Here is a 224,296-nt window from a genome sequence, read left to right on the forward strand (position 1 = left end):
CCCTTGGACATCCGTACATGTACGTTTGTACATTTCAGGATTGTGAAGATGCTGGGAACGGACCTCGCCCTCGCTCCGCACGGAGTCGTGGACCTCCAAGGTGTCGGCGGCGAACGCAGGGCCGGCGGTCAGGATGATGCGGTGCTGCACCAGGGAGGCGGGCACGTATATCCCCAACCCCAGCACCGCGAGGGCGGCGGTGCACTCATACCAGTGCGGCCTCGACCTGCCCGCGCTCGAAGTAGGCGACGAGCTCGGAATCCAGCGGGGGGATCTCGATCGCGGAGCCGTCACCCCGCAGCGACGCGGTGGCGAGGATGCCGGCGGCGACGGCCTCGCGGGCCGCGACGGGCGACGTCTCGGTGAGTCCGCCGTGGCGCACAAAACGCAGGAACTCCGCGACGAGCAGGGCGTCCGCACCGTCGTGACCCGCGTCGGGCACCTCCGGGACGATGAAGGTCTCGTCGGCCGCCGCCGCTCCGGCATGACGCCGGTTCCACAGCTTGACCTCACTGCCGGCCACGTCGCCGAAGTTCTCGATGCGGCCCTCGGTGCCGATCACGGTGTAGTTGCGCCAGTAGTCGGGCGTGAAATGGCACTGCTGGTACGACGCGAAGATGCCGCCCTCCAGCTGCATGTTCACCATCGAGATGTCCTCGACGTCCACCACCGGGTGCAGGCCGGTCAGCGCCGTCGGCGGCCAGTTGTCCATGCTGAACCAGTCGGGCATCCGCTCCCCCGCCCTGTCACGACGGTCGGTGATGTCGCCGTACACGCTCAGCGCCCCCATCGCGGAGACGCGCTCGCTGTAGGCGCCGGCGAGCCAGTGGATGATGTCGATGTCGTGAGCGCCCTTCTGCAGCAGCAGTCCGGTGGTGCGGCGACGGTCGGCGTGCCAGTCCTTGAAGTAGAAGTCGCCGCCGTGACCGACGAAGTGCCGCACCCAGACGGCCTTGACCTGACCGATGCGTCCGCTCTGGATCAGACCGCGCATCAGCGTGATCACGGGCATGTGCCGCATGTTGTGGCCGATGTAGAGCCCGGTGCCGGTGCGGCGTGCGGTCTCGAGCATCGCGTCGGCGTCGGCGAGGTCGATCGCCAGGGGCTTCTCGCAGAACACCGGAACTCCGGCTTCGAGGGCACGGATGCTGAGGGCTGCGTGCGTGTCGTCGGGGGTGAGCACCATGACGGCGTCGACGCCGGAGGCCAGCAGCTCGTCGAGAGAGTCGGTGACGAGCGCATCCGGCACGAGAGCGCGGGCGTCGTCGCGAGCGCGCGGTGCGAGATCGCACACGGCGCTGATGCGCGAGCCGTGTCCCGGGCGATGCACCTCTTCCTGGAGGGTCGAGCGCGCGCCGAAGCCGATGATGCCGATCTGGAGATCCACGATGGTCCTTCTGTGTGATGGGTCTGTGCAGGATGCCGAGGTCAACGGGCCCGCGGTGCGGGGGCGTCGAGGTCGGTCGATCCGCCGGGGAAGAGCGTCCACGCGAAGTCGTGCAGGCGCCCGGGTGTGGGGTCGGTCTCGAGGGCGCGGTCGACGATGATGCGCGCCTGCCGCTCGTAGAAGTCGGTGGGACCGACGGTCGTGAGCGTGGGCGCGATCAGGCGGGCGTCCGGGGTGTTGCCCACGCCCACCACCGCGACGTCGTGCGGCACCCGGAGGCCGAGCATGTGCGCGGCGTTGATCGCGGCGATCGCGGCGAAGTCGGTGGTGGCGTACACCGCTCGCGGTCGGTTCTCCCCCGACAGCAGCTCCACCGCGGCGGTGAAGGCGCTCGCCTGGGTGTCGGCATACGTCACCGTCCAGCTCGGGTCCGGTTCGATGCCGGCGGCCGCCATCTTCTCGACATAGGGCGTGTAGCGCGTGATCTGCGTGCCGGCGAGGCGCACGGCGCCCTCCGCGGCGATGCATCCGATCCTGGTGTGCCGCTCCAGCAGATGGTCCATCGCGATCTCGCAGCCGGGGATCGCATCCGAGCGGATCACGTCGAAGCCCTCGGGTTCGAGATGTTCGGAGAACACCACGAGACGCTGACCGCGACGCACGAGGTCGTCGAGGTTCTGCCGCGCCTCGTCGTCGAGGCCGACGCCGTCGAGGTACGCCACGTCGCTCTCGACCCGGTCGAGGGCCGCGTGCCAATCGCCGTCGGCGAGGATCAGCGTGGTGAGCCCGTGCTTGTTCGCCTCGGCGTTCACCGCGTCGGCGACCGCCAACGACCACGGGTCGCTCAGCATGTGCAGCGACAGCTGCACCATGCCGCTGCGTCCGGTGCGGATCGCCCGCGCTGCACTGTTCGGGCGGTAGTTCAGCTCATCGGCTGCGGCCAGCACGCGTGCGGCCGTGGCTTCGGCGACGCCGGCGCCCGACGCCGCCCCTGCGCGTCCGGAGAACACATACGATACGGTCGCCGTCGACACACCGGCCCGTTCGGCCACCATGCGCAGTGTCGGGCGCCGGGGCGCCTGGTGCTCACTCTTCGCCATGTCTCAGCCCTTCGATCCGCTGAACGCGATGCCCTGGATGAACTGCCGCTGCAGGATCATGAAGGTCACCAGCATCGGCAGCGTCGCCAGCAGCGCGCCGGCCATCAGCACCGGGTAGTCGGTGCCGTGGATGCCGACCAGCTGCGAGAGCCCGACCGACAGCGGCATCTTCGCGGGGTCGGTCGTCACGATCAACGGCCAGAGCAGATCGTTCCAGGACCACAGCACGGTGAACACCACAAGTGCGATGATGCCAGGCTTCGCGAGCGGAACCATGATCCGCCAGAAGGTCTGCCACGGATTCGCTCCGTCGATGCGGGCGGCCTCTTCCAGCTCGGCGGGCATGGACATGAAGAACTGCCGCATCAGGAAGGTGCCGAAGGCGCTGAAGATGCCCGGCACGATGAGCGCCTGCAGCGTGTTGAGCCAGCCCAGCGACTGGATGATCTCGTACTGCGGCAGCAGGTACAGCTGCGACGGCACCATGAGCACCGAGAGGAACACGACGAACAGGGCGTTGCGGCCGGGGAACGGGATGCGTGCGAACGCGTAGCCCGCCATGGTGCACAGCACCACCTGGCCGACCGTGCGCCCGACCGTGAGCCACACGGAGTTCAGGAACATCTGTCCGAACGGCATCGAGTCGAACACCTCGGCGAAGTTCGTGAACACCCATTCCCGCGGCAGGAACGACGGCGGCACCTGCACCGAGTCGGACAGCGTCTTGAACGAGGTCAGCAGCTGCCAGACGAACGGGAAGACCATCAGCACCGCGCCGAGGATCAGCACGAGATGCACGATCCAGAGGCCGCGGTTCCTCGGCTTCCCCGCCCGGGTTCCGGAGCGGCCCACGGGGGCGCCGACCACGGCGCGTGTGTCGAGCGAGACGTCACTCATAGTGCACCCACTTCTTCTGCAGACGGAACTGCACGATCGTGAGGATCAGGATGATCACGAGCAGGAGGAAGGCGATGGCGGCCGCATAGCCGCGGTCGTTGTCGAGGAAGCCCGCCTCGTAGAAGAGATAGACGACGGTGCGGGTGTTCGGCATCGCGGGGTTGCTGCGGCCGAGCATCATGTAGATGAGGTCGAACACCTGCAGCGCTCCGATCACGCTGATCACGCTGACGAAGAAGATCGACGGCGACAGCAGCGGGATCGTGATCGAGAAGAACTTGCGCACCGGGCCCGCGCCGTCGAGGTCGGCCGCCTCCATGATCGTGTCGGGGATGCCCTGGAGTCCGGCGAGGAAGATGACGATGTTGGTGCCGAGCCCCGCCCAGATGCCCACGACGGCGATCGCGACCAGCGCGGTGTTCGGGTCGGTGAGCCAGCTGCGGCCCTCGATCCCGACGGCACCGAGGGCCGCATTGAGCACTCCGTAGTCGCCGTTGTAGATCATGCGCCACACCAGCGCGATGGCTGCCGGCATGGTGACGACGGGGATGAAGTACAGCGTGCGGTAGGCGCTGCGCCCCTTGAGGCCGGCGGTGTTCAGCAGCGCGGCGATGCCGACCGCGAGGGGAATGCCGATGAGGGCGATGATCGTGTAGATCGCGGTGTTGCGGAGGGCTCCGATCAGCTCGGGGTCCTGGAACAGGCGCGTGTAGTTCTCGATTCCCACCCACTCGGCCCCGCCGAACGGGCCTGACTTGGTGAACGAGATGATGAGGGTGCGGACGGTCGGCCAGAGATAGAACGCGGCGATCCCGAGGGCGGTCGGGCCGAGGAAGACCAGCGCCCACCAGGGGGACGCTCCCGGACTCCGTCGGCGGCGGGTGCCGGGGCTCTGCGGCTCCGGCACCCGCTCCGCCGTCTCGACCGCGCGCGGCGCGATGACGGTCATGCGGTCACTCCTGCTCGGCGTCCAGTGCCGCCTGCATCTGGTCGGCGAGATCCTGGAGGCCGTCCTTCGGGGACACCGCGCCCGACCACACCTGCGAGAGCACCTCGCTCTCGATGCTCGTCCAGGCGGAGGTGTTCTTCGAGGCCGGGTACGGCACGGCGTTCTCGAGCGCGTCGATGTAGACCTGAAGGTCGTACTGGGGCAGAGCGTCGACCCACGCCTGCTGCGTGCCCTCGAACGCGGGGATCACGGTGCCGGTCTCGGCCTGGATCTTCGCCGCCTGCTCTCCGGAGGCGAACTCGGCGAACGCCTTGGCCTCGGCGAGGTGTGCGCTCTTCGCGTTGGCGACGTTGCCGACACCGTGGATCACGCTCTGGTTGCCCTCTGCTCCGGCGGGGAGCGGGGCCACATCGACGCTGCCGCCGATGTCGGCGTTGTCCGCGTAGGCGATGGCCGCCCAGGATCCGTTCTGGAACATGGCGACCTTGCCGGAGAGGAAGAAGTCCTCGGGGTTGGTGTCGGTCATCTGCTGCGCCGTGGGCGAGGAGCCCGCCGCGATCAGGTCGGTCCACAGCTCGATGCCGGCGAGCGCTTCGGGCGAGCCGTATCCGCTCTTCGTCCCGTCGGCGGAGATCACCTCACCACCGGCCTGGGCGATCGAGTTGTAGAAGTTCTCCTGGCCGTACTGGCTGGCGGCGACCCCGAACTGGCCCTTCGCGGGATCGGTGAGCTTCGCGGCGGCCGCGGTGAAGTCGTCCCAGGTCCAGTCCGCGGAGGGGTACTCCACACCCGCCGCGTCGAAGAGCGCCTTGTTGTACCAGAGGGCGACGGTGTCGAAGTCCTTCGGGGCGCCGTAGAGCTTGCCGTCGTAGGTGTAGAGGTCGATGAGGCCCTGCGGATAGTCCGCGGCGTCGATGCCACCGTCATCGAGAGGAGCGAGCTGCCCGTTCGACGCGTAGAGCTGGAAGTTCGGGCCGTTCATCCAGAAGACGTCGGCCGCCGAACCGCCGGATGCCGCCGTCTGCAGCTTCGTGAAGTACTCCTTGTACGGCGTGACCTGGATGTCGATCGTGACGTTCGGGTTCTCCTTCGTGAAGGCAGCGGCGATGTCTTCCATCGCCGGTTTCTGGTTCTCGTCCCAGATGGCATAGCTGAGGGTGACCTCGCCGTCGGCGCTGCCGCCGCCCGTCGAGGAGGAGGAGCAGGCGCTGAGGGCGAGGACAGCGACCGCTGACGCGGCGAGGGCGCCGAGAGCGCGGCGGGTCGTACGGGGCATCGGTGTCTCCTTCGACAGGTGCACGAGTGCAGAAACGGATGTTAATCGTTTAGCGTTAATCGATTAGCAAGGAGAGTAGCCCGAGGGGGCCGCACCCCGCAACCCTCGATTACAGGGCTGAACCGAGGGCGAGACCGAGGCCCGCGGCGAGCAGACCGAGCAGCAGCATCCCGATCGCATTGAACGTCGACGCGGGGCGCTCGCCGTCGCGCCACAGGGCCACCGTGTCGAGCATCGCCGTGCTGAAGGTCGTGTAGCCGCCCAACAACCCGGCGCCGAGAAGGAAGGCGGCATCCGGCAGGGCGGTGGTGACCAGTCCGAGCGCGAACGAGCCCGTGAGGTTCACCAGCAGGATGCCCCAGGGGAACCGACGACCCGCGAGACGGGCGACGCCGAGATCGGCGAGGTAGCGCAGCACCGCGCCGACCCCTCCGGCGAGCGCGGCACCGAGGAACAGCAGCGGGCTCATGATGCCCGTCCCGTCCGGGGCCGGCCGAGACGCAGCCCGAGAGCTGCCGCACCGAGCCCGAGAACGAGGCTGCCCACCGCGTAGGCGGCGGCGAGAGCAGGCACGTCAGCCCACAGGGCGACAGTGCCGGTCATGAACGCGCTGTAGGTCGTGAATCCGCCGAGCACTCCGGTGCCGAGCATCAGCCGCAGGTCGGCCGATGCGGGCAGGCGGGCCGCCAGCACGCCGATCAGCAGGGCCCCGACGACGTTGGCGATGAGCACCGCGACGGGAATACCGCCCCCATCCGGGAGCGCGAGGGCGAGGCCGAGCCGTGCGGCCGTCCCCACCGTGCCGCCGGCGGCGACGAGCAGGATGCGGCGGAGGTTCACCTCCGCCACTGTAGTCGCCGAGCAGCGCGGCGTTCGCCGGATGGCAGCGGCCCCTGCGGATGTCAAGGCGGTGGATACCGGGACGCGAAGGGCGTTGACTGACGACATGAATCCCCTGTGGAAGCTCGACCGCACCCTGCCCGTCGGATCCCCCTTCGAACCCGGCGCGCACCACGACGTCGTCATCGTCGGCGCCGGGATCACCGGTCTCTCCACGGCGGTGATGCTCACCAGAGCCGGGCTCGACGTGGCCGTGATCGAGGCGGGCGAGGTCGCCGAGCTCGCGACGGGGGCCAACACGGGCAAGCTCTCCCTGCTGCAGGGTGGCCAGCTCGCGACGATCCGGCGCCATCATCCGGCTGCGCTCGTGCGCGCCTACGTCGACGCCAACCGCTCGGGCATGGAATGGCTGCTCGCATTCGCCGAGCTCGCAGGAGTCCCCTTCACACGACACACCGACCACTCGTACGCGCAGGGCCCTTCCGGCATCGACACGGTCGACGAGCAGCACTCCGCGGCTCGGGAAGCCGGATTGCCGACGCGATTGGCGTCGCCCACCTCACTCCCCGCGACCCCGTTCCCGGTGGCCGCCGCCGTGGCGCTCGACGAGCAGGTCGCGATCGACCCCGTGGCCGTTTCCCTCGCCCTCACCGAGGAGCTTCTCACCGGCGGCGGCACGCTCCACACCGGCGTTCGCGCGACGGGAACCCACGCGTTGGCCGGTCGCGTCGACACCGCGCACGGGCCGCTCTTCGCCGACCACATCGTGCTCGCGACGGGCACCCCGATCACCGACCGAGGTCTGTACTTCGCCAAGACGCGGGGGCTCCGGTCGTACTGCGTGTCCTTCCGCGTGCCGGACGGCGTTCCGGAGGGGACGTTCCTCTCGGTCGACGGACCGACGCGCTCCATCCGCCCGGTGACCGTCGCGGACGGCCCCGGTGGCGGCGCCCGACTGATCGTGGGCGGCAACGGGCACCCGGTCGGCCGATCCGGCGGCGAGAGAGCCGCGGTGGAGGACCTCGTCGCCTGGACGCAGCTGCACTTCCCCGGCGCGGAGGAGACGCACCGCTGGTCGGCGCAGGACTACGAGTCGCACGACCTGATCCCGTTCGTGGGGGCGATGCCGCGCGGCCTCGGCCGCATCCGCTTCGCGACGGGCTACGGGAAGTGGGGCTTGTCGAACGCCCCCGCCGCCGCGCAGCGCCTCACCTCCGAGATCCTGGGCACGCCCCGACGCGACCGCCCGACCTGGATCACCACGATCGGCACGCGTCTGACCGTGCCCGCCGACCTCGCTCGCGGTGCGGTCGAGGGCGGCAAGGTCGCGACGGCGCTCGCCTCCGGCTGGGTGGAGGCGGAGACCCGCCGCACGCCGGTTCCGCAACCGGCCGAGGGCCAGGGCGCGGTGGCGAATCGCGCAGGGCGCCCGGTCGCGGTCTCCACCGTCGACGGTGTGACGCGCGCCGTGAGCGCGGTGTGCACGCACCTGGGCGGCGTGCTCGCCTGGAACGACGCCGAGTGTTCGTGGGACTGCCCGCTGCACGCCTCGCGCTTCGCGCCGGACGGCACCCGCCTCGAGGGTCCGGCGCTGCGAGACCTCACTCCCCTGACGCCGGCGGACCCGGAGTGATGTCGCCGGCGGGAGGCGCGCCGTCCCACCCCTGCTGCGGCGTCTCCCCGTTCTCGCGGAACGCGTACTGCGACACGAGCTTGCGCTGGCTGCTCGACCAGTCGATCGCGGGGCGACGCTGTTCCGGCGGCAGGTAGCCCAGCCGGTAGACGGCCATGAGTTCGAGATCGTCCGGCACCCGCAACAGCTGCACGATCTCGTCCCAGCGGCCCGGCACCTCCATCGGGAACGAGATGAACTGGATGCCCATGCCGAGTTCGACCGTGGTGAGCCAGACGTTCTCCATCGCCGCCCCCATGCTGAACACCGAATAGAACGACGAGAGCTGCCCCGGCCGGTACTCGCTGCGGTCGAGCATCACGCCCAGCAGCAGCGGCGACCCCGCCACGAGCTTCCGGTTCTCGGCACCGAGGGTCTTCGGCACTCCGAAGGTGTTCATGAGCGTCTGCCCGCGCTTGGTGAACACCTGGCTCGTGAACGGGCGGAGCGCGGCGGGCAGCTTGTCGAACAGCATCCCGCTGCGCTTCTCCTCCATCTCGGCCTGACTGAAGCGGAAGTACGGTTTGTACCGCTCGAAGAACGTGCCGTTCGACATCGCCTCGGTCATGCTCTCGCCCGAGATGCGGGCGATCTGCTCGATCGTTTCGCGGCTCTCGATCACCACGAATCGCCAGGGCTGGCTGTTCAGCTGCGACGGAGCGCGGCCCGCGGCTTCGAGGAGGATGCGCTGATGGTCCTCGGAGACAGGGTCGGGCAGGAATGCGCCGTTGGTGGTCTTGCGGCGGCGGATGGCATCGAGCAGTTCCATGCGTTTCACTTCCGGTCGGCGGCGGATCGCGAGAGCATCAGCCCTGCGACGATGAAGGGGGCGGCGGCGAGCGCGACCAGCGGATGCCGCCGGCTGTGCGTGCCGAGGTACGGGATGGCCGCGAGCGGCACGGCGGCGGGGAGCAGCCCGACCGCAGCGCGACGGCCACCCGTGCGCGGCCCCCGCGACCAGCCCGCCACGACGGCGACAGCCGAGGTCGCACATGTCGCGATGTAGAGCGCGTGGTGCAGCCAGCGGAAGCGGCTGGTGTCGACCAGGCGCGCGGCGACGGATGCGCCGAGTGCGCAGTTCACGGCGTAGGCCGTGGCCGCAGCGGCGAACAGCGGCGCGTTGTTCGCGCGCTCACGGCGGTGGACCATGGCATGACCCTACGCCCGCGCCTGGGCCTCAGGCTCCCCCTTGCACGCGAGTGCGCCGGTCGGCTAGGCCGTGTGCCGGACGCGAACGACCCCCTCCTGCGCGGACATCGCTCAGGAGGGGGTCGGCTCGGTACGTGGCCTAGAGGTTGCCCTCCGCGTAGACGCGGAGCGCGTCGCGGACGAACTCCGCACCGTGCGTGCCGCCGGACGATGTCGCGTAGTTCGCGCCGAAGCGCGGATCCGCGACGTACATCTCGCCGAGCCCGATCACGTATGCCTTGACGTCTCCGCCGGGGACGGCGGCGGGTGTGCCCGGGATGCCCGTGAGCCACTCGACGTGGCGACGCGCGACCTCCTGGGCCGCGGGTGAAGCCGGATCGATGCCGCTCTCCGCGGCGGCGATCCAGTCGCGCCCGAGGTCGGACACGCGCTGCTGCCAGTCGGCGCGCGCGGCGTCCGTCATCCCGCGCCACCAGCTGTCGCTGTCGGCGTAGGCCTTCTTCCCCCAGCGTTCCTCGACTTCCTCCTTGTGCTGCGTGTGCTCGAAGCCGTCGAACATGTTCTCTGCCATGAGGTTCTCACCTCCTCTCAATGCCGTGATGGTGGATTCGACCGACGCGATCTGACGCGCCAGCCGGGTCTGCTCGTCGCGCAGCAGCGCGAGATGGGTTTCCAGGGCCGATGCCTCGCTCGCTGCGGCATCGCTGTCCGATGCGGATCCCAGCACGTCCGCGATCTGCGGGAGACCGAGCCCCAATTCCCGCAGCAGCAGGATGCGCTGCAGACGCACCAGCGCCGGGCCGTCGTAGTGCCGGTAGCCGTTGTGCGCGACGCGCGAGGGCGGCAGCAGGCCGATGTCGTCGTAGTGCCGCAGTGTGCGGCTCGTGGTTCCGGCGAGGCGGGCGATCTCCTGGATCGACCAGTCATTCGTCTCCATACCGCCTCCTCTCGTTCGTGGTCGTGCGGCGATGTCTTGAACTCTAGAAGTTGACGTTGCGTCAAGGTCAACATCTTTCAGCGAATATTCGCGCTCCCTTCTTGACAGGATCGAGATATATCGTGTTATCGTGGCAACACACGATATATCGTGACCCTCAACCCAGGAGAAGCAGACATGACCGAGAAGTGGCTCATCGCCCCCGGCGAGGAACGCGTCATCGACATCGAATCCGTCACCCGCCTCAAGGTGGGCCTCGTCGGTGGACAGGTCGACATCATCGCCCATGACGAACCGGGCATCCGCATCGAGGTGCACGGTGTCACCACCAAGGACCTGCGCATCGAATCCCACGACGGCGAGGTCGAGATCGACCACCCGCAGTTGGGCTGGGACAACTTCCTCGAGGTGTTCCGCAACTTCGGCTCCGGCGGCCCCCGCGCCGAGGTGAGCGTCGCGGTCCCCCGCGCGATCGCCCTGAACCTCGGTGTCGTCAGCGCCGGGGCTCTGGTCTCCGGACTCCGCAACGACGCCCGCCTCAACACCGTGTCAGGCGACATCATCGTCGACACCCTGATCGGCGACCTCACGGTCAACTCCGTGTCGGGCGACGTGCAGGTGCGCGGCCTCACCGGCTCGATCAGCGCGAACAGCGTCTCGGGCGATGTGGCCGTCACCGGTGCCGTGCGCCGGGCGACCGTCGACATCGTCTCCGGCTCCACGCTGGTCGACGCCGCGGGCGACGTGAACACCATCAACGTCAACTCGGTCTCTGGCAGCACCACCGTGCGCCTCGACGAGTCGCTCGCCGCGAACTACGTCATCCGGTCACTGAGCGGACGCCTGCTGATCGACGGGGTCGAGCGCAGCACCTCGGGCCCCAGCAACTACACGGGCACGACCGGGGAGCTCGCCGGACGCTTCGTCGACCTGCGCGCGAACTCCGTCTCGGGGGGCGTGACGGTCCTCCGCCGCACCCCGGCATCGATCGCCGACGACCCGGAGTGGGAAGCATGAGCCCCGCGGTCTTCTCCCACGGCGACCTGCGCCTGTACCTGCTGTCGCTGCTCGCCGAGGCGCCGCAGCACGGCTACGGCATCATCCAGTCGCTCACCGATCGCACCGGCGGCACCTACACGCCGAGCGCCGGGACCATCTATCCCCGGCTCGCGAAGCTCGAGGAAGAGGGGCTGGTCACCAAGACCGTCGACGGCCGCACCACCATCTACTCCATCACCGAGGCTGGGCGGGCGGAGCTCGCGTCGCGCGAGGGCGACCTCGCCGGCATCGAAGCCGGCCTCACCGACTCGGTGCGGCTGATCGCGAGCGAGGTGCGGCAGAGCGTCCAGGACGCGATGAAGAGCCTTCGCGCCGATCTGGCAGCGGCCGAGAAGGGCGAGCGCACGGCGGCGAAGAACCGTCCCCGCACGGCGACCGACGACTCCCGGCTCGTCAGCCGCGAGGAGATGCACCGCGCCGATGCCGTGATCAACGCCTTCCGCGCACGGGTGCGCACCGATCTGCGCACCCACATCGCGAAGGGCGGCACCCTCTCCCCCTCGGTCGTCACCGAGCTCGAAGCGGCGCTCGACACCGCCGCACGCGGTGTCACGGTCGCCCTGAGCACGCCGCGCCCGTGATCGGTTCGGAGCCGGGTGCGGCACGTCCGCGGCAGGACGACGCCCGCGCGCGGGTGGAACCTCGTCTGCCGGGGCACGCGCGACAACCGCAGCTCCCCACCCCACCCGTGCAGACGTCACCCTCCGCGCGACGTCACGGCATCGTCATCCACATGGGGTGACGCCGTACGAGAAGAGGCCCCACCGGCAATCGCCGACGGGGCCTCTTCTGCGTCCGGGGAACGGCCGCTACTTCTCGGGCCAGATCTCCTTCTGCTCGTCCGGCACCGACTCTCCGAGCGGCACGACCAGGATCGAACGATGCTGCCGGTGCGCGAGGCGCGCGGCCACCGATCCGGTGAAGAACTCCCTGATCGACTCGCCGATGCCACGCTTGCGTGTACCGACGACGATCAGCTGCGCGTCGAGCTTGTTGGCGAGCTGCTTGATCGCCAGAGCCGGATCGCCGACCAGCTGCCGCGCCGTCCAGGTGACGTCGGTGCCCGCGAGCAGCGTGGCCGCAGCGGCCTCGACCGCCTCGAACTCCGCGGCTCCGGCGTCGAAGTTGATGTCGATCGGAGCCGAGTGGACGTAGCCGTCCGGGTCCTCGTACGTCACGAAGCGCGTGACGTCGACGTGCGCGACCACGAGCGGTGCGCTCAGCAGTCGCGCGTAGCGGACGGCCTCATCGATCACGTGTCGGTCCTGGTCCAGCTGCATGCCGACGATGACGGCTTTCTGCAGTGCCGCATTCTGTGCGGCCTCGTCGGACGGAGTGGAGGTGTTGTCGGTCATGATGATCGTTCCCTTCACCGGCCTGGCATCAGCCAGAGGGTCGTACCCGCGTGCTATTCTGAATGCTACTCTTACCGGCGTTCAGCCGGTGTCGTGAAATGCATCGGGCCTGAACAGCCCGCAGCTTAACTCGTGAGGGGGTCTCGCGCATGGGCCGTGGCCGTCAGAAGGCGAAACACACCAAGATCGCCCGCGAACTCAAGGCGTACAGTCCGTCGGTGAACTACTCCGCTCTCGAGCGCGAGTTGGGTCATCCGACCGACGAAGACGCGTATGTCGACAAGTGGGCCGATGACTATGCCGACGAAGACGAGGACGAACTAGAGAAGGCCTGACCGCCCCTCTGTTCGTCGCACCCGCACCACGTGCGGGTGTTTCGTCGTGCTCTGGCGCTGAGCTGATGTGCTCAGCGACAGAGCACCGTCTGTCATGCCCCGACGTCGCCAGCTGAGAGGATCTCCTCATGGCACACGTCGTCGCCCTCTACCGTCACCCGATCAAGGGACTCACCCCCGAGCGTCGGGACTCCCTGACCGTGCAGCCCGACGGCCGGATCACCGGCGATCGCGTGCTCGCCTTCCGGTTCGCGGATGCCGCCGAGCCGGAGGACCGCGACGGCTTCGACTACTGGCCCAAGGCCAAGGGGCTCGCCCTCCAGGACTTTCCCGCGCTCGCCGCCCTGCGCACGAGCTATGACGACGAGACCCGACGCATCCGCATCGAACACGCCGGCTCGGTGCTCGTCGAGGCGACCCTCGACGACGGCGGACGGCGCGAGCTGACCGATGCCGTCACCGACTTCGTCCTCGCGACCCCCGAGGGCCGTCGGCTGCGACGCCCCGGCCGACTCCCGCTCGCGCTCGTCGGTGACGGGGAGACGTCGCGCTTCCAGGACCGCCCGCGGGGCTACGTCTCGATTCACGGCCGAGCCAGCGTTCGCGCATTGGGGGAAGCCCTCGGGACGAACGTCGACGACCGACGCTTCCGCTCCAACGTGGTGATCGACGACGCCTCTCCCTGGAGCGAGCTCGAGTGGACCGGCCAGGTGCGCGTCGGCGACGTCGCCTTCCAGGCCGCCGGCCCCATCGTGCGCTGCCTCGCGACCCACGCGAACCCGGACACGGGCGTGCGGGATGCCAAGGTGCTCACCACCCTCACGAGCGCCTTCGCCCAGCAGGAGCCGACCCTCGGACGCCTGCTCCTGCCCGGCTGGGCGCCGTTGGACGACGGCCGACCCCAGAGTGGTGGCATGATCCGCGTCGGTGACGAGATCCACGCCCACCGTGCATGATCGTCTCCCCGCGCGCACCGGATCGCCCGTGGATGTCCTCACATGGGGCTTGTGAGCGCAAACATGCGTCGCTTCAGAGACTGGTCCAGACGGGCCCAGGGTTCGCGATCACTCGCCGGAGGCGTAGCGGGCACGAATCTGCCCGGTGATCCAGCGATTGAGTGCGGCGGGATCACCGAGCGGCAGACCCGTCCGCGGGTCCGGCGTCGCGTAGTCCGACGGTCCGAATTCCGCCAGGAAAGTCGGGCGACGGCCCTCGGAGCGCAGACGGTCGACGACGAGGTCCCACCATCGCCACTGCGCCTCGACAGCGGACGCCCATCGCGGAGATCGCGGGTCATCGATCTGGGGGGATTGCGCGTGCCCGAATCGCGCGTGGATATGGTCGGCGCGGTCGACAGCCAGCGCCATGGCCTCGGGCTGATCCTGCAACAGCGACTCGGCGGAGACCATCCAGTGGGAGACGTCGAGCGTCAGCCGAAGGCCCGGATGCCTCTCGAGCAATCGCGCCGAGGAGTGCGCGGAGGGGAGCATCCGCGCACGATGCGTCTCGACCAGGATGTCCATGCCGGTCCGCTCGCGCTCGGCGACGATCCAGCCGGCGAGCGCGTCCAGGTCCCGCTCCCTCCAGTGGTCCCGGCCGGCGTGCAGGGTGATGTGCAGCGGGGCGATGCCCTCGGCACCGATGGCATCCAGTTGGAGCGCGAGCGCGCGGCGGTGCGCCTCAGGATCGGACTCGACGCTTCCGACGAGCAACGAGACCGGCGCACCGGTCTCGTCTATCGCCGCGACGAGCTCGCGCCGGGCGCTCGACTCCGAGGGAAGCCAGAGCTCCACCCCGTCGTAGCCTTCGCGGAGCGCGGTCTCGACCAACGCTCGCGGAGGCATCGCGGAGACCCAATCGTTCATCAGGACGAGCGGGCTTCGTGTCATCGGCAGATGTCCTCTCCGGTGGATCGGGGCATCGCCGCGAAACCGACGGTCGGCGTGTGCGTGTCAGAGCATGTCAGCGCTCCCTCGATGAGGCCGAGTATAAGCGTCACCGACTTCGTTTGTCGGTTGTGAGCGCAAACATTCTGTGGTTGGATGTGCTTGTGATCGACGGCGCCTCGGCGTCACCCCCGCCCAGGGCGATCCGCAGGAACATGACCTCAAAGAGGAGAACAGCATGGCAATCACCCCTCGCTTCACCCGCACCGCCGCGATCGTCGCGGTCGGCGCGGTGTCGGCCTTCGGCCTCGCAGCCTGCTCATCCGGCGACTCCGGTGACAGTGGCGCCAGCGGCGAGCCCATCACGATCGAGTACCTGCACCGCCTGCCTGACGGCGAGGGCATGACCCCCGCCTCCGAGATCGTCGACCGCTGGAACGCCGAACACCCCGACATCCAGGTGAAGGCGACGAAGTTCGACGGCAAGTCGAGCGACATGATCCTCAAGCTCGAGACCGACGTGAAGGCCGGCAACGGACCCTGCCTCGCGCAGACGGGCTACTCGGAGGTCCCTCAGCTGTTCGTCAAGGGACTGCTGCAGGACGTCGCGGACGAGGCGAAGAAGTACGAGGACGACTTCTCGGCCGGTGCGTTCAGCGGCATGAAGGTCGGCGACGCCATCGTGGGCCTCCCGCAGGACACCGGCCCCCTCGTCTACTTCTACAACGAGGCCGAGTTCACGGCGCTGGGCCTCGACGCCCCGAAGACGCTCGACGACCTCACGGCCGACTCCGCCGCAGCGGCCGCCGCCGGCAAGTACGTCACCGCGTTCACACCGGATGAGGCTCAGAACTGGCTCTCCGCCCAGTCGGCCGCGGCCGGCGACACCTGGTTCAGCACCGCCGGCGACGAGTGGAAGGTCGACGCCGAGGGCGCCGGCTCCGAGCGCGTCGCCGCGTTCTGGCAGGGCCTGCTCGACGGCAAGCAGACGTTGGCGACCGAGCGCTGGGGTGAGGGCTTCACCGCCGCGCTCAACGACGGCAGCCTCATCGGCCACGTCGGAGCCGCGTGGGAGGCCGGGTTCCTCCTCGATTCGCTCGACGGCACACCGGCCGAGGGGCAGTGGCGTGTCGCCCAGCTTCCCGACTTCGGCGCGGGTGCCATGAGCGGCCCCGACGGCGGTTCCGGCGTCTCGGTGATGAAGGGCTGCGAGTACCCCGCCGAAGCGATGGAGTTCAACGACTGGTTCAACACGCAGGTCGACGACCTCGCATCGCAGGGCCTCGTCGTCGCCGCCAAGGGCGACGTGGAGACCCCCGAGAAGATGCTCCGCCAGTTCGGCGGTCAGGATGTGCTCGCCGAATTGAGCACGGCCACCGAGAATCTGAACCCCGACTTCCCCTACGCACCGGGCTTCTCGACGCTGTCGAAGATGAACGAGACCGCCGCTGCGGCCGTCGCCGGCACGGCATCGGTGGCCGACATCTTCACCACCGCGCAGGACACCGCCGTCTCCTCCCTGAAGGACCTCGGCCTCCCGGTCGCAGAGTGAGTCGACGAGAAGGCATCATCGGATGATCGACGGCGGAGTGCACGCGCAATCGTGCACTCCGCCGTCGTCTTGACCTCGAGAGGCGACACCATGGTCACAGTGACCGAAACGCGAGGTGCGGCACCGGCGCCGACATCGCGCATCCCCGCGGATCCCACCCGCCGGCGCCGGTTCGGGACCCGACGCGAAGGTCTCACCGGATGGCTGTTCATGGCACCGTTCGCGGTGCTGTTCGTGCTGGTCTTCCTGGTGCCGATCATCGTGTCGATCCGCTCGTCGTTCTTCGCGCAGGTGCCGTCAGGAGACGGACTCTACGGCGGCGGCGAACTCGTCGACACGTTCGTCGGTCTCGAGAACTTCGTCACCGCCGCGACCAACGGCGCGTTCTGGACGGGCATGGGTCGCGTCGTCCTCTATGCCGCACTGCAGATCCCCGTGATGATCTTCGTCGCGCTCGGCCTCGCCCTGCTGCTGGACTCGTTCATCGTGCGCCGTCCCACGCTCTTCCGGCTCTCGTTCTTCCTCCCGTACGCGGTTCCCGGCATCATCGCGGCGATGATGTGGCTCTACCTCTACACGCCCGAGGTGTCGCCCTTCCTGCCCTTCCTCCCCGAAGGCACCGACTTCATGGCACCGGGCACGATCCTGTTCTCGATGGCGAACATGACGACGTGGACCTACACGGGCTACAACATGCTGATCTTCCTGTCGGCGCTGCAGGCTGTTCCGCGCGACCTCTATGAGGCGGCTCGCCTCGACGGCGCATCCGGATTCCAGATCTCGATGCGCATCAAGGTACCGCTGGTGCGCGGGGCCGCATTGCTCGCCGTGCTCCTGTCGATCATCGGCACCATCCAACTGTTCAACGAGCCGGTAGTGCTGCAGGCCGCGAACTCGTGGATGGGCAAGGACTTCACCCCGATGATGCTCACCTACAACACGATGATGGGCGAGATCTCACCGTCCGGCAGCGGCCCGGCATCCGCATACTCCCTGCTCATGGCTCTGATCGCGGGCGTGCTCGCGATCGTGTACGCGCTGCTGCAGCGCCGGAAGGGCGACGCATGACCACCACGCGCCTCATCACCACTGAGCCATCCACGCGCCGACGCCCCCGTCGCCCGCGCGACGTGGATGCTCCGCCGCCCTCGATCGCCCCGACCCCGGTCGCGCGCGCGTTCGGCATCATCGCGCTCGTGATCGCGACGCTGTACTTCCTGGTGCCGGTGTACTGGCTCATCGTCGCCTCCACGAAGAACAACACCGACCTCACCTCGACCTTCGGCTTCTGGTTCGCCGACTGGAACCTCGGCACCAACTACGACAGCCTGATGAACTGGACCCAGGGTCTGTTCTGGCGCTGGGTCGGCAACTCGATGCTCTACTCGGTGAGTGCGGGCGTCATCGGCACCCTGTTCGCCGTGATGGCCGGTTACGCGATCGCGAAGTTCGCGTTCCCCGGCAAGCGCATCGCCGTGGGCGTGATCATGGCCGGGCTCCTGCTCCCGGTGGCGCTGCTGACGGTGCCGCTGTACATCGAGTTCCAGGCGCTCGGACTGACCAACACCGTCTGGGCGATCATCATCCCCTCGGCGGTGTCTCCGTTCGGTGTCTTCCTCGGCATGGTCTACGCCCAGTCGTCGGTGCCGACCGAACTGCTCGAAGCGGCTCGCATCGACGGCGCCGGCGAGGCCCGCATCTTCTTCACGATCGTGATGCGTTTGCTGGGTCCGGCGATGGTGACGATCTTCCTGTTCATCTTCGTCGCGACGTGGAACAACTTCCTGCTTCCCCTCATGATGATCTCGAGTCAGGATCTGAAGCCCGTGACCCTCGGTCTCTACGGCATGGTGAGCTACTTCGCCCCGGACAAGGGTGCGGTCATGCTCGGCGCCCTGCTCGGCGTCATCCCGCTCGTGCTGCTGTTCTTCGCCCTGCAGAAGTACTGGCGTTCCGGTCTCGCCGCCGGCGCGGTCAAGGGCTGATCCCCCGTCTCATCCCTCACGTCCGCCCTCGGCCCATCGGCCGAGGGCGGACGTCTGCGCGCGGTGGATGTGCGGTGCTGCGTGGCTGCGGGGTGTGCGGGGGTTGCGCGGTGTGCGGGGGCTGCGGGGTGTGCGGCGTCGGAGGGCAAGCCGGGTCGGAGGCTCAGCGAGCGCACGGGAAGCTGGCGAGCGCACGGAATCTCCACGCGTACAAGTCGTGCACTCGACAACGAGCCGTGCACTCGGCGGGGCGAGGGCGGGTGGGCGCGGGGCGGGCGGACGCGGGGCGGGCGGACGCGGGGCGGGGCGCGGGGCGGGCGGACGCGGGGTGGGGCGCGGTAGAGACGGCGAACGGCCCGGAGGAGCACTCCGGGCCGTTCGGGCGGTGCGTCAGCTCAGTCGGCGTCTCCGCAGCCAGAGGACGAGGCCGAGCGTGATCGCGGCCAGACCGGCGACCGCCGCCCCTGCCCAGATGGCTCCGTCTGCACCGGTCGTCGCGAGGCCACCGGCGCTAGCGGCAGCACCGGCCGTGACCGTGAGGTCCCCGCGCGCCAGCTCCACGCCCTGGGCGTCGGTCGCGACGAGAGCGTGGGCTCCAGCCGGCGTCGCTGCGGGAATCGAGACCGTGGCCACGGCGTCGCCGTCGGCGGACACCGTCACCTCGCCGATCCGCACCGGCTCGGAATGCAGCCACAGCTGCACCACCGCGTCCGGCTCGAACCCGCTCAGCTGCACGGTCAGACTCCCTCCCGCCACCACCGAGCCGATGGAGGCCGTGACGGTCGCCTTCTTCCCCGGCTTCGCCTTCTTGACCTTCAACGGAGCGCTGGCGAGTTCCGCACCGGACGCGTCCTGGACGATCACCCGGTGCTTCCCGAGCGAGGCGTCGGTGGGGATCAGCAGTCTCGTCGACAGCGCGCCCTTCTCATCGACCGTCGCATCCGTCAGCTTCGCGCCGTCGAGCCACACCGACACCGTCGAGCGCGGACCGAAGCCCGTGAGCGCGATACCCACCGTCTCCCCGGCGCGCACCGAGTCGGTGTCGAGACCGATCTTCGGATCGATAGCCGGGTTGCACGCGCTCAGGTCGTCGGCCGGACGCGTCGCGGGCGCATGGCCCGCCTGCGGAGCCGAGGAGCCGTAGACGGCCATCTCGGCCACCGAGGCGAACTGCGTCCCCGAGATCGATGAGGTCGCGGTGACCCGGATGTAGCGGGCTGTGGTCTCGGCGAAGTCCACGTCCTGCCAGTCGGCGAGGTTCTGCCACTCCCCCGACGTGACCGGCGTGTACGCCTGCCCGTCCGCGGAGACCGCGACCTCATAGCCCTTGATCGGCCCGTTCTGGTTCGCGTTGCGACGCAGGTACGAGATGCCGTCGATCTTCTCGGCGGCACCGAGATCGAAGGTCATCACGTGCGGATACGAGGTCGCGTCGACGCTCCACCGGCTGTGCCAGAAGGTGCCGGCGTTGCCGTCGATCATGTTGGCGGCGGCGCCGTCTTCACCGGCTGTCTCCTCGGAGCTCGCCGACACCGTGATCTGCGAGTTGGGGATGCGTGCCCGCGAGGACACCGACACCTCCTGCGTCGTGCGGACGGTGCGCACGTCGCAATCCGCGAGGTACGTCGCAGCGATCCCGATTCCGATGCCCGTACCGGCTGCGGCTGCCGGCGCGGTGATCAGCCACGTGGTGTCCACACTGTCCCCGGGAGCGACCGTCTCGAACAGGTTCGATGAGCCGTCGGCGACCTCAACCGCGTACCCCTCCGGCAGCTCGAGCTGCACGCCGATGTTCTCGACGGCGATGGACTCGCTGTTCGTGAAGGTGGTCGTGAACGCGGTCTGCGCACCGGGGCTCAGGACGCCCGCTTCGCCGGACACGGTCGCGCACGGGGTGCCGCCGGTGGTGGGACCGAGGTCGGTGACGGTGAAGTCGTCGAGCACGAAGTCCACTTCCGGCCCTCCCACCCGCTCGAGTCCCACCCAGGTGTAGTCGCCGCATCCGACGACGACGTCCTGCGAGAACTGTGCCGTCTCCAGCGCCTGGGTGATCCCCGTGCGGCTGAGCGTGGTCGACGTGACCTTGCCACCCGCCACGGAATCCGTCCCGGTGAGCCAGCGGTATGCTCCGCTCGCCCCGGCCTGGTAGTCGAAGCCGATCCGGTAGGAGTGCCCTGCCTGCAACGGCACGAGCGTCGGGTCGGTGCGATATATCAGACCGCTGTACTCCGAGTGCGACATCAGCGAGTGATCCCCCGACAGGGTGGAGTCGACCGCGAGCCCGGCCAGTGCCCCCGAGTCGAACGGGATGGCGGTGTTCCGCCATTCGCTCGTCGTGTAGGGCTCGTTGCGGCGCGAGATGCTCGTGCGGATGCCGCCGGGGTCGCCTGCGAAGACGAACGGCCCCCAGCCGGCCTGGTTGCCCTCGAAGTCGTTCGAGTAGACGGTGCCCTCGGAACGAGGCGAAGTCGTATCGCGCATGATGCGCGCGTTGTCGACCCGCACCTTCGGCTCACCCGCCACGGCGGACACGGAGACATCCACCTGACCGGACGCCGGTGCCAGGAAGGAGACCGATCCTCGCTGGTACCCCAGCCCGGCCTTCGAGTCCGACACCATGCGGTTCTCCGTCGGGGAGAGGTTCCAGGTGGCCGGAACGACCCCGTTCCCCGTGTCGACCGCCACCGTGACGTCTCTCGTCGCCGTCGGCTCGATCTGCACCTGGGCCGAGAACGAGTACCGCTCTCCCGGCTTCAGGCCGGTGACGGTCTGGGTGATGGACGATGCGGCAGCGCCGAGCACAGCGATGTTGTCGCCGCGGGACTCGGTCTTCGCCGTTCCCTGATCTGTGCGCTCGATCGTCACCTCGCCTCGCGGGTTCCAGACGTCGAGCGAACCGGAGTTGAAACCCGGGTCGTCGAGACCGGCGTCGTGGTAGTCGACGGCTGCGCGCTGCGCCCCGCCCTGCGGCACCACGACATAGGCCGTGCCCTTGTCTCCCGTGAGCGTGAGCTCACCGCCCGTCGCGTTGACCGTGCCGACCTTGACGCGTCCCTGGTCGCCGAGCTCGAAGACGTCGAAGGCCGTGTTGCCGCGGAAAGCGTCGGTGAGACCGAACGTCTTCTCGCCGCCGGATGCGGAGTAGAAGTACATCTTGTCGGCGTCGACGGGCGACCCGGCCTCCTCGTTCGACTCCAGCGACTGCCACGGCAGCAGGTACGAGTCGCCTCGCAGCACCGTCGCCCCGTCCATCGTGACGACCCTGGTGCTTCCGTCCATGCGCACGGCGACGTCATCCGTCAGCGTCGCCTCCGCACCCGCCTCGTACGTGAGCAGATCGAAGTGCTGCAGGAACTTCGTCGGCAGGCTCTGCGTCCAGATGTTGCCCATGAAGCCGTCCCAGTTGCGGTTGCCCTGCCATCCCTCGGCGTCGATCAGCCGCTGCTGGCCCAACAGGGCGTCGTCGTTCCAGATGTCGGCCTGTCCGTTCTGGATGAAGCGCACCATGGTGGAGTTGATGCCCTTGTTGTCCTTGCCGCCGTAGGCGAGGTCGTTCGGCCAGTGCGACCAGACCGTGTTGTCGACGAACTTGTCGCCCCATTCGGTCGCGACTTCGAGGTCCATGCCGTTCAGCTCGTCCGCGAGCTCTTCGGCGACCCGGCCGTTGGAGTAGTAGACGTCGATGTAGACACCGCTGAGCCCCGGTACCTCGTCACGCAGCTGCTGGAAACGATCGAGCACACGACCCGTGCCGAGGTCTGCCTGCTGATTGATGTAGTACGACTGGTCGAGCCATGCCCACCCCTTCTTGTACGGGGCGTCGCCGTCGAGGATCGCCGGGTCGAAGGCGTTGGCCTGGGGGTAGATCTCCGTGGCGTTGACGTGCACGCTCATGTCGGCGTTGAGCTTCGCGCCCTCGTCGACGAGGGTGTTCAGGTCGTCGAGACCACCGGCACGCTCATTGTAGTTTCCGCCGTAGTCGGTGTTCGCCGAGTCGTGGCCCTCGCTGCCATAGCCCTTGTTGAGCACCCACTGGCCGAGGCCGTCGGTCTGGTTCGCGATGCGCTTGGTGTTGTCGAGCACGAGGTCGAAGTAGTTCGTCGCACTGGACGCGAAATTGAAGGGGATGCGGCTGACGACACGCTCCGCGACCCGGTCGGCACCGAGACGCGGGGTGTCGACCTCGCGATAGCGGATCGCCGCGTCCTGCCAGTCGACGGTCGCGTCGCCGTTGCGGTCGGCGGCGAGGAGGACGGTGACCTGGGGCAGGGCGTAGGTGGTGACGCGGCTGTCGACGGCGGTGGTGGGGTGAACCAGCCAGGCGCTGGATCCGATCTCGGCCGTGCGCCCCGATGCCTCGGTCACGCGCGTGGTCAGGCGGGTGTTCCAGGAGGCGGTCCCCCCGGAGGCCTGGGTCGTCGCATTGGTGATCACGCTGCCGACCAGCGCTCCGTTGCCGAGGAACGCGAATGCCGCCCCTTTCTGGCCGGTCGCCGTGGATGCGTTCACCGCGATGTGCTCGTCGGCGTTCTTGGTGCTGTCAGGACTGATGACGGTGCGATCCAGCGTCGCCCCGCCGTCCGCAGCGCTCGCGGAGAGGAACGCGTTGTCCGGGAGCCCGAGCGTGGTCACGGTCGCCGAGCCTTCGACGGCGGTGACCTCGAACCCGACGGTGCCGTTCTTCGCGACGCGGATGCTGCTGCGCACCGTGACGTCGATGCCGGTGAGCTTCGACACGTAGTCGACTCCGGTCGCGGAGGAGGTCGAGGTGGTCTCCGACGGGTAGCTCGTCCCGTTCACGGACCAGGTCTTCGCGGAGGTGCGCTGCCCGGTGATGCTGTCGTCCCCCACCCGGTACTCGGCGATGCGGGGGAACTCGGTCGAGACGACCGCAGTCGTGCCGCCGTCGGCGATCTCGACCTTCTCGTCGGTGTCGGGGCCCTCCGGCTCGGTGACGATGGGAGGCAGCTCCTGGTCCGACAGGATCTCGATCTCACCCCCACCGGCACCATTGCCGGTCATGTCCTGCGCATCGATGATCAGCAGCGCGACGTACCGACCCTCGACCGCGGTGTCGAGCGAGATGCGCTGCTTCTCACTGTTCGACGTCGGCGCGTGCAGGGTCGCCGTCGCGACCGCGGCACCCCACCCGCCGTCCGCCGGCGAGAGGGTGGCAGCCTGGGCGTCGTCGGTCACGTAGACCTCGACATTCTTCGCGTCGATCCGCTGTCCGAGCTTGCCCGAGTAGTCGAGCGCCTTGACGGAGACGGAGCGCTGGAGGTCGATGGACAGCCAGTGCGGGAACGGCGCCTTCTCCGTGTAGCGCGAGACCCACTGCGTACCGAAATCACCATCGAAGGCGGCGAGCGCCGTGCCGTCGACCGATGGCGGAGCCGGGTAGGGGTCCGATTCGCTCGACACCCCGTGCAGGCGGTAGTCGGTCTTGGGGACGGGGATCAGATCGGCAGCCTGCGCAGCCGGCGCCTGGATGAGCACGCCGCCGAACGCGAGCGCCGTCGCCAGCAGGGAGCTGAGGGCGACGGCCGCGCGGGGCGGTCGGGAAGGTTTCGACACGTCTTGCCTCTCGGTCGGAGCGACGTCCGGGAGCACAGACGCCCCGATGCGTCGCAGATGATCATCGATGACACACCTCGATGTTTGCGCTATCACAATATGCAGACGGAGTCTGGTATATCAAGGCTCCGTTATAAGCGAGCGCAAACATTGGCCAAAAGTCATCCGCCACAGACGAGAAGAGCCGCCCCGCGCACACGGTGCGAGGCGGCTCTTCTGACGTTCCGGCTCAGGAGCCGATGAACTCCTCGGTCTCTCCGAAGGAGGGCTCCTCACGGATCTCGACCTTCGATCCAAGGCCATCGGTATCGAGCACCACGATCTCGTTGCGGCCGACCTTCCAGAGCGGTGCCGGCGCGTAGAGCGTCTCCTGCGGTCCGACTTTCCAGTACCGCCCCAGGAGGAACCCGTTCAGCCAGACCATCCCCTTCGATCCCGCGGGGAACGCCAGCCAGGCATCGAGCGGCTCGGCGACGTCGAACGAGGCGACGGCGAGGCCGTCGGAGGCGTCCGCCGGCAAGCCGGAAGCCGCCGAGCGGGGAGTCGCCAAGTGGGTAGTCGCCGAATGCGCGGTCACGGCAGGAGCATCCTGCGGGATGAGGCGATGCGTCCACCCGTTGACGAGCCGGCGGCCGATCATCACGCCGCGCATGATGCCCTTGCCCTCACCCGTGTACGGACCGTAATTGATGCGCCCGAGACTCTCGACCACGATCGTGAGCCGCCCGGCGCCGCCGCCTACGGGCAGGGAGAGCGAGGTATCGCCATCGCGCTCGAGCACGCCGAGCCGCAGCCCGTCGAGGGACACCACGGCACGGTCATGCAGTCCGTCGATCGTGAGCACGGCCTCGGCGGGAAAAGACACGTCCGCCTGATACGCGACCAGACCGTCTTCAGCACCGAGCTCTTCGAACGTGCGCGGTCGCGGCGAGACGTCGCCGGTCACGGGGAGAGTCGCGATCAGCTCCCCCAGCGAAACCCGTGGTTCGAGCGGTGCGGTCGCGGCGCTCTGCCGCTGCGGATCGGCGGGGATCGGAGGGAGCTCACCCGCATGGAACGGCGCGAACATCGACCGCAGCGCATGGAACTTCTCGTTCAGCGTGCCGTCTTCGCCGATCGGTGCATCCGAGTCGTAACTGGTGACCGTCGGCTGCAGCACCTGGTCATGGTTCGCCCCGTTCCAGAGGCCGAAGTTCGTGCCGCCGTGCGCCATGTAGAGGCTCACGGATCCGCCCGCAGCCAACAACTCCGCGATCGTGCCGCCGGTGCTCGCGGCGGAGCGCACGTGGTGCCGTTCGCCCCAGTGGTCGAACCAGCCGCCCCACAGCTCGCTGCACATGAGCGCATCGCCCTCGCGACGCAGCTCGACCGCCCGCGCGACGCCGGTACCGAAGGTGAAGGTCGCCATCGCACCCGGCACACTGCCGTGCTCGATCATGTCGCCGGTGATGCCGTCGGCGGTCGTGAGCATCTCGACCATCCCGCGGCGACGGAGCCCATCGCGCAGGTGTGCGAGGTAGGCGGAATCGCTGCCGAACGAGCCGTACTCGTTCTCGATCTGGATCGCGACGATCGGTCCGCCGTGCGCCGCCTGCAGAGGGGCGAGGCGGGGGATCAGCGCGTCGTACCACGCGTCGACCGCCGCGAGGAAGTCGGCGTCGCTGGTGCGCAGTGCCGTGACCCGCCCCGACAGCCAGAACGGGATGCCGCCGTTGGACCACTCGGCGCAGATGTAGGGACTGGGCCGGAGGAAGACATCGAGTCCGACGTCTCCGGCGAGGCGGATGAAGCGCTCGATGTCGCGCCAGCCGTCGAAGCGCGCATCCCCCTCGACGCGCTCATGGAAGTTCCAGGCGACATACGTGTCGACCGTGTTCGCGCCCATCGCGGCGAGCCGACGGAGGCGGTCCTCCCACTGGTCGGGATGGACGCGGAAGTAGTGGATCGAGCCCGCCAGGATGCGGTGGGCGACGCCGTCGCGGAGAATCTCCCCGTCACGCCAGGTCAAGGTGGGCGCGCCGATCGGCGACGCGGCGGCCGGGGCGTCGACGGCGACGGAAGAGTCGTCGAGAGCCGAGGCGAGAAGGTCAGGCATAGCGCTCCAAGCACGAGTGTTTGCGTTCACATTATCGCATCACACGACTCGCCGCCTCCTGGATTCACGCCGATTGATCGCTACCATTGAGCACATGTCACCTCGTCGCCCGAGAGACGACCGCGCCCCCAGCCAGGTCGATGTCGCCCAGCTCGCCGGAGTCTCCACGCAGACCGTGTCGCGCGTCATGTCCGGGCAGGACAACGTGCGCCCCGACACCGCCAGGCGCGTGCTCGCAGCGGTCGAAGAGCTCGGCTATCGCGTGCACGCCGCCGCCGCATCCCTCGCCTCCGGCCGCACCCGTGTGCTCGGTGTGATCGTCGTCTCGACCGACCGATACTCGTCAGCGGCCCTCGGTGTCGGCATCCAGCAGGCGGCTGCGGCGAACGGATACACCGTCTCGACGGCGGCCGTCGCCGACCATGCGTCGGCCGAGGCGTTCCTGGAGGCCTTCGACCGGCTGGAGCGTCAGGGCGCGGAAGGCATCATCCTCGGGGTGCCGGTCGAGCTCGAGAGTCCGGCCATGCGGGCGCGCACCGAACGCACCCCCGCAACCCGCAGCGAGCGCACCTCTCTCGACGAAGACGCCCCGCTCGCCGTCGACCAGCGCGCGATCGCGCGTCTCGCCGTCGAGCACCTGCTCGATCTCGGGCACAAGACCGTCTGGCACGTCTCCGGTGACGACTACTGGACCGAGACGCAGCAGCGCAGCGAGGCGTGGGAACAGACGCTCCGCGACCGCGGAATCGTTCCCCCGCCGCTGATCCCCGCCGACTGGACGCCCGAGTCGGGCTACCGCGCCGGTCGCACGATCGCGGCCATCCCCGAGGCCACGGCCGTGTTCGTCAGCAGCGACGAGATGGCGTTCGGACTGATCCGCGCGCTGCACGAGGCCGGTCGCAGCGTTCCCGACGACGTCTCGGTGGTGAGCGTCGACGACATCGCCCTCGCCGCCTACGCCTCCCCCGCGCTCACCACGGTCCGCCAACCCTTCGAGGCGATGGGCCGCGCGGCCGCGCTCCGGGTGATCGCTCAGATCGAGGGACACGATGCGGTCGGCGAGATGCCCTCCACCGACCCTCAGCTCATCGTGCGCTCGTCCACCGCACCGCCGCGCTCCGCGTAGCGCCAGGCGCATCCTCGACCTCCTCCCACCCGCCTCATCGCGAGACAGAACTCATCGCGAGACCGAAAGCGAATTGATGCAACTGGCACCGAAGGCCGTGGTCGTCGCCGTTCTGCGGAGCGCAATACTCTGGGCGATACTCCTCATCGCTGCAGTCGGGCTCGTGCTCGGCATCCCTGCGATGCGGATCCCCATCGTCTTCGCGGTCCTCGGACTCGCCGTAGTCGTCGCGCTCATCGAGCTCACCTGGCTGACGCCGGCTGCTGTGCGGAGCTTTCGATACTCCGTCTCCTCTGACGGGATCCATACCTCGGAGGGCGTCGTCTTCCAGCGAGAGAACTTCTTGCCGATGCAGCAGATCCTGATCGTCGAGCGGCGCCAGGGACCGATCATGCGGTCCGTCGGGCTCGTGAAGGTCCGATTGCGGGTTCCTGGATCGTACGTCGACATCGACGGTGTCACCGACGACGCCTTCATCGATCTGCAACGCGAAGTCCGATCGGCCCATGCTCCCGATGCTCATGGTTAGAAGGAACAGCCGCGTCATGATCGCGATCGTCGGTGTTCGCGCCCTCCTCGGCGGCATCGTCGGCACCGCAGTCTCCCTTCTCATCAGCGCACTGGTCGGCAAGCCCGTGCCACTCGTGGTGTATCTGATCCTGCTCGTCGGGTTCGTCGTGCGACTCGTCTTCGCGGTTGCCGAGTGGCGGAGCACGACGTATCAGCCCCTCGAATCCGAGCTCACGTACCGGTCAGGTTATGTCAGCTCGAGTTCGATGCAGGTGCCCTGGTCGAGTGTGCGGGGCGTCTATGTCGAAACCCCCTGGCTTCTGCGCCTGTTCGGGCGATCCGAACTCCGAGTCGCCCACGGTACGGGGCAGGCGAACGACATCCATTTCAGAGCACTCACCCCTGCGGCGATCGCAGAACTCCGCACCCATATCGAAAGCTCCCGCGAGGCGGGCGCCCGCGATGTCGACTTCTTCGACGACACGGAGGAGTTCACGGGCGCCGAGATCTGGCTGTACGCCTTCACGCATTCGCGGTGGTACGTCATCTTCCCCCTCGCCATCGCCGCGATCGGATTGCTCTCGCAGTTCCTGGAACGCGACATCATTCAGACTTCCCTCTTTCTCTGGGAACGACTGATCCGGTTGCCGGTCGCGATGATGGTGGTCGCCCTGGCAGGCACGTGTGCGCTGGCGATCGCGACAGGGGTCATCTCCAGGATGGCGGAGATGTCGAACTTCCGGATCCGGCGGACGGCGGAACTGATCGAGACCCGACAGGGACTGCTGTCGACCAGGACGCGCACGATCGATTGCGCTGACATCACCCTGCTCGATCTGCAGCAGCCCGTTCTGTTTCGTCTGGCTCATCGCAGCATCGTGCGCGTGTCGGGCGGATCGGGTGAGGGAGACCCACAGAACTTCTTGTCTCCTCATGCCACGGCCCAAGAAGCGACTTCAGCGATTCAGAGTGTCTTCCCGAATCATCGGCAGGGCACACTCATCGCGCGGTCGAGGCTCTTCGGCGTGATCGCCATCGGTGCGATCTGGATCGGGGCGATCATCATCGTCCAGTCGTTGATCGGAGCGGCGTGGTCGGTGGTAGCAGGCACAGCTCTGATCATCGTCATCGCGTTGTGGAGCGTGCGCGCACCGTCCCGGTTCTTCCTCTCACCCGACGGGGTCGTGGAGATCCATCGAGGAATCCTGTTCCGTAGGCGGCTTCTCTTCCGAGCTTCTTCGATCCTTCACTACGAATCCGTCGTCAGCCCCGTGGGCCGATGGCTCCCTGCGAACAAGATGAAGGTCACCGTTGCCGACAGAGGCACACGAGAGATCTCGATGAGGGCTGTCCCACTGAGAGAGCTACGCGCGTTGGTCCAGGCGCTGACCCAGCTGAAGAGCGTGGGGACATATCGATACAGCCGGATTCCCGACGTGACCGAAGACACGACAGACGACGTCACCGCCGCCCCTCCGACGTCGACAGAAGCTGTTCTCACCCGCCCCACACCGCCCGGGCGCCGGCCTCGCCGATGAGCACGACCATGACCGTGCTCCCTGCGCCGCTCACCACGGCCAATGCGGCCAGAATCATGCGCGCTGTCCTGCGAGGCCCCTCGGTGAAGCGGTACCAGCACCACTGCACCGCGGCGACGACGAACATCGCCAGCGCCCATGGCCACAGGAGCCCGCCGAGAGCCGCATGATGGACGACGGCCGGCACCGGTCCCACCTGCTGCGCCAACGCCTCACCCGCGAGCATCGTGATGGGCACGAGCACCAGCACGGCCAGCGCGGCGATCGGTGTGACGACGCCGAGCCTCTTGCGCGCGGCGGGCAGGAAGGCGCCGAGGATCAGTGCCAGCGCCGTGAGCGGCACGAGGATGACCACCGCGTGGACGATGAGCGGATGCAGCGGGAGGCCGTCGATCTCGAAGAGGTCCATACTCAGGACACGGGATGACATCGCGCGAGGTTCAGATGAACTTCTCGCCCGGCTGTCTCGTGTCTTCGGAGAGGACCGAAGGAGGTGGCGGATGCCGAAGGATGATGCGGCGCGTCTCGGCGCGCTCTACGACGCGCATGCGGCACCGATCTGGCGCTATGTCGTGCACCTCACCGGGGATCGAGCGGGTGCCGACGACGTGGTCCAGGAGACGCTGCTGCGCGCCTGGCGCACTCCGCGGATCCTCGCCGACGATCCGGAATCGACACGATCCTGGATGTACACGGTCGCCCGACACCTGGTCGTGGACGAGGTGCGCAGCGCCCACCACCGCCGGGAGATCACGACGGATGAACCCCCAGACTCCGCCATGCGAGACGCGACAGACGCCATCTTCGATGCGATCCTCATCGAAGAGGCGCTCTCGGCCCTCTCCGAGGCGCATCGCGAGGTCGTGATCCGCGCGTACTACCGAGGGCTCACCGTGTCGGAGATCTCCGACGAGCTGACGATCCCGGAGGGAACCGTGAAGTCGAGGCTGCACTACGGCCTGCGCGCGCTGCGTCTCGGGCTGCAGGAGAAGGGAGTGACGCGATGAACGCCGACCACGGGCGCTATGCCGACGGGGATGCCGCCTACGTACTCGGGGCTCTCAGCGCCGCCGATCGCGCCGAATACGAGGCGCACCTCTCGCAGTGCGCCGAGTGCCGCGCGGCCATCGCCGAGATCACGCCGATCCCCGGCCTGCTCTCCCGGGTACCCCCCGAGCGGGCGGAATCGCTGCTGCAGGCAGCGGGTGTCGAGACTCCGGCCCCGGAGCACCGCGCGCGCGTGCTGTCCCTGGCCACCGAGCGCGCCCGACGCCGTCGCCGTGCGCGGATCGTCGGCATCGCCGCAGCCGCCGCGATCGTGGTGGCCACCGTGGCGGTGCCCGTGATCTCTACTCTGCGTCCACCGTCGACGACGATCGCGCTCGAGCAGCTTCGAGACGCGCCGCTGACCGCATCCGTCAGCCTCACCGATGTCGCCTGGGGAACCCGACTCGACATGATCTGCGACTATGGCAGCGAAGGCGACGCGCCCGCGGATGGATGGGCCTACGCGCTGGTGGTGGTGAGCGACGACGGCACCGAGAGCGTGCTGTCGACCTGGCGCGCGCACCCCGGAACCACGGCGCGCCTGAGCGCCGGCACCGAACTCCCGGCGTCCGACATCGCCGCCGTCGAGATCCGTGCCGTCGACTCCGGAACCGTGCTGATGCGATCGGCGCTCGACGGACCCTGAACCTTTCCCCGTCGCCTCTCGTGTACCCCATGACCGCACCCGCGGTCCTGCACAGGAGGTTCACCATGCTCTCGAGAGTCTCGAAGACCGCGGCCGTCGCCGCGCTGCTCATGACGTTCGTCGTCGCCGGCTGCACGTCGACCGGCGGAAGCTCCGGCGGTGGGGCGCAGGACACGGGCGGCGCCTACGGCCAGTCCTCCGGATCGAGCGCCCCCACCTCGGGATCGTCGTCCGGCTCAGGCACTCTGATGACCGCGGACTCGGATCTCGGCGAGATCGTCGTCGACGCCGACGGGAAGACGCTCTACATGTTCGACAACGACACGCAGGGCTCGGGGAAGAGCTCGTGCACCGGCGAGTGCCTGACGAACTGGCCGCCGCTGACCGTCGAGAGCGACGCGCCGGCCGTCGAAGGCGTGACCGGCGAAGTCGGCACCATCACCACGGCCGACGGCTCCACTCAGGTGACCCTCAACGGCTGGCCGCTTTACTACTTCGCCGGTGATGCCGCCGCAGGAGACGTCAACGGTCAGGGCGTCGGCGGCATCTGGTGGGTGCTCTCCCCCGCCGGGGAACGCATGGCCGAGTGACGTCGCGCAGGCGCCGGCCCGCAGACTCACCAGCGACCGTGCCGGTGCTCCCACTCGTCCTCGACCGTGCGGCGCCGCCCCGCGACGATGCCGGCGGGGATCGCGACGATCAGCACACCCGCGATGACGAGCAGCGGAATCCGCCAGCCCGCGGTCGTCTCGTGCAGCAGTCCGACCAGCAGGGGGAAAGTCGCCGCGATGGCGTAGCCGATGCTCTGCACGAAGCCGCTCAGCGCCACTGCGCTCTCCGGAGTGCGGGCGCGGATGCTGAGCAGCACCAGACTCAGAGGGAACATGATGGCTGTGAGGCCGAAGATGCTCACCCACAGCGGCAGGGCCACGGTCGGCGCGAACAGGAAGCCGGCGAGCCCCACCAGCCCTCCGCCGACCGCGACGAAGAAGAGCGGGCGCGTCGCCTGGAAGCGCACGACGAGGATCGGCACGAGCAGCGAGCACGGGAGACCGATCAGCGCGAAGAGGGAGAGCAGGAAGCCCGCGGTCGCCGGAGTGACGTCACCGATGTCCACGAGCATGGTCGGCATCCATGCGAACGAGACATACGCCATGGTCGACGACGCCCCGAAGACGATCGCGAGCGCCCAGGCGAGCGGAAGCCGCCACAGCCGGGCGAAGTACCGGCGGTTCGCCGGGGTGGTCGAGATCGGACCGGTCGCGACGGCCACCGCATCCTGCACGTCGTCGACGCCGTCGGTCGGGTCGGGGGCCAGGAGCTCGTTCTTCACCGGATCGCGATTCACCGGCTCGACCGCCCGCGAGCCGTTCTTCAGCAGCAGCGCCACCCACGGGACCAGTGCGATACCCGCGACGATGCCCCACATCCCCAGCGACACCCGCCAGCCGAGAGAGTCGGCCACCGGCACGGCGACCAGCGGAGGCAGGAACGTCGACACCGCCATCGTGGTCGAGTAGATGGTCATCATCACCCCGAGCCGATCCGGGAAGTACTTCTTCACCAGCGGCGGGAGGAGCACGTTGCCCGAGCCGACGCCCGCGAACACGACCGCGGTGGCCGCGAGCAGAGTCGTCGAATCGAACGCGAGGCCGCGCAGCAGCAGGCCCAGAGCCATGAGCGTGATCGCGGCGACCGCCATCCGCTCCAGGCCGAATCGACGCTCGAACAGCGGCGTGAGCAGACCGAAGATCGCGAAGCAGACCGGCGGTGCGGCACCGATGAGGCCGACGACGACCGGCGAGACCGGGAAGTCCTCGGCGACGTGGTCGATGACCGGAGACAGGGAGGCGACCGCCGAGCGCAGCGAGAACGCCACCAGGACGATCCCCACGAGTGCGAGAGCCCGACCCTGCCAGAGCGGTCGCGCACTCGGCATCGTCATGAGGTCTGTGACCCCTCCACCCAGGCCAGGTATTCATCCGAGACGGTGCCGGTCACGTACCGGCCGTCGAAGCAGCTCATGTCGAGATCGGTGAGCGCCGAGCCCTCGATGATCGCGGCCTTGAGGTCTTCGACCTCCTGGTAGACCAGGTGATCGCACCCGAGCTCCTCGGCGATCTCGGGGATCGTGCGCCCGTGCGCGATGAGCTCGTGGCGCGACGGCATGTTGATGCCGTACACGTGCGGGTGCCGCACGGGAGGCGCAGCAGAAGCGAAGGTCACCGAGGCGGCGCCGGCATCGCGCGCCATCTGGATGATCTCCTTGGAGGTGGTGCCCCGCACGATCGAGTCGTCGATCAGGAGCACGTTCTTGCCCTGGAACTCGGTCGACATGGCGTTGAGCTTCTGGCGCACGCTCTTCTTGCGCACCGCCTGTCCCGGCATGATGAAGGTGCGGCCGACGTAGCGGTTCTTGTAGAAGCCCTCGCGGTACTCGATGCCGAGCTTGCGGGCGACCTCCATCGCCGCAGGGCGCGACGAGTCGGGGATCGGCATGACCACGTCGATCTTGTCCATCGGCACGTGCTTGGCGATCGTGTCGGCGAGCCGGTCGCCCATGCGCAGACGCGACTCGTACACCGAGATGCCGTTCATGACGGAGTCGGGACGGGCGAGGTAGACGTACTCGAAGGCGCACGGTGCGAGAGTGGCGGCCGTGGCGCACTGCTTCGAGAACAGCTCTCCGTCGTTGGTGATGAAGATCGCCTCGCCCGGCTCGACCTCGCGCACGACGTCGTAGTCGCCGTTCTCGAGCACGAGCGACTCGCTCGCGACGACCCACTCGTCCTTGCCCTCGGCGCCGGGGACCGTCGAGGGACGACGGCCCAGGATCAGCGGACGGATGCCGAACGGGTCACGGAAGGCGAGCAGACCGTAGCCGGCGATGACGGCGATCACGGCGTAGGCGCCTTCGATGCGCTCGTGCGTGCGCGCCACGGCCTCGAACACCCGCTCGGGGTCGAGGTCGACGGTCGAGGTCGTGTTCTGCAGCTCGCCGGCGAGCACGTTGAGCAGCAGCTCGGTGTCGCTGGAGGAGTTGAGGTGGCGGCGATCGCGCTTGGCCATGTCGGCCGTGAGCTCACGCGTGTTGGTGAGGTTCCCGTTGTGGATGAGGATGATGCCGTATGGCGCGTTCACGTAGAACGGCTGCATCTCCTCTTCGTTCGAGGCCGTGCCCTTGGTGGCGTAGCGCACGTGGCCGAGACCCACGTTGCCGAGCAGGGCTCGCATGTCGCGGGTGCGGAACGCCTCGCGGACCATTCCCTGCGCCTTGGCGTTGTGCATCACGCCGTTCGCCTCGGCGGTGGCGATTCCCGTCGCATCCTGGCCGCGGTGCTGCAGCAGCAGGAGTGCGTCGTAGATGTCCTGATTGACCGGGGCAGAGCCCACCATTCCGACGATGCCGCACATGGGCTCTTACTTCGCTCCGTCCGCGTAGGCGCCGACCAGGCGCACTGCTCCACCGTCGACGCCCTTGGCGCCCTGTTCGAACTCGCCGGCCGGACGCGGCCCGAAGCCGACGGTCCCGACCTGCCACGAGGGCATGCCCTCGGCGTTCAGCGCCGCGATCGCGGCATCCTTCTTCTCCGCGGCGACCACGGCGAGGAAGCCGATGCCGAGGTTCCAGGTGCCCTCCGCCGACTCCAGCGTGGACCCGGCGATATCGCTGAGCACGCGGAAGACCGGGCTCGGCGACCAGCTGCTGCGGTCGACCTCGACCCAACTGCCCTGCGGGAGCACGCGCGCGAGGTTCGCCGCGATGCCTCCGCCGGTGACGTGGCTGAGGGCGTGCACGCCGCCGGTTCCCGTGGAGCCGCCGAGCTGCTCGATCAGACGAAGCAGCGGCAGCGTGTAGAGGCGGGTCGGCTCGAGGAGCGCTTCACCCCAGGTCGTGCCGAAGTCGGCGGCGTTGTCGCCGTAGCCGATGCCCGCGCGGGTCACGATGTGACGAACCAGGGAGTAGCCGTTGGAGTGCAGTCCGCTGGAGGCGACCGCGATCACCGCGTCGCCGTCCTGCACGAGTTCCGCGCCGAGGATCGCATCGGCCTCGACCACTCCGGTCGCCGCTCCCGCCACGTCGTAGTCGCGGGGGCCGAGCAGGCCCGGGTGCTCCGCGGTCTCTCCGCCGACCAGCGCGGTGCCGGTGGCCGAGCATGCCTGGGCGATGCCGCGGACGATGTCGGCGATCCGCTCCGGGACGACCTTGCCGCACGCGATGTAGTCGGTCATGAAGAGCGGCTTGGCGCCCACCACGACGATGTCGTCGACGACCATGCCGACCAGGTCCTGCCCGATCGTGTCGTGCTTGTCGATCGCCTGCGCGATCGCGACCTTCGTGCCGACGCCGTCGGTGCTGGTCGCGAGCAGCGGGCGACGGAAGTCGCGCAGCGCGCTGGCATCGAACAGGCCGGCGAAACCGCCGACACCGCCGAGCACTTCGGGACCGTGCGTCGCGCGCACGGAAGACTTCATCAGCTCGACGGCGAGATCACCTGCAGCGGTGTCGACGCCGGCTTCGGAATAGGGATTGGTGGGGGAGGCAGCCACGTCTCCAGCCTACCGCCCGCGGCCGGTCCGACTCTCCGCGAAGTCGGACCTCGGATCCGGAGCCCCGAGCCGCCTACGATGGGGCCATGGCCGACAAGCCGCAGTGGCTCATCCGCGAAGACGCGAGCGTACCCGTGCTCGTCGCGCTCGCGCTGCGGCAGCGCCTCGGCATCCGGGTTCCGGAAGACCTGCCGAGCCTCCGCGAACTCGCCGTCCGCGCGCCGGATGCCGTCGACGCCTCCCCCACGATCGAGGCCCAGTGGCGCGACTACTGGGACATGACGGTCGAGCCGCGCGCGCATCCTTCCGACGTGCCACTCGAGCTCATCGACGGGTTCGACACCCTGGTCGCCCTGCCCGCCCACGGTGCGGAGGAGCTCACAGCGGCCATCGCCCCGCAGGCGACGTCGGCTCTGCTCTACGCGCGCGCCGCGCACGACCGCTACGTGAGTTCGATGAAGAGCCACACCGGAGGCGACGCATACCGCGCCTATGCGAGTGCGATCGCGGAGTTCGAGCGCGAAGTCGGCCGACGCGCGCACTCGTTCGAGCTCAACGTGCAGGTGCTGCCGTTCTCGCAGCGCGGCATCTGGTGGATCGGAGCGCTCACGGTGGCGGTGACCGACGGTCTGCGCCGCGACGTCGTGGCGTTCGACGCCGCGATCCGTCCGGTGATCGCCGAGCTGGCCTAGCCCCCGCAGCTTCCGGGATCCACCGTCCCCGCGAGTGCACGGATTGCTTGCGAGTGCACGGGATAGCTGCGCGAAGAAGCCGTGCACTCGGCGGTACGCCGTGCACTCGGCGATACGCCGTGCACTCGGCGGTACGCCGTGCACTCGGCGGTAGGTGAAGGGGTCAGTCCTCGTCGACGACGGTTTCGCGGTCGACCCGGACGACGCGGTCGTGACGGCGGGCGATGCGCTCCAGGATCAGACCGGTGACGCCGCCGAGCGCGATGCCGATCGGCACCGTCCACAGCAGCAGGAAGCCGAACACCTGACCGGGCGGGTAGACGACGTCGAGGGCCTGCGACTCGTCGAAGCTGCCGGTCCAGGTGAGGATGCCGGCGGCGATCACGCCGACCACGACGCCGATGCCCATGAGCACGCCGTACCGCGGCACACGGCGCACGGTCGCTTCGACGGTCTGGTGGGAATCGGTGGGGGCCATGCATCCATTGTCCCACCGCCGACGCGTGTCGCGTACCCGGGGCGTCGCGGAAGGACGGCCCTCCCCGCGTCCGCTGCGGGGAGGGCCGTCCGTATCGCGTCTCGACTAGACCTCGGTCGTCGTCTGCGCGGTCTCTTCCGTGCGGTTGCGGCGGGCGATGAGCACACCACCGGTCGCCGCGAGGGCGACGACGATCAGGCCGCCCACGATCCACGGCCACACGGGGGCGCCGTCTGATGCCGCGGGCTCGGTCGCGGTGGTCACCGCGGCGGTGGCCTCGGAGTCGGAGGCGGGCTTCTCCTCCGCGACGCCGCAGGCCGCGCCCACCGGGATCACGGCGGTGACCGGGTCGAGCTGCTCGCCTGCGGCGTAGGTGCCGAATGCGGATGCTCCGGCCTCGGTCAGCGTGGTCGGGACTGCGTCGAGCGTCAGCACGCCGTCGACGACCGCCGCGTCGCCGAGCGCGAACTCCGCGAGGCGAACGCCCTTCTGGTCGATGCTCTCGCCGCCCTGCGTCGTACCGGTCACGTCGAAGACCAGGTAGCCCTTGTCCCCAGCGAGCTCGACGGCCGCATTCCCGAGCGTCGTGTTGAGCGCACCGTCGTGACCCGTGAAGGTGATGCTGCCGCCGTAGGTCACGAGGCCCGCGAGGGTCTTGTCGTCGAACGATCCGGTGCCGTTCTCCCACACGTAGTCGGGGTACTGGTAGGCCACGTCGGTCAGCGTCCACCCGCCCTTCGCGATGCCCTCGATGTAGGTGCGGAACGACTCCTTGTATCCCCACTTGAGAGTTGCGCCCTCGACCGTGCACACACCGATCGTGGTGTTCGCCCTGTTCAGGGTGAACACGAGACCGCGGTTCACCGAGCCCTGGAACGTGAGGGTGTGCTCGCCGTCCTCGAGGCTTGCCGGCAGCGAACCCGACCAGGTCGCGACGCCGTTCGCGTCGGCCGTCACCGTCTCGAGCAGCACGGGCGTCGAGTACACGACGACCTTGATGCCCTGCTCGTTCGCGCGGAACCCGGATGCCGACACCGTGGCCGGCTGGCCCGCTCCGAGGGCTGCGAGGTTCTCGTCGTCTGCCTGGATGCCCTCGGTCGCCGGCGGGGCAGCAGGGAGGGTGGTCTTCGGCTTCACGACAGCGGCAGCAACCGTTCCGCTCGAACCGGCCGGCGCCGCCGCGACGGAGCCGATCGTGAATGTCACCGGGTTCAGCGCGGTGCCGTAGCCGGCGAGCACGCGGTCTCGACCGGCATCCGTCAGCGCCGCGGGCGCCGCCGTGTAGGTCACGGCACCGTTGGCCGCGATGCGCGCCGCGTTGGAGAGATCGAGCGTCGCGAACGGCACCTGTGCGCCGCCGCTCGTGACGTACAGCGTCGCCGCCGATGCCGAGGTGATGCGGATCTGCGGGTTCGACACGGTCACATCGAGCACGCCCTGGTGACCGGTGAAGCGCACCGAGCCGCGATAGACGACGCTGCCGAGGCCGGTGTTCACGTCGAAGTCGCCGCCGACGGTCTGACCGAACTGGAACTGCCCGCCCGAACGGGTCGCGCCGTCGGAGACCGCGATGGAGCCCTTCGCGATGTCACCCGTGATGTAGTTCGTGAACGACGACGAGATCGCCCAGCGGAGTGATCCGCCAGGGACGTTCGTGGGCGGAGTCGTCGGGGTGACGGGCTTCTCCGGCACCGTCACACCGAACAGGTCGTCCCACTGCTGCGGGGTGATCGTCACGGTCGAGCGGGCGTAGATCGTGCTCGCGTCGGGCATCGAATGCTGCTTCCACACGATGACCTCATACGACTTCGTGCGGTCGAGGTTCTTCGCCGCGGTCGTGAGATCGACCGCGAAGGCACCGAACGTGACCTTCTGCACGTACTGCATCGCGAGGAACCCACCATCGGCACTCACGTTGCCCTCGGTGCCGGCTTCGATCAGGGCGACATAGGCTCCAGGGATCTCGCCGAGATTGGTGGCCGCTGCTGCGACGGTCAGGCCGTCCTTCGCGGTCGCAACCTTGACCGTCGTGCCCACAGTCGGCCCCGCCGGGAAGAGCGCGTCCCACTGCTCGTCACTGACTGTGATGGCGCCGCGAGCGTAGATCGTGTTCGCATCGGGCATCGAGTGCTGCTTCCAGACGATCACCTCATACGCCTTCGTGCGGTCGAGCTTGTCGGCCGCGGCCGTCAGGTCCACCGTGAACGCGCCGCCCGTGACCTTCTGCACGTACTGCATCGCGACGAACCCGCCGCCTGCGGTGACGCTCCCTTCGGCGCCCTTCTCGATCACAGCGACGTAGGCACCGGTGATCGCACCGAGCTTCGAAGCCGCAGCGGTGATGGTCAGGCCGTCCTTCATGCTCGCCGACTTCACCGTGGAGGTGATGACCGAGGTGTCGCCGTAGTTCAGGGCGACGCTGCGCTCCTGGTCGGCGTTGACCACGCCACCGGCGGCATACGTGTAGATCCCATAGGAACCGGGGGCCGCCGCGGCGTCCTTCAGCGTCAGCGTCGCCTGGAACGTGCCGTCGGCGGCGATGTCGACCCACTGCGCACGGATCGCGCTCTGGTACTGCTCGGGAACCTGGTTCAGCACCCCCTCGGCCAGAGCCCAGGCCTGCGCGCCCACCGATCGGGTCGACGATGCCGCACCCGTCGAAGGCTGCCATGTCGAGCCGAAGTTGCCGAAGACCACGTAGGTGCCCTGCGGAAGGTGCTGGGGGATCGGCATCCCGCGTCCACCGACATTCGCGGTCGGGTCATAGCCCGAGCCCTTCACGACGACCTTGTCACCGGCTTTGAGAGCCACACCTGCGGCCGGAGTCGTGCCGTCGGCGAGGAACACCTCGATCGCCGCCGAGACCGGAGCCGGCTGCAGGCTCTCCCACTGTGCGTCGGTGACGGCGATGGTCGAGCGTGCATAGATCGTGCTCGCATCGGGGTTCGAGTGCTGCTTCCACGCGATGACCTCGTAGGACTTCGTGCGGTCGAGCTTGTCGGCGGCGGCGGTCAGGTCCACCGTGAAGGCGCCGCCGGAGATCGGGCGCACGTACTGCATCGCCAGGAACCCGCCGCTGCCGGTGACGTTCGCCTCGGTGCCCTTCTCGATCAACGCGACGTACGCACCCGGGATCGCTCCGAGCTTGGTCCCGGAGGCCGTGACGGTCAGACCGTTCGTCGCCGTCGCCGTCTTCACGGCTGTGGAGACCGTCGGAGTCTCGGTGTAGTTCAGGGCGACACTGCGCTCCTGGTCGGCGTTGATCACGCCACCGGCCGCATACGTGTAGATCCCGTAAGACCCCGGCGTCGCCGCGGCATCCTTCAGGGTCACGGTCGCCTGGAACGTGCCGTCGGCCGCGATGTCGACCCACTGCGCGCGGATCGCGCTCTGGTACTGCGCGGGAACCTGGTTCAGCACGCCCTCGGCCAGAGCCCACGTCTGCGCACCGACGGAACGGCTCGAAGATACCGCACCCGTCGAGGGCTGCCATGCCGAAGCGAAGTTGCCGAACACCACGTAGGTGCCCTGCGGCAGGTGCTTCGGGATCGGCACACCACGGCCCTCGGTCCCGAGGTTCGCCGCCGGGTCGTAACCCGAGCCCTTCACGACGACCTTGTCGCCGGCTTTGAGCGCCACACCGGCGGCCGGAGTCGTGCCGTCGGCGAGGAACACCTCGATCGTCGCCGACTTCGGGGTCTCGCCCGGGTCCGTACCAGGATCGGTCCCCGGATCCGTACCGGGATCGGTCCCCGGATCCGTGCCAGGATCGGTCCCCGGATCGGTTCCGGGGTCGGTTCCCGGATCGGTGGGGGCGGCACCGAACACCGCGTCCCACTGCCCGGCCGAGATGCCGACGTCGCCGCGGCCGTAAATCGTGGTCTCGTTCGGGTTCGAGTGCTTCTGCCAGACGAGAACCTCATAGGTCTTCGTGCGGTCCAGCGAGCCGGCCGGTGCGTCGAGCGTGAACGTGCTCGCCCCTCCGGCGACGGTCGGCATCACGAAGACGGCGTACCCGCCACCACCGGAGAGGCCCGCCTCCGTCCCCTTCACGATGAGCGCCGCGTATGCGCCCTCGACTTCGGGGAGACCGCTCGCCTGCACCTGCACACTCACTCCGGAGGCGCCTGCGGAGGCGACCGTGGCAGTGACCATCGCACCGGCGGCGTGCGCGGGTGGCACGATCACGGCGCCGGCGGCGATGAGGAGGAAGGAGACGAAAGCGGCGAGCAGCACGCGTATGCGTGCGCTCCCGGGGGATGCTGTGGCTGTGGCGTTCACGGTTCTCCATGGCTCCGGGCGCGCAGAAGCACACGCGCGCCGGCGGTGCCGCAATGCAGTCGGGCGAGGGTTAAATTTTGGTTAGGCTCAGCTAAGTAAGCCGCCGACCCTGAGCGTAGAGGGGGGAATCAGCGCGCGTCAAGTTTTAGGATAGCCTTGCCTAATGCGTCGCGCTTCCGCCCTTCTCCTCGTCGCCGCGTTGGCCGTCGGGCTCACGGCCTGCACCGAGCCGGGAGGCACGGCCGCACCGGCCGCCGTCGCCGACGACGACTGCCCCCAGGCATCCCTCCCGCTCGCCGCACTCGATCTGATCGACGACGTCCGCGCGCACACCGGCCCATCCACCGCCTGCCTCTCGACCCACGCGATCGCGCCCGTCGACGACGACAGCGCTCCGACGCTGCCTGTGACGGTGACCGACAGCGAAGGCCACGAGATCGAGATCACCGATATCGACCGGATCCTCCCGATCGACATCTCGGGCACGATCGCGTCGACCGTGTTCGCACTCGGGCTCGGCGATCAGGTCGTCGGTCGCGACGTCTCCACCGTCTTCGCCGGCACCGAAGACCTTCCCGTCGTGACCAAGACCGGCCACACGCTCAACGCCGAGGCGATCCTCGAGCTGGCCCCGACCGTCGTCCTCACCGACACCACGATCGGCCCGAAGGAGGTGCGTCAGCAGTTGCGCGACGCGGGCATCGCCGTCGTCGTGATCTCCAGCGACCGTCGGCTCGACACCACCGACGCACTCGTGACCGAGATCGCCACCGCGCTCGGCGTGCCTCGCCGCGGGGAAGCGCTCATCGATCGACTGGACGCCTCGGTCGACGAGACGCTCGCGGAGATCGCCGATATCGTTCCCGCCGACGAAGCCGATCGCGCCCGGATGCTGTTCCTCTACGTCCGCGGCAGCGCGAACGTCTACTACATCTTCGGAGAGGACTCCGGAGCCGACTCGCTGATCGACGCGGTGGGCGGGGTCGATGTGGCGGCCGAGATCGGGTGGGAGGGCATGAAGCCGATGACCGCCGAGGCCCTCGTCGCCGCGCAGCCCGACGTGCTGGTGATGATGACCGACGGGCTCGAATCCGTGGGCGGCATCGACGGGCTGATCGAGCGGATCCCCGCCGTGGCGCAGACCCCCGCCGGTGCGAACCGTCGCGTGATCGACATGGCCGACAGCGAGATCCTGAGCTTCGGTCCGCGCACCGCCGACGTGATCGGCGCTCTGGCCCGCGCCCTGTACGCCCCCGAGCCCGCGAAGTGACCGGGGAGGTCGTCACCCCGACTCCGACGAGGCACCGGGGCCTGCGCTTCACCCTGGTGACGGTGGGCCTGGTGATCGCGCTCGCGATCACGTGCATCGTGTCGATCACGAGCGGGCAGTACGACCTCTCCCCCGCCTCCCTCATCGGCGTGCTCCTGCGCGGCGTCGGGGTCGACACCGCGTGGGCTCCGTCGGCTTCCACCGACTACGGCGTGATCTTCACCCTGCGCATGCCCCGCATCGTGCTCGGCCTCCTCGTCGGCGCCGCCCTCGCGGTCTCGGGTGTGCTCATGCAGGCGATCTTCGGCAACCCGCTCGCGGACGCGGGCGTGGTCGGCGTCTCCTCGGGCGCGGCGCTCGGCGCAGCGGCGAGCATCACGTTCGGACTCGCGACCTTCGGCATGTGGACCACGCCCGCGTTCGCATTCCTCGGGGGCCTGGTCGCGGTGTTCTCGGTGTACTTCATCAGTCGCTCCGGAGGTCGCACCGAGGTCGTGACCCTCCTGCTCACCGGTATCGCCATCAATGCGATCGCCGGTGCCGGCATGGCCTTCTTCACTTTCCTCGGCACCACATCCACCCGCGAGCAGATCGTGTTCTGGCAGCTCGGGTCGCTGAACGGCGCGCTGTGGTCGAACATCCAGCTCGTCGCACCGCTCGTGCTGATCGGTGCGGCGGTCGCGCTGATCGTCGCACCGAGCCTGGATCTCTTCGCGCTCGGCGAGCGCACCGCGCGACACCTCGGCGTCAATGTCGAGCTGCTGCGGATCGTGGTGATCGTAACGGTCGCGCTGCTGGTGTGCGCGGCGGTCGCCTTCGCCGGGATCATCGGATTCGCCGGTCTCGTCGTGCCACACCTGATGCGGATGATGATCGGCCCCGCCCACGTGCCGCTCGTGATCGCCTCGGCGCTCGGCGGCGCACTGCTCATCGCGGTCGCCGACCTCGTGGCCCGCACGGCCGTGCCGCTCGCCGATCTGCCCATCGGCATGATCACCTCGCTCGTGGGCGGCCCGTTCTTCCTATGGCTTCTCGTGCGCACCCGTCGTCGCTCGGGAGGGTGGGCATGACCGTCAGGCTCCGCGGGTCGGGACTCACCGTGCGCGTCGGCGAAGGGCGGACGATCCTCGACGACGCGTCCATCGCGATCCGCTCCGGAGAGGTCCACGCTCTCGTCGGGCCGAACGGGGCGGGCAAATCCACCCTGTTCGGAGTGCTATCCGGCGACGTCGCCGCACAGGCGGGAAAGGTCGAGCTCGACGGCCGGCCGATTGACCGAGTGAAGCCGCGCGTGCTCGCCCAGCAGCGGGCCGTGCTGCTGCAGGAGAACACCGTCACGTTCCCGTTCAGCACTGAGCAGGTCGTGCGCATGGGGCGGACGCCCTGGGCACGCACCCCGGCGGCCGAGGACGACGACGAGCTGGTGTCCGCAGCGATGGCGCAGACCGAGGTCACGGCACTCCGGGCCCGCGCGGTGCCGTCGCTGTCCGGCGGCGAGCGCGCCAGGGTCGCCCTCGCCCGCGTGCTCGCCCAGAGCACCGGCCTCCTGCTGCTCGACGAACCGACCGCGGCTCTCGACCTGAAGCACCACGAAGACGTCATGCGGCTGATCCGCGGACGCGCGGATGCCGGGATCGCGGTCGCCATCGTGCTGCACGACCTCAATGCCGCCCTCGCGCATGCCGACCGCGTCACGCTGCTCGCCGAGGGCAGGGTCGCGGCGACGGGCACTCCGGCCGAGGTGCTGACCGCCGAGCGGATCGAGCAGGTCTACGGCCAGGCGGTCGACGTGTTCCCGCACCCCGTGACCGGGGTTCCATTGGTGGTGGCGCGACGCTGATCCGCCCGGGGCTAGGACTCCTCCCGCAGCGAGCGGATCATGCTCCGGAGGATCTTCAGCGCTCCCGCCTGCTCGTCCTCGGTCATCCCGGACAGCATCCGGACCTCCACCGAGCGGACGGCGGCAGTCGCCTTCGCGAGACTCTCACGACCGCGGTCGGTGAGGCGGGCGGGGAGAGCCTTGCCGACCGGGGCCTCCGCCGGCCTGGTCACGAACCCGTCCCGCTCCAGCGCCTGCAGCAGCACGTTCATCGACTGTCGCGTGACGAATGCACCTCGTGCGAGCTCGGAGTTCGACAAGCCGGGTCGCTGAGAGAGCAGTTCGAGGCAGGAGTAGTGGGTGATGGTCATCCCGAGCGGGCGCAGCACCTCTTCCATCGCGGCACGCAGGGCGCTGGACGCTTCTTTCAGCAGGTAGCCCAGTGAGGTGTCGAGGTCGATCCCATCGCGGTCTTGACTCATGTCAGTATTCTGACATACGCTGATCTGTGTCAGAAAACTGACACAACACGAAGGATATTGCCCATGCCTGTCACCGGCCCCGACTTCATCTCCCTGCAAGCACGCGATCTCGCCGCCTCGCGGGCGTTCTACGAGCACTACCTCGGCCTCGTCCGCTCCCCGGCAGGACCGCCTCACGCCGTCGTCTTCGAGACGACCCCCATCGCGTTCGCCCTCCGCGACGTCGCACCGGGCACCGACCTGACCGACATCGACCAGCCCGGCATCGGCACCGCGATCTGGCTCCACGCCACCGACGTCCAGGCCATCCACGATGCACTCCTCGCCGATGGCCACACGATCGTCGCGGACCCGATCGATGGACCTTTCGGGCGCACCTTCACCTTCGCCGACCCGGACGGATACCGGATCACCCTCCACGACCGCGCCTGACCCCCTCCGCGTGAGCCGGCCGGCGCTATGCTGGAGGGTCGCCCACCGGAGGACCGATATCGCCATGCCGTCTGCATCCGACCTGCTCGACATCGCCCTCTCCGCGGCCTCAGCCGGAGCCGCCGTGCTCGCCGAGGCGGCGAGGGATCGCGACGCCTCCTCCGATGGACTGGGACTCCGCACCAAGGGCGCATCCGGCGACGTGGTCACCGAGATCGATCTGCGGGCCGAACGTGCCATCCGCGCCGTCATCGCCGAGCATCGCCCCGACGACGAGGTGTCGGGCGAGGAGTACGCGACCACCGGCTCCGGCTCCGCGCTCCGCTGGTCGATCGACCCGCTCGACGGCACCTCGAACTTCGTCCGAGGACTCCCGCACTACGGGTCGTCCGTCGCTGTGCAGGACGTGGACTCCGGTGCCTGGCTCGCCGGCGTCGTGCATGCGCCCGAGCTCGATCACGTCTACTCCGCGGGGTCAGGACTCGGCGCGTACCGCGAGTCTGGCGGCATCCGGAGACGGCTGCGCGGACCGGCGACCGACGCCACTCCCGTGCTGCTCGCCGTCGGGTTCTCCTACGACCCCGAGCAGCGGGCGCGGCAGCTCGCGGAGCTCCCGACGCGCATGTCGGCGTTCACGGATCTGCGCAGCATCGGGTCTGCCGCGCTCGGACTGTGCCTGGTCGCAGAGGGCAGCGTCGACGCCTTCATCGAAACCGACCTGTACGAGTTCGACTGGGCAGCGGGCGCGCTCATCGCCGAAGAGGCAGGGCTCATCGTGAAGCGTCCGGCGACGATGCGGGGCGGCATCGTCGCCCATCCACCGCACCTGCCGGTCGCGTAGACCGATCCGAAAGCCCGCGATCTCTCACCCGAACGGGGCTGGACGGGGACCCGCGCCCCTACAATCGCGGTGAGGCGAAGCGCCAGGCCGAGATCCGGGCACCGGCGCGAGGGAGGGCTCTGGTGTTCGGTTCGAAGAAGAGGAAGCAGAAGCTCGACGACCTGATGGAGCAGCTCCGTCCCGACCTGAGTCGGAAATCGCTCGGCGTCGGACCCGACTTCCCCGGCGTCGCCCCGAACCCGCTCCTGAGCGGTGAGGCACGCAGGCGCAATGCGGAACTGCGCACAGGCACGCTCGCGCTCGGCGTTCTCGTCGACTGGCGGGAGGTCAGCAGCGACGGCAGTCCCCGCGTGGTCCTGATGCTCGATGTGGAGACCGCCGACGGCATCTCGTTCCGCGGCATCGCGGACGAAGACCTCACGATCACCGCGCTCACCCGACTCGCCGCCGGGCAGACGATGCCGGTGCGCTACCGTCCGGCGGTCATGGACCACTACGTCGCCCTCGCCGAAGACGCCGACCCCGTCCGTGTTCAGGAGCTCGCCGACGAGATCGCGAGTCGCCGGCGGGGCTGACCCGCACCGCGCCCTAGACGCCGGTCTGACCTGTGCCCTGCTGCTCTCTCACGACCTCCTCGAGGAACCGTGCCACGGCGACCGAGCCGGGATCCGCGTGACCGACCGAGCGCTCCTGCTGCCAGCCCGCGCGACCACGCCGAGACTGCCATCCGCTGCTCTCGGTGACCGCGGCGAGCGCCGCCTCCGATGCTCCGGCCGCATCCGCTCCGGCCTCCAGCGCTTCCGCGACGGGGAGCAGCACGTCGATGACGGTCTTGTCGCCGCGCACGGCCCCGCCCTGCGCGCCGATCGTCGCCGCCACCGTCTGCACGATGTCGACGAGGCCAGCGCGATCGAGGTGGATCCCCTGCGGCACCTGCTCCGCAGCGGCGAGCAGGCCGCTTCCGAGCAGCGCCGCGAAGGTCGAGGGGTTCGCTGCGGCGAACGCATCACCCGCCGCGCGCAGGATGCTGCGGGCGTCGAGGTCATCCGGAAGTTGTCGCAGTGCATCGGCGACCGCCGCGCTGCCGACCGCGACCGTGACACCGAGGTCGCCGTCGCCGAGCGCGGCATCCAGGGTGCGGAGCTCTTCGCGGTGCCGCTCCATCTGCGGCAGCACGGTCAGGAGCAGGTCGCGCAGGTCGCTGCGGGATCCGGCCAGGGTCACCTCGACCGTGGCCGCGTCTTCGTCAACGGCGGTCTCGGCCATGAGCACGCGCCCCACCGGAGCCGCCCCCTGACGGAAGAACGGTGATCCCGCCGGGTCGTGCAGCAGCTCCTCCAACTCGTCGTCGAGCTGCATGATCGACAGCGAGGCTCCGGCCATCTCCAGGCTTGTTACGTACTCCCCGATGAGCCGGTAGCCGATGGTCACCCCGGCGTCCGCGAGCGTGTGATGCACCCGCCGATACATCACGTAGAGCTCTTCGAGCGGCGTCGAGCCCAACCCGTTCACGAGCACGGCCACTCGGCGCCCCTCGGTCAGGTCGAGCTCCGTCCCGATCTCAGCCAGGAACCGGTCGGTGATCGCATCTGCCGTCTCCAACGGGCCGCGGTGGGTGCCGCGCTCTCCGTGGATGCCGACACCGATCTCCATCTCGCCCTCATCGAGCGTGAAGGTCTCCTCCCCCGCTGACGGGAGCACGGTCGGCGACAGGCCGACACCCATGGTGCGGGTCGACTCCGACGCCTTGCGGGTCACCCGCTCGACCTCGTCGAGGGAGGCCCCGCGGTCGGCCATCGCCCCCGCGACCTTGTAGACGAGCACGAGCCCTGCCACACCACGGCGGGAGTCCGCGCGATCGGTCGGCGCGGACTGGATGTCGTCGGCACCGAGCACCGTGCGCACCTCGATGCCCTCGGCACGGCAGCGCTCGGCGGCGATGTCGAAGTTCAGCACGTCGCCGCCGTAGTTTCCGTAGAGGTAGAGGAGTCCGGCGTCGGAGTGCACGGCGACGGACGCGGCATGGATCTGGGCGGAGCTCGGCGAGGAGAAGACGTTCCCCACGGCGACCGCCGAGCACAGGCCGCGACCGACGTAGCCGAGGAAGAACGGCAGGTGCCCCGAACCGCCACCCGTGACGATGCCGACGCGCCCCGGTGCCGGAGCATCCGTCCGCGCCAGCGCACGTCGGTCCGCCGTGACCGCCCGCAGCTCGTCGGGGTGCGCGAGGAGGATGCCTTCGAGCGTCTCGTCTACGAACGTCTGAGGGTCGTTGATGATCTTGCGCATGTCAGTGCTCCTGCCCGGAGAGGATCGGATCGTAGGTCGTGCGGTCGATGAGCACCCGCCCGTCGGCCTCGAGCCTGCCAGAGGACCGCAGGTCCTTCACGATGTCCCAGTGGATGGCCGACTCGTTCTTGCCCCCGCACTGCGGGTAGGAGCGGCCGAGCGCGATGTGCACCGTGCCGAGGATCTTCTCGTCGATCAGCAGGTCGCCGGTCATCGTCTGCACATGCGGGTTGGTGCCGATGCCGAGCTCGCCCACGCGGCGGGCGCCGTCGGCCTCGAGGATGCGCTCCACGAGGGCGAGGCCGCGGGTGGCCGACACCTTCTCCACCCGCCCTGCCACGAATTCGAGCCGGAGGTCGGAGATGGTCGCCCCGCCGAACCAGAACGAACCGGGGAACGTGATGTGCCCGTCGACGCCGTCTTCCACCGGAGCGGTGGCGACCTCGCCGTCGGGCAGATTCGCCTCCCCCGCGAACGGCACCCAGGTGCGGCCGGCGCAGTTCAGGCGCAGATCGGTGTCGTCGTCGAGGATGCGGACCATCGAGGTGCGGTTCAGCTCGGAGCAGAGCTGTTCGAGGTGCGCGCGGTGCGCTGTCCAATCGGCGAGCGTGCCGGCGAAGAACTCCTGCTCCAACTGCTCTCGGGACACACCGATGAGTGCCGCCCACTCGGGGGTGGGAATACGCACGAGAGTCCACCTGGTGCCCTGCCAGCGTGCGGTCGACACGAGGCCCTTGCCCTCGCGCTGCAGGCTGAGCCTGGCGCCGTCGATCTCCTCCGCCGGCGGTTCCATACCTCGGAACGAGACGTGCACATCGGCCCACTCCATCGAAGCCAGCTCGAGCGGTGCGGCCTCACGCAGCAGCGACTCGCTCGCGTGTTCGAGCGCGAACCGGTCGTACTTCTCCTCGACGAGCAGCACCTGGGGCATCCCGCCCCGGCGATACACCTCCTCCACGAAGGCGTCCACGGCATCGAGCACCGAGGAGGTCGTCGCGAACACCGAGACCTTCGTGCCCTCGCCGACCTCGTTCACCTCGGCGAGATGCTCCGCCAGTTCCTGCCACCTGCTCATCAGTCCACCTCTCTCAGCGCGCGCAGGGCGCGGTACGTCTTCGGGAAACTCTCGTAGGCGGCCTGCAACTGCGGGGCGGGATTCTCCTGGGGTACGACCTCGCCCGAGAAGGCGACCCAGCTTGCGGCCTGCTTCTCCGTCACGGCACCCAGGCCGATCGCCGCGAGCATCGCATCCCCGTAGGCCGCCCCGAGCGTCGCGGCGGTCTGCTGACGAAGACCCGTCAGGTCACTGACCGTCTGCACCATCACCTCGTTGTGCGTTCCGCCGCCGATCGCGACCACGCGCGGCTCGGCAGCACCGGCATCGAGCAATGCGGAGACCGCGAGCGCGATCGACTCCCCGACCCCTTCGACCACCGCACGGGCGAGATCGGCACGACCGGTCGCGAGCGTGAGACCGCTGAACAAGGCCCTGGCATCGGGGTCGTGCAGGGGTGTGCGCTCCCCGCTGAAATGCGGCAGGTGCAGCACGCCGTTCGCGCCCGGCGGCGCTGAGCGCACGAGTTCCATCAGGCGCCCGAACATCGCCGTGTCGCCGTCGCCGTCGTCGAGTCCGAGCATGTCGGCGATCCATCGCGTCGCCGTGCCCGCCGTCGAGGTTCCGGCAGCGAGGACATAACGCCCGGGCAAAGCGAACGGCGCCGCCCACAGCCGCGGATCCGCATGCGGCTCGTCGGTCACGCGGATGAAGTACCCGCTCGATCCGTACATGAGCATCAGGTCGTCGGTGGCCACGACCGATGCGCCGACCGCCTCGGCGACGGCATCCGTCGTGCCCACCAGCACCGGAGTGCCCTCGGGGATGCCGGTCGCCATGGCCGCCGCGGCTGTGACCGTGCCCGCGACATCCGTCGACCACCCGAGCCGGGGCAGAGTCTCCGGGCGGATCAGGTCGTCGATCCCATCGAGGCCCCAGTCGAGCCGAGCGAGGTCATAGCCAGGGTGGAAGTACCCCGCCGTCGCGTGGTCGATCACGACTTCGCCGGTAAGGCGCGCGACCAGATAGCTCTGACTGGTGAGATACCACCGGGTGCGTGCGGCGACTGCTGGTTCGTTGCGCTCGATCCACAGGATCTTCGGGCCCGCGGACTGACTCGTCAGCGCATTGCCCGCCCGCCGGAAGATCTCCTCGCGCCCGAGGCGCGTCTCGAGGATGTCGATCTCCGCAGTGGCCCTGGTGTCGACCCCATAGAGGATGGCCGGGCGCAGCGGACGCAGCTCGGCATCGACCGGCAGCACGCACGGACCGATCGCGCTGCAGGCGACCGCGGCGATCACGGCATCCGGCATCGCCTTCCGTAGCGTCGAGGCGACCTCGACGACATCGTGCCACCACACTGCATCGGCATCCTGTTCGACCATGCCAGGCGCGGGAGTGCTGATCCCGTGCCGGACGCGCGCCTCGGCGTGCACGTGACCTGTGGCATCGATCAGCACGCCCTTGGTCTCATAGGTTCCGACATCGATGCCGAGGAACAGTTCCATCAGGATGCCTTTCGGATGCGCGGGTCAGGCCCGGGGGATCTCTGCGAGCGCGATCGTCTCGGTCTGACTGCTGGGTGCCCGGCGCGGCCTTCGTTTGACCCTCACCTGATCGAACACCATCACCGCGATCAGGATCACCCCCTGCGCGATCGCGTACTCGTAGGCCGAGAGCCGGATCGCCGTGAAGCCGGACTGCACGACCTGCAGCACGAGCGTCGCGAGGACCACTCCGGTGATGGTCGCGAACCCGCCGGTGGGGTTCGTGCCGCCGAGCACCGCGATCACGATCACGAGCAGCACGTACGACGTGCCGTAGTCGGCGCTCGCCGTCGGGTTGCGGGAGAGGAACACCAGACCCGCGATGCCACCGAGCACACCCGTCGTCACGTACGTGCCGTAGAGCACGCTCGTGCTGCGGATGCCGGAGTACATCGCGGCCGTCGAGTTCGCCCCCTGCAGCTGTGTGCGTCGTCCGAACGGCGTACGCGTGATCAGCACCCCGATCAGAACAGCGACCACGAGGAATTCGAGGAACAGAAGAGGGATGCCGCCGACCGTCGCCTGCCCGACCGTGGAGAGCACCGCCGGGGTGCCGTAGAGCGTGGTGCCCCCGGTCCAGACGATCGCGATGCCGTTGAAGATCTGCATCGTGGCCAGCGTCGCGAGGATAGGCGTGATGCCTACCGTCGCGATCAGGAAGCCGTTGACGGCTCCCGCGAGCGCGCCGACCAGGACGCCGACCAGGGCGATGAGGCCGCCCATCGACTCGGCGGTCGCCGGATCGCTGCTGGCGATCGCCGTGAACATCGTGCTGACGGTGATCGCCGAGAGGTTCGCGATCGCCACCAGTGACAGATCGATCCCTCCGGTGAGCATGGCGAGCGCCATGGCGATGGCGAGGATGCCGACCTCGGGCGAGGCGACCATCATGTTCTGCAGGTTGATCGGATTGAGGAAGACCCTCGGGTTCAGGATCGCGAACAGTCCGAACGCGAGTGCGAACAGCACCAGCATCCGGCCGACGCCACGATTCACGTGGATACGGCCGAGCAATGACCGCACCGACCGATCGACCTGGTCGTTCATCCGGGCGAACTGCCCGGGAGGGGTCGTCTGAGGCATGGTCACTCCTTCACCGTGTCGAGGACGAACGTCCGACGAGAGGCGCGGCGGGCCATGACGGCCTGGATCCCCACGCCGATCACCAGCAGGAACCCGACGGCGGCACGCTGCCAGGCCGTGGGCACGCCCATCAGGATGAGACTGTTGTTGATGATCTGCACCAGCAGCACGCCGAGCACGGTGCCGGTGACGGTGCCGCGTCCGCCGAAGATCGAGGCCCCGCCGAGCACGACCGCGGCGATCACGTCGAGCTCGGTGCCGACCAGGTCTTGCGGGTTGGCGCTGCGCCCGAGCACGACGTGGATGAGTCCGCCGATCGCAGCGACCGCCCCGACGAGCACGTAGAGCATGATCTGCAGGCGCACGACCGGGAAGCCGGCCCGTCGCGCCCCCTCCAGGTCGCCGCCCATGGCGTAGATGCCGCGGCCGAACATCGTACGGCGCAGAACGAACGCGGCACCGATCACGAGCAGCACGACCGGCACGATCAGCATCGGCAGATAGGCGCGGGTCGACTCGATCGAGATGAGGTTCGCCGTCGACAGCCAGGAGATGCCATCCGGCAGCTCGGCGATGTACTTGGAGCCGATGTAGGCGAGCAGCACGCCCTTGAAGATGCCCTGCGTCGCGAGAGTCACGATCAGGGTGGGGAGCCGGAACCGGGCGATCACGATGCCGTTGACGAACCCGAGGGCGCCACCGATCACGATCGCGAACGAGAGGATGCCGATCAGTCCGAAGTCGAGGGTTCCGCCCTGGGCGAGTGACACGGTCGTGTAGGCGGCGAAGATGCCGATGGCAGCGAACGACACATCGATGCCGCCGGAGATGATCACGAAGAGCACCGCGAGCGCGAAGACCATCGGCACCAGAGTGGAGCGCAGGATGGAGAACAGCGTGTGCACGCTGAAGAAGGCGGGGTTCACGGCGCACATCACGATCACCAGGACGAGGATGATGCTCGCGAGCACGAGCTCGTTCGACATGCGTCCGATGCGGGGAAGGCGGATGCGGGCGTCGGTGGCGCTCACGCGGCCATCACCTCCTGGATTCGAGGCGCGGCGATCTCGTCGCCGGCCAGTCGTGAGACGATCTCGCCGCGGCGCACCACGAGCACGCGGTTGCAGAGCGAGACGAGTTCGGGCACGTCGTCGGAGATCATGATCACGCCCATCCCGTCGTTCGCTGCCTCGCGGAGGATCTGCAGGATCTCTTCCTTCGACCCCACGTCGACACCGACCGTCGGTCCGTTCAGGATCAGCACCCGCGGCTTGGTCGCGAGCCACTTGGCCAGTACGACGCGCTGCGCATTGCCGCCGGACAGCGATCGCACGGGCGCCTCGACGCTCGGCGCCTTGATGCGCAGGCGCGAGAACAGTCGGGAGATGGTCTCGGCGGTGCGCTTTCGACTCAGCAGCACCTTGCCGACCGCGTGCTCGCTCAGGGAGCCCGCGATGATGTTGTCGGAGATCGACTTGTCGAGGAACAGGCCCTGGGTGAGCCGGTCCTCCGGCACGTATCCGATGCCCGCGTCGACGGATGCCCGGATGCTGCCTGGTCGCACGGCGCGGCCGCCGACGGTGACGGTTCCGGACTGTGGAGTGAGCAGGCCGAACAGCGCATCGGCGATCTCACCACGGCCCGAGCCGAGCAATCCGGTGAGGCCGAGGATCTCGCCCGGCTGCAGGTCGAAGGAGACATCCGTGAAGGCGCCAGGCAGATCGAGGTGCTCCACACGCAGCAGCGGCTCAGCCTCCTCGTCGACCTCGACGACGACGCGCGAGTCATCCACCGCACGGCCGGTCATGGCATGGGTGAGGGAGGCCACGTCGAACTCGTCGGCCGGACCGTTCGCGACCAGGCGCCCTGAACGCAGCACCGTGATGTCCTGCGACACCTGCAATACCTCGTCGAGCTTGTGGCTGACGAACACCAGGGCGACGCCGCGTTGCTGCAGTCGGCGCACGAGAGTGAAGAGCCGCTCGACCTCGGAGTGGGTGAGAGCCGTGGTCGGCTCATCCATGAAAATGACCCTGGCATCCTGCACGAGCGCCCGGCAGATCGCGGTGAGCTGCCGGTCGGCGACCGAGAGCCGTTCGACATCGGTGTCGAGGTCGAGGGTGAGCCCCAGCTCCTCGACGATGCGCTGCGCCTCGGGACGCCGCTTCTTCGAGCTGTAGAGCTTGCGCCGCGCGGCGATCGCGGCCGGGAGCACGATGTTCTCGGCCACGGTCAGGTTGGGGAAGAGCGAGAAGTCTTGGTAGATGACCTGGATGCCGGCGCGCAGGGCCTGCGTCGGCGAGAGATGGGTGAGCGGTTCGCCATCGAGCAGGATCTCCCCCGCCTCCGGCTTCTCGACCCCGCTGATGATCTTGATGAGCGTGGATTTGCCGCATCCGTTCTCGCCGGCCAGGCAGTGCACCCGCCCGGGGTAGAGGGTGATCGCGACGTCGTCGAGTGCGACGACCCCACCGAACACCTTCCGCACCCCTGTGACCTCGAGAACGGGCCTGGGCTCGGGTGCGTGCCCCGCCTCGGGCGCCGGCTGCGCCTGTTCTGCGTTCATGTTCTTCCTCCGGGGCGGGGCCGCACGCTGGCGACCCCGCCCTGAGTCGTGGTGGACGTCGGGTCAGAAGTCGTAGTCGTCGACGTTGTCCTTGTCGACGATGACGGCGGCGTCACCCACGTAGACGTTGTCGAAGCCGTCGAGCTTCTTCAGCGAGTTGTAGCCTTCGATGCCGAGGTCGGTGCCGTCGGTGATCTTCTCGCCGTCGACGAGCAGCTGCGCGATCTTGAGCTGCGCCTTGCCGGCCATCGCCGGGTCCCAGAAGAAGATCTTGTCGATCGAGCCGTCGACGATGTACTTCTTCGCCACGGACGGGATGCTGGTGCCCATCACGCAGACCTGATCCTCCAGACCGGCCTCCTGCACGGCGCGGGCGATACCGGCGACGTCGGTGCCGGCCGACCCCTGGAAGCCCTTGATGTCGGGGTACTTCGCGAGCAGCTCCTTCGCCCGCTGGTAGGCGACGTTCTCGTCTTCCTTGCTCTCGACCGGCTCCTCGACACGTGTCAGGTCGGGGTACTCCGCCTGCTGCTGGTCGTAGGCGCCGCCCACCCAGTCCATGTGGGTCTTGGCCGTGAGGCCTCCGACGAAGGAGACGTACTGTCCCGAGTCGCCCATGCACTCGGCGAGGTTGTCCATGATCTTCGCGCCATAGGCCCGGTTGTCGAACGCCTCGATGTCGATGTCGGCGTTCTTGATGCCTGCAGCCTCGTGGGCGACGACGATGATCCCCTGGTCCCTGGCCTGCTTGAGCACGGACTCCAGCGCCTCTGGCGAGTTGGGGACGACCGTGATCGCGGCGGGCGACTGGGCGATCAGGTCCTGGATGATCTGGATCTGCTTCTCGGGGCTGGCGTCGTCCGCACCCTCCTGGCGGGCGTCGATCCCGGTTTCCTCGGCGAACTCCTTGACGCCGACCTCCATACGGTCGAACCAGCCGACACCCGAGATCTTGACTACGGTGACCATCGCGCCGTCTTCCGCGCTTCCGCCGGTATCGCCACCACCGGTGCTGCCGCCGACCTGACCGCAGCCGGCGAGGGCGAGCATCGCCACGGCACCGAATCCGACACCTGCAAGCAACTTCGTCTTACGCATGTTCCACTCCTTCGTGTGTGAACCAGTGTTAGTTTCCACCACCCCCACGGAGGAATGGGAAGAAATCTCATCGCTGTGGAACAGTAAAACGTGATCCCGCCGGTTGTCAATGCGAAATCTCACACCCGTTGCGCAACCGTTGCGCAACGGCGAGACCGAAGGAACGACGCAGCTAGAGCGCGGGAACGGCTTCGATCTGCACACCGGCCGCACGCAGGCCGACGAGCGCGGGATGGTCCACCGCTCCGTCGGTGACCAGCAGGTCGACCTCGCCGGGACCCGCGACATTCGTCAGGTGCACCCGGCCGAGCTTCGACGCGTCGGCGACGACGATGACGCGGTCACAGGCTTCGATCGCCGCGCGCTTCACCGCTCCCTCCTCGTTGCTGTAGTCGGAGAGACCGCGCTTGCCATCGACGCCGGAGACGCCCATGACGTAGACGTCGCAGTTGTAGCGCTTGAAGGCCTCGATCGACTCGGCTCCGACCAGGCTGAGTTCGCCGGGACGCACCCTCCCGCCGGTGACGAGGATCGTGGTGTTCGGCTCGTCATGGAGCTCGAGCGCGACGAGGATGCTCGGCGTGACGACCGTGAGTCCGAGGCCTTTGCCGACGATGGCCCTGGCCACCGCGAGGGCGGTGCTGCCACTGTCGAGGACGACGGTCTCGCCGTGATTGAGATGGGCGACGGCCGCTGCCGCGATATTGATCTTCTCGCGTGCGCCCATCAACGCCCGAGAGTTGAATCCGGGCTCCACCGCCGTCCCGTGGGCGGCGATCACACCACCGGTAACCCGGCGCACGCTGCCGCGCTCCTCGAGGAGTTCCAGGTCGCGCCGAATGGTCATCTCGGAGACGTCGAACTCCAGCGCGAGGGCCTTGAACTCGGCCTCCCCATCAGAGAGGACCCGCTGTTCGATCAGCGCGCGGCGCTCATGGGCTTCCATCCCGACCTCCTCGTGTGGCAGATCCCACCTTAGGCGACACGCTTGTGTGAATGAGTAACTTGTGCTTTGCTCATCGTGAATCTTTCACAGAGTTTGTGATCCATTCCGAAGAAACGAGGAAAGACATGCCCAACTGGCTCCCCGAGGTGTTCGGCACGCAGAAGCCGATCGTGGCGATGCTGCATCTGGCCCCGCTCCCCGGCGACCCCGGCTACGACACCGCGGCCGGAATGGCCGCGATCGTGAATCGCGCCAAGGGCGAGCTCGACGCGCTGCAGAGCGGCGGCGTCGATGCCGTGCTCATCTCCAACGAATTCAGCCTCCCGTACCTCACGAAGACCGAGCCGATCACCGCGATCAGCATGGCTCGCATCATCGGCGCGCTGCAGGGCGACCTCGCCGTGCCTTTCGGCGTGAACGTGCTCTGGGACGGCCGCGCCTCCATCGATCTCGCCACCGCCACCGATGCGGCGTTCGTTCGTGAGATCTTCACCGGCGTCTACGCCAGCGACTTCGGCCTCTGGAACACGAACGTCGGTGAGGTCGCGCGCCACCGACACCGCATCGGCGCATCGAACGTGAAGCTGCTGTTCAACATCGTGCCGGAGTCGGCCGCCTACCTCGCCGAGCGCGACCTCGGGTCCATCGCCCGCTCCACGGTGTTCGCGACCAACCCCGATGCCCTCTGCGTCTCCGGGCTCACCGCCGGCGCCCCCACTGACACGCAGTCGCTGGCCATCGTGAAGGAGAACGCCGGAGACGTGCCGGTATTCGTCAACACCGGAGTGCGCGCCTCCAACGTCGCCGACCAGCTGGCAGTGGCCGACGGGGCCGTCGTGGGCACCTATTTCAAGCACGACGGCAGGTTCGAGAACCGCGCCGACCGCGCACGGGTGGAAGAGCTCATGGGTGCTGCGAAGGCGTTCCGGTCGCAGCTGGCCTGACACGCGACCGCCGGCCACACGGAGCCGCCCGCGATCCCGGTGACCGCGGGGCGGCTCCGTGTGCCTCAGGCGCGTCCCGTGGGGCTGCGCTAGGGACGCACCGGCAGCACGTCGCTCAAGTCGGCGCGCGTGCCCGAAGCGTGGATGCGTCCGCCGTCTGCGGCATCCGCCCATCGCTCCGTGCCGGTGGACACGGCGATCCAGGTCGCCGCATCCATCTCCACCACGTTCGGCGGCGTGCCACGGGTGTGTCGAGGCCCCTGGATGACCTGCACCGCACCGAAGGGAGGCACTCGCACCTCCACGCTGTTGCCCGGCGCCTTCTCGTCGAGCAGCTGCAGCAGATAGCGCACGGCGGTGGCGAGATCGGTGCGCTGCGGCTTCACGCCCGAGGCATCCGCGGAGCGGACGGCATCGAGAGCCGCGCGTCCGTCGACGATGTCGATCTTCCTGGCCATCTCTCCAGACTACGACCGACCGCGCGCGACGAGTCCTATGCTCGGACGCATGAGCATGCATCCCCAGGGCGCCCGCGCCGAGCTGCTCGCGGCAGTCGCCGACCATTCGTGGGGCGTGCGGATCCCGCCACTCGCCGACCCGCAGAGCGCGCACGATGCGGCTGTGCTCATCCTGTTCGGCGTACTCGATCGCATCCCCGCCCCCACGACCGACGCGGCCGTCGCCCGTGACCTCGACGTGCTGCTGCAGCGACGCGCGCCCACCCTCTCGTCCCACCCCGGTCAGGTCTCATTCCCCGGTGGACGCGTGGAGCCGGACGATGCCGACGTCGTCGCCACGGCGCTGCGCGAAGCCGAGGAGGAGACCGGGCTCGATCCGGCGGGAGTCGAGATCCTGGCCACGCTGCCGGAGATCCCGCTCGCCGCGAGCAACCATCTCGTCACGCCCGTCCTGGCATGGTGGCAGTCGCCGTCGCGGGTCGTGGCGGTCGATCACGCCGAGACGGTCGAGGTGTTCCGGGTTCCCGTCGCGCAGTTGCTCGCCCCCGAGACCCGGTTCACCTCGACGATCACCCGCATGGGGCACACGTTCCGGGGCCCGGCGTTCGACGTCGACGGCACGATCGTCTGGGGCTTCACCGCGATGGTGCTCGATGCGCTCTTCGACGCGGCCGGCTGGACCGTGACCTGGGATGCTGCCGTCGAACGGACCGTCGACCTCTGAGCCCCACCGAAACCCGGAGCGCGACCCTCGGTAGTCTGGACGGGTGAAGATTCTCGTCCTCGGTTCCGGTGCCCGTGAGCACGCGATCATCCTCGCCCTGCGGGCCGAGCAGACGGAGCACGAGATCTTCGTGGCTCCCGGCAACGCCGGCATGGCACAGGATGCGAGCCCCGTCTCGGTCGATCCGCTGGACGGCGGCGCAGTCACCGCGTTCGCGCACGAGCACGCGATCGACCTCGTCGTGGTGGGCCCCGAAGCTCCGCTCGTCGCCGGAGTCGCGGATGCCCTGCGCGTCCGCGGCATCCCGGTGTTCGGACCGGGCAAGGCCGCAGCGCAGCTGGAGGGCTCGAAGTCGTTCGCGAAGCGGGTCATGGATGCCGCCGGCGTGCCCACCGGCCGTGCCGTGCGCGCCGCCACCACGGCAGAGGTCGAGAACGCGTTCGACGATCTCGGCGCTCCCTACGTCGTGAAGGCCGACGGTCTGGCTGCGGGCAAGGGCGTCATCGTCACGTCCGACCGCGCCGAGGCGCTCGCGCACGCCGAGCAGTATCTTCCCGCCGGCCCGGTGCTGATCGAGGAGTTCCTGTCCGGCCCCGAGGTCTCCCTGTTCTTCCTGAGCGACGGCGACACCGTGCGCGCGCTCAGCCCCGCCCAAGACTTCAAGCGCGCACTCGACGGCGACGCCGGCCCCAACACCGGTGGCATGGGCGCCTACTCGCCGCTGCCCTGGCTCACCGAGCAGTTCGGCAGCGAGCAGGCTTTCGTCGACGAGGTCACGCGCGACGTGGCACTTCCCGTGGTGCGCCAGCTCGACGCAGAGGGCACGCCGTTCATCGGACTCCTCTACGCGGGCCTGATCCTCACTCCCGCCGGCGTGCGCGTGATCGAGTTCAACGCGCGCTTCGGAGATCCGGAGACGCAGATCGTGCTGCCGCGACTGGTCACCCCACTGTCGGACCTGCTGTTCGCCGCGGCCTCGGGAACCCTCGAGGACCAGCCGGATCCCGTGTTCAGCGACGATGTCGCCATCACGGTCGTGCTGGCCAGCGAGGGATACCCCGAGGCACCGCAGACCGGCCGCCCGATCGAGGGCCTCGCGGAAGCCGCGGCCGTCGAGGGCGTCCGCATCGTGCACGCCGCGACCGCGAGCCCGGATGCTCCCGGCGGATCGCTCATCGCGACGGGAGGCCGTGTACTGAACGTGGTGGCGGTGGCTTCCGACTTCCGCACCGCGCGCGACCGCGCGTACGAGGCGATCGCCCGCATTCATCTCGACGGCTCCCACTACCGCACCGACATCGCCGCTCGCGTCGCCGAGTAGCCCTCCGCGCCCCGCCCCTGCCCCGCCGGCCCGTCCCGCCCCCTCTGTGTGCCCGCTCCGCCGAGCGCACGGGGTCTCGACGAGTGCACGGCTTCCCGACGCGGATACCCCGTTCGCTCGGCGAGTTCCCGTGCACTCGGGAGCACCACGAGCGGGGTACGTGAGGTGCGGTCGCGCGAATTCGGGCGAATGCGGGCAGGAATCCTGCCAACGTGCGGATCCGCGATTGACACGGGGGACTTTCTTCAAGAAAGTTAGCGGATGCCGCTCCGCTCCGACTGGTCCTCTGCGACCTGCCCCATCGCCCGCACCGCCGACGTGCTCGCCGACCCCTGGGTGCTGCTCATCCTGCGCGAGCTCTTCTCCGGTCGCACGCGTTTCGATCAGCTTCGTGACGCCACCGGCGCCGCCGACTCGGTGCTCTCCCGTCGCCTGACCGCGATGGGCGAGGCCGACCTCATCGCCCGCGAAGACCCCGACGATGCGCGCAGCGGCTATCGACTCACGACCGCCGGACGCGAGACGCTTCCGATCCTGCACGCCTACGCGCGGTTCGCTCGCATCACCGACCCCGACGGGCCGTGGGGACTGACCGTGAGCTGCGGCCGCTGCGGCGATGTCTCGGACTCCGTCGACTGGTGCGCGACCTGCGCGGCACCGCTCGACGCCGGCAGCACCCGGTGGGCACGGCGCAGCATGGGCGGGGAGCCCTTCGCCCTTCTCGCCGGAGACGCGGCATGACCGCCGAATCGCTCGACGGTCCGATCGAAGAGCCCCTGACCGGACGGCAGCGCCGCTTCCACCCTGCCTGGACCGTGGCCCTGGTGGCCCTCATCGCGCTCATCGGCGCCGCCGGGTTCCGCGCCGCGCCCGGTGTGCTCATGGTGCCGCTCGAGGAGGAGTTCGGATGGAGCACGGCGGAGCTCTCGCTCGCGGTCTCGATCAACCTGCTGCTGTACGGCCTCATCGCCCCGTTCGCGGCCGCCCTCATGCAGCGCTTCGGCATCCGCGCGGTCACGGTGGTCGCACTCTTCGTCATCGGAGCGGGCGCGGCGCTGAGCGTCTTCGTGGCGACTCCCGGCCAGCTCATCCTGACCTGGGGTGTGCTGATCGGGCTCGGCACCGGATCGATGGCCGTGGTGTTCGCCGCGACCATCACCGACACCTGGTTCGCGACCCGGCGCGGGCTCGTCTCCGGCGTGCTCACCGCCGGCAGTGCGACCGGGCAGCTGATCTTCCTCCCCGTGATCGCGGCTACCGCGGAAGACGTCGGATGGCGCGGGGCGTCGCTCATCATCGCAGGCGGCGCCCTCGCCGTCGCGCCCCTCGTCTGGATCTTCCTGCGCAACAGACCGAGCGACCTCGGGGTCGCCCGGTACGGCGAGACCACGCCCGTCATGGCGGCGGATCCCGTTCCTCGGGGCACGGCGGCTCCTCGGGGCACGGCGGCTCCTCGGGGCACGGCGGCTCCTCGGGGCACGGCGTGGGGTGCGGCGAAACTCGCGATCTCCACCCTGAGGGAGGCCGCTCGCACCAAGACCTTCTGGGCACTGGCGATCGGCTTCGCGATCTGCGGAGCGACGACCAACGGACTGATCGGCACACACTTCATCCCGAGCGCGCACGACCATGGGATGGCGACGACGACCGCGGCCGGGCTACTGGCCGTGGTGGGCGTCTTCGACATCGTCGGCACCGTGTTCTCCGGCTGGCTCACCGACCGGGTGAACCCGCGCATCCTGCTCGCCGCCTACTACGCGCTGCGCGGAGTGAGCCTGCTGTTCCTGCCGAGCCTGCTCTCGGCCGAGGTGCAACCCAGCATCATCGTGTTCATCGTGATCTACGGGCTCGACTGGGTCGCGACCGTGCCACCGACGATCGCGCTCTGCCGTGAGGTCTTCGGAGACAAGGGCCCGCTCGTGTTCGGCTGGGTGTTCGCGGCCCACCAGATCGGCGCCGGCATCGCCTCGGTCCTCGCCGGGATCGTGCGCGACCACACCGGCCAGTACACGTTCGCCTGGTTCGCCGCCGCCGGACTGTGCGCGGTCGCCGCCCTCGTCAGCGCGACCATCCGCCGCCACCCCGTATCCGTTCGCGAGTAGCTCACCCCATCCCGCACCGCACCGCACCGCACCCGAGTGCACGGGAAGCTGCCGAATGCACGGCTTCTGAACGCAAACTTCCCGTGCACTCGGCGAGTACACGGGAAGTCGACGCGGATGTCCGCGACGCGGATGTGCGCCAGGCTCAGAGCACCTTGGAGAGGAAGTCCTTCAGGCGTTCGTTCTTGGGCGAGCCGAAGAGCTCGGCGGGCGGGGCCTCCTCGACCACGACACCGCCGTCCATGAAGACCGTGCGGCCGGAGACCTCGCGCGCGAAGCCCATCTCGTGCGTCACCAGCACCATGGTCATGCCGCCGGACGCCAGGTCGCGGATGACCTGCAGCACCTCACCGACCATCTCGGGATCGAGCGCGCTCGTGGCCTCATCGAACAGCATGATCTCGGGGTCCATCGCGAGCGCACGCGCGATCGCGACGCGCTGCTTCTGACCACCGGACAGGGATGCGGGCTTCGCATCGGCCTTCTCCGAGAGACCGACCCGCTCCAGGAGCGACAGCGCCCGCTCACGGGCCTCGGCCTTCGTCATCTTCCCGCACTCCACCGGCGCGAGGGTGATGTTCTCGAGCACCGTCATGTGCGGGAACAGGTTGAAGTGCTGGAACACCATGCCGATGCGCTGGCGCACCTCGTCGAGCTTCACGCTCTTGTCGGTCAGGTCGACGCCGTCGATGATGACGTGTCCCGACGTGGGCTCCTCGAGCTTGTTGAGGCAGCGCAGCAGCGTGGACTTGCCCGACCCCGACGGACCGATGACCGCGACGACCTCGCCGTCTTCCACCGAGAGGTTGATGCCCTTGAGCACCTCGTTGTCTCCGAACGACTTGTGCAGGTCCTGCACCACGATCTTGCTCATGCGTTGAACGTCCTCTCCAGGCGGTTCGCGAGCAGCGTCAGCAGCGTGATCACGACGAAGTAGATGATGGCAACGATCGTCAGCACCTGTGCCGACAGGTACGTCGAGGCGATGATCTGGCGAGAGACGAACGTCAGTTCCGCCAGGCCGATCACACTGATCAGCGAGGTGTCCTTCAGCGTGATGATGCCCTGGTTGACGAACGACGGGATCATGATGCGGAACGCCTGCGGGAGCACGACCTTCTGCATGGTCTTCCAGTGGCCGAGACCCAGCGAGCGCGAGGCCTCGTTCTGTCCGGGATCGACCGCCTGGATGCCTCCGCGGATGATCTCGGTCATGTACGCGCCCGTGTTGAGCGAGAGCGTGATCGCTCCGGCGACGAACGGGTTGAACGTGAGGCCAGGGAACAGCTGCGGGATCGCGAAGAACACGAAGAACGCCTGGATGAGGATCGGCGTCCCGCGGAACACATAGACGTAGGCCGTCGCGATCCAGCGGAACGGTGCGAACTTCGAGACCCGGCCGAAGCCGAAGATGAGCCCGAGGATGAAGGCGGCCACGATGGCGACGATCGTCGCGAGGATCGTCAGCCACAGGCCTTCCATGAGCGCGGGCCAGTACTGCACCGCGACCGAGATGATGTCGGTCGGCTGCGACGATTCCTCGCCGCCCGCCAGGTACGTGTCGACGATCTTGTCGTACTCGCCCGAAGACTTGAGGTTCGCGAGTCCGGCGTTGAACATCTCGATCAGTTCGGGGTTCTGCCCCTTGTTCACCGCGAAGCCGTACTCGCCGCCGAGCTCGGGCTCACCGATCAGGCGGAAGCCGGAACCCTGCTGGATGCCGTAGGCCAGCACCGGGAAGTCCTCGAAGTAGCCGACCGCCTGGCCGGCCTTCACAGCGTCGACCATGTCGGTCGTGTCCTGGTACGGGGTGACCTTGAAGCCGTACTCGTCCTTGTTCTCGTCGGCGAAGGTCTGCCCCTGCGTGCCGGTCTTCACGGCCACGGCCTTGCCGTCGAGGTCGTCGAGCGACTGGATGTCGCTCGACTCGAGAACGCCCAGCTGGATGCCGCTGGTGAAGTAGGGCTCACTGAAGTCGAAGGTCTTCTGTCGCTCCTCGGTGATCGACATGCCGGCCATGACCGCATCGACCTGGTTCGACTGCAGCGCCTGCACCGCGGCGTCGAATCCGAGCTGGCGGATCTCGACCTCGAAGCCCTGATCCTTCGCGATCGCGCGGAGCAGGTCCATGTCGATGCCGACGAGGTTGCCGTCCTTGTCGGTGAACTCGAACGGCGCGAAGGTCGTGTCGGTGCCGATGACGTACTTGTCGCCGTCGCTCGCGGCGGTGGCGGGGGCGGCTCCGGCGAGGAGCGCTCCGACGGCGACGAAGGCGACGAGCGCGGCCGCACCGGCGGTGCGCATCGATCGGCGCAGGCGGCCCGCCGCGGCGGATGGATTTCGGATCACGACGTGTGCTCCTCGGGTCGACAGCAGCGACCGGACGACCGCCGAGGATCTACCCTAGCTCGCGGCGAGTCGGGTCCCCGAAATATCGATCCAGTACCGCCGCACGCGGGGCCGCCCGGCCTCCGGCGCATCGATCACGTCTTCGAGCTCGCCACCGGCGCCCTCGATGGTGCGGATGGACCCGATGTTGTCGTCATCGCAGGTGAGCATCACGCGTTCGTACCCCTCCACCTTCGCCTGGCGGAGAATCTGCCGCATCGCCTCGCGCACGATCCCTTCGCGGCGACGGGAAGGGATCACCGAATAGCCGATGTGGCCACCGAAGCGACGCAGGTAGTCGTTGAGCTCGCGGCGGAAGGAGAGGAAGCCGACCACCTGGTCCCCCTCGGTGATCCAGTAGTAATCGCAGGGCACGTGGCCCTCCGGGAGAACCGCACCGGGTGTGGCGTACAGCTCTGCGCGCTCGACGAACTCCTCGAAAGCGGCCCGGTCGGGCACGAAACCCTTCTCGAGACCGCCCCCGTCGACGTGTCCGCCCTCGAACTCGCCCACTGCGGCGGCCCAGGATTCGAAGAGGTCGGTGGTCGGTCGAGAGAGTGCGATCGTCATCGCCCGATGACACCAGAAAGGGGCCGTGTCCGCAAACCGACGGACACGACCCCTTCCCGGGTTCGACTACTCGGCCCGCACGGCCGCGGGTGCCGCCGCCTCCGTTTTGTCGTAACGACCGAGGAACAGCGAGGCGATCAGGGCGACCGCCATGACGCACGCCGGCAGCAGGATCGACTGCGACATCCCCGCCGCAAACCCTTCGGCCACCTGGGGCGGCAGCGATCCGCCGGTCGAGATGCCCGCCGGGGCGTCGGCGAGGCCCGGGAGGTTCGCCTCGAGACGCGACTGCATGAACGCGGCGATGGATGCCGAGCCGATCACCGACCCGATGGTCCTGGTCGTGTTGTAGATGCCGGCGCCCGCCCCCGCCTGACGCGGCGGCAGCTTGCGCGTCGCCGTGGTGGCGAGCGGACCCCACATGCCGGCGTTGCCGATGCCCATCAGCGCAGAGGGAAGCAGGAACATCCAGATCGGGGTGTCCATGTTGATCAGTGCCGAGTACCAGACCAGCGCTCCGGCGACGCAGAGCAGGCCGGGGATGAGGATGATGCGCGGATCGACCCGGTCGAGGAGCTTCCCCGCGGCCGGGGCGAGCACCCCCGAGAGCACCGCCATCGGGATCAGGAGCAGTGCCGCTTCGGTGGGCGTGAGTCCGCGTGCGGTCTGCAGGAAGAACATCATCGGCAGCGACATGCTCGTCACCGTGAAGCCGACGGCGGCGATCGCCACGTTCGCGCCCGAGAAGTTGCGGTCGCGGAACAGGTCGAGCGGCACCAGCGGCTCGCTGCGGGTCTTGGCCTGCTGGAAGATGAACAGCCCGAGCACCACGAGGCCGACGATGATCAGGCTCCATACCGAGATCGGCCCCCAGATCACACCCCAGTCGTACTTCTCGCCCTCCTGGAGTCCGAACACGATGAGGAACAGCGCCACGGCGCTCAGCACCACACCCACGATGTCGAACCGGTGCGGATGCGTCGCGAGCTTGGGCACCAGACGCCAGGCGAGCACGAAGGCGACGATACCGACCGGGATGTTCACGAAGAAGATCCACTCCCAGCCGAAGCCGTCGACGAGCAGACCGCCCACGAGGGGGCCGACGAGAGTCGCGACACCAGCGGTCGCCCCCCAGAGACCCATCGCGGCGCCGCGGCGCTCGGGCGGGAAGGTGCGGGTGATCACGGCCATGGTCTGCGGTGTCATGAACGCCGCTCCGAGACCCTGCACCGCGCGGGCGACGATCAGGCCCTCGAGTGTGGTCGACAGTCCGCACCACAGCGACGCGAGGGTGAAGACCGCGAGGCCGATCAGGTAGATGTTCTTCGGGCCGAAGCGGTCACCGAGACGTCCGGTGATCAGCAGCGGCACCGCATAGGCGAGCAGGTAGGCGCTCGTGACCCACACGACGTTGTCGAGATTGTTCGTGTTCGGGTCGAGCGCCGCCTTGATGGCCGGGTTCGCGACCGACACGATCGTGGTGTCGACGAGGATCATGAAGAAGCCGATGACCAGCGCCCAGAGGGCGGGCCAGGGGCTCGTGGGCTTGTGCCCCACGGAATAGGTGCCGGTCGACGGACCGGAGGTCGAGGGCGCGGACACCGGGGGGCGGTCTCCGTCGCGAGGGGTATCTGTCATTGCTGTGCGGCCTTTCGCTGAGCGCGGTAGCGGTCTGAGTTCTGGAATGCCGTGGGACCCCACGGCAGGACTTCGGTCTGGAGGCGGTCCAGGAGGGTGTCGAGCCAGCGCAGCTCGGCGTCCAGCAGTGCCTCCTGACGCTCGATCTCGACGAGCACCTGCTCGGGCACGCTCTTCTCCCTGGCCGTCCGCAGGCCGTCGCGGTGCCGCGCGTGATCGCCGACGAGCGCCACCCGCCGCTCCTGCAGGAGGTCGATCACCTCCGGCCTCTCGAGGTTGTGGGCCTCGGCGAGCGCGATGCGGAAGTCGGCGGGTCGGTCGATGCGGGGCAGCTCGCGCCGCACCCACGTGACGACCGCGTCACGTCCGGCATCCGTCAGGGAGTAGGTCGTGCGCTCCGGACGATTGCCCTCGCGGTCGATGCCGAGCTCATCGATCAGCCCGGCACGATGCAGCCGGGACACCGTGTGGTAGAGCGTCCCGTTGGTGATCGTGATCAGGCGATCATCGTGGCGGGCCCGCATGAGCCGCACCATCTCGTAGGGGTGCATGTCGCCCTCGCGCAGCAGCGCGAGCACCATCACCCCCATGGGGGTGAGTCGGTCGACGGCATCCTTCTTCATGTCCCCACCTCGAATAGTCCATGTGGACTATACGCCCCCCAACGGACACCGACAAGACCGACATCCGCGGTCCCTCAGCTGATCAGCCCAGAGCGGCCGCGAGCTGCGTCGCGGTGAGGGGTCGGTCCGCGTAGACGAGCCGCATCACCGCAGGATCGGGGTTGCCGACATCCGGCGCACGATGCACGAGCTCGAGGCCCAGCTTCTCCGCGACGTGCGCCGACGCGCGGTTGTGCTCCACGAGATAGGCGATGACCGGGCGATCGGGGTCGATGAGCCGCGCCTGCTCGATCCCGGCGCGCGCCAGCTCGGTCGCATACCCGTGCCCGTGCTGGTCGGCCGCGATGCGGTAGCCGACGTTCCACACCTCGCCGCGAAGCAGCGTGCAGCCGCCGTTTCCGATGATCTCGCCCGTGTCGCGCAGACGTGCCACCCATGATCCGAGTCCCGCCTGCTCCCAGCTGCGGTCCCAACGCCTCATCATGTCGAGAGTCGCGGCAGGGTCGGTGTGTCGAAGGCTCGGGAAGTGCGTCCACACCCGCGGATCGTTCTGGATCGCGAAGATCGCATCGAGGTCGGCGGCCACCGCCCGCGACAGACAGAGCCGGTCGGTGAAGATGTCGTCAGCCACGCCTCCACGCTAGACACCGGCTCCGACACCCGTCGGCGCGACCCACGGACGCGGGCGATCGCGGTCGCACGGAACCGGGATAATAGGCGGGTGAGCACACCTTCAGAAGGCACGGCACAGAGCATTCCCGGCTGGCGGCACATCTACTCGGGCAAGGTCCGCGACCTGTATGCCTCGGAAGACCCGGCGGACACCCGCATCCTCGTCGTGGCCTCCGACCGCGTGAGCGCCTTCGACTTCGTGCTCTCCCCCGGCATCACCGACAAGGGCGCCCTGCTGACACGACTGAGCCGCTGGTGGTTCGCCCAGCTCTCCGACTTCCCCAACCACATCGCCGCGGGCGAGCTGCCCGAGGCCGTCGCCGATCGCGCCATGCTCGCGCAGTCGCTCGAGATGCTGCCGATCGAGTGCGTCGTGCGCGGCTACATCACCGGTTCCGGCTGGGTCGAGTACCAGGAGAGCGGCACCGTGTGCGGCATTCCGCTCCCGGCCGGCCTGCAGAACGGCGATCGGCTGCCCGAGCCGCTGTTCACCCCGGCGTACAAGGCGCCGATGGGCGAGCACGACGAGAACATCACGTTCGAGCGCGCCGTCGAGCTCGTCGGCGCCGAGCGGGCGGCCGAACTACGCGACACCTCCCTGGCGATCTACACGGCTGCGGCCGCCATCGCTGAGGAGAAGGGCCTGATCCTCGCCGACACCAAGTTCGAGTTCGGGACGGATGCCGACGGCACCCTGCGCCTGGCCGACGAGGTGCTCACGAGCGACTCCTCCCGGTACTGGGACGCCGAGGCCTGGCGCACCGGCACGACGCCGAGCGCGCGCATGGCCAGCTTCGACAAGCAGATCGTGCGCGACTGGCTGGCCGCGAACTGGGACCAGCAGGGCGAGCCGCCGCTGCTTCCGGACGACGTGGTCGCGCGCACCGCCGACCGCTACCGCGAGCTGATCGAGCGCCTCGGCGCCTGACTCGCGACCGTCGAGGCCACTCGTCACGCAGGTCCACGGACCGGTCCGCGGACGGATGCATGACGACCGGACAGATGCATGACCATCGGCTGCGCGCCCCTCATGCATCCTTCATCCGCTCCTGCACCTGAGCGCAGGTCGGCGCCAGCGCTCAGGAAAAACTCAGGGATCGGTAGTGTTGCTCCAGCACTCCTGCCATCCCCCAAACCTTGAGGAGCCCGCATGGCCCTGTGGAAGCTGCACGGAAACGGCCGCACGGTCGAGCCCGGTGCCGTCGTCCGTCCCGACGAGCGCCTGAACTGGCCCGCGACGATCGCGATCGGTCTCCAGCACGTCGTGGCGATGTTCGGCGCGACGTTCCTGGTGCCGATCATCACCGGGTTCCCGGTCGCCACCACGTTGCTCTTCAGCGGTGTGGGCACGATCCTGTTCCTGCTGGTCACCCGCAACAAGCTGCCCAGCTACCTCGGTTCGTCGTTCGCGTTCATCGCGCCGGTGACCGCAGCGACCGCGTCCGCGAACATGGGCACCGCCCTGGCCGGGATCGTCGCCGTCGGCGTGCTGCTGGCGATCATCGGCGTCGTGGTGCACACGGTCGGGGTGAAGTGGGTGGACCGCTTCCTGCCGCCGGTACTCGCCGGAACGATCGTCGCCCTCATCGGTTTCAACCTCGCGGGCGCAGCGCACAACAACTACGCCGCAGCGCCGGTGACCGCGACCTTCACCCTCGCCATCACAATTCTCTTCGCCGTCGTCTTCCGCGGCTTCCTCGGCCGCATCTCGATCTTCCTCGGCGTCATCGCGGGGTACATCTTCGCGGCGTTCCGCGGTGAGCTCGACTTCGCAGCAGTCGAGAAGGCGGACTGGGTCGGCCTTCCGACCTTCACCTTCCCGAACTTCACCGAGCCCGGCACGCTCACGGCGCTTGCGATGTTCCTCCCGGTCGTTCTCGTTCTGATCGCCGAGAACGTCGGCCACGTCCGCGGCGTCGCGACCATGACCGGAGACGCGACGGTGAACCAGCAGACAGGCAAGGCGCTGATCGCGGACGGCGTCTCGACGACCCTCGCCGGCTTCTTCGGCGGTTCCGGCACGACGACCTACGGCGAGAACATCGGCGTGATGGCGTCCACCCGCGTCTACTCCACCGCCGCCTACTGGGTGGCGGGCACGGCCGCGATCCTGCTCAGCCTCTCCCCGAAGTTCGGCGAAGTCATCAACTCGGTGCCCGCCGGTGTGCTCGGCGGCGTGACGACGGCGCTCTACGGTCTGATCGGGGTCATCGGCATCAAGATCTGGGTCGACAACCGCGTCGACTTCTCGCGCCCGGTCAACCAGTACACGGCGGCCGTCGCGCTGATCATGGCGGTCGGCGGCTTCATGATCAAGGACGAGGCTTCCGGCTTCGAACTCGGCGGCATCGTCATCGCCACGGTGGCTGCGATCCTCATCTACCACCTCGGCAACCTGATCGCGCGCCTGCGCAAGACCGGTGCCGACGACCCGAAGCCGCTCGAGGCGGTCGGTCCGCTCGGCGGCGACCCCGAGTAGGCCGCGCCGCGCACAGACGGAGATCCCGGATGCCTCTCGTGAGGCATCCGGGATCTCTGCGTTTCGGGTGGCGCGCCAGAACGCTCAGTCGATGACCGCGAGCACCCCATCGGCGGCGACCATCGCGGACAGCTCGACCCGCTGAGACAGCGATCCGGATCTGTGGGCGGTCACCGTGGTCTCCATCTTCATGGCGTCGAGGACCGCGACCGGCTCTCCCTCCGCGACCTCGGTGCCGTCGTCGACGAGCCAGCGCACCAGCGTGCCCGGCACCGGTGCGCGCAGTTCGGTCGGCTCGGACGTGGGCGCTGCGGGCGCGGGGTCGGCCGGACGACCGAGGCCCGACAGCAGCCCGGCCGGGAGACCCAGCATCACGCGTCGGCCGTCGATCTCGACGGGGAAGCGCTGCAGTGCGGAGTCCGACACGGCCGCCGGCCGCGACTGCGTCTCCAGCTTCGGCAGCAGCGCACTCTCGATCCACTGCGTGTGCACGACGAAGGTGTCCGTCGCGAAGGCAGGGTCGTCGAGCGCCATCACGTCGAACGGGATCACCGTCGCCGGTCCCTCGACGGTCAGCTCACGCAGAGCCCGCCGCGCCCGCACGATGGCCGCATCGCGGGACTCGGCGTGCACGATCAGCTTGGCGATCATCGAGTCGAAGGCCGGCTGCACGACGTCGCCCTCTTCGATGCCGCTGTCCCAGCGCACGCCGGGTCCGCCGGGGATCCGCAGTCTCTCGACACGACCGGGGCTCGGCAGGAAGCCGCGCCCGGGGTCCTCGGCATTGATGCGGAACTCGAACGCGTGCCCGATGGGTGCCGGCGTCTCGACGAAGGACGGACCTTCCCCGAACGCGATGCGGAACTGCTCGCGCACCAGGTCGGTTCCGGTGACCTCCTCGGTGACCGGATGCTCCACCTGGAGCCTTGTGTTCACCTCGAGGAACGAGATGGTGCCGTCGGCCGCGAGCAGGAACTCCACGGTGCCGGCCCCGCGGTACTCCACCTCGCCGCAGATCGACCGTGCCGCGTCGTGGAAACGCGTCCGCTGTTCGACGGAGAGTCCCGGAGCCGGCGCCTCCTCGATGAGCTTCTGGTTGCGACGCTGCATCGAGCAGTCGCGGTCGCCGACCACCACGACACCGCCGCGCCCGTCGCCGAGCACCTGCACCTCGATGTGCCGCGGGCTCTCGAGGAAGCGCTCCACGAAGCATTCTCCGCGACCGAATGCCGCGATCGCCTCGCGAGTGGCCGCGTCGAAAGCCGCCGCGACCTCGGACAGCTCGCGCACCACCTTGAGCCCGCGGCCGCCACCGCCGAACGCCGCCTTGATCGCGATGGGGAGTCCGTGCTCCTCGGCGAACGCCACCGCCTCCTCAGGCCCGGCCAGCGGCTGGTCGGTACCGGCGGCGAGCGGCGCTCCGACCCGCTGCGCGATACGGCGAGCGGTCATCTTGTCGCCGAGTGCATCGATGCTCTCGGGCGACGGCCCGATCCAGACCAGCCCGGCCTCCTCGACGGCCCGTGCGAACGCGGCGCTCTCCGAGAGGAAGCCGTATCCGGGGTGCACGGCGGTCGCGTCCGCCCGGCGCGCGGCGGCGAGCAGCGCCTCGACGGAAAGATACGTGTCGGCCCCCGTTGCTCCCCCCAGGCCCACGGCCTCATCGGCCAGGCGCACGTGCAGGGCATCGGCATCCTGATCCGCATAGACCGCGACCGAGGTGTATCCGGCCTCGGCGCAGGCGCGGACGACGCGCACCGCGATCTCCCCGCGGTTGGCGATCAGGACCCTCTGCGTGGTCGGCTCGGTCGACACGGTGGTCATGAGGACTCCTTGACGGTGAAACGAAGACGCACTCCCGGAGCCAGTTGACCGGCGAGGTCGAGGCTGCGGTCCGTGAGGGCGCCGATGATGGGGTATCCCCCGGTGAGCGGATGATCCGGCAGGAACAGGACGGGCTGCCCATCGGGCGGCACCTGGACGGCCCCCGTGACAGCACCCTCGCTCGGCAGTTCGCCACCGACCGCGCGCTCCAGGGGCACCTCCCCCTGGAGCCTGATGCCGACGCGATCCGAACGCGGCGTGACGGTCCACTCCTGTCCGGTGAGGGTCGCGAGCGCGCGCGCCGTGAACCAGTCGTCCCGAGGGCCGAGCGTGATCTCGAGGTCGACGAGCTCTCCCGAGGCCGGGAGCTCGCGCGGCAGCGCATCGGGCTCGACGGGATGCGGCGCCGCGCCGCCCACCGGGACGACGGCACCCGCCACGAGCGCTTCCGGGCCGAGCCCGGCGAGGGTGTCCGCCGCACGGCTGCCCAGTGCGGGCACCGCATCCAGGCCTCCTCGCACGGCGACGACGTAGCGCAGCCCGCGCTCGGGGTGACCGAGGGTCAGTTCGTCGCCGTCGACGGTGGCGAAGGGCTCACCGTGCGCCACGGAACGAACGGTGCCGCCGACCTCGGTCAGGCGGAGCGCGCCGATCGCGCCGGCGACCGCGGCGACGCCGGCTCCCCGGAACCGCAGGACGGCTCCTCCGACGCTCTCGAACACCGCGGCGTCGCGCGCATTGCCCACGGCACGGTTCGCGTCGTGCATGGCCCGGCGGTCCGCAGCCCCGGATGCCGAGACGCCGAGTGCCGCATAGCCCGGGCGCCCGGCGTCCTGCACGAGCAGCTGCAGCGACGGGCGGACCACCTCGACGGCAGCTCCCGCGCCGAAACCCAGACCATCTGCATCCGTCGCGGAGTGTTGGGCCGCGACGCGCCGTGCGCGCGTCGGGTCGTCTCCGTTTCGGCCCGGGTGACCGCCCTCCAGCCGAGCGGCCTCCCGCACCTGCGCGAACCGCACCGCCGTCCCGGGCGACAGCAGCGCGGGCGGGTTCCGCTCGATGTCCCACATCACGGCATCCGTGCGTCCGATGAGCTGCCATCCCCCCGGGCTCTCGCGCGGGTAGACGCCGGTGAACTGCCCGGCGAGCGCGACCGAGCCGGCGGGCACGCGTGTGCGCGGCGACGATCGGCGCGGCACGTCGAACAGGGGATCGCTGCTCACGACGTATCCGAAGCCGGGGGCGAAACCGGAGAACGCCACCCGCCAGTCCGCGGCGAGGTGCCTGTTGACGAGTTCCTCCGCCGAGACGCCCAACAGCGATGCCGCCTCGTCGAGGTCTTCGCCGTCGTATCGCACCGGTACGGTGACCTCGCCGGTGCCCGGCGGATGCGCGGTGTCGATCTCGGTCGCGGCCAGCACCGCTGAGAGATCGGCGGCCGAGACCCGGACCGGATCGAAGCGCACGAGCACGGTGCGGGCGCCGGGGATGCGCTCGACGATGCCGGGCACGCCCTCCCACGCGAGGTTCAGGCGCATCGCCTCGTCGAGGTCGGATGCCTCGACGAGGAGAGCGTGATCGGATGCCGTGAGGATACGCATCAGACGAGGTACTCCGCATCCGGAACATCGGTGATGAACATGTACCCGGGCGCGTGCGTGATCGCGAACGGCGGCCTCGAGGCCATGATCGCGGCCTGCGGGGTGACACCGCAGGCCCAGAAGACGGGCACTTCGCCGTCGCGCACCTCGGGAGCATCCCCGAAGTCGGGATGCGCCAGGTCGTGGATGCCGAGCGATGCCGAGTCACCGATGTGCACCGGAGCACCGTGCACCGCGGGAGTGCGGCCGGAGATCTGCACGGCATCCGCGACGCGAGCCGCGGGGATCGGACGCATCGAGACGACCATCTCTCCGCGCAGTCGTCCGGCGGGCGCGCACGACACGGAGGTGCGGTACATGGGCACGTTCCGGCCGAGCTCCTGATGGCGGATCGGGATCCCTGCCTGTGCGAGTCCGGATTCGAAGGTGAAGCTGCATCCGATGAGGAAAGCCACGAGGTCGGGATGCTCCGCCCAGGCCGCGGTCGCGTCGCCGACCTCCTCGACCAGCTCCCCCTCGCGCCAGATGCGGTACCGGCCGATGTCGGTGCGGATGTCGCTGCCGGGTGCGAGCCGCGACTCCACCGCGCCCTGCTCGATCACCTCGAGCACCGGGCACGGCTTCGGGTTCCGCTGCGCGAAGAGCAGCGTCTCGAAGGCCCAATCGGCCGGTACCGCGATGAGGTTCGCCTGGGTCAGCCCGACCGCGACTCCGCTGGTCGGCTCGGCGTGACCGGCCCGGATCGCGGCGCGAGCAGCGCGTGCGTCGGCGAGTTGGTCGGCGGTGGCGAGAACGGTCATGTCAGGCGCCCGCGAACGGGGCGATCGTGATTCCCGCCTCCTGCAGCATCCGCTTGGTCTCTGCGGCCATGGCCACCGAGCCGGGACTGTCGCCGTGCACGCAGATCGACTGCGCGACCACGGGCACATCGGTGCCGTCGATCGCACGGATCACGCCGTCGGCGGCGAGGCGCACCATGCGCTCGGCGACCACTGCCGGGTCGTGCAGCACCGCGCCCTCCTCGGTGCGCGAGACGAGCTGCCCGTCGGGCTGATACGCGCGGTCCGCGAACGCCTCGGCGGCGACGGCGAGCCCTGCCCGCTCGGCCACGTCGAGCACGACGCCTCCGGAGAGCCCGAGCAGCACCAGACCAGGGTCGATCGCGCGGATCGCGGCCACGACGTCCTTCGACTGCCGCTCGTCGCGGGCGATCGTGTTGTAGAGAGCGCCGTGCGGCTTGACGTACGAGACCCGGCCGCCGACCGCGGAGGCGAGCCCGATGAGCGCACCGAGCTGGTACTCGACGTGCGCCTGCAGCGTGGCCGAGTCGATGTCGACCTTCGTGCGTCCGAAGTTCTCGTAGTCGCGGTAACCGGGGTGCGCGCCGATCACCACGCCGTCCGCCACGGCAGCCGCGAGCGTCTCGCGGATCCCCTCGGGGCTGCCGGCATGGAAACCGCACGACACGTTCGCGCTCGTGACGAGGCGGAGCATGCTCGCGTCGTCGCTGACGATCCGGTCGGCGACGTTCTCGCCGAGGTCCGAGTTCAGGTCGATCGATGTCATGCGATCACGCTCCGATTCCGAGGAAGGCGAAGATGGGGCCGACCGAGACGATACCCATGTACCAGGTGAGCAGCGTCACGAGCGTACCGGCGACGAGCAGCCACATCGGGTACTTCTTCGAGCCGAGCAGGTCGCGACGGAACCAGCCGATGTACATGAACACCGTGAGTCCGATCGGCAGGATCAGGCCGTTGAAGCCGCCGACGAACACGAGGATCGCCGCAGGAGCGGTACCGATCGAGAGGTACACCGCCAGCGACACCACGATGAACGCGACGGTCGCGAGCTGCAGCGGCCACCCGCCCTTGAGCTTCGTGGTGAAGGTGGAGAGGAAGGTGGCGGAGGTGTAGGCCGCACCGATGACCGAGCTGATCGCCGCGGCCCAGAAGATCGCACCGAAGATGCGGAGGCCGGCGTCGCCGAGCACCGCGCCGAACGCCTGACCCGCGGGGTTCGCGCCCTGCCCGGAGAGGTCGAGCGTGACGCCGGAGGCCACGACGCCGAGGATCGCGAGGAACAGGACGTAGCGCATCACGCCGGTGACGAGGATGCCGTTGGTCGCCGCACGCATGACGGGGCCGGCGTGCTCCGGTCCGGTGTGTCCCGAGTCGAGGTAGCGGTGGGCGCCGGAGTACGTGATGTATCCGCCGACGGTGCCGCCGACGATGGTGGTGATGGTGGCGAAGTTCAGCTCGTCGGGCACGAAGGTCTGGCGCAGCGCCTCGCCGATCGGCGGCTGGGCGATCACGGCCACGACCACGGTCATGACGATCATGGCGATTCCCAGCACGACCAGCACGATGTCCATCACGGGGCCCGCCTTCTTCACCAGGAAGATGATGATCGCGAGGGCCGCGGTGACCATGCCGCCGAGCTTGGGGTCGATGCCGAGCAGGGCGTTGAGTCCCAGTCCGCCACCGGCGATGTTCCCGATGTTGAAGGCCAGCCCGCCGATCACGACGAGCACGGCGATCAGGTGTCCGGAGAAGGGGATGGCGCTGTTCGCGAGTTCGCCGGCGCGCTTGCCGGACGAGGTGATCATGCGCCAGACGTTCAGCTGCACCGCGATGTCGACGAGGATCGAGATGAGGATCGCGAACGCGAAGGCGGCCCCCATCGTCGCTGTGAACGTGGCGGTCTGCGTGATGAAGCCGGGGCCGATGGCGCTGGTGGCCATGAGGAAGATCGCGCCGATGACGGCACTGCGGCCCGCGCGCTTCTTGGCGGACGAGAGGCGGGCTTCGTCCTCCGGGGAGAGGGAGGCGGTGGTCTGCTCTGACATGCGGGGGGTTCCCATCGTCGTTGGTGGGTGTCGGGTGACCCCCAGTGTAGAACGGATAGGCATTGATTGTTCAACAATCGTGTTACGGCCGTGCTACAGAACGGTTGCTTTCGTGTGATTTCCCTCCTGCGACCGCAGACGATGCCGCGGCTCCGCCGCCTACGATGAAGGCATGAACCAGCAGGGCCCGCTCGCCGACGTCCTCCGTCAGCGCATCATCGACGGCGACTTCGCGCCGGGGTCACGACTCTCGGAATCAGCCCTCGCCGAGCAGTTCGACGTCTCGCGCAACACGCTTCGCGAAGCCTTCCGTGTGCTCGCCGAGCAGGGCCTCGTCGAGCACATCCCCCACCGCGGGGTCTCGGTGGCGTCACCGACCATCGCCGACGTGATCGACATCTATCGGGCCCGCCGCGTGATCGAATGCACCGCACTGCGCCAGTCCGAGCCCGAGCACCCCGCCGTGCAGCTCATGCGCGAAGCCCTGGCCGAGGCCGAGGAGCAGCTGCCGCACGAGGATTGGCGACGTATCGGCAGCGCGAACATGGCCTTCCACGACGCGATCGTCGCCCTCGCCGACAGCGCACGGCTCGCCCGCACCTACCGCGATGTCGCCGCCGAGCTGCGTCTCGTCTTCCTCGAGATCGACGAGCCGAGGTCGCTGCACGAGCCGTACGTCCGTCGAAACCGCGCGGTGCTCACGGCTCTGCTGGAACAGGGACCCGAAGCCGCTGCGGAAGAACTCGAGCGCTACCTCACCGCATCGGAGCGCAGTGTCCTGGGGGCTTTCGCCCGCATGGGCCACGCCTGACCCCCGACGTCTCGCCGGGACGCACACCACCTTCGACCAGAACGACGTTCGGTATTTTTGACCTGAGTGCATAAATCTGTGAACGTGCCGGGAGATGCCTTGCCATCGCGTGAGAGCCATGCTTACCGTGAGCGCACTTCGACAGGATCGGCTGCGCAGAGTTGCTCACCTTTCCGCCGGGGGCCGCGTGCCGAGGGGGCGCGCGGAATCGTTCAGATCGAAAAGGACTACTACTTTGCGACTCACGAGAAAACTGGCGTTCGCCGCTACCGCGGCTGCTGCGCTCTGCCTCGGCACGGTCATCCCCGCTGCCGCGAATTCCGCACCCGACGCCGATGACATCCCCACCTTCCAGGAGTTCGAGGCGTCGACTTACCGAGACGTCGACGGTGCCTACGTCGTCAACGGAGACGAGGTGATCTCCAACCAGGGCGAACTGCGTTCGTTCTACGAGCAGCTCCTCGGCGCCGACCCCGTGACCAACGGTCTCATCGTCAACACCGTCAACAGCATCGACGACAAGTGGTCCGACGCGCAGGTGGCGAACCTCACCTATTGCGTCAGCACCGCCTTCGGTACACGTCACGCCGACGTCGTGAACGCGATGGAAAGCGGTGCTGCCCTCTGGGAAGCCGCATCCTCGAAGATCGACTTCATCTACGACAGCAGCGCCGATGCCAACTGCACGACGCGCAACAACGCCGTCCTGTTCTCGGTGGAGCCGGTGCAGACGACGCAGTACATCGCCAGGGCCTTCTTCCCGAGCACCGCACCGCGTCTGCAGAACGTCCTCATCGATGACTCGATCTGGACCCCCGGCTCGTCCTGGACCCCGACGAACGTGCTCGGCCATGAACTGGGCCACGTGCTCGGCTTCCGCCACGAGCACACCCGCCCGGAGGCCGGCACCTGCTTCGAGGACAACAACTGGCGTCCTCTGACGCCGTACGACTCCTCGTCGATCATGCACTACCCGCAGTGCAACGGATCGTCCGACGACCTGTCGATGACGAGCGTCGACACCGCCGGAGTCGTCTCCCTCTACGGGAACTGACACCGGTCAGCACGTCGGAATCAGCGGGGCCCGGTCGTTCGCGACCGGGCCCCGCGTTCGTCCGTCGTTCAGGCGGAGTCACCCGGCAGTTGCTCGCGCCCTCGCAGAGCCGCCGTGGCCCGCGGCCGCGGCTCACCGTCACGCAGGGGAGCCGGTGGCGCGATGGACGCCGTGGGCTCGGGGAGTCCGTACCGTCGGAACATCCAGCGGCGGGCCTCCTCGAGCGGATACGTATCGCCGAAGACGGCGGATTTCACGAAGACACCCTCGATCGTGCTGCGCAGCATCACCTCTTCGAGCGCCGGGTCCTCGGCCCCCCGCGCGCGGAAGAGGTCACGGACCGCGTCCTCCGCCGCGGTGGCGCCCGCCTCGTGCCGGGCCTCCGACTCCGCGAAGAGTCGATGCGTGGCCGGCTGCTGCTGCATCGCGAGCACCGCGCGCTGCAGCGGTATCGCATAGGCGGTGGCCGTGAGAGCACCGTCGATCACCGCGGCGAGCATCTCGTCGGGCGTGCCCTCGACGCGGGCGAAGCCGAGCACGGTCTCGAACCAGCGATCGATCACGGCGGCGACGAGTTGCTCCTTGCCACCGAAGTGATAGTTCACGAGCCCCTGGGCGACGCCGGCACGCTTCGTGATCTCGGCGATGCTCGCCCCTGCGACGCCCCGTTCGCTGAACGTCTCGATCGCCGCCTGCAGGATGTTCTCCCTGGCACGCTCGCGGGCCAACCGGTTCTGCTCGTCGGAGCGCGCCACGTGGCATCCACCTCCTGAGTCCCGCCGGTCCGTCTTTCGAAATCGCCCCCCTGCCGTATAGATTACTCACTGAATGTTCGTTCAATCTATGAACCGACACGGATTCACCCTTCCCAGGAGCACCCATGCACTCTTTCGCGAGCGTCGACTTCAACAGCGTCACCTCGATCTTCGAATGGCTCGTGAGCCAGTGGTGGGCGTGGACGATCGTCGGGGTCGTCGTGCTGTTCTTCCTCGTGATCTGGATCCTCCCGGCCGCCAAGGTCAAGGCCTCGCCCGAGCACCCCACCACCGGGGTCGAGGCCGATGAGATCGCGCTCGGCTTCCTGCAGATCGTGAACCTGCCCTCGGGCTTCTGGAACGATCCGACCGCTTCGCTCCTCGACGACCGCGAGAAGAAGGTCCTCGTCGACCAGTGGGGCGTGCACACACGAGACGAATGGCTCGCCAACATCGAGCGCCTGAGCACCGTCCGCCGCCGTCGCGAGGTATGGATGCTGTACCTCGCCGTACGCACCGAACTCGCCCAGCGCCTCGGTCGCACGCCGAAGGCCAAGGAATGGCTCGCCGCCATCGTGCAGGAGGGCGGCGACAAGCGCGATGCACGCGCTTTCGTCACCTCGATCGAGTACGCCGAGACCGAGGTGCGCAAGCGCGTGGGCAAGGACATCGTCACCCCCGGGCTCTTCGTGAAGACCCTCGATGGCTACGGCCTGGGTCAGGCCGTAGCCATGACGACCTGGGGTGTCGCGCTCGGACACGGCGACGTGGCTGAGGCGCGCGCGATCATCCACCGCATCAACGTCGAAGGGCGCCCGGCGTTCGAATCATGGGCCGACTTCGGCCTGAGCTACATCGTGGGACGTGTCATGCACTGGACGGACGGCAACGTCGATGAGAAGTCGTTCGAGAAGTTCGGCGACGGCTGGTCCGATTTCCAGGCCGCAGCGTCCGAGAAGCGCAACGGCCCGTGGGCGATGCTGTCATGGAGCCTGTGACCGTAGACCTGGACCCGCTGCGACGAAGCGCAGGACTCCGCGACATCCTCAACTACGAACGCATCTGCGGGATTCCGCCGCATCGGCGGTTCCTGGTGATCCTGGTGGTCGTGCTGCTGTTCGCCGCCGCGATGCTCACTGGGCTGTGGTTCCTCGGCCGCAGCGACATCCTCGCCGTCGCGCCGATCCTGGGCGTGTTCGTGATCGGATACACCGTGCTCGCCGCGGTCGGCTTCCTGTGGTGGGCGGTGGGATTGAGCCGGCGGGTGAAGGTCGCCGCGTTCGCCTGGCAGAACGGATGGGCCTACGCCGACATGCTCGAGCGCACCCGTCGCCCCGGCGCCGCGTTCGCCCGCGTGGTGCACGGGCGGGAGCGCGCGGTCATCGCCTGTGACGACACGCGGATGCCGTTCGAGTTGGGCATGCATCATTCGGTGTCACACGGGCAGGAGCGCGCCACGATCCAGCGCCCGTTCGCCTTCATCGAACTGCCGCTGCCGGCTTCCGTCCCGCACATCGTGCTCGCCAACCGGAAGCGCAGCATCGTCCCCACGCTCGGCCTCGGGCGTGGCGCCGCGCATGGATCTGGAACGCGAGTTCGCGAAGACGTTCCGCCTCCTCGTGCCGGAGGGCTATCAGCAGGACGCTCTCTACATCTTCACGCCGGATCTGATGGCCCGCGTGCTCGACCTCGGCTCCGGTGCCGAGATCGAGCTCGTATCCGACCGTCTCTACGTGTACCTGCCGTCCGGGACACGGTTCGACCGTGCCGAGACCATGACGGCGGCGCTCACCCTGGCCGAGGAGTTCCACCGCCGCTTCGCGGTGCGCACCGAGCTGTACCGCGATGACGAGGCGGGAGACCTCGCCGCCAGAGCAGGCGTGTCGGTCGGCCTGCGCGGCCAACGGCTGGGCGGTCGCGGGATCTCGGTGTTCGCGGTCGCCGGCACGGCCGCGGTGCTCCTACTCTCCGCCGGCCTCACCGCCTTCTCGCTGTTCGGCGGTGACGTCCTCAGCTCGCTCGTCAGCTGAGCCTCAAGACCCACGGCTGTGGGCCTGGCCCGGAGGGGGCGCCAGGGCCACAGCCGTGTTCATCCCCTCCGCGGACGCTCGCGCACCCCGACGCGGTCCGTCAGGACCCGGACGTGGTTGGTCAGGCCGAGGCCCGGATCACCAGCTCCGTCGGCAGGATCGTCGTGGTCGGCGGGTCCTCCCCCGCGAGCCGCGACAACAGGATCCGGGCCATGGCCTCACCCTGCGCGTACATCGGCTGGCGCATCGTGGTCAGCTGCGGGTCGGTGGTGACGGCGACCGAGGAGTCGTCGAAGCCGACCAGGGCGATGTCCTCCGGCACACGCACACCCGCCGAGCGGAGGGCGGTCAGGGCGCCACGGGCCATCAGGTCGCTCGCGACGAAGATCGCATCCGGACGCCCGCCGTCGAGCAGACGCCTGGCGGCCTCCGCACCGCTCGCCTCGCTGTAGTCGCCCTCCTCCTCGGCGTACGGGGCGAGGCCGGCATCCGCCAGAGCGGCGCGGAACCCCTGCACACGATCTTCCGAGGCGACCATCGTGAGCGGACCGGAGATCGTCGCGATGCGTGTGCGGCCGATGTCGATCAACCGCTGAGTGGCGTGCTTCGCTCCGGCGACGTTGTCGACGTCGACGACGTAGTCCCCGTCGTGACGGCGCACCGGGCGGCCGCCGAACACGACCGGCACGGCATCCGCGATCCGATCGACGAAGGCGTCGCTCGTGTGGTGCGAGACGATCAGCGCACCGTCCACGCCGCCGTTGCGCACGAAGCTGGTCATCTTGTCGCCGGGGTCATCGCTCGCGATGAGCAGGTTGAGCAGGTAGTCCGATCCGCCGAGCGCCCCGGTGATGCCCGCGACGATGGCCGCGAAGAACGGGTCGCCGAAGAAACGGGTGGTGTCCTCCGGCACGATCAGGGCGATGGCATGCGTCTGCCGTGAGGCGAGCGAGCGTGCGGCCCGATTGGGCACGTAGTTCAGCTCGTCGATCGCGGCGCGCACCGCGGCGAGGGCCTCCGGGCTCACGGCGGTCGACCCGTTCACGACCCGTGACACGGTCGACCGGGAGACACCGGCGGCGGATGCCACCTCTTCGATGGTCGCTCGGGGCGACATCAGCGTACGCACTCTTCCATCGCCCTATTCTCACCGGTTCACGGGTGCGACGACGACCGTCTCGCTCCGAGTCGCGCAAATGGTCGCATCTCGGCCCCGGATACGACCATTCACGCGATTCGAGGGGCGGGCAGCGGGGTCAGAGCGCCCGGGCCGCGATGATGCGGGCGTACTCCCGACCTGAGTCCTTGAGCGTGCGCTCCTGGGTGTCGTAGTCGACGCGTACGATGCCGAACCGCTTGTCGTATCCCCACGCCCATTCGAAGTTGTCGAACAGCGACCAGTAGAAGTAGCCGCGCACATCGACACCCGCCTCGGCGGCATCGAGCACCGCGCCCAGGTGCAGGCGCAGGAACTCGGTGCGCTCGGCGTCGTGCACGCGCGTCTCGCCGTCTTCGACCGACACGGCATCGTCGTAGGCCGCCCCGTTCTCGGTCATGTAGAGCACGGTGCCCGCGGGCTCGGCGTACTCGTTCCAGATCCGCTGCAGCACACGGGTGAGACCCTCGGGCTGCACCTCCCAGTTCTGCGCGGTGCGGGGCAACCCCCGCTCGACCGCGTGGATGCCGTCGCTCGACGGGTAGGGGCTGCGCCGCACGCGCTCGGTCTCGGGCTCCGCGGAGACCGGCCCCTCAGCCGGAGCAGTGCCCGATACGAGGTCGCCGTGGTAGTAGTTCACCCCCTGCGTGTCGATGTGCTGCGAGATCAGCTGGAGGTCACCGTCCTGCACGGCCGCCTCGAACTGCGCGACCGCGTCGGCATCGACCGCGCGGATGTCTTCGACGATGTCGGCGGGGTAGCTGCCGCGGTAGATCGGGTCGAGGAACCAGCGGTTGAACTGTCCGTCCACGCGACGAGCCGCATCGACATCGGCCGGATTCTGCGGGTCGGCGGGGTCGGCGACCGTGTGGTTCAGGGTGATGCCGAGGTTGAGCGAAGCGTCGCGTCTGCGGAACTCCTGCACGGTCGTGCCGTGTGCGAGAAGCAGGTGGTGCGAGGCGAGCAGCCCCTCCGCGATGCTGGTGTGCCCGGGCGCATGCTCGCCGGCAGTGTACGAGAGGAACGACGAGCACCACGGCTCGTTCAACGTGGTCCACACGTTCACCCGGTCGCCGAGCGCGTCGTGCATGGTGCCGGCGTACTCCAGGAAGCGATCGACCGTGTCGCGGTTCGTCCAGCCACCGGCCTCCTGCAGGGCCTGCGGCATGTCCCAGTGGTACAGCGTCAACCAGGGCAGGATGTCGGCGGCGAGCAGCTCGTCGACCAGGCGCTCGTAGAAGTCCACGCCCGCCGTGTTGACGGCTCCACCGTCCGGACGCACCCGTGACCACGAGGTCGAGAAGCGGTACGTCTGCAGCCCGAGCCGCGTCATGAGCGCGACGTCCTGCGGGTAGCGGTGGTAGTGGTCGCAGGCGACGTCGCCGTTCTCGGCACCGATCACCGCGCCCGGCTCGCGCGAGAACGCGTCCCAGATCGAGGCCGTGCGCCCGTCCTCGAACGCCGCCCCCTCGATCTGGTACGCCGCGGTCGCGGCGCCGAAGAGGAAGTTCTCGGGGAAGGAGCGGGTCATAGGGGTCATCCTTTCACCGCGCCAGCCATGATGCCACTGACCAGCTGACGCCCGGCGACCACGAAGAGCACGAGCAGCGGGAGGGTCGCGAGCACCGCGCCGGCGAGCACGATCGAGTAGTCGATGTAGTAGCCCGACTGCAGCTGGCTGAGCGCCGTCTGCAGGGTCGGGTTCTGCGGGGAGAGCACGATCAGCGGCCACAGGTAGTCGGTCCACGCCGTCATGAAGGTGAAGAGTCCGAGGATAGCCATGGCGGGGCGGGCTGCGGGGAGTCCGACGGTCAGGAAGGTCCGGAACTGGTTGGCGCCGTCCATACGGGCGGCCTCGATCAGCTCGTCCGGGATCACATCGACCAGGTACTGCCGCATGAAGAAGACGCCGAAGGCGGTGACGAGGGTCGGCACGATCACCGCGCCGATCGAGCCCGTCCAGCCGAGTTCGCGCATCAGCATGAACAGGGGGATGATGCCCAGCTGCGTCGGGATCGCCATCGTCGCGATCACGAAGATCATCAGCCCGTCGCGGCCCTGGAACCGGAGCTTGGCGAAGGCGTAGCCCGCGAGCGTGGAGAAGGTGACGACCGAGAGCGTGATGATGCCGGAGATCAGGAACGAGTTGCCCAGCGCCAACCAGAACGGGATCGCGTCGAAGACCTTGGCCGCGTTCGTGAAGAAGTTGCCCCCGGGGATCATCGGCAGCGTCTCACCGCGGGTGGCGTTCGTGCCGCTCGCGACGACGACCGACCACCACAGCGGATACACGCTGCCGATGATGAACGCGGCCAGGAGCCCGTATGTGAGGAAGCCGGGGCGGCTGCCGATCCCGGCGGTGCCGGACGATGCACTCCGGCGACGGCGGATCTTCTCGGGGACGCTCAGCGCCTGCGTGGCGGTCATCGCGCGTTCTCCTCGGTCGTGGTGGCGATCGTCGTTCCGGCGGCCGCCGCGGTCGCGGCCGCGTCGGTGGTGTGCGCGCGGCGGCGGGCCGCACGATTCTTCGGGGCGTCTCCGGTGGAGATCCGTCGGGAGATGAGGAAGTTGATCACGCCGATCCCGACGATCAGCAGGAACAGCAGGATGGCGACGGCCGATGCCTCCCCGAGGTTGCGACGGAAGAACGCCAGTTCCCAGAGGAACAGCACGGTGGTCTGGAACTGCCGGTCGCTGCCGCCGATGCCGCCGGCGGTCGACACGTCGAACAGGCGCGGCTCGGCGAAGATCTGCAGCCCGCCGATCGTCGCCGTGATGATGACGAAGATCAGGGTGGGACGGATCGTGGGGATGGTGATCGAGAAGAAGCGGCGCGCGGCGCCGGCCCCGTCGAGGGCCGCCGACTCGTAGAGGTCACGCGGCACGGCCTGCATCGCGGCCAGCAGGATGAGGGCGTTGTAGCCCGTCCAGCGGAAGTTCACCATGACGGCGATCGCGATGTGCGACAGCGCGGTGTTGTGCTTCCACTCCTGGTCCGCGATGCCGATGAGGTTGAGCAGGTTGTTGGCCAGACCGTCGGCCTCGTTGAAGATGCTCGAGAAGATGATGGCGACCGCGACCGGGGTGACCACGAACGGGATCAGCACGCTCATGCGCCAGAACGTCGGGGCGCGCAGGCCCCGGTCGAGGAGGTAGGCGATCACGAGGGCCACGGCCAGCTGCGGGATCGCGGAGAGCAGGAAGATGCTCAGGGTGTTGCCGATCGAGTTCCAGAACATCGCGTCGCCGAGGATCTCGACGAAGTTGCCGACCCCGACGAACTCGCCTTCGCCCTTGAGCAGGTCCCACTCGTGCACCGCCACCCAGACCGTGTAGAGCAGCGGGAACAGGCCGACCAGCCCGAACAGCAGGAAGAACGGCGAGATGTAGAAGTACGGCGAGGCGTTCTGGTCGAACCGTGAGACGCGGTGGCGCCAGGAGCGTTTCGGTGCGGCATCCTTCGCGGGGGATGCCGCGCGCTGCTGTTCCGCGGGCGGGGCGGTGAGTGTCATGGGGTGTCCTTGTCCCGGGGTTCCGAGGAGTTCCGGTCGCAGTTCCTGCCGCCGGCCGTGGGGTGGCGACGGCGGGAACTGCGACCGGAAGGGGGATGTCAGCCGACGAGGTCGTTCAGCAGACCGATGGCCTGGTCCCAGGCGCCCTGGGTGTCGGTGTCGCCGCGGTCGAGGCTGCTGAGCGCCGGACCGAAGACGTTCTCCTGGATCACCGAGTCATCGGCACCCTTGAACTGGGCGACGACGCCCTTGGCGCGCTCGGCGAGGATCGCCCCGGTCGGCGCGTCGTTGAAGAACGCGTTCGGCGTCGCATCCGCGGCGAGCGTCTCCTGCGCCTTGATCGTCGAGGGGAAGTTGCCCGCGGCGGCGGACTGCTTCACCTGCTGCTCGGGCTGCGTCAGCCAGTCGGCCAGCTCGGCGGCCGCCTTCTTGTGCTGCGAGGTCTCCGGGATCGACAGGAACGCGCCACCCCAGTTGGCCGCGCCGCCGGGGAACACATCGGCGAAGTCCCATCCGGTGGACGCATCGCCGCCGCCGGCCTCGACCTGGCCCTGCACGACGCCGAGCATCCAGCCCGGGCACACGAAGGTCGCGAAGGTGCCGTCGACGAACGACTTGCCGCCGTTCCAGTCCCAGGCCGTCTGTGCGGCGGACTGGCCGCCCTCGGTCGCGGCACCCAGCAGCTCGAAGCGCTCCTTGAGCTCGGCGTTGTCCTCGACGTTCAGCTTGCCGTCGGTCGTGTAGTAGCCCTCGTCGAGCTGGTTCACCATGGCGTTCCAGACGAAGCCGGAGTGGTCGTACCAGGCCTTGCCGGTCTTCGCGGTGTAGTCGGCACCGACCTGGAAGTAGTTCTCCCAGTCGCCGTTGAGGAGCTCGGCCACCGACTCGCGGTCGCTCGGGAGCCCGGCCGCCTCGAACGCAGCGCCGTTGTAGCAGATGCCGCTCGGGCCGATGTCGGTGCCGTAGCCGATGACGCGGCCTTCGGCGTCGGTCGCCTGGCCGTACTTCCAGTCGACCCAGTCGTCCTTGCGGTCTTCGATGCCGTAGTCGCGCAGGTCGACGAAGGTGTCGGAGACGTCCATGATCGCGCCGAGCCAGCCCTCTTCGACTGCGACGATGTCGCTGAGGCCGGAGCCGGCGGCGATCTTGGTGAACGCATCCGTGCGGGCGTTGCCGCCGGTGTCGATGTTGGTCGCCTCGATCGTGACGTTCGGGTGGGCCTTCTCGTACTCCTTGTAGAGATCTTCGTAGCCGAAGGTGCCGAACGTGGTGACGGTCAATGTGACCTCTTCATCGGCGCTCCCCTCCGTGGAATCGCCGGTGCTGCCGGAGCAGCCGGCGAGGGCGAGAGCGGAGACGGATGCCACGGCGGCAGTCACGAGGATCCGGTTGCGGGCACGTGTGTTCACAGTTCACTCCTTTGTGGTGGTCGTGCGGTGAGTGGTGCGTCGGGACGTCGTGGGAGCGCTCCCACGAACTGAGCAGTCACTCTATGGGAGCGCTCCCACGGTGTCAACCCAGCCGCCGCGGGGTACCCTTGGGCAGTGCCCGAAGCCACGCTCTCCCCTGCCCTCGTCCGCGCCGAAGCCCTGATCCGCAACGTGCCGGACTACCCGCAACCGGGCATCATCTTCCGCGACATCACGCCACTCCTCGCCGACGCCGAGGCCCTCCGCGTGACGACCGAGGCGATCATCGAACCCTTCGCCGGCCAGTTCGACGTGATCGCGGGCATCGAGGCGCGCGGCTTCATCCTCGCCAGCGCTGCCGCCATCGCCGCAGGCGTCGGACTCATCCCGATCCGCAAGGCCGGCAAGCTGCCGCGCCCCGCGGCATCCGTCGACTACGCCCTCGAGTACGGCACCGCCACGATCGAGATGCACGACGACCTGCCCCCCGGATCCCGCGTGCTGCTGATCGACGATGTGCTCGCCACCGGAGGAACCCTCGCGGCCGGACGCGAGCTCGTCGAGCGCCTCGGCAGCCATGTCATCGGCATCTCGGTGCTGTTCGAGATCGACGGTCTCGGCGGCCGCGAGGCGGTCGGCGACCTCCACACCGTCTTCCACTCCGCATAGCCCCCTCTCCCCCACGCCCCCACGCCCCCACGCACTGCTCGTCGGGTGCACGGGTACTCGGCGAGCGCACGGCATCCCCCCGCACACCGGCCGTGCACTCGGCGAGATGTCGTGCACTCGGCACCGAGGGGGCGGAGGAGCGAGGGGGCGAGTGGGCGGGTGAGCCGAGGGCAGTAGACTGGATGCGCCCGTCCGCCCGCGACTCTTGGAGCCGTCATGCCCACCATCGTCGTCGACGTCATGCCCAAGCCCGAACTGCTCGACCCGCAGGGGAAGGCCGTCTCCGGCGCCTTCGCCCGCCTCGGCGTCGAGGGCTTCACCGACGTCCGCATCGGCAAGCGCTTCGAGCTCACCGTCGAAGGCGAGGTCACCGACGAGGTTCTCGCCGAGGCCCGGCGCATCGCCGACGAGGTGCTCTCCAACTCCGTGATCGAGGACGTCGTCGGCATCGAGGTCGCGGAGTGACCGTCCGCATCGGCGTCATCACCTTCCCCGGCTCGCTCGACGACCGCGATGCCCAGCGCGCCGTGCGCATCGCCGGCGCAGAGCCGGTCGCCCTGTGGCACGGCTCGCACGACCTCGAGGGCGTCGACGCACTCGTCCTCCCCGGTGGCTTCAGCTACGGCGATTACCTGCGCGCCGGCGCGATCGCCGCGCTCTCGCCGATCATGAGTGAGGTCAAGGATGCCGCCGCGAAGGGAATGCCCGTGCTCGGCATCTGCAACGGTTTCCAGATGCTCGTCGAGGCTCACCTGCTGCCCGGCGGCCTGATCCGCAACAACCACCAGCACTTCGTGCGTCGCGACCAGAAGCTCACGGTCGAGAACTCCGACACCGCGTGGACCAATGCGTTCCGCACCGGCCAGGAGATCGTGATCCCGCTCAAGAACGCCGACGGCGGCTACATCGCCGACGAGCAGACCCTCGACCGTATCGAGGGCGAGGGGCTCGTGGCCTTCCGCTACGCCGGAGTCAACCCGAACGGATCGCTCCGCGACATCGCCGGTCTCACCAACGAGGCGGGTAACGTGGTCGGACTCATGCCGCACCCCGAGCACGCCACCGAGGCGGGCTTCGGCCCCGACACCGCTGTCGCCATGCGCAGCGGCATCGACGGACTCGACTTCTTCACGAGCGCCATCGCCGCGGTCGCCCGCGTCGCCGCATAACCTCAGGCCGGTCCGCCGTCAGGCGGGTCCGCCGTCAGGCCGGTCGATCCTCAGGCCGGTCCGCCGTCAGGCCGGTCGAACGGCAGGTCAGTCGGCAGGCAGGGTGAACGGATTGTCCCCCGCCGCCGCGAGCAGGTACCAGGCCGTCGCGCCCGCGTGCAGGCTGGCGTAGTAGAGGTCGCCGAAACCCGAGTCGAGACCGTCGTTCGAGGTCGCGACGATCCCCTTGCCGTCACCGTTCGGAGCATCGCGCTGCGCCAGACGGATGCTGCTCAACAACGTCTCGGCCCGGTCGGCGTCTCCCGGGCCGTCGCGGAGCGTGAGAGCGAGCGCGAGGTGTCCGCTCCCCTCGAACCAGGCCTTCGACACATCGACCTCGCTGATCGAGGGGCCCGTGTACGGGCCGTCGGTGGCGATCAGGTTCGCGAGCGTCCAGTCCAGCGCGGCGCCGTAGCGCGGGTCGCCCGTGGCGAGTGAACTCCACGTCTGCGCATCCAGCGGAATGGGACGGGTGTTGATGGTCGAACCGTCGAGGCCCGTGCCGGTGTCGACGTGGCCGTCCGCACTCTGCATGGCCGCGACGAAGTCGGCGGCGACCGCTGCCCGATCGGACCACACGGGGTCGCCGGTGAGCTGAGCCAATTGCGTGAAGAACCCCGAGACGTCACTGTTGTGCTCGGTGGACTTCCAGGTCAGCGACGTGCCGTCCTCGAGCTGACCCCCGGTGTACCCGTACGGGGCTCGGACCATGTCGGCCGTGTTGTCCTGGATCCACTGGCCCACCCGCAGCGCGCCGTCGAGGTACCGCGAATCTCCGGTCGCGTGCGCGAGACGCGCGAGAGCCAATCCGACCCACGCCTGGTTCCCGGTGAAGCTGCCGGCTCCGGTGATCTCCACCCGCCCCTCGCGGATCCCGTGCGGTTCGTACGACGCCCGTGTGCGGCCGTCGCCGATCGGGTCGTTCTCCTGCACGAAGAGCAGGGTGTCGCCGATCGCCCGCGCGCGACGGAGGTCGTCCGGAAGCCCCCTGGCGGTGTACGCGATGATCACGAGCGCATCGTCGTAGACGAACGAGGGGGTGAAGTCCCAGCTCGGAGTGGTGAAGAATCCGCCCTCGTAGCTGCGCGGCAGACAGTGTCCGGCTCCATCGCAGAACTGGTCGACGCGCGTATCCAGGAACTCGTAGGCCAGCGCGACGGACTGCGAGGGATCCAGGCCACTCGCACCGGATGCCTGGTCATCCGACGGGCGCATGACGCCCCACGCGGCAGGAGCCGCGCCCACCAGCACAACTGCGGCGACGAGCGCGGCGGCGACCGCCCACGGCGCCGATCGGCGCGAAGATCCGGACATCGAGACCCCTCGGTCTGAACCGCGCGCGGGTCCGCAGCACGCGGGTGACCGGCAGGTCACCCAACGAGCCTCGCACCCCGCATGCGCTCGCAGAAGCGGCGAAGGTCTAGAGATGGCTCTCCGATCGGCGAGTCCTCCGAACCGACCCGGCTACCGGTTCGCCGGTCCCCCCGGGAGGCGGAGCGGTACCTCAGGCGAGCGCCGGCGGCCAGACGCCGATGATGATCGCCATGACGACGACCGTGACCAGCTCGTGCGCGATGTTCAGCGTGGTGAGTCGGGTCGAGCGCCCCTCGAACGCGTCGTGCGTGATGAAACGGGCGGCCGTGAACCCCGCCCACAGCGTGACAGCGGTGACGACGGCGCCCCAGAAGTACGATCCGCCGTAGAAGTGCCACGCGATCGACGAGGCGCCGGCGAGCACCCAGGCCGTGATGAAGCTCACGATGACCGTGGTGATGATCGGCCAGGCCGCTGTGGCCGCAGGACGATCCATGTCGACGTTCGCGAGCTTCGACCAGCGCGTGCCGAACACCTTCGGGGCGTACCAGACCGAGCCGACGAGCATGCTCGACGCGGTGGCCAGCAGGACCGCCCAGTAGTTGATCTCGGGAACCATGACAGCCTCCACTCATCGGATGCCTCACCCTACTCCCCGCCTGCGATCGCACCGCCGGCGACACCGGCATGAGACCGCGACGGATGCCTGACCACGGACGCTCGACGATCATGCAAATGGCCGACCGTCATGCAAGTGGCGCGGCCTCGGCCGGCGGAATCCGCGGCACCGAACCGATTCGATCCCCGCTCTGGCATGAATGTAAGCGTTTGCACTAGCCTGTTCCCATGGCACAGCTTGAGCAGATCGCAGCCCCCGGTTCCGAGTGGTGGCGCAGCGCCGTCATCTACCAGATCTACCCCCGATCCTTCGCGGACGCCTCGGGTGACGGCATCGGCGACCTGCCGGGCATCACCAGCCGACTCGATGCGCTGCAGGAGCTCGGCGTCGACGCGATCTGGCTGAGCCCGTTCATGACCAGCCCGCAGCGCGACGCGGGTTACGACGTGGCCGACTACCGCGACGTCGACCCGCTGTTCGGCACGCTGGCCGACTTCGACGACATGCTCGAGGCCGCCCATGCCCGCAACATCCGCGTGGTGGTCGACCTGGTGCCGAACCACTCGTCCGACCAGCACGTCTGGTTCCAGCAGGCGTTGAAGGCCGGCCCGGGCAGCCCCGAGCGCGCGCGCTACATCTTCCGCGACGGCAAGGGCGAGAACGGCGAGCTCCCGCCGAACAACTGGGAATCCGTGTTCGGCGGCGGCATGTGGGAGCGCGTCGTCGAGGCCGACGGCACGCCGGGCCAGTGGTACCTGCACATCTTCGACGCCACCCAGCCCGACTTCGACTGGACCAACGAAGAGGTGCGCGAGGAGTTCCGCTCCATCCTGCGCTTCTGGCTCGACCGCGGTGTCGACGGGTTCCGCGTCGACGTGGCCCACGGCATGATCAAGGCCGAAGGCCTGCCCGACTACACGCCCCCGAGCGATGCCGACTCCATGGGCGGCGGCGAGTCGAACGTGCCGTACTGGGGCCAGGACGGCGTGCACGACATCTACCGCGACTGGCACAAGGTGCTCGCCGAGTACGACGGCGACCGCGCCCTGTGCGGCGAGGCCTGGATGCCGACGCTCAAGCAGACGGCCCTGTGGGTGCGTCCGGACGAGATGCACCAGACGTTCAACTTCCCGTACCTGATGACGCCGTGGAACGCGAAGGCCCTCGGCGACGTCATCCGGGAGTCGCTCGACGACTTCGGCGCGGTCGGCGCCCCGAGCACCTGGGTGCTCTCGAACCACGATGTGGTGCGCCACGCCTCGCGCCTCGCGCTGACGGCGGACAACCCCCAGGGCGAGGGCATCGGCCCGAACACCCCGAGCAAGCCCGACACCGCGATCGGCCTGGCCCGCGCCCGCGCCGCGACCACGCTGATGCTGGCACTGCCCGGTTCGTCGTACCTGTACCAGGGCGAAGAGCTCGGCCTGCCCGAGGCCATGGAGATCCCGGACGAGTACCGTCAGGACCCGACCTGGTTCCGCACGAACGGCGAGCGCTACGGTCGTGACGGATGCCGCGTGCCCCTGCCCTGGGAGGCCGAGGCTCCGGCCTTCGGATTCAACGACACCGGTCTCTCGTGGCTCCCGCAGCCCGCAGACTGGGCGGCCTACGCCCGCGACGTCGAAGAGGTCGATCCCGCATCGACGCTCGCGCTGTACAAGCGTCTGCTGGCCGCGCGCCGCGAGCACGGCTTCGGCAGCGGCTCGCTGGTCTGGGAAGACGCCGGTCCCGACGCGGTCGCCTTCCGACGTGGTGACGTGCACGTCGTCGCGAACCTCGGCACGGCGCCGATCGAGCTGCCGGCCGACGCCTTCGTGATGCTGCAGAGCCAGCCGTTCGAAGGCGCGTCGATCCCGGTCGACACCGCCGTCTGGTACACCACAGCGACGCAGGCCTGACACGCCCTTCCGGTCGCGATTCCTGTCGCTCACGCCCGCGTGAACCGGCAGGAATCGCGACCGGAGCACTTTCGACAGAGGAACACATGGCCAGCATCGATGAGGTCGCCCGGCTCGCCGGAGTCTCCACCGCGACCGTCTCCCGCGCACTGAGCGGACGCGGTCACGTATCGGAGTCCGCGAAGGAGAGGGTGCAGGCCGCGGCGCAGTCGCTCGGCTATGTCGTCTCGTCGCGGGCGTCGAGCCTGGCCTCGGGTCGCACCCGCAACGTCGGGGTGATCGTGCCCTTCCTCGACCGGTGGTTCTTCAGCACGGTGCTCTCCGGCGTCTCCGCCGCGCTCATGCGCGAGGGCTATGACATCACGCTGTACAACATCACTGCCGACAAGGACGTACGTCGGCACGTGTTCGACACCTTCCTGCGCCGACAGCGCGTCGACGCCGTGATCGCGGTGTCGATCGAGCTCGACGAGGACGAGACGCAGTATCTGCTCGACCTCGGACTTCCTGTGATCGCGATCGGCGGTCCGAACCCGAAGCTCGACACCCTCACCGTCGACGATGTCGCGGTCGCGCAACTTGCCACCGAGCATCTGATCAGCCTGGGCCACACCGATATCGCGCACATCGGGGCGAACCCGGAGTTCGACATCGACTTCCACATCCCGACCAACCGCCGCCTGGGGTTCGAGAAGGCGCTGGCGAAGGCGGGCATCCCCCTCAACCATGCCTTCCTCGAGCCCGCCGACTTCACGGTCGAGGGCGGCTACCGGGCGGCGAAGCAGCTGCTCGGCCGCCCGGGCCCCCGCCCGACCGCCGTGTTCGCGGCCTCGGACGAGATGGCCATCGGCGCACTTCTCGCGGCCCGAGACCTGGGCTTCAGCGTTCCCGAGGAGCTGTCGATCGTCGGCATCGACGGGCATGAACTCGGCGAGTTCTTCCGCCTGACCACGGTCGATCAGTTCCCGCTCGGACAGGGCGAGCGGGCAGCCGATGCCGTGCTGGCGAAGCTCGCCACCCCCGACGCCGTGCACATCCCGTCGGCGCTGCCCTACGAGCTGAACGTGCGCGGGACCACCTCCCGCCTGCTCTAGCGTTCACATAGGGTGGCGTCGCGCCAGGTGCGATAGCCGCCGTCGAGGTTGCGCGCGTCCACGCCTCGCTGCCGGAGGATCCGCGTGGCGATGTGCCCACGCAATCCGACCTGGCAGTGCACGATGACGGGTCCATCGGACACCTCGTCGAGCCGTTCTCTGAGCTCGTCGAGTGGCACGTTGACGGCGCCGGGAATCGCGCCGGCAGCATGCTCGGCCGTCGAGCGCACGTCGATAAGTGTCGCTCCCCCACGCTGCTCGTCAGCGAGTTCATGCCATTGGATGGTCGGAGTCGTGCCGGAGCGGGTGTTCTCGGCGACGTAGCCGAGGATGTTGACCGCGTCCTTCGCCGAGCCGAACTGCGGGGCGTAGGCGAGTTCGAGATTCGCGAGCCCGGCGGCCGTGATACCGGCCTGCATGGCGGTCGCCACCACGTCGATCCGCTTGTCGACACCGTCTCGCCCCACCACCTGCACACCGAGGATCACGTCGGAGGCCGGGTCGGCGAGCATCTTCATGGACAGCGTCTCGGCGCCGGGGTAGTAGCCGGCGTGGGATCCGGGATGCACATGCACGACGTAGAAGTCACGTCCTGCGGCCCGGAGCTGCCGTTCACTCCAGCCCACCTTCGCTGCGTCGACCCCGAACACGCGGACGATCCCGGTGCCGAGCGCGGGGCGCGCCGTCTCCGTCCTCCCCGCGATGAGGTCGGCCACCATGCGTCCATGTCGGTTCGCGAGGCCGGCCATCGTGATGAGAGCCGTGTCGCCGCCCACGAGGTCGAGCTTCTCGACGCCGTCGCCCACCGCGAACACGTCGGGGGCGCTCGTGCGGCACATCGAATCGACCGCGATGCCGCCGGTCTCACCGAGCCGGATGCCGGCACCTTCGGCGAGCGCCGTCTCCGGTACAACTCCGGAGGCATCGATCACGAGTTCGGCGGGGACGGATGCCCCATCACTCAGCGTGACCCGCCCGGATACGGCACGCACGACCTCGACGCCGAGGCGCACATCGACGCCGTGCGCGCGGACCTCGGCGGTGATCGGTGCGGCCATCTCCGCATCGAGCGGGGAGAGGAGGTGGGATCCCCGCTGCACCAGCGTCACGGATGCGCCGCGAGCGACGAGGTTCTCGACCGCTTCCAGGCCCGTGTAGCCTCCGCCGACCACCACCACCGGAACGCCCGCCCGCGAGAGCGCGGCGTCGATCGCATCCGCGTCTTCGACCGTCCGCAGACTGCGCGTGCGGATGCCCGAGGAGGGCTCGTTCAGACGGGGGCGCGCGCCGGTGGCGAGGATCAGCCTGTCGTAGCTCTGTGTGAAGCGGCGCCCCGAGTCGATGTCCATGACCTCGACGAGCTTCTGCGCAGTGTCGATTCGCGTGACATCGTGACGCACACGCACATCGAGTCGGAAGCGGCTGCGCAGAGATTCCGGCGTCTGCAAGAGCAGCGATTCGCGTTCTGCGATCACCCCTCCGACGTAATAGGGCAAGCCGCAGTTCGCGTACGAGACCTCGGGCCCTCGTTCGAACACCATGATCTGCGCGTGCTCGTCGAGGCGGCGCAGGCGCGCGGCGGCGGACATGCCCCCGGCGACCCCACCGACGATGACCACGGTGAGCGGTTGCACGGTGGTCATCGCCGGAACATCCGCGAGAAGAAGCCGCCCTGCGCCTGCTCCTTCGGGTGTCCGGAACACCACTGCGCGGCAGGCACCGTTCGCCGCACGGCGTCGACGTGCTGACCGCACCCCGCCCAGGTCGTCTTGCCGCAGGTCTTGCAACGGACCGCTCGGCACATTTTCATCGTCTCCTCACCGATACCCCCGTGGGTATCGGTCCCCACTATACCCCCGGGGGTATAGTGGGGAGTCCAGCCGACACCCAGGGAGCGACCATGTCATCCGCAGACGCCGACACCCAGCGCAGGATCGCCAACCGTCTCAAGCGAGCCCGAGGACAGCTCGGCGCCGTCATCGCCGCGGTCGAAGAGGGTGGCGACTGCCGGGCGGTGGTCACACAGCTCGCCGCCGTCACCTCGGCTCTCGACAAGGCGGGTTTCCAGATCGTCGCCTCCGCCATGAAGGACTGCATGACCGAGCCCGAGGCGGAGACGCAAGCGGCCACCGACACCCGTGGAGTGTCGATGGCCGAACTGGAGAAGCTGTTCCTCTCCCTCGCGTGACCGGCGGCGCGGGTCAGCTCGCGACGATGAGACCCTTCGTCGCCGTGCGGGCGGCCTCGAAGCGGCGCTGCACATCGGGCCAGTTCACGAGGTTCCAGAACGCCTTGACGTAGTCGGCGCGCACGTTGAGGTAGTCGAGGTAGTAGGCGTGCTCCCAGACGTCGAGCTGCAGCAGCGGGGTGACGCCGAGCGGCGCGTTGCCCTGCTGGTCGAACAGCTGGAAGATCACGGGACGCGCGCCCACGCTGTCCCAGGCGAGCACGGCCCAACCGGATCCCTGCACACCGAGTGCGGTCGCGGTGAAGTGGGCGCGGAAGGCGTCGATCGATCCGAAGGCGTCGACCAGTGCGGCCTCGAGCTCACCCTCGGGTGCTCCGCCGCCCTCGGGCGAGAGGTTCTGCCAGAACACCGAGTGGTTGATGTGGCCGCCGAGGTTGAAGGCGAGGTCCTTCTCGAGCTTGTTCACGTTCGCGAGGTCACCCGCGCTGCGGGCGGCGGTGAGCTGCTCGAGTGCGGTGTTCGCCCCCGTGACGTAGGCCTGGTGGTGCTTGGAGTGGTGCAGCTCCATGATCTTGCCCGAGATGTGCGGCTCGAGGGCCGAGTAGTCGTACGGCAGCTCGGGGAGTGTGTAGAGCGTGGTCATGACGTCTTCCTTTCAGTGGTTGTTGTCGTGTGGAAGTGCGTGGAAACGGCGATCGATGTACACCAGAGGGCGCCCGGAGAGACCAGGCAGCACCTCGATGACCTCGGCGATGACCACGGTCGACGAACCGACGGCGACCGTCTGGATCGGACGACAGCGCAGGGCCACCCTGGCCTCGGGGAGGTGCGGTTCGCCGGTCGGCAGCGTGGCCCATCCCTGCTCGGGCGTGAACCGCTCGGACCCGCTGACCGCGAAGCTCTGGGCGAGATCGGAGTGCTCGTCGTCGATGAGGTGCACCACGAAGGTGTCGGCACCGAGGATCGCTCCTGCAGAACCGGTGGCACGGGTCACCGAGAACACGATCGCCGCGGGATCGACCGCCACCGAGGCGACGCTGGACGCGGTGAGACCGACCGGCCCTTCCGGGGTGCTCGCGGTGATGATCGCGACTCCCGCCGGGTGGGTGCGGAAGGCGGCTTTGAGCGCCTCGCCGATCGGCGTGGGTACGGGTGTCGCGGTCATCGACCTGCCTCCATCATCTGCTGCTGCTTCGCATGTGCCAGCATCTCATCACGTTCGACGAGCTTCGTCCGCTCGCGACCGCGCTCCGCTCCGGCCCCGCGCTCGGCGGCGTCGATGCGCAGCCAGCCGTCGAGGTCGACCGCCTGCGAGAGATGGGCGATCGGATCGATGTCGCGCGCCTCGCGCTCGATCGCATCGAGGTCGTCGACGACGTGGCCGATCGTCTGCGCGGCATCCGACTTGGTCGACCCGATCAGCCCGACCGGGCCGCGCTTGATCCAACCGGTCGCGTACAGTCGCGGGATCGGCGCTCCGTCCGCATCGACGACGCGACCCTCGACGTGCGGCACGACGCCGCGAGCGGCGTCGAACGGCACCCCGGGAACAGGTGTCGAGCGGTAGCCCACTGCGCGGTAGACGGCTCCGACGTCATAGCGCAGCAGCTCCCCCGTGCCGACCATGCGGCCCAGCTCGTCGGATGCGGTGCGTTCCATCTCGATACCGGTGACCGCGTCCGTGCCGAGCACGCGCACCGGACGCTGCCGCAGGTGCAGGTGGATGCGGCGCGAGGCGGTGCGGCTCGCGGGATCGAGGGCTGCCCATTCGGTCATGGTGCGCACGACGATACGGCGCTGCGAGAACTGCGCCACCATCCGCTCGGCGTGCTCGTCGAGGGCGAGCTCGTGCGGGTCGACGATCACATCGACGTCGTCCTGCTCGGCGAGCTCGCGCAGCTCCATGGCCGAGAAACGCACATCGGCCGGGCCCCGACGGGCGAACAGGTGCACGTCCCGCAGCGGGCTGGCAGCGAGCTGGTCGAGCACGGCATCCGGGGTGTCGGTGTGGGTCAGCGCCGACGCATGCTTGGCGAGGATCCTCGTCACGTCGAGCGCCACATTGCCGGCGCCGAGCACCGCGACCGCCTCGGCGGCGAGCGGCCAGGTGCGCGGCGCATCGGGGTGCCCGTCGTACCAGGCGACGAAGTCGGCCGCGCCGAACGAACCGGGCAGGTCGATGCCCGGGATGTCGAGAGCGACATCGAGGTCGGCCCCCGTGGCCACGATCACTCCGTCGTACGCGGCACGCAGCTCGTCGATCCCGATGTCCACGCCGACCTCGACGTTGCACCGCAGCCGGATGCGCGGGTTCACGAGCACCTCGTGCAGGGCATCCGTGATCTTGCGGATGCGGGGATGGTCGGGCGCGACGCCGTAGCGGACCAGACCATACGGTGCCGGGAGCTTCTCGAACAGGTCGATCGATGCGGTCGGCACCCGGTCGAGCAGGATGTCGGCCGCGTAGATGCCCGCGGGCCCCGCGCCGACGACGGCGATGCGCGGTTCGGGGTTGGTCATGCGTGTTCCCCCTGTGGTGCGAGCGCGGCGATGATCGGGTGATCGAAGGCGAGCATCCCCGTCTTCGCGGCGCCTCCCGGCGACCCGAGCTCGTCGAAGAACTCGACGTTGGCCTTGTAGTAGTCCTGCCACTCGTCGGGCAGGTCGTCTTCGTAGAAGATCGCCTCGACCGGGCACACCGGCTCGCAGGCACCGCAGTCCACGCATTCGTCCGGGTGGATGTAGAGCGAGCGTTCGCCTTCGTAGATGCAGTCGACAGGGCATTCGTCGATGCAGGCCTTGTCCTTCACATCGACGCACGGCAGGGCGATCACATAGGTCATCGCGGGGTCTTCGTCCGGGTCACGCTGTCCTCATTCGTTCGTTCGGCCCGTCTCCGAGCCACCCCTCAACCGTAAAACCTCAAGTACACTTGAGGTCAAATCGAGGGACGGCAGACGGAGGGAGAGCACGCCGGATGAGTCCGCACGCACCAGACGAGCCACTGACGATCGGCGAGATGACCCGACGCACCGGGGTCGCCGCCTCCGCCCTGCACTTCTACGAGACGCTCGGCCTGATCGCCTCGACCCGCACGCCCGGCAACCAGCGCCGCTACGCCCGGCACATGCTGCGTCGTGTCTCGCTCATCACGGTCGCGAAGCGCCTCGGCATCCCGCTGTCGGACGTGCAGACCGCGTTCGCCGACGTGCCCCTGACCGAGACTCCGAGCCACGCCGATTGGCAACGGGCGTCGAGACGCTGGAAGCGCGAGCTCGAGAAGCGTCGCGAGGGCATCGAGCGCCTCGAGCGCGAACTGACCGGATGCATCGGATGCGGGTGCCTGTCGATGAAGGCGTGCGGCCTGCTCAACCCCGACGACGCCCTGGGCACCCAGGGCGCCGGCCCCCAGCGCCTGCGGGACTGACGCCTCTTTCCCGCGCGGACGGTCTCTGACATGATCGCGGAAACGCCATGAAGGGACACCGCCGATGAAGAAGCTCCCCACCACCGAAGAGATCGTCAGGATCCGCCGCGACGCGCTGCTCAACCGCGCCGTCGAGGCGTACAAGTTCTTCTACCCGACGGTGTCGATGGTGCTGAACTTCGAGTCCATCGAAGAGCTCGGGGCGCCCGCCAACCGCGGTCTCCTCATCCAGCTCACCACGCCGGACCTCGTCACCCTCACCCAGAACTCGGACACCCCCTACGGACTCGGGTTGGGCGACACGACCGACGGCCCCGTCGTCGTCGAGCTCCCCGCCGGTCCGCTGATCGGCGTGATCGATGACACGAACTTCCAGTTCGTCACCAACATGGGCGTCGTCGGCGAGGACGAGGGCAAGGGCGCCAAGTACCTGTTCGTCCCCCCGGGGTACGACGGACCCCTACCCGAGTCCGGTTACATCGTCAAGCACCCCCCGACGAACAGGTTCCTGATCTGCGCGCGCGCACCGTTCCCCGACCCGGAGAAGGGGAAGGCCCTGCTGCGCACGCTGAAGGTCTACCCCTGGGCCGACGCGGAGAACCCGGCACCGAACGTGTTCGTGGACATGTCCGACCGCAAGGCCGTCGCGAACCCCTGCGTGGTCGACGGAACCCTCGACTATTGGCATGCCCTCAAGCGCGCACTCGACATGGATGTGCCGTCCCCCGCGCTCTACAACCAGTACGGCATGCTCGCCGACCTCGGCCTGCGGGCAGACCGCCCCTTCGCGCCCGACGCGGAACTCGTCTCGATCCTGTCCGAGGCAGCCGAGAAGGCGAACGAGCAGCTCGTGGTGGCGGCGTTCGCCGACGACGCACCGGAACGGCTCGTCTGGCCTGACCGCAATTGGGAGTGGGTGGTCTACTCCGAGGGAGATTTCGGGTACTACGAGAAGAACTTCCTCAACCTCTCGGTGCGGGAGCGCTGGTTCTACCAGGCCACCCTCGAAACCGACAAGATGTTCATGCACAAGGAGGGCGCCGGCTCGCTCTATTGGCTCGCCGCGGTCGATGCGGACGGGGCCGCACTGGATGGGGCCACGTCGTACACGTTGACCGTTCCCGCACCCGTGCCCGCCGCTCAGTTCTGGTCTGTCACCCTCTATGACCTCGACACCCGCTCGGAGATCAACACCCCGCAGTTCAAGCCCGTGCTGACAAGCCTGCGCGACGACCTCGCGCCCGACGGATCCGGCGGGATCACCCTTCATTTCGGTCCCGATCGACCCCGGGATGAGGTGCCATGGCTGCAGACCACCCCCGGTTCGCAGTGGTTCGCCTACTTCCGGATCTACGGCCCAGGCGCCCCCGCGTTCGACGGCACCTGGAGGCCCTCCGACTTCCAGAAGGCCTGAACCGAGCACACCGGGTCGATCGCGAGGTGCGCTCGCCCGCCGCGGCGGGTCAGCGCACCTCGAAGTCGGCGGAGAGGAGCACCTCTTCGCGGGAGCTCGGGCCGACCAGCAGCTCGAACGCGCCGGCCTCGACGATGCGGTTGCCCGCGGCGTCGACGATGGTGCAGTCGGCGACCGGCAGCTCCAGGCGTACCCGCACGGATGCGCCGGGGGTGACGTCGACCTGGCGGAAGGTCTTCAGCTCCTTGTCGGTCCAGCTCACGCTCGTCACGGAGTCGCGCACGAACACCTGCACGGTCTCGCGCACCGGCCGAGTGCCCGTGTTCGACACCGTGACGTGACCGACGATCGTGTCGGACTCCCCCAGCGTCGTCGCCTCGAGCGTCAGGTCGGAGTACTCGACCGTCGTGTACGACAGCCCCTCGCCGAACGCCCAGGCCGGTGACTGCGTGAGGTCGGCGTAGCGGTCACCGTGCTGTCCGCGGATCTGGTTGTAATACGTCGGCTGCTGACCGACGTGGCGCGCGAACGAGATCGGCAGGCGCCCGGACGGCTCGGCCGCGCCGGAGATGATGTCGGCGAGCGCACGGCCACCCTGCATGCCGGGGTTCGCCGCCCAGATCACGGCGGCAGCCTTCGAGGCCGATGCCGGGAGCACGAGCGGCTTCGAGGCCAGCAGCACGATGACCACGGGCGTGCCGGTCGCGATGAGCGCATCGATCAGGGCGTTCTGCCCGCCGATGAGCTCGAGCGTCGCCGTGGAGCGCCCCTCGCCGACCAGCTCGATCCGGTCGCCGACGACCGCGACGACGACGTCGGACTCGGAGGCCGCGGCGACGGCCTCCGCGATCATCGCGGCGTCCGGCTCGCAGGCCCTCACGACCGGCGGACGCGGCTGCTTGTCGGGGAAGAACGGCCCCTGCGGGTCTTCTTCGAGAGTGAGGATGTCGGCGCCGCGGGCGTGCGTGACGGTCCAACCGTCGATCGCCTGCAGCCCGTCGAGCACGGTGGTGATCATCTCGCGCGGCTGACCGTCGAGCCAGCCCGCCTGCCCGGAGCCGCCGGCCCAGTCGCCGAGCTGCGTCTGCGCGTCGTCGGCGAGCGGACCGGTGACCGCGACCTTCAGCGCGGAGGTGGGATCGAGCGGCAGCACGCCGTCGTTCTCGAGCAGCACGAGCGAACGGCGGGCGACCTCGAGGTTCAGCTCGGCGTGCGCGGCACTGCCCACCACGGCGTCGAGTTCCGTGCCTGGCAGGCGCGGGTTCTCGAACAGGCCCAGCTCGAACTTCAGGGTCAGGATGCGGGCGGCCGCAGCGTCGAAGGCGTCCTCGGCGAGCATGCCCCGAGCGACGGCGTCGAGCGCACCCTCGAAGAAGGCCGGCGTGGTCATGATCATGTCGTTGCCCGCCCGCACGGCCGCAGCAGCCGCGTGCGTGATGTCGGGCTGGATCCGCTGCTCCCACACCATGCGCCCGACGTTGTCCCAGTCGGTGATGAGCGTGCCGGTGTAGCCCCACTCGCCGCGCAGCACATCGCTGAGCAGCCAGTCGTTGGTCGTGATCGGCACTCCGTCGGTGGTCTGGTAGCCGAGCATGAACGTGCGGCACCCCTCGCGGGCGACGCGCTCGAACGGCGGCAGGAACCAGGAGATCAGCTTGCGCCGTGAGATGTCGGCCTCACTCGCGTCGCGCCCGCCCTGGGTCTCGGAATACCCGGCGAAGTGCTTGGCGGTCGCGAGGATCGCGGTCGGGTCGTCGAGTCCGTCGCCCTGGTAGCCGCGCACCATCGCCGAGGCCAGCTCGCCGATCAGGAACGGGTCTTCGCCGAAGGTCTCGTCGATGCGGCCCCAGCGCAGATCGCGGGCGATGCACAGCACCGGCGAGAAGGTCCAGTGGATGCCGGTCACCGCGACCTCTTCGGCCGTCGCGCGGGCGACGCGTTCGACGAGGCCGGAATCCCACGATGCGGCCATGCCGAGCTGAGTCGGGTAGATCGTCGCACCGGGCCAGAACGAGTGCCCGTGGATGCAGTCCTCTCCCACCAGCAGCGGGATGCGGAGCCGGGTCTGCGCGGTGAGCTCGTTCGCCCGCAGGATGCGCTCGGGCGAGGTGTGCAGGATCGATCCGGCGTGACGGCGGGCGATGTGGTCGTCGATGTCGTCGCGGGCATCGAGCTGGAGCATCTGCCCGACCTTCTCCTCCAGCGTCATGCGGCTGAGGAGGTCGGCCACCCGCTCGGGGATCGAGAGTGCGGGGTCCTGGTACGGGAGCTGGGTGGTCAGGGTCTGAGAGGTCATCACTTCGTGTTCTGGGTCGAGTTCGGGGTCGAGGTCTTCGAGGAATCGGAGGCGTCCGGCGAGGTCGCCGACGTTACGGGATCGGAGGTCGTCTTCGGCAGGGGCACGCTGCGGACGGCCGTGACGGCGTCGTTCACGTTCAGCCCCTTCTTCTTCATCGCCCTGGCCCGCTCGCCGGCCGAGCGCAGGCGCGGGTTGACGTACTCGTCGATGCCGAAGTTGATGAGAGAGAGGGCCACACCGATGATCGCGATGCAGAGCCCTGCGGGCACGTACCACCACCACAGACGCGGGAAGGCGCCGTTCTGCTGCGCCCAGAACAGGATCGTGCCCCAGTTCAGATTGCTCACCGGGATCACCCCGATGAACGCCAGCGTGGTGAGGCCGAGGATCGCGGCGGTCACGGTGCCGACGAAGCTCGAGGCGATGAGCGCCATCAGGTTCGGCAGCATCTCGACCGTGATGATCCGGCGCAGCGGTTCGCCGTTCGCACGCGCGGCCTGGATGAAGTCGCGGTTGCGCAGCGACATGGTCTGCGCGCGCAGCACGCGAGCGCCCCAGGCCCACCCGGTGATGCCGAGCACCGCGGCGATCACGATCAGCGGCGGGTTCTCGAACTGCGAAGCGATGATGATGATGAGCGGGATGCCGGGGATCACCAGGAACACGTTCGTCAGCGCCGAGAGCGACTCGCTCTTCCAGCCGCGTACGTAGCCGGCGATCACACCGATGGTGATCGCGATGATCGTGGCGATGAAGGCGGCGAGGAAGCCGACGACGATCACACCGCGGGTGCCGTAGATGATCTGACTCAGCACGTCCTCCCCCATGTGGGTCGTCCCCAGCCAGTGCTCCCAGGAGGGCGGTTGCCGCAACGCCGTGCGATCCTTCTGCGTCGGCCCGTAGGGTGAGATCCACGGCGCGAGGATCGCGATGAGAACGAATACCCCGAGGATGATGAGCCCGGCGATCGACTTGGGGTTGCGGAACATCGCGAACGCCTGGGCGAGCTGCGACCAGAACGTCTTGCGAGGCGGAGCGCCCGCCGGTGGGGTGCGCAGGGTCGCGGTCTCCGGCATGCCGGAGACGACGGCCGACCCGTCGGGCGCGGTGCTCGCTGCGGTGGTGGGAACGGTCATGTCAGGACTCCATCTGGCGCGTGCGCGGGTCGAGGTAGGCGTAGACGACATCCGCGAGGATGTTGGCCACGAGCACCGACAGCGTGATCACGAGGAACACGCCCTGCATGAGAGCGAAGTCCTTGGCGTTGGTCGCGTCGAGCAGCAGCTTGCCGACGCCCGGATAGCTGAACACCATCTCCATCACGATCGTGCCGCCGACGATGAAGCCGATCGACAGCGCGAAGCTCTGGATCTGCGGCAGCACGGCGTTGCGAGCGGCATAGCCCCAGAGGACGCGCTTGTTGGGCATGCCCTTGGCCTGAGCCACGGTGATGTAGTCGTCGTCGAGCACGGTCAGCATCATGTTGCGCATGCCGAGCACCCATCCGCCGAGCGAGGCGACCACGATCGTCAGCGCCGGCAGCGTGCCGTGCATGATCACCTGGCCGATGAAGTCGAAGCTCCACTCCGGGGATTGACCCTTGTCGTACGCGTGCGATGAGGGGAACCACTTCAGGGTCGAGGAGAAGATCGCGATCGCGATGAGTCCGAGCCAGAAGTACGGGATCGTGTTGAAGAAGGTCGTCACCGGGATGATCGCGTCGAGCTTGCTGCCGCGCTTCCAGCCGACGACGGCCCCGGCGATCGTGCCGATCGTGAAGGAGATGATGGTCGCGATGCCGACGAGACCCAGCGTCCACGGGAGGGCGGCGGCGAGCACCTCCGCCACGGGCCGCAGACCGTGCAGGGTCGAGATGCCGAGGTCTCCGCGCAGCAGCATCCCCCAGTACTCGAGGTACTGCTGCCAGATCGACTTGTCGGTGTCGATGCCGAGCAGGATGCGCAGCGCATCGGCGGCCTCGGGGCTCACGTTGCGGTTGCGCGCGAGGTAGGAGCTGACCGCGTCGCCCTTCATGAGGCGCGGAAGGAAGAAGTTGATGGTGATGGCCGCCCACAGGGTGAACAGGTAGAAGGCGGCTCGGCCGGCGAAGAAGCGCCACGGCACACGTCGGCGTCCGCGTTCCGCCGCGGTGGCGGTGGTGCCGACCTCGAGGACGTCGCGGGCGACCAGGTCGTTGTCGTCGAGCTGGGGGAATGCGGTGCTCACAGGGTGCCTCCGTTCGATGCGGCCTGCGCGAAGAACGTGTCCGGGTCGGGGGAAGCGGATCGCAGTTCCCGCGTGTACGGGTCCTGCGGGTTGAGGATCACGTCGTCGGCGGCGCCGTACTCCACGACGCGGCCCTGGTTGAGGACCATGATCTCGTCGCTGAAGTGGCGGGCGGTCGCGAGGTCGTGCGTGATGTAGAGCACGCCGAGTCCCTCTTCGCGCTGCAGATCGGCGAGCAGGTTCAGCACGCCGAGGCGGATCGACACGTCGAGCATCGAGACGGGCTCGTCGGCGACGAGGAGCGAAGGGCGGGAGGCCAGGGCGCGGGCGATGGCCACGCGCTGCCGCTGGCCACCGGACAGCTCGTGCGGGCGTCGATCGATCACCGCGTCCGCGTCCAGGCGCACGCGCGCGAGGAGCCGGCGCACCTCGTCCTCCGTCTGCTTCTTCGGCACGACGTCGTCGAGACGGATCGGCCGCTCCAGGTGATAGCGGATCGAGTGGTACGGGTTGAGCGAGGCGAACGGATCCTGGAACACCATGCGCAGCTGCTGCCGGTACTTCCGGAGCCCCTTGCCGCGACGAGGGATGGGCGTGCCGTCGAGCAGCACCTCTCCGCTGGTCGGGGTCTCGAGCTGGGTGAGGATCTTCGCGATCGTCGACTTGCCGCTCCCGGACTGGCCGACCAGCCCGATCGTGCGCCCGGAGGTCAGGGTGAAGCTCACGTCGTCGAGGGCCTTGATCTGGCCCGCCCCGCGCACGTTGTAGGCCTTGGTGACACCACGGAATTCGAGGGTGGTCATCGCACCAGCACCCCTCTCTCCCCGGTGAGCCGGGGGAACGACGACAGCAGTGTCTTCGTGTACTCGTGCTCGGGCTGCGTCCAGATGCGTTCCGCGGTCGCGAGCTCGATGATCTCGCCCTCCCGCATGATCGCGATCCGGTCGCTGATCTCCAGGAGCAGCGGAAGGTCGTGGGTGATGAAGATCACCGAGAAGCCGAATTCGTGCCGCAGCTGCGAGATCTGCTTGAGGATCTCCCGCTGGACCAGCACATCGAGGGCGGTCGTCGGCTCGTCCATGACCATCAGCTGCGGACGCAGCGCGAGGGCCATCGCGATCATCACGCGCTGGCGCATGCCGCCGGACAGTTCGTGCGGGAAGGAGCGCACGCGCTGGCGTCCGACCTTCACGATCTCCAGCAGCTCCTCGGCTTCGGCGCGCCGCTGCTTGCGGTTCATGTCCGGGCGGTGGATCTCGAAGACGTCCTCCAGCTGCGAACCGATCGTCACCACCGGGTTGAGGGCGTTCATCGCCCCCTGGAACACCATCGAGACCTTGTCCCAGCGGAACCGCTGCATGGCATCCACGCCGAGCGCGTTGATGTCGATGTCGACCCCGGTCACATCGTGGAAGGTCACACTGCCGCCGGTGATGACCGCGGGTGCCCGCAGCAGGCGCTGCACACCGTAGGCGAGCGTGGTCTTGCCGCATCCGCTCTCACCGGCGAGACCGAGGATCTCGCCGCGCTGCAGTTCGAGGGTGACGTTCTTCACCGCCTCGACGGGCGGATCGACGTCGTACACGACCGAGAAGTCGCGCACGCTGAGCAGGGGGTCTGGCATGGGGGTGTCCTTCGTCGACCTGATCAGGGGAGCCCGCACCGTCACCGAGGCGGGCTCCCCTGCAGGATGCTGCTTACTCGGCGGGCTTCAGCTTCGTGAGGATCTGCACGATGTTCTGCTGAGTCGGGTCGGCAGACGCGTACGGATCCTCTTCCGAAGGCCATCCGACGTAGTTGCGGGTGTTGAACTCGCCCAGCAGCGGGTGTGCGCCCAGCGGGATGGCCGGCACCTGCTCGGAGAAGATCGTCTGCAGCGTGTCGACCGCGGCGGTGCGCTCCTCGTCCGACGAGGCGTTGGCGTAGGAGTTCAGCGCGGCCGTCGCCGTCGGGTCGTCGAAGCGACCGAAGTTGAAGCCGGCCTTCCCGTCCGAGATCCATCGCGGGTCCATGGTCGAGGTGTACAGGCCGTAGGCCGTGCCACTGTCCTCGAGCCAGTGGATGATCGCGGAGAACGTGCCGTTGTCTCGGGGATCGGCCCAGCCGCCCCAGTCGGGCATGTCGATCTTGACCTCGGCGCCGATGGCCTCCGTGACGTCTTCGGCGATCAGCTCCTGCGCGGTGTTCCAGTCGCTCCAGCCGGAGGGGACGGAGAGCGTGAACGAGACGGGTGCGCCGTCGGGGTCGATCAGCGCGTCGTCCTTCCAGGTGTACCCGGCGGTGGTGAGCAGGTCGCGGGCCTTCTCGGCGTCGACCGCGTACTCCTTGCCCTGGAACTCGGGCTGGATCTCGTCGTCGAGGATCGAGGAGAGTCCCGTCACCGACCAGACGGCCTCGCTGGCGCCTTCGCGGGCGATGTCGACGTAGGCGTCGCGGTCGATCACCCAGGCGAGCGCCTGACGGAAGGCCGGGTCGTCGAACGGCTTCTGCTGCAGGTTCATGAACAGCGTCGCGGAACCGGTGGTGGGAGCCGCCCAGAACTTGTTGTGCTCGGGATCGGCCGAGAGGAACTGCTCCTCGATCTGCGGGATGAACGCCTGCGCCCAGTCGGCGTCGCCGTTCGCGAGGGCCGTGGTGAGAGCCGTGTTGTCGCCGTACGAGACGTAGTGCAGCTCGGGCACAGCCAGGTCGCCGCCCCAGTAGTCGTCGCGGGCGTCGAGCGTGACCGACTCGGTCGACCAGTTCGAGAGGACGTAGGGTCCGGTGCCCACCAGGTCGTCGCCCTTGACGGGGTCGGTGGCCGGGTCGTCGAGGTTCTCCCAGATGTGCTTCGGGACGATCGGCACGTGCAGGGCGCGGGCCTGGTTGACGTACTTCGACGCGGCGAAGGTCAGCACGACCTTGTCGCCGTCGACGGCAGCGCTGTCGAGCTGGAGGCCCGCGGTGTCGAGGGCGGGGGTGGAGGCGAGCTCGTAGGAGTAGACGATGTCTTCGGCGGTGAAGGGCTCGCCGTCGCTCCAGGTGACGTCGGCGCGAGGAACGACAGTGAGCACCGTGTAGTCGTCGTTCCATTCCAGGCTGTCGGCGAGCCACGGAGTGACGCCGCGGTCGCCGGTCTGGTTCACGAGGGCGAGGGTCTCGAAGATCACCTTGCCGTAGCCGTACTTCGAGGCGGACGAGTCGCCGACGAAGGGGTTGTTGGATTCGGTGGTGATCGCGCCGTCGGGCTTCGCGATGGTGAGGGATGCGGAACCGGCGCCATCGTCGGATCCACCGCCAGCCGAGCATCCGGCGAGGGCCGATACGCCGAGGGCGGTGATCGCGGTCGCGGCGATCAGAGACTTTCTGAGCTTCATTGCTTCTCCTAGGGCACGGGTCTTTGTGCTGCGTCGCCGGAGGACGGGAGTCCACCGACTGTCGTGATTTGCTTACTGTCGAGAAAGTAAGCTCTCGTGAGGTTACCGAGTAGTAAGTTTGATCGCAAGCACAGCCCGACGATGGAGAGGAGGCCGCGGTGGTAGACAGCGACCAGACAGTGCGCGTGCGCCCGGCGACCCTCGCGAAACGCGAGCAGATCCTCAAAGCAGCCGTCGAGATCTTCGGCAACAAGGGCTCGACCAACGGCACTCTGGCCGACGTGGCCGAGCAGGTCGGCATCACCCACGCCGGCGTCCTGCACCACTTCGGCTCGAAGCAGAAGCTGCTGCTCGAGGTTCTCGCCTATCGCGACCAGGCCGACGTCGCCGAGCTCGCCGAGAAGCACATCCCGGACGGCCCTGAGCTGTTCCTGCATCTGGTGCGCACGGCGTTCGCGAACGAGAAGCGGCCCGGCATCGTGCAGGCCTATACGGTGCTGTCCGCCGAGTCGGTGACCGACGACCACCCGGCGCGGCACTTCTTCGAGGACCGCTACACGACCCTGCGTCGCGAGGTCACGGCGGCGTTCCACGAGCTGTGCGCCCAGGAGGGTGTGCGCGATCCCGACACGATCGCCGCAGCCGCCGCCGCGATCCTCGCGGTGATGGACGGTCTGCAGCTGCAGTGGCTCCTGCACCCCGACGTCGTCGAGCTCGGCGGAGCCAGCGAATTCGCGATCCAGGCGATCGTGAACGCCGTGCTGCACCCCGGGCCGGCGCTGCCGACGTACGTGCACCCCGCCTGATCCGTCGATCGCGGGCCCTCGGCAACGACCGCCGGCCGGGCTAGGCTCGGGCCATGACGATCGACCTCGAAGCGCTCTACATCGACCTGCACCAGCATCCTGAGCTCTCGTTCCAGGAGACGCGCACCGCCGGCATCGCCGCCCAGCACCTGCGCGATCTGGGGCTCGAGGTCGAGGAGGGCGTCGGGGTGACCGGCGTGGTCGGAGTGCTGCGCAACGGCGAAGGCCCGGTCGTCTGGGTGCGAGCCGACATGGACGCACTGCCCGTCGAGGAGCAGACCGGTCTGTCCTACGCGAGCACGGCGAAGGGCGTCGACCCCGCGGGCACCACCGTTCCCGTCATGCACGCCTGCGGTCACGACATGCACGTCACCGCCATGATCGGTGCGGTCGAGAAGCTCGTCGCCGAGCGATCCGACTGGTCGGGCACCCTCGTCGTGCTGATCCAGCCTGCCGAGGAGTACGGCGCCGGAGCGCGAGCGATGCTCGACGACGGGATCCTCGACCGCTACCCGAAGCCCGACGTGGTGCTCGGCCAGCACGTGACCCCGTTGCCCGCCGGCGTGATCGGCGTGCGCAGCGGCACGCAGATGGCCGCCTCCGACGGACTCACCGTCACCCTGCACGGCCGCGGCGGACACGGCTCACGCCCGCATGCCACGATCGACCCCGTCGTCATGGCCGCCGCCACCGTGATGCGCCTGCAGACCATCGCCTCGCGCGAGATCGACCCGCAGGGCGTCGCCGTCGTGACCGTGGGATCGATCCACGCGGGCCTCAAGAACAACATCATCCCCGCCGAGGCGAAGCTCGAGCTCAGCCTGCGCTATCCGAACGAGGAGACGCGCGACAAGGTGCTCGCGAGCGTCGAGCGCATCGTGCGGGCAGAGGCCACCGCCTCGGGCGCCGAGCGGGAGCCCGAGATCCGCACCGACCACACGCTCCCCGCCACCATCAACGACGAGGACGCCACCGTCCGGGTGACCGCGGCCCTGCAGCGCGCCCTGGGCGAGGCGGCCGTCATCGACCCCGGAATGTTCACCGGCAGCGAAGACGTCTCGTGGTTCGCCCGCGACGCCGGGGCACCCCTCGTGTTCTGGTTCTGGGGCGGCATCGACCCCGCCCGGTTCGCCGAAGCAGTCGCCGCGGGCCGCCTGGGCGAGGACATCCCCACCAACCACTCGCCGTTCTTCGCACCGGAGATCCACCCGACGATCGAGGTCGGCGTCACCGCGCTGTCGGCCGCGGCCCGGGAGTTCCTCGCGTAGAGGGCCGGGGCGATGCGCTCACCCCGGACATGACGATGGCGGGGACGACTTGGAGTTCGTCGAGTTGGTCACGTCGGTAGTGCTTGCGGGCTGATCCGTGCAGTTCAGGCAACGTGTGCCCACTCGCGCACCGCGGCGCGAATCGCCTCAGAGCGCGTGGCGATGCCCTCGGCCTCAGCGCGCGCCGTCAGGGCAGCGATGGTGGTTGCGTCGAGCCGGACCGGAATTACCACGCCGGGCCCATCGCCCACGGTCGGTCGACCTCGACGCGGCTTGGGAAGTGTCGACAGGTCATAGCCGGCCTCGGCCTCATCTGCCCACGCCTGGATCTGCTCGTCGGTCACGGGCCTGCCGTTCAACAGGTGCTCGCTCATGCCATTGGCGTATACGAAAATCACCGATTTGTGTATACGAATAAGAAGCCGTCGCGGCCCCGCACCGCGGATCAGCCTCCGAAGTCCCGAAAGCCGTCGGTCGATAGGCTTCGGCCATGTTGGTTCGAAGAGCGACAACAGCAGACATCGATCGGCTCAGCGCCCTCAACGCCGGGGTCCAACTGCTACACGCGGAGGGGAGACCCGATCTTTTCAGAGAGCCAGAACCGGAGGCGCTGCGTGCGTTCCTCGCCGAGCAGCTAGCTGAGGGTGCGATCGTCCTCATCGCGGACGTGGACGGCGCGGTCGGCGGCTACATACTCGCCGAGGTCAACGCGCGACCTGCGAATCCGTTCCGTCACGCGTCCAAGAGCCTGTATGTGCACCACATCGCTGTCGACCCCGGCCAACGGCGACAAGGCGTCGGTCAGCAACTGATGGACGCTGCCGTCGCCATCGGGCGCGCAGAGGACGTAGATGCGGTGAGACTCGATTCGTGGTCGTTCAACCACGACGCGCACACGTTCTTCGAGGCAATGGGGTGCACTCCGATCAACGTGGTCTTCGAGCGGCGTCTTCGCTAGTCGGCCGAAGCCGAAGGATCCCCGTTCCGCCGCACTGTCGGCCGGTCGAGGACCGTGTTGTCCCAGACCCAGGTCGCCCGCTCCTGCGGTCGGGCCTCCGCGACGTACAGACGCTGCCCACCGACGTACCGGCGGTTGGACGGCGCCTCCGGATCGGGGTCGTGGCTCCCCGGGAATCGGGCGTTGCCCCGGGGGACGCTGACCTCGAACGGCGCATGGACCCAGACCGTGGCATCCCACACGGCGGCGATTTCGGGGCGCTGGAGAAAGATCCCGTCGACGAGGACGACCCCCGTCGGAGGGACGGCGATCGGTGCAGGGTCGACGGGTTCGTCACGACCGACGTCCCAGACAGCCGGCGTGATCGCCCCGTGCGCGCGCAGGGAATCGACGGCACAGGCGCGGAACGCGTCGTATCGGTAGGAACCGGAGTAGAAGCCCTCCGGTCCTGTGCCCGCTGCGATGCGCTCGGCCTTCGGGCGATGGAATCCGTCGATGCTCACGCCGACGACCGGCCGGCCTTCGCGTCGTCGAGCCTGTGCTGAGAGTTCGTGAGAGAGATGCGTCTTCCCTGCGCCGTCGAAGCCGTCGAGCGCCACCAGGATCCGATCGTCTGGACGGAGACTCTCGATCTCGTCCCAGAGCTGCGACAGCACTGCCGAGCGTGATTGCGTGGTGCGCACGGGCCCGGTCAGCCGCCGATCGCGTTCATCCCGCGGGCCGGCTGCAGGAAGGAGGGGTCGTCGATCGCGTGCCCCGGCAGCTTGCCGTGCACGCACGAGCGCAGCAATGTGGCGATCTCGTCGGCGCGCTCCCCCGGCGCAGCGGCCGACTCGCCGCGCAGCAGCCCGGTCAGGTCGTACTCGGCGAGTGAGAAGAGGCAGTTGCGCAGCTGGCCGTCGGCCGTCAGCCGCAGGCGGTCGCAGGCGCCGCAGAACGGGGCCGTGACCGAGGCGATCACACCGACCTCATGCGGGCCGCCGTCGATCCGCCACTTCTCGGCGGGTGCGCCTCCCCGACCCTCGACCGGATCGAGACGCCAGCGTTCCCCGAGCGACGCGAGGATCTCCTCGCGCGTGACCATCGAGGCCCGGTCCCAGGTGTGTCCGGCGTCGAGCGGCATCTGCTCGATGAATCGCAGTTGCGCGCCGACGCTCATCGCAAACTCCACGAGGTCGACCAGCTCGTCGTCGTTGACGCCGCGCATCGCGACCGCGTTGAGCTTGAGCGGGCGGAGCTCGGATGCCGCAGCCGCAGCGATGCCCTCGAACACATCGTCGAGGCGGTCGCGCCGGGTCAGGTCGGCGAAGCGCTCACGATCGACCGTGTCGATGCTGATGTTGAGGCGAGTGAGCCCGGCATCGATCAGGGCCGGGAGCTTCTGGGCGAGGCTGATGCCGTTGGTGGTCATCGCGATCTCGACGGGGCCCTCCTCCCCCTCGATGCGGGAGATTCGCCTCACCACCTCGACGATGTCGGTCCGCAGCAGCGGCTCGCCGCCGGTGAGCCGGAAGGTGCGGATGCCGAGGGCCGCGGCCACTTCGGCCACCTCGACGATCTCGTCGGTGGAGAGGATGCTCGTGCGGGCGAGCCACTCGTTGCCCTGCTCGGGCATGCAGTACGTGCAGCGCAGGGAGCAGCGATCGGTGAGCGAGATGCGCAGATCGCGATGCACCCGGCCGTGCGTGTCGACGAGACCTCCGCCGATTCCTGCGAGAGAGGCGGCCTGCGGAGACGGATCGACGCGCGGCGCGCGCACACCGATCACGACCGGTACGGCCGCCATGGCGCTTCCCCACTCCCCGTCATCTTTTGAGAGTAACCCGCGACGACCGGGGCAGGGTCGGTTTCGTGGCGACGACCGGCAGATTGCCAGTGTCCGGAAGCGTCGGCGGCGACTTCGTCAGAGCACGGGCACGAAGCTCACGTGCGCGGGGTCTACCCGCAGGTGGACCGCATCTCCCGGCGCGAGCACGGCAGCGTCGGCGAGGGAGACATCGACGGCGCATCCCGCGGTCTGCACGCGCACACCGGCGAGGGTGGGCTCGAGTCGCGTGACCTCGGTGCGCCAGGCATCCGGATCCGCGGCGTCGACGACGCGCACGTGCTCGGGGCGGAAGACCGCAGCGAGAGGGGTGCCGTCGACTGCGGCGAGCGCGAGCGAGCCGGCATCCGTGGTCGTGAGGTGCAGATCTCCGTTCCGCCAGGCCCCGCCCGCGGCGACCCCCGCCACGCGATTGACCCCCGCGATCGACGCGACGAACTCGGAAGCCGGAGCCGACAGGACGGCGCGCACCGGTCCGCTCTGTGTGACCCGACCGGCCTCGATGATCACGAGCCGCTCCGCCAGTGCGACGGCATCCGCGGCATCGTGCGTGACCGCGATCGTGGTGATCCCGGCCAGCTGATCACGCAACATCTGTCGGATGTCGCCGGCCGTCGCCGGGTCGAGCGCCACCAGCGGCTCGTCGAGCAGCACCGCGCGCGGGGACGCGGCGAGCGCCCGGGCGACCGCGACGCGTTGCCCCTCCCCGCCGGAGAGCTCGCGGGGCATCCGTCCGCCGGCACCGCGGAGTCCCACGCGCGCGAGCCATTCGTCCGCAAGGTCGCGTGCCGAGCGGGCATCCGCCCCGGCGGCTCGGGGGCCGAAGGCCACGTTCTCGCGCACCGAGAGATGCGGGAACAGGCGTGCATCCTGTCCCAGCAGCACGATGCCCCGATTCATCGGCGTGGTCCGCACGCGGGGCGCGGACACGCGGTCGACCACGCGTCCCGCGACATCGATCTGCCCGGCGGTCAATGGCTCGAGTCCCGCGAGGGCCTGCAGCAGCGTCGACTTTCCCGCGCCGCTCGGTCCCATGACGGCGACCGTCTCACCGACCGCGGCCTGCACGGCGACCTCGACGGCGAAGTGCTCGCGCTCGACCACGATGTCGGCGCGCAGGCCCGGTTCGACGGCGGCGCGGCGCTCGGCCGGCAGGCCGTTCGCCAGGGTCATCGCGCCGCCCCCGGTCGCCAGCCGCGCACGAGCAGCAGCACGATGATCGCGGTGGCGAGCAGCAGCAGGGCGAGGGCGACCGCCGTGCCCTGCGACACTCCGGCACCGTTGAACGCGGTGTAGATCGCGAGCGGCATCGTCTGGGTGACTCCCGGCCGGTTCCCGGCGAACAGCGCCGTCGCGCCGAACTCGCCGATGGCCCGCGCGAAGCACAGCACGACGCCGGCGACGATGCCCGGCGCGGCGAGCGGCAGGGTGATGCGGCGCAGGATCGTCCATCGTCCGGCTCCGAGCGCTGCCGCTGTGCGCTCGTAGTCGACGCCCGAGGTGCGCACCGCGCCTTCGACGGCCAGCACCAGGAAGGGCAGGGCGACGAATGTCTGTGCCAGCACGACAGCCGGGGTGCTGAACGACAGGCCGAGCCCGCCGAGCCACCCCGCGCGCCCGAACAGGTAGAGCAGCGCGACGCCGCCCACCATGGGGGGCAGCACCAGCGGCACCGTGACGACGGCACGCAGCACCGCGGCCAGGCGGGGCCCGGAGCGGGCGATGTAGAGCGCGAGCGGCACCCCGACGACGATGCACAGCACGGTGGCCAGCAGGCCGGTGCCCAGCGAAAGCAAAAGCGCCGAGAGCGCAGCCTCCGACGTCACATCGGCGAGAAAGGTCGACCACTGCACCCGCGCCACGAGTGCGGTCAGCGGCAGGATGAGGAACGACAGTCCGATGAGGGCCGGAACAGCGAGCGCGCGCGGAGCGTATCCGCGTGCGCCGGTCACGCTCATGGAGCCCCGAAGCCGAAGTCCGCCAGGATCTTCTGACCCGCGTCCGACAGCACGAACGTCACGAACGCATCGGCCGCCTCGGCGTTCGGCGCATCGGCCAGCGCGGCGATCGGGTAGTGGTTGACGACGTCGTCGGCACCGTCGGGCACGATCACCTCGACGTCGTCACGTCCGATCACATCGGTGGCGTACACGAGCCCGGCATCCGCTTCGGAAGCGGCAACCTTCGTGAGCACGGCCGTGACGTTCTGCTCGAGACTGGCGGCGTCGACCGTCACGCCCGCCGTCGAGAGCAGTTTCGCGGCGGCCGCACCGCACGGCACCTCGGGCGCACACAGCACCGTGGTCACGTCGGCGAGATCGGAGAGGGTCTCCACCTCGCCCGGGTTGCCCGCCGGCACCGCGATCACGAGGGTGTTGGAGGCGAACAGCGTCGGATCGACCGCCACATCCGCCGCCTTGTCCATGTTCGCCTCGTCGGCGGACGCGAATACGTCGGCCGGTGCTCCTTCGAGGATCTGTGTGACGAGGGTCGACGAGCCGTCGTAGACGGGTGTGAACCGTACGTCGGGGTTCTCGGCGGTGAACGCCTCGCCGATCGCATCAAAAGCCCCGCTGAGCGATGCGGCGGCATAGACCGTGAGCTCTCCGCTCACACCGCTCTTCTCCGCCGTCGCCGACGGGGAGGGAGTGCTCGCGGCGCCACCCGCACAGCCGGTGAGGGCGAGCGCGGCGGCGGCGAGGACGGCGGCGGCGCGGAGCGTGCGGTTCATGTCAGCCTTTCGGTACTTCGACCACGACCTGGGTCGCCTTGACGGAGGCGGTGGCGAGCGCGCCGACCCCGAGGTGCAGTTCGCGCGCGGCCTCGGCAGACATCAGCGAGACCACGCGATGAGGACCGGATTGGATGTCGACCTGCGCCATCAGCCCGTCGATCTGCACCCGGGTGACGATTCCCACGAAGCGGTTGCGCGCGCTGGAGAGCACATCTCCGGCACTCTTCGCCTCCTCCGCGAGCGCGACGGCCCGTTCCGCGACGGCATCGCCGGGGATCTCGGCGGGCACGGCATCGGTGACCGGAAGCAGCCCCTGTTCGATCCAACGCCGGACGGTGTCGTCGCTCACGCCGAGCAGCTGCGCTGCGCGAGCGATCCGATACGTCTGCATGGAGAGAACCTACCGCAGAAGCGGAGATTTTCCTTGAAAATCTCCGAGTCTGCAATGATCCATACCCCTTCCGCTCCGCACGTCGACGGACCGTTCCTGTGTCCCCCGAATGGCCGATAGCGCGTGCGGCAGGGGTCGGCCAAGATGAGTGTCACCATGACGGCACCGAATCCACCGGCGGACGACCTCTCCGAGTTCGCTGAACTGATGTCCCACGAGCAGGAGTTCCTCTCCCCCCGTGATCGGATCGATCCGGAGGTGCGCCGAAAGCGCAGGCGGCGGGGGCTCATCATCACCGGGGCCTGCATCTTCCTGCTGCTGGCTGCCGCCGGCGGCTACATCGGGTGGGCGCTCACCGCGCCCGTGGATCCGCCGGCGGTGACCACGCAGACGCCGCAGGTCCCGGCCGTCGATGCGGCGGCGATCACCACGCCACCGGCGGGTGCGTCAGCGATCAGCATCGCCGGCGCGGACGCCTATCTGGGCGAGGGGGCGAGTGGCATCTGGTCGTCGAGCGGGACCGGCGAACCCCTGCCCATCGCGAGCATCACCAAGCTCATCACCGCACTCGTCATCCTCGACGCGTCGCCGCTCGCCTCCGTCGATGACCCCGGTCCCACCATCACGTTCGGCAAGGCCGACCACGACCTCTACGACCGGTACTACGTGCAGGGCGCCACGATCGCGCCGATGCCCACCGGCACGTCGATGTCGCTGCGCGATGCCCTGGCGGCCATGCTGATCCCCTCGGCGAGCAACTATGCCGAGGCGCTGTCGTCGCACGTCTTCGGGTCGCAGAGCGCGTTCCTGGGCGCGACGCGGGATTGGCTCGCCGCCCAAGGACTGACCGGCACGACCATCACCGAACCCACCGGCATCAGCCCGCGCAACACGAGCACGCCTGTCGATCTCGTGGCCATCGGAAAGCTCGCCGCCGCGAACCCGGTGATCGCCCAGATCGTCGCCACCCCGTCGATCACGCTCCCCGGAGCGGGCCTGCTCTACAACACCAACGGCCTTCTCGGCACCAGCGGGATCACGGGACTGAAGACCGGCACCCTCGGCGAAGGCACCTACAGCCTGCTGTACACGGCCACCCTCGTCGTGGGCACCACCGATCCGCTGGCCGTGACCGGCGTGATCCTCGGTGGGTCGTCACGCGATTCGGTGAACGCCGGTGTGCTCGCCGCCCTGGACGGTGTCCGCTCCGGCTTCCACGAGGTGCCCGTCGCCACCCCCGACCAGGAGGTCGGGACGATCTCGACGCCGTGGGGCTCCTCCGCCCGCCTGGTCATCGGCGAGGCGGCGTCGATCTTCACGTGGTCGGACACGCCGATCACCGTGACGATGGACATCGAGACGCCGCAGACCTATCGGGACGGCTCCACCGTGGGCACCGTCACCTGGACCGCCGGCCCGAACACGGTCACCGCTCCGGTCGAGATCAAGGGGAGCATCGAGCAGCCGTCCGAGTGGTGGCGCCTCACCCACCCGTCGCAGCTCGGTTCGATCGCAGACGCTCGACGCTGAGACCGATCGCCAGGATGCTGACCAGCACCCAGGCGACAGCACCGCACCACACCGCGAGCGTGCCGACGGCGACCAGCTCCCCGACGCCTGCGGCCCTGCCGAGGGCGATGGTCGCGGTGGCGTACATGCCGATCGGGAAGACGATGCTCCACCACCCCACGGTGAACCGACGCGCGCCCGGACGCGTGCGGAGATCGCGGATGCCGAGCCCCACGAGGAACGGGATGAGGAACGTTCCGAACGACCAGAGCGCCATCGCCACGACGGTGACCGCTCCCTCCGTGCCGGGGAGGACGGCGGAGTCTGCCGTCAGCAGACGCGCGGCGGCCAGTGTGGAGATCGCGGTCGATCCCGTCAGCACCCATGCGGTCGGCGCGACGTCGATCGCACCGATCTCCTGGCCGAGCAGCCGCACCGTCACCGCCGCCATGAGAAGCAGATACAGAACGATCCCCAGGCACCAGAGACCGAACGCCGCGAGGCCCAGCAGGGGGTGCCCTCCGGCGGTCGCGCTCGTCAGGACCGACAGCGACTGGGTGGCGACGACGAGGAGGAACCACCCGCCGTCGACCGTGCGGAGCAGGGGCCGCCGGGAGGCGTGCGTGACGAGCCACGGCAGCATCCCGTACGTCAGAAGCGCCCAGAGCAGCGCTTCCAGGGCGAGGGCGACGGGGAGGATCCCCTCGGCCCCGAGCGACGCACCCAAGGTGGCGGTGACCCCGGTCGCCGCCACGATCGTGAAGAACCCGAATGCGCGGCCCGGGTCACCGGCGTCACGGAGCACGGCGGCCGGCGCCAGGAGTACGCGCGTGACGGTGGCGATCAGCAGGAGCGCATACCCGCCGACGGCGAGCACGAACGCCACGGCCCCGATCGGGGACAGTCCGATCGCGACGAAAGAGGTGCCGACGATGCCGGTCGCCATCACGAAGGAGAATCCCGCGGGCGGAAGCCGTTCGATCATCGTGCGCACGGACATCACTCAGATCGACCGCCGGTACTCCTGCGGCATGCGGGCGAGGGTCCCCTGCTCCGCGCCCGTCTTCTCGCCGCAGCCCACCATCCGACACCTCTCGAAGATCGTCACCGATGTCGGCCGCGGTACCGCGCGCCTCTGCAGTCGAGGATGTCAGAACATCCGCCGCGGCACGATCAGGCGAGCCGCGACGTCGCGACCCGACGGGCATACGCTGAGTCCATGCAGCCTCTCGTCGCCCCCGCGCCCGTGCTGGAGCCGGAAGAACTCGTCCGCACGGCGCGGCACGCGGTGCTCGCCGGCATCGGCGAGGAGGGACAGCGCCGCCTCAACGCCGCTCACGTCACGATCGTCGGCGCGGGCGGACTCGGATCCCCTGCGCTCCTCGCCCTGGCCGCCGCCGGGGTCGGATCGCTCACGGTGATCGACGACGACGTGGTGGAGCTCACCAATCTGCAGCGTCAGCTCGCGCACCGGGTGGAGGACATCGGGACGCGCAAGACCGCATCGGCCGCGCGCGCGATCACCGCCCTCGCCCCGCACACCGTCGTGACCCAGGTCCCCGAGCGCCTGGATGCGGCCAATGCCGAGCGCCTGCTCACGGGCGCCCACGTGGTGGTCGACACGAGCGACACGTTCGCGACCCGTCGTGAGGTGGCCGCCGCCTGCGAAGCGCTCGGACTTCCCCTCGTGTGGGGAGCTGTGCAGGAGTGGCACGCGCAGGCCACGGTCTTCTGGTCGGACCCGCCCGCGGGAGAGCCGGTCGTGCTCGCCGACCTCTTCCCGGTCGACACCGAGGGCGAACCCCCCAGCTGCGCCCAGGTCGGTGTGCTCGGCGCCCTGTGCGTGCAGGTCGGCGGGATGCTCGCCGGCGAGGTGATCAAACTCGTGACGGGCGCAGGCGAGCCGCTGCTCGGACGACTCGCGATGGTCGATGCGCTCACGTCCCGGCAGCACGAGATCGTGATCCGCCCGGCAACCGCCACGACCCCGGAGGCCACCGCGGGAGCCCGCGCATGACCGGCCGCCGCACGGTCGAGGAACAGCTCGCGCGCGTGCTCGATGCCGTCCACGTCATCGAGCACGAGACACGGCCGGTGGCGGCTGCCGCGGGGCGCACGCTCACCGCTGCCGCCGCCGCCGCCCACGACATCCCCCTGTTCGACAACTCCGCCATGGACGGCTTCGCGGTACGAGGTGCGGATGTCGCCGACGCGTCCGAGGAGAATCCGGTCACCCTGCGCGTGGTCGCCGACCTGCCCGCCGGAGTCTCCCTCGATCCTGCTCTCGGCGTCGGCGAAGCCGCACGCATCATGACCGGCTCGCCCACCCCCACCGATGCCGACGTGATCGTGCCCTTCGAGGACACGGCCGGCGGTCTCGCCGACTCCCTCGGCGAGGTGACGGTGCTGCACGCCCCGGCCAAGCCCGGAGTGTTCGTGCGCCGACGCGGAGCCGACCTGCGCGCCGGCGACGAAGTCGTTCACGCCGGCGAGCGCCTCGGACCCTTCCAGCTCGCCGCCGCAGTCGCGGCCGGCATCGTCGAGGTCTCGGTGACGCGGGCTCCGCGCGTGGCCGTGGTGTCGACGGGCAGCGAACTGCTCGCGCCGGGCGAAGCCCCCGCCCGCGGACGCATCCCCGACTCGAACGGCCCCCTGCTCGAACAGCTGGTCGCCGCAGCCGACGCCGAGGTGGTGCTGGTCGCGCGGGTTCCCGACGAGGCCGACGCCGTCCGAGCCGTGACCGCCGAGGCCGTCGCGCGCGGAGCCGATGTGATCGTGTTCACCGGCGGCGTGAGCGCGGGCGCCTACGAGCCGGTGCGCGGGGCCTTCGACGGCGGAGGACAGGTCGAATTCGCCGCGGTGGCCATGCAACCAGGCAAACCGCAGGCCTTCGGGGTGCTCGAGAACGGGTCTCTGGTATTCGGACTGCCGGGCAACCCCGTGAGCGTGGCGGTGTCGTTCGAGGTGTTCGTGCGCCCCGCCCTGCTCGCGATGCAGGGGCGCTCCGCGATCCACCGACCGCGCGCCACGTTCACCGCCGACGCATCGTGGACGCCGCCGCCGGGCCGACGCCAGTACCTTCCCGCCGTCGTCGACCTCGCGGCCCGCACCGTCCGTCCGGCCACCGCCGGCGGATCGGGATCGCACCTCGCGGGCGGACTCGCCCGTGCGCACGCGTTCGCGATCGTGCCGGCCGAGGTCGAGACCGTGGCCGTGGGCGACGTCATCGATGTCATGCTGGTCGGATGAGCTTTCCTCACCTGGACGCGGCGGGCCGCGCGCACATGGTCGACGTGACCGCGAAGCAGCCGACCGTGCGCACCGCGACGGCCCGAGGCTTCGTCCGCTGCAGCCCCGACGTGATCACCGCCCTCCGCGATGGCACAGTGCCGAAGGGCGACGTGCTCGCCGTAGCACGCATCGCGGGCATCCAGGCGGCCAAGTCCACCCCCGCGCTGCTGCCGCTGGCACACGTGATCGGCGTGCATCGGGCGAGCGTCGACCTCGAGATCGTCGACGACGGCGTGCGCATCGAGGCGACGGTGGGCACCGCCGACCGTACCGGTGTCGAGATGGAGGCGCTGACGGCCGTGTCGGTCACCGCCCTCGCGATCGTCGACATGGTCAAGGGCGTCGACCGCGCCGTCGTGATCGAAGACGTGCGGATCGTGGCGAAGTCGGGCGGCCGTTCCGGCGACTGGGTCCGTCCGGGCGAAGCAGACCCCGGAGACCCCCGATGACGCGGGTGCGCTACTTCGCCGCTGCTGCGGAGGCTGCGGGAACCGACGTCGAGGAGCGCGGGGAGCGGTCACTCGTCGCCCTGCGCGCGGCGGTCGTCGCCGAGCATCCGGCCCTCGTCGACATCCTGCCGCGCTGCGCGGTGCTCGTCGACGGGGTGCGCACCGACGGCGACCTCGTCCTCGACGACGCGGACCTCATCGATGTGCTCCCGCCCTTCGCGGGTGGATGACCACACGCCGCCTGCAGGAACGCTGGCCGCATGCAGGACCGATGACCGGCGTTTCCTCCTGCACGCGGCAAGAGCTCATGCAGATGACGCGTCAGGATCGACGGCTGCCCCTGCGGCTCAGCCGCCGATGCCCTTCCACGACGACGTCCCGTCGACCTCGAGCTGACGCTTCCAGACGGGGAGGTCGCTCTTGATCGCCTCGATGACCGCCCGGCACACCTCGAAAGCCTCGGCACGGTGTTCGGAGGCGACCGCGATCACCACGGCCGCATCGCCCACGTCGAGGCGTCCGATGCGATGGCTCACGGCCACCATGGCGGGGGCTTCCGCGCCGGCACCGGCCTGCTCGGCGATCCGCCGCAGCGTCGCCTCCGCATCGGGGTGAGCGCTGTACTCCAGCCCGACCACGGGTGTCTCGGCGTCGGGGTCGTTGTCGCGCACCCGCCCGACGAAGGTCGTCACGGCCCCCAGTCGAGGATCTTCGACCGCGGCGAGGTGCGCGTCGAGATCGAGTCGCTCCTCTGATACCGCTGCGATGCGCACGTCGTTCATGAGTGGTCTCCGCCCTTCACCTGATCCAGGATGTGCCCGGCGACGCCGAGCACCACGGGGACGCCGGAGGCGACGGCCCGCGGCGAACCGGGAAGGTTCACGACGAGCGTGCCGTCAGGATCGACGATGCCGGCGAGCCCGCGTGACAGCACGGACAGCGGGGTGTCGGCGAGTCCGCTGCGACGCAGCTCCTCGGCGATCCCGGGGATCTCTCGGGTGATCACGCGCCGCGTCCCCTCGGGCGTCAGGTCACGCGGACCGACACCGGTTCCCCCGGTCGTCACCACCAGCCGGATGCCGCGGGCGACGGCCCGGCGCAGAGCGTCCGCCACCGAACCCGCGCCATCGGCGACGATCTCGGCGTCGGGACAGTGCCATCCGGCATCGCGGAGCAGGCCCACGGCGATCGGACCTCCGCGATCCTCGCGCTCTCCGGAGAATGATCGGTCCGAGACGGTGATCACGAGTGCGGGGAGCGGGCCCATGGCTCCCACACTAGGCCCGAGCCGCCGAACGCGCACGGCTCTCAGTTGACCCGGATGAGTGAACGCTGCCAGCCCGACGAACCGTTCGGTGCGATCGGCGCACGCTCCTGGATCTGCAGATCGCCGTTCTTGTTGATCGCACGCACGGCGACGTAGTGCGTGCCGGGCGTGGCATCCCACTCCATGAACCACTGCACCCAGGTGTCGTCGTTGATCGGGGTCGACAGCGTCGCCGGCATCCAGTCCCCGTCGTCGATGCTGACCTCCACGCGCTCGATACCGACCGACTGCGCCCAGGCGACTCCGGCGATCGGGATCTTCCCGGCGTCGACCGCCTCGCCGATCTTGGGGGTGTCGACGCGCGAGGCGAACTTGATCGGGGCCTCCGCGCTGTAGCCCCGGGGAGTCCAGTACGCCTCGTCCTGGGCGAAGGTGGTGACCTTGAGCTCGGTGAGCCACTTGGTCGCCGACACGTATCCGTAGAGGCCGGGCACGACCATCCGCACCGGGAATCCGTGTTCCAGGGGCAGGGGTTCACCGTTCATCCCGACGGCGAGGATCGCGTCGAGGTCGTCGTCCGTCAACGCCGAGAGCGGCGTGCTCGCGGTGTAGCCGTCGACGCTGCGTGAGAGCACCATGTCGGCACCGGACTTCACTCCCGCCTTCTTGAGCACGTCGCGCAACGGCACCCCCAGCCACTTCGCGTTGCCGACGAGCTCACCGCCGACCTCGTTGGAGACGCACGTGAGCGTGATCGCGTACTCGTCGAGGCCCATGTCGAGGATGTCCTGGAAGCTCATCTCCACACGCTGGTCGACCATCCCGTCGATCACCAGACGCCAGGTGTCCGGATCGATCGAGGGCACCGTGAGTGCGGTGTCGACGCGATAGAAGTCCTTGTTCGGGGTGAACAGCTTGCTGAGCCCGGGGATGTCGAGCTCGGCGCCCTGCGGCACGGTCACCGTGGTCTTCGGGGAGGGCAGCTTGAGCGCACCGCGGATCGCTTCGACCGATGACACCGCCATGCTCACGGTGCGGGCGGTGATGCCCACGACCAGTGCGGATGCCCCGGCGAGCGCGGCGAGGACGAAGAAGCGGCGGCGGTCGATTCCGGGGCGGACGGACTCTCCCTCGTCGTCGGCACGGAGGATCTCGTCTCCAGCGGTCGACGTGTCGCTCTTCCGTTCGCTCTCGACGCCGACGACGGAATCCCTCCATCCGCGCAGGCGACGGCACAGGAGCACGAGGACCAACGACCCCACGACGGTTCCCAGGACCGGGGGCAGGAAGGCGAGCGGAGCGACGGCGGCCCGGGTCACGATCGCCGCGGTCGAGAGTGCACCCGCGATCACGAGAGCGATCACGCCGAGCGGCGGCCGTACGAACTGCAGGATGCCGGCGATCGCCGAGGCGATCACCACGGCCAGTCCGAGGCCGGCGAGCAGGGCGATCTTGTCGTATTCGCCGAACGTGGCGATCGCGAACTCCTTGAAGGGCTGCGGCACGATGTCGATCACGAACCCGCCCACGGCGAGGATCGGACTGGCTGCGCGCGCGAAGAGCAGTGCGAACAGCTCGGCCGTGGCGAGGAAGACCCCCCCGCCGATCACGCCCGCGAGGGCGGCCCAGACGAGGAACCTCTTGCCACTGCGGCGCTGCACCATGGTCGTCTCCTGTCCGACGTCACGTCGACACCGTCGCCGGTGTGATCCCCCGTTGTTCGGAGCGGAACCACGATCGGATGGGACTATCCCGCGGCAGACGGGCTCGACGGTCAGAGGCGGCGCACGGTGACGGCCTCACGTCCTTGGAACTTCCGCAGTGTCCGCATGCATCGGGAGCACAGGATCTCGACCCGGCGCGGGTGGCCTTCGCCGCAGACGCAGTCGACCGTCACGCGCCACTTGGCCTTGCGTCCGCACGGCTGGTAGCCGTCGTCGTCGCCGTGATCGCACTCGCACCGCTGCCGGTCGCGATCGAGCCCGGCGAGGTCGTCGACGCGCGCGAACTCATCGACGTCGTGCTCGGCGTCCACGGACACGGCTTCCTGCGTTCTCACCACCCGCCGATGCTCCCAGCACCGCGGCTCCGTCGCAACACCGCCACGCAGGGAGCCGCCCGTCCGCAGCTTCTCCGGAGTTGTGGACGGGTGCTCGGCGCGTCTTCGGTCAGACCCCGACGACGCGCGGGCCGGTCGGGGCGTCCGGGACCGCCGGCGGGGCGTCCGGGATCGACGGCGGGGCAGGAGGGGGCGGCGGGGCGAGCTGACGCTGCGGCACGCCGTGCGCCTCCCGGTGCAGGCGCTCCATGCGACTGTCGAGCTCGGCGGCGGCATCCGCGGCATCCGACAGGCTGTCGACGAGATGCGAGGGCACCTGGTTCGAGAACTTGTAGTAGATCTTGTGCTCCAGGCTGGCCCAGAAGTCCATCGCTATCGTGCGGAACTGCACCTCGACCGGTACCGACAGCGCACCGGTCGACAGGAAGACGGGCACCTCGATGATCGCGTGCAGGCTCTTGTAGCCGTTGGCCTTCGGCTGCGCGATGTAGTCCTTCACCGTGCGCACCGTGACGTCGTCCTGCGCGGTGAGCAGATCGAACAGGCGGTAGACGTCGGCGACGAAGCTGCAAGTCACGCGCACACCGGCGATGTCGGTGATCTCCGCGCGGATGCGGTCGAAGTCGGGTTCGTCGATGCCCTTGCGGGCGATCTTCTCGACGATGCTGTCCGGCGACTTCAGCCGGCTCTTCACATGCTCGATCGGGTTGTACGCGTGGTCGTGCGTGAACTCGTCGCGCAGGATCGAGATCTTCGTCTCGACCTCGCGCATCCCGAACTCGTACTCGCGCAGGAACCGCTGCAGCTCATCGCGCAGCTCGCGGGCCTGGTTGATCGTGTCCTCGGTGACGTGAACAGTCGTCATGCCATCGACGTTACGGGTTCGTGATCGGAAACCGCTGTGGATCCCCGATGTCCTCACGATTCGCGAACGGGTTGACGCGGCCTCCCCCGCCGCCTAGAACGGAGCACATGACGACCGCAGGCGAGGACTGGACCGGGGCCTACATCGAGGCATGGAGATCGAACGATCCCGAGCGGATCGGAGCACTCTTCACGCACGACGCCCGATATCTCACGAGCCCCGATTCGGAGCCGCGCGTGGGGCGCGAGGCGATCGTGTCCGGGTGGATCGACGACGGCGATGAACCGGGCTCCTGGACGTTCGAGTGGGAGGTCCTGCACGAGGTCGGCGGCTTCGTGGTCGTCCAGGGGCGCACGGAATACCCGGCCGAACGCGACTACCTCAACCTCTGGATCATCCGGCTCGCTCCCGACGGGCGGGCGACGGAGTTCACCGAGTGGTACATGCCGCGTCCCCACACGGAGAGCTGAGCCCGCGGCGTTCATCGGACCCTCAGTCGGTCATGCGTCGCGCGGAGGGGAAGCGGATGCGGGCACGCTCGGCGCAGGGCCCGCGGCACCCGCCCGCGCGTCGACGAGGTGCTGTCCGGAGACGACGCCGGGAAGTCCGCGACCGTCACGTGTCGTGAACGGCAGCACGATCGCGGCGAGGAACAGCACTGCCGCCGCGAGGCCGAAGAACCCGCCGGGCAGCTGCAGCGCGCTGATCCCGCCGATGCCGCCCGCCCAGCGCAGGAGCCGCGCGAACGGTACGGGCAGGCGCGATCCCGCGTATCGGAGCTGCACCGCGATGTCGCCCACCGAGCGCCCGCCGACCAGGATCAGCACCAGGAACAGTGCTGAGGGGACGATGGTGGCGGCGGCGGATGCGAGGGCGCCGTCGAGCACCGCGGCGCGGTCGTCCACGACGAACTCCAGCCACACCTGCACGGTCACCCCGGCCCCCACGCTCAGGAACCCGTAGGCGAGGAAGTCGCACAGCATCGCGAGCAGGCGGCGGCCGCGGCTGACCGGACGGGGACGATCAGCGTCCGGGCTCACCTTCACGCCGCGCAGCGATCGCGGGACGAGGATCGCCGCGATGCAGCCGATGACCGCGCCGAGGGTGTTCGTCATGAGGTCGCCCACGTCGAAGAAGCGATACGCGCACGGGTAGACGCCCCACACGCCGGTCAGCTGCGTGGTCTCGACCAGCAGCGACAGGCCGAAGCCGGCGGCGAGCGCCGTGAGCACCCCACGACCGGCGAGCACTCGGACGAAGAAGCCGAGCGGCACGAACAGCAGCACGTTGAAGACCAGCTGCAGCAGAGCCGGCTGACGCAGCGGATTGCCCGGGGCCGCGAAAGCCTTCCGCACATCGCGCACGACCGACATCGGATCGGTGATCGCTCCGACGCAACGGATCGTGTCGGGGTCGGGCAGCGGCAGCAGGGTATAGGTCCAGACCGCCCAGAAATAGATCAGGGCCGACAGCCAGAGCAGCGTGCGTCCGAGGCCGAGTCGCCCGCGTCGGCGATAGCTGACCGCCACGAAGGGCACGAACAGGAGGATGCCGAAAGCCACCCCCATCGCGATCGCGATGAATCCGAGCAGCACCTGATTTTCCACCGCGTGCCAGTGTAGCTTTGCGCGTAAGGATTCCGTGAGGACCGCGCATCCCACCGTAGGGATTCCGTGAGGATCGCGTGAGGATGCCATCAGGAGGCGTAGTGTCGCCGGACGTGTCAGACGAAAACAGGGAGGGCGCGGACTCACCGCCGCTCGCCAAGCGCATCCTCATCGGAGAACCGCTGACGAGCCAGCAGGTCGACGACCAGCTGCTCCCGAAGCGGATGGCTCTTCCCATCTTCGCGTCCGACGCGCTCAGCTCGGTGGCCTACGCCCCGCAGGAGCTGGTGATGATCCTGCTGATCGGCGGGCTCACCTTCCTGTCGTTCACGCCGCTCGTCGCGATCGCGGTCGTGGTGCTGCTGATCGTGGTCGTGCTCAGCTACCGCCAGCTCATCAAGGCCTATCCCTCGGGCGGTGGGGACTACGAGGTCGCGTCGAAGAACCTCGGCGAGATCCCCGGTGTGATCGTGGCCGCGGCGCTCCTGGTCGACTACGTGCTGACCGTGGCCGTGTCGGTCGCCTCCGGTGTCGACAACATCATCTCGGCCGTGCCGGGGCTCGACCCGTTCCGCGTCGAGCTCGCCGTCGGCTTCGTGATCCTCATCATCGTCGTGAACCTCCGCGGGGTGCGCGAGGCCTCCCTGGTCTTCGCGATCCCGACGTACGTGTTCATCGGCTCGGTCGGCATCATGATCGTGACCGGCCTGATCCGCACCTTCCTGGGCGACGCCCCTGTCGCCTCGAGCGCCGAGTTCTCGGTGCAGGCCGAAAGCCTCGGCCAGGCGGCCGTGATCCTGCTGATCCTGCGCGCGTTCTCGAGCGGATGCTCCGCCCTCACCGGTGTCGAGGCCGTGTCGAACGGCGTTCCCGCCTTCCGCGCCCCGAAGGTGCGCAACGCCCAGTCGACACTCGTGCTGATGGGGTCGATCGCCATCTGCCTGTTCGCCGGCCTCACCGCCCTCGCCCTGATCACCGGGGTGCACTATGCCGAGAACCCGTGCGACCTCGTCGGCTTCGACTGCACGAATCCGCAGCCCAGCCTGATGGCGCAGATCGCCGCAGCGACCTTCGGCGGCGGCAGCATCGCGTTCTTCATCGTGCAGGCCGCGACCGCGTGCGTGCTGCTGCTCGCCGCGAACACCGCCTTCAACGGCTTCCCGCTGCTGGGCGCCGTGCTCGCCCGCGACGGCTACGCGCCGAAGTCGCTCAACACCCGCGGTGACCGCCTCGTGTTCTCGAACGGCATGATCCTGCTCGGCATCGCGGCGATCGCGGTGCTCGTGATCTTCCAGGCGAAGCTGACCACGCTGATCCAGCTGTACATCATCGGCGTGTTCGTCTCGTTCTCGCTCGGACAGATCGGCATGGTGCGGCACTGGCGACGCGTGCTGCGCGGACCGGTCGAGGGCACGAAGGACTCGGGGATCGACGGCGCCTCGGCATCCGACCGCCGCTCGGCGAAGGTCGGACTCATCATCAACTCCACGGGCGCCGCGATGACCGTGCTCGTACTGGTCATCGTGACGATCACCAAGTTCACGCACGGCGCATACCTGGTCTTCTTCGCGATCCCGATCCTCGCCTTCCTGATGCTGGGGGTGAAGCGGTACTACCGCGACGTCGAGCATGAGATCGCGATCGACGACACCACGAAGTTCGGTGCGACCGGCGACCTCGCCATCGTGCTCGTCAACCGACTGCAGAAGCCCGTCGTGAAAGCCATCGACTACGCGATCGCGGCCAAGCACGGCAAGACGCTGGCGGTGCACGTGGCCGTGGCCTCCGACGATGCGGCCCAGCTGCAGAAGGACTGGGCCGACCACCTGGTGCCGATCCCGCTCGTGATCGTCGAGTCGCCGTATCGCTCGTTCGCGCAGCCGGTGACCCAGTTCATCAAGCAGTACCGCGAGAAGCACGGCTCGTCCGTCGTGACGGTGTACCTGCCGCAGTACATCGTCGGCCACTGGTGGGAGTCGTTCCTGCACAACCGTCGCGCGCGCCGTCTCGCCAACCAGCTCATGCTCGTGCACGGGGTGTCGATCACTCTCGTGCCGTGGCTGCTCGACTCGTCCGAGCTCATCTACGGCCGCCGCTCCCGTCCGCTGCCCGGTCAGGAGCGTGCCGGTCGTCCGGTCGTGGTGGCCGGCCGTCGCGCCCACCGCCCCGCCGGCCCGCCGCAGGACGGCGCCCCCGAAGCCTGAGATCCGCCTTCCGGTCGCAGTTGCTGCCGCCTCCTCGGCTCGCGGGCGACAGGAACTGCGACCGGAGCGGGCTGAGCGACCCCTCAGGACCCGTCGAGCACGGCGCCCAGGATGCCGGCGGCCTCCGCGAAGCGGGCGGTGTCGGCGTTCGCGTAGTTGAGGCGCACGTAGGAGCCGGAGGGCTCCGCCGGGAACCACTCGGAGCCCGGGGCGATGATCAGACCGCGCACCTCGCACTCACGGACCACCCGCGCGACATCCGTCCCCTCCGGCAGCCGCACCCACAGGTTCAGGCCGCCCACCGGAACGCTCTCGACGTGCGCGGAGGGGGCGTGCGCGGCAAGGCTCGAGACCAGCAGGTCGCGGCGCGCGCGCAAGTGCTCGCGGAAGCCGCGCAGGTGCGTGCGCCACGCGGGCTGGGTGACCACGTCGAGGGCCGCGGTCTGCAGCACCCCGCTCACGTACATCGACTCGGCCGCGCGATCCGCGAGGATGCGCTCCCGCGCGGGTCCGCGCGCGATCACGGCCGCGACGCGGAGGGCGGGCGAGGCGCTCTTCGTGAGCGAGCGCAGGTACACGACGTGTCCGTCGTCATCGGACGCGGCGACCGGGCGCGGGTCGCCGTCGATCCCCAGGTCGTGCGCCCAGTCGTCCTCGATCAGTAAGGCCCCGTGCCGACGGACGGTCTCGAGCACGGCCTCCCCCGTCGCGACCGGCCACTGCGCGCCGGTCGGGTTGGCGAAGGTCGGCTGCGCGTAGAACGCGCGGGCTCCGGTCTGCGCGAACGCCCGCTCGACGTCATCCGGATCGGGGCCGTGCGGCCCGGAGGGGATCGGCACCAGCACGACGCCGGCCTGCGCGGCCGCGAGCATCGCGCCCCAGTACGTCGGCGACTCGATCAGCAGCGGCTGACCGACGCCGACGACGGCACGGAAGATCGAGCTCAGCCCGCTCTGGCTGCCGGAGATGATCAGCGCATCGCGCGCCGATGCGGGGGTGACCCCCGCGGGGGCGGAGGATGCGAGTTCCGCCGCGAACCACGCCTGCAGATCGGGAAGGCCTGCGGCGGGCGAACGGGTCAGCGCCGCGTCCGACCGAGCGGCACGCACCAGGGCCTGTCGCACGAGCCGCTGCGGCAGCAGGTCGACCGCGGGGTAGCCCGAGTGCAGTCCGATCGCGTCGGGGGCGACGGTGCGCTGCGTCGATGACAAGCGCAGAAGGCCCGTGGGCGGCGTACCGAGAGCTGCCGTCTGCCAGCCGTAGTCGGCCGTGCGCGCGGCGGGCGCGGCACGCACGAACGTGCCCGCGCCGGGCCTGGACTCGACCAGACCGAGTCGCACGAGCTGCTGCATCGCCTTCTGCACGGTGATCGGACTCGCGCCGTACTGCGCCATGAGCGCACGATTCGAGGGGACTCGCGCACCCGGAGAAGCGGATGCGATCCACGCGCGGACCCCGGCGACGATCCGGTCACTGCTATCCTTGCTCATGAAAGAACAGAGTAGCGTTATCGCTTCCACGCGGCCACTGCTATCGACGCGTGCCGGACTCTGGTGGGGGCTCCTCGGCGTCCTCGCCTTCTCGTTCACCCTCCCGTTCACACGCATCGCGATCGGCGGGCTCTCACCGCTGTTCATCGGCTCCGGGCGCGCGGTCGTCGCCGCCCTCCTCGCCGGTGCCGCACTCGCGATCACGCGTCAGCGCCCGCCCACGACGATCCAATGGGTGCGGCTCGCGATCGTCGCCGGCGGGGTCGTCGCCGGTTTCCCGCTGCTGACCTCGTTCGCGCTGACCACGACCCCGGCCAGCCACGGCGCGGTCGTGATCGGCCTGCTACCCGCCGCCACCGCGGTGGCCGTCGTGCTCCGCACCCGGGAACGGCCCGCCCGATCCTTCTGGGTCTTCGCGATACTCGGCGCGGTGGCCGCCGTCGTGTTCGCCGCGCTGCAGAACGGCGGACTCGGCTCCCTCACCGGCGCCGACCTGCTGCTGTTCGGGGCCGTGCTCGCCGCCGCGATCGGCTACGCGGAGGGCGGTCTGCTCGCCCGCGAACTCGGATCCTGGCAGACGGTCTCCTGGGCACTGATCGTCGTCGCTCCCCTGATGGCCGTGCTGACCGTGGTGTCGGCACTCGAGCAGCCGCCCGCCGCGACGCCCGTGCAATGGCTCGCGTTCGCCTACCTCGCGGCGGTGAGCATGTTCCTCGGCTTCTTCGCCTGGTACCGCGGTCTCGCGATCGGCCCGATGGCGCAGGTGAGCCAGATCCAGCTCGTCCAACCGGTGATGAGCATCGCGTGGGCCGCGCTCCTCCTCCACGAACAGATCGGTTGGGCGACCGCCGTCGGCGGACTCGCCGTGATCGCCTGCGCCACCCTCGCGGTGCGCACCCGTCTGACCGACCGCCGAAGAGAGGAATCCTGATGCGCCACACGCCCCGCTACCTGATGACCGATCCCGACGAGGTCAAGCGCCTCATCCGCGGGAACCCCTGGGCGACGTTCGTCTCCCCGGCCAGCGGCGGCCTGGTCGCCTCGCACTATCCCGCGCTGCTGATGGAGGACGACGACGACATCGTGATCGCGAGCCACTTCGGGCGCCCGGACGAGCAGCTCCACGAACTCGGCCGGCATGAAGTGCTCGTGATCATCCAGGGACCGCATGACTACGTGTCACCGACACTGTACGCACCGGGCGATCTGGTCCCGACGTGGAACCACGTGACCGCGCACCTGTACGGCATCCCCGAGATCCTGAGCGAAGAGGAGAACTACGCCATGCTCTCGCGGCTGACCGACCACTTCGAGGATCATCAGCAGCACGGCCGACACCTGTCGGAGGACGAGGAGGGCACCCGCCGCGCCGCCAAGGGCACGGTCGGACTGCGGATGCGCGTGACCCGCTTCGATGCGCGAGCCAAACTCAGCCAGAACAAGTCGCCCGAGGTGCGCGAGAACATCACCGCACGGTTCGCCGAGACGAACAGCGCGCTCGCGGAGGAGATGCGACGGGTCGGCGGGGAGACCCCGTGATCGACGTCGCCGGCCGCGCCTAGGGTGGAGCGATGACCGACACGCGAACCCCCGAGCCGTGGCCCGCGCGGACGGCCCGGCTGCAGGTGCGCCCGTGCACGCCCGCCGACGTCGATGCGATGTGGGAGTGGCGTCGGCTCCCCGAGGTGAACCGGTGGCTCGGTGCCGCTCCCGACACGCAAGACGCGTTCCGTGAGCGGTATCTCGACCCCGAGCGGCTCGCCTCCCTGTACATCGTGGAGCTGCTGCCCGACGCCGAGGGCACCGCCCCGACCCCGATCGGTGACATCATGGTGCGGCGCGGCGACGGGTGGGCGCAGCTCGAGGTCGACGCCCGGGCGAAGGGCGTCGAGGCCGAGCTCGGCTGGGTTCTCGACCCCGCGCACACCGGGCACGGCTACGCGACAGAGGCGATCCGCGCGGTGATCGACGTGTGCTTCGGCACACTGGGCCTGCGCCGGGTGCATGCGGGGTGCTTCGCCGACAACGAGCCGTCCTGGCGCCTCATGGAGCGGCTCGGGATGCGCCGAGAGGAGTTCAGCCGGAAGACGGCTTTGCATCGCTCGGGCGAATGGCTCGACGGCATGAACTACGGCCTTCTCGCCGAGGAGTGGCCGACCGCACGCTGATCGAGGCCCCGTGACGGCTCACCGCTGGGGTGCGTCCTGCGCGGACGAGCGTCCTAGATGCTGGTCCAGCAGTAGAGGCGGTGGTCGGACGCCGCGGCGCGACGAGCGAGCGCGGCGAGGTCCCGCGCGAACGCGGCCAGCTGGGCCGGATCGGCCCCTTCGAGCTCTTCGGTCTGCGACCACGGCTCCGCGACCTCTGCCAGACGGACGTCGTCGGCGGCGGCGAGAGCGGCGGCCAGCGCATCCGTCACGGTGATGACGATCCGGTCGTAGTCGTCGCTCATCGCGAGGTTGTGGCCGGCACGCGGGTCGTCGGTCACCTCGTCGTACGGCGCGCCCGTCAGCAGCGCCTCGAGCGTGCCGAGCTGCACGACCGGGTCGATGCCGCCGAGCGTTCCGGCATCGAAGCCCGACTCCTCCGCGGTCGGCCCGCCCTCCACCTGGAGGACGGTGACGGCCCGCTCGTCGTTCGGCGCGGAGAAGTAGTCGTAGAGAACGCTCATGACCGACATCCTGTCAGGCCCGGCGCACTTCCTCTTCCGGCCCGCTCCCCCTTCCGGTCGCATTTCGTGCCGCCTCCGCGCCTCGGGGGCGGCAGGAGGTGCGACCGGAACGGAGCACTAGCCCGAGACGAGCCAGAGCACGAGCACGGCGGCGAGCACGGTCGGCACCGCAGCCACCACACCCCACAGCATGAAACGGCTCCATCGGATCGTGACGCCCAACGCGACGATCCGGTGATGCCACAGGAGGGTCGCGAGCGACGCCCATGGCGTGATGAGCGGACCGATGTTCACGCCGATCAGCAGCGCCATCAGCGCGACCGGATCCCCGGCGGCGGGCTCGAGCACCAGGTATGCCGGGAGGTTGTTGATCCCGTTCGCGCTCACGGCCCCGAGCGCGGCCAGCCGGAACAGGTCGCCGGGAGCGTCGCCGTTCGCGGTCGGCGAGATCAGGAAGTCGAGCAGGCCCTGCGCGTGCGCCGCCTCGACCAGCACGAACAGCGACGCGGCGAGCGCAAGCGCCTGCCACGGGACGAGCGAGAGCCGCAGCGCCCGGCGCCGCCGGACCGCGAACAGGCCGATCAGCGCGAGCGCGGCGACCGCGGCCGGGATCCAGACGTCGTGGGTCAGGGCGAGCAGAGGCATCAGCACGAGCAGGATGCCGGTCGCGCTCCAGAACAGCGTCGGGTCGGCGGGCCGCCGTGCCACCGGGGTCTCGTACGCACCGAAGACCGTGCGCCGATGCAGGATCGTCAGGATCGCGACGGGCACGAGGATGCCGACGAGCGTCGGTGCCCAGCTGAGCGCGAAGAACGCCGCGGGGCCGTCGCCGATGGCGGGGGCGGCGAGCAGGTTCGTGAGGTTCGAGACCGGGAGGGCGAGGGATGCCGTGTTGGCGAGCCACACGGTCGCCAGGGCGAAGGGAAGGGGTGAGACGCCGATGCTCTGCGCGAGGACGACGACGACCGGGGTGACGATCACGGCGGTCGTGTCGAGCGACAGGAACACCGTGCTCACCACGGCGAGCGCGACCACCAGCGCCCACAGCACGAGCACCCGACCGCGTCCCCAGCGGGCGAGTCGTTGCGAGACGACGTCGAAGACCGCGGCGTCGCGGGCGAGCTCGGCGACGATCGTGATCGCGACGACGAACCCCAGCACGGGCGCGATCCGCTCGCCCAATGCCCCGGCGTCGGAGCGCGGCAGGAACCCGGTGACGATGCACACGAGGGCGACCACGACCAGCCCGGCGACGACCCACGTCCCGGCGCCGATCCGCACTCTTCTGATTCCCACCTCGTGAGCATATGGCCGACGCGGGCCGTTCCGGTCGCACTTGCTGCCGCCCGAGAGCATCGGAAGCGACAGCAAGTGCGACCGGAACGAGATCAGGCGGGAGCGGAACGAGATCAGGCGGGAGCGGCGGGGACACGGATGCCGTGAGCAACCCGCATGCATCCGCGCGGAGGGCGTAGGGGAAGCGTGAGGATGGCGGCTGCCGGGGCCGTGCGGGAGTTGTATCGGATCCGTGCTCGACATCATCTACATCGCGCTGACTCTCGCGCTGTTCGCCCTCGTGTCCCTGGTGGCCAAGGGGGTGGAGCGGCTGTGATCGTCTTCGAGATCCTCGCCGCCGCCCTCGCGGTCGCCGCCGTCGTCTACCTCGTGGTCGCGCTCGTCGCGCCGGAGAGGTTCTGATGGACGCGACGATCTGGTTCGGCATCCTGCAGGTCACGGCCGTCGTGGTCGTGCTCGTGCTCCTCTACCGCCCCCTCGGCGACTACATCGCCCATGTCTTCACGTCGGCGCGCGACCTGCGGGTCGAGCGCGGCGTCTATCGGCTCATCGGCGTCGACTCGTCGTCGGAGCAGACCTGGCGCGCGTACGCCCGCAGCGTGCTGGCGTTCTCGGTGGTCGGCGTTCTGCTGGTCTACGGCCTGCAGCGACTGCAGGCGTTCCTGCCGCAGTCCCTCGGCCTCCCGGCGGTGCCGGAGGGGCTGTCCTTCAACACCGCCGCCTCGTTCGTGGCCAACACCAACTGGCAGTCGTACTCCCCCGAGCAGACCATGGGCTACACCGTGCAGCTCGCGGGTCTCACCGTGCAGAACTTCGTGTCGGCGGCGGTGGGCCTCACCATTGCGATCGCCCTCATCCGCGGTCTCGCTCGCCGTGGTTCCGCCACGATCGGCAACTTCTGGGTCGACCTGATCCGCGGTCTCGGCCGCATCCTCCTCCCGATCGCCCTCATCGGCGCGGTGGCGCTGCTCGCGGGCGGCGTGATCCAGAACTTCGCGGGCTTCACCGACGTCACCACGGTGTCCGGCGGCACGCAGACCATCCCGGGAGGTCCGGTGGCCTCGCAGGAGGCGATCAAGCTCCTCGGCACCAACGGCGGCGGCTTCTTCAACGCCAACTCGGCGCACCCCTTCGAGAACCCGACCGGCTTCACGAACCTGCTGCAGGTGCTGCTGATCCTCGTGATCCCGTTCGCCCTCCCCCGCACGTTCGGCCGCATGATCGGCGACCACCGCCAGGGCTACGCGATCGCCGCCGTGATGGGCACGATCTTCCTCGTCTCGACGTTCGCCCTCTCGGCGCTCGAGCTGGCCGGCCGCGGCACCGCTCCGGAACTCGCCGGGGCCGCGATGGAGGGCAAGGAGGTGCGCTTCGGCATCCTCGGCTCCACGCTGTTCGGCAGCGCGAGCACCCTCACCTCGACAGGCGCCGTCAACTCGATGCACGACTCGTACACCGCGCTCGGCGGCATGATGCCCATGCTGAACATGATGCTCGGCGAGGTCGCCCCCGGCGGCGTCGGCTCGGGCCTGTACGGCATGCTGGTGCTCGCGATCATCGCGGTGTTCGTCGGCGGGCTGCTCGTCGGCCGCACGCCGGAGTACCTGGGCAAGCGGATCGGTCCGCGGGAGATCAAGCTCGCGAGCCTGTACATCCTGGTGACGCCGACTCTCGTGCTGGCCGGCACCGCGCTGAGCTTCGCGATCCCCGGCATCCGCGCCGATGTCGAGTCGACCAGCATCCTGAACCCCGGCGTGCACGGCATGAGCGAGGTGCTCTACGCCTTCACCTCGGCGTCGAACAACAACGGCTCCGCCTTCGCCGGACTCACCGCGAACACCCCGTGGTTCAATACCGCGCTCGGCATCGCGATGCTGCTCGGCCGGTTCCTGCCGATCGTGCTCGTGCTCGCTCTGGCCGGCTCGTTCGCGGCGCAGCAGCGTGTGCCGGCGACCTCCGGCACCCTGCCCACGCACCGGCCGCAGTTCGTCGGCCTGCTCCTCGCCGTGACCGTCATCGTCACCGCGCTCACCTACTTCCCCGTGCTCGCACTGGGACCCCTCGCTGAAGGACTCGTCTGACCATGACCCTCATCACCACCCCCTCCGAACAGCAGGATGCTCCGGCATCCACACCCGCACAACCGCCGCGCTCCTTCGGCTGGTCGCAGCTCGTGCAGGCCCTTCCCGGGGCCCTGCGCAAGCTCAACCCGGCAGCGCTCGTGCGCAACCCCGTCATGCTGCTGGTTTGGGTCGGCGCCGCGTTCACCACCGTGCTCGCGATCGCCGAGCCGTTCCTGGGCGGCCCGGCCGACTCCGGCGGCACCGCGGTTCCCGCCCCCTTCACCTGGGGCATCGCGATCTGGCTGTGGCTCACCGTGCTGTTCGCCAACGTGGCGGAGTCGGTCGCCGAGGGCCGAGGAAAGGCCCAGGCCGCGAGCCTGCGCAAGACCCGCACCAGCACGATGGCCCGGCGTGTGGTCGGTTACGACAAGGCAGCGGATGCCGCCGCCGAGCACGCCGCGACCGCCCAGGTCTCGTCGGCCGAGCTGCAGCGCGACGACATCGTGATCGTGACAGCGGGCGAGCTGATCCCCGGCGACGGCGACATCCTCGCGGGCATCGCCACCGTCGACGAATCGGCCATCACGGGCGAGAGCGCGCCGGTGATCCGCGAGTCCGGCGGCGACCGCAGCGCCGTGACCGGTGGCACCCGCGTGCTGTCCGACCGCATCGTGGTGCGCATCACCTCGAAGCCGGGGGAGACCTTCGTCGACCGCATGATCGCGCTGGTCGAGGGGGCCAGCCGCCAGCGCACCCCCAACGAGATCGCGCTGAACATCCTGCTCGCGAGCCTGTCGATCATCTTCGTCGTCGTGGTGCTCGCCCTGAACCCGATCGCGTCGTACGCCGCCTCTCCCGTCAGCATCCCGGTGCTGATCGCGCTGCTCGTCTGCCTCATCCCGACCACCATCGGGGCGCTGCTCTCGGCGATCGGCATCGCCGGCATGGACCGTCTCGTGCAGCGCAACGTGCTCGCGATGTCGGGGCGCGCGGTCGAGGCGGCAGGAGATGTCACCACCCTGCTGCTCGACAAGACCGGCACCATCACCTACGGCAACCGCCGCGCCCACGAGGTGCTCGCCCTCCCGGGTGTCGACGGCCAGGAGCTGCTGCGCGTCGCCGCGCTGTCGTCGCTTGCAGACCCCACCCCCGAGGGCGCCTCGATCGTCGAACTCGCCGCCGCGAACGACATCCGGGTGACCGCACCGGAGGACGCGGTGGTCGTGCCGTTCACGGCGCAGACGCGCATGTCGGGCCTCGACCTCGCCGACGGCACGCAGATCCGCAAGGGCGCCGGCTCCGCGGTGCGGGCCTGGCTCGGGCTCGACGGCGACGACGTCGAGCTCACGACGCGCACGGATGCCGTGGCCGAGAGCGGCGGTACCCCGCTCGTGGTCGCCGTGAAGACGCCCGGTGCCGACGGTCGCGTCCTCGGCGTGGTGCACCTCAAGGACATCGTGAAGGACGGCCTGCGCGAGCGCTTCGAGGAACTGCGCGCGATGGGCATCCGCACGGTCATGATCACGGGCGACAACCCGCTCACGGCGAAGGCGATCGCCGCTGAGGCCGGGGTCGACGACTTCCTCGCCGAGGCGACGCCCGAGGACAAGCTCGAGCTCATCCGGCGCGAGCAGGAGGGCGGCCGTCTGGTCGCGATGACCGGCGACGGCACCAACGACGCCCCCGCGCTCGCCCAGGCGGACGTCGGCGTGGCGATGAACACCGGCACCTCGGCGGCGAAGGAGGCCGGCAACATGGTCGACCTCGACTCCGACCCGACCAAGCTGATCGACATCGTGCGCATCGGCAAGCAGCTGCTCATCACGCGCGGAGCGCTCACCACGTTCTCGCTCGCCAATGACATCGCGAAGTACTTCGCGATCATCCCGGCGATGTTCATGGGCGTCTTCCCCGGACTCGCGGCGCTCAACATCATGCAGTTGCACTCGCCGGCGTCGGCCGTCACCAGCGCGATCATCTTCAACGCGATCGTGATCGTGTTCCTGATCCCCCTGGCCCTGCGCGGAGTGAAGTACCGCCCGGCGAGCGCCTCGCAGATCCTGCAGCGCAACCTGCTGATCTATGGACTCGGCGGCGTGATCGCTCCGTTCATCGGCATCAAGATCATCGACCTCGTCGTCAGTCTCATCCCGGGCTTCTGACCCGGCTCGGAAAAGGAATCCAGACATGTCCTCCACACGCACCGCGGTCCGCACCACCGGTGTCGCCGTCCGCGCGATGCTCGTCCTCACCCTCGTGCTCGGTGTCGCCTACACACTCCTGGTCACCGGCATCGGGCAGCTCCTGCTCCCGTGGCAGGCCAATGGCTCCCCCCTTCCCGACGACAGGGGCAGCTCGCTGATCGGCCAGTCCTTCACCGATGACGACGGCGAGGCGCTCCCGGAGTACTTCCAGTCGCGGCCCTCCGCCGCGGGCGACGACTACGACGGCGCGGGCTCCAGCGGAAGCAACCTCGGCCCGGAGAACACCGACCTGGTCGCAGCGATCGCGGAGCGCAAGGCCGCGATCGCGGAGCGCGAGGGGGTCGACCCGTCGCAGGTGCCGGCCGACGCGGTCACCGCCTCGGGTTCCGGGCTCGACCCGCACATCAGCGTGGCGTACGCACTGCTGCAGGTGCCGCGCGTCGCCGAGGCCCGCGGACTCTCCACACAGGAGGTGCGCGACCTCGTGGAGTCTAGGATTCAAGGGCGGGATCTGGGATTCCTCGGCGCGGAGCGCATCAACGTCGCCGAGCTCAATCTCGCGCTCGATGAACGGGAGGGCGAATGACCGCAGCGCCACTTCGTCGATCTCACGGCCACTCCCGCCGGGGGCGGCTCCGGATACTCCTCGGAGCCGCCCCCGGCGTCGGCAAGACCTACGAGATGCTCGCCGAGGGACGACGCATGCTCGACGAGGGCCATGACGTCGTGATCGCGATCGTCGAGACGCACGACCGCGCCGCGACGCAGGCGCAGACCGCCGGAATCCCCGAGGTGCCCCGCCGGGTCGACCTCCACCGCGGGATCGCCCTGACCGAACTCGACGTCGACGCCGTGCTCGAGCGGGCACCCGAGATCGCCCTCGTGGACGAGCTGGCGCACACCAACGTCCCCGGCTCGCGCAACGCCAAGCGCTGGCAGGACGTGGACGAGCTGCTGGATGCGGGCATCGACGTGGTGACCACCGTCAACGTGCAGCACATCGAGTCTTTGAACGCCGTGGTCGAGAAGATCACCGGCATCGCGCAGCAGGAGACGATCCCGGACGCCGTGGTCCGCGCCGCCGACGAGATCGAGGTCGTCGACCTCGCCCCGCAGACGCTCCGTGATCGACTCTCGGCCGGACTCGTCTACCCGGCCGAGCGGATCGACGCCGCCCTGTCGAACTACTTCCGCCTCGGCAACCTCACCGCACTGCGCGAGCTGGCCCTGCTCTGGCTCGCCGACGAGGTCGACAGCGCGCTGCGCAGCTACCGGGCGGAGCAGGGCATCGAGGGCAACTGGCAGGCCAGGGAGCGCGTGGTCGTCGCCCTGACCGGCGGCCCCGAGGGCGAGACCCTGCTGCGCCGCGGCGCCAGAATCGCGGCCCGCTCCGCCGGCGGCGAACTGCTGGCGGTGCACATCACCGCGCAGGACGGCCTGCGCGACGAGACACCGGGAGCCCTCGCCGCACAACGCACGCTCGTGGAGTCGCTCGGCGGCACCTACCACCAGGTCGTGGGCGACGACATCCCCGCCACCCTGGTCGAGTTCGCGCAGGGCGCGGACGCCACGCAGCTCGTGATCGGCGTCAGCCGGCGCAGTCGCGTCACCGCTGCGCTGACCGGTCCCGGCATCGGCTCTGAGGTCATCCGCCGCTCCGGCGACATCGACGTGCACATCGTCACGCACGCCGCAGCGGGTGGGCGGATGGTGCTGCCGCGCATCACCGGCGGAGCCCTGGGCTGGCGTCGACAGCTGCTCGGTTTCGGCGTCGCGCTCGTCTTCGGACCGATCCTGTCGTGGATCATGTTCACGTTCCGCAGCCCCGAGTCGATCACCGCCGAGGTGCTCGCGTACCAACTGCTCGTGGTCGTGGTCGCCCTCATCGGCGGCATCCGCCCTGCGGTGTTCGCGGCGGTGCTCTCGGGCGTCACTCTCGACTTCCTCTTCGTCGCTCCGCTGTTCACGATCACGATCGCGCATCCGCTGCACGTGCTCGCGCTCGCCCTCTACGTGCTCATCGCGATCCTGGTCAGCATCATCGTGGACCAGGCCGCGCGACGGGCCCGCACCGCGCAACGCGCCGCCGCCGAGGCCGAGCTGCTCGCCGCAGTCGCCGGCAACGTGCTCCGCGGCGACAACGCCGTGCTGGCTCTGGTCAGCCGCACCCGAGAGGCGTTCGGCCTGAGCGGCGTGCGCCTGATCGCCCCCGACGGCGAGGTGCTCGCGAGCGACGGCGAACCCGTGGCCGACGGACGTGCCACGACCATCCCCGTCGGCGTCGTCCCCGGGGGCGGGCCCCGTGCGGTGCTGGAGCTGAACGGCGAGCCGCTCGCCGGACCCGAACGCCGCCTGCTGGATGCGATCGTCGCACAGCTCTCCGCCGCGATCGAGCACACCGATCTGCGTGCCACCGCGAGCGAGGCGGAAGCACTCGCCGAGACCGACCAGGTGCGCAGCGCCCTGCTGTCGGCCGTCAGCCACGACCTGCGCCGCCCCCTCGCCTCGGCGGTCGCCGCCATCGGCGGTCTGCGCGGTGCGCACGGACTGTCGGCCTCCGATCGCGAAGAACTGCTCGCCACCGCCGACGAGAGTCTCGCGACGCTGTCGACGCTGGTCACCGACCTGCTCGACGTGAGCCGCGTGCAGGCCGGCGTGCTCGCCGTGTCGTCGTCGCGGATGGACGCGGCCGGCTGCGTGCTCGCCGCCGTCGATGAGCTGGGGCTCGGGCCGTCCGACGTCGAGCTCGCCCTCGACCCCGACCTGCCGCCGCTGCATGCCGACCCCGTGCTGCTGCTGCGCGTGCTGGTCAACGTGATCGCCAACGCCCATCGGCACTCCCCCGAAGACGCACGGGTCATCGTCTCCACGAGCGCCCTCGGCGGCCGCGCCGAGATCCGCATCATCGACCGGGGCGACGGCGTCTCCCCCGAGCGGCGCGACCGCATCTTCCAGCCGTTCCAGCGCTTCGGCGACACCGACAACACGACAGGGCTGGGACTCGGACTCGCCCTGTCGCGCGGGTTCACCGAGGGCATGGGCGGTACCCTGACACCCGAGGACACGCCTGGCGGAGGCCTCACCATGGTCATCTCCCTGCCGCTGGCCGCAGGACTTGCCGACACGGAGGGCACGGAGTGAAGCTGCTCATCGCCGACGACGATCCGCAGATGGTCCGCGCGCTGAGGATCACCCTCGCCGCGCACGGATACGAGGTGGTCGTGGCTCCCGACGGGGCCGCCGCCATCGCTGCGGCCGCCCAGACCCACCCCGACCTCATCATGCTCGACCTGGGGATGCCCCGACTCGACGGCATCGAGGTGATCCAGGCGCTGCGCGGATGGACCAACGTGCCGATCATCGTGGTCTCCGGTCGCACGGGTTCGGCCGACAAGGTCGAAGCGCTCGACGCCGGCGCCGACGACTTCGTGACCAAGCCCTTCCAGGTCGACGAGCTGCTGGCGCGGCTGCGTGCGCTCTCGCGTCGCTCCATCCCGGCCAGCGGCGAGTCGACCGTGGCCTTCGGCGATGTGGTGGTCGACCTCTCGACGAAGACCGTGACACGGGGCGGCGCGCGCGTGCACCTGACCCCGACCGAGTGGCGGATGCTGGAGCACCTCTCCCGGCATCCGGGCGCCCTGGTCACGCGCCAGGACCTGCTGAAGGAGATCTGGGGCAGCGAGCAGGTCTCCGACTCCGGCTACCTGCGTCTGTACATGTCGCAGCTGCGCAAGAAGCTCGAGCAGGAGCCCGGCGCTCCCGTGCACCTGCTCACCGAATCGGGGATGGGCTACCGCCTGGTGCTCTGAGCGTCGGCGTCGGCGTCCACGGCGCGCGACCGGCGCAGGACCGCCACGACCCCGGTGATGACGAGCAGCACCGCCACGGTGATCGCGGCGATTGCGGTCGGCGTGCTCTGCGGTTCTCCCGTGAGCCGTCCGACGGCGAGCCATGCCAGACCCCAGGCCGTCGCGAGGGCGGGGGCGATGCGTCCGGTGATCCAGGCGGCGGCGGCTCCGATCACGAGGACGACGACCAGCACGCCGATCGCCCAGGCATCGGCGGCCTGCGCCCAGCTCTGCGGTGCGATCTGCGTGAGCCAGGCGGCGGTGTTGGCGACGGTGGCGATCGTGACCCAGCCGAAGTGCAGGCCGTTCGCGCCGTCGGTGAGGATGCGATCGGCGAGGCTGCGGGCGGGGAAGCGACCGAGCAGCACGATCACTCGAGCGAGCACGGCCAGCAGCGCCGCGATCACGACGACAGTGAGCCAGAGCGTCAGGAATCGTGCGGTCACCAGCCACAGCCCGTTCAGCACCATCGACGCGGCGATCCATCCGCCCACGGCCTGCTGACGCGGGTCCTGCCGCTGGGCGGGGAACGCCTGCCACACCGTGTACGCGAACAGGCCGAGGTATATCAGCGACCAGATCGAGAATGCGGGCCCCGCGGGCGCGAGGTACGAGCCCTGGGCGGAGAGGGCCCCGTCCTGCAGGTCATCGACGGACGCACCGCCGAATGCCCCCGCGCCGACAGCGGCCGCGATCACCATGAACGTCGCCGCCGCGATGATCAGCGACTGACGACCGATGCCCTCTGTGCGTGATTCCATGCTCCGCAGGCTACGAGACGCCCGCGCGCGACGCATCGCCCTTGACACCGGAACGGCATTTCGCTAACCAGGTTAGTCAAAACCCCCATCATGCCCGCCTCACGCGGAAGCTCGCGCGGAAGGATCAGGCGCGCGTGAAGGCCGCGTCGATCAGGACTTCGGCGGCTCCCCTGGCCTGCGCGGCCACTGCCGGGTCGGCCGAGATCGCGGCCGTGCTCTGCGCCCCCTCGGCGAGGATGGACAGCTGCGCGGCGAGCGCCGGGGGCGCGCCCGTCTGGGCGACGAGACCCGCCATGTACTCCTGGAACGAGGCCTTGTGCGCCCGTACGATCTCGGCAACCTCGGGATTCGTGCCGCCGAGCTCACCGAACGCGTTGATGAATGCGCAGCCGCGGAAGTCGTCGGCGCAGAACCAGTTCTCGAGATAGCCGTAGACGGCGAGGAGACGTGCGCGCGGGTCGCCGCCCGCATCCGCCACGGCACCCGACAGGCCCGACTCCCACTCGGCGTGCTTGCGTGCGAGCACGGCCACGACGATGTCGGTCTTCGACGGGAACAGCGAGTAGAGGCGGCGCAGCGAGACCCCGGCCTCCTGACGCAGCTCGTCCATGCCGACGGCCGCGTACCCCTTGCGGTAGTACAGCTCCTCGGCGGTGGAGAGGATGCGCTCGCGAGCCTCGTCTTCGGTCATGTCCAGAAGTCTACTTGACACGAGAACGAACGTTCTCTAGATTGGTCACATCGAGCGAGAACGACCGTTCTCACCGGAACCGAAAGGATCAGGATCATGGGTTACATCACCGTCGGCACCGAGAACAGCACCCCGATCGAGCTCTACTATGAAGACCAGGGATCGGGTCAGCCCGTCGTCCTGATCCACGGCTATCCGCTCGACGGTCACAGCTGGGAGCGTCAGACCCGCGAGCTCCTCGCTCAGGGCTACCGCGTCATCACTTACGACCGCCGCGGCTTCGGCGGATCGTCGAAGGTGAACACCGGGTACGACTACGACACCTTCGCCGCCGACCTGAACACCGTGCTCGAGACCCTCGACCTGCGCGACGTCGTGCTGGTCGGCTTCTCGATGGGCACCGGAGAGCTCGCACGCTACGTCGCCCGCCACGGCCACGACCGCGTCGCCAAGCTCGCCTTCCTCGCCTCGCTCGAGCCCTTCCTCGTGCAGCGCGACGACAACCCCGAGGGCGTGCCGCAGGAGGTGTTCGACGGCATCGAGGCTGCCGCCAAGGGCGATCGCTTCGCGTGGTTCACCGACTTCTACAAGAACTTCTACAACCTCGACGAGAACCTGGGCTCGCGCATCAGCGAGCAGGCGGTGACCGGCAGCTGGAACGTCGCGGTCGGCAGCGCCCCCGTGGCCGCCTACGCGGTCGTGCCGGCGTGGATCGAAGACTTCCGCACCGACGTCGAGGCCGTGCGCTCCGCCGGAAAGCCCACCCTGATCCTGCACGGGACGAAGGACAACATCCTGCCGATCGATGCCACCGCCCGTCGATTCCACCAGGCAGTGCCCGACGCCGACTACGTCGAGGTCGAGGGGGCTCCGCACGGCCTGCTGTGGACCCACGCCGACGAGGTCAACGCCGCGCTGAAGGAGTTCCTCGCCAAGTAGTCCCCGTTCGAATCGCGCAGATGGTCCCCTTCCTCGACGGAAGGGGACCATCTGCGCGATTCGAGGCGGGAGCTACACGTCGCGCGAGCGCCAGAGCAGCCAGACGAAGTACGGGGCACCGATCAGCGCGACCACGAGTCCGGCCGGCAGTTGCGCGGGGGCGATGACGGTACGACCGATCGTGTCGGCCACCCCCACCAGGAGTCCGCCCAGCAGCACCGCGACCGGAATCATCCTCGAGTGCCTCGCGCCGACGAGCGCCCGCGCCGCGTGCGGAGCGACGAGACCGACGAAGCCGATCACGCCGATCGCCGTCACGCTCAGAGCCGCGAGCACGGCCGCCACGACCAGCAACGTGAGCCGCACCGGCTCGAGACGGATGCCGACGAGCCGCGGGGTGTCCTCGTCGAGCGACAGCACATCGAGCTCGCGGCGGCTCATCACCACGAGCGGCAGGGCGATGGCCAGCACGATCGCCAGGGGCAGCACCTGCTCCCAGACACGGCCGTAGGTGGTGCCCGAGAGCCAGGTGTAGATCTTCGGAGTGTCCCAGGGGCTCGACCTCAGGAGGAAGAAGGTCGTGAGCGAGACGGTGAAGTACGAGACGCCGATGCCGATCAGCAGGAACCTGTCGGCGTTCAGACCACCGCGCCACGACAGCAGGTAGACGAGGACGAAGGCCAGCAGCGCTCCGGCGATGGCACCCGCGATCATGCCCGCGGTGGACGAGACGGCGCTCGTGATCACGAGCACCGCGCCGAGTCCGCCCCCGCCCGTGACACCGAGGATGCTCGGGTCGGCGAGGGGGTTCCGACTCACCCCCTGGATGATGGCGCCGGAGAGCGCGAGCGCTCCACCGGCGACGACCGCGGCCACGATGCGCGGCGCCCGCTCGTCCAGCGCGAAGGCGATCGCCGCCGGCGCCTCGCCCTGCAGCCACAGCGCGATATCGCCGGTCAACAGCCACGTGTGCCCGGCGAGCAGGCCGAGGAGCAGCACGCCGGTCACCCCGAGCACCACGACCGCCAGGGTGATGCGGAACCGCGCCCCGCTGCGCACGCCGAAGCGCACCCGCGGAGGCTCCCGCGTCGGGCCGGCGTCGCGCAGGCGTCGAGCCATGAGCACGAGCACGATCGCCCCCAGCAGCGTCGTCGCGACTCCGGTCGGGATGAGGATCGCCGCCTCGGCCCCGATGATCGCCCGCAGCAGAGCATCCGAGAGGATCACGACGATCGCGCCGAGCAACCCGGCGGCCGGGATCAGGAGCAGATGGCGGTTCAGGCTCGGCACCACCCGCGTCAGCAGGCGGGCGAGCACGGGCGCGCACAGCCCGACGAAGCCCATCGGCCCCGCCAGCGTCACCGATACCGCGGTGAGCGTGACGGCGAGCAGGATGCCGACGGCCCGCGTCGATCGGATCGGCACGCCCAGGGAGGATGCCGTGTCGTCGCCGAGCGCCAGGATGTCGAACCGACGCGCGAGCACCAGAGCAGCCGCCGTCACCACGACCACGACCGGGGCGGCTTGCAAGAATGCGGTCAGGCCCAGCTGGGACAGGCTTCCGCTCCCCCACGCGAGCAGCCCCTTGGTCTCTTCGTCGAACAGGATGAGCAGCGTCGAGGTGCCGGCCTGGAACGCGAGCGCGAGGGCCGTGCCCGCCAGGATCAGCCGCGTGGTGGACGAACCCGCACCGCCGGCGAGACCGAGCACGATCCCCGTCGCGACGATGCCCCCGGCGAATGCGACAGCGCCCGAAGCCCACACTGGCACGGCGATGCCGAACGCAGCGAGTGCCGTGACAGCCAGGTAGGCGCCGGCCGTCACCCCCAGCGTGTCCGGCGAGGCCAGAGCGTTACGGGCGAGCGACTGGAGGAGGATGCCGGCCACGCCGAGCGCCACACCCACGGCGACGCCGGCGGCGAGACGCGGCACCCGCGACCCCCACAGCACCTCGGTCTCCGCGAACACCGCACCGCTGGTGCCCTGCGTGAGATGCCAGCACGCGACGGCGACGAGCACCACGGCCAGGGCCACGAGGACGCCTATGCCCGTGAGGAGAGCCCCGGCCCGGCGTCCCTCCGCCTCGTCGGGTGCGACCGCAGGAGCCGGACGCGCCGACTCCGTCGCGGCCGTCTCGTCGAGGCGAAGGGCACCCGTCACTTCGAGAGCACCTCGAGGTAGCCGTCGATGATCTGCTGGGTGGAGCGTGGGCCGCCGAACGTCCAGATCCCGGCGGGGAAGGCGGTCAGGCGCCCCTCGGCCACAGCGGGAAGCGAGGTCCACGCCGGGTTGTCCTGCAGCGCGTCGATGAAGCTCTCCGACTCGGGATCTTCGGTGCCGGTGTAGAACAGACTGGCGTCGCCGACCGTGGTCATGCCCTCCACATCGGTCTGCCCGAGGCCGTAAGCGGGGTCGACCTCGCCGGTCCACGCGTTCGTGAGTCCGAGCTTCTCGCCGATCTCACCGACCAGCGACCCCTGACCGAACGGACGCAGCGCGACATTGCCGCCGTCGACCCAGCCGTCGAAGAACACGAACTCCTTCGTGGGCAGGTCAAGATCGGCGAGCTCGGCAGAGGCAGCGTCGAGGTGCTCCTGGAACTCGTCGGCGACGACCTCGGCGCGCTCCTCCCGCCCTGTCACCTGGGCGATGAGATCGAGCGTGCCGAGCATCTTCGCGATGGGGTCGGCGGCATCCGCGCCGACGGTCGCGAGCACGGGCACGTCGTAGGCCTCGAGCTGGGAGACGATGGGGTCGTCCGCCGCACTGACCTCGACGATCACGAGGTCGGGCTCGGTGCCGAACAGCGTCTCCAGGTTCGGCTCCTGGCGGGTGCCCACATCGGTCACGCCCTCCGGGAGCTCCTCCGCGGTGACCCACGTGCTGTAGCCCTCGGCGTCGGCGACCGCGACCGGCGTGACGCACAGCGACAGCGCATCCTCGATCTGCTGCCACTCCAGCACCGCGATCCGCTCGGCCGGCTTGTCGAGCTCGACCGTGCGACCGAGATCGTCGGTGACCGAGACGGCGCCCGTCGAGATCGCGGTGGTGTCGTCGTCGCACCCCGCGCTCGTCGACGCCGACGCGTCGGAGGCGGTGGGGGCCTGAGTGGTGCCGCAGCCGGCCAGGGCCATCACGAGCGCGCCGCCGAGGGCGACCAGGGCGAGGGATTTCTTCTTCATCGTGTTCTTCCTCCGGGAGGGTGGGGGTCAGGATGTCGCAGCGGCGCGATGGCGTCCGTGGTGTCGACCGCGCGGGAGCACCCGGACGAGGCCGGTCTCCTCATCGATCTCGGTGTCGATGCGCAGGCCGTAGACGTGCGAGAGATTCGCGCCCGTGAGCACCTCGGCGGGAGTACCGACCGCGTGCACTCGACCGGAGTGCAGCAGCACCACGTCGTCCGCCACCGATGCCGCGTGGTCGAGGTCGTGCAGCACGACGCCGAGGGCGGTGCCGTGGTCGTCGGCGAGCTCGCGGATCAGATCGAGAGTCTCCACCTGGTAGCGCAGGTCGAGATGGTTGGTCGGTTCGTCGAGCAGAAGCACGCCGGTCTCCTGCGCCAGCGCGGTCGCCAGCCACACGCGTTGGAGTTCGCCTCCCGAGAGCTGGTCGACGGGACGGGAGGCCATGGCGCCGAGTCCGGTCAGGGCGAGCGCACGGGCGACAGCGGCACGGTCCGCATCGCTGACGCCGGAGAATCGGCCCCGGTGGGGGTGGCGACCATACGCCACGACGTCGGAGACCTCGATGCCGGACGGATGCGGCCGCGACTGCGAGAGCATCGCGACGGCCTTCGCGAACTCCTTCGCAGAAAGGGCGGCGGCGTCGCGGGTCTCGTCTCCGCCGATGCGCACGCTCCCCGCCTCGATGCGGTGCAGACGCGCGAGGGCGCGCAGGACGGTCGATTTGCCGCTGCCGTTCGGGCCGATGAGCGCGGTGACCCGGCCGGGAGCGAGCTGTAGCGACACGTCGTGCACCACCCGGGCACGGCCGTATCCGAGCACGAGGGATCGGCCGTGCAGGGAGGGGGATCCGGTCGTCATCTCAGCCTCGCATGGCGACGCCGCGACGCCAGTAGCCCATGAACGCCACCTGCCCGCGATCGATGCCGAGGTCCTTGACCAGGTGGCGACGCAGCGTGGTGACCACGCCGCTCTCCCCCGCGATCCAGAAGTAGCGTTCGGCCGCAGCATCCCCCGTGGCGATGTCCTCGCCGAGACCGGAGTAGTCCGGCGTCTCCCACAGCAGGTCCTCACCATCGATGTCCTTCACCCGGATCTCGTCCGTGGCATCGGCGTCGCCGAGGTGGGCGAGCACGGCGGGGATGAGCCGCAAGCCGTGCGGCTCACCGATGTCACGCGGCAGCCAGTGCACCTCGACCCCCGAGGGTGCGTCGATGCGGAGGACGTCGGCGGGCGAGGGCACTTCGATGAAGGCGACGCCGCGCAGATCCTGCGGTGCGTCCTCGAGGATGCGGGCGATCGCCGGAGCGGCGGTCTCGTCGCCGGCGAGCACGACCGATGCCGCGGTCCCCGGCGCGAACTCGGCCCCTCCGTGCGCGTCGACATCCACCCCGCGGCGGGGGCCGACCAGGTAGAGCTCCTGCCCGACCGCGGCCTGGCTCGCCCACAGCGACGCGGGTCCGGTCAGTCCGGGTTCGAGGTGCAGCACGAAGTCGACGTCCACCTCGGTGCCGGTCTCGTCATCGAGCCGCAGCTCGCGCACGGAGTAGGTGCGCATGGACCCGCGCTCCACCTCGGGCACCGCGAGGAACGCCTGCCACCAGTTGTCGGATGCCCTGTCGAGCTCAGGCAGGACTCCGGACGCGGGCGGGAACACCAGCTTGATGCGGCTGTCGAACACCTCACCCGGCGTGCCGAACTCGCTCAGCTCGTCGCCGCCGAACGTCACCCGCACGAACGAGGGCGAGACGCGCGCGACCCCCCGTACCTCGGCGCGGGTGAGGATGTAGGTCGGACGGTCGGTCGTGGTCGTCTCAGCGGACATGGTGCCTCCCGATGGGTGTGACCATCGGCTTGCCGGAGACCGGATCGATGGTGATCTGATTGGCGAGGCCGAAGACCTCTTCGACGAGTTCGGCGGTGACGATGTCCTGCGGCGCACCGGTCGCGTGCACCCGCCCGTCCTTCATCGCCACCAGCTCGTCGGCGTAGCGGGCCGCGAGATTGAGGTCGTGCAGCACCATGACGATCGTGGTGCCGCGCGAGACGCTCAGGTCGGTGAGCAGGTCGAGGACCTCGACCTGGTGGGCGACGTCGAGGAAGGTGGTCGGCTCGTCGAGCAGCAGGATGTCGGTCTCCTGTGCGAGCGCCATGGCGATCCACACCCGCTGGCGCTGACCGCCCGAGAGCTCGTCGACGCTGCGGTCGGCCAGATCGGAGATGCCGGTGGCGTCGAGGGCATCCGCCACGACCTCGTAATCGTGGGTGCTCCATCGGGCGAGCATCTTCTGATGCGGGTGCCGTCCACGGCCGACCAGATCGGCGACCGCGATGCCCTCGGGCGCGACGGGCGACTGCGGCAGCAACCCGAGGATGCGCGCGACCTCCTTGGTGGGGCGGGCGTGCACCGATCTGCCGTCGAGCACGATCTGGCCGTCGCTCGGAGACAGCAGGCGCGCCAGCGAGCGCAGCAGCGTGGACTTGCCGCATCCGTTCGCCCCCACGATGGTGGTGATGCGACCGGGGGCGATCTGCAGGTCGAGGCCGTCGATGATGGTGCGGTCCCCGTAGGCGAGCGTCACCCCCTCGGCGGACAGGCTGTGCGAGACGGTCATAGCGAACCCCCGGAGCGGTTGGTGCGGATGAGCAGGTAGATCAGGTACGGCGCGCCGACGACGCCGGTGATGACGCCGACGGGATAGCGGGTGCCGAAGGCGAACTGGCCGATCAGGTCGCCGCCGAGCACGAGCACGGCTCCGACGAACGCCGACGGCAGGAGCAGGTTGGCGCCGGGGCCGGTGATGCGCGCGGCGATGGGGCCGGCCATGAACGCGACGAAGGCGATGGGGCCGGTGGCCGCGGTCGCGAACGCGAGCAGCGCGACCGCACCGAGGATGAGGAGAAGGCGGGTGGCGTTGACCCGGATGCCGAGGCCGGCCGCCGAGTCGTCGCCGAGCTGAAGCGCCCCGAGCGCGCGCCCCTGCGACAGCATCAGCGGCACGATGATCAGGGCGGCGATCGCCATCGGCAGCACCCGCTCCCACGACGCGTTGTTGAGGCTTCCGGTGAGCCACTGCATCGCGGTCTGGATGTCCCAGTTCGCCGCGCGCGACAGCATGTACGAGATGACGCTCTGCAGCATGGCCGCGACGCCGATCCCGATCAGGATGAGCCGCGTGCCCGCGAAGCCGCCCTTGATCGAGAGCAGGTAGATCACGAGGGCGGTGACGACGGCGCCGCCGAGAGCGAGCAGCGACACGACCGGCCCGTTCACGGACAGCACGATGATGCCGAACACGGCCGCCGCACCGGCACCGTTGGAGATGCCGATGATGTCGGGCGAGGCGAGCGGATTGCGCAGCATCGTCTGGAAGCACACACCCGCCATTCCGAATGCGATGCCGGTGAGGACGGCGAGCACCGCCCGCGGCAGTCGCAGATCGCCGACGGTGAACGAGGCGCCCGGCACGGTCTCTCCGAGGATCACCCGGATCACCTCATCCGGCGTGTAGAACGTGTTGCCGACCATGAGCGCCACCGCGAAGAGGGCGAAGACCAGGACGCCGAGGACGATCGTGGCCACCGCATGCCGGCGGTGGCGCGAGCGCCGCCCCGCGACGATACGCGCGATCCGGGCGGATGCCGGCTCGTCGACCCGGTCGAGGGTGTGCTCGGTGTGCTCTGTCGTGCTCACAGCTCACGCACCTTCTGCCGGCGGACGATCCAGATGAAGAACGGGGCTCCGATGATGGCGGTGATGATGCCCACCTGGATCTCCTCCGACGATGGCGCGATCACCCGGCCCACGATGTCGCTTGCGGTCAGCAGCGCGGCGCCGGCGATCGCCGAGAACGGGAGCAGCCAGCGGTGATCGGTGCCCACCAGCATCCGGCACACGTGCGGGATGATCAGACCGACGAAGCCGATCGGCCCGGCGATCGCGGTCGCGGCCCCGGCGAGGATCACCGCGCCCAGCGCCGAGATCATGCGCGTGCGGAACACGTTCTCACCGAGCCCCTTGGCCATCTCGTCTCCGAGGGCGAGGGAGTTCATGCCCCGGGAGCACAGGAAGCAGATCAGGGCGCCGATGGCCAGAACCGGTGCGGTGAGCGCGATGCGCGGCCACTCCGCGCCACCGACGCCGCCGATCTGCCACGACTGGAACGTCTGCAGCAGGTCGACGCGGGGCAGCATGACGGCGCTGATGAGCGAGGCGAAGGCGGCCGAGGTGGCGGCACCCGCGAGCGCGAGCTTGAGAGGTGTCGCTCCCCCGCGTCCGAGGGATCCGACCGTGTAGACGAAGACGGCGGCGAGCCCTGCTCCGGCGATCGCGAACGCCATCTGGCCGTAGGGGTCGGCGAGACCGAAGAAGGCGATGCCGCACACCACGGCCAGCGAGGCGCCGTTCGAGACGCCGAGGATGCCGGGGTCGGCGATGGGGTTGCGCGTCACGGCCTGCATGGTCGCGCCGGAGAGGGCGAGTGCCGCACCGACGAGGAGGGCCAGGACCGTGCGGGGGATGCGCTTGACGATCGCCGCCTGCGCGATCGTGTCGGTGTGACCGGTGAGGGCTGCGGCGATGTCGTCGAATGAGACGGCGCGCACGCCGAACGAGATCGACAGGATGGTGAGGACGACGAGCACCACGAGCCCGATGAGGAGCCAGAGGGTTCGCACCAGCACCGGGCGCCGCAGGTCTGCGGCCCCCGGTGCGGGCGCGATGACGGTTGCTGAGGTCACTGGGTATTCACTCCGCGGAGGCGGATCGAACGATTACGGAGCGAGCGGTGCAGCCAGGAGCGCGAGGTAGTCGCCGAGACCCCACGGAATCGACAGCGGCGACGGGTTCGCGGAGGCCGCGATGGGGGTGGCGTCGGGAAGGACCGCGATGCGGCCCTCGGCGATCGCCGGGATCTTCGACAGCAGCGGGTCGGCCTGCAGGAGCGGGATGATCGACTCGTCACCGTAGGTGATGAACAGGTCGACGTCGTCGAACTTCTGCGCCTCTTCCGCGCTGACCGTCAGGTAGAACTGGTCGCTGTCCTTGTTCTCCTCGACGATCGAGGGGAACGGCAGACCGAGATCGTGGAGATAGCCCGGGCGGGTGTCGATCGCCGTGTAGTACCCGATCTGGCTCAGGTCGGTCGGGTCGATGTAGGAGAACAGGACCTTCTTGTCCTTCAGCACACTGTTCGCCTCGAGCGCCTTCTGCGCGTCGGCGTCCAGCTGCTCGATCAGGGCGTCGCCCTCCTTCTCGAGGCCGAGGGCCCTGGAGTCCATCTCGATCATCTCGTCGACCGAAGTGCCCCAGGCGACCTTCGGGTAGGCGATGACCGGAGCGATCTTGGAGAGGGTGTCGTACTCCTCCTGCGTGAGGCCGGAGTAGGCGGCGAGGATCACGTCGGGCTCGGTGTCGGCGACGGCCTCGTAGTCGATGCCGTCGGTCTCGTCGAACAGCACCGGCGTCTCGGCCCCCATCTCGTCGAGCTTCTCCTCGACCCAGGGCAGCACGCCGTTGTCGTCATCGTCGCCCCACGACGCCTTGCTCATGCCGACCGGAACGATGCCCAGCGCCAGCGGCACCTCGTGGTTCGCCCATGCGACGGTCGCGACGCGCTCGGGCTTCTCGGTGATCGTGGTCTCGCCGTAGACGTGCTCGACGGTAACGGGGAAGGCGTCGTCGGATGCGGGGTTGCCGCCGGCGGTCGAGGTCGACTCCGGGGCAGAGGATGCGCAGGCGGAGAGACCGATGGCGAGCGCGGCGGCCGCGCCGATGGCGAGGATTCGAGAGGTGCGCACAGGCGTTCCTTCGGGTTCGGGGTGAGGGGGCGGCGCATGACCTGCGCCCAGGCTTTGGTAAGCCTCGCCTAATCTAACACGGAGGTTAGGGGAACCTCACCCCGGATTCCCGGCCGCGTGCTGCCTCTCGAATCGCGCGATTCGCCGCGAATCGCCGCCGGTTGGGGCCATTCACGCGATTCGAAAGCTGCGGGTGGCACGAAAAAACCGGCCGGATCCGTGAGGATCCGACCGGCTTCAGGAAGTCAGCGCGCGCTCAGAGAGCGCGGATGTTCGCCGCCTGCATGCCCTTGGGGCCACGCTCAGCGTCGAATTCGACCTTCTGGTTCTCGCGGAGCTCCTTGAAACCGGAGCCGGCGATAGCCGAGTAGTGGGCGAAGAGGTCGTCCGAGCCGTCATCGGGAGCGATGAAGCCGAAGCCCTTTTCCGCGTTGAACCATTTCACAGTGCCAGTGGCCATGTGTTTCTACTTTCTGTTGACTTAGCCGTTTACACGGCCTACGCCGAATCGGAACATCCGAGACGCGCGCACAGTCACGCTACCACGGCAGGCTGGGCAGGGACACGGAACTGTCGATTCTTCTGCACGAGAGCAGCTTCGGTGCGTGTGCTCACGCCGAGTTTGCGCAGCACGGCCGAGACGTGGACGCTCACGGTCTTGACGCTGATGAACAGCCGCTCGCCGATCTGCCGGTTGCTCAGCCCTTCGGCGATCAGCTCGAGCACCTGCCGCTCGCGAGCCGTGAGCAGGTCGTCGCCCGACGGCGGATCGGCGGGGGCACGCAGTCCGGCGTCGGTGGCGAACCGGGCGACCGCAGCCCGCACCTGGGCGTTGCCGAGTGCCTCCGCGAGGCCTGCCGCCTCGGCGAGCACCGACGCCGCGGTGACGCGCTCCCCCTCGTGGACGAGCAGACGCGCGCGCTCGAGCCGGAGCACGGCGCGGAAGACGACCGGTACGTCTTCTCCCTCGGCATGGTGGAGGGCCGCATCCAGGGCGTCATGGCGCGGGTCGAGCAGCGCATCGAGGATCGTCGACCACGCGTCGTCCTGCAACTGCGCGGGTTGCGCGCACCACGCCGCACGGACGGCATCGGATGCCGTCGTGGTGTCGGCGCCCTCGGCGCGCAGCTCGGCGATGATCGCCCCGCCCTCCAGCAGCAGCCGGCGCTGGTGCAGCAGCGCCGGATGTTCGTCGCGCAGCATCTCGAGAATGGTGTCGAGCGCCCTCCGGAGATTCCCCTCACTCTCGGCCACAGCCACCGTCATCATGATCCGGTCGTACCAGATCTGCCGCTCCGAGCCGCCCGTCTCCTCGAACGCCGGCAACCACTCCTGCAACAGCTCTGCTGCCTCGGCCGACCGCCCGCGCCAGGCCAGCACCCGCACGCGGGTCATGCTCATGTACATGCGGAACACACGCAGGGTTCCCTGCACGAAGTCGCGCGACAGCATCTCCTCGACCCGCTCGATCTCGCCGAGTTCGAGCAGGGGCACCACCATGTTCTGGGCCATGATCGACCCCGAGGTGCGTTCGACGCGGAGCTCGCGGGCACGCCGCAGTCCCTCTTCGGCGACCTCGACCGCCTCGCGGTAGCGGCCCAGCAGCGTGAGCAGGTCGGAGTAATTGACGCGATAGCGCATCTCGGCCGTCGTTCCCGCCGCGAGCTCACGCGCTCGCTCGTACTCGCGCACCCCTTCGTCGACCCGGCCGAGGTGCGCCAGGGAACCGCCGCGCACGTTCGCGGCGATCGACAGCTGGTCGGTGGAGTCGGCTCCGGCCGCCCCCAGCTCAGCCTCATCCGCGAGGCGGATCGCCTCTTCTCTGTCGCCCGCGATCATGCGCCGGCTCGCGAGCTGGTTGAGCAGCTCGGCCCGGAACACCTCGTCGCCGATGCGCTCCTCCGCGATGGCCAGGGCCTGCTGCAGCAGCGGGATCGCACCGAGGCGGCCGAGGTTGACCAGGTACAGCGCCTTGTTGCGCAGGAGTCGGGCATGCAGACGCGGGTCCACTGTGGCGGGGTCGATCTCGGCGAGCGCGACATTCGCGACCGCGAGCGCCCGCTCGCCGTCGCCCGCATTGCGCAGGATCGATCCCAGCACCAGGAGCAGGTCGAGTCTCTCGACGCGTGCCGCCGCGGCGGCGTCGGGCACGAGCGGCCACAGTTCCAGTGCCAGTTCGCCGAAGCGGGCCGCGCTCGCGAACGCGTACTGCCCCTTCGCGTGGCGCATGGCGTCGGCGGCGGCGACGAGCGCCTTCCGATCGTCTTGCGCGAGCTGCCAGTGATAGGCGAGGGCCGCGGCGTCGCTGGTATCCGACCCCGCGCACTGCGCCTCGAGCGCCTCGGCATAGGCGCGATGCAGGCGTGCCCGCTCGCCGGGGAGCAGGTCGTCGTGCACGGCCTCGCGCAGCAGGGCATGCCGGAACCGGTAGTCGTCGTCGCCCACGACGAGGATGCCGCTGCGCGTCGCCTCGCGGATCGCCTCGTCGAGGCGTTGCTCCGGCAGATCGACGAGGCCCGTGATCAGCGGATGGGAGAGCGGACGCTCGGCGCCGGAGACGACCTGCACCACACGCCGCGCATCGTCGCCGAGCCGGTCGAAGCGGGCGAGCAGCAGGTCGCGCAGACCGTCGGGGAGCGGGCCGTTCGCGCACCCCGCGATCTCCTCGATGAAGAAGGGCACGCCCTCGGCCCGCTCCTGCATGCGATCGAGGGCGCTCTCGGTCAGCGCCCGGCCGGTGATCTGCTCGGCCAGCTCGCGAACCGCGGCCTCGTCGAGCCGGCCGAGGGTGAGGCGCTCGAGCAACCGCGCGCGCGTCGCCTCGCCGATGAAGCGGCTCACCGCATCCCCGCGGCGCACATCGTCAGTACGACAGGTGAGGAGCAGCAGGATGCGGCCGCGGCTCAGCGCCCGCAGCAGGAAGGAGAGGATGGCGAGCGTCGACTCGTCGGCCCAGTGCAGGTCTTCGACCACGAGCACCTGAGGGGCGCGTTCGGCCGCCGCTTCGATGAGGGAGGCGATGGCGTCGCGCAGGCGTTCGGGACTGGTGCGGTCGCGATCGGTCGGGGAATCGACGAGTTCGGGAAGCAGCATGCCGAGTGCCTCGACCCCCACTCCCACCGACTCGCGCACCCGGTCGACGCCCATGCGTGTGACGATCGAGCGGAGGATGCCGGTGAGTGGCCCGTAGGGCGTGCGCGAGGCGCCCAGATCGAGGCACCAGCCCACATGCACGTCGGCGGTCGGCGCGATCTCGGCGGCGAACTCGCGCAGCATGCGGGACTTGCCGATGCCGGCCTCGCCCTCGACGAGCAGCGCGGCCGGGACGCCGTCGCGCACCCCGGCGAACGATCGGCGCACCTCGGCGAGCTCGGCCTCGCGGCCGACCATCGCAGCGCTCGACGCGGAAGGGGGCATGGATTCATCGTCCCACCCCCGACCGACATTCGGGACGGTCTGCGGTTCGCGCTGTGCGACGCCGCTCACTGCGCGTGTGCCGCCGCAGCTTCGCATCCGCCCGCGACACGAGCCGTCGTCGGGGCGGTCGCAGACGTGGCGACCGCCGTGCGACCGAACGCGCGGCGCAGCATCCGCCGGACCACCCCTTCCGGACGCGGCACGATCTGGTCGGCGTGCTCGATCAGACGCAGCCTCTCCGCGGCGGCGCGCTCCATCTGCTCCTGGTCGTGCCGGGTGAGCTGCTGGCTGAGATACGGGTGCTCGTACATGGGGTTCTCCTCGACGGTTCGCTGTATCCCTACAGTCCGCTCTGAGGCACCCCCGGGGCATCGGGCAGTTGCCCTATCTTTCGTGCATGCCGCTCTAGGGATGCCGGGCGCGCATCAGCGACAGGCGCGCGGAGGGGCGAGACCGGGCCGGCACCAGGATCGCGAGAACCCGAACGAGCGTCGCCATCCACAGGAGTCCGAGTCCGACGACGACGGCCTCGACAGCGGTGGCCGAGAAGAGACCGAACGGCACCCACAGCACGATCGCCGCCGCCAGGAGCAGACCGACGCCGATCGAGGTGATCAGGAGCGCTCGGGGGTGCCCGGGAACAGCGGCGACCGTGGTCGCGGCCGCCACGACGAACAGGACGAGCGTGGAGACCGCGGCGATGTCGTGCGGGATGGGCACACGATGCAGCGGCAGCAGCCCGACCGCAGCCAGTGCGATTCCGGTGGCCGCCCACGACGCCACGACGACGGCGATGCGGAAGAGTGCGGTATCCCCGAGCAGCCGGTGCAGGTCACGACCGATGTACGAGCCGACGGTCGCGATGAGAAGCCCCGCGACCAGGAGGGTGCCGTTGAAGGCCCACGAACCGGAGCCCAACTGGGAGAAGTTCTGCTCCCACCAGCGCGGATCAGCGGCCGTGATCATGGCGAACAGGGTGCCGATCATGAGGAAACCGAACAGGAGCGCGGCGAGGTCTGCCGTGCGCAGGTCGACGCCGGCACCGAAGGCGAAGCGCCCGCCGACCGCCGCCGCCAGACCGGTGAGCAGTCCGCCGCCGATCGCCGCGAGCTGCAGCCCCTGGAGCCCGGCCGCGAGCACCTCAGCGGCGAGCAGCACTCCCATCGTCGTGACGGCTCCGAACGCGACGGTGAGGGCACCAGCCGAGAGATCGGAGACCACCGCCTGCCAGCGCGGCATCGGCCTCGTCTCGCCCCCTCGGTGCATCAGTGTGCTCGTGAGGAAGGCGCCCGCCGCGATCGCTCCGGCGATGAGCGCGGCGGGCATCGCGAGCGCCCCTTCGCCCGTGAGCGGGCGGTCGGCACCGCCCAGGACGAGCATCCCGATGAGCGTGCCGATCACGAAGCAGATCGCGGTCGCCCAGACCGCTCTCGTCTCGCCACGCAGCTTCGCGTCCCGCTCCATGCGCCCATGCAAGCACGCACCTCGGACGGACGGAAGCCCGCCCGCCCGAGGCGATGCCGTCCGCGGAGAGTCAGGCCGCCAGGCGACCCACCGCTCTGGCGCGGATGAGCACGGCCGTGCCGTCGGAGTAGGCCACCGGCAGCTCTTCCACCGCGACGACCTCGATCGTCGTGGGATCGGCGCCGGCGAGCCGGGCACGCTCGGTCGCCTCGGCGGCGGCGTCCGCCCGGGATGCCCGCTGGTCGGTGGGATCGACGCGGTAGATCTTCTCGATCTGGCCGGCGACCTCGCCGAGGGCCGCCCCCACCGCGTTGGCGGCGCCGAAGTGATCGGGGCGGATCACCTCGGCGACGCCGTCGAGCACGGTCGGGGCGATGATGCCGCCCCCGCCGACCAGGATCACCGGTACCGGCGCGGCGTTCGGCTTCATCCGATCGATCGAGTCCTCGAGGATCTCCCGCATCGCGGTCCACGCCGCGGAGCCGACCCCCTCGGGAACGGCGGGGGCGTCGAGACCGTCGATCTCGGCGCCGCCGACCGCGAGCGCGACGTCGGTGGCCGTGAGGGTGCTGCCGCCGAACGCGAGACCCTCCTGCGGAAGGCGATAGCCCACGCTGTCCGGGCCGACGGTCGCGCCCGCAGGCGTCTCCCGGATGATCGTGCCGCCGCCGAGGCCGACCGACAGCACGTCGGGCATACGGAAGTTCGTGCGGATGCCGCCGATCTCGACGGCGTGCGCCGACTGCCGTGGGAACCCGTCGACGAGCACGCCGATGTCGGTCGTGGTGCCGCCGATGTCGACCACCAGGGCGTCGGTCGCGCCCGAGAGGTGCGCGGCGCCGCGGATCGAGTTCGTCGGACCGCAGCCGATCGTCAGCACCGGGAACTCGAGCGCGTACTCGAGCTGCATGAGGGTGCCGTCGTTCTGGCCGAAGTACGGGGTGGCCGGGATGCCCCGCTCCCGCAGAGCGGCGACGAAGCCCGCGGCCATCTGCCGCAGCGTCTGCATCAGCGCCGCATTCAGCACCGTCGCGTTCTCGCGCTCGAGCAGTCCGAGCGAGCCGATGCGCGCCGACCGCGACACGGGAACACCCAGCTCTTCCGTGACGATGGCGGCGACCCGCTCCTCCTGGCTCTCGTCGATCGGGGCGAACACCCCCACGACGGCGACCGCGTCGACCTCGCCGCGCATCCGTGCACAGGCCTCGCGCACGGCATCCTCATCGATCGGGGAGAGCACCCGGCCATCGACCTCGAAGCCGCCGTCCAGCAGGTGTGCCTGCTCGCCGATCGCCGCACGCAGATCGTCCGGCCAACCCTCCAGCGGCGGGACGGCCGTGGTGGCCGGTGCGCCGAGGCGGAGGATGCCGACGCGACCGAGACCGCGACGCTCCACGATCGCGTTGGTGCAGTGAGTGGTGCCGAGCATCGCGTGCCCGATCAGGGCGGCGTCGACGCCGGAGGCCGCGAGCACGGCGTCGATCGCCGCGGCCACGCCGTCGCCCGTGTCGGCCGTGGTCGGGCGCTTGACCGAGGCGACGACGTCGAGCCGCTCGTCGAGGATCACGGCGTCGGTGTTGGTGCCGCCGACGTCGATGCCGATGCGATAGGTGCCGGCCATCACGCGGCCTCCTCGTCCGTCGTGCGCGCACCGGAGCGCTGCGCGATGTCTTCGACGGGAACCCACTCCACGTCGTATCCGAAGTGGGCGGGCCCTGCGGTCTCCAGCCCGATCGGCGTGCGCCACTTGTCATGGCAGGGGATCGCGATGACCGCGACCCGCGCGCCGTAGCGGAGGGACTCCGTCGTGATGGGCATGCCGGTCGCCAGGTCGAGCACCGCGATCAGGTCGGGGGTCACCGCCGCCAGCACGCCGTCACGACGCCCGAGCAGCATCTCGTTCTGGAAGTCGAGACGGAACGCACTCCCCCGGTCTTCTCCGACGCCGACGAGTTCGGCTGCTCCCCGCGTGAAACCGCCGTCGACGGAGCGCTGCAGGTCGGCCACCTTGCCGTCGAACAGCCGCACCGCGGCGAGGTCGGCGCACAGAGCGTCGATGCGCTCGTCGTCGCGCAGTTCGCGTCCGCCGCCATCGCGCCCCCGGAGGATGCGTCCGATGCGCTGGGCGAGCCCCAGAGTGCCCGGGATCGCGCACTCGCGCACGACGTCGCCGCCATAGGCGTAGTCGATCATGGTCGCCCCTCCGCCCATCTCGACGGTGACGGCCCGCGCGATGCGCTCCGACCAGCCGCCGTCGACCGGGCGGCTGACCACCTCGTTGCCGTGGTGATCGACGAGCACGGTCGTACCGGGCCCATAGCCGGCGAGATGGAACGTGACCATCTGCGCCTCCGGGAAGGCGCGTCCCATCGCGTCACCGTCGACCACCGGGAGTCCGGCGAGCGCGGCGGCCGCGATCGGGATCATGGAATTGCCTCCACCGACCTCGATCGGCATCACGGCCGTGGCCTTGCGACCCACCGCGCGTTCGATCGCCTGCAGGGCCGCGAGCAGCTCGGATTCGGCCTGGATGCGCTCCACGCTCACGGAAGGCGCCCCGATCCCGCCGATCGGGATCACGAAGTCGTCGTCGGTCAGGTCGTCGACAGCCACCAGCGGCACCGGTCCGTGCAGGCGGATGAGGCGCTTGGCGATGAGCGAGCCGACGTGCGGGTCTCCTCCGCCGCCGGTACCGAGCACCGCGGCGCCCAGGGCGATCTCGTCGATGTCGGCTTCTGTGAGGAAAGGAGCGGTGGTCATGCGCTCACCTCGTCCGTGACAGGGGCGGCCGGGTCCGGTGCCACGCGGCGGCGGAGCGGAAGCAGCAGGAGGTAGGCGACGAAGCCGACGAGGAGACCGTCGAGAGCGGAGATCGAGGTGATCGTGAACCAGCCGAAGCCGGGACCGTCCGCCGGGTTCGTCGTCGCGACGGCCACGACGATGCCGACCACCCAGGCCGTGATCGACCACCCGTCGACCAGCGGCACGGTGGCGCCGTGCGCCCAGCGCGCGGTCTTTCGGCCGGTGAAGAACGACGCCAGGTACACGCCGCCGTAGGGGGCGATGATCGTGCCGATCACGAGGATGAACTGCACGAAGTAGTCGGCCGCGCCGATCACTCCGACGACGATGCCGATGGCGCCGAGCACGATGGTCACGGTGCGGCGGCTCAGGCGCTCGCTGATCGACGCGAACGAGAGGCCGGCCGAGTAGAGGTTGGTCGTGTTCGTGGTCCACTGCGCCAGGATCAGCACGACCACGGCGACTCCGCCGAGACCGAGGGCGAAGAAGATCGCCATCAACTCGGTGCCGTCCATGATGCGGGCGAGAAGGATCGCGACGACCAGGATGATCGAGTTGCCGAAGAAGAAGCCGACGAACCCGGCGATCATGGCCTGCTTCGGCGTCTTCGCCCACCGCGCCATGTCGGGGGCCAGCACGACACCGAGGATGAAGATGCCCATCACGAGCGACACCGCACCGCCGAACGTGAACGTCGCCTCGACCGGGGCCTCGAGCCCTGCCGCCCCGTTCACCGTGAACGCCACGACCACGCCGACGATCAGCAGGAGGAGGAGCAGCGGCACGGCGAGGGTGCTGAGGCGGTTGATCGAGCGGTAGCCCCAGAACGCGGTGATCGCCATGAGCACGCCGCCGATCGCGGTGAACACCTGCACGGGTACATCGATGCCGGTGAACTCGGCGAACGCGATCTGCGCGTTCGCTCCGAAGAAGCCCGCCTGCACGGCGTACCAGCCGACCAGGCTGATCGCGATCGCGAGGGCGAGGATCGCCCCGCCGATGCGCCCGAACACCGCGCGGGAGATCATCGCGGTGGAGAGCCCGGTGGCGGCGCCGACGTAGGCGCAGGCCATCGCGAGCAGTCCGAGCAGCAGCGAACCGAGCATCGTCGCGCCGATCGCCGGCCAGAAGGCCATGCCGGAGGCGAGCGAGACACCGAGGAACGCCCCGGAGAGGTCGATGCCGATCGCGATCCACACGGTGGCGATCGACAGCCAGCTCTTGCGCTGATCCTGCGGCACGACACCGTGCTCGTAGTCGGTGGTGGTCATCATCTTTTCCTTGAGAAGTGGCCCTGCGAGTGCGTCGGCGGGGATTCGGGTTCCCGGAGTGCGGACGACTCGCAGGGCGGGTCGGGGGGCGGCCTGTCGTTGCGGCCGTGTCGTGCGATGCCGGGTCGGAGTTCGTGGCTCGGTGCCGGCGGATCAGACGTGTGCCGCGTCGCTGCGGCGGTGGTTCATCTGGAGAGCGGTGTTCATCGGGAGAGCGTGGTGTTCATCGGGAGAGGATCGTGGAGAGGTGCCGCCAGGCCTGGTCGAACCGTTCGCGGTAGACCTCGGGCGTGTAGTGGGTGAGCTGCAGGAAGAGGCCGTCCATGACGACGAAGACCAGTGCCGTGAAACCGTCTGCATCACCGGCGACGAACGTCCCCGTCGCGACCCCGTCTTCATATGTCTGGCGCACCGCGGCGGCGAGGGTCGACTCCGAGTCGAGGAAGATCTGCCGCAGCTGCTCGCCACCGGGACCGTATTCGGTGACCGCGGCCCGCAGGCTGAACTCCGCGAGGTCGGGCCGGTCGCGGTAGTAGGCCTCGATGCCGCCGAGGAGGTGCTGCAGACGCGCGAGCGGCTCCATATCGGAGCTGCTCCGCACGAGCTCGTCGAAGAACGCGGTGTGATCGATCGACACCGCGGCATACACCTCGGCGTAGAGCGCCTCCTTGCTCGAGAAGTGCGCGTAGAGCGAGGGCGTCTTGATCCCGACGGCTTCGGCGATCTCGCGCAGGCTCGTCTCGGCGTAGCCCTGGCGCGCGAAGATCGTGCGGGCCTCCGCGAGGATCGTTGCTCTGGTCATCTTCCGCCTCAGACTCGTTACCTAACGACTGTTAGTTAGGCAGAGCGTAACCCCGCATCTCCCCGCGACGCAAGAGCCGCGCTCGGGGCATCCGCACGACTAGCGTTGAGGTCATGCGCATCCCCGCCGCGATCCGCGCCTCCCAGCGCTCCCCGCTGCTGCAGGTCGTGAAGTCGGCCGCGGCGACCATCGCGGCGTGGCTGATCGCCGGATGGGTGTTCCCCGCACAGCTGCCCGTCTTCGCCGCCATCGCCGCGCTGCTGGTGGTGCAGCCCAGCGTGAACCAGTCGCTGTCGAAGGCGCTCGAGCGCAGCATCGGCGTGATCGCCGGTGTCGTGATCGCCGTCGCACTCGGGCTGCTGCTCGGTTCGCCGAGCTGGATCGTGCTGCTCGCGATCGTCGTCGCGATGCTGGTGGCGTGGATCTTCCGCGCCTCGCCCGGCACCGGCAATCAGGTCGCGATCTCGGCGATGCTGGTGCTGGCTCTGGGCTCGTCGAGTCCCGAGTATGCGTTCGCCCGCATCGTGGAGACGCTGATCGGCGTCGTGATCGGCATCGTCGTGAACGCCCTGATCGTGCCTCCGGTGCTCGTCGCGCCGGCCCGTCGGGACGTGGGGCTCCTCGGCCTCGAGCTCGCCGCGAGCCTGGATCGCCTGGCCGACGCACTGCCCGAACCCCAGACGCCCGCACGGTTGCAGGAGCTGATGCTGGAGGTACGGCTGCTGCGGCCGATGAAGGAGGCCGCCGAGGCCTCGATCGCCGCCGGAGAGGAATCGCTCACTCTGAACCCGCGGCGCTCGACCCATCGTGCCGATCTGCGTGAGATGCGGGCGCTGCTCGACCGGCTCTCCCCGATCGTCACGCAGACGATCGGCATGACCCGGGCCTACTTCGACCACTACGACGACCGGATCGGCGAGGAGCCCGCCGTCGCCGCGATCGCCGAGCAGCTGCGACGGGCAGGGCACGACGTACGGCTCGCCGTGCAGGTCGCCGATGCCTCGCCGGAGCCGGACACCATGACCTCGGCGATCCCCGCGCTCACCGCTCCCCTCGTGATCCGGCCGCCGTCGTCACAGCACTGGATCCTGATCGGTTCCCTCATGGAAGACCTGCGCCGCATCAGGGGCGAGCTGCTCGACGAGGACTGAGCCCGCCTACTCTGGAGGCATGTCCGACATGACCGTCGCCGAAGCCCTCGGCGAACTCGCCGCGCTGGAAGACCCGAAGATGCGCGCCGCCAACGAGAAGCGGGGCGATGACCACGGCATCAACCTCAGCCGGATGCGAGCGCTGGCCAAGAAGATCAAGACCGACCAGCCCCTCGCGCAGGAGCTGTGGGCGACCGGCGAGACGCCCGCACGGCTGCTGGCCCTGCTGATCTGCCGCCCGCGCGACTTCACCGCCGACGAGCTCGACGCCATGCTGCGCGAGACCCGCCCACCCAAGGTCAACGACTGGTTCGTCAACTACGTCGCCAAGAAGACCCCGCTCGCCGAAGAGCTGCGGCTGCGGTGGTTCGACGACGCCGACCCCACGGTGGCTGCTGCAGCCTGGTCGCTCACGACCGTGCGCGTCATGAAGGACGCCGACGGCCTGGACCTTGCGCACCTGCTCGACCTGATCGAGCGGGACATGAAGGATGCGCCGTCGCGCCTGCAGTGGTCCATGAACGAGACCCTCGCGAACATCGGCATCTTCCACCCCGAGTACCGCGCCAGGGCGCTGGCGATCGGCGAACGCCTGCAGGTGCTCGCCGACTACCCGACCGCACCCGGGTGCACCTCGCCCTTCGCCCCGCTCTGGATCGGCGAGATCGTGCGGCGACGCGAGGGGTGATCGGCGCGGTATCGCCCCGGGGACACGGGTGCGCGGGCGCGGCGGGATGAGGCTGGCTACGCTGAGGCCATGAGCACCCACATCGCCGCAGAGCCCGGTCAGATCGCCCCCATCGTCCTGTTCCCCGGCGACCCGCTGCGGGCGAAGTGGATCGCCGACACCTTCCTCGACGATGCCGAGCTGTACTCCGAGACGCGCGGCATGCTCGGCTTCACCGGCACCTGGGAGGGGCATCGCGTGTCGGTGCAGGGCTCGGGCATGGGGCAGCCGTCGATGGCGATCTACGCGAACGAACTGTTCGACGCGTACGACGTGCAGACGATCGTGCGGGTCGGCTCGTGCGGAGCCCTGACCGAGCGCGTCAAGATCCGCGACATCATCATCGCCAACGCCGCCAGCACCGACTCGGGCATCAACCGGGTGCGCTTCCACGGACTCGACTTCGCGCCCGTCGCCGACTTCTCGCTGTTGCGCGCCGCGGTCGAAGCGAGCGAGGCCGAACCCCTGGATTCGACCGTGCACGTGGGTCAGCTGTTCTCGAGCGACCAGTTCTACAGCACCCGCCCCGAGCTCATGGAGCCGTTCGTGCAGCACGGCATCCTCGGCGTCGAGATGGAGGCCGCCGGTCTCTACACTCTCGCGGCGTACTACGGTCGGCGCGCCCTCGCGATCTGCACGGTCAGCGATCACATCGTCACGGGCGAGGAGACCTCGGCGCAGGAGCGCGAGCAGACCTTCGGCGACATGATCCGCATCGCTCTGCGCGCCGCCACCGCGGTCTGAGCGTCCCCGGCGCGCTCGGCCGCTACGGCGTGTCGCCGACCGCGTGCGGACGGGGTAGAGCCAGCATGGCGCCGGTGTCGGTGAACTCCTGCTGGATCTCGTCGTCGTGCCGGTACGTGACGAGACTCACCACGACGGCCGCGATCAGAGCGAAAACGAAGGCGGGAAGCAGTTCGTAGAGCCCGGTGTCGAGAGCCTTCCAGATGAACACGGTCGCGGCGCCGACGAACATCCCCGCCAGGGCACCCCAGTTGGTGAGCTTGCGCCAGTAGAGACTGAGCAGGATGACCGGGCCGAATGCGGCGCCGAATCCGGCCCAGGCGAAGGAGACGAGTCCGAGGATCGTGTCGTTCGGGGTGATCGCCAGCACCGCGGCGACGATCGCCACGCCGAGCACACCGAGCCGCCCCATCAGCATGAGCGTCTTCTGCGAGGGCGGCGTGCGCCGGAACACGCCGTACAGGTCTTCCACGAGGGCCGAGGAGCACACGATCAGCTGGCTGGAGATCGTGCTCATGATCGCGGCGAGCACGGCCGCCAGGACGAGGCCGGCGACGAACGGATGCAGCAGCGTCTGCGACATGAGCAGCACCACGGTCTCGGGGTTGGCGAGGTCGACGCCCGTCTTGGCGATGTAGGCGATGCCGACCAGGCCCGACAGCACGGCGCCGCCGAGCGAGACGATCATCCAGGAGATGCCGATGCGTCGAGCGCTCTTCGCCTCTTGGGGCGAGCGCAGAGCCATGAACCTCACGATGATGTGCGGCTGTCCGAAGTATCCGAGGCCCCAGGCGAGCGACGAGACGATGGCGAGGATGGTGCCGCCCGTGAGCGCCGTTCCGGAGAGCATGGAGAGGTGGTCCGGCGCCACCTCGTTGATCAGCTCGCCCGTCTCGGCGAGTCCCCCGATCGCGACGATCGCCGCCACCGGGATCACGACCAGCGCGATCACCATCATCAGTCCCTGCACGACATCGGTCAGTGACGCACCGAGGAACCCACCGAAGAGCGTGTACGCGAGGGTGACGCCCGTGACAAGCAGCATGCCGGTGAGGTAGTCGCCGTCGAACGAGCTCTCGAAGAAGACCCCACCGGCGACCATGCCGGAGGAGATGTAGAGGGTGAAGAAGACGAGGATGACGACACCGGAGACGACCCGCAGCAGTCGCGTCGTATCGCGGAGTCGATTCTCGAAGAAGCTCGGCACCGTGATGGAGTTGCGCGACACCTGCGTGTAGGCGCGCAGCCGAGGAGCCACGAGCAGCCAGTTCAGGTAGGCGCCGATGGTGAGGCCGATCGCGATCCACGCCTCGATGAGACCGGAGACGTAGATCGCACCGGGCAGCCCCATCACGAGCCAGCCGGACATGTCGGAGGCCCCGGCGCTGAGGGCGGCCACCCACGGCGGCAGATTCCGTCCGCCGAGCATGTAGTCCTCGTGATCGCCGGTGCGCCGGAAGGCTATCCATCCGATGAGCAGCATCGCCGCGAAGTACACACCCAGCGCGGCGAAAGTGAAGATCTGGTCGGGCATCGTCGTCCCCCCTCGCGGTGGAGTCACCGCATCCGGTCGTCGTTCGATGATGTCAACCGCCGGCGGTGCCGCCCAGACGTCGCCCGGCGCGGCGGCATGTCGGTCCCGCAGAGCAGGTGCCCCCGCGCATGAGGGATGATCGAATCACCATGACTTCCTCTCCGCGGCTCGACCCCGCCCTCATCCCGGACGCCGCGGATCCGGATGCCGTCTACCTCGCGTTCGTCGAATGGGCGGAATCGACGGGCATCAGCCTGTACCCCGCGCAGGACGAGGCGGTCATCGAGATCGTCTCCGGCAACAACCTGATCCTCTCCACCCCCACCGGCACCGGGAAGTCGCTCGTCGCGATCGGCGCCCACTTCAGTGCCCTGGTCGCCGGACGGCGCAGTTACTACACGGCACCGATCAAGGCGCTCGTGAGCGAGAAGTTCTTCGCCCTGGTCGATGTGTTCGGCGCCGAGAACGTCGGCATGGTCACGGGCGATTCCTCCGTGAACGCCGATGCTCCGATCATCTGCTGCACGGCCGAGATCCTCGCGAACCTCTCGCTGCGCCAGGGAACCGATGCCGACGTCGGCCAGGTCGTGATGGACGAGTTCCACTTCTACGCCGACCCCGACCGCGGGTGGGCGTGGCAGGTGCCGCTGCTCGAGCTGCCTCAGGCGCAGTTCATCCTCATGTCGGCGACACTCGGCGATGTGACCGAGCTCGCCGCCGACCTCACCCGTCGCACCGGCCGCGAGACGGCCACGGTCACCGGTGTCGAGCGTCCGGTCCCCCTGCACTTCTTCTACGAGACGACGCCGATCCACGAGACCATCGACGATCTGCTGAACACCGGACAGGCGCCGATCTACGTCGTGCACTTCTCGCAGGCCGCAGCGATGGAGCGCGCGCAGGCGCTCTCCAGCACCAAGGTCGCCACCCGCGAGCAGCGCGACGAGATCGCCGCCCTGATCGCCGAGTTCCGCTTCACGACCGCGTTCGGCAAGACGCTCTCACGGTTCCTGCGCGCAGGGATCGGCGTGCACCACGCGGGCATGCTGCCGAAGTACCGGCGTCTGGTCGAGCAGCTCGCCCAGCGCGGACTGCTGCGCGTTATCTGCGGCACTGACACCCTCGGCGTGGGCATCAACGTGCCGATCCGCACGGTGCTGCTCACGGCGCTCACGAAGTTCGACGGCACCCGGATGCGGCAGCTGAACGCCCGCGAGTTCCACCAGATCGCGGGCCGCGCGGGCCGCGCGGGCTACGACACCGCCGGCACGGTCGTCGCGCAGGCGCCCGAGCACGAGAGCGAGAACGTCGCTGCGGTGAAGAAGGCCGGCGACGACCCGAAGAAGAAGCGCAAGATCGTCCGGAAGAAGGCACCGGACGGTTTCGTGTCGTGGGGCGAGCCGTCGTTCCGCAAGCTCATCGATGCCGTGCCGGAAACGCTGACCTCGCACATGCAGATCACGAGCGCGATGATGCTCAACGTGATCGCCCGCGGCGGTGACGTGTTCGGCAATATGCGCGCACTGGTATACGACAACCACGAGCCGCGGAGGCGCCAGCGGGAGCTCGCGCTACGGGCCATCGGCATCTACCGCACGCTCCGCGAATCGGGCATCGTCGAGAAGACCCCCGAAGGAGAGATCCGCCTCACGGTCGACCTGCAGCCGAACTTCGCGCTCAACCAGCCGCTGTCGCCGTTCGCCCTCGCCGCCTTCGAGCTGCTCGACCCCGATCCCGCCGCCGGCACGGGGACCGGCTCCTACGCGCTCGACATGATCTCGATCGTGGAGTCGACCCTCGACGATCCCCGCGCCGTGCTCAGTCAGCAGGAGTTCCTGGCCCGGGGCGAGGCGGTCGCCGCGATGAAGTCCGAGGGCATCGAGTATGACGAGCGGATGGAGCTGCTCGAGCAGATCACCTACCCGAAGCCGCTGGACGAGCTGCTGACCGCGGCCTTCGAGACCTTCAGCGCGGCCCAGCCGTGGATCCGTGACTTCGAGCTGCACCCCAAGTCGGTGGTGCGTGACATGTACGAACGGGCCATGTCGTTCGGGGAATATGTCGCGTACTACAAGATCGCGCGCTCCGAAGGTGTGGTGCTGCGCTACCTCTCCGACGCGTACCGCGCGGCTTCGCAGACCATCCCGGAAGAGCTCAAGGACGAGGATCTGCGCGATCTCATCGAGTGGCTCGGCGAGCTCGTCCGCCAGGTCGACTCCAGCCTGCTCGACGAGTGGGAGGAGCTGATCGCCGGCGTCGACAACGGACACTTCGATCCACACGCGCCCGATGAGCCGATCGTCCCGCCCGCACCCAAGCGCCTCACGAGCAACATCCGCGCCTTCCGCATCCTGGTGCGCAACGAACTCTTCCGCCGGGTGCAGCTGGCGGCCAGGGAAGACGTGGACGCGCTGGCCGAGCTCGATCCCGGTTTCGGCGCCGACGCCTGGTCGGACGCGCTGGACGGGTACTTCGCCGACCACGACGAGATCCTCACCGGCGCTGATGCCCGCAGCTCGAAGCTGCTGATCCTCACCGAGGGGCCCGCCGCCTGGACCGCACGGCAGATCTTCGACGATCCCGCCGGCGACCACGACTGGGGCATCACCGCGACTATCGACCTCGCAGCCTCGGACGAAGCCGGTCAGGCCGTCGTCACGGTCACCGGAGTCGACCGGCTGTAGCCGCCGCCGTCGTTCGCGTGGCCTCCGCGCTCCACGCCGACCACCCGCCCGAACCGCCCCAGAGTCTCGCGCCGGTGCGAGGCGGCGATGACCGTGCCGTCGAACCCTTCGAGCACGTCGGAGATGATGCGCTCCGACTCGGCATCCAGGCTCGCTGTGATCTCGTCGACGATGAGCACCCGGGGCTCGCGGCACAGCGCCCGCGCCAGGGCCAACCGTGCCCGTTGACCACCGGAGAGCCTCACCCCGTGCTCGCCGAGCTCGTCGTCGAGGGTGATCCAGTCGTCGGCGCCGACCCGTGTGAGCGCCTCGCGCAACTGCTCGTCGGTGCGGGCGCCGACACCCCGCACGAGGTTGTCGCGCACGGTGCCGTGGAAGAGGCGCGCATCCTGCTCCACCACGGCGACGGTCCGGCGAAGATCTTCATCGCGGATGCGACCCAGCGGGTACGCGACCCCCGCCGCATCGACGAGAGCGATGGTGCCCTCTGCAGGGTCCCACAGCCGCGCGGCGAGCGCGATCACGGTGCTCTTGCCGGCGCCGGACGGCCCCGCGAGGGCGATGTGCTCACCGGGGTCGACGTCGATCGACCAGCCGCGCAGAACCTCCGTGCGGTCGTCGTAGGAGAACGCGACCCTCTCGAGGCGCACACCGAGCGGCCCCGGCGGCAGCGGGAGCGGACGATCGACCGGCGCCACGACCGGGAGGCGGTGCAGCCCTGCACCCACGCGATCGGCACTGGCGATCAGCGGATGCAGCTCCGACACCGTGTGCGCGGCGTCCGCCACCGCGGCGACGCCGGCGACGGCGAGGGCGATCACCGCGGGCAGCAGTGCCGCTCGCCCGGCGTCGACCGCCCCGTCAACCGATCCGTCGAGAAGGGAGACGGCGATCACCCCGATCACGACCGCGGTGAGGATCAGCTCGCGCGTGCCGTCGACGAGCTGGGCGATCACCTCCCGGCGGCGGGTGACGCGCGCCGACCGCCGGGTACCGTCGACGGCCTCGCGAACGACCCGGTTCTGCAGCCCGAAGGCGAGGATCTCGCGCAGCGCACCGAGGGCGTCGACCAGTCGTTCGGACTGCTCCTCGCGCTCCTGCTGCTCGCGCGCACCGATACGCCGCGACGGACCCGCCCCGGCCCAGACGGTGAGCGCGACCGCGACCGCTCCGGCGAGCATCACGTCCGCCGCCACCGGCATCACCAGGAACGCGCAGACCAGGGCTCCGACGAAGAGCGTGAACGCGGCACCGATCTGCGCGACCGTGTGGGCGTAGAAGAACTCCAGCTTCTCGATGTCTGTCATCGCGACCGACGCCGCGCGCCCGGAGTGCTCGCGACGGCGACCGGGAACGCTGCGCGAGTACGCGTCGAAGAGCGCCATCCGCAGCCGGGCGAGCACGCGGTAGGCGAGGGCGTGCGACACGTCCATCTCGCGCCACGTGAGGAAGGTGCGCAGCAGCACGAGGCCTCCGAGGGCGAACCACCAGACCGCCGGCGGCCGGGTGCCGTGCACGACGGCCCCGCCGACGCCGAGCGCGGTGAGCACCGCGATGGCGGCGAGCGCGCACAGGCTCGTGGTGGCGATCAGGTAGCTGCCGACGATGCGCCGCCATTCGGGTCGCAGCGGCGGAAGCAGCCGAGCGAGGATGCCCGCGGACGAGGTCATGAGGCCTCCTCCACGAGCATTCCGTCACGGAGCACCCGCACATCGGCGACCCTGGACAGGGCCTCCGGACGGTGGCTGATCATGAGCACGATCCTCTCTGCGGCGACACGTTCGAGCGTCTCGGCGACGGTCAGGGCGCTGCGGTCGTCGAGGGCGCTGGTCGGCTCGTCGACGAGAAGCACGGGGCGCCGGGCGAGCAATGCTCTGGCGAGGGCGAGACGCTGCCGCTGCCCGCCCGACAGGCTCGTCCCCGCTTCCGCCACCCTCGCGTCGAAGCCTCCGGGGGTCGCCCGGATCTCGTCGAGCACACCGGCCGCGGCGCACGCATCCTCCAGCGCCTCCTGCCCGGCGTCGAACAGATCGACGTTGTCCCTGATGGTCCCGGTGAACAGGACGGGGTGCTGGGAGACCACGGCGACATCGCTCGGGCGGAGCGGGCGCCCGTCGAGCTCGACCGTTCCCGCCGTGGGCGGGAGGAAGCCGAGGACGAGGTCGAAGAGCGTGGACTTGCCCGCACCGGAGGGGCCGGCGATCGCGTGCACCTCGCCACGCCCGGCACGGAGGTCGACCCCGCGCAGGACATCGTGATCGGTGCCGGGGTATCGGTACGACAGGCCGGAGATGCGGAGCACGTCTCCCCCGCCGGTCACCGCCCCGGTCTCGGGTTCCTCGATGCGCTCGATCTCCGTCGCGACCCGTGCGGACCGACGGAACGCACCGAGGGCCGCCAGCCCGGGAACCGCCGTGAGCCCGAGGAATCCGGCATGCCAGTGGCGCGAGAGCTCACGTACCGGCCGGAACGCCTCCGAGGAGAGCAGGAGCAGGGCGTACACCTCGATGGCCGGTGGCTGTCCGGTCATCACGGACACGACGGCCAGCCCGGCGGCGACCACCACTCCGGCCTGCACCGCGAAGTCGGTGATCGCCGTCTCGGCGAGCGACGATCGCATGACGCGTTCCGTGGCCACGCGCAACGACTCCGACCTCGCCTGCAAGCGCTCACGGGTCGCGGGGACATCGCCCAGCGCCCGCAGCGTCGACATCCCCCGGAGTGCCTCGAGCATGTCGCCGCTGAGAGCCTCGTAGCTGTCCCAGTGGTCGAACCCGCGCCGGGCGAGCATCCGCTTCCAGGCCAAAGGGCCCAGCACCGCGAGCAGGATCCCCGCGGCGACGCACAGCGCGATCACGGGCGACAGCACCGCGACGAGGCACACCGCGATCAGGCTGCCGACCACGAGCTGCGCCACCGCAGGGATGTACTTCGACACATAGGCGTCGGTGCCGTCGATGCCGTCGCCGAGCGCGAGCTGGGTCGAGCCGTCGCGGAGGCGGGCATCGTGCAGTCGTTCCGGCACCAGCGCCGCGGCGACGGCCGCCCCTCGGAGATCTTCCCTGACCCGCCCTCCGAGGCGGGCGGCGGCATCGCCCTGCGCGAGCGTCAGCAACATCCGCGCCACCCCGATCGCGAGGATCCCGCCGATGCCCGCCACCGCGCCGGCCGTGTCACCGCGCACGAAGGCGGCGAGAGACCACGCGAGGGCGAGCGCCTGCGCGAGGTGCGTCGCGAACACGAGGAGGAGGAGCAGGATGCTCATGGACAGGAGCCAGGGGTGCCGTCGCGCTTCGCGCCACAGCTCGGGGACGATCATCATCGTGCACCTCCGCGGGAGTCGAGGACGGCGATCGCGTGGAGGATCCACCGGTCCCCCGTCGAGGAGAAGCCGGAGACCGGGCGCGTGCGCCTGTCTCCGGTGAGAGCTGCCTCGTAGCAGAGGCGTGCAGCGGCGAGATGGGCGCTCCAGAGGGTGGCGCCGACGATCGTCGAGGGTGCCCTGCTCGGCACGGACCAGGAGCGCACTTCGGTCGCACCGCGCACCCAGCCCTGTCCGGAGGCGCGGGCGACGCGCTCGACCTCGGTGGTCGGTGAGCCCCCGATCCGATCGGCGAACTCCGCGATGGCGGGCGAGCGTCGCGTGCCGAGAGCCTGCACAGCAGCGGCGTGCGGGGTCGGCACGTGCGGGATCCCGACGGCGGCGAGCGGGATCTCCGGCGCGAGTCCTCGGCGCATCCAGGCGTCGGCATCCGCAGCCCGGGGGACGCCGAGCATCTCCCGCAGCCGCTTCGAGGGACCGACCTGCACGGGCCCGGCGCGCTCCCCCAGCAGGAATCGCACGGCGGCGACCGCGTAGGCCGCATCCGCGATCCACAGGGGCCACGCCCGGTGCCGGTAGCGGCCGAACGACCGCCCCGGCAGCACGGTGAACACCAGGCGTGCGGTGCCGTCGTCCGATGCCGGCGACGGCCATCCGTCCGCACGGTCGGATGCGAGAACGCGACGATGGAAGACCCCTTCCTGGTCGACCGTCCAGCGCACACCGGTGGGGTCGATCAGGTGGGTCTGCACCGGATAGCACGCTCCGGCCGAGGGGACGGGGCGCCGACGGATGCGGGTGGCCGAGCCGCCGGCATCCCGGTGGTACTCCCCCGGGTGCCACAGGGCGTCGACGAGCTCTGACACCCCGCGGTGAGGTTCGTCCGCGACGGCGCCGACCCGATCCCAGGCGTTCGCGCGCGGCCCCGGCGGCAGGGGACCTGCGGGCATGCGCGAGGTCAGCGCCTCGTCGAGCGGGGCAGGAAGGCCGCGGCTCTCGCGGCGTGTGCGATCCATGACGGCCCTCACATGTGCGGAGCCGGGAGGAGCGTGAAGTCCTCCGGGCCGCCGGTCCAGGTGGTGCGCCAGCCGCGCTCCTCGGCCGCCTCGCGGAACCGTGGCATTCCGAGGTACGAGAACGCCGCCGGGGCGTTGGGCACGAGTCCGGTCACGATCGAACGCACCACGCGCAGGTCGGTGCGTCGCACGTCGGAGGTCGTGAGGTCGCGGGTCAGGACGCGGTGACCGCGATCGCGCAGACGCCCGTACACCTCGTCGATCGTGACCGGGTCCACCGCACTCAGCGGACGCACGCCCTGCGCGGGCGACTGGAACCGCCGGGCCTCGTCGTGCACGGTCGGGTCGAGCCACACCTGCACGTGCGCGCCGAGGTCGATCACGTTCTCGAACTGCGGCCCGGCCGCGGCGAGGTAGTCGGCGTGCGGACGGAAGTCGAGGGTGAGGCCCTTCGCCATCAGTCCCGCAGCGACCGCGCGGAACACCCATCCGTCGTCCGTCGTGCATCCCTGCGTGTAGATCCAGGTGTGCACCGCTTCGAGCACGGCCTTCCGCGCGGCCCGCGCCGGGTCGAGCGAGGCCGAGAAGCCTGCAGCGTAGAGCCCGCGCTCCTCGTCGTGCACGAGCGCGCCGATCGCGGGAGCGAACTCCGAGGGCATCGCCACCAGCCACACCCGCAGGCTGCTCCCCTGAAGATCGTCGAGCAGACCGGGGACCGTGGCCGGATCGATGCCGAACGTCGGTCCGTCCAGGTGCCACCACACCTCGAGCGCATCCCGCTCGATGACCTCGATCACTCCGCGGTCGCGGGCGTCGTCGAAGCCTGCGCCGGTCGCGATGCCGGCGTAGTTCAGATGGTGTGTCCGCGGCAGCCGGCGGAACCGGGACTGCCGCCAGTTCAGGTGCACGAGAGAATCCGGCACCCACACCGAGCCACCGTCGATCTCGTCGCAGCGTGCCCAGAGCGTCGGCGTGGAGGGGAGCAGACGCTGATACGCGAACCCGGGCCGTGCGAGCTGCCAGTCGGCGAAGCGCGGCAGATCGGACTCGTCGATGACGCTCTCCCCGTCGGCGCGCAGCTCGTCGGCGGTGCTGACACGGAGCTCGCCGCGAGGCAGCTCATCGGGCAGCCAGTTGCCGCAATACCGCTCCACGCCCTCGCCGATCGCGGCGATGCGCGCCTGAGCGGGGTCGCCGAACGATGTGCCGAGCGAGACCCGATCGGCGGGCCACTCGCCGAGGATCCGGGCGTCGGCCACGGATGCCGTCAAGGCCAGGTACCGGTCTGGGGCGCCGATCGGATGCGGCACCTCCCGCACCGAGCGGATGATGCCGGCTTCGGCGTCGACCAGCGCCTCGGCCGACAGCGTCGCGCGGATCGCGGATCGACCCCGGGCGTGCCCCAGGGTGTCGCGCGGTGTGTCGTGCGGGGTGTCGCGGCGAGCGGTCTGGTGAGTGTCGTGCAGGGTCATGCTGTCCTCTCGTACCGCCAGCGGCCGGTCTCCGGCTCGAAGGCGGATCTGGTCCGGCGACTCCGCCCCGACGCCGGCGCGGGGAGCGCGGATGCAGGAAGCGCGGATGCCCTGGTCGGCAGTCCGGTCTCGGCGAGCCAGGAGTCGAGTACGCCGCCGATGTCGCCCGCACTGCGCAGCCGGGAGCGGACATCGTCGTCGTCGATGTCCGCGGCCAGTCGGTGTCCCCACGGACCGTCGACCAGGTGGACGGGGCCCCGCCAGGCGGCCGCGAGTCGACCGGCATGCGTGAAGAAGAAGTCGTGATCGCCGCGGATGAGCAGCAGCGGTGCGAGGAGCGCCCCGTAGGCACGGTCCAGGTCGACGGCCGGAGCAGACCAGAGGCGTCGCCATCCGGACAGGACCTCGGAAGACCACCCCCACTCGTCGGCGGCCCGATGCACGCCCACGTCGGATGCCCGCCGGACACGGGCCGAGAGCTGCTCGTCCGACAGGGGCGCCAGGGAACGCGGGCCGCGGCCGTGCTGGTGCCACCACCCGATCCGGTCGCGCAGCTGAGGACGCCCGTCCTCGTCCCACGCGGTCTCGGCGAGCCCGAGCGCCGGCACCTGGAGCACCAGGGCATCGACGACGACGGCCCTGGCCGCTTCGAGTGCGGTGTGCGCGGCATACGATCCGCCGGACAGCACGAGCGGGAGCCCGGGGCTCTCGGCCCCGACCTGCTCGACCACCGCGCGCCCGTCGCTGCGTTCCGCGAGGTACGGGTGCCATTCACCGTCGGAGGAGTGGCGTCCGCGCACGTCATGGATCACGCAGCGGTAGCCCCGCCCGACCCAGGCGCGTGCGGTGTCGCCGTGTCGCCAAGCGCCGTATGGCGTACGGATGAGCACGACGCCGCGAGGTTCCGCGGGTTCCCAGACCCAGCCGCGCAGCAGGGCGCCGTCTTCCGCGAGCACGGCATGAGGGCGGGCGTCGCGCGGCGGCGTCATCGGATCACCCGGCGAGGGGCCGCGGGGAAGGGCAGCACCGTGTGCGCGCTCACGGAACCGGTTGCGGGAACGACCTTCCAGAGCGTCGTCCGCAGCCGGTCGAGTTCTGCGTCCTCCTGCGCCCACGCGAGGACGGTGTGCAGCAGTCGGGCGAGCACGAGCGCTCTGGTCGCGTCGTCGAGCGCGCCAGGGGTGAGCGGACGCGCCAGCTGCCAGGCCTCGCTCGACGCGGGCGCGCTGCTCGCGGCCACCCGTCGCGCGGCCACCTGCACGGAGGTGGGATCGCCGGGGTCGACGGCGAGCGGATCGATCAGCACGACCTCGCCCTCCCGGTGCACGCGGAGCCACGCGGTGCCCCGCTCCGGAAGCCGATCGAGCTCTGCCCAGCGGCGGCGGCCGGAGGCGTCCTCGGCATAGGCGACCACGAGCGCGGCGTGCTCGGACGGTGCCGCCTCCGGATCCAGGACGGCGACCCGGGCGCCCCAGGCGACGAGCACGCGCTCGAGGTCGAGCACGAGCGGACCCGTTCCGAGGAGGCAGACGTCGCGGCGCTCCTGCGGCCAGCGGTGAAGGGCATCGGCGGACTCGCGTTCCTGCACCTCGAGCGTCAGCCGGTCGAGCGCGGTCGAGCGCTCTCCGTGGGCCCCGCTCTCGAGGGCCTCGACCAGAGCGGCGGCCGGCGCGTCGACCAGGACGAGTCGTCCGGTGCGCAGACGGATCCGGGGGCGGCCGTCGGCACCGACGACGAGATGCGCCCCGGTGTCGGGGAGCGGCAGGATGCGGGGTTCGGAAGTCATGGTGTCTCTCGGTGATGGGCCCGGCCGGGCGCGAACGCCCGGCCGGACGGGAGTGCGCTCGAAAGCGCGACGGAAGGATCCGCGATCAGTCGAACGGGTTCTCGACCAGGGCGTTCGAGTGCGATGCCGACAGGTGCGCCAGCTGCTCGGACTCTTCGATCTCGGCGAGGATCTGCTTTTCCATTTCGTGCTCCTTCTGTGAGGTGTCCGCCTCGCGGGGTGCGGGGCGGTGTCCACGGTGAGTGAACACTGACGACCCTAAATGATAATGATTCTCAATATCTACTAGGATCGCTGACATGTCCTCCTCCACCCCCCTCCTCGCCGCTGATCACCGGGCCGGAGTCGTCTACGAGATCCATGACGGTTCCCGGCGTGTCGCCGTCGCCGACAGCTGGCTCGCCGAGCATGCGGGGTTCCTCCACCTCCCCGCCGGATCATCCGGCCGCTGGGCGTTCGCGGACGACCGCGGCGGTGCGCTGGTCATCGCAGACGCGGACTCCGTACGACGCGTCCCGATCGCCATCCCGGCGGAGCATCTGGCCTGCGATCCGAGCGGACGCCACGTGGTCGTCACCTCCGGTCTGGGCATGAACGAGGAAGCCTGGACCGACCTGGTGTCCGTCGTCGATCTCGCGACCGACTCCTCCGTGCGCTTCCGCGTGCGCACCGGTGAGCCGGGCGTCGTGGTCGCTCCGGATCAGGCCACGGGAGAGCCGATGATCGTGCTCCGCCATCGCGAACCCGGAGCCGTCGAGGCACTGCCCCTCGCGGCGGCGCTCGAGGTCGGAGCGCACGCACCAGTCCTGCGCGGGCACGTCATCGACGACCTCGCCGCAGACGGACACGGCGACGTGATGGACCCCGCTTCCGGCCTCATCGGCATCGCGACGAGCCGCGGTCTGGAGCGCTTCATCGTCGACGGCGGAGTTCCCCGCGCCATCGGCATCGTCCCGTGGCCCGTCGCAGGGCGCGCGTACTACCTGCGCCTCGCGGGCGACACCGGGCGCGCCACCGGCATCGTCCGCGGAGGACCGGCCTCTCCCGGATCGTGGCCGGAGTGGACCAACACCTTCGTCGATATCGACCTCGCGTCGGGAGCCTCCCGCACCGTGCCGCTGCCGCCGGGGCTCGCCTTCCGTTTCGCCCTCGCCACGGGCGTCGCAGCCGTCTCCGTCATCCATCCCGACGGGGATGTCGTGATCGTGATCGATCGGGAGGACGCGCGCATCGCGCGGATCACCCCGATCCCGGCGATGACGCACCCGCCCCGCGCAGGACGATTGCCGTGGGACGGCGTCGACGGCCGCCCCGCACAGCGCCGGTCCATCGCGATCGACCCCGGCACCGGAACGGTCGCCGTCACCAGCGGCGGAGACGGCACGATCCACCTCGTCGACGACAGCGGCATCTCGACCATCGAGCTCCCCACCCCACTCGACGAGGGCGGGCACCTGCTGTGGGCCGGTGCCGACCACCGCGTCGACGATCTGGTCGGCCGATGAGCGCTCGCCGATCCGTGCTCGACGACGCCCTCGCACGTGCGGAACGTCACGGTCGACCGGGTCTTCCCGTCGGGGGCTTCATCCTCGGTCGGGCCGACGGTCGCTCTCGTCGCGGTATCCACCGCCTCGACGGCACGACCGTGATCGAGCCCGACGGGCACCTCCATCGGATCTTCCCGTCGCCCGACCGTCGGCGCATCGCCGTCGAGTGGGCGCCCACCGCCGACGAGAACGCCGTCCTCGGCATCGTCGATGCCCACGGAGGCACCCTGCAGCTGCACCCCGACATCCGTCTGCGCTACGACACCGTGCTCTGGGCACCCGACTCGCGCAGCCTCGACGTCGTCGCGAGCCGCGACCGGATGCTCGTGACCCTGGACCTGCAGACCGGCGAGCAGCGGGCGGCCGCTCTCGAGGCCGATGCACGACTGCGACTGTTCCCCGGCGGGGAGAGCGGCTTGCGCGCCCTCAGCTCGGGTTCGCGAGGCACGACGCTGACCGACCGGGGCACCGGAGCATCGCTGGGTCGCTGGCCGGCGCTCCTGCGGGCCTCCCCTCTCGGCACCGGCGTGCTGGTGTGGCACGACCGCGGGCTCGATGCCGTGCCGAACGTCGGTGCCGGAAAAGACGCCGCCGGAAAAGACGATGCCGGAAAAGACGCCGCCGGAAAAGACGATGCACTCTGGCGCTGGCACGATCCCGACGCGCTGATCGTCGATGTCGCGGTGCATGATGACCGCGTCGTCGTCCTCGCCGTCGCCGACGGGCGCAGCGTGCTCATCGACCTGGTCGACGGTGTCGAGGTCGCGCGCATCGAGGCCGCGTCGAGCCCCTCCGATGTGCTCACCACCACGATGATCGGCGTCGACGACGGCGTGCTGCGTCTCGGCGTCGAGGGCCCGCTCACTCCCCCTCGCCTCCTGCAGCGCGAGCGCCGGGGGACCGTGGTGGTGCCGGCCGCTGCCGTGCGGCCCCTCGGCACGACCGTCCGCCACGACATCCGCGCCGACGACGGCGTGATCCTGACCGTCCACGTGACCTCTCCCCCGAGAACGGAGGGTCCGCTGCCGCTGATCCTGACCTGCTACGGCGGGTTCGGCGTGCCGCACCTTCCACTCTTCGAGCCGACTGTGCCCGCCTGGGTCGAATGCGGCGGAGCGTACGCCGTCGCGCAGCTCCGCGGTGGTGGCGAGCGCGGAGCTGCGTGGCGCGAGGGGGGCCGCGGCAGGAGCAAGCACCGCACGATCGCCGACCTCGCCGACGTCGCGCGCGGACTCATCGAGGCCGGGATCACGCGACCCGACCTCCTCGTCCTCGCCGGGGCCTCTCTGGGCGGGGTCGTCGCAGCCGGGTGTGCGATCGCGCACCCGGAGCTGTGCGCGGGATTCGTCACCACCGCCGCTCCCCTCGATCTGCTCCACCTGGACGATCATCCGCTCGGTGCACGCTGGCGAGCGGAGTTCGGCGATGACGGCACCCGCGAATCGCGCGCTCACCTCCGGGCCCTGTCTCCGCTGGCGCAGGCCGAAGCCCTTCCGGCCGGTGCCCGGATCCCCTCCTATCTCGGCGTCGTACTCGGTGAGGACACCCGAGTGCGCGCTCGCGACACGCACCGGATGGTCGAGGCGCTACGACGAGCTGCCGGGTCCGCCCGGCTCTGGACGGCTTCGGGGGCAGGACACGGTGCGAACGAGTCCGCCGCGCTGCACGAGCTGGGACTCACCGTGCTGGACTTCGCGGCCGAACTCACGACCGAATCCACGACCGAATCCACGACCGAATCCACGATGGGACGTGCCCGATGAGCGAATCCACCGGAGCCCTCACCGGGACGGACACACGGCGCACCCCCGTTCGGCGCATCCCGCGCCTTCGTCGGCGCACCGGCGGCCGCGTCGGCTTCCGGCGGATGCTGCCCGTCGGCCCGACCGTGACGACGATCACGGTGCTCGCTGTGCTCGTCCTCGTGCTCTCGGCCGCCACCGGACCCGTCACGGTCTCGCCTCTCGATGCCGCGAAGATCGTGATCGGCCATCTGGCCCCCGGCATGCCCTGGATGTCCGACGGCACCCTCACGCCGTTGCAGGATCAGGCCGTGTGGCAGTTCCGGGTGCCGCGGTCGCTCCTCGCCGCGCTCTCGGGCGCAGGTCTCGCTCTCGCCGGGGCGATGATGCAGGCGGTCGTGCGCAACCCGCTCGCCGAGCCGTACATCCTCGGCGTCTCCTCCGGCGCGAGTGTCGGCGCCGTGCTGGTGATCGTGTCGGGCGGCGCCACGTTCCTCGGGCTCACGATGAGCGGGGCGGCGTTCGTGGGCGCGATGGTCGCCTGCATCCTCGTGGCCATGCTCGCGCGCATCCGCGGAGAGCTCTCCCCGACCCGCATGATCCTCGCCGGCGTCGCACTGGGCGCTCTGTTGAGCGCGGTGACCAGCTACCTCACGCTCACCACCGATGCCCAGAACGTCGTCAGCGTGATGTTCTTCCTGCTCGGCAGCGTGTCGGCCGCCGACATGTCGTCGCTGCTGATCCCCGCGGTCGCACTCGCCGTCGCCTGCATCGCGGTCTTCGGGCTCTCGCGGTCGATGAACGCGCTGCTCGCCGGTGACGAGTCCGCGATGGCGGTCGGCGTACGAACGACCCGGCTGCGTGGGCTGCTGCTCGTGCTCGCCTCGCTCCTGACCGGTGCGATCGTGGCCGTGAGCGGCGGCATCGGCTTCGTCGGCCTCGTCGTGCCGCACATGGCGAGACTCCTGGTCGGGTCGGATCATCGTCGGATGCTGCCGATCACGGTCCTCGGCGGCGCGCTGTTCCTCATGGTCGCCGACCTGCTGGCCCGTACGGTCGCGATGCCGACCGAGATCCCCCTCGGAATCCTCACCGCGTTCGTCGGTGCTCCCTTCTTCCTGTGGTTGATGCGCAGTGGCGGCGAGCGCGCGGGGTTCGACCGATGAGCGTGCTGTTCGACGGCGTGAGCGTCGCACGCGGCGGTCGCACCGTGCTGCACGGCATCGACCTCGAGGTCGGCACCGGGCGCATCGTGGGACTGCTCGGCCCCAATGGCAGCGGCAAGTCCACGCTCCTGCGCGCGCTCTTCACGGGTCAGCGTCCGCACACCGGGCGCGTCCTGATCGACGGCGCCGACGTGTCGCAGCTGGCCCCGCGCGCCCTCGCCCGCACGGTGTCGGTCATGCTGCAGGACTCCCCTTCCGAGTTCGACCTGACCGTGCGGGAGACCGTGCTCGTGGGCCGTTCGCCGCATCGTCCGCCCTTCAGCCGGGACACCGCGGAGGATCAGCGCATCGTGGACGAGGCTCTGCGCACCGCCGACGTGCACGACCTCGGCGACCGCCTGGTCCGTTCGCTCTCGGGCGGTCAGCGCCAGCGGGTGATGCTCGCCCGCGCTCTCGCGCAGAGCGGCGAGATCCTCGTGCTGGACGAACCGACCAACCACCTCGACATCGCGCACCAGCTCGACCTGATGCGCGTCGTGAGCGGACTCGGCACGACCGTGATCGCGGCCCTGCACGACCTCAACATCGCCGCGGCGTTCTGCGACGAGGTCGCCGTGCTCGACGAGGGCCGACTCGTGGCCTTCGGTCCGCCCGACACGGTGCTCGCCCCGGCGCTCGTCGACGAGGTCTTCCACGTCACCGCCCGCATCGCCGTCGAGGTCGACACCGGGGCACGCGCGATGACCTTCCATCCCCGAGAGCCCGTCGGCCGCTGATCCCCCGGCATCCGAACTCATACCCCCACCCCGCACCAACGAAGGAGAACACGAATGACACCCCGTACCCGAACCACCCGCCTGCTGGCCGCCGTCACCGTCGGCCTGGGCGCGATCGCCCTCACCGCATGCGGCGGTGGGGTCTCGAACGGAACGGCACCCGCCGCCTCCGGTGAGGCGGTGACGATCGAGAACTGCGGCCGCACGGTCGAGATCCCGTCCACGCCCACCGCCGTCGTCGGGCTGCACCCGTCGCAGACCGAGCTGCTGCTGCGTCTCGGCCTCGCCGATGCGCTCGTCGGCCAGGCCCAGGCCACGACCCAGAAGCTGCCGTCCGACGTCGCGGACCTCGCCGCCGAGGTGCCGGTCATCGGCGGTGACGCCCCTCCGAGCCGAGAAGAGCTCCTCGCCGTCGAGCCCGACTTCGTCTACTCGCCCACGACGTACGAGTTCACTGCCGAGCAGGGATTCGCCAGCATCGAGCAGCTGGCGGAAGCCGGGGTCGCCGCGTACACCGCGACGGGCGGCTGCTTCGACCGCCGCATGGAGGGCACGGTCGACGACCTCTTCACCGACCTCGAGAACCTCGGCGCGATCTTCCACGTGGAAGACGAGGCGGACGACCTGATCGCGTCGTCGCAGGCCGAGCTCGCCACCGTGGACACCGCGATCGAGGGACAGGATCGCCCCCGCGTCGCGCAGGTCTTCATCGAGGGGACCACCCTCACCGCCATCGGCGCCGGCATCGAGTACGACATCCTGCAACGCGCCGGTGCCGACAACGTCTTCACGCCGGAAGACCCCGCGTTCGCCGACTTCTTCGCCGCCGAGATCACCCCGGAATCCCTCGCCGCCGAAGCACCCGACGCGCTCGTCTTCGCGGTGTCCGACCCCGCTCACGAGGCGGCGGTCCGCTCCTACCTCGCCGCGACCTTCCCCGACATGCCCGCCGTGCGCGACGGCCGCCTGATCGCGGTGCCCTCGACCGATCTGTTCCCCGGCACGCTCGGCAACGTCTCGGCGGTCCGGCTGATCGCCGAGGGCCTCTACCCCGACGCCGTCTTCGGCTGAGCCGCGTCGGTAGGCACTGCGCCCCGGGGACCTCGGTCTCCGGGGCGCAGACCCTCCGGGCTCGCTGTCAGGCCTGCATCACCGCGAGCACGTTGCCCGCGGGATCGCGGAACCACGCGATGTCCGGACCCCGACCGTTGCCGCGCACGATGCCGCGTTCGTCGGACGGGAATTCCTCATCTCTGTAGATCTTGGTCTGCACGCCCCGGGCGATGAGCTCATCCACGGCGGCGTCGACATCGGCCACCGGGAAGTTCAGGATCGTGAAGCTCGCCGGGGTGTGGTTCGGCTTCGAGTAGACGAGGATCGATCCGCCGCTCGGCAGCCGCAGGTCGAGGAAACCCATCGCGTTGCGCTCGACGTCGAGCCCGAGCGCCGTGCCGTAGAACTCCTCCGCCGCGTCGATGTCGTCGACGCTGAATCCGCTGAATGCGTTGTCCGCTGTGAAGGCCGCCATGCTTCCAGCATCCGCCGTCCTCCGCCGATTGTCGAGGCCTTCCTCGAACGCCTTCATCGAGCCCCTTCATCGGCGTCATCCCTCTCCCCCGCGAGGCACCAGCCGTGCCGTGAAGCGGTCGGTCACCCGCAGCGGATCGAACAGCGCCCCGAGCCCGAAGCGCACGAGCAGCGCATGCACACCCAGGCAGATCCCGATCACGATCGCGGTGAGAAGGATGGGGGCGACGGCCTCGACCACGTCCGTCGTCCGCCCGCGCGTCGAGCGCAGGACCGCATCGATGAGGGCGAGGGGCATCATGTGCAGCACGTAGATCGGCAAGGTGCGCTGTCCGATCCAGCGCAGGGGCCGCGCGACCACGTCGACGTGGCGGTCCAGGAGCACGCTGAGCGACACCCCGAACGCCACCGCGATCAGGGCGAGCGCGGGCCACACGCCCGGCAGCAGGCGGATGGCCAGGCCCGCCACGACGGCCAGCGCCGCGACGTACACGGCGGCGAGCGCGACGGTGCTCCACACCCCGACGCTCTTCGCGAACCGTTCGACGACCGCGCGCAGCCGCAGCCCCACGAGGAAGAAGAACAGGTTCTGCACCAGCTGCCACAGGTTGCCGAGGTCGGGGATGACCCCGGCCCCGGCGACCGCCGCGATCACGAAGGCGACCGGCAGCACCACGACCGCCGGGATGCGGCGACTCAGTCGACCGATCGCCAGGTACACCGCGAGCGCGAGCAGATACCAGAGGTTCGTCGGGCTGATGGTCAGCTGCGCGAGCAGCTCCCACCCGCTGGTCGCCCGAGCCGTGTCGAAGTCGGGCACCAGAGCGAGCACGAACGTCTGGATGACGACCCAGACGATGTAGAGCATCGTCAGCCGTGCCGCGCGCCGCCGCCAGGAACTGCCGTCGTCGACGAGCACCGCGCGTGCGGCGAACATCCCGGAGACCAGGAAGAACAGCGGTATCCGCAACGGCAGCAGCTGGGCGTTCAGCGTCGCCCAGGCGTCGGTGACCGGCCCCGCACCCGGGGCCTCGATCGCGTGCTTGGTCACGACGTGCCAGAGCACCACCAGGATGATGCAGATGCCCTTCGCGACATCGGGCCATCCGACGCGTAGCGCGGGAGCCGCCGTCACGACGCCGCGCGCACGAGCCGCGCCACCAGGTCGACGTATGTCACTCCCGCCGCGGCGAACATCCGCGGCACCTGCGATGCCGCGGTCAGCCCCGGCATCGTGTTGACCTCGTTCAGCACCGGACCGCGGTCGGTCAGGAAGAAGTCCATCCTCGCCACGCCCTCGCATCCGAGGGCATCGAACACGGCGATCGCCGCCCGCTTGAGCGCCGACACCTCACCGGCGTCGAGCTGCGCCGGAACCGTGAACCGCGCGCTGCCGTCGTACTTGGTGGCCGTGTCGAACAATCCCGTCGCGTGGATCTCGAGGGGCGGAGCGGCCCAGCGGATGCCGCCCTTCTCACGCAGCACCGCCACGTCGATCTCACGCCCCCGCACGACCTCTTCGACCAGGATCCGGCGGTCGAAGCGCGCGGCCTCGTGCAGCGCGGCGAGCAGATCCTCCTCCCGCGTCACGAGACCCACACCGTGGCTGGATCCGGACGACACCGGCTTCACCACGGTCTCGCCCTCGAACTCCACGTCGCCGATGTCGTCGGCCGAGACCAGGCGACCGCGTGCGGTGCCCAGCCCGACGGCATCAGCCACCAGCTTCGTCGTCCACTTGTCCATGCCGATGGCCCCGGCGTGCAGGCCCGAGCCGACCACACGTACGCCGGCGAGCGCGCACAGCGCCGCGAGGGCACCATCCTCGCCCGGGGCACCGTGCACCGCGGGAAAGACCACGTCGGTCCGCGTGAGCAGCGGAAGGGCGAGGGCGAGCGACTCGGCGGCCGAGCCCCCGTGCGGGCGGCCCTCGACGCGCCAGATCCCGTCACGGTCGATCGTCACGCACGTGACCTCGTGATCGCCCATTCGCAGGGCCGCGGCGACCGCGGCTGCCGATGCCAGCGACACCTCGTGCTCGGCGCTCTGTCCCCCGCCGATGACCAGCACCTTCGTCGTCATGCGACACTCCTCTGCACTCGCGGCCCGATTCCGGTGACGATCGTGTGCGGGATGGTTCCCGCCCACCGCGCCCACTCCTGCACCGACGGCACGGCTCCCCCTTCGGGTCCGAACACGGTTGCGATCGTGCCCCGGGGGAACCGCACGGCGCCGGTGTCGATCACGATCTGATCCATGGACACCCTCCCGACGAGCGGATACCTCACCCCGTCGATCTCCACGCCGGCGCCCGCTTCCCGTTCCCGCGGGATGCCGTCGGCGTACCCGACGCCGACGACGGCCAGGTGCGTCTCCCGATCGGTCACCGCCCCGCCTCCGTAACCGACCGCGGTTCCTTCCGGCACGCGCACGCTGTGCACGACCGGTGCCGTCCAGCGCGCGGCCCCCACCAGCGCGGTCGTCTCCGACGGGTCGATCCCGACGAGTCCCGCCCCGATCCGCACCATGCCGAAATGGGTCGCCGGGTCGGTCAGCGCTCCGGACGTCGCGGCGAGATGCACGAGTACGGGGCCGAGTCCTGCGCGCAGCACGGCGTCGCGCCCCTGTCGCATCCGGAGCACCGCTGCCGCGTTCGCCGCCGGGTCGGCCTCATCGGCGCGCGGCAGATGCCCCATGACCCCCGTGATCTCGACCCTGCCCCGCCCGGTACGCGCCAGCCGGAACAGCTCGGACCAGTCGTCGAGAGGGCACCCTCCCCGCGCCATGCCGGTGTCGAGATGCAGGTGCACGCGTACCGGATCCCCGGCATCGGCGGTCAGTTGGCGCAGCTCTTCGACCGAACCGACGGCGATGTCGATGCGGTGCTCCGCGGCGACGTCCGCGTCGACACCTGACGGGTTCAACCAGGAGAGGATCGGCACATCGAGCCCAGCATCGCGGAGCGCGACCGCATCGGCGACATCGGTCACTCCCAGCCATCCGGCTCCGGCGGCGACCGCGGCCCTGGCCACGACGACGGCCCCGTGCCCATAGCCGTCGGCCTTCACCACGGCCATGATCGGCACGGCGGTCACGGCCTGCACACGGCGCAGGTTCTCGGCGACGGCACCGGGAAGGGTGTGGAGCGTCGGCGCGTGCAGACGCGAGTACGTGGTGCGCTCGGTGGCGAGAAGGGTGGTCATCGCTTCGTCCTCGGGTCGGCGGTCGGGTCGGCGAGCATCTCGGGGCATCCGTCGTCGACGGCGTCGGGACGCAGCTCGTAGTGCCACGACTCGTTCGCGTAGATCTGGCAGAGGCCGTAGCGCGAGCCGCGCTGGGCGAGCCAGTCGAGCGCCGACCACGGTCCGAGGTCGACCGCATCGCCCGTCACGTGCTCCGAGGTCTCGGGGGTGGCCACCCAGCGGCGCGCCTCTTCTTCTGATCCGTACTGGACGATGGCATCCTGCAGCATCCACTCCTGCAACGCGGGAGAACGCCATCCGCTGTTCACACGGATGGTCACCCCGTCGGCCTCGGCGTCGGACGCGGCGCGCTGCAGCGCCGCGAGCAGAGCGGGGTCGAGGTTGCCGACGGCGACCCTGTCGACCTCGAAGACCGTGGGCTTGTCATCGTCGAGGATCACACCGTCGGCCTCGGTCGGGGCGACCACCGAGCCGGCGGATCCCCCGGTCGGAACGGGCGTCGGGGCGGGCGAGGGGATCGTGTGCGCCGCATCGGCGAATGCCGCGGACAGCGACTGCTGCACCGCGAACGCGAGGATCACGGCCGCAGCGATCGCGATCAGCGTGACGACGACACGGCGACGGCGACGCACTCGCGGTGGATGGGGGATGGTGCGGGTGTTCATGCTCCCAGTGAAGAAGGGGGCCGGTTGCCGGGGCGTATGCGCTTTTGCATATGCTCGCGATATACCGCAGTGCGTAGGATCGCAGCCATGCGTGTACTGATCGTCGAGGACGAGCCCTACCTCGCCGAGGCGGTACGTGACGGACTGCGACTGGAGGCGATCGCCGCCGATATCGCGGGCGACGGCGACACCGCGCTCGAACTGCTGAGCATCAACTCCTACGACCTCGCCGTGCTCGACCGCGACGTTCCCGGCCCTTCCGGCGACGACATCGCCCGGTGGATCGTGGCCTCCGGCAGCGGCATCCCGATCCTGATGCTGACCGCCGCCGACCGCCTCGATGACAAGGCGACCGGCTTCGAGATCGGCGCGGACGACTACCTCACCAAGCCGTTCGAGCTGCGCGAACTCGTCCTGCGACTGCGCGCCCTCGACCGTCGCCGTCAGCGCAGCCGGCCGCCCGTGCTCGAGGTCGCAGGGCTGCGCCTCGACCCCTTCCGTCGCGAGGTGTACCGCGACGACCGCTACGTCGCACTGACGCGCAAGCAGTTCGCGGTGTTGGAGGTGCTGGTCGACGCCGATGGCGGAGTTGTCAGCGCCGAGGAGCTGCTGGAGCGCGCCTGGGACGAGAATGCCGACCCGTTCACCAACGCGGTGCGCATCACGGTGTCGTCGCTGCGCAAGCGCCTGGGCGAGCCGTGGCTGATCTTGACGGTGCCCGGCGTCGGATACCGGATCGGGACGGACGCCGATGCGTAGACGCCGCGGGATGAGCGCCCGCCTCAAGCTCACCCTCAGCTATGCGGGGATCGTGCTGGTGTCGGGACTCCTGCTTCTCGCCGCCGTGGCTCTGTATCTGCTGCGGTACGTGCCGGACGTGCAGATCCCGTACTTCGAGGTCCGCGTGCCGAACCGCTCCGACCTGATCCGGGCTTTCGTGCCGGTCGCCTCCACCGTCATGGTCGTGCTGCTCGCCCTGGGCCTGGGGGGCGGATGGCTGCTCGCCGGACGGATGCTGGCGCCGCTGGAGCGCATCGGCGACGCGGCGCGGCTGGCCGCGCAGGGATCGCTCTCCCATCGGATCGCTCTCCCCGGCCCCCGCGACGAGTTCCGCGACCTCGCCGACGTCTTCGACTCGATGCTCGAACAGCTCGAGGCGCACGTCGCGGAACAGCAGCGATTCGCCGCCAACGCCTCGCACGAACTGCGCACACCTCTCGCGATCTCGCAGACGCTGCTCGAGGTCGCGCACGACGACCCGGAGCGCGACGTCGACGAGCTGATCTCACGCCTGCAACAGGTCAACACCCGCGCGATCGACCTCACCGAGGCACTGCTGCTGCTCAGCCGGGCGGACCGACGAACGTTCACCCGCGAGATCGTCGATCTGTCGCTCCTCGCGGAGGGAGCAGTCGAGGCGCTGGTGCCCCTCGCGGATCGCCGCGGTGTCGCCGTGGAGGTGGGCGGCGTACCGGCACCGGTGCTCGGCTCCGCCGCCCTCCTGCCGCAGCTGGTGACGAACCTCGTGCTCAACGCGATCGTGCACAACCTGCCGTCCGGCGGAGCCGTCGCCGTGCGCACCCACTCGATGCCCCATGCGGTCGCGCTGGTCGTAGAGAACACCGGCGAGGTGCTCCCCGCCCACCGCGTGGCGACGCTCGTCGAACCATTCCAGCGCGGAGCCGAGCGCACCCGCAGCGACGATCATGCCGGAGCGGGGCTCGGCCTCGCGATCGTCGACCGCATCACCCAGGCGCACGGCGGCACTCTGGTGCTCACCCCGCGCAAGGACGGCGGCCTGATCGTGACGGTGTGGCTCCCGCATCCCTACCCGGTGGAGCCTCCCGCCTGACCGCACGCCGGTCGGTCGTGGTTCACGCCCTCCCGTTCACGTCCCGGGTCCGGTGCCCCTCGGGTCCACCCCGGTTCACGTCCCCTCGGCCGAGGCCCTCACGTCCGCCCGGTTCAGATGTCGGAGGATTTCACGGATGTCGGGCCGGAAGGCGGTCTCCCGCCCTGCATCCGTGCATCCTTCCGACGGGTGAACCGGACGCCCGACCAAATACCCGAACCAGATACCCGACGCGACGCCGAAGACGAACCGGATGCCGCTCGACTCAGGCCACTCGGGGGTCGCGCGTCGCGGCGAGCTCGCGGCCGTAGGTGCGAGCGTCGGCCTCGGCGTTCTCCTTGAGCTCGCGCGCCGTGTCGGCGAAGGCGTCGAGGGCCGGGTTCACGCCGACCAGGGTGAACGGACGCTGCACGACGCGCAGGTCGAGGCCCCAGACGTCTTCGAGTACGCGGCGCAGCCACCCGGTCGAGTGGTCCCAGCCCTCCTTGGGCGAGCCGGCCGCGTAGTTGCCGCCGAGCACGGTGACCAGCGTGGCGGGCTTGCCGTTCAGCGCAGTGCCGGTCGGGTCGATGCGCGCGTCGGTGTAGGCCAGGTCGAACCAGGTCTTGAAGTGCTGCGAGACGCCGTAGTTGTACAGCGGCACCGCGAACAGGAGCGCGTCGGCGCCGATCAGCTCATCGGCGAACTGCGAGGCGAGAGCGCGGGCATCGTTCTGCGCGGGAGTGCGCTGGGCCGCGTCGACGAAGCCGCCGGTCACGGCATCCGCCCAGGCGGTCGCGGGCACCGGGTCGCTCGCCAGGTCGCGGCGGGTGACCGTGGAGTCGGGGTGGGACGCGGTCCACTCGGCCTCGACGAGGTCGGCGAGCGCTCGGCTGGCGGACGACGCGGGAAGGATGCTGGCATCCAGGCGGAACAGGGACATGGGCCTACCTCTCGTTTTCGTAGTCGCTAGGTTTTTCTTAGCGGCAGTGATTAACGTAGCACGATAGGATGAGGGCATGGCCGAGGTCGACGAAGAGCGTCAGGTGTGCGACGTTGCCGTCACACTCGCCTTCAGCGTGCTCGGAAAGCGGTGGAACGGCATGATCGTGTCGTCGCTCGGCGGGGGGCCATCGACCTTCGTCGCTCTGCGTCGGGCCGTCGCCGGAATCAGCGACACCGTGCTCTCCGACCGCCTCGCCGAACTCGCCGAGGCCGGACTCGTGGCCCGCACGGTCGACGCCGGCCCGCCTGTGACCGTGTCGTACGCACTCACGCCCGCAGGGGAAGGACTCCTGCCGATCCTGAACCAACTCGGGCAGTGGGCCTCGGCGAATCTCGCCGCGCGCGCCCACTAAGACGTTTCATCCGTCTGCCACCCGCATGACCGATCAACGGATGCATGCGAACACACCGAGTAACCCTCATGCATCCGGGGTCTCCTCATGCAGGTGGAAGCCCCACACCCGTCACCAGGGGCTGGGCTCGTAGTCCTTCAGGAACACGCCGTGGATGTCTTCGCCGGCCTCGCCGCGCACGATCGGGTCGTACACGCGGGCGGCGCCGTCGACCAGATCGAGCGGGGCATGGAAGCCCTCCTCGGCGAGGCGCACCTTCGTGTAGTGCGGACGCTCGTCGGTGATCCAGCCGGTGTCGACGGCGGTCATCAGGATGCCGTCCTTCTCGAGCATCTCGCCCGCGCTCGTGCGTGTGAGCATGTTGAGCGCGGCCTTGGCCATGTTCGTGTGCGGGTGTCCAGGGCCCTTGTAGCGGCGGGAGAACTGTCCCTCCATCGCCGAGACGTTGACCACGTACTTGCGGTGCGCATCGGACGCGGCCATCGAGGCACGCAGACGGCTGATCAGCAGGAACGGCGCTGTCGTGTTCGCGAGCTGCACCTCGAGCATCTCGAGCGGATCGACCTGCTCGATCGACTGCACCCAGCTGTTGACGCGGTTCACGTCGGGCACGAGGCCGCCGGCGTCGATCGCGGTGCCGTCGGCATGCTTCTCGAGCGACGACGATCCGGGCGCCATCGCGAGGCGCGCGAGATCTTCGGCCGTGAGTGCCTGACCACCCTGCTCGGCGACCGTGCCGCCGAGGGCCGCGACCGAGAGCAGCGGATGCGCATCGACCGAGGCCTGCAGCGCTTGCGGGTGCGGGTCGGCCGTGTGCCCGAAGGTCTCCATCTCGGGCAGGGGTCCGTCGGGGAGGGGCTGCAGCTCGGCATCCGCCAACAGGGAGTAAGCACCCGGCGAGCGGCGTACAGTCTGTGCGGCGTTGTTGATGAGGATGTCGAGCGGGCCCTGAGCGGCGACCGAGTCCGCCAGGCCGATCACCTGAGCAGGGTCGCGCAGGTCGATGCCGACCACGCGCAGGCGGTGCAGCCAGTCGGCCGAGTCGGGCAGGGCCGAGAAGCGTCGCACGGCGTCGCGCGGGAAGCGGGTCGTGATCGTGGTGTGTGCGCCGTCACGCAGCAGCCGCAGCGCGATGTGCATGCCGATCTTCGCGCGGCCACCCGTGAGCAGGGCGCGCTTGCCGGTGAGGTCGGTGCGGGCGTTGCGCTTGCCGTGGCTGAAGCGGGCGCAGTCCGGGCAGAGCTGGTGGTAGAACGCGTCCACCACGGTGTACGGCTGCTTGCAGATGTAGCAGTTGCGCGGCTTCAGCAGTTCGCCAGCGATCGGGGCGTCGACCACGCTCGTGGCGAGGTCATGGCCGCGGGTCTCGTCGTCGATGCGGTCGGGCGCCCCGGTGGCGGTGCGGGCGACCACGGCCTTGTCGGCCTCGGCGATAGCGTCGCGGATCTGCTTGCGGCGCACGCGCTTGACGTCTTTGAACATCGCCGCGGTGGCCTGGCGCACCGCGATGAAGTCGGGGTGCTCGTTGTCGATCCGGTGCAGCTCGCGCAGCACACGCAGCGTGGTGGCGAGATCTTCGGGGTCGACGCCCGGTCCGAGGTCGGGTGCAGCGTCGGAGGGGGCGTCGGTCATTGTGCCGATTTTACGCGAGTGTCCTGGGCATCCGCCCCGCCGCCCTCGCCCTCGCCCTCGCCCTCGCCCCCGGTGCTCTCGACGCACACACGTCCCCCGTGGCGACACCTCGCTAGGCGATGCCCCCGCCGTCGACGACGAGCGCCGAACCCGTGACGTACGAGGAGTCATCGCTCGCGAGCCAGACCACGGCCTGCGCGACCTCGCTCGGCTCACCCATGCGGCGCAGCGGGCGATCGGCGGCCTCGGCGAGGAACGCGTTGGTGTCCTGCGCCAGCTGACGCGCTTCCTCCCGCAGCATCCCGGTGTTCACGTCGCCGGGGTTGACCGAGTTCACCCGGATGCCGGCGGGACCGTGGTCGATCGCGAGCGCGCGCGTCATGTTCACGACCGCGCCCTTCGACGCACAGTACGAGATGGCCTGACCGCCGCCCTTGAGGCCCCAGCCCGATCCGGTGTTGATGATCGAGCCTCCACCCGCCGCCTCCATGACCGGAACGACGTGCTTGCACATCAGGAAGATCGACCGCACGTTCACGCCGAAGACGCGGTCCCACTCCTCGACGGTCGTCTCGACGGCAGTGGTGCGACGGATGATCCCGGCGTTGTTGAAGACGACGTCCACGCCGCCGAGCTCGGCCACGGAGGTCGCGATCACCCGCTCGATGTCGGGCTCGCTCGCGACGTCGGCGGCGATCGCGACGGCCGTGCCGCCGGTCGCGCGGATCTCCTCCGCGACGGCTTCGGCCGCATCCGCGTTCAGGTCGACGACGGCGACCGCCGCGCCCTCGGCGGCGAGCGCGAGCGACGTCGCGCGACCGATGCCGCCGGCACCGCCGGTGACGATTGCCTTCTTGTTCTCGAGACGCATGGGGTGTCCTTTCGGGTTCGTTCAGACTGGGGGTCAGACAGGAGATGGTCAGACGGAGATCAGTTCTGGCGCGCTCACGGCGTAGAGGCTGCTGGTGCCGACGCCGGTGATGATGCGGACGTGCCCGGCGAGTCTCGCATCGAGTTCCGGGTCGCCGGTGTCGACGAGGAGGGGGCGTCCGTGCAGGTCGATGAGCTTCTGCTCGGGGGCGACGACGAGGAGCGGGTCGTCGCCGAGTGCGCGCAGCACAGACGCCGAGAGCTGTTGATTGCCGCGCCCGAGCAGGAATCCCTGCCCGCCGATGACGGTGACGACGGCCTGCGCCGGACCCTCGGCGATCTGGGCGAGCAGCTCCTGCTCACTCGCCCCGCGGACGAGGATGGCACCGTCGAGAACGACGTCGACGCCGAGTGGCGATCCTTCGACGCCGAGCTGCCGGGTGATCTCGGCGATCGTGCCGCCGGGGCCGAGGAGATAACGCACGCCCGGCCGCATGCGGGAGACGGCCCCGCGGGCCGCGGCCTCGACCGCGGCCGCTTCGGTGACCGGCGTCGGCGCCTTGCGCGCCTGCGTGCGGCCCGAACGATGCGGCACCCGGAGCATTCCATACAGCGTGGGGTCGACGCGGGCGCGCCGCATCGACGCCTCGTCGATGTCGAGTACCTCGCGCTCCTCGGTCGGCAGCCCGTCGTGGTCGATCCAGTCGGCTGCGATCGATCCCGCCGCCCGTGGGCTGACCGCGAACACGGGCGAGTACATCTTCACTCCGGCGGGCACTCCGAGGACTGCCGGCAGACCGAGCCGCGGCGTACGCGTGCCCGATCCGCCCTGACCGTGCACCTGTCGGGAGTTTTCGGCCTCGAACGCAGATCCGTCGTCGCCTCTCTCGCCATCCACCCTTTCACCCGACGGATGCCCCACGGCACCGAGCCCCGAGACCGCGTCGCGCAGGGTGCCGTCGCCGCCCACGACGAGGATCAGATCGGCCCCTGCCGCGGCCAACGCTGCGACCGCACGCGAGGTATCCGCCGCCTCCGTCACCCCCGCCGCCTCAGGCGATCCCGCCGAGCCCGCATCGCGCGCGCCCACCCCGACGACGCGCGGCACAAGTCCTGCCGCGCGGACCGCGTCGGCGCCCATCGCACCGGCGACGGTCGCGACCACGAGCCCCGGATGCCGTTCGGCGAGCGTCGTCAGGGCGAGGACCGCCCGCTCCTGCACGCGCGAACGGGCGCCGCGCGCGAGGGCGAGGCGCTGCACGTCCGCACCGTCGGAGCCGGCGAGGCCCGCGGGCCCGCCGACACCGGCGACAGGGTTGACGACGAGGCCGATCACGACGCGACGGACTCCGCGGGGAAGTACTTCCGCTGGTACGCGCGCCAGGTGATCGCCCACCGCTCCGGGTCGTCCAGATCGTCATGGTGCGTGTGGTGCACGGTCTGGTTGTGCGGGGCGGTGCGCACCACCTCGGGGTTCTCGCGTGCTTCGCGTGCCACTTCGGCCAGGGTCGCCGCATATTCATCGAGCTCTGCCATCGAGTACGACTCAGTCGGCTCGAGCGTGAACGGCTGCGGCACCACGTAGGGGTGGTGACTCGTCCAGTAGTGCATCCCGAAGTCGGACATGCGCACGCCGATCTCCTCCGACGAGATGCCGGTCTCCTGGTACAGCTCCTCCCACGAGTAGCGCACCTGCTCGATGCGGCGGCGACCCGTGGCATACGGCGCCGAGGCTCCGGGGATCGCGAGCACACGAGCCATCAGGTAGTTGTTGTTCAGCACGGCGGTCTCGGCGGCGGCGAGCAGTCCCTCGGCGCCGAGGGCCATGATCCACGAGTAGGCCTTCACGAGCGCGGGGATGACGCCGAAGAACGGGCCGACCGCGCCGATCGACAGCTCTCCCGCCTCGACCACCCCGAAGGTCCCGTCATCGGCCCGCACCACGCGCGGCCCCGGCAGGAACGGGGCGAGGGCCGCACTCACGGCGTTCGCGCCAGATCCCGGTCCGCCGCTGCCGTGCGGGGTGCCGAAGGTCTTGTGCAGGTTGAAGTGGCACACGTCGAAGCCGGCATCGCGGGCGCGCGTGACCCCGAGGATGCCGTTCGCGTTGGCCTGGTCGTAGGAGGCGAGGGCTCCGACCGCGTGCGCAGCGTCGACCCACTCCCGGATCGCCGGATTGTAGATGCCGGTGTCCTCCGGGTTCGTGACCATGATCGCCGCGGTGCGGGGCGACAGGGCGGCCTTCAACGCGTCGAGCGACGGATAGCCCTCGGCGTCGGGGTAGACCGTGATGACCTCATAGCCGGCCGCCTTCGCAGCGGCCGCGTTCGAGGGGTGGCTGAAGATCGTGGTGATGACCTCGCGACGCTGCTCGCCTTCGCCGTTCGCCTCGTGGAAGGCGCGGATCATGGCGATATTCGCCCAGATCGCCGCCGATCCGCCCTGCGTGTGCAGCGAGACCTCGTCCATCCCGGAGATCTCGGCGAGCATCCGCTCCAGCTGCCAGACGATCTCGAGCACGCCCTGCGCGTCGGCCGGATCCTGATGCGGGTGCATCGCGGTGAACTGCGGAGTGTTCGCGAGCTGGTCGTTGATCTTCGGCGCGTACTTCATGGTGCAGGTGCCCTGGCCGATGTCGACGTTGAAGTCGGCGCCGAGATTCTCCTGCGACAGGCGCAGGTAGTGCTTGAGCACGCGCATCTGCCCCATCTCGGGCAGGTTCGGCTTCGCGGCACGGCGCAGGGAGGCGGGCAGCGCGGCGACCACGTCGCCCACGACCTCGCGAACGCCGGGCTCGACCTGCGACACCAGCACGCCGCGTTCACCGGGGGTGCTCAGCTCGAAGATGATCGGCTCGTCCCAGCGGGCCTGTTGGAATCGGCGCAGCGTCGGCTTCGGGGCGACGGGAAGACTCATCGGTTCTGCTCCTTCGCAGCCTGGTGTGATGCATGGGATGAAGACGCGTCGGATGCCGTGACCTCGGCGAGCGCGCCGGCCAGGGTATCGATGTCGGATTGGGAGACCAGTTCGGTGACGCAGACGAGCAGGCGGCGCTCCCCCACGACCACGCCGGGCTCGATGCCCTTGGTGCGGAGCGCCGTGACGACCGCTTCGGCCGTGACGTCGGCGAAGGTCACCGTGAACTCGCGCAGGTGCACGGCGTCGTCGTCGAGGGAGACACCCGGCACTGCGGAGAGCGCCTGCTGCGCGTACCGGGTGCGGGCGAGCAGCACCTCGCCGAGCTCGGCCATGCCGGCCGGTCCCATCAGCGCGAGGTACACCCCGGCGGCGATGCCCCAGAGGGCCGCGGCCGTGCCGACCCATTCCTTCCCCTCCTCGCGGTGTGCGAACGAGGTGCGGTCGTAGGCCACATCGCCGAAGCCGTACTCACCGGGCACGTCGGTGGTGGCGAGCCCGAACAGGCGCGAGGGCATCTCCATCACGAAGGTCGGGTCGTCGTGCACGGCGATGAACCCGCCGTGGGCGCCGCCGAACCACTGGTGCAGGCCGAGGGACTGGATGTCGCCGGTGACGATGTCCGCTCCCGAGACCGAGGGCGGGGCGAGGACGCCGTAGCCGATGGGGTCGGTGCCGACGACGACCACGGCGCCGGCCGCGTGGGCGGCATCCGAGATCTCATGCAGGGACGCCTCCACGGCGCCGGTGGCGCTCGGCGTCTCGATCCAGACCGCGGCCACGTCATCGCCCAGCGCCGCGCGAACGGCGGCGACGTCGGCCGTACCGCCGACGGTGGGTACGAGCTCGAGCGTCAGGTGCGCGCGGACGTAGTCGTGCACCTTCGCGAGCTTCGCCGGCAGCACGTCGCTGACGACCAGCACCCGCCCGCGGCCCGTGAGTCGCCCCGACATCGTGAGGCCGGTCGCCGTCGCCTGGTAGCCGTCGTAGGTCGGCACGTTCACGACGTCCATCTCGAGCAGCTCGGCCATCAGCGATTGGTACTGGAACAGGGCCTGGAAGCGACCGTGGTCCTCGTAGGGCTCACCGGCGTACGCGGTCAGGAACTCGCTGCGGCCGATGACCTCGTCCACCACGGCGGGCACGTAGTGGTTGTAGGTGCCCGCGCCGAGGAAGCTCAGCCGCTCCTGGGTCGAACGGTTCTTGGCGAGCAGCCCCCGCACGTGGCGGGCGAGGTCCTGCTCGGCCGCGAACGGGGTCGGAAGGTCGAGCGGACGTCCGAGTCGCAGCGACTCCGGGATGTCGGCGTAGAACTCGTCTACCGAGGCGGCGCCGACGGCCGCGAGCATCGCCGCTCGGGAGGCCGGGGCGGTGTTGGGGATGTACGGATGCACGAACGGGGCGGTCATGCGTCCTCCTTCTCGGGGATCAGGGTGGCAAAAGGGATGGAGGCGGCGCGGGGTGCGGCGAGAACGGCGACGCCGTAACGGTCGAGCTGGAGCCGGTCCGCGTGACGGATGCCGGTGAGCAGGTCGACGCCCGGGGTCGGGATCTCGAACGCGACGGGGGAGCGCCCGTGGTTCAGATAGAAGGTGTAGTCGGTGGTGTCGTCGGCACGGGTGACGACCTCGACCTCGACGTCGGTGCGCTCGCGGGCGGGAACGCCGGCGGTGCGCAGCACATCACGGAAGACCGGGAGCAGGCCCTCAGGGTCGAACATCGCACTGACGTACCAGGCCGACCCCGCCCCCGTCGTGCGACGGGTCACCGCGGGCAACCCTTCGAGCTCGCCGCTCGCGTACGCCCCGCGTACCTCGACATCATCATCCGCTTCGAGCCACTCGCTCCACGAGGGCACGCTCAGGCGCTCGCCCGCATAGTCGATGCTCTCGGTCAGACCGTCGGCGATCGGCCACTGCTCGTCGACCTCGATGCCGAGCAGGTCTCGCAGCAACCCGGGGGCTCCGCCGTCGTGCACCTTCTCCGTGGCGTCCACCACTCCCGAGAACGGTCCGACCACGAGGTGCCCGCCGCGCTCCACGAAGGCGGCGAGCGCCTCGGCCTGCGGCTGCTCGACGATGTAGAGGTTCGGCACGACGACCACGTCGTAGGCGTCGAAGGGGCCGGTGGCGCGAACGGCATCCACCGGCTGACCGAGCGTGTACAGCGCTCGGTGCCACGCGCGCGCCTGCTGTGCCCACTGCAGCCGCTGCGAGGGCAGCGACTCGACCGCACTGGTCCCCCACCAGGAGTCCCAGTCGACGACCAGCGCCACGCGCGAGCGCACCCGGGTTCCCCGCACCTGCTCGAGCTTCTTGAGTTCGAGCCCCAGCGCCTTGGTCTCCCGGAAGCTGCGTGAGCGCTCCCCGCGGTGGCCGAGCATCGACGAGTGGAACTTCTCCTGGCCGTACTTGGCCTGGCGCCACTGGAAGAACATCACCGCGTCGGAGCCGTGGGCGACGGCCTGCAGGCTCTCGATGCGGATCTTGCCAGGCGCCTTCGGCACGTTCACGTCGCGCCAGCTGGTCGCGCTGGCAGATGACTCCAGCAGCAGCCACGGCTGTCCGCCCTTGAGCGAGCGCATCAGGCCGTAGTTGAGAGCCGCGCCGACGTGCGATGTCGGGTCGGCGGGCTCGGGGTAGGCGTCATCGGTCACCACGTCTTCGACGGCGGCGAAGTCCCAGTAGTCCAGGTCGCGGAACATGCTCATGAAGTTCGTGGTCACCGCGATGTCGGGGGTGACCTCGCGCAGCACATCGATCTCGACCTGGAACAGCTCCAGCAGGGCGTCAGACGAGAAGCGCTCGAAGTCGAGCAGCTTGGTCGGGTTGACAGGGCCGGGCGCCTTCTTCGGCGTCTCGATGTGCTCCCACGAGGTGTAGCGCTGACCCCACACGTTCACACCCCAGGCCTCGTTCAGACCGTCCAGATCGCCGTAGCGGTCCTGCAGCCAGCGCCGGAAGTGGCGCGCCGATTCGGGGCACCAGCAGCGCGAGGTGTGATCGCCGTACTCGTTCGAGATGTGCCACATCGTGAGGCCGGGGTGCTCACCGTAGCGCTCGGCCATGGCCCTGGTCATGCGGGCGACGTTCTCGCGCCAGATCGGCGACGAGGGGCAGTAGGTCTGGCGCGAGCCGAACTCGAGGCGGTGCCCGTCGGCATCCCACGGCGCCATCTCGGGGTGGGCGCGCAGCAGCCAGGAGGGCGGGGTCGCGGTGGCGGTGGCGAGGTCGATCGCGATGCCCGCCTCCCACAGCAGATCGATGATGCGGTCGAGCCATGCCCAGTCGTAGACACCGGGCTCCGGCTCCAGCTGCGGCCAGCTGAAGATCGGCAGGCTCACCATGTTCACGCCGGCTTCGCGCATCAGGCGGATGTCTTCGTGCCAGATCTCTTCCGACCACTGGTCGGGGTTGTAGTCGCCGCCGTAGGCGAGGGCGTCGAGGCGGACGCGTCGGGTGGGCTGGTCGCCACCGGGTGCGGGCACGAAGTCTCCTCTCTGAGTCATCACCGGCCGATCCGGCGGTGCACTGGTGCGAATCCGGAATCGGCTGTATTCTGTATACAACACACTAGGACGTCGTCCCAGGCCCGTCAACCCATAGGCTGACGGGCAGGCGGCAGAAGAGGGGACGCATGGCGATCGAACGCAAGAACCTGCGCTCGCAGGTCCGGCAGGAGCTGCTGAACCGCATGCGCGCCGGACTCGTGCAGCCCGGCGAGGGCATCAACGAGGTCCAGCTCGCCACCGAGCTCGGCGTCAGCCGCACTCCCCTGCGCGAGGCGCTCATCGCCCTGGAGTCCGAAGGGCAGATCGAGAGCGAGAACGGCAAGGGCTTCCGGTTCGTCCCGCTCAGCGCCTCCGAGTTCCGCGATCTCGCTCCCGTCCTGGCGGCGCTCGAGAGCCTCGCGATCGAGCTCAGCCCGCCCGACGAGCTGCGTCGCATCGGCGCGCAGCTCAAAGAGATGGCCGACGCGTTCGCCGACGAGCTCGTGGAGCACCAGCTCGTCATCACCAAGGACGACGAGTGGCACAGCGTGATGCTGTCGGCCTGCCCGAACGCCCGGCTCCTGGCCGTGATCGACAACGTGCGCAGCTCGTTCCACCGCTACGAGTCGCTGCTCGTCCCCGAAGACGTCAAGGTGGAACGCGTCGCCGCCGAGCACGCCGAGATCGCCCGCCACCTCGCCGTCGGCGACATCCCCGGCGCCGTCGAGGCCCTCAAGCTCAACTGGATGCACGGCATGCAGCGCATCCTCGACAACGCCACGAGCTCGTACTTCACGGCCTGAGGCCGCCCCGGCGACCCCGTTCCGGTCGCACTTCCTGCCGTCCGGTGGGCCCGGAGGCGGCGGCACCTGCGACCGGAACGACCCCCCTGCCCACCCGTCGCAGATTGCGGACCGGATGTGTCCTGGTTGCCCGCAAGAGTGAGTCCCACCACGAAGAAGGGACTCCTCATGACAATCCTGGTCAGCGGCGCGACGGGCACGGTCGGACGCCACATCGTCAGCCAACTGCGCGAACGCGGCGAGAGCGTGCGCGCCCTCACGCGCGATCCGCAGCGCGCGAACCTCCCCGAGGGTGTCGAGGTCGTCCGCGGTGACCTCACCGACGTCGAGGCGTTCCGCCACGCGGTCGAAGGCTGCGACGCCGTGCACTTCATCACGTTCAACGGCGAGTTCGGTGAGACGCTGACCAACGGCCCCGAGCTGGTGGCGGCCGCGGAGGACGCAGGGGTGCGACGTGTGAGCGTGCTCGGCGGATGGGACGAGAGCACCCTCGAGCCGGCTCTGCGCGAGAGCGAGCTCGCCTGGGCGCTGCTGGCGCCCGTGGAGTTCATGTCGAACGCGCGGGAGTGGGCGCCGGAGGTCGTGTCCGACAGACGGGTGCGCACTCTGGCTGACTGGCCGAGCGCCATGGTTCACGAGGCCGACATCGCCGCCGTCGCGGTCGCGGTGCTGCAGGGCGCCCCCGCCGAGGGGCAGACGTACTACCTGACCGGGCCGGAGGCGCTGACTCCGGCCGAGCGCACGGCGCGCATCGCCGAGGCGATCGGCGAGGAGGTCGCCTGGATCCGGCTCACCGAGGACGAGGAACGGGAACGACTGCGCTCGTTCGGGTACGACGAGGGCTACGTCGAGTTCGGCGTCGAGCTGGCACTGAACCCGCCGGAGATCGGACAGGTGGTGCAGAACACCGTGACGCGACTCACCGGACGCCCCGGGCGCACGTTCGCGCAGTGGGCGCACGAGAACGCCGACCTGTTCCGCGCCTGACGATCCGATGCAGCGGTGTCGGGCCCCCTCTCCGAGGAGGCCCGACACCGGGAGGATCGGGAGACGCCGCTAGTCGCGCATGCTCCCCGTCGATGCCCGGAGCTCTTCCACGGTGGCGACGCGGAGGCTGCGTCCGCGGGTCTCCGGTCCGAGGAACGTGGCCACGGCCCCGATGATGCAGGCACCGATGATGAAGATCGCGACGAGCCACGACGACCCGCCGGCGGCCGCCACCAGCGCCACGGCGATGAGCGGCGTGAATCCACCGGAGATCGCACCGGCCACCTCGCGGCTGAACGCGAGGCCGGTGAAGCGTGCGCGACTGGTGAACAGCTCGGAGAAGTACGCACCCTGAGGGCCGAACATCGCGCCGACTCCGAGGCTCAGACTCGCCGTCACCGCGACGGCGACCGCGAAGGGCGTCTGCAGGCCGTCGATGATGAGGAAGTACGGGTAGGCGAACACCGCGGAGAAGATGATGCCGGCGAGCACGACGGGCTTGCGTCCAATGCGGTCCGACAGCGCCCCGAACAGGGGCAGCGTCACCATCGTGACCGCTGTGCCGACGGTCACCGCGATCGGCCCCACACTGTTGGCCAGCATCAGCGTGCTCGTGAGGTAGGCGGCGATGAAGGTCAGGTTGATGTAGGCGATGACGTTCTGCGGCGTCTGGGTGCCGATGAGCACGAGCATGCCGCGCCATTCCTTGCTGAACACCTCGCGCAGCGGCGCGACCGGCGCCTCGTCCTGCTCGACGGCCTGCTGGAACGCGGGGGTCTCGGACAGCCGCAGCCGGATGATCAGCGCGACGACGACGACGAGGATGCTGCCGGCGAACGGGATGCGCCAACCCCAGGCCAGGAAGTCCTCTTCGGGGAGCGAGGAGACGAGCGCGAACGCGCCGGAGGCGAGCAGGAGACCGAGATAGACGCCGACCGCCGGCCACGCCCCCTGCAGGCCGCGACGACGCGGGTCGGCATGCTCGACGGAGAAGATCGCCGCACCGCCGAACTCGGCGCCGGCGCCGATGCCCTGCACCAGGCGCAGGAGGATCAAGAGGACTGGCGCCCACAACCCGATCTGCGCGTAGGTGGGGATGAACGCCATCAGCACGGTCGAGATCCCCATGATCATCAGCGTCAGCACGAGCACGTACTTGCGCCCGAAGTGGTCGCCGAGGCGCCCGAAGATGAGCCCGCCGAGTGGGCGGATGATGTATCCGAGCCCGAACGCGGCGAACGCGACCATGGTCCCCACCAGCGGGTCGTCGTTCACGAAGATGATGCGGTTGAACACCAGCGCCGCGGCCGTGCCGTACAGGTAGAAGTCGTACCACTCGAGGGCGGAGCCGACGAGCGCTGCGGCGGCGACGCCGCGGGATCCGGTCTTCTTCTCGCCCGTCGGCGGCTGCGCGGGAGTGCGTGTGGGTGATGACATCATCGTCCTTTCGTGATGGCGGGCGCCATCTGCTCATCGATGAGCGCGGGGGTGGGGGGATGTGGGGGCCGTCAGGCGACGGTGCGGTTCACGCGACGGTGCGGTTCAGGCGACGGTGCGGTCGTCGAGCGCGTCGAGGTTCCAGTCGATGCCGAGACCGGGGGCATCCGGGGCGAAGGCGTGTCCGCCGTCGATGCGGATCTCGCTGTTCGTCACGGCGCGCAGCTGCGGGATGTGCTCGACGAAGCGTCCGTTGGGGATGGCGGCGACGAGGCTCACGTGCAGCTCCATCAGGAAGTGCGGGCTCACCTGCACGTTGAACGCCTCCGCGAGGTGCGCGACCTTGAGCCACGGGGTGATGCCCCCGATGCGGGCGACGTCGACCTGCACGATGCCGGCCGCTCCGCGCTCCAGGTACTCACGGAAGTGACCGAGCGAGTACATCGACTCGCCGACCGCGATCGGGATGCTGGTCGACTGGGCGAGGCGCACATGGCCGGTCACGTCGTCGGCCGGAAGCGGCTCCTCGAACCAGCTGAGGTCGAACGGCTCGAACGCGTGCGCGCGGCGCACGGCCTCGGCGGAGGTCATGCTCTGGTTGGCGTCGACCATGATCTCGACGTCCGGACCGACGGCGTCGCGCACGGCGGCGATGCGGCTCGCGTCCTCGGCGATGCTCGGCTTGCCGACCTTGATCTTCACGCCCTTCCATCCCCTGCTCGCCGAGGCGCGGGCCTCTTCCACGAGCTCGTCGACGGACACGTGCAGCCATCCGCCCTCGGTGTCGTACAGCGGCACGTCGCGACGGTTCCCCCCGGCGATCATCCACAGCGGCTGCGCCGCCCGCTGCGCCCGGATGTCCCAGAGCGCGGTGTCGACCGCCGCCAGGGCGAGCGCGGTGATGACGCCGACCGAGGTCGCACGCGTGGAGTCGTAGAGCCGCCGCCACAGGTGCTCGACCAGACGCGAATCCTCGCCGATCAGCTCGGCCAGGAGGTGCTCGTTGAGCATCGAGAGCGTCGCGCGACCCCCGGTGCCGATCGTGTAGGAGTAGCCGCGTCCGGTGAGCCCGTCGGCGGTCTGGATCGTGACAACGATGGTCTCCTGCTTGAGGAAGGACTGCATGGCGTCGGTGCGCACCTTCTCCACCTCGATGTCGACCAGGCGGGCGGTTGCAGCGGTGATGAGGGTCACGGTGTCTCTTCCTCGAGAGTGTCAAAATCAAATTCAATTTGATTCTGCGAACGTACGCGTTCGCCGTTCCCGTGTCAAATGCCCGCCCGGCGCGCCCGATCGACACACAGCCGCCGCACTAGGATTGCGGGCATGGCGCGAGTGGATGACAGGCGGGATCCCGACGATCCCTCGCTCGCCGAGAACGTCTACGAAGGACTCGTCTCCCTCATCCTCAGCAACGAGCTGCCCGCAGATGCGCGGGTCAACATCAATGCGATCGGCAAGCGCCTCGACGTGTCGCCGACGCCGATCCGCGAAGCGCTCACACGACTCGAGGACGCCGGGCTGGTGCGCAAGACGCACCTCAAGGGCTACCGGACGACACCGGTGCTCACGTCGCGAGAGCTCGCCGACCTCTACGACCTGCGGTTGCTGCTCGAGCCGGTGTCCGCCCGCCGTGCCGCGGAGCGCGCGACCCCGCAGGAGCGCGAGGCGCTCGCGACCGAACTGCATCGATACGCGAACGCACCCGGGTCGGCGGAGTTGACCGACTACGCCAGATTCAGCGAACACGACGCCCTGCTGCACCAGCTGATCGCCAGGGCCTCGGGCAACCTCGCGGTGGCCAGGGCGCTGGAGCGCACCCACTTCCACCTCCACGCCTTCCGGCTCGCCTACGACGTCGAGACCGGCGAGGCGACTCTCGAGGAGCACGTGCGCATCGTGGAGACGATCATCGCGGGTGACGCGGACGGCGCCGAGGCAGCCATGACGGAGCATCTGCGGGCGGCTCAGGACCGACTGTCGACCCGCACCCCCGAGTAGACGCCGCCTGCTCCCGTCACCCCTTCACCGCGCCGCCGAGGAGACCTGCGACGAACTGCTTCTGGAAGATCAGGAACAGCAGGAGCAGGGGCAGTGTCGCCAGCAGCGACCCCAGCATCAGGCCGGAGTAGTCGACGCGGCTCATGCCGATCATCGTGTTCAGCGCGACCGGAACCGTGTAGTTCGCCTCGGTGTTGAGCATGAGCAGCGGCCAGATGAACGCGTTCCACTGGCTGATGAACGTATAGATCACGAGCGCCGCGATCTGCGGCTTCGCGACGGGAAGCACGATCCGATAGAACGTGCGCAGCTCGCTCGCGCCGTCGATCCTGGCCGCCTCGATCAGGCTCGGCGGGAAGTCGAGGAACCCCTGGCGCATCAGGAAGATCCCGAACGCATTCGCCAGGAACGGCAGGATCACGGCCTGATACGTGTCGATCCACCCCATGCCGGCCATGATCTGGAACAGCGGGACCAGCAGCACCTGCATCGGGATCATCATCGTCACGAGCACGAGCGCGAGCAGCACACCGCGTCCACGGAATCGATAGGTGGCGAGCCCGTAGCCGCACATGATGCTGACGATCGAGCTGAAGACCGTGTAGATCACCGCGATCAGCAGGCTGTTGAGCATCACTCGGCTGAAGCCGATGCTCTCCTCCAAGCGGGCGAGGTTCTCCCACAGCGCGTCGCCGGGGAGCACCGGGAGCGGCGTGCCGAACAGCTCCGAACTCGGATGGGTGGAGGCGATGACCATCCACAGGAACGGGATGATCGACACCAGCGAGGCCACGACCAGCAGCAGGTAGAGCGGCAGCCGCAGCATGCGCGAACGGGCGCCGCGCTCCCCCGCTCCGAGGCTGCGGGTGTCGCGGCCGGAGGTGACCAGGGTGCGGGTGGCGAGATCTGTCATGGCTTCTCCCTCATGACCCGGAACTGCACGACGGCGATGATCGCGGTGATCAGCACCAGCATCCAGGCGATGGCTGATGCGTAGCCGAAGTCGAACTGTCGGAACCCGACCTTGTACAGGTAGAGCACCGGGGTGAGCGTGGCGTCGTTGGGGCCGCCGCCCGTGAGGATGAAGTTCTCGTCGAACAGCTGCAGTGCGCCGATCGTCGAGGTGATCCCCGTGAAGATCAGCACCGGCCGCAGCTGCGGAAGCACCACGCTCCAGAACGTCTGCCAGCGTCCGGCGCCGTCGACCTTCGCCGCCTCGTAGAGCTCCGGGGGGATCGACTGCAGGCCGGCGAGGATGATGACCATGTTGTAGCCGGTCCATCGCCAGGTGACGGCGGCGATCACGGAGACACGCGCCCACCACTCGTTGTTCAGCCAGTCGATCGGGGCGACGCCGATCACACCGAGCATCTGGTTCACGGCGCCGCCGTCGGTGGCGAGCAGCACGCGGAACACGACGGCGTAGGCGACCAGCGTGGTCACCGCGGGCAGGAACGTGAGCAGGCGGAATCCCGAACGCCACCGCAGCCATGACTGGTTGAGCAGGTAGGCGAGCCCGACCGCGAGCACCATCATCAGCGGCACCTGGACGATGAGGATCAGTCCCGCGTTGAACAGGCTCTTCGCGATCAGCGGGTCGGAGAACAGCCGCTCGTACTGGCCGAGTCCGACGAAGCTCGTCACGCCGCCCTCGGTGCGGAACAGGCTCTGCCAGAGCGAGGCGCCCAGCGGATAGGCGAAGAAGAACAGGAGCAGGGCGGCAGCCGGCAGCACGAACCAGCGTCCGGCCCTGCCCGGGTCCAGCCGTCGGCGGCCGGACCCGGGCGAGGTCGCGGAGGTCATGGTTACCTCGCGACCTCTCGACCGGTGGAGGTGGCGAGCTGCGCGGCCGCATCGGCGAGCACGGTGGCGGGGTCGGCGCCGTTCAGCACGGCGGCGGCGACGGCGTTGGCGACGATGTCCGAGGCCTCTGCGCTGTCCGAGGTGTAGACGATCGGCGGGATCTGGGCCGTGAGCTCTGCGAAGGTCTCGTAGACCGGCTGACCGCCGAAGTACTCGACCGGCTTCGAGAAGTAGTCCGATTCCAGTGCGGGCAGGTACGACGGGAAGAGTCCCTCGTTCGTCATCATCGACACCTGGTTGTCGGCATCCGCCAGCACGAAGTCGACGAACGCCGCGGCCAGCTGCGGGTTCTTCGCCTGCGCCGGCACCGCGAGGCCGGATCCGCCGTTGTTCGACGTGCGGGCACCGCCCTCGTCGAACGCCGGGAGCGGGAGCACGGCGTACTTTCCGCTCAGCTCGGGGGCGTCGCCCTGGAGCGTGCCGATCCACCAGACGGCGTCTGCCGTCACGGCGGAGTCGCCGTCTTTCGCCGAGGTGACCCGGCCGTCCCATCCGGTGACGTTCTTGATGAGACCGGCCTCGTTCATCTCCTGCAGCATGGTGAGCACGCGCACGGCTTCCGGCGAGTCGAGCGTGATCTCTCCCGCCTCGTTGAACAGCCCCTGCCCGAGCTGCTGCAGCAGCATCTGAAAGCCGCCACCGGCGGAGAGGTCGGTCGAGAGCAGCGTGTGGCCGGTCTTCTCCTTGATGACCTTGCCCGCCGCGATCAGATCGTCCCAGGTCGCCGCGGCCTCGATGTCGACGCCCGCCTGCTCGACGATGTCTGTGCGGTAGTACAGCGCCACGGTGCCGGAGTCCCACGGAGCGATGCGCAAGGACCCGTCGGCATCGGAACCCGCGGACCACTTGAACGGGTCGAAGTCGACTTCATCACCGCCCAGGATCGGGTTCAGGTCGAGCATCCCCTTCGGGAACTGCGTGATGTAGCCGGGGGCGGCATCCGTCTCGATCGTGACCACGTCGGGCAGGCCGGTGCCCGCTTGGAAGCCGACCGACATCTTGTCATAGGCGTTGTCGTAGCCCACGTCGACGACCTTCACGGTCGTGCCCTCGTGGGCCTTCTCGAAGTCGGCCGCGAGCCGCTCCAGGGCGACGGCTCCGACATCCCACGACCACACGGTGATCTCTCCGTCGAGCTTCGCGTCGGGGTCCAGCGCGACCGCGTCGGACCCTCCGGTCGGCACTCCTCCGGTGGCGCATCCGGCGAGCGCGATCCCGACCGCCGCGAGCGCGGCGATCCCTGTGAGCTTCTTCTTCATGTCTGACTCCTTCGTCGTTGAAATGAATATTGAATACAATCGAGTTCCGCAGTCTTCCGGTCGCCATTCCTGTCGGTCGCCGCCCCGGCAAGCGACAGGAATCGCGACCGGAACGGATGCCGTCAGCTGAGCTGCACGGCGAGGTCGATGAACAGCGCAGCCGACCAGCCGAACGCGGTGGTCGCCGTACGCGCCTTCCGACCTGTGTGCGGGTTGAAGTACTCGTGCGGACCGCCGCCGTGGATCACGAGGGCCACGGTCTGCTCTCGCAGCTCCCGTGCCCGCTCGGGGTACCCCGACGCCTCCAGCCCCTCGGCGACCAGCATGCTCGTGTTGACCCACACCGGTCCGCGCCACATCCGCTCGTCCGAGAAGTCGGGATCCGATGCTGCGACCGTCGGCAGCCCCCAGGGCAGGGCGAAGCGCTCGGGGTCGTCGACGGCCTGGCGCAGCGCATCGGCGATCGGCGCCGGCAACGTGCCCGTGAGCAGCGGCATCAACCCGACGACCGTGTCGCTGAGCTGCGGCTCCCCGCCGCCATACGCGAGGAATCGCCCGAGGTCCGGATCCCACATGCGCAGCAGCCGCTCCTGCGTGCTCTCGGCCCGTTCCCTCAACCGCGAGACGTCGGCATCCGGTTCATAGCGGGTCAGCAGGTCCGCGAGCTCCACGTCCTGTCGCACGAGGTACGCACCCAGGTCGGGAGCAGCTGTCGGCAGTGGACCGTCGAAGATCGGGCTGTCGTCGAGCCCGGAGGAGTACGGGTGCCCGTACTCCGGCATCCCGTCGTGGTCGAGGTCGCTGCCGTCGAACCACCAGTCCTGCGAGCGGACGATGCGGGTCAACTGCCGGCGCGCGTAGTCGGGGGCGTCCTCGGCCTCGAGCACCTTGCGCAGCGCCCACGCGGCGAGCGGTGGTTTGGTGAGCGGCACGGGGGCGCTCGGGTCGGCGATCTGCGATCCGGCTCTGCGCAGGTTCGCACGGTCGCTCTCGGGCAGGTCGTCGCTGGTCGCGAGCACTCCGAGCTCGTGCACCACGTCGGGCAGCTGGCCGTCGGGCTGTGGGAAACGGAACGCGATGTCGAGCTGCTCGCGCGCGAGCTCCGGGTCGCCGTGTCGCAGTCCCACGGCGATGAAGTACGCATCCCACTGCCACAGGCCGACGTAGCCGATCTTCGACGGCACGATCGCCCTGGCATCGCCCAGCGACGGCAGCTCGACGATGTTCGCGCCGAGCACCCACCAGCAGAACGCCGTCATCTCCTGCAGGTCGCCGCGCACACTCGGGCACTTCGCGAACCAGTCGTCCCAGATCGCCTCGGTCGCGGCGAGCGCCGCAGCGTGGTCGCCGGGCTCGACCGTGACGGTGCGGTCGGCGTCGATGCGGAGGCGAAGACCGTCCCCGAGCGGATGCTCCTCGACACTCCCGTCCGGTCGCCGCAGCCGCACCCGCGACCCGGGTTCTCCGCCGAGGCTCAGCGTCGACGGATCGGCGAAGGTCAGCGTCGCCGCAGCAGCGCCGAACGTCACTCGCGCCGGATGCACGTCGGTCACCGCACGCGCCTCGCCTGAGGCGTCCACCACGATCAGCGCATCGAGCACGCGGCACTCCGACAGGCGCCGCTCATACTCCGAGGTGTGCACGCGCACGCCGTTCCCGTCCTCCGCGCGGAAGACGAGCACGCGCGAACGCGGCAACGTGAACGGCGCCGAGGCCAGGTCGAGGTGACGGCCGGCGAGGGCGGCGGCATCCGTCATCATCGCCCTCCCAGCCCCGATGCGGCCATGCTGTTGAGGATCTTCCGCTGACCGATGACGAACACGATCAGCATGGGCACGGTCGCGATCGCCGAGGCCGCCATCACGAGTCCGTAGTTGATCGAGCCCTGCTGTCCCTCGAAGGCGTTCAGCAGCAGGGGAACCGTGAACAGGTCGGGCGAGTTCAACAGCACGAGCGGGAACAGGAAGGCGTTCCACACGTCGAGCGCCACGATGATGCTGAGGGCAGCGAGGCCGGGCTTCAGGTTGGGGAGCACGACGCTCCAGAAGATGCGCCAGCGACCGGCACCGTCGACGATCGCCGCTTCTTCCAGCTCACGCGGCAGAGCCAGCACGAACTGCCGCATCAGGAACACCGCGAACGGGTTCGCCATGATGCCCGGGACGATCAGCGCGAGGTGCGAATCCACCCAGCCGAGGTTCGACATCAGCAGATAGAAGGGGATCAGCGTCACCTGCTTCGGGATCATCTGCGTCGCGAGGAAGACGATGAAGAGCACCTTGCTGCCGCGGAACCGGATGCGCGCGAACGCATATCCCGCCATCGACGCCGTGAGCAGCGTGCCGACCACCACGAGGATCGCGATGTACGCGCTGTTCAGGTACGCCTGGCCGAACGGGACCGCGTTCCAGGCCTGGGCGTAGTTGTCGAACGTCCAGGGATCCGGGAGGAACTGCAGCGGATTCTTCAGCAGCTGCGGCAGGGTCTTGAACGAGGTCAGCAGCATCCAGATGAACGGGAACACCATGCCGATCCCTGCCACCACGAGCACCACGTGCAGCAGGGTCGAACCGAACCGGCGGCGTGCGCGGTCGACGGCGGGGCCACCACGGCCACGGGACCGGTAGCCGGGCGCAGTGATCGCGATGGTGGAGTCCGTGGCCGGAGCAGGGCCGGTCAGCGGGGGCGTCTGAATGCTCATGCGGGGTCATCCTCGTAGTGGACGAACTTCTTCTGCGCGCCGAACTGCACCGCGGTGATGACGAGCGTGAGCAGGAGCAGGATGATGCTCGCCGCGCTCGACGGGCCGAACTCGAACCGCCCGAAGCCCAGATCGAAGATGTGGTAGACGATCGTGCGGGTCGCGTTGTCGGGGCCGGCGTCCTGCACCAGCACATAGACCGTGTCGAACGTCTGCAGCGACGAGATGAACGCGACCACCGACGAGAAGAAGACGATCGGGGAGAGCAGCGGCAGGCGGATGCTGGTGAACAGCCGCCACGGGCCGGCACCGTCGATGCGCGCCGCCTCGATCACCGAGGGTGAGATGTTCTGCAATCCGGCGAGGAAGATCACGACGTTGAGGCCCATCGACGACCAGATCGTGACGATGCAGACGGCGAGGAGGGCCAGCTTCGGGTCCTGCAGCCAGTCGGGCGGGGTGACCCCGAAGACCTTCGAGATCGTCGTGGACAGCAGCCCGTCGGAGCGGAACATCTGCTGCCAGATCATCGCCACCGCGACCGTCGAGGTCACGACCGGGGCGAAGAACAGGATCAGGTAGAGCGTGCGCGTCTTGAGCTTCTCGAGTGCGACAGCGACGATCACCGAGAGGCCGAGGCCGATGGGGACCGTGACGATCGCGATGATGAGCGTGTTGAGGATCGCCCGACCGAGGAGCGGGTCGGTCAGCTGATCGGCGAAGTTGGCGAAACCCACCCAGGTGAGATCGGTCAGCCCGTCCCAGTCCGCGAAAGCGAGCACCAGGCTGGCGGCGAACGGCAACACGACGAACAGCCCCATGCCGATCATCTGGGGGCCGACGAAGACGTACCCCCACAGCCGGTCGCGGCGACGCCAGAGCGCCTCCTTGCGCAGGGGCGGGGCGGATGCCGCAGGGGTAACCTGCGGCATCCGCCCGTTCTCGGTGAGAGTGCTCACTCCTACTTCTCCGACCGTTCCTTGACCACGTCGGCGATGGTGTCGAGCGTCTCCTGCGCGTCGGCCTTGCCCTGGTACAGCTTCAGGAACTCGTCGGCGATGGCGGTCGGCAGACCGGGAACGCGCGCCTCGGCGGGGTAGTCCTCGAACCCGATGTCGCGCATGTCGAGGAAGGTCTGGGCGTGTGCGGGATAGTCGTCCTCGAGCACGACCTCGTCAGCGCCCTTGATCGAGGGGACCGCGTTGCCGCCGCCCTGCAGACGGAAGGTCTGCCCCTCGGCGGAGAGGAACTCGGTCCAGAACGTGAACGCCGCGTCCTTCACCTTGGTCTTGCCGTTGATCGCGAGGAAGCTGGTCGCCACGCCGGTGGGAGCAGCTTCGCCGTCAGGGGTCGGCCACTGCACGATGTCGTAGCTGTCCTGCTCGCCCGTCGCATCGACCGTGCCGATCGTGTAGCGGCCCTGCACGAAGAAGCCGGCCTTGTGCGTGACGAACACGCTGTCGGCGCCCGCACCGTCAGGAAGGGTGTCGGCGACGACGAAGGTGCCGTCCTCGAACAGGTCGCCGAGCTGCTGCACCGACTCGACGGTCGCGGCGTCCTTGTTCGCGACGAAGGCACCGGAATCGTCATAGGGAGCATCGAGGCCCTGCGACGAGAGCCAGCTCCAGTGCGTCGCCCAGTAGTTCCAGTACATGGTGCCGGTGAGGCCCGCGTCGTGGAGCTTCTCGTTCATCTCCAGGAACTTGTCGGTGGTCCACTCGCCGTTCTCGGCGAGGGTCGCCGGGTCCTCCGTGATCCCTGCGGCCGCCAGCGCCTGCTTGTCGTACCAGAACACGTCGGGGTTCGAGTCGTTCGGGGCGGCGTACACCTCGCCGTCGTTCTCGGCGGCGCCGAAGAGCCCGGGGAAGAAGTCATCCTTCTTCGTCTTGCTGTCCTTCGAGTCCATCAGGTCGCTCAGCGGCATGAGCCGGTTCGAGTCGACGAACTGGCCGATCTTGTCATCGCCCACGTAGAACACGTCGGGCGCGGTGTTGCTGGTGAGCTGAGCGAGCAGCTTGGAGTGGTAGTCGCCGTAGTCCGCCACGGGCTGCAGCTTGACGGTGATGTCGGGGTGGCGCTCCATGAAGTCCTTGTTGAACTCCTCGTAGCGGGTGAGCTCGTCGGCCGTGCCCCAGGTCGACCAGACGACGGTGGCGTTGCCGTCGGCGTCAACGCCTCCACCGCCTCCTCCACCCCCACCGCTGCACGCGGCGAGTCCGAGTGCCAGAGCGCCGGCGGCACCCAGTGCCAGATACCGCGTCACGTTCGCACGTGCCATCTCGCTACCTCTTTCATCATTGGAAGATCAGGTCGGGATCGCCTCTTCGGGCGTATTGGTATTCTGTATACAGAACGCAATCCTGTCAAGGAATGGGGCGATGGACCTGCCCATCGAGACCATCCCGTGACGTGCGGCCCGGACCATGGCGCAGACTGTCTTCATGACCGATCCCGATCCGCACCTGCTCGGCCCCGGACTCCTCCCGACGCCGTTCACCGCCGCCGAGATTCGCGACGCCACCGGCACGGGGATGGTGATCCACCTGCTGCTCGAAGGTCCCGACGGACCGATGGGCGAGCACGTCAACCGCTTCCACGACACCGATGACGAGGGAGCGACGCTCGACCGCTGGGCAGCGGAGGACCCCAAGGCCGTCGTCTCGAATCGGGTGACCTGGGCGGAACTGCAGGGCCATGCCGCCTTCGACGCCGGCACGACGAGCGTGTCGACCGTGAGTCTGACGACCCCGCTCGGTGCGCTCACCTGCCGCCGGTACGACACCGATGACGGCATCTTCTGGTTCTCGATCGACCACCCGGGCATGCCGGTGCAGTACGAGTCCGACGGCCTGCGCACGACCGTGCTGAGCATCGAGAACGACTGAGGCCGCGCGCCGGGAGGCGGCACCGTGTGCGGCGGAGAACTCCGCGTCGGGCGGACAGCCACGCGGCACGGCTCCTCCCGACACAGAGAACTCCGCCCCACGCCGGGTCCACCCGACGCGGTTCTCACCGCAACGCGCCCGCGCCACACGAACGTCGGCGTCCCAGCGTAGGGTCGCAGCATGAGCAGCACAGCATCCGGAGAACGTCATGGAGTGGTCCCCTCTTACCTGCTCGCGCGTCTGGCCGAGTCAGGCCGATTCCCCAAAGCCGCCGCAGCTGCGAGACAGACGCTGACCGCCGGTCGACCGCCCTTCCGCGCGCGCATCGACCTGTCGATCGACGAGAACGGCGACCTCGTGGCGCAGCTGTCCGATGCCCCCAACCGCACGATCAGCGACGCCGGCAACACGCAGCAGCTGCCCGGCGCGGTCGTGCGAGGCGAAGACGATGCCCCGGTCGATGACACCGCGGTGAATGAGGCGTTCGACGGCCTCGGCGCCACGTTCGAGATGCTGTTGGCCGCGTTCGAGCGCAACTCTCTCGACGACGCGGGCGCCCCGCTGGATGCGACCGTGCACTACGGCGTCGACTACGACAACGCCTTCTGGGACGGCGAGCGCATGGTCTTCGGCGATGGAGACGGCGAGGTGTTCCAGCACTTCACCGGCTCGCTCACCGTCATCGGCCACGAGCTCGCCCACGGCGTGGTGCAGCACACCGCCAACCTCGAGTACCAGGGGCAGCCGGGTGCCCTGAACGAGTCGATCGCCGACGTGTTCGGCGCCCTGACCGAGCAGTACGCCCTGAGCCAGACGGCCGACCAGGCGACGTGGCTCATCGGTGCCGAGATCTTCACCGACGCCGTCGAGGGCGCGGCGCTGCGCTCGATGATCGCACCCGGCACCGCGTATGACGACGATGAGCTCGGCCGGGATCCGCAGCCCGACCACATGAGCGGCTTCGTCCGCACCACCGAAGACAACGGCGGGGTGCACATCAACTCGGGCATCCCCAACCGTGCATTCGCCCTCTTCGCGATCGACCTCGGCGGCAAAGCCTGGGAGCGGGCGGGAACAGTCTGGTACCGCGCTCTCACCGGCGGCCTGTCGAGCACCGCGACCTTCACGCAGTTCGCCGACGCGACAGTCGCCGCGGCCACGGCCATCGATGCCGCCACAGCCGCAGCAGCTCGACGGGCGTGGACGACCGTGGGAGTCTATGAGGATGAGCGAGTCCCCTCCACCGACTGACGCGCAGGTCGTGATCGCGGTGGTGCGCACCGGCGGCATCGCCGGCATCCGCCGTCAGTGGCATGTGGAAGCCGGCACTGACGACGCGGCGGAGTGGATCGATCTGATCGACCGCTGCCCGTGGGATCAGGAGCGGGACGGCGGACCCGGCGCCGATCGGTTCATGTGGAGCATCCAGGCGCGCACACCATCCGAGCGGCGCGAGCGCGAACTGCCCGACTCCGCGCTCGAAGGCCCTTGGCGGGCACTCGTCGAGGCCGTGCGCGCGGCCTCGGTCTGACGCCGTCAGTCGACGTACGCTCTCAGGTGAGCCGTCTGCCGACGGCGACACGAAGAGGGGGCTCGTGCTGACGATAGAAGAAGCTGAACGACTGCTCGGTGCGGCACGCGAAGCACACACCCGCGGCGATCCTCTCCTGCACCTGCACGTCGAGGTCAGCCGCCTCACCGGTGCCCCGTCGTCCTGGGGTTCGGCGGCGAACGACTACCTCCAGAACGAGAGCGTCGGCTACTTCCTCAGCGAGGTCGAGAGGGTCGGTTGGCGCCTCGAGCACACGGGATACGCCTTCGTCGGATCGGGCGCCACCACATCCGATCGGGTGATGAGCACCGGAACGGGCGTCGTGAATCACGGCGCCGTCTCGGGATACTTCACCTTCCGGCGCGCGGCCTCGGCCTGACAGCCACGACGTCGGCGACGACCACCGGAGCCGCATCCGATCAATCCCGTGTGAATCCGGCCTCCTCACGGCGGCTCGGGGTCACAATGGAACTCATGGGACTGTTCCAGCAGAAGCCTGAAGAACAAGAGAACCAGTGGGTGCTGCCCTCGGAGCCGCTCGAACGCTCCGAGTCCGAGGTGCTCGACACCGCGCCCGTCGTCGATCCACTGTCGATCGGGCTCGGCGCGGAGACCAGCGGCGACCTGAGCTCGGTCCTGTTCCCGGTCGCGCCCCCGGTCCCCGAGGCCGCCTCGACCGGTGACGCCGAGCCGCTGGACGACGAGCCGCTGGACGACGACCCCGAAGACGACTGACCGACTGCTCGCCCTTCGCGCGACAGGCGACGTCGCGCTCACCGTTACGGTTGAGGGATGACGATCACCGCCGCCGCAGACGGCTCCGCCCTGGGCAACCCCGGCCCCAACGGCTGGGCCTGGTACATCGACGACGACAACTGGGCGGCCGGCGGATCGCCGCACGGCACCAACAACCAGGGGGAACTGCGAGCGGTGCTCGAACTGCTGCTCGCGACGGCGGGCACCGACGAGAAACTGCTGATCGAATGCGACAGCCGCTACGTGATCGACTCCGTGACGAAGTGGATGCCGGGCTGGAAGCGCAAGGGCTGGCGCAAGTCCGACGGCGGCCCCGTGCTCAACCGCGACCTGCTGGAGGGCATCGACGAGGCCATCCGCGGCCGTGACGTCGAGTTCTCCTGGGTCAAGGGGCACGCGGGGCACCCGCTGAACGAGGCCGCCGACGAACGTGCGAACGCCGCGGCCAAGGCATACCAGGCGAAGCAGGAACCACGTCGAGGACCGGGCTTCACCCGCGGCACGGATGCCGGAGCCGCGGTCGCCGCGTCGGCGCCGGTCGCCGCCTCCGCCCCCTCGTCGGCCCCCGCTCGGGCGGCCTCGCCGACGATGGCCTCCGCCGCCTCCCCGACCGCTGCGTCCGCCGTCGCCGAGCCGTTGTGGGCCGAGGCATCCGATCTCCTCGACGGCCTGGATGCGCCCGACGACGACCCGATCGAACTGCGCATCCCGCTCTCGTCCGACGAGCACGCGCGGCTGCGCGACCGCGCCGAAGCTCAGGGCGTCTCGCTCGAAGAGGCGCTCCGCCGCCTGATCTGAGCCCAGCGACCGAGGCGTACACTCGCACCATGTCGACTCCCGCCCGCACCATCGGTCGCTGAGCCGCCCCCTTCATTCGGTCCGGACGTTCTGTGAGTCGTCGGTTTCCAATTGATGGGTGCACTGTCGAGCGTACTCGGCTGGGGGTAGGTAGCCGAGCGAGGAGTGCCGGCGGTGGTGGTTGTACTCGTCCTTCCAGTCGCCGATGATGACCTGCGCGTGCAGCAGCGAGTAGAAGCTGTTGATGTTGAGGCACTCGTCGCGGATCCGGCTGTTGAACGACTCGACGTACCCGTTGCGCCACGGCGAGCCCGGAGGGATGTAGGACAGGCCGGTGCGGGTGCCGGCCCAGTCGGCCATCGCCTCGCTGATGAACTCCGGCCCGTTGTCCGACCTGAGCACCGCCGGGGCGCCCCGGGCGGCGACGAGGTCCTCGAGGTGGGCGGTGAGTCGGTCGGCGGTAATCGAGCGCTCCACGAGGCCGCCGATGCACTCCCGGGTGTGTTCGTCGACGATCGAGCAGATCTTGATCGGTCGGCCGTGCTCGTCGGCGTCGAACTGAAAGTCCACCGCCCACACCACGTTCGGCGCGTCCGCCGTCGGCGCGTCGACGGTCGAGGACCCGACGCGCTTGCGTCGACGCCGCTGCGGGACCCGGAGCCCTTCGTCACGCCACAGGCGTTGGATCTTCTTGTGGTTCACCACCCACCCCTCGGCGCGGGCGTCGTGATACGCCCGCCGGTACCCGTAGCGGGGATGGTCCTTCGCCCAGGCGCGCAGCCACTCCCTGAACGCCCGATCCGGGTCCGCGACCGTGTCGCCCTTGAGCGGTCGCCGATACGCGGAGCGGCTCAGCCCGACCAGACGGCACGCCATCCGTTCGCTCACCCGCAGCTTGCGCTTGAGGTGATCGACGGCGGCGCGGCGCCTGTCCGGGCTTAGAAGTTTCCCTCAGCCAGCTCCTTGAGCGCGGCCTTCTCCAGCTCCGCTTCCGCGAGCAGACGCTTCAGGGTCGCATTCTGCTTCTCCAGCTCCTTCAGGCGCTTTGCGTCGTCGGCCTTGAGGCCGCCGTACTGGTTCCGCCACCGGTAGTACGTCTGCTCGGACACCACGAGCTCCCGGCACACCGCCGCGACGTCCTGACCGTCGGCGAGCATCCTGTCGGCCTGCCCGAGCTTACGGACGACCTGCTCCGGGGTGTGACGCTTCCTGCTGTTCGTCATGATCTGACCAGTCTCCCTGCCCGCGACCGCGGACAACAGGACGACTCTCATAACGACTGGACCTACGAAACGGGGTCAGCCCATCGCCTCTTCCTCGGCGCCTCCCTCGTCTTCGCGGGGGTCTCGCACCTCACGATCGCCCGCGAGGAGTTCCAGGCCCAGGTGCCGGAGTCGCTGCCGCTGGACCCCGACACCACGGTGCTCGCCTCGGGCGTGGCCGAGATCGCGCTCGGCTCCGCGCTGCTGCTGGCACGGCGCCGCCGACGTGCGGTCGGCACGTTCGCCGCCCTGTTCTTCGTGGCTGTGTTCCCCGGCAACGTGGCGCAGTGGATGCACCACCGTGACGGATTCGGGCTCGACACGGACATGAAGCGCTTCGTCCGGCTGTTCTTCCAGCCCGTGCTCGTCGCGCTGGCCCTGTGGTCGACCCGCGAACCCCGACGCTGACTCACGCCACGCCCTCTCCACCACCAGAACGCTGACCCTCCGCATGACGGGTCCTCCGAGCTGCGGTCCGTAGACTCGGCTGATGACGGAATGGGTGGTGACGCAGCGGTGAAGGCCCGCACCGTCTTCGGCCTGCTCCGCCTCGGCGCTGCCGCCGTCTGCCTGGTCGCACTCATCCATCGACTCGCCTGGGGACTGGCGTCGAACACCATCGCGAGCCAGAACTTCTTCGCATATCTGACCAACCAGTCGAACATCGCGTTCGTGGTGCTGCTGAGCATCGCGGGGGTCATCGCCCTGCGCACGGCTCGCGATCCGCGCTGGCTCACGGTCGCCCTGGCGCTCGTGCTGACCTGGACGATCACCGCCGGACTCGTGTTCGCCATCCTGGTCTGGCAGGCCGGCATCCGCGGCATCCGCATCGATGTCCCCTGGTCGGATCAGGTGCTGCACTTCTGGCTCCCCGCCGTGACGGTGGCAGCGTGGGCGCTGGCCCCCGGACACCGCTCCGTCCCCTGGCGGGTGATTCCGGTGACGCTCGCCTACCCGGTGATCTGGGGTGTCGCCACCATGATCCGCGGGCCGCTCATCGGCTGGTATCCGTACTACTTCCTCGACCCGCGACAGGTGAGCGGCCCGATGGAGTTCATCCTCTCGTCGGCGATCGCTCTCGGCACCTTCGCCGCGGTCGCCACCGTCCTCGTGCTCGTCAGCCGCATGCCGCTGCCGAGACGACTGCGCGTGGACGTCGACGCGAGCTCCGAGACCCCGACACCCGAGCAGGCGCCGATCGGTGAACGTATCGGTCAGACGTAGAGGGCCAGCGAGGCGAGGGCCGCTTCGATGGCCTCGTCCTCGTCGAGCTTCGCGAACTCGGCGGCCGCGGCACCTCCCACGATGCCCACGAGCACGTTCTCGCCGGTCGCGGGTCGCAGGTTGATCCAGGTCGGGATCACCGCATCGGCGCCGACCGCGTGCCAGATCGCCTCTTCGTTCTCCCAGAACGGCTCGTCCCACCGCAGCCACACGGTCTCGATCGCGCCCATGCCGAGCGCCGACACCGCACCGCGGTTGGAGAACGGCAGGGGTGGGTCGAACTCGATGCTGCGGTCCTGGAGCACACCCAGCGGCACGGTCACGAGCACGCGGTCGAACGACAGCGCCTCTCCGGTACCGAGGCGCACGCTCACTCCGGAGTCGTCGTACGCGAGGCGAGCGACCGGGGAGTTGAGCCCCACCTTGACGCCGTCCAGGGCCTGCTCGATGAACGGCGTGACGTCACCGGTCGCCGCCTTCGGGTCTCCTGTCGGCAGTGGCGGCGCGAACCAGCTGGACAGTTCGTCGGCTCCGGCACCGGTGCGGGCGGCGAGGATCGCGAGCAGCGCAGTCGTCGCGGGGTCGGCGGTATCGATTCCGGCGGCGGTCAGAGCATCAGCCACCGAGGAGTCTTCGGGCGCGGCCTGTGCCGTCGTGATCGCCGCGTCGAAGGGCTGAGGGTCGACCGGGTCGACAGCTCCGTCGGGTCCGCGCCAGATCTCGCCGGCCAGTTCGACGACGCCGACCTCTCCCTCGCTCATCCGGTCGAGCACGTCGGCGTCGTCTGGGCCGAAGAGCCAGGCGCCGAGCTGCACCGGCACGGGCCACGATTCGTCGACGCGGGAGTAGACCCGCCCACCGACGCGATCCCTGGCCTCGAAGACCGTCACCTCCAGCCCTCCCTCGGCGAGCAGAGCGGCAGCGGTGGCTCCGGCGAGCCCTGCGCCGACGACGGCGACACGCTCTCCCGAGGTCGCCGGGATCAGGAGTTCCTCGGCCGCGCGCGCACCGGAGCCGATCGCGCCGCGCACCGTTCCGGGAGCATCCTCATCCGTCGCCTCCCCCGCGAAGAACAGGCGCCCGTCGACGGGCTTCCCCAGCGCGAGACGCGTGCCGGCCAGCACGCCCACCGGCGTGAAGCTGGCGGCGCCGAGCGCGAACGGATCGGTGGTCCAGGTGCTGCGGATGCTGCCGGCTGCCGCCGGGACACCGGGCGGAGGCTCGGGCTCGCGCGTGCGAGTGGGCGTCGGCGTGGGTGCCGGTTCCGGAGTGCAGGAGGCGAGAAGCACCGAAGCGACACCGGCTCCGGCGCCGAGGAGCAGAGTGCGGCGCGTGATCCTCATCGTGTCGCCACCTTATCCCGAACACCTGCGTGGAGGTGTGGCGCCTCGATGCTCGGCCTCGCCGGGTCAGACCGAAACGCCGGGTCAGGCCGTCTCGGGGGGAGATCGGCCTGACCCGGCGTGAACGCCTGAAACGGCGACTGCTTGCGCGCAGATGCAGCGTCAGACGGAGAGCAGCTCCCGCTCCAGGCGGGCGAACGACGACTCCATGCCGTCGGCCATGCCGGTGGCGAGGATCATGTCGCGCGTCTCCTTGTCGGGATACTCGATGAGCAGCGTGACGAGAGTCGCGCCGTCCTCCTCATACAGGTTCAGATCGTTGAGCGTCTCGGTGGGCATGCCCTGCATCCGCTCGGTGCTGACCGCCCGGCGCGGGGCGTCGATCAGCAGCGCCTCACCTTCGAACCCGAACGGCTGCCCCTCGGTGTCGCCGACCGGCGCCCAGGAGTTCCGGTACGACTGGCCCACCTCGGTGGCGGCCACGCACTCCGTCATCTCCCAGCCGTCGGGTCCGAGCATCCACTTGCGGATGAGCTCGGGCTCGAAGTGCGCGCGCCAGACCAGCTCCCGCGGCCCCTCGACCAGGCGGGTGATGCGCACGTGGGTGTCGTCGAGCAGCTCCACCCGTGTGCCCTTGCCCTGCGCGTACTCGCGGAGATCCTGCAGCACGGTGTCGAGCTGCGCCATCGCCATCTTGATGCCCTCGACCTGGCCCATCTCGACGACCTGCTCGAGCGCGTCGACGGAGTCGAAGTGGCTCGTGGTCACCATACGGGTGCCCTCGGCGGTGGGCTCGAACGAGAACGACATCCGCTGTGCGGGGAATCCGTCGAGCGGCTTTCCCTCCTCATCGACGAACGAGTCGATGACCTCGAAGCCGTGCGGCGCGTCGATCGATACGAATTCCCACGCACCCGACGACTTCTCGCCGCGCGGACCGTTCATCGAGTAGACGGCACGCCCGCCGACGGTGTGGTCCCAGGCGGTGAAGGTGGCCGGCCATCCGGGAGGACCCCAGAAGCGCTCGAGCTGACGCGGGTCGGAGTACGCGCTCCAGACGCGGTCGATGGGGGCCGCGAAGTCGGCGACCACGGTCATGGTCAGGTTCTCGGCATCGGTGGTGACGTCGGTGACAGGCATGTTCAGTCTCCTTGTTCGTTCTTCGTGGTGTCGCTGGTGTCGGATGAGCTGGGCCGAGGCGTCTCGGCCAGCAGGTCGTCGAGTCGGGCGATGCGCGACCGCCACAGCTCTTCGTATCGGGCGAGGAGCGCCCTGGCGCGGGCGATCATCTCGGGGTTCGCGCGGACGAGCCGCTCGCGTCCCTCGGCGCGCTTGACGATGAGGTTCGCGGCCTCGAG

At 69.4% G+C, this 224,296-nt stretch carries 210 protein-coding genes and 1 pseudogene (1 of these 211 only partly in view); 83 read left to right on the top strand and 128 right to left on the bottom strand.

What is annotated here, in order from left to right:
* Positions 1-205 precede the first annotated feature (205 nt).
* The 7 genes from ACLFA2_RS05710 to ACLFA2_RS05740 form a co-directional block, all read right to left on the bottom strand.
* Positions 206-1,387, bottom strand: a complete 1,182-nt coding sequence (locus ACLFA2_RS05710) for a Gfo/Idh/MocA family protein (protein ID WP_426622190.1) — start codon at positions 1,385-1,387, stop codon at positions 206-208.
* A gap of 41 nt (positions 1,388-1,428) precedes the next feature.
* A complete protein-coding gene (locus ACLFA2_RS05715; RefSeq protein WP_136023799.1) occupies positions 1,429-2,487 on the bottom strand; it encodes a LacI family DNA-binding transcriptional regulator in 1,059 nt (352 codons plus the stop codon).
* Between the two features lie 3 nt (positions 2,488-2,490).
* Positions 2,491-3,384, bottom strand: coding sequence for a carbohydrate ABC transporter permease (locus tag ACLFA2_RS05720; RefSeq protein WP_029265275.1), 894 nt, complete (start codon positions 3,382-3,384; stop codon positions 2,491-2,493).
* The gene (locus ACLFA2_RS05725) at positions 3,377-4,333 is read right to left on the bottom strand and encodes a sugar ABC transporter permease (protein ID WP_315073847.1); all 957 of its coding nucleotides are present in this window, start codon (positions 4,331-4,333) and stop codon (positions 3,377-3,379) included. The genes ACLFA2_RS05720 and ACLFA2_RS05725 overlap by 8 nt, the downstream gene beginning before the upstream one ends.
* A 4-nt stretch (positions 4,334-4,337) precedes the next feature.
* Positions 4,338-5,609, bottom strand: a complete 1,272-nt coding sequence (locus ACLFA2_RS05730; RefSeq protein WP_136023797.1) for an ABC transporter substrate-binding protein — start codon at positions 5,607-5,609, stop codon at positions 4,338-4,340.
* A 109-nt stretch (positions 5,610-5,718) separates the two neighbouring features.
* Entirely contained in the window at positions 5,719-6,078 is a 360-nt protein-coding gene (locus ACLFA2_RS05735) for a fluoride efflux transporter FluC (RefSeq protein ID WP_029258389.1), read from the bottom strand.
* On the bottom strand, positions 6,075-6,449 hold the full coding sequence (locus ACLFA2_RS05740; RefSeq protein ID WP_036271458.1) for a fluoride efflux transporter FluC: 375 nt from the start codon (positions 6,447-6,449) through the stop codon (positions 6,075-6,077). The genes ACLFA2_RS05735 and ACLFA2_RS05740 overlap by 4 nt, the downstream gene beginning before the upstream one ends.
* 106 nt (positions 6,450-6,555) lie before the next feature.
* Between ACLFA2_RS05740 and ACLFA2_RS05745 the strand changes: the two genes are divergently transcribed.
* Complete coding sequence (locus ACLFA2_RS05745) at positions 6,556-8,082, top strand: FAD-dependent oxidoreductase (RefSeq protein ID WP_297558596.1); 1,527 nt, start codon at positions 6,556-6,558, stop codon at positions 8,080-8,082.
* On the opposite strand, the gene ACLFA2_RS05750 is transcribed toward ACLFA2_RS05745, so the two are convergent.
* The 3 genes from ACLFA2_RS05750 to ACLFA2_RS05760 form a co-directional block, all read right to left on the bottom strand.
* The gene (locus tag ACLFA2_RS05750) at positions 8,051-8,890 is read right to left on the bottom strand and encodes a nitroreductase family protein (RefSeq protein WP_426622191.1); all 840 of its coding nucleotides are present in this window, start codon (positions 8,888-8,890) and stop codon (positions 8,051-8,053) included. The two genes, ACLFA2_RS05745 and ACLFA2_RS05750, sit on opposite strands and share 32 nt — an antisense overlap.
* A 5-nt stretch (positions 8,891-8,895) precedes the next feature.
* Positions 8,896-9,270: a hypothetical protein gene (locus tag ACLFA2_RS05755; RefSeq protein WP_426622192.1), complete on the bottom strand. Its 375-nt coding sequence runs from the start codon at positions 9,268-9,270 to the stop codon at positions 8,896-8,898.
* A 139-nt stretch (positions 9,271-9,409) separates the two neighbouring features.
* Complete coding sequence (locus ACLFA2_RS05760) at positions 9,410-10,207, bottom strand: MerR family transcriptional regulator (protein WP_426622193.1); 798 nt, start codon at positions 10,205-10,207, stop codon at positions 9,410-9,412.
* Between the two features lie 177 nt (positions 10,208-10,384).
* Here ACLFA2_RS05760 and ACLFA2_RS05765 point away from each other — a divergent pair, with 177 nt between their 5' ends.
* Together ACLFA2_RS05765 and ACLFA2_RS05770 are read left to right on the top strand one after the other, a co-directional pair.
* Positions 10,385-11,224, top strand: a complete 840-nt coding sequence (locus ACLFA2_RS05765) for a DUF4097 family beta strand repeat-containing protein (RefSeq protein WP_426622194.1) — start codon at positions 10,385-10,387, stop codon at positions 11,222-11,224.
* On the top strand, positions 11,221-11,847 hold the full coding sequence (locus tag ACLFA2_RS05770) for a PadR family transcriptional regulator (protein WP_029259535.1): 627 nt from the start codon (positions 11,221-11,223) through the stop codon (positions 11,845-11,847). The genes ACLFA2_RS05765 and ACLFA2_RS05770 overlap by 4 nt, the downstream gene beginning before the upstream one ends.
* 228 nt (positions 11,848-12,075) lie before the next feature.
* On the opposite strand, the gene ACLFA2_RS05775 is transcribed toward ACLFA2_RS05770, so the two are convergent.
* Positions 12,076-12,621 (bottom strand): universal stress protein, encoded by a 546-nt coding sequence (locus tag ACLFA2_RS05775; RefSeq protein WP_029259536.1) that lies wholly within the window; start codon positions 12,619-12,621, stop codon positions 12,076-12,078.
* A gap of 149 nt (positions 12,622-12,770) precedes the next feature.
* Here ACLFA2_RS05775 and ACLFA2_RS05780 point away from each other — a divergent pair, with 149 nt between their 5' ends.
* Complete coding sequence (locus tag ACLFA2_RS05780; RefSeq protein WP_029259537.1) at positions 12,771-12,956, top strand: DUF3073 domain-containing protein; 186 nt, start codon at positions 12,771-12,773, stop codon at positions 12,954-12,956.
* A gap of 128 nt (positions 12,957-13,084) precedes the next feature.
* Positions 13,085-13,912, top strand: a complete 828-nt coding sequence (locus ACLFA2_RS05785) for an MOSC domain-containing protein (RefSeq protein WP_426622195.1) — start codon at positions 13,085-13,087, stop codon at positions 13,910-13,912.
* A gap of 108 nt (positions 13,913-14,020) precedes the next feature.
* On the opposite strand, the gene ACLFA2_RS05790 is transcribed toward ACLFA2_RS05785, so the two are convergent.
* Positions 14,021-14,845 carry a sugar phosphate isomerase/epimerase family protein gene (locus ACLFA2_RS05790; RefSeq protein WP_426622196.1) on the bottom strand — a complete coding sequence of 275 codons (825 nt, stop codon included), beginning with the start codon at positions 14,843-14,845 and terminating at the stop codon, positions 14,021-14,023.
* Positions 14,846-15,080: 235 nt separating this feature from the next.
* Between ACLFA2_RS05790 and ACLFA2_RS05795 the strand changes: the two genes are divergently transcribed.
* The 3 genes from ACLFA2_RS05795 to ACLFA2_RS05805 all read left to right on the top strand — a co-directional run bounded on the left by ACLFA2_RS05795 (position 15,081) and on the right by ACLFA2_RS05805 (position 18,379).
* The gene (locus tag ACLFA2_RS05795) at positions 15,081-16,394 is read left to right on the top strand and encodes an ABC transporter substrate-binding protein (RefSeq protein WP_136023792.1); all 1,314 of its coding nucleotides are present in this window, start codon (positions 15,081-15,083) and stop codon (positions 16,392-16,394) included.
* A 90-nt stretch (positions 16,395-16,484) separates the two neighbouring features.
* Positions 16,485-17,462, top strand: a complete 978-nt coding sequence (locus ACLFA2_RS05800) for a carbohydrate ABC transporter permease (RefSeq protein WP_029259541.1) — start codon at positions 16,485-16,487, stop codon at positions 17,460-17,462.
* Positions 17,459-18,379 (top strand): carbohydrate ABC transporter permease, encoded by a 921-nt coding sequence (locus ACLFA2_RS05805; RefSeq protein WP_029259542.1) that lies wholly within the window; start codon positions 17,459-17,461, stop codon positions 18,377-18,379. The genes ACLFA2_RS05800 and ACLFA2_RS05805 overlap by 4 nt, the downstream gene beginning before the upstream one ends.
* A 390-nt stretch (positions 18,380-18,769) precedes the next feature.
* Here the strand turns inward: ACLFA2_RS05805 and ACLFA2_RS05810 are convergent, their stop codons facing one another.
* Both ACLFA2_RS05810 and ACLFA2_RS05815 read right to left on the bottom strand, forming a co-directional pair.
* On the bottom strand, positions 18,770-23,953 hold the full coding sequence (locus tag ACLFA2_RS05810; protein ID WP_426622197.1) for an endo-alpha-N-acetylgalactosaminidase family protein: 5,184 nt from the start codon (positions 23,951-23,953) through the stop codon (positions 18,770-18,772).
* Between the two features lie 229 nt (positions 23,954-24,182).
* Complete coding sequence (locus tag ACLFA2_RS05815) at positions 24,183-26,048, bottom strand: glycoside hydrolase family 35 protein (protein ID WP_426622198.1); 1,866 nt, start codon at positions 26,046-26,048, stop codon at positions 24,183-24,185.
* A gap of 94 nt (positions 26,049-26,142) precedes the next feature.
* Here ACLFA2_RS05815 and ACLFA2_RS05820 point away from each other — a divergent pair, with 94 nt between their 5' ends.
* The 3 genes from ACLFA2_RS05820 (at position 26,143) to ACLFA2_RS05830 (ending at position 29,222) form a co-directional block, all read left to right on the top strand.
* The gene (locus ACLFA2_RS05820; protein WP_021199181.1) at positions 26,143-27,174 is read left to right on the top strand and encodes a LacI family DNA-binding transcriptional regulator; all 1,032 of its coding nucleotides are present in this window, start codon (positions 26,143-26,145) and stop codon (positions 27,172-27,174) included.
* A gap of 76 nt (positions 27,175-27,250) precedes the next feature.
* A complete protein-coding gene (locus ACLFA2_RS05825; RefSeq protein ID WP_029265257.1) occupies positions 27,251-27,703 on the top strand; it encodes a PH domain-containing protein in 453 nt (150 codons plus the stop codon).
* Complete coding sequence (locus tag ACLFA2_RS05830; RefSeq protein ID WP_426622199.1) at positions 27,681-29,222, top strand: hypothetical protein; 1,542 nt, start codon at positions 27,681-27,683, stop codon at positions 29,220-29,222. The genes ACLFA2_RS05825 and ACLFA2_RS05830 overlap by 23 nt, the downstream gene beginning before the upstream one ends.
* On the opposite strand, the gene ACLFA2_RS05835 is transcribed toward ACLFA2_RS05830, so the two are convergent.
* Positions 29,182-29,652, bottom strand: coding sequence for a DUF2231 domain-containing protein (locus ACLFA2_RS05835; protein ID WP_373695046.1), 471 nt, complete (start codon positions 29,650-29,652; stop codon positions 29,182-29,184). The genes ACLFA2_RS05830 and ACLFA2_RS05835 overlap by 41 nt on opposite strands.
* A gap of 70 nt (positions 29,653-29,722) precedes the next feature.
* Between ACLFA2_RS05835 and ACLFA2_RS05840 the strand changes: the two genes are divergently transcribed.
* The 3 genes from ACLFA2_RS05840 (at position 29,723) to ACLFA2_RS05850 (ending at position 31,505) form a co-directional block, all read left to right on the top strand.
* Positions 29,723-30,229 carry a sigma-70 family RNA polymerase sigma factor gene (locus ACLFA2_RS05840; RefSeq protein WP_021199185.1) on the top strand — a complete coding sequence of 169 codons (507 nt, stop codon included), beginning with the start codon at positions 29,723-29,725 and terminating at the stop codon, positions 30,227-30,229.
* Positions 30,226-30,915: an anti-sigma factor family protein gene (locus tag ACLFA2_RS05845; protein WP_021199186.1), complete on the top strand. Its 690-nt coding sequence runs from the start codon at positions 30,226-30,228 to the stop codon at positions 30,913-30,915. Before ACLFA2_RS05840 ends, ACLFA2_RS05845 begins: the two co-directional genes overlap by 4 nt.
* Positions 30,916-30,980: 65 nt before the next feature.
* A complete protein-coding gene (locus ACLFA2_RS05850) occupies positions 30,981-31,505 on the top strand; it encodes a COG4315 family predicted lipoprotein (RefSeq protein ID WP_021199187.1) in 525 nt (174 codons plus the stop codon).
* Between the two features lie 26 nt (positions 31,506-31,531).
* On the opposite strand, the gene ACLFA2_RS05855 is transcribed toward ACLFA2_RS05850, so the two are convergent.
* The 3 genes from ACLFA2_RS05855 to purM are packed head-to-tail and all read right to left on the bottom strand — an operon-like array spanning position 31,532 to position 35,466.
* Entirely contained in the window at positions 31,532-32,860 is a 1,329-nt protein-coding gene (locus tag ACLFA2_RS05855; RefSeq protein ID WP_021199188.1) for a CynX/NimT family MFS transporter, read from the bottom strand.
* Positions 32,857-34,329 carry an amidophosphoribosyltransferase gene (purF, locus tag ACLFA2_RS05860; RefSeq protein WP_021199189.1) on the bottom strand — a complete coding sequence of 491 codons (1,473 nt, stop codon included), beginning with the start codon at positions 34,327-34,329 and terminating at the stop codon, positions 32,857-32,859. Before purF ends, ACLFA2_RS05855 begins: the two co-directional genes overlap by 4 nt.
* A gap of 6 nt (positions 34,330-34,335) precedes the next feature.
* Complete coding sequence (purM, locus tag ACLFA2_RS05865) at positions 34,336-35,466, bottom strand: phosphoribosylformylglycinamidine cyclo-ligase (RefSeq protein WP_029259549.1); 1,131 nt, start codon at positions 35,464-35,466, stop codon at positions 34,336-34,338.
* A gap of 86 nt (positions 35,467-35,552) precedes the next feature.
* Between purM and ACLFA2_RS05870 the strand changes: the two genes are divergently transcribed.
* Positions 35,553-36,158, top strand: coding sequence for a hypothetical protein (locus ACLFA2_RS05870; RefSeq protein ID WP_021199191.1), 606 nt, complete (start codon positions 35,553-35,555; stop codon positions 36,156-36,158).
* Positions 36,159-36,321: 163 nt separating this feature from the next.
* Here ACLFA2_RS05870 and ACLFA2_RS05875 read toward each other — a convergent pair whose 3' ends face one another.
* Together ACLFA2_RS05875 and ACLFA2_RS05880 are read right to left on the bottom strand one after the other, a co-directional pair.
* Positions 36,322-36,636 carry a hypothetical protein gene (locus ACLFA2_RS05875; RefSeq protein ID WP_021199192.1) on the bottom strand — a complete coding sequence of 105 codons (315 nt, stop codon included), beginning with the start codon at positions 36,634-36,636 and terminating at the stop codon, positions 36,322-36,324.
* Between the two features lie 105 nt (positions 36,637-36,741).
* On the bottom strand, positions 36,742-40,917 hold the full coding sequence (locus ACLFA2_RS05880) for an HtaA domain-containing protein (protein ID WP_426622200.1): 4,176 nt from the start codon (positions 40,915-40,917) through the stop codon (positions 36,742-36,744).
* Between the two features lie 163 nt (positions 40,918-41,080).
* Between ACLFA2_RS05880 and ACLFA2_RS05885 the strand changes: the two genes are divergently transcribed.
* The 3 genes from ACLFA2_RS05885 to ACLFA2_RS05895 are packed head-to-tail and all read left to right on the top strand — an operon-like array spanning position 41,081 to position 44,027.
* Positions 41,081-42,187 (top strand): heme/hemin ABC transporter substrate-binding protein, encoded by a 1,107-nt coding sequence (locus ACLFA2_RS05885; protein ID WP_426622201.1) that lies wholly within the window; start codon positions 41,081-41,083, stop codon positions 42,185-42,187.
* On the top strand, positions 42,184-43,257 hold the full coding sequence (locus ACLFA2_RS05890) for a FecCD family ABC transporter permease (RefSeq protein WP_426622202.1): 1,074 nt from the start codon (positions 42,184-42,186) through the stop codon (positions 43,255-43,257). The genes ACLFA2_RS05885 and ACLFA2_RS05890 overlap by 4 nt, the downstream gene beginning before the upstream one ends.
* The gene (locus ACLFA2_RS05895; RefSeq protein ID WP_426622203.1) at positions 43,254-44,027 is read left to right on the top strand and encodes a heme ABC transporter ATP-binding protein; all 774 of its coding nucleotides are present in this window, start codon (positions 43,254-43,256) and stop codon (positions 44,025-44,027) included. Before ACLFA2_RS05890 ends, ACLFA2_RS05895 begins: the two co-directional genes overlap by 4 nt.
* A gap of 11 nt (positions 44,028-44,038) precedes the next feature.
* Here the strand turns inward: ACLFA2_RS05895 and ACLFA2_RS05900 are convergent, their stop codons facing one another.
* Positions 44,039-44,488, bottom strand: a complete 450-nt coding sequence (locus ACLFA2_RS05900) for a MarR family winged helix-turn-helix transcriptional regulator (RefSeq protein ID WP_426622204.1) — start codon at positions 44,486-44,488, stop codon at positions 44,039-44,041.
* A gap of 63 nt (positions 44,489-44,551) precedes the next feature.
* Between ACLFA2_RS05900 and ACLFA2_RS05905 the strand changes: the two genes are divergently transcribed.
* The 3 genes from ACLFA2_RS05905 to ACLFA2_RS05915 all read left to right on the top strand — a co-directional run bounded on the left by ACLFA2_RS05905 (position 44,552) and on the right by ACLFA2_RS05915 (position 46,336).
* The gene (locus tag ACLFA2_RS05905) at positions 44,552-44,920 is read left to right on the top strand and encodes a VOC family protein (protein WP_426622205.1); all 369 of its coding nucleotides are present in this window, start codon (positions 44,552-44,554) and stop codon (positions 44,918-44,920) included.
* A 64-nt stretch (positions 44,921-44,984) separates the two neighbouring features.
* Positions 44,985-45,761, top strand: a complete 777-nt coding sequence (locus ACLFA2_RS05910) for an inositol monophosphatase family protein (RefSeq protein WP_021199199.1) — start codon at positions 44,985-44,987, stop codon at positions 45,759-45,761.
* A gap of 122 nt (positions 45,762-45,883) precedes the next feature.
* Positions 45,884-46,336: a hypothetical protein gene (locus ACLFA2_RS05915; protein WP_021199200.1), complete on the top strand. Its 453-nt coding sequence runs from the start codon at positions 45,884-45,886 to the stop codon at positions 46,334-46,336.
* Positions 46,337-46,349: 13 nt separating this feature from the next.
* Here the strand turns inward: ACLFA2_RS05915 and ACLFA2_RS05920 are convergent, their stop codons facing one another.
* The 8 genes from ACLFA2_RS05920 to ACLFA2_RS05955 form a co-directional block, all read right to left on the bottom strand.
* Positions 46,350-48,050, bottom strand: coding sequence for a dihydroxyacetone kinase family protein (locus ACLFA2_RS05920; protein ID WP_426622206.1), 1,701 nt, complete (start codon positions 48,048-48,050; stop codon positions 46,350-46,352).
* A 1-nt stretch (position 48,051) separates the two neighbouring features.
* Positions 48,052-49,125 (bottom strand): aminopeptidase, encoded by a 1,074-nt coding sequence (locus tag ACLFA2_RS05925; RefSeq protein ID WP_021199202.1) that lies wholly within the window; start codon positions 49,123-49,125, stop codon positions 48,052-48,054.
* The gene (locus ACLFA2_RS05930) at positions 49,125-50,612 is read right to left on the bottom strand and encodes an FGGY-family carbohydrate kinase (RefSeq protein ID WP_021199203.1); all 1,488 of its coding nucleotides are present in this window, start codon (positions 50,610-50,612) and stop codon (positions 49,125-49,127) included. The genes ACLFA2_RS05925 and ACLFA2_RS05930 overlap by 1 nt, the downstream gene beginning before the upstream one ends.
* A gap of 24 nt (positions 50,613-50,636) precedes the next feature.
* Positions 50,637-51,734, bottom strand: coding sequence for an ABC transporter permease (locus tag ACLFA2_RS05935; RefSeq protein WP_021199204.1), 1,098 nt, complete (start codon positions 51,732-51,734; stop codon positions 50,637-50,639).
* Positions 51,735-51,736: 2 nt separating this feature from the next.
* Positions 51,737-52,765, bottom strand: coding sequence for an ABC transporter permease (locus tag ACLFA2_RS05940; RefSeq protein WP_021199205.1), 1,029 nt, complete (start codon positions 52,763-52,765; stop codon positions 51,737-51,739).
* A complete protein-coding gene (locus tag ACLFA2_RS05945; protein WP_021199206.1) occupies positions 52,762-54,300 on the bottom strand; it encodes a sugar ABC transporter ATP-binding protein in 1,539 nt (512 codons plus the stop codon). Before ACLFA2_RS05945 ends, ACLFA2_RS05940 begins: the two co-directional genes overlap by 4 nt.
* Positions 54,301-54,363: 63 nt before the next feature.
* Positions 54,364-55,398 (bottom strand): autoinducer 2 ABC transporter substrate-binding protein, encoded by a 1,035-nt coding sequence (locus ACLFA2_RS05950; RefSeq protein WP_426622207.1) that lies wholly within the window; start codon positions 55,396-55,398, stop codon positions 54,364-54,366.
* A 172-nt stretch (positions 55,399-55,570) separates the two neighbouring features.
* Positions 55,571-56,344 (bottom strand): DeoR/GlpR family DNA-binding transcription regulator, encoded by a 774-nt coding sequence (locus tag ACLFA2_RS05955; RefSeq protein WP_021199208.1) that lies wholly within the window; start codon positions 56,342-56,344, stop codon positions 55,571-55,573.
* 125 nt (positions 56,345-56,469) lie between these two features.
* Here ACLFA2_RS05955 and ACLFA2_RS05960 point away from each other — a divergent pair, with 125 nt between their 5' ends.
* Positions 56,470-57,288, top strand: coding sequence for a BtpA/SgcQ family protein (locus ACLFA2_RS05960; RefSeq protein WP_021199209.1), 819 nt, complete (start codon positions 56,470-56,472; stop codon positions 57,286-57,288).
* Positions 57,289-57,377: 89 nt separating this feature from the next.
* On the opposite strand, the gene ACLFA2_RS05965 is transcribed toward ACLFA2_RS05960, so the two are convergent.
* Positions 57,378-57,746, bottom strand: coding sequence for a sterol carrier family protein (locus ACLFA2_RS05965; RefSeq protein WP_021199210.1), 369 nt, complete (start codon positions 57,744-57,746; stop codon positions 57,378-57,380).
* A gap of 49 nt (positions 57,747-57,795) precedes the next feature.
* Between ACLFA2_RS05965 and ACLFA2_RS05970 the strand changes: the two genes are divergently transcribed.
* From ACLFA2_RS05970 to ACLFA2_RS05985, 4 genes are all read left to right on the top strand, one after another.
* Entirely contained in the window at positions 57,796-58,470 is a 675-nt protein-coding gene (locus ACLFA2_RS05970) for an NUDIX hydrolase (protein WP_081859751.1), read from the top strand.
* Positions 58,471-58,513: 43 nt separating this feature from the next.
* A complete protein-coding gene (gene purD, locus ACLFA2_RS05975; RefSeq protein WP_426622208.1) occupies positions 58,514-59,791 on the top strand; it encodes a phosphoribosylamine--glycine ligase in 1,278 nt (425 codons plus the stop codon).
* Between the two features lie 261 nt (positions 59,792-60,052).
* Complete coding sequence (locus ACLFA2_RS05980; protein ID WP_021199213.1) at positions 60,053-60,532, top strand: winged helix-turn-helix transcriptional regulator; 480 nt, start codon at positions 60,053-60,055, stop codon at positions 60,530-60,532.
* Positions 60,529-61,893 (top strand): MFS transporter, encoded by a 1,365-nt coding sequence (locus ACLFA2_RS05985; protein ID WP_426622209.1) that lies wholly within the window; start codon positions 60,529-60,531, stop codon positions 61,891-61,893. Before ACLFA2_RS05980 ends, ACLFA2_RS05985 begins: the two co-directional genes overlap by 4 nt.
* A gap of 145 nt (positions 61,894-62,038) precedes the next feature.
* Here ACLFA2_RS05985 and ACLFA2_RS05990 read toward each other — a convergent pair whose 3' ends face one another.
* The 6 genes from ACLFA2_RS05990 to ACLFA2_RS06015 form a co-directional block, all read right to left on the bottom strand.
* Complete coding sequence (locus ACLFA2_RS05990) at positions 62,039-62,767, bottom strand: amino acid ABC transporter ATP-binding protein (RefSeq protein WP_029258788.1); 729 nt, start codon at positions 62,765-62,767, stop codon at positions 62,039-62,041.
* Entirely contained in the window at positions 62,764-64,242 is a 1,479-nt protein-coding gene (locus tag ACLFA2_RS05995; RefSeq protein WP_021199216.1) for an amino acid ABC transporter substrate-binding protein/permease, read from the bottom strand. The genes ACLFA2_RS05990 and ACLFA2_RS05995 overlap by 4 nt, the downstream gene beginning before the upstream one ends.
* A 54-nt stretch (positions 64,243-64,296) precedes the next feature.
* Positions 64,297-64,851, bottom strand: coding sequence for a GNAT family N-acetyltransferase (locus ACLFA2_RS06000; RefSeq protein ID WP_029266885.1), 555 nt, complete (start codon positions 64,849-64,851; stop codon positions 64,297-64,299).
* 66 nt (positions 64,852-64,917) lie between these two features.
* Positions 64,918-66,489, bottom strand: a complete 1,572-nt coding sequence (locus tag ACLFA2_RS06005) for an MFS transporter (protein ID WP_046398902.1) — start codon at positions 66,487-66,489, stop codon at positions 64,918-64,920.
* Positions 66,486-67,112, bottom strand: a complete 627-nt coding sequence (locus ACLFA2_RS06010) for a PadR family transcriptional regulator (RefSeq protein ID WP_021199219.1) — start codon at positions 67,110-67,112, stop codon at positions 66,486-66,488. Before ACLFA2_RS06010 ends, ACLFA2_RS06005 begins: the two co-directional genes overlap by 4 nt.
* 82 nt (positions 67,113-67,194) lie before the next feature.
* Positions 67,195-67,743, bottom strand: coding sequence for a GNAT family N-acetyltransferase (locus ACLFA2_RS06015; protein ID WP_426622210.1), 549 nt, complete (start codon positions 67,741-67,743; stop codon positions 67,195-67,197).
* Positions 67,744-67,833: 90 nt separating this feature from the next.
* Here ACLFA2_RS06015 and ACLFA2_RS06020 point away from each other — a divergent pair, with 90 nt between their 5' ends.
* On the top strand, positions 67,834-68,712 hold the full coding sequence (locus ACLFA2_RS06020; RefSeq protein ID WP_029266877.1) for a phosphoribosylaminoimidazolesuccinocarboxamide synthase: 879 nt from the start codon (positions 67,834-67,836) through the stop codon (positions 68,710-68,712).
* A 222-nt stretch (positions 68,713-68,934) separates the two neighbouring features.
* The gene (locus ACLFA2_RS06025) at positions 68,935-70,263 is read left to right on the top strand and encodes a uracil-xanthine permease family protein (RefSeq protein WP_021199222.1); all 1,329 of its coding nucleotides are present in this window, start codon (positions 68,935-68,937) and stop codon (positions 70,261-70,263) included.
* Positions 70,264-70,347: 84 nt separating this feature from the next.
* On the opposite strand, the gene ACLFA2_RS06030 is transcribed toward ACLFA2_RS06025, so the two are convergent.
* Genes ACLFA2_RS06030 through ACLFA2_RS06050 form a run of 5 tightly spaced genes read right to left on the bottom strand, consistent with a single transcriptional unit; the run spans position 70,348 to position 76,536 of the window.
* On the bottom strand, positions 70,348-72,087 hold the full coding sequence (locus tag ACLFA2_RS06030; protein WP_426622211.1) for an acetyl/propionyl/methylcrotonyl-CoA carboxylase subunit alpha: 1,740 nt from the start codon (positions 72,085-72,087) through the stop codon (positions 70,348-70,350).
* Entirely contained in the window at positions 72,084-73,688 is a 1,605-nt protein-coding gene (locus ACLFA2_RS06035; protein ID WP_426622212.1) for a carboxyltransferase domain-containing protein, read from the bottom strand. The genes ACLFA2_RS06030 and ACLFA2_RS06035 overlap by 4 nt, the downstream gene beginning before the upstream one ends.
* Positions 73,688-74,488 carry a putative hydro-lyase gene (locus ACLFA2_RS06040; protein ID WP_426622213.1) on the bottom strand — a complete coding sequence of 267 codons (801 nt, stop codon included), beginning with the start codon at positions 74,486-74,488 and terminating at the stop codon, positions 73,688-73,690. Before ACLFA2_RS06040 ends, ACLFA2_RS06035 begins: the two co-directional genes overlap by 1 nt.
* A gap of 1 nt (position 74,489) precedes the next feature.
* A complete protein-coding gene (locus ACLFA2_RS06045) occupies positions 74,490-75,254 on the bottom strand; it encodes a LamB/YcsF family protein (RefSeq protein ID WP_426622214.1) in 765 nt (254 codons plus the stop codon).
* 4 nt (positions 75,255-75,258) lie between these two features.
* On the bottom strand, positions 75,259-76,536 hold the full coding sequence (locus tag ACLFA2_RS06050; RefSeq protein WP_021199227.1) for an NRAMP family divalent metal transporter: 1,278 nt from the start codon (positions 76,534-76,536) through the stop codon (positions 75,259-75,261).
* Positions 76,537-76,708: 172 nt separating this feature from the next.
* Between ACLFA2_RS06050 and ACLFA2_RS06055 the strand changes: the two genes are divergently transcribed.
* Together ACLFA2_RS06055 and ACLFA2_RS06060 are read left to right on the top strand one after the other, a co-directional pair.
* Entirely contained in the window at positions 76,709-77,347 is a 639-nt protein-coding gene (locus tag ACLFA2_RS06055; RefSeq protein WP_021199228.1) for a GntR family transcriptional regulator, read from the top strand.
* Positions 77,348-77,582: 235 nt separating this feature from the next.
* Positions 77,583-78,401 carry a matrixin family metalloprotease gene (locus tag ACLFA2_RS06060; RefSeq protein ID WP_347124643.1) on the top strand — a complete coding sequence of 273 codons (819 nt, stop codon included), beginning with the start codon at positions 77,583-77,585 and terminating at the stop codon, positions 78,399-78,401.
* Between the two features lie 68 nt (positions 78,402-78,469).
* Here ACLFA2_RS06060 and ACLFA2_RS06065 read toward each other — a convergent pair whose 3' ends face one another.
* Complete coding sequence (locus tag ACLFA2_RS06065; RefSeq protein WP_021199230.1) at positions 78,470-79,156, bottom strand: TetR/AcrR family transcriptional regulator; 687 nt, start codon at positions 79,154-79,156, stop codon at positions 78,470-78,472.
* Between the two features lie 125 nt (positions 79,157-79,281).
* Here ACLFA2_RS06065 and ACLFA2_RS06070 point away from each other — a divergent pair, with 125 nt between their 5' ends.
* Both ACLFA2_RS06070 and ACLFA2_RS06075 read left to right on the top strand, forming a co-directional pair.
* Complete coding sequence (locus ACLFA2_RS06070; RefSeq protein WP_426622215.1) at positions 79,282-80,154, top strand: DUF1266 domain-containing protein; 873 nt, start codon at positions 79,282-79,284, stop codon at positions 80,152-80,154.
* A 579-nt stretch (positions 80,155-80,733) separates the two neighbouring features.
* The gene (locus ACLFA2_RS06075) at positions 80,734-81,186 is read left to right on the top strand and encodes a hypothetical protein (protein ID WP_426622216.1); all 453 of its coding nucleotides are present in this window, start codon (positions 80,734-80,736) and stop codon (positions 81,184-81,186) included.
* A gap of 121 nt (positions 81,187-81,307) precedes the next feature.
* Here the strand turns inward: ACLFA2_RS06075 and ACLFA2_RS06080 are convergent, their stop codons facing one another.
* The 5 genes from ACLFA2_RS06080 to ACLFA2_RS06100 form a co-directional block, all read right to left on the bottom strand.
* A complete protein-coding gene (locus ACLFA2_RS06080) occupies positions 81,308-82,303 on the bottom strand; it encodes a LacI family DNA-binding transcriptional regulator (RefSeq protein ID WP_347124638.1) in 996 nt (331 codons plus the stop codon).
* Positions 82,304-82,442: 139 nt separating this feature from the next.
* Positions 82,443-83,873: a GH1 family beta-glucosidase gene (locus tag ACLFA2_RS06085; protein WP_426622217.1), complete on the bottom strand. Its 1,431-nt coding sequence runs from the start codon at positions 83,871-83,873 to the stop codon at positions 82,443-82,445.
* A gap of 5 nt (positions 83,874-83,878) precedes the next feature.
* Complete coding sequence (locus tag ACLFA2_RS06090) at positions 83,879-84,769, bottom strand: carbohydrate ABC transporter permease (RefSeq protein WP_021199235.1); 891 nt, start codon at positions 84,767-84,769, stop codon at positions 83,879-83,881.
* The gene (locus ACLFA2_RS06095) at positions 84,766-85,854 is read right to left on the bottom strand and encodes a carbohydrate ABC transporter permease (protein ID WP_021199236.1); all 1,089 of its coding nucleotides are present in this window, start codon (positions 85,852-85,854) and stop codon (positions 84,766-84,768) included. Before ACLFA2_RS06095 ends, ACLFA2_RS06090 begins: the two co-directional genes overlap by 4 nt.
* Before the next feature lie 98 nt (positions 85,855-85,952).
* Positions 85,953-87,263, bottom strand: a complete 1,311-nt coding sequence (locus ACLFA2_RS06100) for an ABC transporter substrate-binding protein (RefSeq protein ID WP_021199237.1) — start codon at positions 87,261-87,263, stop codon at positions 85,953-85,955.
* Between the two features lie 135 nt (positions 87,264-87,398).
* Between ACLFA2_RS06100 and ACLFA2_RS06105 the strand changes: the two genes are divergently transcribed.
* From ACLFA2_RS06105 to purQ, 3 genes are all read left to right on the top strand, one after another.
* Entirely contained in the window at positions 87,399-87,932 is a 534-nt protein-coding gene (locus ACLFA2_RS06105) for an adenine phosphoribosyltransferase (protein ID WP_029258801.1), read from the top strand.
* 216 nt (positions 87,933-88,148) lie between these two features.
* The gene (gene purS / locus ACLFA2_RS06110) at positions 88,149-88,397 is read left to right on the top strand and encodes a phosphoribosylformylglycinamidine synthase subunit PurS (RefSeq protein ID WP_017204254.1); all 249 of its coding nucleotides are present in this window, start codon (positions 88,149-88,151) and stop codon (positions 88,395-88,397) included.
* The gene (gene purQ / locus ACLFA2_RS06115) at positions 88,394-89,101 is read left to right on the top strand and encodes a phosphoribosylformylglycinamidine synthase subunit PurQ (RefSeq protein ID WP_029266853.1); all 708 of its coding nucleotides are present in this window, start codon (positions 88,394-88,396) and stop codon (positions 89,099-89,101) included. The genes purS and purQ overlap by 4 nt, the downstream gene beginning before the upstream one ends.
* 87 nt (positions 89,102-89,188) lie before the next feature.
* On the opposite strand, the gene ACLFA2_RS06120 is transcribed toward purQ, so the two are convergent.
* Both ACLFA2_RS06120 and ACLFA2_RS06125 read right to left on the bottom strand, forming a co-directional pair.
* A complete protein-coding gene (locus ACLFA2_RS06120; protein ID WP_426622218.1) occupies positions 89,189-90,454 on the bottom strand; it encodes a hypothetical protein in 1,266 nt (421 codons plus the stop codon).
* A 190-nt stretch (positions 90,455-90,644) separates the two neighbouring features.
* Positions 90,645-91,073, bottom strand: coding sequence for a DUF1761 domain-containing protein (locus tag ACLFA2_RS06125; protein ID WP_021199241.1), 429 nt, complete (start codon positions 91,071-91,073; stop codon positions 90,645-90,647).
* A gap of 227 nt (positions 91,074-91,300) precedes the next feature.
* Between ACLFA2_RS06125 and ACLFA2_RS06130 the strand changes: the two genes are divergently transcribed.
* Together ACLFA2_RS06130 and ACLFA2_RS06135 are read left to right on the top strand one after the other, a co-directional pair.
* Positions 91,301-92,971 (top strand): glycoside hydrolase family 13 protein, encoded by a 1,671-nt coding sequence (locus ACLFA2_RS06130; protein ID WP_021199242.1) that lies wholly within the window; start codon positions 91,301-91,303, stop codon positions 92,969-92,971.
* A gap of 86 nt (positions 92,972-93,057) precedes the next feature.
* On the top strand, positions 93,058-94,065 hold the full coding sequence (locus ACLFA2_RS06135) for a LacI family DNA-binding transcriptional regulator (RefSeq protein WP_021199243.1): 1,008 nt from the start codon (positions 93,058-93,060) through the stop codon (positions 94,063-94,065).
* On the opposite strand, the gene ACLFA2_RS06140 is transcribed toward ACLFA2_RS06135, so the two are convergent.
* Positions 94,062-95,708 (bottom strand): FAD-dependent oxidoreductase, encoded by a 1,647-nt coding sequence (locus ACLFA2_RS06140; RefSeq protein ID WP_347124625.1) that lies wholly within the window; start codon positions 95,706-95,708, stop codon positions 94,062-94,064. The genes ACLFA2_RS06135 and ACLFA2_RS06140 overlap by 4 nt on opposite strands.
* A 257-nt stretch (positions 95,709-95,965) precedes the next feature.
* Here ACLFA2_RS06140 and ACLFA2_RS06145 point away from each other — a divergent pair, with 257 nt between their 5' ends.
* Positions 95,966-96,253 (top strand): metal-sensitive transcriptional regulator, encoded by a 288-nt coding sequence (locus ACLFA2_RS06145; protein ID WP_426622219.1) that lies wholly within the window; start codon positions 95,966-95,968, stop codon positions 96,251-96,253.
* A gap of 13 nt (positions 96,254-96,266) precedes the next feature.
* Here the strand turns inward: ACLFA2_RS06145 and ACLFA2_RS06150 are convergent, their stop codons facing one another.
* From ACLFA2_RS06150 to fdxA, 4 genes are read right to left on the bottom strand one after another with little or no spacing between them, the layout of a single operon-like run.
* Complete coding sequence (locus ACLFA2_RS06150; RefSeq protein WP_021199246.1) at positions 96,267-96,896, bottom strand: superoxide dismutase; 630 nt, start codon at positions 96,894-96,896, stop codon at positions 96,267-96,269.
* Between the two features lie 12 nt (positions 96,897-96,908).
* Complete coding sequence (locus tag ACLFA2_RS06155; RefSeq protein ID WP_021199247.1) at positions 96,909-97,418, bottom strand: flavin reductase family protein; 510 nt, start codon at positions 97,416-97,418, stop codon at positions 96,909-96,911.
* On the bottom strand, positions 97,415-98,773 hold the full coding sequence (locus ACLFA2_RS06160; RefSeq protein WP_426622220.1) for an FAD-dependent oxidoreductase: 1,359 nt from the start codon (positions 98,771-98,773) through the stop codon (positions 97,415-97,417). Before ACLFA2_RS06160 ends, ACLFA2_RS06155 begins: the two co-directional genes overlap by 4 nt.
* The gene (gene fdxA, locus ACLFA2_RS06165) at positions 98,770-99,096 is read right to left on the bottom strand and encodes a ferredoxin (protein WP_021199249.1); all 327 of its coding nucleotides are present in this window, start codon (positions 99,094-99,096) and stop codon (positions 98,770-98,772) included. The genes ACLFA2_RS06160 and fdxA overlap by 4 nt, the downstream gene beginning before the upstream one ends.
* 134 nt (positions 99,097-99,230) lie before the next feature.
* Here fdxA and soxR point away from each other — a divergent pair, with 134 nt between their 5' ends.
* Both soxR and ACLFA2_RS06175 read left to right on the top strand, forming a co-directional pair.
* Positions 99,231-99,680 (top strand): redox-sensitive transcriptional activator SoxR, encoded by a 450-nt coding sequence (gene soxR / locus ACLFA2_RS06170; protein ID WP_021199250.1) that lies wholly within the window; start codon positions 99,231-99,233, stop codon positions 99,678-99,680.
* A 64-nt stretch (positions 99,681-99,744) separates the two neighbouring features.
* Positions 99,745-101,094 carry a DUF1214 domain-containing protein gene (locus tag ACLFA2_RS06175; protein WP_426622221.1) on the top strand — a complete coding sequence of 450 codons (1,350 nt, stop codon included), beginning with the start codon at positions 99,745-99,747 and terminating at the stop codon, positions 101,092-101,094.
* Between the two features lie 49 nt (positions 101,095-101,143).
* On the opposite strand, the gene ACLFA2_RS06180 is transcribed toward ACLFA2_RS06175, so the two are convergent.
* The 6 genes and pseudogenes from ACLFA2_RS06180 to ACLFA2_RS06205 form a co-directional block, all read right to left on the bottom strand.
* On the bottom strand, positions 101,144-103,390 hold the full coding sequence (locus tag ACLFA2_RS06180) for a glycoside hydrolase family 3 N-terminal domain-containing protein (RefSeq protein ID WP_426622222.1): 2,247 nt from the start codon (positions 103,388-103,390) through the stop codon (positions 101,144-101,146).
* Positions 103,390-104,529, bottom strand: a complete 1,140-nt coding sequence (locus tag ACLFA2_RS06185; protein ID WP_167253651.1) for an ABC transporter permease — start codon at positions 104,527-104,529, stop codon at positions 103,390-103,392. Before ACLFA2_RS06185 ends, ACLFA2_RS06180 begins: the two co-directional genes overlap by 1 nt.
* 1 nt (position 104,530) lies before the next feature.
* Positions 104,531-105,619 carry an ABC transporter permease gene (locus tag ACLFA2_RS06190; protein ID WP_426622223.1) on the bottom strand — a complete coding sequence of 363 codons (1,089 nt, stop codon included), beginning with the start codon at positions 105,617-105,619 and terminating at the stop codon, positions 104,531-104,533.
* Positions 105,616-106,314 (bottom strand): annotated as a pseudogene (locus ACLFA2_RS06195) (ABC transporter ATP-binding protein); the annotation flags it as partial. The pseudogene ACLFA2_RS06195 and the gene ACLFA2_RS06190, both read right to left, overlap by 4 nt.
* A gap of 104 nt (positions 106,315-106,418) precedes the next feature.
* The gene (locus ACLFA2_RS06200) at positions 106,419-107,243 is read right to left on the bottom strand and encodes an ABC transporter ATP-binding protein (RefSeq protein WP_426622224.1); all 825 of its coding nucleotides are present in this window, start codon (positions 107,241-107,243) and stop codon (positions 106,419-106,421) included.
* Positions 107,244-107,316: 73 nt separating this feature from the next.
* On the bottom strand, positions 107,317-108,975 hold the full coding sequence (locus ACLFA2_RS06205) for an ABC transporter substrate-binding protein (RefSeq protein ID WP_029265087.1): 1,659 nt from the start codon (positions 108,973-108,975) through the stop codon (positions 107,317-107,319).
* A 158-nt stretch (positions 108,976-109,133) separates the two neighbouring features.
* On the opposite strand from ACLFA2_RS06205, the gene ACLFA2_RS06210 reads away from it, so the two are divergent.
* The gene (locus tag ACLFA2_RS06210; protein WP_021199258.1) at positions 109,134-109,781 is read left to right on the top strand and encodes a TetR/AcrR family transcriptional regulator; all 648 of its coding nucleotides are present in this window, start codon (positions 109,134-109,136) and stop codon (positions 109,779-109,781) included.
* Between the two features lie 53 nt (positions 109,782-109,834).
* Entirely contained in the window at positions 109,835-111,049 is a 1,215-nt protein-coding gene (locus tag ACLFA2_RS06215) for an amidohydrolase (protein WP_021199259.1), read from the top strand.
* 104 nt (positions 111,050-111,153) lie between these two features.
* On the opposite strand, the gene ACLFA2_RS06220 is transcribed toward ACLFA2_RS06215, so the two are convergent.
* Complete coding sequence (locus ACLFA2_RS06220; RefSeq protein WP_021199260.1) at positions 111,154-111,423, bottom strand: ribbon-helix-helix protein, CopG family; 270 nt, start codon at positions 111,421-111,423, stop codon at positions 111,154-111,156.
* A 119-nt stretch (positions 111,424-111,542) separates the two neighbouring features.
* Here ACLFA2_RS06220 and ACLFA2_RS06225 point away from each other — a divergent pair, with 119 nt between their 5' ends.
* Entirely contained in the window at positions 111,543-112,007 is a 465-nt protein-coding gene (locus ACLFA2_RS06225; protein ID WP_426622225.1) for an N-acetyltransferase family protein, read from the top strand.
* Here the strand turns inward: ACLFA2_RS06225 and ACLFA2_RS06230 are convergent.
* From ACLFA2_RS06230 to ACLFA2_RS06255, 6 genes are all read right to left on the bottom strand, one after another.
* Entirely contained in the window at positions 112,004-112,690 is a 687-nt protein-coding gene (locus ACLFA2_RS06230; protein ID WP_426622226.1) for a uridine kinase, read from the bottom strand. The genes ACLFA2_RS06225 and ACLFA2_RS06230 overlap by 4 nt on opposite strands.
* 8 nt (positions 112,691-112,698) lie before the next feature.
* Positions 112,699-113,793, bottom strand: coding sequence for a GTP 3',8-cyclase MoaA (gene moaA, locus ACLFA2_RS06235; RefSeq protein WP_426622227.1), 1,095 nt, complete (start codon positions 113,791-113,793; stop codon positions 112,699-112,701).
* Positions 113,794-113,910: 117 nt separating this feature from the next.
* Positions 113,911-115,005, bottom strand: a complete 1,095-nt coding sequence (locus ACLFA2_RS06240) for a sulfate/molybdate ABC transporter ATP-binding protein (protein ID WP_426622228.1) — start codon at positions 115,003-115,005, stop codon at positions 113,911-113,913.
* On the bottom strand, positions 115,002-115,790 hold the full coding sequence (modB, locus tag ACLFA2_RS06245; protein WP_021199265.1) for a molybdate ABC transporter permease subunit: 789 nt from the start codon (positions 115,788-115,790) through the stop codon (positions 115,002-115,004). The genes ACLFA2_RS06240 and modB overlap by 4 nt, the downstream gene beginning before the upstream one ends.
* Positions 115,787-116,563, bottom strand: coding sequence for a molybdate ABC transporter substrate-binding protein (gene modA / locus ACLFA2_RS06250; RefSeq protein ID WP_029265095.1), 777 nt, complete (start codon positions 116,561-116,563; stop codon positions 115,787-115,789). The genes modB and modA overlap by 4 nt, the downstream gene beginning before the upstream one ends.
* A gap of 1 nt (position 116,564) precedes the next feature.
* Positions 116,565-116,957 (bottom strand): TOBE domain-containing protein, encoded by a 393-nt coding sequence (locus tag ACLFA2_RS06255; RefSeq protein WP_021199267.1) that lies wholly within the window; start codon positions 116,955-116,957, stop codon positions 116,565-116,567.
* 156 nt (positions 116,958-117,113) lie between these two features.
* Between ACLFA2_RS06255 and ACLFA2_RS06260 the strand changes: the two genes are divergently transcribed.
* Positions 117,114-118,487 carry a D-alanyl-D-alanine carboxypeptidase family protein gene (locus tag ACLFA2_RS06260; protein WP_426622229.1) on the top strand — a complete coding sequence of 458 codons (1,374 nt, stop codon included), beginning with the start codon at positions 117,114-117,116 and terminating at the stop codon, positions 118,485-118,487.
* Here the strand turns inward: ACLFA2_RS06260 and ACLFA2_RS06265 are convergent.
* On the bottom strand, positions 118,441-119,466 hold the full coding sequence (locus ACLFA2_RS06265; protein ID WP_426622230.1) for a tellurite resistance/C4-dicarboxylate transporter family protein: 1,026 nt from the start codon (positions 119,464-119,466) through the stop codon (positions 118,441-118,443). The two genes, ACLFA2_RS06260 and ACLFA2_RS06265, sit on opposite strands and share 47 nt — an antisense overlap.
* Before the next feature lie 219 nt (positions 119,467-119,685).
* Between ACLFA2_RS06265 and ACLFA2_RS06270 the strand changes: the two genes are divergently transcribed.
* From ACLFA2_RS06270 to ACLFA2_RS06285, 4 genes are read left to right on the top strand one after another with little or no spacing between them, the layout of a single operon-like run.
* On the top strand, positions 119,686-120,483 hold the full coding sequence (locus ACLFA2_RS06270) for a HesA/MoeB/ThiF family protein (protein ID WP_426622231.1): 798 nt from the start codon (positions 119,686-119,688) through the stop codon (positions 120,481-120,483).
* Entirely contained in the window at positions 120,480-121,715 is a 1,236-nt protein-coding gene (gene glp, locus ACLFA2_RS06275) for a gephyrin-like molybdotransferase Glp (protein ID WP_426622232.1), read from the top strand. The genes ACLFA2_RS06270 and glp overlap by 4 nt, the downstream gene beginning before the upstream one ends.
* Positions 121,712-122,206, top strand: a complete 495-nt coding sequence (moaC, locus tag ACLFA2_RS06280; protein WP_426622233.1) for a cyclic pyranopterin monophosphate synthase MoaC — start codon at positions 121,712-121,714, stop codon at positions 122,204-122,206. Before glp ends, moaC begins: the two co-directional genes overlap by 4 nt.
* Positions 122,203-122,436, top strand: coding sequence for a MoaD/ThiS family protein (locus ACLFA2_RS06285; RefSeq protein ID WP_029260054.1), 234 nt, complete (start codon positions 122,203-122,205; stop codon positions 122,434-122,436). Before moaC ends, ACLFA2_RS06285 begins: the two co-directional genes overlap by 4 nt.
* 117 nt (positions 122,437-122,553) lie before the next feature.
* On the opposite strand, the gene ACLFA2_RS06290 is transcribed toward ACLFA2_RS06285, so the two are convergent.
* The 5 genes from ACLFA2_RS06290 to ACLFA2_RS06310 all read right to left on the bottom strand — a co-directional run bounded on the left by ACLFA2_RS06290 (position 122,554) and on the right by ACLFA2_RS06310 (position 126,397).
* The gene (locus tag ACLFA2_RS06290; RefSeq protein ID WP_136023943.1) at positions 122,554-122,988 is read right to left on the bottom strand and encodes a molybdenum cofactor biosynthesis protein MoaE; all 435 of its coding nucleotides are present in this window, start codon (positions 122,986-122,988) and stop codon (positions 122,554-122,556) included.
* Positions 122,985-123,473, bottom strand: a complete 489-nt coding sequence (locus ACLFA2_RS06295; RefSeq protein ID WP_029260056.1) for a MogA/MoaB family molybdenum cofactor biosynthesis protein — start codon at positions 123,471-123,473, stop codon at positions 122,985-122,987. The genes ACLFA2_RS06290 and ACLFA2_RS06295 overlap by 4 nt, the downstream gene beginning before the upstream one ends.
* Before the next feature lie 41 nt (positions 123,474-123,514).
* On the bottom strand, positions 123,515-125,137 hold the full coding sequence (locus ACLFA2_RS06300) for a molybdopterin-dependent oxidoreductase (RefSeq protein ID WP_167253635.1): 1,623 nt from the start codon (positions 125,135-125,137) through the stop codon (positions 123,515-123,517).
* Between the two features lie 110 nt (positions 125,138-125,247).
* A complete protein-coding gene (locus ACLFA2_RS06305) occupies positions 125,248-125,535 on the bottom strand; it encodes a hypothetical protein (protein ID WP_136023941.1) in 288 nt (95 codons plus the stop codon).
* Positions 125,536-125,641: 106 nt separating this feature from the next.
* Entirely contained in the window at positions 125,642-126,397 is a 756-nt protein-coding gene (locus ACLFA2_RS06310) for a GTP pyrophosphokinase family protein (protein ID WP_322957641.1), read from the bottom strand.
* A gap of 107 nt (positions 126,398-126,504) precedes the next feature.
* Between ACLFA2_RS06310 and ACLFA2_RS06315 the strand changes: the two genes are divergently transcribed.
* The gene (locus ACLFA2_RS06315) at positions 126,505-126,867 is read left to right on the top strand and encodes a nuclear transport factor 2 family protein (protein ID WP_029260060.1); all 363 of its coding nucleotides are present in this window, start codon (positions 126,505-126,507) and stop codon (positions 126,865-126,867) included.
* Positions 126,868-126,897: 30 nt separating this feature from the next.
* On the opposite strand, the gene ACLFA2_RS06320 is transcribed toward ACLFA2_RS06315, so the two are convergent.
* Entirely contained in the window at positions 126,898-128,004 is a 1,107-nt protein-coding gene (locus ACLFA2_RS06320; protein WP_292774546.1) for a VanZ family protein, read from the bottom strand.
* A gap of 83 nt (positions 128,005-128,087) precedes the next feature.
* On the opposite strand from ACLFA2_RS06320, the gene ACLFA2_RS06325 reads away from it, so the two are divergent.
* Complete coding sequence (locus ACLFA2_RS06325; protein ID WP_029260062.1) at positions 128,088-130,208, top strand: APC family permease; 2,121 nt, start codon at positions 128,088-128,090, stop codon at positions 130,206-130,208.
* Between the two features lie 83 nt (positions 130,209-130,291).
* On the opposite strand, the gene ACLFA2_RS06330 is transcribed toward ACLFA2_RS06325, so the two are convergent.
* Positions 130,292-131,698 carry a PLP-dependent aminotransferase family protein gene (locus ACLFA2_RS06330; RefSeq protein ID WP_426622234.1) on the bottom strand — a complete coding sequence of 469 codons (1,407 nt, stop codon included), beginning with the start codon at positions 131,696-131,698 and terminating at the stop codon, positions 130,292-130,294.
* On the opposite strand from ACLFA2_RS06330, the gene ACLFA2_RS06335 reads away from it, so the two are divergent.
* The 3 genes from ACLFA2_RS06335 to ACLFA2_RS06345 are packed head-to-tail and all read left to right on the top strand — an operon-like array spanning position 131,697 to position 133,866.
* Positions 131,697-132,629 (top strand): DMT family transporter, encoded by a 933-nt coding sequence (locus tag ACLFA2_RS06335; protein ID WP_426622235.1) that lies wholly within the window; start codon positions 131,697-131,699, stop codon positions 132,627-132,629. The two genes, ACLFA2_RS06330 and ACLFA2_RS06335, sit on opposite strands and share 2 nt — an antisense overlap.
* The gene (locus ACLFA2_RS06340) at positions 132,629-133,237 is read left to right on the top strand and encodes an FMN-binding negative transcriptional regulator (protein WP_029265107.1); all 609 of its coding nucleotides are present in this window, start codon (positions 132,629-132,631) and stop codon (positions 133,235-133,237) included. Before ACLFA2_RS06335 ends, ACLFA2_RS06340 begins: the two co-directional genes overlap by 1 nt.
* 32 nt (positions 133,238-133,269) lie before the next feature.
* A complete protein-coding gene (locus ACLFA2_RS06345; protein WP_426622236.1) occupies positions 133,270-133,866 on the top strand; it encodes a GNAT family N-acetyltransferase in 597 nt (198 codons plus the stop codon).
* Positions 133,867-133,919: 53 nt separating this feature from the next.
* On the opposite strand, the gene ACLFA2_RS06350 is transcribed toward ACLFA2_RS06345, so the two are convergent.
* Together ACLFA2_RS06350 and ACLFA2_RS06355 are read right to left on the bottom strand one after the other, a co-directional pair.
* A complete protein-coding gene (locus tag ACLFA2_RS06350; RefSeq protein ID WP_426622237.1) occupies positions 133,920-134,369 on the bottom strand; it encodes a hypothetical protein in 450 nt (149 codons plus the stop codon).
* 117 nt (positions 134,370-134,486) lie between these two features.
* Positions 134,487-135,650: an SLC13 family permease gene (locus ACLFA2_RS06355; protein WP_426622460.1), complete on the bottom strand. Its 1,164-nt coding sequence runs from the start codon at positions 135,648-135,650 to the stop codon at positions 134,487-134,489.
* A gap of 327 nt (positions 135,651-135,977) precedes the next feature.
* On the opposite strand from ACLFA2_RS06355, the gene ACLFA2_RS06360 reads away from it, so the two are divergent.
* From ACLFA2_RS06360 to ACLFA2_RS06385, 6 genes are read left to right on the top strand one after another with little or no spacing between them, the layout of a single operon-like run.
* Positions 135,978-136,067 (top strand): potassium-transporting ATPase subunit F, encoded by a 90-nt coding sequence (locus tag ACLFA2_RS06360; RefSeq protein WP_017201862.1) that lies wholly within the window; start codon positions 135,978-135,980, stop codon positions 136,065-136,067.
* On the top strand, positions 136,067-137,746 hold the full coding sequence (gene kdpA / locus ACLFA2_RS06365; protein WP_297558791.1) for a potassium-transporting ATPase subunit KdpA: 1,680 nt from the start codon (positions 136,067-136,069) through the stop codon (positions 137,744-137,746). Before ACLFA2_RS06360 ends, kdpA begins: the two co-directional genes overlap by 1 nt.
* 2 nt (positions 137,747-137,748) lie before the next feature.
* Positions 137,749-139,890, top strand: coding sequence for a potassium-transporting ATPase subunit KdpB (kdpB, locus tag ACLFA2_RS06370; protein ID WP_347124581.1), 2,142 nt, complete (start codon positions 137,749-137,751; stop codon positions 139,888-139,890).
* Between the two features lie 25 nt (positions 139,891-139,915).
* Positions 139,916-140,518, top strand: coding sequence for a potassium-transporting ATPase subunit KdpC (gene kdpC / locus ACLFA2_RS06375; protein WP_426622238.1), 603 nt, complete (start codon positions 139,916-139,918; stop codon positions 140,516-140,518).
* Entirely contained in the window at positions 140,515-143,073 is a 2,559-nt protein-coding gene (locus ACLFA2_RS06380) for an ATP-binding protein (protein WP_426622239.1), read from the top strand. Before kdpC ends, ACLFA2_RS06380 begins: the two co-directional genes overlap by 4 nt.
* Complete coding sequence (locus tag ACLFA2_RS06385) at positions 143,070-143,741, top strand: response regulator (RefSeq protein WP_029260073.1); 672 nt, start codon at positions 143,070-143,072, stop codon at positions 143,739-143,741. The genes ACLFA2_RS06380 and ACLFA2_RS06385 overlap by 4 nt, the downstream gene beginning before the upstream one ends.
* On the opposite strand, the gene ACLFA2_RS06390 is transcribed toward ACLFA2_RS06385, so the two are convergent.
* Both ACLFA2_RS06390 and ACLFA2_RS06395 read right to left on the bottom strand, forming a co-directional pair.
* Entirely contained in the window at positions 143,723-144,541 is an 819-nt protein-coding gene (locus tag ACLFA2_RS06390) for a tryptophan-rich sensory protein (protein ID WP_426622240.1), read from the bottom strand. The two genes, ACLFA2_RS06385 and ACLFA2_RS06390, sit on opposite strands and share 19 nt — an antisense overlap.
* 124 nt (positions 144,542-144,665) lie before the next feature.
* Positions 144,666-145,232, bottom strand: coding sequence for a TetR/AcrR family transcriptional regulator (locus ACLFA2_RS06395; RefSeq protein WP_136023934.1), 567 nt, complete (start codon positions 145,230-145,232; stop codon positions 144,666-144,668).
* Between the two features lie 96 nt (positions 145,233-145,328).
* On the opposite strand from ACLFA2_RS06395, the gene ACLFA2_RS06400 reads away from it, so the two are divergent.
* Positions 145,329-146,171, top strand: a complete 843-nt coding sequence (locus tag ACLFA2_RS06400) for an alpha/beta fold hydrolase (protein WP_029260076.1) — start codon at positions 145,329-145,331, stop codon at positions 146,169-146,171.
* A 72-nt stretch (positions 146,172-146,243) separates the two neighbouring features.
* On the opposite strand, the gene ACLFA2_RS06405 is transcribed toward ACLFA2_RS06400, so the two are convergent.
* The 16 genes from ACLFA2_RS06405 to ACLFA2_RS06480 all read right to left on the bottom strand — a co-directional run bounded on the left by ACLFA2_RS06405 (position 146,244) and on the right by ACLFA2_RS06480 (position 164,908).
* On the bottom strand, positions 146,244-148,331 hold the full coding sequence (locus tag ACLFA2_RS06405) for an iron ABC transporter permease (protein ID WP_426622241.1): 2,088 nt from the start codon (positions 148,329-148,331) through the stop codon (positions 146,244-146,246).
* Positions 148,328-149,353: an ABC transporter substrate-binding protein gene (locus ACLFA2_RS06410; RefSeq protein WP_426622242.1), complete on the bottom strand. Its 1,026-nt coding sequence runs from the start codon at positions 149,351-149,353 to the stop codon at positions 148,328-148,330. The genes ACLFA2_RS06405 and ACLFA2_RS06410 overlap by 4 nt, the downstream gene beginning before the upstream one ends.
* Before the next feature lie 27 nt (positions 149,354-149,380).
* Positions 149,381-150,214: an ABC transporter ATP-binding protein gene (locus tag ACLFA2_RS06415; RefSeq protein WP_426622243.1), complete on the bottom strand. Its 834-nt coding sequence runs from the start codon at positions 150,212-150,214 to the stop codon at positions 149,381-149,383.
* A gap of 1 nt (position 150,215) precedes the next feature.
* Entirely contained in the window at positions 150,216-151,178 is a 963-nt protein-coding gene (locus tag ACLFA2_RS06420) for a siderophore-interacting protein (RefSeq protein ID WP_347124570.1), read from the bottom strand.
* Positions 151,168-151,968 (bottom strand): ABC transporter ATP-binding protein, encoded by an 801-nt coding sequence (locus ACLFA2_RS06425; protein WP_029260078.1) that lies wholly within the window; start codon positions 151,966-151,968, stop codon positions 151,168-151,170. The genes ACLFA2_RS06420 and ACLFA2_RS06425 overlap by 11 nt, the downstream gene beginning before the upstream one ends.
* Positions 151,965-153,047, bottom strand: coding sequence for a FecCD family ABC transporter permease (locus ACLFA2_RS06430; RefSeq protein WP_029265114.1), 1,083 nt, complete (start codon positions 153,045-153,047; stop codon positions 151,965-151,967). Before ACLFA2_RS06430 ends, ACLFA2_RS06425 begins: the two co-directional genes overlap by 4 nt.
* Entirely contained in the window at positions 153,044-154,093 is a 1,050-nt protein-coding gene (locus tag ACLFA2_RS06435; protein ID WP_021198341.1) for a FecCD family ABC transporter permease, read from the bottom strand. Before ACLFA2_RS06435 ends, ACLFA2_RS06430 begins: the two co-directional genes overlap by 4 nt.
* Before the next feature lie 33 nt (positions 154,094-154,126).
* On the bottom strand, positions 154,127-155,152 hold the full coding sequence (locus ACLFA2_RS06440) for an iron-siderophore ABC transporter substrate-binding protein (protein ID WP_021198342.1): 1,026 nt from the start codon (positions 155,150-155,152) through the stop codon (positions 154,127-154,129).
* Between the two features lie 256 nt (positions 155,153-155,408).
* Positions 155,409-155,612 carry a cold-shock protein gene (locus ACLFA2_RS06445; RefSeq protein ID WP_017831237.1) on the bottom strand — a complete coding sequence of 68 codons (204 nt, stop codon included), beginning with the start codon at positions 155,610-155,612 and terminating at the stop codon, positions 155,409-155,411.
* Between the two features lie 74 nt (positions 155,613-155,686).
* Entirely contained in the window at positions 155,687-158,569 is a 2,883-nt protein-coding gene (locus ACLFA2_RS06450) for a helix-turn-helix transcriptional regulator (protein ID WP_167253613.1), read from the bottom strand.
* A gap of 65 nt (positions 158,570-158,634) precedes the next feature.
* A complete protein-coding gene (locus ACLFA2_RS06455) occupies positions 158,635-158,880 on the bottom strand; it encodes a hypothetical protein (RefSeq protein WP_021198344.1) in 246 nt (81 codons plus the stop codon).
* A 94-nt stretch (positions 158,881-158,974) separates the two neighbouring features.
* The gene (locus tag ACLFA2_RS06460; protein WP_426622244.1) at positions 158,975-160,033 is read right to left on the bottom strand and encodes a hypothetical protein; all 1,059 of its coding nucleotides are present in this window, start codon (positions 160,031-160,033) and stop codon (positions 158,975-158,977) included.
* A gap of 70 nt (positions 160,034-160,103) precedes the next feature.
* Entirely contained in the window at positions 160,104-161,654 is a 1,551-nt protein-coding gene (locus ACLFA2_RS06465) for a hydantoinase/oxoprolinase N-terminal domain-containing protein (protein WP_029260085.1), read from the bottom strand.
* Positions 161,654-162,793, bottom strand: a complete 1,140-nt coding sequence (locus ACLFA2_RS06470; RefSeq protein WP_029265120.1) for a DUF917 domain-containing protein — start codon at positions 162,791-162,793, stop codon at positions 161,654-161,656. Before ACLFA2_RS06470 ends, ACLFA2_RS06465 begins: the two co-directional genes overlap by 1 nt.
* The gene (locus tag ACLFA2_RS06475) at positions 162,790-164,106 is read right to left on the bottom strand and encodes a cytosine permease (protein WP_231479821.1); all 1,317 of its coding nucleotides are present in this window, start codon (positions 164,104-164,106) and stop codon (positions 162,790-162,792) included. Before ACLFA2_RS06475 ends, ACLFA2_RS06470 begins: the two co-directional genes overlap by 4 nt.
* 223 nt (positions 164,107-164,329) lie before the next feature.
* Positions 164,330-164,908: a TetR/AcrR family transcriptional regulator gene (locus ACLFA2_RS06480; protein WP_021198349.1), complete on the bottom strand. Its 579-nt coding sequence runs from the start codon at positions 164,906-164,908 to the stop codon at positions 164,330-164,332.
* A gap of 113 nt (positions 164,909-165,021) precedes the next feature.
* On the opposite strand from ACLFA2_RS06480, the gene ACLFA2_RS06485 reads away from it, so the two are divergent.
* The 3 genes from ACLFA2_RS06485 (at position 165,022) to deoD (ending at position 167,530) form a co-directional block, all read left to right on the top strand.
* Positions 165,022-166,059, top strand: coding sequence for an FUSC family protein (locus ACLFA2_RS06485; RefSeq protein WP_021198350.1), 1,038 nt, complete (start codon positions 165,022-165,024; stop codon positions 166,057-166,059).
* A 19-nt stretch (positions 166,060-166,078) separates the two neighbouring features.
* Positions 166,079-166,747 carry a DNA alkylation repair protein gene (locus tag ACLFA2_RS06490; protein ID WP_021198351.1) on the top strand — a complete coding sequence of 223 codons (669 nt, stop codon included), beginning with the start codon at positions 166,079-166,081 and terminating at the stop codon, positions 166,745-166,747.
* A 69-nt stretch (positions 166,748-166,816) separates the two neighbouring features.
* Positions 166,817-167,530, top strand: a complete 714-nt coding sequence (gene deoD / locus ACLFA2_RS06495; protein ID WP_426622245.1) for a purine-nucleoside phosphorylase — start codon at positions 166,817-166,819, stop codon at positions 167,528-167,530.
* A 22-nt stretch (positions 167,531-167,552) separates the two neighbouring features.
* On the opposite strand, the gene putP is transcribed toward deoD, so the two are convergent.
* A complete protein-coding gene (gene putP, locus ACLFA2_RS06500; protein ID WP_402608711.1) occupies positions 167,553-169,064 on the bottom strand; it encodes a sodium/proline symporter PutP in 1,512 nt (503 codons plus the stop codon).
* Between the two features lie 149 nt (positions 169,065-169,213).
* On the opposite strand from putP, the gene ACLFA2_RS06505 reads away from it, so the two are divergent.
* A complete protein-coding gene (locus ACLFA2_RS06505; protein WP_426622246.1) occupies positions 169,214-171,748 on the top strand; it encodes a DEAD/DEAH box helicase in 2,535 nt (844 codons plus the stop codon).
* Here ACLFA2_RS06505 and ACLFA2_RS06510 read toward each other — a convergent pair.
* The 7 genes from ACLFA2_RS06510 to amiA all read right to left on the bottom strand — a co-directional run bounded on the left by ACLFA2_RS06510 (position 171,709) and on the right by amiA (position 179,528).
* Positions 171,709-173,418, bottom strand: coding sequence for an ATP-binding cassette domain-containing protein (locus ACLFA2_RS06510; protein ID WP_426622247.1), 1,710 nt, complete (start codon positions 173,416-173,418; stop codon positions 171,709-171,711). The two genes, ACLFA2_RS06505 and ACLFA2_RS06510, sit on opposite strands and share 40 nt — an antisense overlap.
* Positions 173,415-175,070: an ATP-binding cassette domain-containing protein gene (locus tag ACLFA2_RS06515; RefSeq protein WP_426622248.1), complete on the bottom strand. Its 1,656-nt coding sequence runs from the start codon at positions 175,068-175,070 to the stop codon at positions 173,415-173,417. Before ACLFA2_RS06515 ends, ACLFA2_RS06510 begins: the two co-directional genes overlap by 4 nt.
* Positions 175,067-176,086, bottom strand: a complete 1,020-nt coding sequence (locus tag ACLFA2_RS06520; protein ID WP_426622249.1) for a hypothetical protein — start codon at positions 176,084-176,086, stop codon at positions 175,067-175,069. Before ACLFA2_RS06520 ends, ACLFA2_RS06515 begins: the two co-directional genes overlap by 4 nt.
* Positions 176,087-176,094: 8 nt before the next feature.
* Positions 176,095-177,558 (bottom strand): YcaO-like family protein, encoded by a 1,464-nt coding sequence (locus ACLFA2_RS06525; protein WP_426622250.1) that lies wholly within the window; start codon positions 177,556-177,558, stop codon positions 176,095-176,097.
* A complete protein-coding gene (locus ACLFA2_RS06530; protein ID WP_426622251.1) occupies positions 177,555-178,547 on the bottom strand; it encodes a CocE/NonD family hydrolase in 993 nt (330 codons plus the stop codon). Before ACLFA2_RS06530 ends, ACLFA2_RS06525 begins: the two co-directional genes overlap by 4 nt.
* Positions 178,544-179,344, bottom strand: a complete 801-nt coding sequence (locus tag ACLFA2_RS06535) for a hypothetical protein (protein WP_426622252.1) — start codon at positions 179,342-179,344, stop codon at positions 178,544-178,546. Before ACLFA2_RS06535 ends, ACLFA2_RS06530 begins: the two co-directional genes overlap by 4 nt.
* 85 nt (positions 179,345-179,429) lie before the next feature.
* A complete protein-coding gene (gene amiA, locus ACLFA2_RS06540; protein ID WP_017831216.1) occupies positions 179,430-179,528 on the bottom strand; it encodes a streptamidine family RiPP in 99 nt (32 codons plus the stop codon).
* Between the two features lie 115 nt (positions 179,529-179,643).
* Here amiA and ACLFA2_RS06545 point away from each other — a divergent pair, with 115 nt between their 5' ends.
* Genes ACLFA2_RS06545 through ACLFA2_RS06565 form a run of 5 tightly spaced genes read left to right on the top strand, consistent with a single transcriptional unit; the run spans position 179,644 to position 185,646 of the window.
* On the top strand, positions 179,644-180,849 hold the full coding sequence (locus ACLFA2_RS06545; protein WP_426622253.1) for a hypothetical protein: 1,206 nt from the start codon (positions 179,644-179,646) through the stop codon (positions 180,847-180,849).
* Complete coding sequence (locus ACLFA2_RS06550; protein ID WP_426622254.1) at positions 180,846-182,654, top strand: prolyl oligopeptidase family serine peptidase; 1,809 nt, start codon at positions 180,846-180,848, stop codon at positions 182,652-182,654. Before ACLFA2_RS06545 ends, ACLFA2_RS06550 begins: the two co-directional genes overlap by 4 nt.
* Entirely contained in the window at positions 182,651-183,799 is a 1,149-nt protein-coding gene (locus ACLFA2_RS06555; RefSeq protein WP_315071416.1) for an iron ABC transporter permease, read from the top strand. Before ACLFA2_RS06550 ends, ACLFA2_RS06555 begins: the two co-directional genes overlap by 4 nt.
* A complete protein-coding gene (locus ACLFA2_RS06560; RefSeq protein ID WP_426622255.1) occupies positions 183,796-184,575 on the top strand; it encodes an ABC transporter ATP-binding protein in 780 nt (259 codons plus the stop codon). The genes ACLFA2_RS06555 and ACLFA2_RS06560 overlap by 4 nt, the downstream gene beginning before the upstream one ends.
* A 54-nt stretch (positions 184,576-184,629) precedes the next feature.
* On the top strand, positions 184,630-185,646 hold the full coding sequence (locus ACLFA2_RS06565; protein WP_426622256.1) for an ABC transporter substrate-binding protein: 1,017 nt from the start codon (positions 184,630-184,632) through the stop codon (positions 185,644-185,646).
* Positions 185,647-185,713: 67 nt separating this feature from the next.
* Here the strand turns inward: ACLFA2_RS06565 and ACLFA2_RS06570 are convergent, their stop codons facing one another.
* The 5 genes from ACLFA2_RS06570 to ACLFA2_RS06590 form a co-directional block, all read right to left on the bottom strand.
* Complete coding sequence (locus tag ACLFA2_RS06570; protein WP_426622257.1) at positions 185,714-186,103, bottom strand: VOC family protein; 390 nt, start codon at positions 186,101-186,103, stop codon at positions 185,714-185,716.
* A gap of 75 nt (positions 186,104-186,178) precedes the next feature.
* A complete protein-coding gene (locus tag ACLFA2_RS06575; protein ID WP_426622258.1) occupies positions 186,179-187,237 on the bottom strand; it encodes an acyltransferase family protein in 1,059 nt (352 codons plus the stop codon).
* Entirely contained in the window at positions 187,234-188,184 is a 951-nt protein-coding gene (locus ACLFA2_RS06580) for a D-alanine--D-alanine ligase family protein (protein WP_426622259.1), read from the bottom strand. Before ACLFA2_RS06580 ends, ACLFA2_RS06575 begins: the two co-directional genes overlap by 4 nt.
* Complete coding sequence (alr, locus tag ACLFA2_RS06585) at positions 188,181-189,305, bottom strand: alanine racemase (RefSeq protein WP_167253579.1); 1,125 nt, start codon at positions 189,303-189,305, stop codon at positions 188,181-188,183. The genes ACLFA2_RS06580 and alr overlap by 4 nt, the downstream gene beginning before the upstream one ends.
* Positions 189,302-189,970: a M15 family metallopeptidase gene (locus ACLFA2_RS06590; protein WP_031206686.1), complete on the bottom strand. Its 669-nt coding sequence runs from the start codon at positions 189,968-189,970 to the stop codon at positions 189,302-189,304. Before ACLFA2_RS06590 ends, alr begins: the two co-directional genes overlap by 4 nt.
* Positions 189,971-190,057: 87 nt before the next feature.
* Here ACLFA2_RS06590 and ACLFA2_RS06595 point away from each other — a divergent pair, with 87 nt between their 5' ends.
* Both ACLFA2_RS06595 and ACLFA2_RS06600 read left to right on the top strand, forming a co-directional pair.
* Positions 190,058-190,729: a response regulator transcription factor gene (locus tag ACLFA2_RS06595; RefSeq protein ID WP_021198371.1), complete on the top strand. Its 672-nt coding sequence runs from the start codon at positions 190,058-190,060 to the stop codon at positions 190,727-190,729.
* A gap of 10 nt (positions 190,730-190,739) precedes the next feature.
* A complete protein-coding gene (locus ACLFA2_RS06600; RefSeq protein WP_347124524.1) occupies positions 190,740-191,822 on the top strand; it encodes a HAMP domain-containing sensor histidine kinase in 1,083 nt (360 codons plus the stop codon).
* A 265-nt stretch (positions 191,823-192,087) separates the two neighbouring features.
* Here the strand turns inward: ACLFA2_RS06600 and ACLFA2_RS06605 are convergent, their stop codons facing one another.
* Positions 192,088-192,744, bottom strand: coding sequence for an FMN-dependent NADH-azoreductase (locus ACLFA2_RS06605; protein WP_029265148.1), 657 nt, complete (start codon positions 192,742-192,744; stop codon positions 192,088-192,090).
* A gap of 76 nt (positions 192,745-192,820) precedes the next feature.
* Between ACLFA2_RS06605 and ACLFA2_RS06610 the strand changes: the two genes are divergently transcribed.
* Entirely contained in the window at positions 192,821-193,159 is a 339-nt protein-coding gene (locus ACLFA2_RS06610; protein WP_021198374.1) for a winged helix-turn-helix transcriptional regulator, read from the top strand.
* Between the two features lie 111 nt (positions 193,160-193,270).
* Here ACLFA2_RS06610 and ACLFA2_RS06615 read toward each other — a convergent pair whose 3' ends face one another.
* The 6 genes from ACLFA2_RS06615 to ACLFA2_RS06640 form a co-directional block, all read right to left on the bottom strand.
* Positions 193,271-194,791, bottom strand: coding sequence for an SDR family NAD(P)-dependent oxidoreductase (locus tag ACLFA2_RS06615; RefSeq protein WP_315071390.1), 1,521 nt, complete (start codon positions 194,789-194,791; stop codon positions 193,271-193,273).
* A gap of 112 nt (positions 194,792-194,903) precedes the next feature.
* On the bottom strand, positions 194,904-195,662 hold the full coding sequence (locus ACLFA2_RS06620; RefSeq protein ID WP_292768683.1) for an SDR family NAD(P)-dependent oxidoreductase: 759 nt from the start codon (positions 195,660-195,662) through the stop codon (positions 194,904-194,906).
* 48 nt (positions 195,663-195,710) lie between these two features.
* The gene (locus ACLFA2_RS06625; RefSeq protein WP_426622260.1) at positions 195,711-196,997 is read right to left on the bottom strand and encodes an ATP-NAD kinase family protein; all 1,287 of its coding nucleotides are present in this window, start codon (positions 196,995-196,997) and stop codon (positions 195,711-195,713) included.
* Positions 196,994-198,577: an aminomethyl-transferring glycine dehydrogenase subunit GcvPB gene (gene gcvPB, locus ACLFA2_RS06630; RefSeq protein ID WP_426622261.1), complete on the bottom strand. Its 1,584-nt coding sequence runs from the start codon at positions 198,575-198,577 to the stop codon at positions 196,994-196,996. The genes ACLFA2_RS06625 and gcvPB overlap by 4 nt, the downstream gene beginning before the upstream one ends.
* Entirely contained in the window at positions 198,574-199,986 is a 1,413-nt protein-coding gene (gene gcvPA, locus ACLFA2_RS06635) for an aminomethyl-transferring glycine dehydrogenase subunit GcvPA (RefSeq protein WP_426622262.1), read from the bottom strand. Before gcvPA ends, gcvPB begins: the two co-directional genes overlap by 4 nt.
* Positions 199,983-202,064: a beta-galactosidase gene (locus ACLFA2_RS06640; RefSeq protein WP_426622263.1), complete on the bottom strand. Its 2,082-nt coding sequence runs from the start codon at positions 202,062-202,064 to the stop codon at positions 199,983-199,985. Before ACLFA2_RS06640 ends, gcvPA begins: the two co-directional genes overlap by 4 nt.
* 149 nt (positions 202,065-202,213) lie before the next feature.
* On the opposite strand from ACLFA2_RS06640, the gene ACLFA2_RS06645 reads away from it, so the two are divergent.
* Together ACLFA2_RS06645 and ACLFA2_RS06650 are read left to right on the top strand one after the other, a co-directional pair.
* Entirely contained in the window at positions 202,214-202,870 is a 657-nt protein-coding gene (locus tag ACLFA2_RS06645; protein ID WP_021198381.1) for a GntR family transcriptional regulator, read from the top strand.
* 168 nt (positions 202,871-203,038) lie between these two features.
* Positions 203,039-203,857 (top strand): SDR family oxidoreductase, encoded by an 819-nt coding sequence (locus ACLFA2_RS06650; RefSeq protein WP_021198382.1) that lies wholly within the window; start codon positions 203,039-203,041, stop codon positions 203,855-203,857.
* A gap of 69 nt (positions 203,858-203,926) precedes the next feature.
* Here ACLFA2_RS06650 and ACLFA2_RS06655 read toward each other — a convergent pair whose 3' ends face one another.
* Positions 203,927-205,294 (bottom strand): MFS transporter, encoded by a 1,368-nt coding sequence (locus ACLFA2_RS06655; protein WP_157749848.1) that lies wholly within the window; start codon positions 205,292-205,294, stop codon positions 203,927-203,929.
* A 105-nt stretch (positions 205,295-205,399) separates the two neighbouring features.
* The gene (locus tag ACLFA2_RS06660) at positions 205,400-206,488 is read right to left on the bottom strand and encodes a mandelate racemase/muconate lactonizing enzyme family protein (RefSeq protein WP_021198384.1); all 1,089 of its coding nucleotides are present in this window, start codon (positions 206,486-206,488) and stop codon (positions 205,400-205,402) included.
* A gap of 132 nt (positions 206,489-206,620) precedes the next feature.
* Here ACLFA2_RS06660 and ACLFA2_RS06665 point away from each other — a divergent pair, with 132 nt between their 5' ends.
* Complete coding sequence (locus ACLFA2_RS06665) at positions 206,621-207,295, top strand: GntR family transcriptional regulator (RefSeq protein WP_426622264.1); 675 nt, start codon at positions 206,621-206,623, stop codon at positions 207,293-207,295.
* A 16-nt stretch (positions 207,296-207,311) separates the two neighbouring features.
* On the opposite strand, the gene ACLFA2_RS06670 is transcribed toward ACLFA2_RS06665, so the two are convergent.
* From ACLFA2_RS06670 to ACLFA2_RS06700, 7 genes are all read right to left on the bottom strand, one after another.
* Positions 207,312-208,208, bottom strand: a complete 897-nt coding sequence (locus ACLFA2_RS06670; RefSeq protein ID WP_021198386.1) for a carbohydrate ABC transporter permease — start codon at positions 208,206-208,208, stop codon at positions 207,312-207,314.
* Positions 208,205-209,098 carry a carbohydrate ABC transporter permease gene (locus ACLFA2_RS06675; RefSeq protein ID WP_021198387.1) on the bottom strand — a complete coding sequence of 298 codons (894 nt, stop codon included), beginning with the start codon at positions 209,096-209,098 and terminating at the stop codon, positions 208,205-208,207. The genes ACLFA2_RS06670 and ACLFA2_RS06675 overlap by 4 nt, the downstream gene beginning before the upstream one ends.
* 2 nt (positions 209,099-209,100) lie before the next feature.
* Complete coding sequence (locus ACLFA2_RS06680; protein WP_426622265.1) at positions 209,101-210,417, bottom strand: ABC transporter substrate-binding protein; 1,317 nt, start codon at positions 210,415-210,417, stop codon at positions 209,101-209,103.
* Between the two features lie 122 nt (positions 210,418-210,539).
* Positions 210,540-212,177, bottom strand: a complete 1,638-nt coding sequence (locus tag ACLFA2_RS06685) for an amylo-alpha-1,6-glucosidase (protein WP_152525840.1) — start codon at positions 212,175-212,177, stop codon at positions 210,540-210,542.
* Positions 212,174-213,118, bottom strand: a complete 945-nt coding sequence (locus tag ACLFA2_RS06690; protein ID WP_426622266.1) for a carbohydrate ABC transporter permease — start codon at positions 213,116-213,118, stop codon at positions 212,174-212,176. Before ACLFA2_RS06690 ends, ACLFA2_RS06685 begins: the two co-directional genes overlap by 4 nt.
* Positions 213,115-214,077 carry a carbohydrate ABC transporter permease gene (locus tag ACLFA2_RS06695; RefSeq protein ID WP_017831191.1) on the bottom strand — a complete coding sequence of 321 codons (963 nt, stop codon included), beginning with the start codon at positions 214,075-214,077 and terminating at the stop codon, positions 213,115-213,117. The genes ACLFA2_RS06690 and ACLFA2_RS06695 overlap by 4 nt, the downstream gene beginning before the upstream one ends.
* A gap of 2 nt (positions 214,078-214,079) precedes the next feature.
* Positions 214,080-215,396, bottom strand: a complete 1,317-nt coding sequence (locus ACLFA2_RS06700; RefSeq protein WP_051671179.1) for an ABC transporter substrate-binding protein — start codon at positions 215,394-215,396, stop codon at positions 214,080-214,082.
* 163 nt (positions 215,397-215,559) lie between these two features.
* On the opposite strand from ACLFA2_RS06700, the gene ACLFA2_RS06705 reads away from it, so the two are divergent.
* The 6 genes from ACLFA2_RS06705 (at position 215,560) to ACLFA2_RS06730 (ending at position 219,109) form a co-directional block, all read left to right on the top strand.
* A complete protein-coding gene (locus ACLFA2_RS06705; protein ID WP_029260126.1) occupies positions 215,560-216,003 on the top strand; it encodes a hypothetical protein in 444 nt (147 codons plus the stop codon).
* Between the two features lie 180 nt (positions 216,004-216,183).
* Complete coding sequence (locus tag ACLFA2_RS06710; RefSeq protein WP_426622267.1) at positions 216,184-217,254, top strand: M4 family metallopeptidase; 1,071 nt, start codon at positions 216,184-216,186, stop codon at positions 217,252-217,254.
* Positions 217,229-217,534: a protealysin inhibitor emfourin gene (locus ACLFA2_RS06715; protein WP_031206693.1), complete on the top strand. Its 306-nt coding sequence runs from the start codon at positions 217,229-217,231 to the stop codon at positions 217,532-217,534. Before ACLFA2_RS06710 ends, ACLFA2_RS06715 begins: the two co-directional genes overlap by 26 nt.
* A gap of 64 nt (positions 217,535-217,598) precedes the next feature.
* Complete coding sequence (locus tag ACLFA2_RS06720) at positions 217,599-217,934, top strand: hypothetical protein (protein ID WP_021198396.1); 336 nt, start codon at positions 217,599-217,601, stop codon at positions 217,932-217,934.
* A gap of 95 nt (positions 217,935-218,029) precedes the next feature.
* Positions 218,030-218,290, top strand: coding sequence for a hypothetical protein (locus tag ACLFA2_RS06725; protein ID WP_347124498.1), 261 nt, complete (start codon positions 218,030-218,032; stop codon positions 218,288-218,290).
* Positions 218,291-218,347: 57 nt separating this feature from the next.
* Entirely contained in the window at positions 218,348-219,109 is a 762-nt protein-coding gene (locus ACLFA2_RS06730; protein WP_029265167.1) for a ribonuclease H family protein, read from the top strand.
* Positions 219,110-219,181: 72 nt separating this feature from the next.
* On the opposite strand, the gene ACLFA2_RS06735 is transcribed toward ACLFA2_RS06730, so the two are convergent.
* Positions 219,182-220,332 (bottom strand): IS3 family transposase gene (locus ACLFA2_RS06735; RefSeq protein ID WP_426621584.1). Its coding sequence is split into 2 segments (ribosomal slippage): positions 219,182-220,062 and positions 220,062-220,332, totalling 1,152 coding nucleotides; the frame shifts between segments, so codons are not numbered across the junction.
* Here ACLFA2_RS06735 and ACLFA2_RS06740 point away from each other — a divergent pair.
* Both ACLFA2_RS06740 and ACLFA2_RS06745 read left to right on the top strand, forming a co-directional pair.
* The gene (locus tag ACLFA2_RS06740; RefSeq protein ID WP_426622268.1) at positions 220,309-220,779 is read left to right on the top strand and encodes a DoxX family protein; all 471 of its coding nucleotides are present in this window, start codon (positions 220,309-220,311) and stop codon (positions 220,777-220,779) included. The genes ACLFA2_RS06735 and ACLFA2_RS06740 overlap by 24 nt on opposite strands.
* A gap of 90 nt (positions 220,780-220,869) precedes the next feature.
* Positions 220,870-221,595 (top strand): Pr6Pr family membrane protein, encoded by a 726-nt coding sequence (locus ACLFA2_RS06745; RefSeq protein WP_021198400.1) that lies wholly within the window; start codon positions 220,870-220,872, stop codon positions 221,593-221,595.
* Here the strand turns inward: ACLFA2_RS06745 and ACLFA2_RS06750 are convergent.
* The 3 genes from ACLFA2_RS06750 to ACLFA2_RS06760 all read right to left on the bottom strand — a co-directional run.
* Complete coding sequence (locus ACLFA2_RS06750; RefSeq protein ID WP_426622269.1) at positions 221,586-222,938, bottom strand: FAD-dependent oxidoreductase; 1,353 nt, start codon at positions 222,936-222,938, stop codon at positions 221,586-221,588. The two genes, ACLFA2_RS06745 and ACLFA2_RS06750, sit on opposite strands and share 10 nt — an antisense overlap.
* A gap of 162 nt (positions 222,939-223,100) precedes the next feature.
* Positions 223,101-224,078 (bottom strand): SRPBCC family protein, encoded by a 978-nt coding sequence (locus ACLFA2_RS06755; protein WP_021198402.1) that lies wholly within the window; start codon positions 224,076-224,078, stop codon positions 223,101-223,103.
* 2 nt (positions 224,079-224,080) lie between these two features.
* A protein-coding gene (locus tag ACLFA2_RS06760) for an ArsR/SmtB family transcription factor (protein ID WP_021198403.1) crosses the window boundary here: on the bottom strand, positions 224,081-224,296 show its 3' portion. It continues 174 nt past the right edge of the window; only the last 216 of its 390 coding nucleotides appear in the window; the start codon falls outside the window, past its right edge — the gene reads right to left on this strand; its stop codon occupies positions 224,081-224,083.

Origin of the sequence: Microbacterium sp. As-52, assembly GCF_049949185.1 — a bacterium.
Lineage (GTDB): Bacteria > Actinomycetota > Actinomycetes > Actinomycetales > Microbacteriaceae > Microbacterium > Microbacterium maritypicum_A.

What these genes read in the sequence shown, in the direction of transcription:
- ACLFA2_RS06315 (WP_029260060.1), top strand. Translation starts at nt 126,505, where the DNA reads ATGACGACCGCAGGCGAGGACTGGACCGGGGCCTACATCGAGGCATGG.
- deoD (WP_426622245.1), top strand. Translation starts at nt 166,817, where the DNA reads ATGAGCACCCACATCGCCGCAGAGCCCGGTCAGATCGCCCCCATCGTC.
- ACLFA2_RS06665 (WP_426622264.1), top strand. Translation starts at nt 206,621, where the DNA reads ATGGCGCGAGTGGATGACAGGCGGGATCCCGACGATCCCTCGCTCGCC.
- ACLFA2_RS06310 (WP_322957641.1), bottom strand. Translation starts at nt 126,397, where the DNA reads ATGACGACTGTTCACGTCACCGAGGACACGATCAACCAGGCCCGCGAG.
- ACLFA2_RS06140 (WP_347124625.1), bottom strand. Translation starts at nt 95,708, where the DNA reads ATGACCACCGTGCAACCGCTCACCGTGGTCATCGTCGGTGGGGTCGCC.
- ACLFA2_RS05735 (WP_029258389.1), bottom strand. Translation starts at nt 6,078, where the DNA reads ATGAGCCCGCTGCTGTTCCTCGGTGCCGCGCTCGCCGGAGGGGTCGGC.
- ACLFA2_RS05720 (WP_029265275.1), bottom strand. Translation starts at nt 3,384, where the DNA reads ATGAGTGACGTCTCGCTCGACACACGCGCCGTGGTCGGCGCCCCCGTG.
- ACLFA2_RS05905 (WP_426622205.1), top strand. Translation starts at nt 44,552, where the DNA reads ATGCCTGTCACCGGCCCCGACTTCATCTCCCTGCAAGCACGCGATCTC.
- ACLFA2_RS06460 (WP_426622244.1), bottom strand. Translation starts at nt 160,033, where the DNA reads ATGGAGCGGGACGCGAAGCTGCGTGGCGAGACGAGAGCGGTCTGGGCG.
- ACLFA2_RS06095 (WP_021199236.1), bottom strand. Translation starts at nt 85,854, where the DNA reads ATGACACTCACCGCCCCGCCCGCGGAACAGCAGCGCGCGGCATCCCCC.
- ACLFA2_RS05875 (WP_021199192.1), bottom strand. Translation starts at nt 36,636, where the DNA reads ATGGCCCCCACCGATTCCCACCAGACCGTCGAAGCGACCGTGCGCCGT.
- ACLFA2_RS06175 (WP_426622221.1), top strand. Translation starts at nt 99,745, where the DNA reads ATGAAGAAGCTCCCCACCACCGAAGAGATCGTCAGGATCCGCCGCGAC.
- ACLFA2_RS06755 (WP_021198402.1), bottom strand. Translation starts at nt 224,078, where the DNA reads ATGCCTGTCACCGACGTCACCACCGATGCCGAGAACCTGACCATGACC.
- ACLFA2_RS05985 (WP_426622209.1), top strand. Translation starts at nt 60,529, where the DNA reads ATGACCGCCGAATCGCTCGACGGTCCGATCGAAGAGCCCCTGACCGGA.
- ACLFA2_RS06340 (WP_029265107.1), top strand. Translation starts at nt 132,629, where the DNA reads ATGCGCCACACGCCCCGCTACCTGATGACCGATCCCGACGAGGTCAAG.
- ACLFA2_RS05775 (WP_029259536.1), bottom strand. Translation starts at nt 12,621, where the DNA reads ATGACCGACAACACCTCCACTCCGTCCGACGAGGCCGCACAGAATGCG.
- ACLFA2_RS06590 (WP_031206686.1), bottom strand. Translation starts at nt 189,970, where the DNA reads ATGAACACCCGCACCATCCCCCATCCACCGCGAGTGCGTCGCCGTCGC.
- ACLFA2_RS06145 (WP_426622219.1), top strand. Translation starts at nt 95,966, where the DNA reads ATGTCATCCGCAGACGCCGACACCCAGCGCAGGATCGCCAACCGTCTC.
- ACLFA2_RS06555 (WP_315071416.1), top strand. Translation starts at nt 182,651, where the DNA reads ATGAGCGAATCCACCGGAGCCCTCACCGGGACGGACACACGGCGCACC.
- ACLFA2_RS06330 (WP_426622234.1), bottom strand. Translation starts at nt 131,698, where the DNA reads ATGAGCAAGGATAGCAGTGACCGGATCGTCGCCGGGGTCCGCGCGTGG.
- ACLFA2_RS05910 (WP_021199199.1), top strand. Translation starts at nt 44,985, where the DNA reads ATGCCGTCTGCATCCGACCTGCTCGACATCGCCCTCTCCGCGGCCTCA.
- ACLFA2_RS06650 (WP_021198382.1), top strand. Translation starts at nt 203,039, where the DNA reads ATGACAATCCTGGTCAGCGGCGCGACGGGCACGGTCGGACGCCACATC.
- ACLFA2_RS06160 (WP_426622220.1), bottom strand. Translation starts at nt 98,773, where the DNA reads ATGACCAACCCCGAACCGCGCATCGCCGTCGTCGGCGCGGGGCCCGCG.
- ACLFA2_RS05815 (WP_426622198.1), bottom strand. Translation starts at nt 26,048, where the DNA reads ATGCCTGACCTTCTCGCCTCGGCTCTCGACGACTCTTCCGTCGCCGTC.
- ACLFA2_RS05840 (WP_021199185.1), top strand. Translation starts at nt 29,723, where the DNA reads ATGCCGAAGGATGATGCGGCGCGTCTCGGCGCGCTCTACGACGCGCAT.
- ACLFA2_RS05760 (WP_426622193.1), bottom strand. Translation starts at nt 10,207, where the DNA reads ATGGAGACGAATGACTGGTCGATCCAGGAGATCGCCCGCCTCGCCGGA.
- ACLFA2_RS06005 (WP_046398902.1), bottom strand. Translation starts at nt 66,489, where the DNA reads ATGACAGATACCCCTCGCGACGGAGACCGCCCCCCGGTGTCCGCGCCC.
- purF (WP_021199189.1), bottom strand. Translation starts at nt 34,329, where the DNA reads ATGTGCGGCATCGTCGGAATGGTGGGCTCTGCCCCGGTCAATCAGGAC.
- glp (WP_426622232.1), top strand. Translation starts at nt 120,480, where the DNA reads ATGACCGGCCGCCGCACGGTCGAGGAACAGCTCGCGCGCGTGCTCGAT.
- ACLFA2_RS06300 (WP_167253635.1), bottom strand. Translation starts at nt 125,137, where the DNA reads ATGGTGCAGCGCCGCAGTGGCAAGAGGTTCCTCGTCTGGGCCGCCCTC.
- ACLFA2_RS05970 (WP_081859751.1), top strand. Translation starts at nt 57,796, where the DNA reads ATGAGCATGCATCCCCAGGGCGCCCGCGCCGAGCTGCTCGCGGCAGTC.
- ACLFA2_RS05835 (WP_373695046.1), bottom strand. Translation starts at nt 29,652, where the DNA reads ATGTCATCCCGTGTCCTGAGTATGGACCTCTTCGAGATCGACGGCCTC.
- ACLFA2_RS06085 (WP_426622217.1), bottom strand. Translation starts at nt 83,873, where the DNA reads ATGACCCGCTCCTTCCCCGAGAACTTCCTCTTCGGCGCCGCGACCGCG.
- ACLFA2_RS06505 (WP_426622246.1), top strand. Translation starts at nt 169,214, where the DNA reads ATGACTTCCTCTCCGCGGCTCGACCCCGCCCTCATCCCGGACGCCGCG.
- ACLFA2_RS06270 (WP_426622231.1), top strand. Translation starts at nt 119,686, where the DNA reads ATGCAGCCTCTCGTCGCCCCCGCGCCCGTGCTGGAGCCGGAAGAACTC.
- ACLFA2_RS05830 (WP_426622199.1), top strand. Translation starts at nt 27,681, where the DNA reads ATGCTCCCGATGCTCATGGTTAGAAGGAACAGCCGCGTCATGATCGCG.
- ACLFA2_RS06240 (WP_426622228.1), bottom strand. Translation starts at nt 115,005, where the DNA reads ATGACCCTGGCGAACGGCCTGCCGGCCGAGCGCCGCGCCGCCGTCGAA.
- ACLFA2_RS05805 (WP_029259542.1), top strand. Translation starts at nt 17,459, where the DNA reads ATGACCACCACGCGCCTCATCACCACTGAGCCATCCACGCGCCGACGC.
- ACLFA2_RS05855 (WP_021199188.1), bottom strand. Translation starts at nt 32,860, where the DNA reads ATGACGATGCCGAGTGCGCGACCGCTCTGGCAGGGTCGGGCTCTCGCA.
- ACLFA2_RS06030 (WP_426622211.1), bottom strand. Translation starts at nt 72,087, where the DNA reads ATGACCACCGTGTCGACCGAGCCGACCACGCAGAGGGTCCTGATCGCC.
- ACLFA2_RS05935 (WP_021199204.1), bottom strand. Translation starts at nt 51,734, where the DNA reads ATGCCTCAGACGACCCCTCCCGGGCAGTTCGCCCGGATGAACGACCAG.
- ACLFA2_RS06610 (WP_021198374.1), top strand. Translation starts at nt 192,821, where the DNA reads ATGGCCGAGGTCGACGAAGAGCGTCAGGTGTGCGACGTTGCCGTCACA.
- ACLFA2_RS05870 (WP_021199191.1), top strand. Translation starts at nt 35,553, where the DNA reads ATGGCCGACAAGCCGCAGTGGCTCATCCGCGAAGACGCGAGCGTACCC.
- ACLFA2_RS06490 (WP_021198351.1), top strand. Translation starts at nt 166,079, where the DNA reads ATGTCCGACATGACCGTCGCCGAAGCCCTCGGCGAACTCGCCGCGCTG.
- ACLFA2_RS06040 (WP_426622213.1), bottom strand. Translation starts at nt 74,488, where the DNA reads ATGACCGTTCTCGCCACCGCCGACCAACTCGCCGACGCACGCGCTGCT.
- ACLFA2_RS06705 (WP_029260126.1), top strand. Translation starts at nt 215,560, where the DNA reads ATGACCGATCCCGATCCGCACCTGCTCGGCCCCGGACTCCTCCCGACG.
- ACLFA2_RS05885 (WP_426622201.1), top strand. Translation starts at nt 41,081, where the DNA reads ATGCGTCGCGCTTCCGCCCTTCTCCTCGTCGCCGCGTTGGCCGTCGGG.
- ACLFA2_RS06335 (WP_426622235.1), top strand. Translation starts at nt 131,697, where the DNA reads ATGAAAGAACAGAGTAGCGTTATCGCTTCCACGCGGCCACTGCTATCG.
- ACLFA2_RS06350 (WP_426622237.1), bottom strand. Translation starts at nt 134,369, where the DNA reads ATGAGCGTTCTCTACGACTACTTCTCCGCGCCGAACGACGAGCGGGCC.
- ACLFA2_RS05960 (WP_021199209.1), top strand. Translation starts at nt 56,470, where the DNA reads ATGCCCAACTGGCTCCCCGAGGTGTTCGGCACGCAGAAGCCGATCGTG.
- ACLFA2_RS06220 (WP_021199260.1), bottom strand. Translation starts at nt 111,423, where the DNA reads ATGAGCGAGCACCTGTTGAACGGCAGGCCCGTGACCGACGAGCAGATC.
- ACLFA2_RS06075 (WP_426622216.1), top strand. Translation starts at nt 80,734, where the DNA reads ATGGATCTGGAACGCGAGTTCGCGAAGACGTTCCGCCTCCTCGTGCCG.
- ACLFA2_RS05945 (WP_021199206.1), bottom strand. Translation starts at nt 54,300, where the DNA reads ATGAACGCAGAACAGGCGCAGCCGGCGCCCGAGGCGGGGCACGCACCC.
- ACLFA2_RS06215 (WP_021199259.1), top strand. Translation starts at nt 109,835, where the DNA reads ATGACGATCGACCTCGAAGCGCTCTACATCGACCTGCACCAGCATCCT.
- ACLFA2_RS06125 (WP_021199241.1), bottom strand. Translation starts at nt 91,073, where the DNA reads ATGGTTCCCGAGATCAACTACTGGGCGGTCCTGCTGGCCACCGCGTCG.
- ACLFA2_RS06560 (WP_426622255.1), top strand. Translation starts at nt 183,796, where the DNA reads ATGAGCGTGCTGTTCGACGGCGTGAGCGTCGCACGCGGCGGTCGCACC.
- ACLFA2_RS06700 (WP_051671179.1), bottom strand. Translation starts at nt 215,396, where the DNA reads ATGGCACGTGCGAACGTGACGCGGTATCTGGCACTGGGTGCCGCCGGC.
- gcvPB (WP_426622261.1), bottom strand. Translation starts at nt 198,577, where the DNA reads ATGAGTCTTCCCGTCGCCCCGAAGCCGACGCTGCGCCGATTCCAACAG.
- ACLFA2_RS05765 (WP_426622194.1), top strand. Translation starts at nt 10,385, where the DNA reads ATGACCGAGAAGTGGCTCATCGCCCCCGGCGAGGAACGCGTCATCGAC.
- ACLFA2_RS05920 (WP_426622206.1), bottom strand. Translation starts at nt 48,050, where the DNA reads ATGCGCAAGATCATCAACGACCCTCAGACGTTCGTAGACGAGACGCTC.
- ACLFA2_RS06580 (WP_426622259.1), bottom strand. Translation starts at nt 188,184, where the DNA reads ATGACGACGAAGGTGCTGGTCATCGGCGGGGGACAGAGCGCCGAGCAC.
- ACLFA2_RS06615 (WP_315071390.1), bottom strand. Translation starts at nt 194,791, where the DNA reads ATGACCGACGCCCCCTCCGACGCTGCACCCGACCTCGGACCGGGCGTC.
- ACLFA2_RS06180 (WP_426622222.1), bottom strand. Translation starts at nt 103,390, where the DNA reads ATGACCTCTCAGACCCTGACCACCCAGCTCCCGTACCAGGACCCCGCA.
- ACLFA2_RS05795 (WP_136023792.1), top strand. Translation starts at nt 15,081, where the DNA reads ATGGCAATCACCCCTCGCTTCACCCGCACCGCCGCGATCGTCGCGGTC.
- ACLFA2_RS06685 (WP_152525840.1), bottom strand. Translation starts at nt 212,177, where the DNA reads ATGATGACGGATGCCGCCGCCCTCGCCGGCCGTCACCTCGACCTGGCC.
- modB (WP_021199265.1), bottom strand. Translation starts at nt 115,790, where the DNA reads ATGAGCGTGACCGGCGCACGCGGATACGCTCCGCGCGCGCTCGCTGTT.
- ACLFA2_RS05780 (WP_029259537.1), top strand. Translation starts at nt 12,771, where the DNA reads ATGGGCCGTGGCCGTCAGAAGGCGAAACACACCAAGATCGCCCGCGAA.
- ACLFA2_RS06465 (WP_029260085.1), bottom strand. Translation starts at nt 161,654, where the DNA reads ATGGCCGGCACCTATCGCATCGGCATCGACGTCGGCGGCACCAACACC.
- ACLFA2_RS06595 (WP_021198371.1), top strand. Translation starts at nt 190,058, where the DNA reads ATGCGTGTACTGATCGTCGAGGACGAGCCCTACCTCGCCGAGGCGGTA.
- ACLFA2_RS05950 (WP_426622207.1), bottom strand. Translation starts at nt 55,398, where the DNA reads ATGCGTAAGACGAAGTTGCTTGCAGGTGTCGGATTCGGTGCCGTGGCG.
- kdpA (WP_297558791.1), top strand. Translation starts at nt 136,067, where the DNA reads ATGGACGCGACGATCTGGTTCGGCATCCTGCAGGTCACGGCCGTCGTG.
- ACLFA2_RS06480 (WP_021198349.1), bottom strand. Translation starts at nt 164,908, where the DNA reads ATGACCAGAGCAACGATCCTCGCGGAGGCCCGCACGATCTTCGCGCGC.
- ACLFA2_RS06730 (WP_029265167.1), top strand. Translation starts at nt 218,348, where the DNA reads ATGACGATCACCGCCGCCGCAGACGGCTCCGCCCTGGGCAACCCCGGC.
- ACLFA2_RS05785 (WP_426622195.1), top strand. Translation starts at nt 13,085, where the DNA reads ATGGCACACGTCGTCGCCCTCTACCGTCACCCGATCAAGGGACTCACC.
- ACLFA2_RS06570 (WP_426622257.1), bottom strand. Translation starts at nt 186,103, where the DNA reads ATGGCGGCCTTCACAGCGGACAACGCATTCAGCGGATTCAGCGTCGAC.
- ACLFA2_RS05965 (WP_021199210.1), bottom strand. Translation starts at nt 57,746, where the DNA reads ATGGCCAGGAAGATCGACATCGTCGACGGACGCGCGGCTCTCGATGCC.
- ACLFA2_RS06715 (WP_031206693.1), top strand. Translation starts at nt 217,229, where the DNA reads ATGAGCGAGTCCCCTCCACCGACTGACGCGCAGGTCGTGATCGCGGTG.
- ACLFA2_RS06620 (WP_292768683.1), bottom strand. Translation starts at nt 195,662, where the DNA reads ATGCGTCTCGAGAACAAGAAGGCAATCGTCACCGGCGGTGCCGGCGGC.
- moaC (WP_426622233.1), top strand. Translation starts at nt 121,712, where the DNA reads ATGAGCTTTCCTCACCTGGACGCGGCGGGCCGCGCGCACATGGTCGAC.
- ACLFA2_RS05725 (WP_315073847.1), bottom strand. Translation starts at nt 4,333, where the DNA reads ATGACCGTCATCGCGCCGCGCGCGGTCGAGACGGCGGAGCGGGTGCCG.
- fdxA (WP_021199249.1), bottom strand. Translation starts at nt 99,096, where the DNA reads ATGACCTATGTGATCGCCCTGCCGTGCGTCGATGTGAAGGACAAGGCC.
- ACLFA2_RS06390 (WP_426622240.1), bottom strand. Translation starts at nt 144,541, where the DNA reads ATGGAATCACGCACAGAGGGCATCGGTCGTCAGTCGCTGATCATCGCG.
- ACLFA2_RS06150 (WP_021199246.1), bottom strand. Translation starts at nt 96,896, where the DNA reads ATGACCACGCTCTACACACTCCCCGAGCTGCCGTACGACTACTCGGCC.
- ACLFA2_RS06510 (WP_426622247.1), bottom strand. Translation starts at nt 173,418, where the DNA reads ATGACCTCGTCCGCGGGCATCCTCGCTCGGCTGCTTCCGCCGCTGCGA.
- ACLFA2_RS06515 (WP_426622248.1), bottom strand. Translation starts at nt 175,070, where the DNA reads ATGATGATCGTCCCCGAGCTGTGGCGCGAAGCGCGACGGCACCCCTGG.
- ACLFA2_RS06410 (WP_426622242.1), bottom strand. Translation starts at nt 149,353, where the DNA reads ATGAAGAAGAAATCCCTCGCCCTGGTCGCCCTCGGCGGCGCGCTCGTG.
- ACLFA2_RS06565 (WP_426622256.1), top strand. Translation starts at nt 184,630, where the DNA reads ATGACACCCCGTACCCGAACCACCCGCCTGCTGGCCGCCGTCACCGTC.
- ACLFA2_RS05930 (WP_021199203.1), bottom strand. Translation starts at nt 50,612, where the DNA reads ATGGAACTGTTCCTCGGCATCGATGTCGGAACCTATGAGACCAAGGGC.
- ACLFA2_RS06420 (WP_347124570.1), bottom strand. Translation starts at nt 151,178, where the DNA reads ATGTCCGCTGAGACGACCACGACCGACCGTCCGACCTACATCCTCACC.
- ACLFA2_RS06645 (WP_021198381.1), top strand. Translation starts at nt 202,214, where the DNA reads ATGGCGATCGAACGCAAGAACCTGCGCTCGCAGGTCCGGCAGGAGCTG.
- ACLFA2_RS06290 (WP_136023943.1), bottom strand. Translation starts at nt 122,988, where the DNA reads ATGAACGACGTGCGCATCGCAGCGGTATCAGAGGAGCGACTCGATCTC.
- kdpC (WP_426622238.1), top strand. Translation starts at nt 139,916, where the DNA reads ATGTCCTCCACACGCACCGCGGTCCGCACCACCGGTGTCGCCGTCCGC.
- ACLFA2_RS06130 (WP_021199242.1), top strand. Translation starts at nt 91,301, where the DNA reads ATGGCACAGCTTGAGCAGATCGCAGCCCCCGGTTCCGAGTGGTGGCGC.
- ACLFA2_RS05845 (WP_021199186.1), top strand. Translation starts at nt 30,226, where the DNA reads ATGAACGCCGACCACGGGCGCTATGCCGACGGGGATGCCGCCTACGTA.
- ACLFA2_RS06010 (WP_021199219.1), bottom strand. Translation starts at nt 67,112, where the DNA reads ATGAAGAAGGATGCCGTCGACCGACTCACCCCCATGGGGGTGATGGTG.
- ACLFA2_RS06550 (WP_426622254.1), top strand. Translation starts at nt 180,846, where the DNA reads ATGAGCGCTCGCCGATCCGTGCTCGACGACGCCCTCGCACGTGCGGAA.
- ACLFA2_RS06485 (WP_021198350.1), top strand. Translation starts at nt 165,022, where the DNA reads ATGCGCATCCCCGCCGCGATCCGCGCCTCCCAGCGCTCCCCGCTGCTG.
- ACLFA2_RS06725 (WP_347124498.1), top strand. Translation starts at nt 218,030, where the DNA reads ATGGGACTGTTCCAGCAGAAGCCTGAAGAACAAGAGAACCAGTGGGTG.
- ACLFA2_RS06380 (WP_426622239.1), top strand. Translation starts at nt 140,515, where the DNA reads ATGACCGCAGCGCCACTTCGTCGATCTCACGGCCACTCCCGCCGGGGG.
- ACLFA2_RS06025 (WP_021199222.1), top strand. Translation starts at nt 68,935, where the DNA reads ATGGCCCTGTGGAAGCTGCACGGAAACGGCCGCACGGTCGAGCCCGGT.
- ACLFA2_RS06415 (WP_426622243.1), bottom strand. Translation starts at nt 150,214, where the DNA reads ATGACGACCGGATCCCCCTCCCTGCACGGCCGATCCCTCGTGCTCGGA.
- ACLFA2_RS06750 (WP_426622269.1), bottom strand. Translation starts at nt 222,938, where the DNA reads ATGAGGATCACGCGCCGCACTCTGCTCCTCGGCGCCGGAGCCGGTGTC.
- ACLFA2_RS06690 (WP_426622266.1), bottom strand. Translation starts at nt 213,118, where the DNA reads ATGAGCATTCAGACGCCCCCGCTGACCGGCCCTGCTCCGGCCACGGAC.
- gcvPA (WP_426622262.1), bottom strand. Translation starts at nt 199,986, where the DNA reads ATGACCGCCCCGTTCGTGCATCCGTACATCCCCAACACCGCCCCGGCC.
- ACLFA2_RS06545 (WP_426622253.1), top strand. Translation starts at nt 179,644, where the DNA reads ATGTCCTCCTCCACCCCCCTCCTCGCCGCTGATCACCGGGCCGGAGTC.
- ACLFA2_RS06325 (WP_029260062.1), top strand. Translation starts at nt 128,088, where the DNA reads ATGCCATCAGGAGGCGTAGTGTCGCCGGACGTGTCAGACGAAAACAGG.
- ACLFA2_RS06745 (WP_021198400.1), top strand. Translation starts at nt 220,870, where the DNA reads ATGGGTGGTGACGCAGCGGTGAAGGCCCGCACCGTCTTCGGCCTGCTC.
- ACLFA2_RS06255 (WP_021199267.1), bottom strand. Translation starts at nt 116,957, where the DNA reads ATGCAGACGTATCGGATCGCTCGCGCAGCGCAGCTGCTCGGCGTGAGC.
- ACLFA2_RS06000 (WP_029266885.1), bottom strand. Translation starts at nt 64,851, where the DNA reads ATGACGATCGCACTCTCTCGACCGACCACCGACCTCTTCGAATCCTGG.
- ACLFA2_RS06670 (WP_021198386.1), bottom strand. Translation starts at nt 208,208, where the DNA reads ATGACAGATCTCGCCACCCGCACCCTGGTCACCTCCGGCCGCGACACC.
- ACLFA2_RS06530 (WP_426622251.1), bottom strand. Translation starts at nt 178,547, where the DNA reads ATGACGCCGCCGCGCGACGCCCGCCCTCATGCCGTGCTCGCGGAAGAC.
- ACLFA2_RS06295 (WP_029260056.1), bottom strand. Translation starts at nt 123,473, where the DNA reads ATGGGCCCGCTCCCCGCACTCGTGATCACCGTCTCGGACCGATCATTC.
- ACLFA2_RS06070 (WP_426622215.1), top strand. Translation starts at nt 79,282, where the DNA reads ATGCACTCTTTCGCGAGCGTCGACTTCAACAGCGTCACCTCGATCTTC.
- ACLFA2_RS06135 (WP_021199243.1), top strand. Translation starts at nt 93,058, where the DNA reads ATGGCCAGCATCGATGAGGTCGCCCGGCTCGCCGGAGTCTCCACCGCG.
- ACLFA2_RS05790 (WP_426622196.1), bottom strand. Translation starts at nt 14,845, where the DNA reads ATGACACGAAGCCCGCTCGTCCTGATGAACGATTGGGTCTCCGCGATG.
- ACLFA2_RS06395 (WP_136023934.1), bottom strand. Translation starts at nt 145,232, where the DNA reads ATGACCGAAGACGAGGCTCGCGAGCGCATCCTCTCCACCGCCGAGGAG.
- ACLFA2_RS06475 (WP_231479821.1), bottom strand. Translation starts at nt 164,106, where the DNA reads ATGACCACCACCGACTACGAGCACGGTGTCGTGCCGCAGGATCAGCGC.
- ACLFA2_RS05895 (WP_426622203.1), top strand. Translation starts at nt 43,254, where the DNA reads ATGACCGTCAGGCTCCGCGGGTCGGGACTCACCGTGCGCGTCGGCGAA.
- moaA (WP_426622227.1), bottom strand. Translation starts at nt 113,793, where the DNA reads ATGGCGGCCGTACCGGTCGTGATCGGTGTGCGCGCGCCGCGCGTCGAT.
- ACLFA2_RS06680 (WP_426622265.1), bottom strand. Translation starts at nt 210,417, where the DNA reads ATGAAGAAGAAGCTCACAGGGATCGCCGCGCTCGCGGCGGTCGGGATC.
- ACLFA2_RS06185 (WP_167253651.1), bottom strand. Translation starts at nt 104,529, where the DNA reads ATGACCGTTCCCACCACCGCAGCGAGCACCGCGCCCGACGGGTCGGCC.
- ACLFA2_RS06520 (WP_426622249.1), bottom strand. Translation starts at nt 176,086, where the DNA reads ATGGATCGCACACGCCGCGAGAGCCGCGGCCTTCCTGCCCCGCTCGAC.
- ACLFA2_RS06600 (WP_347124524.1), top strand. Translation starts at nt 190,740, where the DNA reads ATGAGCGCCCGCCTCAAGCTCACCCTCAGCTATGCGGGGATCGTGCTG.
- ACLFA2_RS06345 (WP_426622236.1), top strand. Translation starts at nt 133,270, where the DNA reads ATGACCGACACGCGAACCCCCGAGCCGTGGCCCGCGCGGACGGCCCGG.
- ACLFA2_RS05900 (WP_426622204.1), bottom strand. Translation starts at nt 44,488, where the DNA reads ATGAGTCAAGACCGCGATGGGATCGACCTCGACACCTCACTGGGCTAC.
- ACLFA2_RS05825 (WP_029265257.1), top strand. Translation starts at nt 27,251, where the DNA reads ATGCAACTGGCACCGAAGGCCGTGGTCGTCGCCGTTCTGCGGAGCGCA.
- ACLFA2_RS06470 (WP_029265120.1), bottom strand. Translation starts at nt 162,793, where the DNA reads ATGACCACCGCTCCTTTCCTCACAGAAGCCGACATCGACGAGATCGCC.
- ACLFA2_RS05820 (WP_021199181.1), top strand. Translation starts at nt 26,143, where the DNA reads ATGTCACCTCGTCGCCCGAGAGACGACCGCGCCCCCAGCCAGGTCGAT.
- ACLFA2_RS05800 (WP_029259541.1), top strand. Translation starts at nt 16,485, where the DNA reads ATGGTCACAGTGACCGAAACGCGAGGTGCGGCACCGGCGCCGACATCG.
- ACLFA2_RS06285 (WP_029260054.1), top strand. Translation starts at nt 122,203, where the DNA reads ATGACGCGGGTGCGCTACTTCGCCGCTGCTGCGGAGGCTGCGGGAACC.
- ACLFA2_RS05770 (WP_029259535.1), top strand. Translation starts at nt 11,221, where the DNA reads ATGAGCCCCGCGGTCTTCTCCCACGGCGACCTGCGCCTGTACCTGCTG.
- amiA (WP_017831216.1), bottom strand. Translation starts at nt 179,528, where the DNA reads ATGGAAAAGCAGATCCTCGCCGAGATCGAAGAGTCCGAGCAGCTGGCG.
- ACLFA2_RS06045 (WP_426622214.1), bottom strand. Translation starts at nt 75,254, where the DNA reads ATGACATCGATCGACCTGAACTCGGACCTCGGCGAGAACGTCGCCGAC.
- ACLFA2_RS06525 (WP_426622250.1), bottom strand. Translation starts at nt 177,558, where the DNA reads ATGACCCTGCACGACACTCACCAGACCGCTCGCCGCGACACCCCGCAC.
- ACLFA2_RS06445 (WP_017831237.1), bottom strand. Translation starts at nt 155,612, where the DNA reads ATGGCCACTGGCACTGTGAAATGGTTCAACGCGGAAAAGGGCTTCGGC.
- ACLFA2_RS05980 (WP_021199213.1), top strand. Translation starts at nt 60,053, where the DNA reads ATGCCGCTCCGCTCCGACTGGTCCTCTGCGACCTGCCCCATCGCCCGC.
- ACLFA2_RS06260 (WP_426622229.1), top strand. Translation starts at nt 117,114, where the DNA reads ATGACGGCACCGAATCCACCGGCGGACGACCTCTCCGAGTTCGCTGAA.
- ACLFA2_RS06090 (WP_021199235.1), bottom strand. Translation starts at nt 84,769, where the DNA reads ATGACCGCCACGCAGGCGCTGAGCGTCCCCGAGAAGATCCGCCGTCGC.
- ACLFA2_RS05990 (WP_029258788.1), bottom strand. Translation starts at nt 62,767, where the DNA reads ATGAGCAAGATCGTGGTGCAGGACCTGCACAAGTCGTTCGGAGACAAC.
- ACLFA2_RS05955 (WP_021199208.1), bottom strand. Translation starts at nt 56,344, where the DNA reads ATGGAAGCCCATGAGCGCCGCGCGCTGATCGAACAGCGGGTCCTCTCT.
- ACLFA2_RS06200 (WP_426622224.1), bottom strand. Translation starts at nt 107,243, where the DNA reads ATGCCAGACCCCCTGCTCAGCGTGCGCGACTTCTCGGTCGTGTACGAC.
- ACLFA2_RS06080 (WP_347124638.1), bottom strand. Translation starts at nt 82,303, where the DNA reads ATGTCGCCCCGAGCGACCATCGAAGAGGTGGCATCCGCCGCCGGTGTC.
- ACLFA2_RS06120 (WP_426622218.1), bottom strand. Translation starts at nt 90,454, where the DNA reads ATGTCCGGATCTTCGCGCCGATCGGCGCCGTGGGCGGTCGCCGCCGCG.
- ACLFA2_RS06450 (WP_167253613.1), bottom strand. Translation starts at nt 158,569, where the DNA reads ATGCCCCCTTCCGCGTCGAGCGCTGCGATGGTCGGCCGCGAGGCCGAG.
- ACLFA2_RS06425 (WP_029260078.1), bottom strand. Translation starts at nt 151,968, where the DNA reads ATGACCGTCTCGCACAGCCTGTCCGCCGAGGGGGTGACGCTCGCCTAC.
- modA (WP_029265095.1), bottom strand. Translation starts at nt 116,563, where the DNA reads ATGAACCGCACGCTCCGCGCCGCCGCCGTCCTCGCCGCCGCCGCGCTC.
- ACLFA2_RS05715 (WP_136023799.1), bottom strand. Translation starts at nt 2,487, where the DNA reads ATGGCGAAGAGTGAGCACCAGGCGCCCCGGCGCCCGACACTGCGCATG.
- ACLFA2_RS06050 (WP_021199227.1), bottom strand. Translation starts at nt 76,536, where the DNA reads ATGTCAGAGCAGACCACCGCCTCCCTCTCCCCGGAGGACGAAGCCCGC.
- ACLFA2_RS06055 (WP_021199228.1), top strand. Translation starts at nt 76,709, where the DNA reads ATGAACCAGCAGGGCCCGCTCGCCGACGTCCTCCGTCAGCGCATCATC.
- ACLFA2_RS05750 (WP_426622191.1), bottom strand. Translation starts at nt 8,890, where the DNA reads ATGGAACTGCTCGATGCCATCCGCCGCCGCAAGACCACCAACGGCGCA.
- ACLFA2_RS05730 (WP_136023797.1), bottom strand. Translation starts at nt 5,609, where the DNA reads ATGCCCCGTACGACCCGCCGCGCTCTCGGCGCCCTCGCCGCGTCAGCG.
- ACLFA2_RS05925 (WP_021199202.1), bottom strand. Translation starts at nt 49,125, where the DNA reads ATGAGCAGGTGGCAGGAACTGGCGGAGCATCTCGCCGAGGTGAACGAG.
- ACLFA2_RS05745 (WP_297558596.1), top strand. Translation starts at nt 6,556, where the DNA reads ATGAATCCCCTGTGGAAGCTCGACCGCACCCTGCCCGTCGGATCCCCC.
- ACLFA2_RS06155 (WP_021199247.1), bottom strand. Translation starts at nt 97,418, where the DNA reads ATGACCGCGACACCCGTACCCACGCCGATCGGCGAGGCGCTCAAAGCC.
- purS (WP_017204254.1), top strand. Translation starts at nt 88,149, where the DNA reads ATGCCCACCATCGTCGTCGACGTCATGCCCAAGCCCGAACTGCTCGAC.
- ACLFA2_RS06035 (WP_426622212.1), bottom strand. Translation starts at nt 73,688, where the DNA reads ATGCGTATCCTCACGGCATCCGATCACGCTCTCCTCGTCGAGGCATCC.
- ACLFA2_RS06675 (WP_021198387.1), bottom strand. Translation starts at nt 209,098, where the DNA reads ATGACCTCCGCGACCTCGCCCGGGTCCGGCCGCCGACGGCTGGACCCG.
- ACLFA2_RS06535 (WP_426622252.1), bottom strand. Translation starts at nt 179,344, where the DNA reads ATGACTTCCGAACCCCGCATCCTGCCGCTCCCCGACACCGGGGCGCAT.
- ACLFA2_RS06710 (WP_426622267.1), top strand. Translation starts at nt 216,184, where the DNA reads ATGAGCAGCACAGCATCCGGAGAACGTCATGGAGTGGTCCCCTCTTAC.
- ACLFA2_RS06655 (WP_157749848.1), bottom strand. Translation starts at nt 205,294, where the DNA reads ATGTCATCACCCACACGCACTCCCGCGCAGCCGCCGACGGGCGAGAAG.
- soxR (WP_021199250.1), top strand. Translation starts at nt 99,231, where the DNA reads ATGAGTCCGCACGCACCAGACGAGCCACTGACGATCGGCGAGATGACC.
- ACLFA2_RS06400 (WP_029260076.1), top strand. Translation starts at nt 145,329, where the DNA reads ATGGGTTACATCACCGTCGGCACCGAGAACAGCACCCCGATCGAGCTC.
- ACLFA2_RS06455 (WP_021198344.1), bottom strand. Translation starts at nt 158,880, where the DNA reads ATGTACGAGCACCCGTATCTCAGCCAGCAGCTCACCCGGCACGACCAG.
- kdpB (WP_347124581.1), top strand. Translation starts at nt 137,749, where the DNA reads ATGACCCTCATCACCACCCCCTCCGAACAGCAGGATGCTCCGGCATCC.
- putP (WP_402608711.1), bottom strand. Translation starts at nt 169,064, where the DNA reads ATGCCCGACCAGATCTTCACTTTCGCCGCGCTGGGTGTGTACTTCGCG.
- ACLFA2_RS06265 (WP_426622230.1), bottom strand. Translation starts at nt 119,466, where the DNA reads ATGTCCGTGCGCACGATGATCGAACGGCTTCCGCCCGCGGGATTCTCC.
- ACLFA2_RS05755 (WP_426622192.1), bottom strand. Translation starts at nt 9,270, where the DNA reads ATGGTCCACCGCCGTGAGCGCGCGAACAACGCGCCGCTGTTCGCCGCT.
- ACLFA2_RS06605 (WP_029265148.1), bottom strand. Translation starts at nt 192,744, where the DNA reads ATGTCCCTGTTCCGCCTGGATGCCAGCATCCTTCCCGCGTCGTCCGCC.
- alr (WP_167253579.1), bottom strand. Translation starts at nt 189,305, where the DNA reads ATGACCACCCTTCTCGCCACCGAGCGCACCACGTACTCGCGTCTGCAC.
- ACLFA2_RS06205 (WP_029265087.1), bottom strand. Translation starts at nt 108,975, where the DNA reads ATGAAGCTCAGAAAGTCTCTGATCGCCGCGACCGCGATCACCGCCCTC.
- ACLFA2_RS05850 (WP_021199187.1), top strand. Translation starts at nt 30,981, where the DNA reads ATGCTCTCGAGAGTCTCGAAGACCGCGGCCGTCGCCGCGCTGCTCATG.